General features: G+C 66.9%; 214 protein-coding genes and 1 pseudogene (2 of these 215 cut by a window edge). 100 read left to right on the forward strand and 115 right to left on the reverse strand.

Features of this window, described 5'->3' with window-relative positions; translation table 11 throughout:
• Positions 1–201, reverse strand: the start of a protein-coding gene (locus CNE_RS25975; protein WP_013953267.1) for a hypothetical protein. 1,158 nt of this gene lie to the left of the window's left edge; 201 of the gene's 1,359 nt are visible here — the first part of the coding sequence; the start codon lies at positions 199–201; its stop codon lies beyond the left edge, outside the window.
• 17 nt (positions 202–218) lie between these two features.
• On the reverse strand, positions 219–1,157 hold the full coding sequence (locus CNE_RS25980) for a hypothetical protein (RefSeq protein ID WP_013953268.1): 939 nt from the start codon (positions 1,155–1,157) through the stop codon (positions 219–221).
• Positions 1,158–1,639: 482 nt separating this feature from the next.
• Between CNE_RS25980 and CNE_RS25985 the strand changes: the two genes are divergently transcribed.
• Together CNE_RS25985 and CNE_RS25990 are read left to right on the forward strand one after the other, a co-directional pair.
• Positions 1,640–2,578, forward strand: coding sequence for an amino acid ABC transporter substrate-binding protein (locus tag CNE_RS25985; protein WP_013953270.1), 939 nt, complete (start codon positions 1,640–1,642; stop codon positions 2,576–2,578).
• Between the two features lie 188 nt (positions 2,579–2,766).
• A complete protein-coding gene (locus CNE_RS25990; RefSeq protein WP_013953271.1) occupies positions 2,767–3,078 on the forward strand; it encodes a hypothetical protein in 312 nt (103 codons plus the stop codon).
• Positions 3,079–3,158: 80 nt separating this feature from the next.
• Here the strand turns inward: CNE_RS25990 and CNE_RS25995 are convergent, their stop codons facing one another.
• Positions 3,159–4,052: a hypothetical protein gene (locus CNE_RS25995; RefSeq protein ID WP_013953272.1), complete on the reverse strand. Its 894-nt coding sequence runs from the start codon at positions 4,050–4,052 to the stop codon at positions 3,159–3,161.
• A 222-nt stretch (positions 4,053–4,274) separates the two neighbouring features.
• Between CNE_RS25995 and CNE_RS26000 the strand changes: the two genes are divergently transcribed.
• The 8 genes from CNE_RS26000 to CNE_RS26035 all read left to right on the forward strand — a co-directional run bounded on the left by CNE_RS26000 (position 4,275) and on the right by CNE_RS26035 (position 12,349).
• Entirely contained in the window at positions 4,275–4,841 is a 567-nt protein-coding gene (locus tag CNE_RS26000; RefSeq protein WP_013953273.1) for an HdeD family acid-resistance protein, read from the forward strand.
• A gap of 277 nt (positions 4,842–5,118) precedes the next feature.
• Positions 5,119–6,858, forward strand: coding sequence for a glycosyltransferase family 39 protein (locus tag CNE_RS26005; RefSeq protein WP_013953274.1), 1,740 nt, complete (start codon positions 5,119–5,121; stop codon positions 6,856–6,858).
• Positions 6,859–6,885: 27 nt separating this feature from the next.
• The gene (locus CNE_RS26010; RefSeq protein WP_013953275.1) at positions 6,886–7,257 is read left to right on the forward strand and encodes an EamA family transporter; all 372 of its coding nucleotides are present in this window, start codon (positions 6,886–6,888) and stop codon (positions 7,255–7,257) included.
• A gap of 51 nt (positions 7,258–7,308) precedes the next feature.
• A complete protein-coding gene (locus CNE_RS26015) occupies positions 7,309–8,481 on the forward strand; it encodes a DegT/DnrJ/EryC1/StrS family aminotransferase (RefSeq protein WP_013953276.1) in 1,173 nt (390 codons plus the stop codon).
• Entirely contained in the window at positions 8,460–9,452 is a 993-nt protein-coding gene (locus tag CNE_RS26020) for a glycosyltransferase (RefSeq protein WP_013953277.1), read from the forward strand. The genes CNE_RS26015 and CNE_RS26020 overlap by 22 nt, the downstream gene beginning before the upstream one ends.
• Complete coding sequence (locus CNE_RS26025) at positions 9,452–10,387, forward strand: formyltransferase (RefSeq protein ID WP_013953278.1); 936 nt, start codon at positions 9,452–9,454, stop codon at positions 10,385–10,387. Before CNE_RS26020 ends, CNE_RS26025 begins: the two co-directional genes overlap by 1 nt.
• Complete coding sequence (locus tag CNE_RS26030) at positions 10,384–11,436, forward strand: bifunctional UDP-4-keto-pentose/UDP-xylose synthase (RefSeq protein WP_013953279.1); 1,053 nt, start codon at positions 10,384–10,386, stop codon at positions 11,434–11,436. Before CNE_RS26025 ends, CNE_RS26030 begins: the two co-directional genes overlap by 4 nt.
• Before the next feature lie 13 nt (positions 11,437–11,449).
• The gene (locus CNE_RS26035) at positions 11,450–12,349 is read left to right on the forward strand and encodes a polysaccharide deacetylase family protein (RefSeq protein ID WP_013953280.1); all 900 of its coding nucleotides are present in this window, start codon (positions 11,450–11,452) and stop codon (positions 12,347–12,349) included.
• Between the two features lie 187 nt (positions 12,350–12,536).
• On the opposite strand, the gene CNE_RS26040 is transcribed toward CNE_RS26035, so the two are convergent.
• Positions 12,537–14,642, reverse strand: a complete 2,106-nt coding sequence (locus CNE_RS26040) for a heavy metal translocating P-type ATPase (protein WP_228772333.1) — start codon at positions 14,640–14,642, stop codon at positions 12,537–12,539.
• 144 nt (positions 14,643–14,786) lie between these two features.
• On the opposite strand from CNE_RS26040, the gene CNE_RS42760 reads away from it, so the two are divergent.
• Complete coding sequence (locus CNE_RS42760; RefSeq protein ID WP_269148720.1) at positions 14,787–14,909, forward strand: hypothetical protein; 123 nt, start codon at positions 14,787–14,789, stop codon at positions 14,907–14,909.
• Between the two features lie 117 nt (positions 14,910–15,026).
• Here CNE_RS42760 and CNE_RS26045 read toward each other — a convergent pair whose 3' ends face one another.
• The 3 genes from CNE_RS26045 to CNE_RS26055 all read right to left on the reverse strand — a co-directional run bounded on the left by CNE_RS26045 (position 15,027) and on the right by CNE_RS26055 (position 17,683).
• Positions 15,027–15,437: a VOC family protein gene (locus CNE_RS26045; RefSeq protein ID WP_013953282.1), complete on the reverse strand. Its 411-nt coding sequence runs from the start codon at positions 15,435–15,437 to the stop codon at positions 15,027–15,029.
• 102 nt (positions 15,438–15,539) lie between these two features.
• A complete protein-coding gene (locus CNE_RS26050) occupies positions 15,540–16,997 on the reverse strand; it encodes a heavy metal sensor histidine kinase (protein ID WP_013953283.1) in 1,458 nt (485 codons plus the stop codon).
• Positions 16,994–17,683: a heavy metal response regulator transcription factor gene (locus CNE_RS26055; RefSeq protein WP_013953285.1), complete on the reverse strand. Its 690-nt coding sequence runs from the start codon at positions 17,681–17,683 to the stop codon at positions 16,994–16,996. Before CNE_RS26055 ends, CNE_RS26050 begins: the two co-directional genes overlap by 4 nt.
• Positions 17,684–17,885: 202 nt before the next feature.
• Between CNE_RS26055 and CNE_RS26060 the strand changes: the two genes are divergently transcribed.
• On the forward strand, positions 17,886–18,329 hold the full coding sequence (locus CNE_RS26060; protein WP_041228666.1) for a hypothetical protein: 444 nt from the start codon (positions 17,886–17,888) through the stop codon (positions 18,327–18,329).
• A gap of 99 nt (positions 18,330–18,428) precedes the next feature.
• On the opposite strand, the gene CNE_RS26065 is transcribed toward CNE_RS26060, so the two are convergent.
• Positions 18,429–18,749 carry an H-NS family nucleoid-associated regulatory protein gene (locus CNE_RS26065; protein WP_041228667.1) on the reverse strand — a complete coding sequence of 107 codons (321 nt, stop codon included), beginning with the start codon at positions 18,747–18,749 and terminating at the stop codon, positions 18,429–18,431.
• A 272-nt stretch (positions 18,750–19,021) separates the two neighbouring features.
• Between CNE_RS26065 and CNE_RS26070 the strand changes: the two genes are divergently transcribed.
• The gene (locus CNE_RS26070) at positions 19,022–19,297 is read left to right on the forward strand and encodes a hypothetical protein (protein WP_013953287.1); all 276 of its coding nucleotides are present in this window, start codon (positions 19,022–19,024) and stop codon (positions 19,295–19,297) included.
• Between the two features lie 22 nt (positions 19,298–19,319).
• Here CNE_RS26070 and CNE_RS26075 read toward each other — a convergent pair whose 3' ends face one another.
• The gene (locus tag CNE_RS26075) at positions 19,320–20,201 is read right to left on the reverse strand and encodes a BKACE family enzyme (protein ID WP_013953288.1); all 882 of its coding nucleotides are present in this window, start codon (positions 20,199–20,201) and stop codon (positions 19,320–19,322) included.
• Positions 20,198–21,166, reverse strand: a complete 969-nt coding sequence (locus CNE_RS26080; RefSeq protein WP_013953289.1) for a 3-hydroxyacyl-CoA dehydrogenase family protein — start codon at positions 21,164–21,166, stop codon at positions 20,198–20,200. Before CNE_RS26080 ends, CNE_RS26075 begins: the two co-directional genes overlap by 4 nt.
• A gap of 136 nt (positions 21,167–21,302) precedes the next feature.
• Between CNE_RS26080 and CNE_RS26085 the strand changes: the two genes are divergently transcribed.
• A complete protein-coding gene (locus CNE_RS26085; RefSeq protein WP_013953290.1) occupies positions 21,303–22,238 on the forward strand; it encodes a LysR family transcriptional regulator in 936 nt (311 codons plus the stop codon).
• A 127-nt stretch (positions 22,239–22,365) separates the two neighbouring features.
• Here CNE_RS26085 and CNE_RS41760 read toward each other — a convergent pair whose 3' ends face one another.
• The 3 genes from CNE_RS41760 to CNE_RS26100 form a co-directional block, all read right to left on the reverse strand.
• Positions 22,366–22,536 (reverse strand): hypothetical protein, encoded by a 171-nt coding sequence (locus tag CNE_RS41760; protein WP_013953291.1) that lies wholly within the window; start codon positions 22,534–22,536, stop codon positions 22,366–22,368.
• A gap of 153 nt (positions 22,537–22,689) precedes the next feature.
• Positions 22,690–24,045 (reverse strand): type II toxin-antitoxin system HipA family toxin, encoded by a 1,356-nt coding sequence (locus CNE_RS26095; protein WP_013953292.1) that lies wholly within the window; start codon positions 24,043–24,045, stop codon positions 22,690–22,692.
• 2 nt (positions 24,046–24,047) lie between these two features.
• Positions 24,048–24,299, reverse strand: coding sequence for a helix-turn-helix domain-containing protein (locus tag CNE_RS26100; protein WP_013953293.1), 252 nt, complete (start codon positions 24,297–24,299; stop codon positions 24,048–24,050).
• 301 nt (positions 24,300–24,600) lie between these two features.
• Between CNE_RS26100 and CNE_RS26105 the strand changes: the two genes are divergently transcribed.
• On the forward strand, positions 24,601–25,479 hold the full coding sequence (locus CNE_RS26105) for an NAD(P)-dependent oxidoreductase (protein ID WP_013953294.1): 879 nt from the start codon (positions 24,601–24,603) through the stop codon (positions 25,477–25,479).
• 144 nt (positions 25,480–25,623) lie between these two features.
• Entirely contained in the window at positions 25,624–25,800 is a 177-nt protein-coding gene (locus CNE_RS26110) for a glycine zipper 2TM domain-containing protein (RefSeq protein WP_013953295.1), read from the forward strand.
• Between the two features lie 77 nt (positions 25,801–25,877).
• On the opposite strand, the gene CNE_RS26115 is transcribed toward CNE_RS26110, so the two are convergent.
• Both CNE_RS26115 and CNE_RS26120 read right to left on the reverse strand, forming a co-directional pair.
• Positions 25,878–26,732 (reverse strand): glycosyltransferase family 2 protein, encoded by an 855-nt coding sequence (locus CNE_RS26115; RefSeq protein ID WP_013953296.1) that lies wholly within the window; start codon positions 26,730–26,732, stop codon positions 25,878–25,880.
• 57 nt (positions 26,733–26,789) lie between these two features.
• A complete protein-coding gene (locus CNE_RS26120) occupies positions 26,790–27,050 on the reverse strand; it encodes a phosphopantetheine-binding protein (RefSeq protein WP_041228668.1) in 261 nt (86 codons plus the stop codon).
• Between the two features lie 318 nt (positions 27,051–27,368).
• On the opposite strand from CNE_RS26120, the gene CNE_RS26125 reads away from it, so the two are divergent.
• From CNE_RS26125 to CNE_RS26165, 9 genes are all read left to right on the forward strand, one after another.
• Positions 27,369–28,052 (forward strand): COG4648 family protein, encoded by a 684-nt coding sequence (locus CNE_RS26125; protein ID WP_063712356.1) that lies wholly within the window; start codon positions 27,369–27,371, stop codon positions 28,050–28,052.
• A gap of 49 nt (positions 28,053–28,101) precedes the next feature.
• The gene (locus tag CNE_RS26130; RefSeq protein ID WP_013953299.1) at positions 28,102–29,820 is read left to right on the forward strand and encodes an AMP-binding protein; all 1,719 of its coding nucleotides are present in this window, start codon (positions 28,102–28,104) and stop codon (positions 29,818–29,820) included.
• Entirely contained in the window at positions 29,814–30,788 is a 975-nt protein-coding gene (locus CNE_RS26135; protein ID WP_013953300.1) for an LpxL/LpxP family acyltransferase, read from the forward strand. Before CNE_RS26130 ends, CNE_RS26135 begins: the two co-directional genes overlap by 7 nt.
• 24 nt (positions 30,789–30,812) lie before the next feature.
• Positions 30,813–31,412 (forward strand): LolA-related protein, encoded by a 600-nt coding sequence (locus CNE_RS26140; RefSeq protein WP_013953301.1) that lies wholly within the window; start codon positions 30,813–30,815, stop codon positions 31,410–31,412.
• A 20-nt stretch (positions 31,413–31,432) separates the two neighbouring features.
• Positions 31,433–33,838: an MMPL family transporter gene (locus CNE_RS26145; RefSeq protein WP_013953302.1), complete on the forward strand. Its 2,406-nt coding sequence runs from the start codon at positions 31,433–31,435 to the stop codon at positions 33,836–33,838.
• Positions 33,835–34,683 (forward strand): polysaccharide deacetylase family protein, encoded by an 849-nt coding sequence (locus CNE_RS26150; RefSeq protein ID WP_013953303.1) that lies wholly within the window; start codon positions 33,835–33,837, stop codon positions 34,681–34,683. The genes CNE_RS26145 and CNE_RS26150 overlap by 4 nt, the downstream gene beginning before the upstream one ends.
• A 66-nt stretch (positions 34,684–34,749) precedes the next feature.
• Positions 34,750–35,952 carry a beta-ketoacyl-[acyl-carrier-protein] synthase family protein gene (locus tag CNE_RS26155; RefSeq protein WP_013953304.1) on the forward strand — a complete coding sequence of 401 codons (1,203 nt, stop codon included), beginning with the start codon at positions 34,750–34,752 and terminating at the stop codon, positions 35,950–35,952.
• Positions 35,953–35,960: 8 nt separating this feature from the next.
• Positions 35,961–36,773, forward strand: coding sequence for a beta-ketoacyl synthase chain length factor (locus CNE_RS26160; protein ID WP_013953305.1), 813 nt, complete (start codon positions 35,961–35,963; stop codon positions 36,771–36,773).
• Positions 36,766–37,254: a hypothetical protein gene (locus tag CNE_RS26165; RefSeq protein WP_013953306.1), complete on the forward strand. Its 489-nt coding sequence runs from the start codon at positions 36,766–36,768 to the stop codon at positions 37,252–37,254. The genes CNE_RS26160 and CNE_RS26165 overlap by 8 nt, the downstream gene beginning before the upstream one ends.
• Before the next feature lie 6 nt (positions 37,255–37,260).
• Here CNE_RS26165 and fahA read toward each other — a convergent pair whose 3' ends face one another.
• The 3 genes from fahA to CNE_RS39485 form a co-directional block, all read right to left on the reverse strand.
• Positions 37,261–38,523 (reverse strand): fumarylacetoacetase, encoded by a 1,263-nt coding sequence (gene fahA, locus CNE_RS26170; RefSeq protein WP_013953307.1) that lies wholly within the window; start codon positions 38,521–38,523, stop codon positions 37,261–37,263.
• Between the two features lie 138 nt (positions 38,524–38,661).
• Entirely contained in the window at positions 38,662–39,981 is a 1,320-nt protein-coding gene (hmgA, locus tag CNE_RS26175) for a homogentisate 1,2-dioxygenase (RefSeq protein WP_041228670.1), read from the reverse strand.
• Positions 39,982–40,488: 507 nt separating this feature from the next.
• Positions 40,489–40,875, reverse strand: a complete 387-nt coding sequence (locus CNE_RS39485) for a helix-turn-helix domain-containing protein (protein ID WP_013953309.1) — start codon at positions 40,873–40,875, stop codon at positions 40,489–40,491.
• Between the two features lie 338 nt (positions 40,876–41,213).
• On the opposite strand from CNE_RS39485, the gene CNE_RS26190 reads away from it, so the two are divergent.
• The 3 genes from CNE_RS26190 to CNE_RS26200 all read left to right on the forward strand — a co-directional run bounded on the left by CNE_RS26190 (position 41,214) and on the right by CNE_RS26200 (position 43,363).
• On the forward strand, positions 41,214–41,819 hold the full coding sequence (locus CNE_RS26190; protein WP_041228671.1) for a TetR/AcrR family transcriptional regulator: 606 nt from the start codon (positions 41,214–41,216) through the stop codon (positions 41,817–41,819).
• 171 nt (positions 41,820–41,990) lie between these two features.
• Positions 41,991–43,016: an alpha/beta fold hydrolase gene (locus CNE_RS26195; RefSeq protein ID WP_013953311.1), complete on the forward strand. Its 1,026-nt coding sequence runs from the start codon at positions 41,991–41,993 to the stop codon at positions 43,014–43,016.
• A 14-nt stretch (positions 43,017–43,030) separates the two neighbouring features.
• The gene (locus CNE_RS26200; RefSeq protein ID WP_013953312.1) at positions 43,031–43,363 is read left to right on the forward strand and encodes a DUF2917 domain-containing protein; all 333 of its coding nucleotides are present in this window, start codon (positions 43,031–43,033) and stop codon (positions 43,361–43,363) included.
• A 135-nt stretch (positions 43,364–43,498) separates the two neighbouring features.
• Here CNE_RS26200 and aliA read toward each other — a convergent pair whose 3' ends face one another.
• The 4 genes from aliA to badH are packed head-to-tail and all read right to left on the reverse strand — an operon-like array spanning position 43,499 to position 47,947.
• A complete protein-coding gene (gene aliA, locus CNE_RS26205; protein ID WP_013953313.1) occupies positions 43,499–45,142 on the reverse strand; it encodes a cyclohexanecarboxylate-CoA ligase in 1,644 nt (547 codons plus the stop codon).
• A 42-nt stretch (positions 45,143–45,184) separates the two neighbouring features.
• On the reverse strand, positions 45,185–46,336 hold the full coding sequence (aliB, locus tag CNE_RS26210; protein WP_013953314.1) for a cyclohexanecarboxyl-CoA dehydrogenase: 1,152 nt from the start codon (positions 46,334–46,336) through the stop codon (positions 45,185–45,187).
• A 30-nt stretch (positions 46,337–46,366) separates the two neighbouring features.
• Positions 46,367–47,149, reverse strand: a complete 783-nt coding sequence (badI, locus tag CNE_RS26215) for a 2-ketocyclohexanecarboxyl-CoA hydrolase (protein WP_013953315.1) — start codon at positions 47,147–47,149, stop codon at positions 46,367–46,369.
• A 30-nt stretch (positions 47,150–47,179) separates the two neighbouring features.
• Positions 47,180–47,947: a 2-hydroxycyclohexanecarboxyl-CoA dehydrogenase gene (gene badH / locus CNE_RS26220; protein ID WP_013953316.1), complete on the reverse strand. Its 768-nt coding sequence runs from the start codon at positions 47,945–47,947 to the stop codon at positions 47,180–47,182.
• 139 nt (positions 47,948–48,086) lie between these two features.
• Between badH and CNE_RS26225 the strand changes: the two genes are divergently transcribed.
• Positions 48,087–48,608 carry a MarR family winged helix-turn-helix transcriptional regulator gene (locus CNE_RS26225; RefSeq protein ID WP_013953317.1) on the forward strand — a complete coding sequence of 174 codons (522 nt, stop codon included), beginning with the start codon at positions 48,087–48,089 and terminating at the stop codon, positions 48,606–48,608.
• Positions 48,609–48,872: 264 nt separating this feature from the next.
• Positions 48,873–49,166: a GYD domain-containing protein gene (locus CNE_RS26230; protein ID WP_013953318.1), complete on the forward strand. Its 294-nt coding sequence runs from the start codon at positions 48,873–48,875 to the stop codon at positions 49,164–49,166.
• Positions 49,167–49,244: 78 nt separating this feature from the next.
• On the opposite strand, the gene CNE_RS26235 is transcribed toward CNE_RS26230, so the two are convergent.
• From CNE_RS26235 to CNE_RS26260, 6 genes are all read right to left on the reverse strand, one after another.
• Entirely contained in the window at positions 49,245–50,261 is a 1,017-nt protein-coding gene (locus CNE_RS26235; protein ID WP_013953319.1) for a zinc-binding alcohol dehydrogenase family protein, read from the reverse strand.
• A 168-nt stretch (positions 50,262–50,429) separates the two neighbouring features.
• Positions 50,430–53,243 (reverse strand): formate dehydrogenase subunit alpha, encoded by a 2,814-nt coding sequence (fdhF, locus tag CNE_RS26240; RefSeq protein WP_013953320.1) that lies wholly within the window; start codon positions 53,241–53,243, stop codon positions 50,430–50,432.
• 9 nt (positions 53,244–53,252) lie between these two features.
• Positions 53,253–54,962 carry an NADH-ubiquinone oxidoreductase-F iron-sulfur binding region domain-containing protein gene (locus CNE_RS26245; protein WP_013953321.1) on the reverse strand — a complete coding sequence of 570 codons (1,710 nt, stop codon included), beginning with the start codon at positions 54,960–54,962 and terminating at the stop codon, positions 53,253–53,255.
• 181 nt (positions 54,963–55,143) lie between these two features.
• Entirely contained in the window at positions 55,144–56,463 is a 1,320-nt protein-coding gene (gene oxlT / locus CNE_RS26250) for an oxalate/formate MFS antiporter (RefSeq protein ID WP_013953322.1), read from the reverse strand.
• A 678-nt stretch (positions 56,464–57,141) separates the two neighbouring features.
• Positions 57,142–57,360 (reverse strand): hypothetical protein, encoded by a 219-nt coding sequence (locus tag CNE_RS26255; protein ID WP_013953323.1) that lies wholly within the window; start codon positions 57,358–57,360, stop codon positions 57,142–57,144.
• Between the two features lie 147 nt (positions 57,361–57,507).
• The gene (locus CNE_RS26260; protein WP_013953324.1) at positions 57,508–58,431 is read right to left on the reverse strand and encodes a LysR family transcriptional regulator; all 924 of its coding nucleotides are present in this window, start codon (positions 58,429–58,431) and stop codon (positions 57,508–57,510) included.
• Positions 58,432–58,748: 317 nt separating this feature from the next.
• Between CNE_RS26260 and CNE_RS26265 the strand changes: the two genes are divergently transcribed.
• The 3 genes from CNE_RS26265 to CNE_RS26275 all read left to right on the forward strand — a co-directional run bounded on the left by CNE_RS26265 (position 58,749) and on the right by CNE_RS26275 (position 60,851).
• Entirely contained in the window at positions 58,749–59,690 is a 942-nt protein-coding gene (locus tag CNE_RS26265; protein ID WP_013953325.1) for a LysR family transcriptional regulator, read from the forward strand.
• Between the two features lie 104 nt (positions 59,691–59,794).
• Positions 59,795–60,100, forward strand: a complete 306-nt coding sequence (locus tag CNE_RS26270; protein ID WP_013953326.1) for an HAD family hydrolase — start codon at positions 59,795–59,797, stop codon at positions 60,098–60,100.
• A gap of 163 nt (positions 60,101–60,263) precedes the next feature.
• A complete protein-coding gene (locus CNE_RS26275; protein WP_013953327.1) occupies positions 60,264–60,851 on the forward strand; it encodes a TetR/AcrR family transcriptional regulator in 588 nt (195 codons plus the stop codon).
• Positions 60,852–60,985: 134 nt separating this feature from the next.
• On the opposite strand, the gene CNE_RS26280 is transcribed toward CNE_RS26275, so the two are convergent.
• The 11 genes from CNE_RS26280 to CNE_RS26330 all read right to left on the reverse strand — a co-directional run bounded on the left by CNE_RS26280 (position 60,986) and on the right by CNE_RS26330 (position 76,246).
• Positions 60,986–62,563, reverse strand: coding sequence for an AMP-binding protein (locus CNE_RS26280; RefSeq protein WP_013953328.1), 1,578 nt, complete (start codon positions 62,561–62,563; stop codon positions 60,986–60,988).
• Between the two features lie 278 nt (positions 62,564–62,841).
• Entirely contained in the window at positions 62,842–63,279 is a 438-nt protein-coding gene (locus CNE_RS26285) for a PAS domain-containing protein (protein WP_013953329.1), read from the reverse strand.
• A gap of 154 nt (positions 63,280–63,433) precedes the next feature.
• On the reverse strand, positions 63,434–64,684 hold the full coding sequence (gene frc, locus CNE_RS26290) for a formyl-CoA transferase (protein WP_013953330.1): 1,251 nt from the start codon (positions 64,682–64,684) through the stop codon (positions 63,434–63,436).
• 42 nt (positions 64,685–64,726) lie between these two features.
• Complete coding sequence (gene oxc, locus CNE_RS26295; RefSeq protein ID WP_013953331.1) at positions 64,727–66,466, reverse strand: oxalyl-CoA decarboxylase; 1,740 nt, start codon at positions 66,464–66,466, stop codon at positions 64,727–64,729.
• Positions 66,467–67,047: 581 nt separating this feature from the next.
• Positions 67,048–68,391, reverse strand: coding sequence for an oxalate/formate MFS antiporter (gene oxlT, locus CNE_RS26300; RefSeq protein WP_013953332.1), 1,344 nt, complete (start codon positions 68,389–68,391; stop codon positions 67,048–67,050).
• A 357-nt stretch (positions 68,392–68,748) separates the two neighbouring features.
• A complete protein-coding gene (gene pntB, locus CNE_RS26305) occupies positions 68,749–70,146 on the reverse strand; it encodes a Re/Si-specific NAD(P)(+) transhydrogenase subunit beta (RefSeq protein ID WP_013953333.1) in 1,398 nt (465 codons plus the stop codon).
• 15 nt (positions 70,147–70,161) lie between these two features.
• A complete protein-coding gene (locus CNE_RS26310) occupies positions 70,162–71,724 on the reverse strand; it encodes a Re/Si-specific NAD(P)(+) transhydrogenase subunit alpha (protein ID WP_013953334.1) in 1,563 nt (520 codons plus the stop codon).
• 37 nt (positions 71,725–71,761) lie between these two features.
• The gene (locus tag CNE_RS26315) at positions 71,762–72,544 is read right to left on the reverse strand and encodes a fumarylacetoacetate hydrolase family protein (protein WP_013953335.1); all 783 of its coding nucleotides are present in this window, start codon (positions 72,542–72,544) and stop codon (positions 71,762–71,764) included.
• A gap of 138 nt (positions 72,545–72,682) precedes the next feature.
• Positions 72,683–73,915, reverse strand: a complete 1,233-nt coding sequence (gene frc / locus CNE_RS26320; RefSeq protein ID WP_013953336.1) for a formyl-CoA transferase — start codon at positions 73,913–73,915, stop codon at positions 72,683–72,685.
• Between the two features lie 357 nt (positions 73,916–74,272).
• Positions 74,273–74,992, reverse strand: coding sequence for a GntR family transcriptional regulator (locus CNE_RS26325; RefSeq protein ID WP_011617427.1), 720 nt, complete (start codon positions 74,990–74,992; stop codon positions 74,273–74,275).
• A 276-nt stretch (positions 74,993–75,268) separates the two neighbouring features.
• On the reverse strand, positions 75,269–76,246 hold the full coding sequence (locus CNE_RS26330) for a 2-dehydropantoate 2-reductase (RefSeq protein ID WP_013953337.1): 978 nt from the start codon (positions 76,244–76,246) through the stop codon (positions 75,269–75,271).
• Between the two features lie 205 nt (positions 76,247–76,451).
• On the opposite strand from CNE_RS26330, the gene CNE_RS26335 reads away from it, so the two are divergent.
• From CNE_RS26335 to CNE_RS26345, 3 genes are all read left to right on the forward strand, one after another.
• Entirely contained in the window at positions 76,452–77,207 is a 756-nt protein-coding gene (locus CNE_RS26335) for a TerC family protein (RefSeq protein WP_013953338.1), read from the forward strand.
• Positions 77,208–77,340: 133 nt separating this feature from the next.
• A complete protein-coding gene (locus tag CNE_RS26340; protein WP_013953339.1) occupies positions 77,341–78,954 on the forward strand; it encodes a glucan biosynthesis protein in 1,614 nt (537 codons plus the stop codon).
• Positions 78,955–79,074: 120 nt separating this feature from the next.
• On the forward strand, positions 79,075–79,767 hold the full coding sequence (locus CNE_RS26345) for a GntR family transcriptional regulator (protein WP_013953340.1): 693 nt from the start codon (positions 79,075–79,077) through the stop codon (positions 79,765–79,767).
• A 24-nt stretch (positions 79,768–79,791) separates the two neighbouring features.
• Here CNE_RS26345 and yedA read toward each other — a convergent pair whose 3' ends face one another.
• Positions 79,792–80,694, reverse strand: a complete 903-nt coding sequence (yedA, locus tag CNE_RS26350; protein WP_013953341.1) for a drug/metabolite exporter YedA — start codon at positions 80,692–80,694, stop codon at positions 79,792–79,794.
• A gap of 190 nt (positions 80,695–80,884) precedes the next feature.
• Complete coding sequence (locus CNE_RS26355; protein WP_013953342.1) at positions 80,885–81,070, reverse strand: hypothetical protein; 186 nt, start codon at positions 81,068–81,070, stop codon at positions 80,885–80,887.
• A 287-nt stretch (positions 81,071–81,357) separates the two neighbouring features.
• Here CNE_RS26355 and CNE_RS26360 point away from each other — a divergent pair, with 287 nt between their 5' ends.
• Positions 81,358–82,161 (forward strand): BPL-N domain-containing protein, encoded by an 804-nt coding sequence (locus CNE_RS26360; protein ID WP_013953343.1) that lies wholly within the window; start codon positions 81,358–81,360, stop codon positions 82,159–82,161.
• Positions 82,162–82,200: 39 nt separating this feature from the next.
• Here the strand turns inward: CNE_RS26360 and CNE_RS26365 are convergent, their stop codons facing one another.
• From CNE_RS26365 to CNE_RS26380, 4 genes are all read right to left on the reverse strand, one after another.
• Entirely contained in the window at positions 82,201–83,931 is a 1,731-nt protein-coding gene (locus tag CNE_RS26365; RefSeq protein WP_013953344.1) for an acetyl/propionyl/methylcrotonyl-CoA carboxylase subunit alpha, read from the reverse strand.
• A 27-nt stretch (positions 83,932–83,958) separates the two neighbouring features.
• On the reverse strand, positions 83,959–85,602 hold the full coding sequence (pxpB, locus tag CNE_RS26370) for a 5-oxoprolinase subunit PxpB (RefSeq protein WP_013953345.1): 1,644 nt from the start codon (positions 85,600–85,602) through the stop codon (positions 83,959–83,961).
• Between the two features lie 28 nt (positions 85,603–85,630).
• Positions 85,631–86,443, reverse strand: coding sequence for a putative hydro-lyase (locus CNE_RS26375; RefSeq protein ID WP_013953346.1), 813 nt, complete (start codon positions 86,441–86,443; stop codon positions 85,631–85,633).
• Positions 86,444–86,552: 109 nt separating this feature from the next.
• Complete coding sequence (locus CNE_RS26380) at positions 86,553–87,806, reverse strand: MFS transporter (RefSeq protein ID WP_013953347.1); 1,254 nt, start codon at positions 87,804–87,806, stop codon at positions 86,553–86,555.
• 331 nt (positions 87,807–88,137) lie between these two features.
• Between CNE_RS26380 and CNE_RS26385 the strand changes: the two genes are divergently transcribed.
• Entirely contained in the window at positions 88,138–88,806 is a 669-nt protein-coding gene (locus tag CNE_RS26385; RefSeq protein WP_041228672.1) for a GntR family transcriptional regulator, read from the forward strand.
• Between the two features lie 80 nt (positions 88,807–88,886).
• Here CNE_RS26385 and CNE_RS26390 read toward each other — a convergent pair whose 3' ends face one another.
• Entirely contained in the window at positions 88,887–89,792 is a 906-nt protein-coding gene (locus CNE_RS26390) for a hypothetical protein (RefSeq protein ID WP_013953349.1), read from the reverse strand.
• A gap of 265 nt (positions 89,793–90,057) precedes the next feature.
• On the opposite strand from CNE_RS26390, the gene CNE_RS26395 reads away from it, so the two are divergent.
• On the forward strand, positions 90,058–91,182 hold the full coding sequence (locus CNE_RS26395; RefSeq protein ID WP_041228673.1) for an NAD(P)H-dependent flavin oxidoreductase: 1,125 nt from the start codon (positions 90,058–90,060) through the stop codon (positions 91,180–91,182).
• An 86-nt stretch (positions 91,183–91,268) separates the two neighbouring features.
• On the forward strand, positions 91,269–91,865 hold the full coding sequence (locus CNE_RS26400; RefSeq protein WP_013953351.1) for a DJ-1/PfpI family protein: 597 nt from the start codon (positions 91,269–91,271) through the stop codon (positions 91,863–91,865).
• Positions 91,866–91,899: 34 nt separating this feature from the next.
• On the opposite strand, the gene CNE_RS26405 is transcribed toward CNE_RS26400, so the two are convergent.
• Complete coding sequence (locus CNE_RS26405; protein WP_013953352.1) at positions 91,900–92,544, reverse strand: response regulator transcription factor; 645 nt, start codon at positions 92,542–92,544, stop codon at positions 91,900–91,902.
• Positions 92,545–92,587: 43 nt separating this feature from the next.
• Positions 92,588–93,526, reverse strand: coding sequence for a S1C family serine protease (locus CNE_RS26410; protein WP_013953353.1), 939 nt, complete (start codon positions 93,524–93,526; stop codon positions 92,588–92,590).
• 495 nt (positions 93,527–94,021) lie between these two features.
• Between CNE_RS26410 and CNE_RS26415 the strand changes: the two genes are divergently transcribed.
• Positions 94,022–94,654: a malonic semialdehyde reductase gene (locus tag CNE_RS26415; RefSeq protein WP_013953354.1), complete on the forward strand. Its 633-nt coding sequence runs from the start codon at positions 94,022–94,024 to the stop codon at positions 94,652–94,654.
• A 12-nt stretch (positions 94,655–94,666) separates the two neighbouring features.
• On the opposite strand, the gene CNE_RS26420 is transcribed toward CNE_RS26415, so the two are convergent.
• Positions 94,667–96,046 carry an FAD-containing oxidoreductase gene (locus CNE_RS26420; protein WP_013953355.1) on the reverse strand — a complete coding sequence of 460 codons (1,380 nt, stop codon included), beginning with the start codon at positions 96,044–96,046 and terminating at the stop codon, positions 94,667–94,669.
• 68 nt (positions 96,047–96,114) lie between these two features.
• Positions 96,115–97,032, reverse strand: coding sequence for a LysR family transcriptional regulator (locus tag CNE_RS26425; protein WP_013953356.1), 918 nt, complete (start codon positions 97,030–97,032; stop codon positions 96,115–96,117).
• An 87-nt stretch (positions 97,033–97,119) separates the two neighbouring features.
• Here CNE_RS26425 and CNE_RS26430 point away from each other — a divergent pair, with 87 nt between their 5' ends.
• Together CNE_RS26430 and CNE_RS26435 are read left to right on the forward strand one after the other, a co-directional pair.
• The gene (locus tag CNE_RS26430; protein WP_013953357.1) at positions 97,120–97,869 is read left to right on the forward strand and encodes an SDR family oxidoreductase; all 750 of its coding nucleotides are present in this window, start codon (positions 97,120–97,122) and stop codon (positions 97,867–97,869) included.
• Between the two features lie 103 nt (positions 97,870–97,972).
• Positions 97,973–98,266 carry a putative quinol monooxygenase gene (locus CNE_RS26435; protein ID WP_013953358.1) on the forward strand — a complete coding sequence of 98 codons (294 nt, stop codon included), beginning with the start codon at positions 97,973–97,975 and terminating at the stop codon, positions 98,264–98,266.
• A gap of 120 nt (positions 98,267–98,386) precedes the next feature.
• Here the strand turns inward: CNE_RS26435 and CNE_RS26440 are convergent, their stop codons facing one another.
• The 3 genes from CNE_RS26440 to CNE_RS26450 form a co-directional block, all read right to left on the reverse strand.
• Positions 98,387–99,325 (reverse strand): 2-dehydropantoate 2-reductase, encoded by a 939-nt coding sequence (locus tag CNE_RS26440; protein ID WP_013953359.1) that lies wholly within the window; start codon positions 99,323–99,325, stop codon positions 98,387–98,389.
• Entirely contained in the window at positions 99,322–99,795 is a 474-nt protein-coding gene (locus tag CNE_RS26445) for a MaoC family dehydratase (RefSeq protein WP_013953360.1), read from the reverse strand. The genes CNE_RS26440 and CNE_RS26445 overlap by 4 nt, the downstream gene beginning before the upstream one ends.
• Before the next feature lie 77 nt (positions 99,796–99,872).
• Positions 99,873–100,361, reverse strand: coding sequence for a winged helix-turn-helix transcriptional regulator (locus tag CNE_RS26450; protein WP_013953361.1), 489 nt, complete (start codon positions 100,359–100,361; stop codon positions 99,873–99,875).
• Between the two features lie 291 nt (positions 100,362–100,652).
• Between CNE_RS26450 and CNE_RS26455 the strand changes: the two genes are divergently transcribed.
• Complete coding sequence (locus CNE_RS26455) at positions 100,653–101,429, forward strand: enoyl-CoA hydratase (protein ID WP_013953362.1); 777 nt, start codon at positions 100,653–100,655, stop codon at positions 101,427–101,429.
• A gap of 32 nt (positions 101,430–101,461) precedes the next feature.
• On the opposite strand, the gene CNE_RS26460 is transcribed toward CNE_RS26455, so the two are convergent.
• The 7 genes from CNE_RS26460 to CNE_RS26485 all read right to left on the reverse strand — a co-directional run bounded on the left by CNE_RS26460 (position 101,462) and on the right by CNE_RS26485 (position 106,823).
• A complete protein-coding gene (locus CNE_RS26460) occupies positions 101,462–101,896 on the reverse strand; it encodes a MarR family winged helix-turn-helix transcriptional regulator (RefSeq protein WP_041228676.1) in 435 nt (144 codons plus the stop codon).
• 89 nt (positions 101,897–101,985) lie between these two features.
• The gene (locus CNE_RS26465; RefSeq protein WP_013953364.1) at positions 101,986–102,111 is read right to left on the reverse strand and encodes a hypothetical protein; all 126 of its coding nucleotides are present in this window, start codon (positions 102,109–102,111) and stop codon (positions 101,986–101,988) included.
• A 15-nt stretch (positions 102,112–102,126) separates the two neighbouring features.
• Positions 102,127–103,179: an alpha/beta fold hydrolase gene (locus tag CNE_RS26470; RefSeq protein ID WP_013953365.1), complete on the reverse strand. Its 1,053-nt coding sequence runs from the start codon at positions 103,177–103,179 to the stop codon at positions 102,127–102,129.
• A 158-nt stretch (positions 103,180–103,337) separates the two neighbouring features.
• Positions 103,338–103,529: a hypothetical protein gene (locus CNE_RS41110; protein ID WP_148271669.1), complete on the reverse strand. Its 192-nt coding sequence runs from the start codon at positions 103,527–103,529 to the stop codon at positions 103,338–103,340.
• A 13-nt stretch (positions 103,530–103,542) separates the two neighbouring features.
• A complete protein-coding gene (locus CNE_RS26475) occupies positions 103,543–105,144 on the reverse strand; it encodes a DHA2 family efflux MFS transporter permease subunit (protein WP_013953366.1) in 1,602 nt (533 codons plus the stop codon).
• The gene (locus CNE_RS26480; protein WP_013953367.1) at positions 105,144–106,250 is read right to left on the reverse strand and encodes an HlyD family secretion protein; all 1,107 of its coding nucleotides are present in this window, start codon (positions 106,248–106,250) and stop codon (positions 105,144–105,146) included. Before CNE_RS26480 ends, CNE_RS26475 begins: the two co-directional genes overlap by 1 nt.
• A gap of 84 nt (positions 106,251–106,334) precedes the next feature.
• Entirely contained in the window at positions 106,335–106,823 is a 489-nt protein-coding gene (locus CNE_RS26485) for a winged helix-turn-helix transcriptional regulator (RefSeq protein ID WP_013953368.1), read from the reverse strand.
• Positions 106,824–106,945: 122 nt separating this feature from the next.
• Here CNE_RS26485 and CNE_RS26490 point away from each other — a divergent pair, with 122 nt between their 5' ends.
• The gene (locus CNE_RS26490; RefSeq protein WP_013953369.1) at positions 106,946–108,424 is read left to right on the forward strand and encodes an efflux transporter outer membrane subunit; all 1,479 of its coding nucleotides are present in this window, start codon (positions 106,946–106,948) and stop codon (positions 108,422–108,424) included.
• Between the two features lie 16 nt (positions 108,425–108,440).
• Here the strand turns inward: CNE_RS26490 and CNE_RS26495 are convergent, their stop codons facing one another.
• The 3 genes from CNE_RS26495 to CNE_RS26505 form a co-directional block, all read right to left on the reverse strand.
• The gene (locus CNE_RS26495; protein ID WP_013953370.1) at positions 108,441–109,745 is read right to left on the reverse strand and encodes a sensor histidine kinase; all 1,305 of its coding nucleotides are present in this window, start codon (positions 109,743–109,745) and stop codon (positions 108,441–108,443) included.
• Complete coding sequence (locus CNE_RS26500; RefSeq protein WP_013953371.1) at positions 109,742–110,485, reverse strand: response regulator; 744 nt, start codon at positions 110,483–110,485, stop codon at positions 109,742–109,744. The genes CNE_RS26495 and CNE_RS26500 overlap by 4 nt, the downstream gene beginning before the upstream one ends.
• A 149-nt stretch (positions 110,486–110,634) precedes the next feature.
• Positions 110,635–111,345: an SDR family NAD(P)-dependent oxidoreductase gene (locus CNE_RS26505; RefSeq protein ID WP_013953372.1), complete on the reverse strand. Its 711-nt coding sequence runs from the start codon at positions 111,343–111,345 to the stop codon at positions 110,635–110,637.
• Between the two features lie 271 nt (positions 111,346–111,616).
• Here CNE_RS26505 and CNE_RS26510 point away from each other — a divergent pair, with 271 nt between their 5' ends.
• The gene (locus CNE_RS26510; RefSeq protein ID WP_013953373.1) at positions 111,617–112,528 is read left to right on the forward strand and encodes a LysR family transcriptional regulator; all 912 of its coding nucleotides are present in this window, start codon (positions 111,617–111,619) and stop codon (positions 112,526–112,528) included.
• 196 nt (positions 112,529–112,724) lie between these two features.
• On the opposite strand, the gene CNE_RS26515 is transcribed toward CNE_RS26510, so the two are convergent.
• The gene (locus tag CNE_RS26515; protein ID WP_013953374.1) at positions 112,725–113,189 is read right to left on the reverse strand and encodes a RidA family protein; all 465 of its coding nucleotides are present in this window, start codon (positions 113,187–113,189) and stop codon (positions 112,725–112,727) included.
• A 149-nt stretch (positions 113,190–113,338) separates the two neighbouring features.
• Entirely contained in the window at positions 113,339–114,289 is a 951-nt protein-coding gene (locus tag CNE_RS26520; RefSeq protein ID WP_013953375.1) for a GlxA family transcriptional regulator, read from the reverse strand.
• A gap of 171 nt (positions 114,290–114,460) precedes the next feature.
• Between CNE_RS26520 and CNE_RS26525 the strand changes: the two genes are divergently transcribed.
• Both CNE_RS26525 and CNE_RS26530 read left to right on the forward strand, forming a co-directional pair.
• Positions 114,461–115,264, forward strand: a complete 804-nt coding sequence (locus CNE_RS26525) for an SDR family NAD(P)-dependent oxidoreductase (RefSeq protein ID WP_013953376.1) — start codon at positions 114,461–114,463, stop codon at positions 115,262–115,264.
• Between the two features lie 257 nt (positions 115,265–115,521).
• Positions 115,522–115,833, forward strand: a complete 312-nt coding sequence (locus CNE_RS26530) for a hypothetical protein (protein WP_013953377.1) — start codon at positions 115,522–115,524, stop codon at positions 115,831–115,833.
• A gap of 19 nt (positions 115,834–115,852) precedes the next feature.
• Here CNE_RS26530 and CNE_RS26535 read toward each other — a convergent pair whose 3' ends face one another.
• The 8 genes from CNE_RS26535 to CNE_RS26570 all read right to left on the reverse strand — a co-directional run bounded on the left by CNE_RS26535 (position 115,853) and on the right by CNE_RS26570 (position 123,191).
• A complete protein-coding gene (locus CNE_RS26535) occupies positions 115,853–116,887 on the reverse strand; it encodes a LacI family DNA-binding transcriptional regulator (RefSeq protein WP_148271670.1) in 1,035 nt (344 codons plus the stop codon).
• Between the two features lie 92 nt (positions 116,888–116,979).
• Positions 116,980–117,963 (reverse strand): tripartite tricarboxylate transporter substrate binding protein, encoded by a 984-nt coding sequence (locus CNE_RS26540; RefSeq protein ID WP_013953379.1) that lies wholly within the window; start codon positions 117,961–117,963, stop codon positions 116,980–116,982.
• 16 nt (positions 117,964–117,979) lie between these two features.
• Positions 117,980–119,083 (reverse strand): porin, encoded by a 1,104-nt coding sequence (locus tag CNE_RS26545; protein WP_013953380.1) that lies wholly within the window; start codon positions 119,081–119,083, stop codon positions 117,980–117,982.
• A gap of 88 nt (positions 119,084–119,171) precedes the next feature.
• Positions 119,172–119,513: a cupin domain-containing protein gene (locus CNE_RS26550; protein WP_013953381.1), complete on the reverse strand. Its 342-nt coding sequence runs from the start codon at positions 119,511–119,513 to the stop codon at positions 119,172–119,174.
• The gene (locus CNE_RS26555) at positions 119,510–120,487 is read right to left on the reverse strand and encodes a quinone oxidoreductase family protein (RefSeq protein WP_013953382.1); all 978 of its coding nucleotides are present in this window, start codon (positions 120,485–120,487) and stop codon (positions 119,510–119,512) included. Before CNE_RS26555 ends, CNE_RS26550 begins: the two co-directional genes overlap by 4 nt.
• Positions 120,488–120,528: 41 nt before the next feature.
• Entirely contained in the window at positions 120,529–121,413 is an 885-nt protein-coding gene (locus CNE_RS26560; protein ID WP_013953383.1) for a BKACE family enzyme, read from the reverse strand.
• Between the two features lie 51 nt (positions 121,414–121,464).
• Positions 121,465–122,214, reverse strand: coding sequence for an SDR family NAD(P)-dependent oxidoreductase (locus CNE_RS26565; RefSeq protein WP_013953384.1), 750 nt, complete (start codon positions 122,212–122,214; stop codon positions 121,465–121,467).
• A gap of 41 nt (positions 122,215–122,255) precedes the next feature.
• Positions 122,256–123,191 (reverse strand): dioxygenase family protein, encoded by a 936-nt coding sequence (locus CNE_RS26570; protein ID WP_013953385.1) that lies wholly within the window; start codon positions 123,189–123,191, stop codon positions 122,256–122,258.
• 413 nt (positions 123,192–123,604) lie between these two features.
• Between CNE_RS26570 and CNE_RS26575 the strand changes: the two genes are divergently transcribed.
• Positions 123,605–123,913 carry a hypothetical protein gene (locus tag CNE_RS26575; protein ID WP_013953386.1) on the forward strand — a complete coding sequence of 103 codons (309 nt, stop codon included), beginning with the start codon at positions 123,605–123,607 and terminating at the stop codon, positions 123,911–123,913.
• A gap of 33 nt (positions 123,914–123,946) precedes the next feature.
• Positions 123,947–124,366 (forward strand): organic hydroperoxide resistance protein, encoded by a 420-nt coding sequence (locus CNE_RS26580; RefSeq protein ID WP_041228915.1) that lies wholly within the window; start codon positions 123,947–123,949, stop codon positions 124,364–124,366.
• 93 nt (positions 124,367–124,459) lie between these two features.
• Here CNE_RS26580 and CNE_RS26585 read toward each other — a convergent pair whose 3' ends face one another.
• On the reverse strand, positions 124,460–125,356 hold the full coding sequence (locus tag CNE_RS26585) for an AraC family transcriptional regulator (protein WP_193351071.1): 897 nt from the start codon (positions 125,354–125,356) through the stop codon (positions 124,460–124,462).
• A 98-nt stretch (positions 125,357–125,454) separates the two neighbouring features.
• Between CNE_RS26585 and CNE_RS26590 the strand changes: the two genes are divergently transcribed.
• The 10 genes from CNE_RS26590 (at position 125,455) to CNE_RS26635 (ending at position 134,197) form a co-directional block, all read left to right on the forward strand.
• On the forward strand, positions 125,455–126,198 hold the full coding sequence (locus tag CNE_RS26590; protein ID WP_013953389.1) for an SDR family oxidoreductase: 744 nt from the start codon (positions 125,455–125,457) through the stop codon (positions 126,196–126,198).
• 136 nt (positions 126,199–126,334) lie between these two features.
• Positions 126,335–127,390 carry a LacI family DNA-binding transcriptional regulator gene (locus CNE_RS26595; protein ID WP_013953390.1) on the forward strand — a complete coding sequence of 352 codons (1,056 nt, stop codon included), beginning with the start codon at positions 126,335–126,337 and terminating at the stop codon, positions 127,388–127,390.
• A gap of 246 nt (positions 127,391–127,636) precedes the next feature.
• Positions 127,637–128,440: a transporter substrate-binding domain-containing protein gene (locus tag CNE_RS26600; RefSeq protein WP_013953391.1), complete on the forward strand. Its 804-nt coding sequence runs from the start codon at positions 127,637–127,639 to the stop codon at positions 128,438–128,440.
• Positions 128,441–128,494: 54 nt separating this feature from the next.
• Entirely contained in the window at positions 128,495–129,253 is a 759-nt protein-coding gene (locus tag CNE_RS26605) for an amino acid ABC transporter permease (RefSeq protein ID WP_013953392.1), read from the forward strand.
• Entirely contained in the window at positions 129,250–129,900 is a 651-nt protein-coding gene (locus CNE_RS26610) for an amino acid ABC transporter permease (protein ID WP_013953393.1), read from the forward strand. Before CNE_RS26605 ends, CNE_RS26610 begins: the two co-directional genes overlap by 4 nt.
• Positions 129,887–130,621 (forward strand): amino acid ABC transporter ATP-binding protein, encoded by a 735-nt coding sequence (locus CNE_RS26615; RefSeq protein ID WP_013953394.1) that lies wholly within the window; start codon positions 129,887–129,889, stop codon positions 130,619–130,621. The genes CNE_RS26610 and CNE_RS26615 overlap by 14 nt, the downstream gene beginning before the upstream one ends.
• The gene (locus CNE_RS26620) at positions 130,618–131,406 is read left to right on the forward strand and encodes a sugar phosphate isomerase/epimerase family protein (RefSeq protein WP_013953395.1); all 789 of its coding nucleotides are present in this window, start codon (positions 130,618–130,620) and stop codon (positions 131,404–131,406) included. The genes CNE_RS26615 and CNE_RS26620 overlap by 4 nt, the downstream gene beginning before the upstream one ends.
• Positions 131,403–132,347, forward strand: coding sequence for a sugar kinase (locus CNE_RS26625; RefSeq protein WP_013953396.1), 945 nt, complete (start codon positions 131,403–131,405; stop codon positions 132,345–132,347). The genes CNE_RS26620 and CNE_RS26625 overlap by 4 nt, the downstream gene beginning before the upstream one ends.
• Positions 132,348–132,367: 20 nt before the next feature.
• On the forward strand, positions 132,368–133,357 hold the full coding sequence (locus CNE_RS26630) for a 2-hydroxyacid dehydrogenase (RefSeq protein ID WP_013953397.1): 990 nt from the start codon (positions 132,368–132,370) through the stop codon (positions 133,355–133,357).
• 24 nt (positions 133,358–133,381) lie between these two features.
• On the forward strand, positions 133,382–134,197 hold the full coding sequence (locus CNE_RS26635; protein ID WP_013953398.1) for a shikimate dehydrogenase family protein: 816 nt from the start codon (positions 133,382–133,384) through the stop codon (positions 134,195–134,197).
• A 48-nt stretch (positions 134,198–134,245) separates the two neighbouring features.
• Here the strand turns inward: CNE_RS26635 and CNE_RS26640 are convergent, their stop codons facing one another.
• Positions 134,246–135,208 (reverse strand): Bug family tripartite tricarboxylate transporter substrate binding protein, encoded by a 963-nt coding sequence (locus tag CNE_RS26640; RefSeq protein ID WP_013953399.1) that lies wholly within the window; start codon positions 135,206–135,208, stop codon positions 134,246–134,248.
• Between the two features lie 80 nt (positions 135,209–135,288).
• Here CNE_RS26640 and CNE_RS42255 point away from each other — a divergent pair.
• Positions 135,289–135,474, forward strand: a pseudogene (locus CNE_RS42255) (biotin carboxylase N-terminal domain-containing protein); the annotation flags it as partial.
• A 164-nt stretch (positions 135,475–135,638) separates the two neighbouring features.
• On the opposite strand, the gene CNE_RS26650 reads toward CNE_RS42255, so the two are convergent.
• Both CNE_RS26650 and CNE_RS26655 read right to left on the reverse strand, forming a co-directional pair.
• Complete coding sequence (locus CNE_RS26650; RefSeq protein ID WP_013953401.1) at positions 135,639–136,139, reverse strand: DUF6496 domain-containing protein; 501 nt, start codon at positions 136,137–136,139, stop codon at positions 135,639–135,641.
• A 223-nt stretch (positions 136,140–136,362) separates the two neighbouring features.
• A complete protein-coding gene (locus CNE_RS26655; RefSeq protein WP_013953402.1) occupies positions 136,363–137,265 on the reverse strand; it encodes a LysR family transcriptional regulator in 903 nt (300 codons plus the stop codon).
• A gap of 133 nt (positions 137,266–137,398) precedes the next feature.
• Here CNE_RS26655 and CNE_RS26660 point away from each other — a divergent pair, with 133 nt between their 5' ends.
• The 4 genes from CNE_RS26660 to CNE_RS26675 all read left to right on the forward strand — a co-directional run bounded on the left by CNE_RS26660 (position 137,399) and on the right by CNE_RS26675 (position 141,531).
• On the forward strand, positions 137,399–138,700 hold the full coding sequence (locus CNE_RS26660; protein ID WP_228772330.1) for an alpha-hydroxy acid oxidase: 1,302 nt from the start codon (positions 137,399–137,401) through the stop codon (positions 138,698–138,700).
• Positions 138,697–139,377, forward strand: coding sequence for an RraA family protein (locus CNE_RS26665; protein WP_013953404.1), 681 nt, complete (start codon positions 138,697–138,699; stop codon positions 139,375–139,377). The genes CNE_RS26660 and CNE_RS26665 overlap by 4 nt, the downstream gene beginning before the upstream one ends.
• Positions 139,374–140,456, forward strand: a complete 1,083-nt coding sequence (locus CNE_RS26670) for a hydroxyacid dehydrogenase (protein WP_193351073.1) — start codon at positions 139,374–139,376, stop codon at positions 140,454–140,456. Before CNE_RS26665 ends, CNE_RS26670 begins: the two co-directional genes overlap by 4 nt.
• 70 nt (positions 140,457–140,526) lie before the next feature.
• Positions 140,527–141,531 (forward strand): tripartite tricarboxylate transporter substrate binding protein, encoded by a 1,005-nt coding sequence (locus tag CNE_RS26675; RefSeq protein WP_013953406.1) that lies wholly within the window; start codon positions 140,527–140,529, stop codon positions 141,529–141,531.
• Between the two features lie 12 nt (positions 141,532–141,543).
• Here the strand turns inward: CNE_RS26675 and CNE_RS26680 are convergent, their stop codons facing one another.
• A complete protein-coding gene (locus tag CNE_RS26680; protein WP_167540191.1) occupies positions 141,544–142,548 on the reverse strand; it encodes a LysR family transcriptional regulator in 1,005 nt (334 codons plus the stop codon).
• A 101-nt stretch (positions 142,549–142,649) separates the two neighbouring features.
• Between CNE_RS26680 and CNE_RS26685 the strand changes: the two genes are divergently transcribed.
• Positions 142,650–143,705 (forward strand): aromatic ring-hydroxylating dioxygenase subunit alpha, encoded by a 1,056-nt coding sequence (locus CNE_RS26685; RefSeq protein WP_013953408.1) that lies wholly within the window; start codon positions 142,650–142,652, stop codon positions 143,703–143,705.
• Positions 143,706–143,709: 4 nt separating this feature from the next.
• Positions 143,710–144,657 (forward strand): PDR/VanB family oxidoreductase, encoded by a 948-nt coding sequence (locus tag CNE_RS26690; protein WP_013953409.1) that lies wholly within the window; start codon positions 143,710–143,712, stop codon positions 144,655–144,657.
• 78 nt (positions 144,658–144,735) lie between these two features.
• Here CNE_RS26690 and CNE_RS26695 read toward each other — a convergent pair whose 3' ends face one another.
• The 3 genes from CNE_RS26695 to CNE_RS26705 all read right to left on the reverse strand — a co-directional run bounded on the left by CNE_RS26695 (position 144,736) and on the right by CNE_RS26705 (position 148,071).
• Positions 144,736–145,896 carry an acyl-CoA dehydrogenase family protein gene (locus tag CNE_RS26695; RefSeq protein WP_013953410.1) on the reverse strand — a complete coding sequence of 387 codons (1,161 nt, stop codon included), beginning with the start codon at positions 145,894–145,896 and terminating at the stop codon, positions 144,736–144,738.
• A 25-nt stretch (positions 145,897–145,921) separates the two neighbouring features.
• Positions 145,922–146,770: an FAS1-like dehydratase domain-containing protein gene (locus CNE_RS26700; protein WP_013953411.1), complete on the reverse strand. Its 849-nt coding sequence runs from the start codon at positions 146,768–146,770 to the stop codon at positions 145,922–145,924.
• Positions 146,771–146,892: 122 nt separating this feature from the next.
• Positions 146,893–148,071, reverse strand: coding sequence for a CaiB/BaiF CoA transferase family protein (locus CNE_RS26705; RefSeq protein ID WP_041228679.1), 1,179 nt, complete (start codon positions 148,069–148,071; stop codon positions 146,893–146,895).
• A gap of 227 nt (positions 148,072–148,298) precedes the next feature.
• Between CNE_RS26705 and CNE_RS26710 the strand changes: the two genes are divergently transcribed.
• Positions 148,299–149,222: a LysR family transcriptional regulator gene (locus CNE_RS26710; RefSeq protein ID WP_013953412.1), complete on the forward strand. Its 924-nt coding sequence runs from the start codon at positions 148,299–148,301 to the stop codon at positions 149,220–149,222.
• An 80-nt stretch (positions 149,223–149,302) separates the two neighbouring features.
• Here CNE_RS26710 and CNE_RS26715 read toward each other — a convergent pair whose 3' ends face one another.
• The 3 genes from CNE_RS26715 to CNE_RS26725 are packed head-to-tail and all read right to left on the reverse strand — an operon-like array spanning position 149,303 to position 151,939.
• Positions 149,303–150,772 carry an aldehyde dehydrogenase gene (locus tag CNE_RS26715; protein ID WP_013953414.1) on the reverse strand — a complete coding sequence of 490 codons (1,470 nt, stop codon included), beginning with the start codon at positions 150,770–150,772 and terminating at the stop codon, positions 149,303–149,305.
• Positions 150,773–150,804: 32 nt separating this feature from the next.
• Positions 150,805–151,401 (reverse strand): thiamine pyrophosphate-dependent enzyme, encoded by a 597-nt coding sequence (locus CNE_RS26720; RefSeq protein WP_013953415.1) that lies wholly within the window; start codon positions 151,399–151,401, stop codon positions 150,805–150,807.
• Positions 151,402–151,405: 4 nt separating this feature from the next.
• Complete coding sequence (locus CNE_RS26725; RefSeq protein ID WP_013953416.1) at positions 151,406–151,939, reverse strand: thiamine pyrophosphate-binding protein; 534 nt, start codon at positions 151,937–151,939, stop codon at positions 151,406–151,408.
• Between the two features lie 135 nt (positions 151,940–152,074).
• On the opposite strand from CNE_RS26725, the gene CNE_RS26730 reads away from it, so the two are divergent.
• Positions 152,075–153,004: a LysR family transcriptional regulator gene (locus CNE_RS26730; RefSeq protein WP_013953417.1), complete on the forward strand. Its 930-nt coding sequence runs from the start codon at positions 152,075–152,077 to the stop codon at positions 153,002–153,004.
• Positions 153,005–153,022: 18 nt separating this feature from the next.
• Here the strand turns inward: CNE_RS26730 and CNE_RS26735 are convergent, their stop codons facing one another.
• Together CNE_RS26735 and CNE_RS26740 are read right to left on the reverse strand one after the other, a co-directional pair.
• On the reverse strand, positions 153,023–153,988 hold the full coding sequence (locus CNE_RS26735; RefSeq protein ID WP_013953418.1) for a Bug family tripartite tricarboxylate transporter substrate binding protein: 966 nt from the start codon (positions 153,986–153,988) through the stop codon (positions 153,023–153,025).
• Positions 153,989–154,261: 273 nt separating this feature from the next.
• The gene (locus CNE_RS26740; protein ID WP_013953419.1) at positions 154,262–155,266 is read right to left on the reverse strand and encodes a tripartite tricarboxylate transporter substrate-binding protein; all 1,005 of its coding nucleotides are present in this window, start codon (positions 155,264–155,266) and stop codon (positions 154,262–154,264) included.
• 483 nt (positions 155,267–155,749) lie between these two features.
• On the opposite strand from CNE_RS26740, the gene CNE_RS26745 reads away from it, so the two are divergent.
• Genes CNE_RS26745 through CNE_RS26755 form a run of 3 tightly spaced genes read left to right on the forward strand, consistent with a single transcriptional unit; the run spans position 155,750 to position 158,499 of the window.
• Positions 155,750–156,745: a Bug family tripartite tricarboxylate transporter substrate binding protein gene (locus tag CNE_RS26745; protein WP_013953420.1), complete on the forward strand. Its 996-nt coding sequence runs from the start codon at positions 155,750–155,752 to the stop codon at positions 156,743–156,745.
• 38 nt (positions 156,746–156,783) lie between these two features.
• A complete protein-coding gene (locus CNE_RS26750; protein ID WP_013953421.1) occupies positions 156,784–158,139 on the forward strand; it encodes an acyclic terpene utilization AtuA family protein in 1,356 nt (451 codons plus the stop codon).
• Positions 158,140–158,148: 9 nt separating this feature from the next.
• The gene (locus CNE_RS26755; protein WP_013953422.1) at positions 158,149–158,499 is read left to right on the forward strand and encodes an AtuA-related protein; all 351 of its coding nucleotides are present in this window, start codon (positions 158,149–158,151) and stop codon (positions 158,497–158,499) included.
• A 17-nt stretch (positions 158,500–158,516) separates the two neighbouring features.
• Here the strand turns inward: CNE_RS26755 and CNE_RS26760 are convergent, their stop codons facing one another.
• Positions 158,517–159,335, reverse strand: a complete 819-nt coding sequence (locus CNE_RS26760; RefSeq protein ID WP_013953423.1) for an IclR family transcriptional regulator — start codon at positions 159,333–159,335, stop codon at positions 158,517–158,519.
• A 41-nt stretch (positions 159,336–159,376) separates the two neighbouring features.
• Entirely contained in the window at positions 159,377–160,570 is a 1,194-nt protein-coding gene (locus CNE_RS26765) for an acyl-CoA dehydrogenase family protein (RefSeq protein ID WP_013953424.1), read from the reverse strand.
• Between the two features lie 226 nt (positions 160,571–160,796).
• Between CNE_RS26765 and CNE_RS26770 the strand changes: the two genes are divergently transcribed.
• The 8 genes from CNE_RS26770 to CNE_RS26805 are packed head-to-tail and all read left to right on the forward strand — an operon-like array spanning position 160,797 to position 169,832.
• Positions 160,797–162,230, forward strand: a complete 1,434-nt coding sequence (locus CNE_RS26770; protein WP_013953425.1) for an FAD-binding oxidoreductase — start codon at positions 160,797–160,799, stop codon at positions 162,228–162,230.
• Between the two features lie 19 nt (positions 162,231–162,249).
• Complete coding sequence (locus CNE_RS26775) at positions 162,250–163,335, forward strand: ABC transporter substrate-binding protein (RefSeq protein WP_013953426.1); 1,086 nt, start codon at positions 162,250–162,252, stop codon at positions 163,333–163,335.
• Between the two features lie 38 nt (positions 163,336–163,373).
• Positions 163,374–164,465, forward strand: coding sequence for an ABC transporter ATP-binding protein (locus tag CNE_RS26780; RefSeq protein WP_013953427.1), 1,092 nt, complete (start codon positions 163,374–163,376; stop codon positions 164,463–164,465).
• Positions 164,462–166,231 carry an ABC transporter permease subunit gene (locus CNE_RS26785; protein ID WP_013953428.1) on the forward strand — a complete coding sequence of 590 codons (1,770 nt, stop codon included), beginning with the start codon at positions 164,462–164,464 and terminating at the stop codon, positions 166,229–166,231. The genes CNE_RS26780 and CNE_RS26785 overlap by 4 nt, the downstream gene beginning before the upstream one ends.
• Before the next feature lie 11 nt (positions 166,232–166,242).
• The gene (dapA, locus tag CNE_RS26790) at positions 166,243–167,157 is read left to right on the forward strand and encodes a 4-hydroxy-tetrahydrodipicolinate synthase (protein ID WP_013953429.1); all 915 of its coding nucleotides are present in this window, start codon (positions 166,243–166,245) and stop codon (positions 167,155–167,157) included.
• A 13-nt stretch (positions 167,158–167,170) separates the two neighbouring features.
• Positions 167,171–168,328, forward strand: coding sequence for an alpha-hydroxy acid oxidase (locus CNE_RS26795; RefSeq protein WP_013953430.1), 1,158 nt, complete (start codon positions 167,171–167,173; stop codon positions 168,326–168,328).
• A 37-nt stretch (positions 168,329–168,365) separates the two neighbouring features.
• The gene (locus tag CNE_RS26800) at positions 168,366–169,190 is read left to right on the forward strand and encodes an IclR family transcriptional regulator (RefSeq protein WP_010810310.1); all 825 of its coding nucleotides are present in this window, start codon (positions 168,366–168,368) and stop codon (positions 169,188–169,190) included.
• 3 nt (positions 169,191–169,193) lie between these two features.
• Positions 169,194–169,832 (forward strand): uracil-DNA glycosylase family protein, encoded by a 639-nt coding sequence (locus CNE_RS26805; protein WP_013953431.1) that lies wholly within the window; start codon positions 169,194–169,196, stop codon positions 169,830–169,832.
• Positions 169,833–169,873: 41 nt separating this feature from the next.
• Here the strand turns inward: CNE_RS26805 and CNE_RS26810 are convergent, their stop codons facing one another.
• From CNE_RS26810 to CNE_RS26820, 3 genes are read right to left on the reverse strand one after another with little or no spacing between them, the layout of a single operon-like run.
• Positions 169,874–170,866, reverse strand: coding sequence for a tripartite tricarboxylate transporter substrate-binding protein (locus CNE_RS26810; RefSeq protein WP_013953432.1), 993 nt, complete (start codon positions 170,864–170,866; stop codon positions 169,874–169,876).
• Positions 170,867–170,898: 32 nt separating this feature from the next.
• Positions 170,899–172,398, reverse strand: coding sequence for a M81 family metallopeptidase (locus CNE_RS26815; RefSeq protein ID WP_013953433.1), 1,500 nt, complete (start codon positions 172,396–172,398; stop codon positions 170,899–170,901).
• 26 nt (positions 172,399–172,424) lie between these two features.
• Positions 172,425–173,414: a Bug family tripartite tricarboxylate transporter substrate binding protein gene (locus CNE_RS26820; protein WP_013953434.1), complete on the reverse strand. Its 990-nt coding sequence runs from the start codon at positions 173,412–173,414 to the stop codon at positions 172,425–172,427.
• Between the two features lie 135 nt (positions 173,415–173,549).
• Here CNE_RS26820 and CNE_RS26825 point away from each other — a divergent pair, with 135 nt between their 5' ends.
• A complete protein-coding gene (locus CNE_RS26825; RefSeq protein ID WP_238553099.1) occupies positions 173,550–174,593 on the forward strand; it encodes a LysR family transcriptional regulator in 1,044 nt (347 codons plus the stop codon).
• 18 nt (positions 174,594–174,611) lie between these two features.
• Here CNE_RS26825 and CNE_RS26830 read toward each other — a convergent pair whose 3' ends face one another.
• The gene (locus CNE_RS26830; RefSeq protein ID WP_013953436.1) at positions 174,612–175,436 is read right to left on the reverse strand and encodes an IclR family transcriptional regulator; all 825 of its coding nucleotides are present in this window, start codon (positions 175,434–175,436) and stop codon (positions 174,612–174,614) included.
• 130 nt (positions 175,437–175,566) lie between these two features.
• On the opposite strand from CNE_RS26830, the gene CNE_RS26835 reads away from it, so the two are divergent.
• From CNE_RS26835 to CNE_RS26845, 3 genes are all read left to right on the forward strand, one after another.
• Positions 175,567–177,222: a GMC family oxidoreductase gene (locus CNE_RS26835; RefSeq protein ID WP_013953437.1), complete on the forward strand. Its 1,656-nt coding sequence runs from the start codon at positions 175,567–175,569 to the stop codon at positions 177,220–177,222.
• A gap of 129 nt (positions 177,223–177,351) precedes the next feature.
• Positions 177,352–178,680, forward strand: coding sequence for an MFS transporter (locus CNE_RS26840; RefSeq protein WP_013953438.1), 1,329 nt, complete (start codon positions 177,352–177,354; stop codon positions 178,678–178,680).
• Positions 178,681–178,748: 68 nt separating this feature from the next.
• Positions 178,749–179,474 carry a GntR family transcriptional regulator gene (locus CNE_RS26845; RefSeq protein WP_013953439.1) on the forward strand — a complete coding sequence of 242 codons (726 nt, stop codon included), beginning with the start codon at positions 178,749–178,751 and terminating at the stop codon, positions 179,472–179,474.
• Positions 179,475–179,492: 18 nt separating this feature from the next.
• On the opposite strand, the gene CNE_RS26850 is transcribed toward CNE_RS26845, so the two are convergent.
• Positions 179,493–180,161: an alpha/beta hydrolase gene (locus CNE_RS26850; RefSeq protein ID WP_013953440.1), complete on the reverse strand. Its 669-nt coding sequence runs from the start codon at positions 180,159–180,161 to the stop codon at positions 179,493–179,495.
• 478 nt (positions 180,162–180,639) lie between these two features.
• On the opposite strand from CNE_RS26850, the gene CNE_RS26855 reads away from it, so the two are divergent.
• Positions 180,640–183,105 (forward strand): DUF3772 domain-containing protein, encoded by a 2,466-nt coding sequence (locus tag CNE_RS26855; RefSeq protein WP_041228681.1) that lies wholly within the window; start codon positions 180,640–180,642, stop codon positions 183,103–183,105.
• Positions 183,106–183,226: 121 nt separating this feature from the next.
• Positions 183,227–183,592: a hypothetical protein gene (locus tag CNE_RS26860; RefSeq protein WP_013953442.1), complete on the forward strand. Its 366-nt coding sequence runs from the start codon at positions 183,227–183,229 to the stop codon at positions 183,590–183,592.
• A gap of 253 nt (positions 183,593–183,845) precedes the next feature.
• On the opposite strand, the gene CNE_RS26865 is transcribed toward CNE_RS26860, so the two are convergent.
• The 4 genes from CNE_RS26865 to CNE_RS26880 all read right to left on the reverse strand — a co-directional run bounded on the left by CNE_RS26865 (position 183,846) and on the right by CNE_RS26880 (position 190,207).
• A complete protein-coding gene (locus CNE_RS26865) occupies positions 183,846–186,962 on the reverse strand; it encodes an efflux RND transporter permease subunit (protein WP_013953443.1) in 3,117 nt (1,038 codons plus the stop codon).
• Positions 186,963–186,968: 6 nt separating this feature from the next.
• Positions 186,969–188,129, reverse strand: a complete 1,161-nt coding sequence (locus CNE_RS26870; RefSeq protein WP_013953444.1) for an efflux RND transporter periplasmic adaptor subunit — start codon at positions 188,127–188,129, stop codon at positions 186,969–186,971.
• A gap of 2 nt (positions 188,130–188,131) precedes the next feature.
• Complete coding sequence (locus tag CNE_RS26875) at positions 188,132–189,586, reverse strand: TolC family protein (RefSeq protein WP_013953445.1); 1,455 nt, start codon at positions 189,584–189,586, stop codon at positions 188,132–188,134.
• Positions 189,587–189,802: 216 nt separating this feature from the next.
• Positions 189,803–190,207 carry a hypothetical protein gene (locus CNE_RS26880; protein ID WP_041228682.1) on the reverse strand — a complete coding sequence of 135 codons (405 nt, stop codon included), beginning with the start codon at positions 190,205–190,207 and terminating at the stop codon, positions 189,803–189,805.
• Between the two features lie 322 nt (positions 190,208–190,529).
• Between CNE_RS26880 and CNE_RS26885 the strand changes: the two genes are divergently transcribed.
• Both CNE_RS26885 and CNE_RS26890 read left to right on the forward strand, forming a co-directional pair.
• Positions 190,530–190,760: a hypothetical protein gene (locus CNE_RS26885; RefSeq protein WP_013953447.1), complete on the forward strand. Its 231-nt coding sequence runs from the start codon at positions 190,530–190,532 to the stop codon at positions 190,758–190,760.
• Positions 190,753–191,112, forward strand: coding sequence for a type II toxin-antitoxin system PemK/MazF family toxin (locus tag CNE_RS26890; RefSeq protein WP_013953448.1), 360 nt, complete (start codon positions 190,753–190,755; stop codon positions 191,110–191,112). Before CNE_RS26885 ends, CNE_RS26890 begins: the two co-directional genes overlap by 8 nt.
• A gap of 70 nt (positions 191,113–191,182) precedes the next feature.
• On the opposite strand, the gene CNE_RS26895 is transcribed toward CNE_RS26890, so the two are convergent.
• The 3 genes from CNE_RS26895 to CNE_RS26905 all read right to left on the reverse strand — a co-directional run bounded on the left by CNE_RS26895 (position 191,183) and on the right by CNE_RS26905 (position 194,744).
• A complete protein-coding gene (locus tag CNE_RS26895) occupies positions 191,183–192,805 on the reverse strand; it encodes a rhodanese-related sulfurtransferase (protein WP_013953449.1) in 1,623 nt (540 codons plus the stop codon).
• Positions 192,802–193,419: a cysteine dioxygenase family protein gene (locus CNE_RS26900; protein ID WP_013953450.1), complete on the reverse strand. Its 618-nt coding sequence runs from the start codon at positions 193,417–193,419 to the stop codon at positions 192,802–192,804. Before CNE_RS26900 ends, CNE_RS26895 begins: the two co-directional genes overlap by 4 nt.
• 113 nt (positions 193,420–193,532) lie before the next feature.
• Positions 193,533–194,744 (reverse strand): acyl-CoA dehydrogenase family protein, encoded by a 1,212-nt coding sequence (locus CNE_RS26905; protein ID WP_013953451.1) that lies wholly within the window; start codon positions 194,742–194,744, stop codon positions 193,533–193,535.
• Between the two features lie 217 nt (positions 194,745–194,961).
• On the opposite strand from CNE_RS26905, the gene CNE_RS26910 reads away from it, so the two are divergent.
• The 6 genes from CNE_RS26910 to CNE_RS26935 all read left to right on the forward strand — a co-directional run bounded on the left by CNE_RS26910 (position 194,962) and on the right by CNE_RS26935 (position 201,356).
• Positions 194,962–196,059 (forward strand): LLM class flavin-dependent oxidoreductase, encoded by a 1,098-nt coding sequence (locus CNE_RS26910; RefSeq protein WP_013953452.1) that lies wholly within the window; start codon positions 194,962–194,964, stop codon positions 196,057–196,059.
• Between the two features lie 41 nt (positions 196,060–196,100).
• The gene (locus CNE_RS26915) at positions 196,101–197,117 is read left to right on the forward strand and encodes an ABC transporter substrate-binding protein (protein WP_013953453.1); all 1,017 of its coding nucleotides are present in this window, start codon (positions 196,101–196,103) and stop codon (positions 197,115–197,117) included.
• 4 nt (positions 197,118–197,121) lie between these two features.
• Positions 197,122–198,180, forward strand: a complete 1,059-nt coding sequence (locus tag CNE_RS26920) for an ABC transporter permease (protein WP_013953454.1) — start codon at positions 197,122–197,124, stop codon at positions 198,178–198,180.
• Positions 198,174–199,052 (forward strand): ABC transporter ATP-binding protein, encoded by an 879-nt coding sequence (locus CNE_RS26925; RefSeq protein WP_013953455.1) that lies wholly within the window; start codon positions 198,174–198,176, stop codon positions 199,050–199,052. The genes CNE_RS26920 and CNE_RS26925 overlap by 7 nt, the downstream gene beginning before the upstream one ends.
• Positions 199,053–199,083: 31 nt before the next feature.
• Positions 199,084–200,265: a c-type cytochrome gene (locus CNE_RS26930; protein WP_013953456.1), complete on the forward strand. Its 1,182-nt coding sequence runs from the start codon at positions 199,084–199,086 to the stop codon at positions 200,263–200,265.
• Between the two features lie 200 nt (positions 200,266–200,465).
• Positions 200,466–201,356, forward strand: a complete 891-nt coding sequence (locus tag CNE_RS26935) for a DMT family transporter (RefSeq protein WP_013953457.1) — start codon at positions 200,466–200,468, stop codon at positions 201,354–201,356.
• 17 nt (positions 201,357–201,373) lie between these two features.
• On the opposite strand, the gene CNE_RS26940 is transcribed toward CNE_RS26935, so the two are convergent.
• Both CNE_RS26940 and CNE_RS26945 read right to left on the reverse strand, forming a co-directional pair.
• Positions 201,374–202,198, reverse strand: coding sequence for a BKACE family enzyme (locus tag CNE_RS26940; protein ID WP_013953458.1), 825 nt, complete (start codon positions 202,196–202,198; stop codon positions 201,374–201,376).
• 45 nt (positions 202,199–202,243) lie between these two features.
• On the reverse strand, positions 202,244–204,112 hold the full coding sequence (locus CNE_RS26945; protein WP_013953459.1) for a bifunctional sugar phosphate isomerase/epimerase/4-hydroxyphenylpyruvate dioxygenase family protein: 1,869 nt from the start codon (positions 204,110–204,112) through the stop codon (positions 202,244–202,246).
• A 133-nt stretch (positions 204,113–204,245) separates the two neighbouring features.
• On the opposite strand from CNE_RS26945, the gene CNE_RS26950 reads away from it, so the two are divergent.
• The gene (locus tag CNE_RS26950; RefSeq protein ID WP_013953460.1) at positions 204,246–205,013 is read left to right on the forward strand and encodes an IclR family transcriptional regulator domain-containing protein; all 768 of its coding nucleotides are present in this window, start codon (positions 204,246–204,248) and stop codon (positions 205,011–205,013) included.
• On the opposite strand, the gene CNE_RS26955 is transcribed toward CNE_RS26950, so the two are convergent.
• Positions 205,010–205,957 (reverse strand): LysR family transcriptional regulator, encoded by a 948-nt coding sequence (locus CNE_RS26955; protein WP_013953461.1) that lies wholly within the window; start codon positions 205,955–205,957, stop codon positions 205,010–205,012. The genes CNE_RS26950 and CNE_RS26955 overlap by 4 nt on opposite strands.
• Positions 205,958–206,041: 84 nt before the next feature.
• On the opposite strand from CNE_RS26955, the gene aroQ reads away from it, so the two are divergent.
• Positions 206,042–206,503, forward strand: coding sequence for a type II 3-dehydroquinate dehydratase (gene aroQ / locus CNE_RS26960; RefSeq protein WP_013953462.1), 462 nt, complete (start codon positions 206,042–206,044; stop codon positions 206,501–206,503).
• Positions 206,504–206,629: 126 nt separating this feature from the next.
• Here the strand turns inward: aroQ and ltrA are convergent, their stop codons facing one another.
• From ltrA to CNE_RS26980, 4 genes are all read right to left on the reverse strand, one after another.
• Positions 206,630–208,108: a group II intron reverse transcriptase/maturase gene (ltrA, locus tag CNE_RS26965; RefSeq protein ID WP_013953463.1), complete on the reverse strand. Its 1,479-nt coding sequence runs from the start codon at positions 208,106–208,108 to the stop codon at positions 206,630–206,632.
• 356 nt (positions 208,109–208,464) lie between these two features.
• Entirely contained in the window at positions 208,465–209,529 is a 1,065-nt protein-coding gene (locus tag CNE_RS26970; RefSeq protein WP_013953464.1) for a porin, read from the reverse strand.
• 71 nt (positions 209,530–209,600) lie between these two features.
• Positions 209,601–210,929 (reverse strand): MFS transporter, encoded by a 1,329-nt coding sequence (locus CNE_RS26975; protein WP_013953465.1) that lies wholly within the window; start codon positions 210,927–210,929, stop codon positions 209,601–209,603.
• 95 nt (positions 210,930–211,024) lie between these two features.
• The gene (locus tag CNE_RS26980) at positions 211,025–211,858 is read right to left on the reverse strand and encodes a shikimate dehydrogenase family protein (RefSeq protein WP_041228683.1); all 834 of its coding nucleotides are present in this window, start codon (positions 211,856–211,858) and stop codon (positions 211,025–211,027) included.
• Between the two features lie 264 nt (positions 211,859–212,122).
• Between CNE_RS26980 and CNE_RS26985 the strand changes: the two genes are divergently transcribed.
• From CNE_RS26985 to CNE_RS27000, 4 genes are all read left to right on the forward strand, one after another.
• On the forward strand, positions 212,123–213,205 hold the full coding sequence (locus tag CNE_RS26985; RefSeq protein WP_013953467.1) for a 4-hydroxyphenylpyruvate dioxygenase family protein: 1,083 nt from the start codon (positions 212,123–212,125) through the stop codon (positions 213,203–213,205).
• A 478-nt stretch (positions 213,206–213,683) separates the two neighbouring features.
• Entirely contained in the window at positions 213,684–215,450 is a 1,767-nt protein-coding gene (gene xsc / locus CNE_RS26990; protein ID WP_041228921.1) for a sulfoacetaldehyde acetyltransferase, read from the forward strand.
• A gap of 213 nt (positions 215,451–215,663) precedes the next feature.
• Entirely contained in the window at positions 215,664–216,698 is a 1,035-nt protein-coding gene (gene pta, locus CNE_RS26995) for a phosphate acetyltransferase (RefSeq protein WP_013953469.1), read from the forward strand.
• Positions 216,695–217,465 carry a sulfite exporter TauE/SafE family protein gene (locus CNE_RS27000; RefSeq protein ID WP_013953470.1) on the forward strand — a complete coding sequence of 257 codons (771 nt, stop codon included), beginning with the start codon at positions 216,695–216,697 and terminating at the stop codon, positions 217,463–217,465. The genes pta and CNE_RS27000 overlap by 4 nt, the downstream gene beginning before the upstream one ends.
• Positions 217,466–217,497: 32 nt before the next feature.
• Here the strand turns inward: CNE_RS27000 and CNE_RS27005 are convergent, their stop codons facing one another.
• From CNE_RS27005 to CNE_RS27040, 8 genes are all read right to left on the reverse strand, one after another.
• Positions 217,498–218,802: an MFS transporter gene (locus tag CNE_RS27005; protein WP_013953471.1), complete on the reverse strand. Its 1,305-nt coding sequence runs from the start codon at positions 218,800–218,802 to the stop codon at positions 217,498–217,500.
• A 42-nt stretch (positions 218,803–218,844) separates the two neighbouring features.
• Positions 218,845–220,341 (reverse strand): amidase, encoded by a 1,497-nt coding sequence (locus CNE_RS27010; protein WP_013953472.1) that lies wholly within the window; start codon positions 220,339–220,341, stop codon positions 218,845–218,847.
• Positions 220,342–220,591: 250 nt separating this feature from the next.
• Positions 220,592–220,768: a hypothetical protein gene (locus tag CNE_RS41765; protein WP_010810355.1), complete on the reverse strand. Its 177-nt coding sequence runs from the start codon at positions 220,766–220,768 to the stop codon at positions 220,592–220,594.
• Between the two features lie 140 nt (positions 220,769–220,908).
• A complete protein-coding gene (locus CNE_RS27020; protein ID WP_013953473.1) occupies positions 220,909–221,616 on the reverse strand; it encodes a GntR family transcriptional regulator in 708 nt (235 codons plus the stop codon).
• 71 nt (positions 221,617–221,687) lie between these two features.
• Positions 221,688–222,686 (reverse strand): 2Fe-2S iron-sulfur cluster-binding protein, encoded by a 999-nt coding sequence (locus CNE_RS27025; RefSeq protein ID WP_013953474.1) that lies wholly within the window; start codon positions 222,684–222,686, stop codon positions 221,688–221,690.
• Between the two features lie 8 nt (positions 222,687–222,694).
• Positions 222,695–223,174 (reverse strand): GlcG/HbpS family heme-binding protein, encoded by a 480-nt coding sequence (locus tag CNE_RS27030; protein WP_013953475.1) that lies wholly within the window; start codon positions 223,172–223,174, stop codon positions 222,695–222,697.
• A 28-nt stretch (positions 223,175–223,202) separates the two neighbouring features.
• Positions 223,203–224,648 carry an aldehyde dehydrogenase family protein gene (locus CNE_RS27035; RefSeq protein ID WP_013953476.1) on the reverse strand — a complete coding sequence of 482 codons (1,446 nt, stop codon included), beginning with the start codon at positions 224,646–224,648 and terminating at the stop codon, positions 223,203–223,205.
• A 25-nt stretch (positions 224,649–224,673) separates the two neighbouring features.
• A protein-coding gene (locus CNE_RS27040; protein WP_013953477.1) for a TenA family transcriptional regulator crosses the window boundary here: on the reverse strand, positions 224,674–225,376 show its 3' portion. 29 nt of this gene lie beyond the right edge of the window; the window shows 703 of its 732 coding nt (coding positions 30–732); its start codon lies off the right edge, out of view — the gene reads right to left on this strand; it ends in the stop codon at positions 224,674–224,676.

A 225,376-nucleotide genomic window follows, 5' to 3' on the forward strand; every position in this document is an offset into this window, starting at 1 on the left:
GAACCGCGCGATGCGGATGCGCAACTGCCTGCGCGCGGCCTGCATATGACGCTCGATGGCCCCCATCGCTTCGTCGCTGACATTGGCGGCGGGCACCATCGGCATCTGCAGCGCATAGGGTAGCTGGGCATCGAGCCGGGCGCGTATGCCCAGCACCTCCTGCTCGAGCAGGCGCAGCGCGTGTGTGCATGCGTTGGTCACGGCGGGTCTCCGCGCGCTCAGTACGCCGGCCGCGGCGACGCGAGATACAGAATGATGGCGCGGCCATTGCGCGAGCGGCGCCAGGTGCCGCGGGCGGGGATCGCATGCACATGGCCCGTCGGGCGGGTGCCGCAGGTGGGGCAGGTCGCTGTCGCGCCGGCAATGCCCGTAACGCCGGGAGCGCCGGTCGCGCCGTTGACAGCGGGGACGCCGCCGAACGTCGGGGGCGCGGGCACAGTTTCCGTTGCCCCGCCGAAGATCGGCATGGGCAATTGGCGTGCGGAAGCCACACCGTTCTGCGAGATGGCACGCATCGCTGGCAGCAGGCCCGGCGCCACCTGCCGCGCACCGCGCAGGAACGCAATGCGCGCCGCGCGTGCGGGCGGCATATTGCGCGGCATCGACATGAGGTGGTTGGTCGCATGCTGGCCGATCCTGACCAGCCGGCGCGCGACTTCGAATTCGCGGTCCTCGTTACTGAGTCCCTCGAGCTCGAGCCCGAGCGCACTGCCGGCCATGCCCGCGAGCTTGCCGCCGATCAACCCACCCGCCCCTGGAACCACCAGATTGCCGAGCGCCGATCCGACGATCGGCAGTGCCGACTTGGTAGCGGAACGCAGAATGCCGCCGAGCGCCTTGCCGGCCGCCGACCGGGCGAATCCCGTGGCCGCACGGCCTACAGACCTGACCAGGCCGCCAAGGAACTGTTCGAGCTCCTGCTCGCTGTTCACCGCCAGCAGCTCCGCGGCGAGCTCGAGCTCATGCATCTCGCCCGAGACTTCCTGCTCGAACTCGTTCTCGAACTCATGCTCGGCCTGTTCGAACTCGTTCTCGAACTCGTTGGCGAATTCGTTCTCCTGCTCGAATTCACCCGACATTTCCGTGGCGAGTTCGTGTTCAAACTCGTTGTAGCCAGCGCTCCAACCGCCAGGCCTCGAGCTTCCGATATCGTGCATTTGCGGCTCCTTTCCGTTGAGGTAGGCGAGAGAGAACCTCGCGAACCAGCTAACGCAGGAGCCGTGCCATCGCGTCACAAGACGATAGGCCGCTGATTTATTGGGGAATTTTGCCGATGGGCGGACGACAGGAGCGCGAAGATTGCTTCGCTTTCAAGGGCTATCGCTAGACTGGACGCGAAGCAGGCTTCGCCGATGGCATCCAGTACCGCGGCGAAAACAGCATGTCCTGCCGCTGCAGGCTGCACAGCTGCGCCTGTGTCTGCCGTAGCCCAACTCGCGCAGCATCGCGGCTAGATTTCAGCGCCGCCATCTCAATGGCGTGCCCGAACCAGACGTATGGCCCCCACTCGGACCTCGGGGAAAAAAGGGCTTTCGGGGCAGGAATTTGCTTATGACAACAATGTCCTTCGCCCGCCCCTGACCAGGGGTATACCCTTGCGTCTTTGCCGCATTGCCGGCCGCTTTCCGGTTTCCCCCGCATGCCTGCCTTCACCCTGCCCGCACTGTCCGCCCGACTCTTCCGCGCCCGCCGCTCGCTGGCGGCTGTCGCCCTCGCCGTCATGTCCGCTGCCGCGCTGGCGCCGGCGCTGGCCAACGCCCAGAGCCCTGTGCTCGACAAGATCCGTGAATCCGGCACCATCGTGCTCGGTTACCGCGAGTCGGCACTGCCATTCTCGTTTGCCGACGATAAGGGCCAGCCTGCCGGCTATGCGGTCGACCTGTGCCTGCGCGCGGCCGAAGCGGCGCGCCAGCAACTGGGCCTGAAAGACCTGAAAGTGCGCTGGATGCCGCTCACGCCGCAGAACCGCATTCCTGCCGTGGTCAACGGGCTGGTGGACCTGGACTGCGCCCCCAACACCAATTCTCTCGAGCGCCAGAAGCAGGTTGCGTTCAGCGTCTCGCACTACGTGTCGACCGTGCGCATGCTGGTGCGCGCCGACTCTGGCATCCGCTCGTTCGGCGACCTGCGCGGCAAGACCGTGGTCACCAGCGCCGGGTCGACCGGCGACCGCCACGTGCGCCGCATGAAGGCCCAGTACGGCTACCACGAGGTCTACGCCAAGGACCACGGCGAATCGTTCCTGCTGCTCGAATCCGGCCGTGCGCAAGCCTTCGTCATGGACGACGTGCTGCTGGCCGGCCTGCGCGCCCGCGCCAAGGACCCGTCGCAGTACGTGATCGTAGGCCCGGCGCTGTCGGTGGAGCAGAATGCGCTGATGCTGTCCAAGGCCGATCCGGAATGGAAGCGCCTGGTCGACCAGGCGCTGGCCAACACCTTTGCCGGCCCGGAGGTCACGGCGCTGCAGAAGCGCTGGTTCCAGCAGCCCATCGGCAGCCGCGGCATCAACCTGGCGCTGGCGCCGTCCGGCGAGGTGCGCGCGGCCTGGAAGCACCCGTCGGACGCGGTCACGGAGTAAGCCAGCAAGCGGTCCCCAACCTCAATCGGCCTGGGGCCGCAATTCAGGGTTTCCATGAGGTCGTGGCGCCTGGGCAAGCCCCAAGTTGACAGCGATCAACGATGTTGGCGACACTGGGCCAAGCCGTCCCGTGCAAGGGACAGGCCACATACACGACCGCCCGACGGCGGCATTTTTCAGGAGAAACCATGAACAAGTTCGTCGCGACCGCGATCGCACTCTGCCTTGGCGCCGCTTCGCTGGCCGTGCAGGCACAGACCGGCGGCAAGAAGCAGTTCGATCCGTATTCCCAGGGCGCCAAGTCGGGTGAGAAGTTCGACCCGTACACCCAGGGGGCCAAGGCCGGCGACAAGTTCGACCCGTACACCCAGGGCGCGAACAAGAGCACCCGCAGCGAGCTGACCGACGCTTCCGCGCCGGCCGCCGAGCAAAAGCCGGCCAAGAAGTCCACCAAGAAGAAGAGCAAGAAGAAGGCCGCTTCGGCGCCGGCTGCCAGCTGAGCCGCAAGCGCCTGACGCAAAAAAACCCGCCTTGGCGCCGCCTTGGCGGGTTTTTTTGCGTCCTGCCCGGGCGCACCAGCCTATGGCGCTTGCGTGTCGCTCTCCAGCGCGGTGACATCGATGCGCTGCACCTTGTCATCCTGGCGCACTTCCGTGCGCAGCACGAAGGCGTCGGCCGGGCAGTACCAGTCGGTGACGTGCATCACGGTCGGCTCGACCTGCACGACTTCTTCGCCAACCAGCACCGGCCCCAGCGAGGTGCGCTTCTCGTAGGTGACCGGCAGGCATTCCTTGCGTCCCAGGACGGTATTGATCGTCTGCCGCTTGCCGACGTGGCGCGAGCCGATATGGATCGACGCATGCTGCGCCCGCACGGTGCTGACCACGTCATCCGATCCCAGCGGGTAGACCTTCAGCGAGACGCTCGATTCAAAGGTCTCGCCCTCCAGCGTGGCGCCCTCGCGCAGGTCCAGGCCGGCATAGTTGAACACGCCCATGCCGCGGAAGGCCGCCTCGCCGTACATGCGCGCGTAGCGGGCGCGGGCATTGATGACGGCATGCTGGCTTTCGATGCTGGTCTGGCCGCCGGGCGAACGGCGGTCGATCACCACTTCATGCACCTGGGTGGTAATCACCGGCGGCCCCATCAGCGCCGACAGGGCAGTCTTGGAATTGATCTCCAGTTGGGCGCGGCAGCCGGTTGGACTGCGCACCACGTCGCGCAGGGTCATGCCGACCGACATTGGCATCACGCCGTCGCCTTCCATCTGCACGTGCGAGCCCGAGCGGAACCACGGGGCACTGCACAGCACGGCCGCCGCCGATGCCTGCGCCTGGGTTGCCGCGGCCTGCGCCACGGCCGGGCCCGCGCCCGGCAGCGCCGCCGCACCCTGTGCGCCGGCGTCCTGCGCCAGGGCCATGGCCGCGCCCGCCACCAGGCCTGCCAGCCAGTCTTGCTGCGCCTTTGTCTTCACATGAATCCCCGTCTAGAATGTCCAGGCGCCCCCCGACCCAGCGCCCGGCTTGCCAGGCGGTCGCCTGGACACCGAAATTATCGCGTTTTGTTGCGTGTGTAACTCGGATTTTTCGCGCAGCATGGCCTGCAAGGCCAGACGCCATATCGTCAGGCCGTCAGTAATTTCCGTGCCGCCGGGTTTTCTCGATGCCGGCCCATTCCGGGCCCAGTGGGAGATTCCATGCTTCAGTACTACGCGAAACTCTGGTGGGTAGTTGCCCTGCGCGGGCTGTTTGCCGTGATCTTCGGCTTTTTTGCCTTTTTTGCGCCGATCGCGACGCTGGCGGCGCTGGTCATTGTCTTCGGCGCCTATGCCGCGGCGGATGGCCTGATGGCGCTGCTGATGGCGGTCTCCGGCAAGGACCGCGAAACCAGCGACCGCTGGATCCTGGCACTGCAGGGCCTGCTTGGGCTGGGCGTGGGCGCGCTGACCTGGTTCAGCCCGGCCATCCCCGCGCTGTCGCTGCTGCTCTATATCGCCGCCTGGACGCTCGCCACCGGCGTGCTGCAGATCGTGGCGGCGATCAAGCTGCGCAAGGAGATCCCGAACGAGTGGTGGCTGATCCTGGCCGGGCTGGTCAGCATCGCCTTCGCCTTCCTGGTCCTGTGGCGGCCAGTGGCCGGGGCGCTGGCGGTACTGTGGCTGATCGGTTCCTGGGCCATCGTGTGCGGCATCCTGCTGATCGGCGTGGGCCTGCGCCTGCGTCGCGCCCGCCCGACGGCGCCTGGCGTGCAGCGTCCGGCCTGAACAGCACTTTCCTTTCCCTGGCAGCGGCAATCCCGCCGCCCCCTGCAGGCCCGTCCCCGGCACCGCGGGGGCAACCTGCCCGCCGTGCTACCATTGCCGGCCTCGCGTGGCCGAGGCGGCAGTGGCGCGCCGGGCACATGCCAGCCTGCCGGCCGCGGGCGGCTTGCCTGCCCGGTGTCCACCAACAGGCAAGGCCATGCGTTGTGATGGCTTCCCCTCACCGCGCGCCCACGCAGGACCATCGATCATCGATCCGTCGCGCTTTTCCAGGAGATCTATGCGTAGTTCATCGACCTCGCGGGCTGCCGCGCTGTCCGTTGGAGCCGCCACCGCCGGTGCGGTAGCACTGGCCAGCCTGTTTATCCTGCTGGTCTGGTTCGGCACCCTCGACATGCGCCACCTGCTGCGCTCCGATGAAGGCCGCTACGCCGAGATTGCCCGCGAGATGTTCGCCACCGGCGACTGGGTGACGATCCGCTACCAGGAACTCAAGTATTTCGAGAAGCCGCCCTTCCACCTATGGGTGACCACGCTGGCCTACACGCTGTTTGGCGTGGGCGACTGGCAGGCGCGGCTGTGCGTGGCGCTGTCCGGCATGCTGGGGCTGGGCGTGTCGATGCTGGCCGCGGCACGCTGGTACGGCCGGCGCGTGGCGGTGCTGACGGGGCTGGTGCTGGTTTCCGCGCCGATGTGGAATATCGCCGGCCACTTCAATTCGCTGGACATGACGCTGGCCGGCGCCATGGCGTGCGTGCTGGCCTTCATGCTGCTGGCGCAGCACCCGGATGCCACCCGCGCCGAACGCCGCAACTGGATGCTCGCCTGCTGGGCGGCAATGGGCGTGGCGGTGCTGGTCAAGGGGCTGGTCGGGCTGGCGCTGCCGGGGCTGGTGCTGGTGGTCTACACGCTGGTGACGCGCGACTTCGGCCTGTGGCGCCGCCTGCATCTGCCGGGCGGCATCGTCGCGATGCTGGTGGTGACGGTGCCGTGGTTCTGGCTGGTGTCGGAGCGCAATCCGGAATTCCTGCGCTTCTTCTTTATCCACGAGCATTGGCAACGCTATACCTCGAACGTGCACCAGCGCGAAGGCGCGATCTGGTACTTCGTGCCGCTGCTGCTGGCCGGTTTCCTGCCCTGGCTGGGCCTGTTTCCGCAAATGTGGAAGGCCGTGCGCGAGCGCGCCGGGGTCGAACGCGGCACCTCGCCGCGGCCATTCCAGCCCGCCTTGCTGGCAGCGCTGTGGGCCGTGGCGATCTTTGTCTTCTTCAGCCTGTCTGGCTCCAAGCTGCCCGGCTATATCGTGCCGATTTTCCCGGCACTGGCGTTGCTGGCCGGCGTGGCACTGGACACGGTGACGGAACGCACCTGGCGCTGGCAGGTCAATACCATGATCGCGCTGGGCGTGGTCGGGCTGCTGGCGTGCCCGTTCGTCGGCATGATGGACAAGCCCGGCATGCCCAATGTGGTCTATCGCGAATTCGCCATGTGGATCGGCATCGCCTTCGCGGTGCTGCTGGCCGGCGCACTGCTGGCGCGCCGGCTGCTGCGCACGCGCGGGGTGTTTCCCAGCGTGGTGGCCTATGCGCTGGCGATGTTCCTCTGCTCCACGGTGGCGCTGCGCGGTCACGAGGCCATGGGCCGGCCCAGTTCCGGCGTGGACCTGGTGCCCGCCATCAATGCCGTGCTGACGCCGGACATGCCGCTGTACAGCGTGGGCATGCTGGACCACACGCTGCCGTTCTACCTGCGCCGCACCACCATCATGGTGGAGCATCCGGACGAGCTGGAATTCGGCGTCGGCCAGGAACCGCAGAAGTGGATCCCGACCATCGATGGCTTTATCGCCCGCTGGCAGGACGGCAAGCGCGCGGTAGCGATCATGTCGCCCGCGACCTACGATGCACTGGCTGCGCGCGGCGTGCCGCTGCAACGGATCGCCGGTGACCGCCGTCGGGTGGCGGTCGCCAATTTCGCACTGCCGGGCAACGGCCCGCAGACGCAACCCCCAGGACAGTAACCTGCAACCCCTGCACTACGCAGCGCCATGACGCTTTCCACCTTCGCTTTCATCCTGACCGGCGTGCTGCTCAATGCGGCAGCGCAACTGTTGCTCAAGGCCGGCGTCAACGCCGTCGGCGCCATCACGATGGACCGCGGCACGCTGCTGGTGACAGCGCTGCGCGTGCTGACCCAATGGCCGGTGCTGGCCGGGCTGACGCTGTACGTGGTCAGCGTGGGCGTATGGATCGTGGGGCTGTCGCGCGTGGACGTGTCGATCGCCTACCCGATGCTGTCGCTCGGCTATGTGGTCAACGCGCTGGCCGCCTGGTGGCTGTTTGGCGAGATGATCGGCCCCTTGCGCGTGGCCGGCATCCTGCTGATACTGGCGGGCGTCTTCCTGATCGCGCGCTCATGACGCGCCTGCGCGCCGCCAGGTCCGACACCGACCGTTCTCCTTCGCCCTGCCATGACCGCATCTGCCCCTGAATTCCTGCCTTTTGTCCGGCCTGACATCGACGCCGCCGCCATTGCCGAAGTCGGCAAGGTGCTGGCCTCGGGCTGGATCACCTCCGGCCCGAAGATGCAGGCCTTCGAGGCCGCGCTGTCGGACCTGTTCGGCGGACGCCCGGTGCGCACCTTCGCCAACGGCTCGGCAACGATGGAAATCGCGCTGCGCATTGCCGATATCGGGCCGGGCGATGAGGTCATCACCACGCCAATCACCTGGGTCGCCACTGCCAACGTGGTGCTGGCAGTGGGCGCGCGGCCGGTGTTCGTCGACATTGACCCGCGCACGCGCAATCTCGACCTGGATGCCGTCGAGGCCGCGATCACGCCGCGCACGCGCGCCATCATGCCGGTGTACCTGTCGGGCCTGCCGGTGGACATGGACCGCCTGTACGCCATTGCCCGCAAGCACGGGCTGCGCGTGATCGAGGATGCCGCGCAGGCAATCGACTCGCGCTGGCGCGGCCAGCGCATCGGCGCCTTTGGCGACCTGGTCAGCTTCAGCTTCCAGGCCAACAAGAACATCACCACCATCGAAGGCGGCTGCCTGGTGATGAACACGCCCGAAGAAGCCGTGCGCGCCGAGCGCCTGCGGCTGCAGGGCGTGATCCGCACCGGCATGGATGGCATGGATGTCGAAGAGCCCGGCGGCAAGTTCAACTTGACCGACGTCAACGCCGCGGTCGGCCTGGCGCAGCTGGGCAAGCTTGACGCCATCACCGCGCGCCGAGCCGAACTGGCCGCGACGTATTTCCGCTGTGCCGCCGACAGCGGCCTGGAAGCGCTGGGCATCGAGCTGCCGCAAGCGCTGGATGCGCACGCCGCCACCACCAACTGGCACATGTTCCAGGTGGTGCTGCCGACTGAGCGCCTGCAAGGCGGCCCGGCCCAGGCGCGCCAGCAGGTCATGGAGGCCATGCGCGAGCGCGGCATCGGCACCGGCGTCCACTACCCGCCCATTCATCTTTTCACCTACTACCGCTCGCTCGGCTGGCGCGAAGGCATGCTGCCGCATGCCGAACGCATCGGGCGCGGCATCGTCACGCTGCCGCTGTTCCCCGCGATGCAAGCCACCGATGTCGAGCGGGTCTGCGCAATCCTCAGCGAAACATGCAAACGTCTCTCCAAATGAGCCCGGTCGAAGTCTCGGTCGTCATCCCGGTCTACAACGAAGAAGACGGGCTGCAAGCCCTGTTCGACCGCCTCTATCCGGCGCTGGATGGCCTCGGCGAGTCGTACGAGATCATCTTCATCAACGACGGCAGCGTCGACCGCTCGGCGCAGATGCTGGCGGCGCAGTTCCACAAGCGCCCGGATGTGACCCGGGTGGTGCTGTTCGCCGGCAACTTCGGCCAGCATATGGCGATCCTGGCGGGCTTCGAGCACACCCGCGGCAAGATCGTGATCACGCTGGACGCCGACCTGCAGAACCCGCCGGAAGAAATCCCGCGCCTGGTCGAAGCCATGCGCGCCGGCCACGACTACGTCGGCACCATCCGCCGCCAGCGCAACGACACCGCGTTCCGCCGCTATGCCTCGCGCGCGATGAACCGGCTGCGCGAGCGCATCACCAAGATCCGCATGACGGACCAGGGCTGCATGCTGCGCGCCTATGACCGCAATGTGATCGACACGATCAATGCCTGCCGCGAGGTCAACACCTTCATCCCCGCGCTTGCATACACCTTTGCTTCCAATCCGGTCGAGATCGAAGTCGGTCACGAACAGCGCCATGCAGGCGAATCCAAGTATTCGCTGTACCAGCTGATCCGCCTGAATTTCGACCTCGTAACCGGCTTCTCGATCGTGCCTCTGCAGTGGTTCTCGGCCATCGGCACGATCCTGTCGCTGTGTTCAGGCGTACTGGTGGTGGTGCTGCTGGTCCGGCGCTTCCTGTTCGGTTCGGAAGTCCAGGGTGTGTTCACCCTGTTCGCCATGAACTTCTTCCTGATCGGCATCCTGCTGTTCGGCGTGGGCCTGCTGGGCGAGTACGTCGGCCGCATCTACCAGGAAGTGCGCGACCGCCCGCGCTACCGCATCAAGGCAGTGCTGGAAGCGGACCCGCAGCGTGTCACGCCGGCAGCCGCAGGCGCGGAGCAATGATGCGCGCCGTCGTCTTTGGCTACCACAATGTCGGCGACCGCTGCCTGCGCGTGCTGCATGCGCGCGGCGTGGAGGTGGCGCTGGTGATTACGCACCGCGACCGCCCCGACGAGAATATCTGGTTCCGCCGCGTGGCCGACACCGCCGCCGAGCTGGGCATCCCCTTCGTCTATGGCGAGGACCCTGCCGATCCCGCCATCGCCCAGGCTGTGCGCGACGCGCGCCCGGACGTCATCTTCTCGTTCTACTACCGCGCCATGATCCCGGCGGGCGTGCTGGCGCTGGCCCCCGGCGGCGCCTTCAACATGCACGGCTCGTTGCTGCCCAAGTACCGCGGCCGCGTGCCGGTGAACTGGGCGGTGCTGCGCGGCGAGACCGAGACCGGCGCCACGCTGCACGCCATGGAAGCCAAGCCTGACGCGGGCTATATCGTCGACCAGACCGCGGTGCCGATCCTGCCGGACGACACTGCCGGCGAAGTCTTCGAGAAAGTCACCGTTGCCGCCGAGCAGACGCTGTGGCGTGCCCTGCCCGCGATGATCGCCGGACAGACGCCGCAACACCCCAACCGGCTGGCCGAGGGCAGCTACTTCTCCGGGCGCAAGCCGGAAGACGGCCGCATCGACTGGAGCCGCCCGGCCGCCGAGGTCTACAATCTCGTGCGCGCCGTCGCACCGCCCTATCCCGGCGCGTTCACCGACCTCGCCGGGCTCCGCTTCATTGTGGCGCAGGCGCGCCGGCCGCTGACGAAGCTCGCGCTGCCCGCCGGTACGGCGCCCGGCCTGCATGTGCACGACGGCCAGATCATCGGCCTGTGCGGCGACGGCGGCCTGGTGATGGTCACCCGATTGCTGGCACAAGATGGCTCGGCACTCACGCCGCAGGCCTTCGCCAAACTTATCCATACCGAACAATCCAACAAGGAAAACCGATGAAAAAGGTCCTGATTCTTGGCGTCAACGGCTTCATCGGCCACCACCTGACGCGCCGCATCCTGGAAACCACGCCGTGGGAGGTCTACGGCATGGACATGTCGTCGGACCGCCTCGGCGACCTCGTCGACCATCCGCGCATGCACTTCTTCGAGGGTGACATCACCATCAACAAGGAGTGGATCGAGTACAACATCCGCAAGTGCGACGTGGTACTGCCGCTGGTGGCCATCGCCACCCCGGCCACCTACGTGCGCCAGCCGCTGCGCGTGTTCGAGCTGGACTTCGAGGCCAACCTGCCGATCGTGCGCGCCGCGGTCAAGTACGGCAAGCACCTGGTGTTCCCGTCGACCTCCGAGGTCTACGGCATGTGCAGCGACGAAGAGTTCGACCCCGAGGCCTCGCCGCTAGTCTACGGCCCGATCAACAAGCCGCGCTGGATCTACGCCTGCTCCAAGCAGCTGATGGACCGCGTGATCCACGCCTACGGCATGGAGCAAGGCCTGAACTACACCCTGTTCCGTCCGTTCAACTGGATCGGCGCCGGGCTGGATTCGATCTTCGAATCGAAGGAAGGCTCGTCGCGCGTGGTGACGCAGTTCCTCGGCCATATCGTGCGCGGCGAGCCGATCAAGCTGGTCGACGGCGGCGCCCAGCAGCGCGCCTTTGCCGATATCGCCGACGGCATCGACGCGCTGATGCGCATCATCGAGAACCCCAACGGCGTGGCCAGCGGCAAGATCTACAACATCGGCAACCCGGGCAATATCCACTCGGTGCGCGAGCTGGCCGAGATGATGCTGAAGATGGCCGCCGACTATCCGGAATACGCCGACGAAGCGCGCAAGACGCAGATCATCGAGACCTCCTCGGGCGACTTCTATGGCAAGGGCTACCAGGACGTGCAGCACCGCGTGCCGAAGATCGACAACACCATCGAAGAACTGGGCTGGAAGCCTGGGATCAGCATGGAAGCGGCGCTGCGCCGCATCTTCGAGGCGTATCGCGGCAAGGTGGTCGAGGCCCGCACGCTGGTCGATTCGGCCAACTGAGCGCGCAACGCAGATGGCACGCATTGCCCTGAAGGTCGACGTCGACACGCTGCGCGGCACGCGCGAAGGCGTGCCGAAGCTGCTGTCGATGCTGGCGGCTGCGCAGGCGCAGGCCACCTTCCTGTTCAGCCTCGGTCCCGACCATACCGGCTGGGCGCTGCGGCGCGTATTCCGGCCCGGCTTCCTGACGAAGGTGTCGCGCACCTCGGTGGTGTCCAACTATGGCCTGCGCACGCTGATGTACGGCGTGCTGCTGCCGGGGCCGGACATCGGCCGCAAGGGCGCCGCCGAGATGCGCGCGGCGCGCGCGGCCGGCCATGAGTGCGGCATCCACACCTGGGACCACGTCTACTGGCAGGACAACGTGCGCGAGCGCGATGCTGTCTGGACGCGCCGGCAGATGCAGCAGGCGTTCGCGCGCTACCGCGAGATCTTCGGCGAAGCACCGGCCACGCACGGCGCGGCAGGCTGGCAGATGAATGAGGATGCGTTCCGTCAGATCGATGACTGGGGCATGGCCTATGCGTCCGACGGACGCGGCACCGCGCCCTATATCCCGACCATCGACGGCGTGCCCTGCCGGCACGTGCAGATGCCGACCACGCTGCCGACGCTGGATGAACTGATCGGCACCGACGACCTGACCGAAGATAACGTCCACACCGCGCTGCTGAAGCTGACCGAAGGCACGCGCGACCATGTCTTCACGCTGCATACCGAGCTGGAAGGCGGCAAGCTGGCGCCGGTGTTCGAGCGGCTGCTGGCGGGATGGCGTGCGCAGGGGCACGAGCTGGTGTCGATGGCGACGTGGTATCGCGGGCTGGACCGGCAGAGGCTGCCGGAGTTGCCGGTAACTTGGGGAGAGATTCCGGGGCGCAGTGGCGAGTTGATTGTGCAGCCGCAGGTGAGCTGACACATCGTCCCGACTACCGATTGTCCGCTCCCTCTCCCGCTTGCGGGAGAGGGTTGGGGTGAGGGCCGGGCGTATCCACGAAGTTAAAACCTGTGGTATTGCCTGCGCCTGCCCTCGCCCCCTGCCCCTCTCCCGCAAGCGGGAGAGGGGAGCAAACCGCCAGCGGGAGGACGTCTGCCGGCAACAGCTAGCCGCGCCGCTCCGCCCCCACCCGCAGCCCGTTGAACACCACCAGCAGGCTCGCGCCCATATCGGCGAACACCGCCATCCACATCGTCCCCATCCCCAGCACCGTCAGCACCAGGAACACGGCCTTGATGCCGAGCGCCAGCGTGATGTTCTGCGTGAGGATGCTTGCGGTGCGGCGCGACAGGCGCACAAAGGCCGGGATCTTGCGCAGGTCATCGTCCATCAGCGCCACGTCGGCCGTCTCGATAGCGGTGTCGGTGCCGGCTGCGCCCATGGCGAAGCCGATATCGGCACGCGCCAGCGCCGGTGCGTCGTTGATGCCGTCGCCCACCATGCCGATGCGGCCGCCGCGCGCGTGGGCGGCGCCGGCAAGCGCCGCGATGCCGTCGGCCTTGTCCTGCGGCAACTGGTTGCCGCGCGCTTCATCGATGCCGACCTGCGCGGCAATGGCTTGCGCCGTGTGCGGATTGTCGCCCGACAGCATCAGTGTCCTGACGCCCAGTTCATGCAGCTCGGCAATCGCCTGCCGGCTGGTGTCGCGCACGGTATCCGCCACCGCGAACAGCGCCAGCGCCGTGGCGGCGCCGTTGCCGTCGACGCGCGCCAGCAGCACCACGGTCTTGCCCTCGCGCTCCAGCGCTTCGAGCCGCGCCTCCAGCGCCGGCGAGCAGGCGCCCATCTCATGCACCAGGCGGTGGTTGCCCAAGCAGTACGCCACGCCCTGCACCTTGCCGCGCGTGCCGCGCCCCGCCAGCGCCTCGAAGTCGTCCACCGGCAGCGTGCCGATCCCGTCGGCCGTGGCCGCCGTGGCCACCGCGCGCGAAACCGGATGGTCCGAGCGCGCCGCCAGGCTGGCAGCAATGGCGCGGGCATGCGGCGCGTCCTCGGCCAGCAGCGCGTGGTCGGTCTGCGCGGGCTTGCCGTGCGTGATCGTGCCGGTCTTGTCCAGCGCCACCCAGGCCAGGTGCCGGCCCTGCTCCAGGTACACCCCGCCTTTGACCAGGATGCCGCGGCGCGCGGCCGCGGCCAGCCCGCTGACGATGGTCACCGGCGTGGAGATCACCAGCGCGCAGGGGCAGGCGATCACCAGCAGCACCAGCGCCTTGTAGATCCAGTCGACCCAGGCACCGCCCATGGCCAGCGGCGGCACCACCGCGACCGCCAGCGCAATCGCGAACACCGTGGGCGTGTAGATGCGCGCGAACTGGTCGACAAAGCGCTGCGTGGGCGCACGGCTGCCCTGCGCGGCCTCCACCGCGTGGATGATGCGGGCCAGCGTGGAATCGCTGGCGGGCGCCGTCACGGTGTACTCCAGCTCGCCGGACTGGTTGATCGAGCCGGCGAACAGCACATCGCCCTCGGCCTTGTCGACCGGCACGCTTTCGCCGGTGATGGGCGCCTGGTCCAGCGCCGACTGGCCGCGCACGACCTTGCCGTCAAGCGCGACGCGCTCGCCCGGCCGCAGCCGCACCAGCGCCCCCACGGCAACGCCGGCGGCGGGCACGGTGTCCCAGCTGCCATCGGCGCGACGCACCGTGGCCTGTTCCGGCGCCATCGCCATCAAGCCGCGGATCGCGTTGCGCGCCCGGTCCAGCGAGGCCGCCTCGATGCGCTCGGCCAGCGCGAACAGCACCATCACCATGGCCGCTTCCGGCCACTGGCGCAGCAGCAGTGCGCCGGTGACGGCAATGCTCATCAGGGCATTGATGTTCAGGTTGCCATTGCGCAACGCGATCCAGCCCTTGCGGTAGGTGGTCAGCCCGCCCAGCGCCACTGCCGCCAGTGCCAGCGCGGCGGGCAGCCACGGCAAGCCCAGACCCAGCCACTCCGCCGCTTCGGCACCCAAAGCGGCCACGCCGGCCAGCGCCAGCGGCCACCAGGGCTTGCTTGTCGTGGATTGCGGCAAGACTTGCTGCGCGGCCTCGGTGCTCAGCGGCACCGGCTGCATGCCCAGGCTCTCGATCGCCCTAGCCACCGGCTCCGGCGACGGCAAGGTGTGATGCACCGTCAGCACCCGCTGGATCAGGTTGAACTCCAGCGCCGCCACGCCCGCCATGCCGCCCAGCTTGCTGCGGATCAGCGTTTCCTCGGTCGGGCAGTCCATCGCGTCAATGCGCCATGCAGCGGTCTGCGCGCCGGCGGGAATGTCGACCGATGCCGCGGGCGTCAGCGCAACCGTGGCCGAGCAGCCGCCGCCACAGCAGGCGGAAGCCGCCGGTGCTTGCCGGGCCTCCGCATGGCCATGCCCATGATGATCATGGTCGTGGTGGTGATGGTGATGGTGATGGTCGTGATCATGCCCGCCATGCCGGTGGGTGGCGCCATCGTGCGCGTGGGCAGCGTGATCTTGAGGAAGTGCGTCCTCAGGTGACGTGCGAGCCATATCTTGTTGTTCCCGCTGGTTTAACCTGATGACATTGAAGACCCTGTAGCGACTACAGAGTCAAGCGGCATGGCAGCGACCGCGGCGCCATGCCGCAGCGGCGGGTCAGTGCTCGCAGTTGACCATCCAGGACATGCCGAAGCGGTCCACCAGCATGCCGAAGCCTTCGGCCCAGAAGGTCTTCTGGTACGGCACCACCACCTGGCCGCCTTCGCTCAGGCCGTCGAAGATGCGCTGGCCCTCGTCCTTGCTGACCGCGCCCACCGACAGACTGAAGCCACTGAACGCCGGGCGCTCGCCGCGCCGGCCGTCGGACGCCATCACCTGGTTTTCGCCGAACTGGATATTGGCGTGCATCACCTTGTCCTTCCAGTCATCGGGAACCTCCATGCCGGGGCTCGGCGGGGCGTCCTTGTAGCGCATCGCGAACGTGACCTGCGCGCCCAGCACCTTGCCGTAGAAGGCCACGGCCTCATCGAAACGGCCGCCAAAATCCAGATAGGGTTGCACCTGCATGTCGCTCTCCTTGTGAATGGTCGATCGGGCTGCATGGCATTGGCTGTTCGCCCGCGCGCCATTATGCGCGCGTGCCGGCTAGGTGCAAGCGCCCGGCCGGACTCAGGAAACCGCGGCGGGGACCGGGGCAGGCGGCACGGCAGTGGCCAATGCCTCGGCAGGAAATTGCAGCGAGAACATCGTTTCGCCTTCCAGGCTGCGCACCGTCACGCTGCCGCCATGCAGCCGCATGATGGTGTCGACGATGGCCAGCCCCAGCCCGGTCGACGCCGCCGAGTTGCGGCGCGACGGATCGGCCCGGTAGAAGCGCCCGAAGATATGCGGCAGCGTCTCGGGCGGGATCGCCGGCCCGGCATTGGTCACGCGGATGCAGGTCGTGCCGCCGCCCGGCGCCGGGGCGCGCTCCACGTCGAGCTGCACGGTGCTGCCGGCCGGCGCATGGCGCAGCGCATTGTCGAGCAGGTTGGTGACCGCGCGGCGCAGCAGCGTCTGGTCGGCCTGCACCATTGCCGTACCGTTCACCGCCAGCGCGACCTCGCGGTCGGCGGCCACGGCCTCGAAGTACTCGGCCATCTTGTCCAGTTCCTCGCGCGCGTCCAGCGTGCGGATGCCCAGCGCCACCTGCGCATGGTCGGCGCGCGCCAGGAACAGCATGTTCTCGATCATGCGCGCCAGGCGCTCGTACTCTTCCAGGTTGGATTCGAGCAGCGCCTCATACTCGGACACGCCGCGACTCTGCGCCAGCGTGACCTGGGTCTGGCCGATTAGGTTGCTGATCGGCGTGCGGAAATCATGCGCCAGGTCCGCCGAGAATTCGGACAGCCGCGAGAAGCTGTCCTGCAGCCGCGCCAGCATGTCATTGAGGGCCGCCGCCAGCTCGCGCAACTCGGCCGGTGCGCTGCCCACGTCAAGCCGCGTGGCAAGGCGGCTGGTGGTGACCGCGGCGGCATCGGCAGCCATGCGCCGCAGCGGCCGCAGCCCGCGCCGCGCCAGCACGAAGCCCAGCCCCGCCGCCACGGCAGCGCCGCACAGCGTGGCCCACAGCACCTGGTGGCGGTATTCGCGGATCAGCGCCACTCGATAGCCGGCATCGCGCAGCACCACGATCTCCACGGCCTTGTCGGAATCCCCCAGCTGGCCCAACGCCGCAATGCCGCGCGAGGGCACGCCATTCTTGGGGTACCAGGTCTGCAACATGCTCTTCTCTGGCTGCGTGGTGGCGGGCAGCACGCGCAGCGCCGGCACGGATTCATTGCGCGGGTTGAGCGTGACCAGCGGCTCGCCCTGGCGTGAGCGCACCACCAGGATCAGCCCCTCATGGCCCATCGCGATATCGGCAAAGCGGTGGGTATCGGCGCGGATCTCGGCCTCGCTGCGCACCTCGCGCAGCAGGTGGCGCACCAGCAGCACTTCGCCGACCAGCTCGCTCTCGTCACGCCCCTCCAGCTGCGCCGACAGCGCCCCGGACAGGTAGGCCGCCACGCTGGCAAGAATCACTGCCGTGGCCAGCCCGTACGCCAGCGCCAGCCGCGTGGTGAGCGAAGACGTCAGCCGCATCATGCGTCCTGGCCCCGGTCCTCGCTGTCGTCCAGCACGTAGCCCATGCCGCGCCGCGTGTGGATCAGCTTGTGCGGGAAGGGATCGTCGACCTTGGCGCGCAGGCGCCGGATCGAGACGTCGACCACATTGGTATTGCTGTCGAAATTGACGTCCCACACCTGCGAGGCGATCAGCGAACGCGACAGCACCTCACCGCGCCGGCGCGCCAGCAGGTACAGCAGCGCAAACTCCTTGGAGGTCAGGTCGATCTTCTGGCCGGCGCGCACCACACGGCGGCGGATGGCGTCGATCTGCAGGTCGGCCACTTCGATGAACTCACTCTCGCGCAGCGGGCCGCGCCGCAGGATGGTGCGGATGCGCAGCACCAGTTCGGCAAAGGCAAAGGGCTTGACCATATAGTCGTCGGCGCCGAGCTCCAGCCCCTTGAGGCGGTCCGACAGTTCGTCGCGCGCGGTCAGGAAAAGTACCGGGGTATCGCGCTCGCGGCGCAGTTCGCGCAGCACCTGCCAGCCATCCAGGCCGGGCAGCATCACGTCCAGCACGATCAGGTCATAGGGATGCTCGCGCGCATGGGCCAGGCCGTCCGCGCCGTCGCGCGCCAGGTCCACCACGAAGCCGGATTCGGTCAGGCCCTTGTGCAGGTAGTCACCCGCCTTGGGTTCGTCCTCGACAATCAGGATACGCATGGTTCGATCACTTTCCGGGCGGCACCAGCGCCGCCATGGCGTAACGCTAGCCGAGGATGACCGCCAATGGGCAAAGATTTCAGAAATGTCATCGCCATGCCAGGGAAATGCAGGCGGAAACCCCGGTAAAATGCGCGATCACTACCGGCGTCATGCCGGTTTGCGCCACCGTTGCCCCCATCCTGCCCGCCGTCCCCTGCCGATGAAACGCCTGCCGAATTACCTGCTGCTGTCCCTCGCCATGCTTGCGCTGCCCGTCTCCGGTGCCGCGGCGGCAGTGGCCACGGTGTGCAGCGCGGGACAGGCTGCCGGGCTGTCGCTGCCGGAACGGCACGCGGCCGCAAAAATGGAGGCGGAAGCGGCACTGGACGGCACCGGCCCGGGCACTTGCCGCGGCAGCGCGGTCCAGGTGATGGCCGAGCCTTCCGGCAGCGGCCATCCGCTGCAGCTGCACGATGCCGATGCGCCGCAGGCGACCGACCAGGGCGCCACGCCGCTGGAGACGCGGCCATCGGCCGCGTCCGGCGTGCTGCGCGAACTGCCTGCGGAGGTGCTGGGGCATTGGGCGCACGCGGCGCCAATGGCCACGCCGGGTGCATTCACCGACATCCTGCCGCTGGAACGCCTGCTGCCCGCACGCTGCTGAGCGCGTCATAGCGGGCACAGCGCCCGCATCGCTTCTTTTCTGTTTTGCGGAATTCCGTCGGCACCGGCAATGCGCGGCGAATTGTCGCGCCTGCGCTTTTTATCCGACTCGGAAGAATTCGATCGACTGCCCGGCGTTCACGGCCCGTTGCAGCCAGTCTGGATACTCGCCCTGCCCGTCCCAGCTCTGGCCGAGCGCATTGCGGTACAGCGGGCGTGCAGCGGCAGCCTGGGGGGCGGCCTGCGGGACAAGCGGGGCCACGGCTGGCGCGGCCTCAGGCGCCGGCTCATGCCCGGCGTCGATGGCAACATGATCAAAGCACCCGGCGGCGACAAGATCGTCGAACGTCAGGGCATGACGGTCCATTTGCTCGCGGATCCACGCCACCGCAGCGAGTTTGGCTGAATCAGACTCGGACATGACTCTCGTGAGAGGCCCGCTGCATTTCCGCGGGCAATGAAAAACCGGCGATAGAACCGCAGGCCGGTCGGATAGCCGTGATTCTACAGCCTTTGCCGGCGCTGCTGCGTTTCCCTCACGGGCACGCGGCCAATTGCCTTGCGCTTGCCGCGCACGTGCGCTGCCGAGTGACACCAATGTCATGTGCCGGTCATGCTCGTGTGGGCACGCGCTGCCTAGACTTGCTTCACCGCCGCCCACCCCGGGCCGGCAACCTTACGGAGAAGCGACTCATGCAAGCACTCAGGCAAGTCTTTGTGGCCACCGCCCTTATCGCTGCCGTGGTCGGCACTGCGCAGGCTGCACCGCGCAACGTCGATCCGTTCAGCGACGGGGCGCACAGCGCCACCGGCCCCCGCAGCCCGTTCACCGACGGCGCCCGCAGCCTCATGGAAACCCGCAGCGCGTTCACGGACGGCGCGAACGCCGCAACCGGTCCGCGCAGCACCTTCACCGACGGCGCGCATAACCCCAACGGCCCGCGCGACAGCTTCAGCGACGGCGCCTGACGGCACCCGGCGAGGCAGCGCTTCAGCGCACCTCGCCGTAGATGCGGCGCGCATCGGCGGCGTCGGCAATCGGCCGGCCCAGCGTCAGGCCGCCCTGCACCGCCTGCGCCACCAGCGCATGGTTGCCGGGTGCGCGGCTGCCGTCGCGCAGCAGCAGGTTGTTCTCGAATCCCACCCGCACATGGCCGCCAAATGCCGCGGCCGCGGTCACGCAGGCATTCTCTTCGCGGCCGAAGGCGCAGATCGCCCAAGGCAACGCGTCGCCGGACTCGTCCGCGGCCTGCAGGAATGGCAGCAGGTCGTGCGGCGACGACACCTGTCCGGCGGCATAGCGCCCCAGCACGTACAGCACCGACCATGCGCCCGGCGGCACCATGCCGCGCTCACGCATCGACTGCCAGCGCCGCACATCGGCCACGTCATACAGGATCACCTGCGTCATCACGCGCTCACGCGCCAGCCAGGCGAAGAACGTTGCCAGTTCGCTGTCCGGGATCTCCGGCACGGCCACTTCGCGCAGGCCCACCGAGACGGCTTCGGGCCGCAGCTCACGCACCATCGCCATCTGCTCCGCGGCCTTGTATACGCCCGCGGCCTCGCTCGTCACCTGCACCAGCAACGCTTCGCCGACGGCCTGCTTCACCGCGGCCAGCGCGTCGCGGTAGGCCTGCACGTCGAGGGAGTGGCGCCCTTCGGCATCGCGCACATGCATGTGCATCATGGCCGCGCCGGCATCCAGGCAGGCGCGCGCTTCAGCGGCCAGTGCCGCGGCGGTCAGCGGCACCGCCGGATGGTCGCTGGCGCGCTTGTAGGCGCCGTTGGGCGCCACGGTGACGATCAGCGGCGCATCGGCCAGCGGCACGCGGGCCGCGGCGACAGGGGCTTGGGAAGGGGTCTGGGTCATGGCTCGATCTCGGGCAGTTCAGGCGCGATCAGCGCCAGGCCGGCGCGCAGCAGGCTGTCATAGCGTGCGCGCTCGGCGGCAATGGTTTCAGGGGTCCAGTGGTAGAAGCCTTCGCCGCGCTTCATGCCGTGGCGGCCGTCGGCGGCGCGCTCGGACAGGCAGCGCGCCGGATGGTCGTCGTTGCAGAAGGTCGGGTACATGGTGGCGCCGGCGGCCGCGTGCACGTCGATGCCCGCGTGGTCGCGCTGCAGCACCGGCCCGGCCGCCAGGAAGCGAAAGCCGAAGCCGAAGCGCACCGCCGCATCGACATCCTCGGGCGAGGCAATGCCGCGGTCGATCAGGCTGAAGGCCTCGCGCGACAGCGCATGCTGCAGCCGGTTGGCAAGAAAGCCCGGCAGGTCCTTGCGCACCTTGACCGGCACCATCGCGCAGCGGCGCATGAAGGCGATCAGCGCATCGGCACAGGCCTCGTCGCTGTCATCGCCCATCACCACTTCCACCAGCGGCACCAGGTGCGCCGGCATGAAGAAGTGCAGGCCGAGCATGCGCGCACGCGAGTCAAGCCCCACGCCGATGGCGCTGATCGGGAAGCTGGAGCTGTTGCTGGCCAGCACCGTATCGGGCCGCGCGCGCCGCACCAGCTCGGCAAAGAGCGCCTGCTTCAGGTCCAGCCGTTCCGGGATGCATTCGATCACCAGGTCCACGGTGGACCAGTCCACATCATCCAGCGCCGCGGCCACCGCCAGGCGCTCCGCGCCTTGTTCACGGCCGATCGCGGCCAGGTTGCCTCGCACGCGCCCGGGCAGGGCACCGGCGCGGCCGGCATCAGGCTCGACCACGGTGGTGCGGCACAGCGCGCGGGTCAGCACCACGGCAACATCGGCGCCCATGGTGCCGCCGCCCACCACCACCGCGTGCGCGGCGCCAGGGCGGCTCAGGATGACCGGAGCGGTCGGGTTCGACATAGGTTCTCCCAGGAATCCAGGCAGTGTAGAGAACTTGCTTTGATTGAAGAAGTCGAATTTCTGGATAAAATGATCCAGAAATCAGATCAATAGCGTGACCCGGCCGGCACCAGACACCGCCGACCCGCTACCGCCCATGAAAATCAACCTGTCGATGCGCGACATCGAAACCATGCTGTTGCTTGGCCGCACGCTCAATTTCCGCCAGGCTGCCAGCCAGCTGCACCTGTCGCAATCCGCCCTGTCCACGCAGATCCTGCGCATCGAGGAATCCCTCGGCGTGCGCCTGTTCGACCGCACCACCCGCACCGTGCGCCTGACCGCGGCCGGCCACGTCTTCATGCAGCAGGCCGCGCTGCTGCAGGCGGCGTTCCGCGGCGCCATCGACGCCGTGACCGGCATTGCCAGCGCCGAGCGCGGCCAGGTGGCGGTGGCGGCGCTGCCCTCGCTGGCGGCGCGCATGCTGCCGCGCGTGCTGATGGCCTACCACCAGGCGCGCCCGGAGGTGGCACTGAAGGTGTTCGATACCCTCTCCGGCCCGGCCTTCGACCTGGTGCGCGCCGGTGACGTGGATTTCGCGCTGACCGCCGCCGACCCGCAACAGGCAGACCTGCAGTATGAGCCGCTGTTGTCGGACCGCTTCGTGCTGCTGATCCCGTCGGCGCACCCGCTGGCGCGCAGCCCGGGGCCGCTGCGCTGGGCCGATACCGCCAGCGCGCCGCACGTGTCGATGACGCACCCGAGCAGCGTGCGCCAGTACGCGGAATGGGCCTTCCTGCAGAACCGCATCCGCTTCCAGCCGGTGTTCGAGGCCGAGCGCCTGGCCACTATCGCGGCCATGGTCGAATGCGGCTTCGGCGTGGCCGCGCTGCCCGAGATCGCGGCCGGCACCGTGCGCCAGCCCGGCATTGTCGAGCGCCTGCTGACCGCGCCGGTGACCGAGCGCTCGATCGGGCTGGTGACCTCGCGCAACCGCAGCCTGTCGCCGGCGGCTGCCGAACTGGCGGCGGCGGTGCGCGCGCAGCTGACGAGTCCGCCCGTGCAAGACACGGCGGACACGGAGGCCCGGTGAACTAGTGGCGATGCTGGCTGGCCATGGCGCGCAGGCAACGCTGGCCTGGTTCCAAGCCAACCTCGTGCGCCCGCCGCTGCGCGGCGTCACGGAAAGTGGGCCCGGCACGGCACCGGGCACGCAGCCCTCAAGAAGGGTCCTTGGTACGGGTACGCGAAACCGCCGCCATGATGCCGATGCCAAGCACGATCAGGCAGGCAATACCGATATAGACGGGCGCGAGGCCAGCCGTTTCCATGCCCCAGGCAATGCCGCCAACCAGGACCAGCAGGCCGATAATGTATAGCGCGAATGACATGAGTCGGCTCCTTGCGGTGGTGCAACCTGGCTTCAATGTAGGCAGCACGCGATGCGCAAGGGATAGGACAAGGGCGGAAGCTGGCGTAGGCGGGTTCTTACCTTGTGGTGATGTGCGCGGCGGACAGCTCCGGCGGCAAAGGCTCCCCGGGGCTCACCCCTCCACCTGCGCCGGCATCTCTCCCAGCCGCTGCACCGATGTTCGCAAACCCTCCAGGATCGTGTCCGCCACCTTCTGCGGAAAACCCGCGGGCAGTGCTGCGCCGACCTCGGCGAGCACCGCCGGGGTCCGCGCGATGATGCGCCCGATCAGCGCCTCGGCATCGGCACCCAGAAAACAGCGCGGTGCCATCGCATTGAAATGGCGGCGCTGGATATCGCGCAGACCGTAGTGCCGGCTGCGGCCGGCGACCGCCATGGCCAGCTTGGCCTTGTGCCAGGAGAACTGGTTGGCGCCCTGGCCCACCACCGGCCAGATCGACATCACGTCGTACAGCGGCGTCATGCGGTAGCGCCCACCGGCCAGCAGGCGGATGCTGAAGTTCTTGGCGTGCCCGTCCGGTGCGGCCAGCAGCCAAAACAGCAGCTGCGCGGCCAGTAGCGTCTGCAGATCATCGGCCTGGGCCACTGAGTTGCGCAGCACCGTGGCGATCTCGATCATGCCGGGTCCGCCATCGGCCTCGTATTTCTGCAGCGGGCTGAGGCCGAACACCTGGCAGAAATCTTCCTGCAGTAGCCGCAGCAGCCAATTGCCTGACGGATGAGGCTGGCGATCGAAACGCGTGACGCTCAGCACCTTGCGGCGGCCGAACGTCAGCATCTCGCAATCGGCCACCGGCAAGCCATAGGCGGCAAGGATCTTCAGGCACAGCCATTCGTTTTCCACCGACGTGCTCAGGTCGGCCCTGCGGTTGCCCACCAGGCCCAGTGGCAGCTTGAAAATATGTGTGGTCGGGGTGGCGCCATGCGGCCGCAGCCATTGGCCGTCATGGCGCAGCAGCGCAGTCTTCTCCTGCGCGCCGGCGATGGAGATGCGGAAGTCGTCGTCGTGCTCATGCCGCCCAAGCGCGGGCGTGGCGACGATATCCTCCAGCCAGCGCTCGATCTGCTCGTCCGATAGCGGTTCGCCTTCGATCCGGTCGATGCCCGCAGGCGCTTCATCTTCGCCCAGGATCTGCACCGCGCCCACGCAATCGCGGCCGATGGCGGCGAGCAACTCGAAGGCTTCTACCGAGCCGGTCTGGAAGCGCAGCGCCAACCGGCGCCGGATGGCCTCGCTGTCCGGCAACAGGTTGTCGAAGTAGTTGCGCACGGCATCGCCACGCACCACACGCCGGTTGCCCAGGCCATACCCGAGCGACAGAGACAGGGGCCGCCCGGCTTCAGAGCGGATCCAATCCTCGTCGTATTCCAGTTCCATCCCGGTACCGGATGGCTGGCGCCAGGTGCCCACGCGCTGCCCGTTGGCCCAGACCGACAGCGCCGGCGTACGTGACCTGCGTGCCGCCATGATTACCACGCCACCTCGGACACCTCGGCGGCTCCCGTGGCCCGGTCCTGGACCACCAACTCCAGGCCGAGCGCGCCAACCAGCGCCAGCAGCTGGTCGACGCTGATGCTGTCAGGGTTCAGTTCCATGTGCGACATCCGGCTCTGGCTGATATTCAGCCGCGCGGCAGCCTCGGTCTGGTTCAGGCCGGCCGCCTTGCGCGCTGCCTGCAGGATCTGGCCAAGCTGCCATGGAGTAGAGACAATTTGCTTCATCGCGTTGGATGGAATACCAATATGATAGGTACTTCTATTTTAGCGACAGCATGGGTATTTTTAAAATACCCATGCCATGGGTATTTTGATTTTAACGATGCCATGACTATATGTGCCCGAAGCAGCATCCTGTAGCGCAACATCGTGCCAGGCTCTGTATCTGTCCCCAGCCCCGGCGCCCTCGTATACTCTGGAGCCGGAGGCGGCCTAGCCGCCCCGCCGGTGCAGGATCCCGGCGTGGCATCACGCAAACGGGGCCGCGCCTCACCGATCCCAAACATACAAGCAACGGAGCAGCAGCATGCGTGTCGCATTTCTCGGACTGGGCGTCATGGGTTTCCACATGGCCGGCCACCTCGCCACCAAGGGGCACGAGGTCACCGTGTACAACCGCACCGCCGCCAAGGCGCAGGCATGGGTCGAAAAGTTCGGCGGCAAATCAGCGCCCACGCCGGCACAGGCCGTGCGCGATGCGCAGGTAGTCTGCTCCTGCGTGGGCAATGACGACGACCTGCGCGCGGTGCTGGCCGGGCATGACGGCGCCTTCTTCAGCGCGCCCAGCGGCTGCATCTTCGTGGACCACACCACCGCCAGCGCCAACGTGGCGCGCGAACTCTACGCCGCCGCGCGCGAGCACGGCCTGCACTTTGTCGACGGCCCGGTCTCCGGCGGCGAAGTCGGCGCGGAGAAAGGCATCCTGACCATCATGTGCGGCGGCGATGCCGACGCCTATGCGCGCGCCGAACCGGTCATTGCCGCCTACGCACGCGCCGTCACGCGCATCGGCGAATCCGGCGCCGGGCAACTGGCCAAGATGGTCAACCAGATCAGCATCGCCGGGCTGATCCAGGGCCTGTCCGAGGCCATCGCCTTTGGCGAGCGCGCCGGGCTGGACATGCGCCTGGTGCTGGACGTCATCAGCAAGGGCGCGGCCGGCTCATGGCAGCTCGAGAACCGCGGCCCCACCATGATCGACAACAAATTCGACTTCGGCTTCGCGGTCGACTGGATGCGCAAGGACCTGGGCCTGTGCCTGGACGAGGCGCGCCGCAACGGCGCCGGCCTGCCGGTGACGGCGCTGGTCGACCAGTTCTATGCCGACCTGCAGCAGATGGGTTGCGGCCGCGCAGACACCTCTTCGCTGATCAAGCGCCTGCGCCAGCACGCCGGGGACGCCTGACGCCACCCCTGCGCCACCTGCCGTCGTCCGATTCCTACAGCGCAATCGGCGTGTCTCGGAGAGGCCCCTGCCCGGCACGGGCCTAAGCTGGACACATGGGGCCGGTTGCCTGCAACTGGCCCGGCAACGATGCAGGAGACCATCATGTGGAAACTCGCAAGCGCGCTCCTGGTAAGTGCCAGCATGGCGCTGGCCGGCTGTACGGCGACGGGCGCGGTGGCCGGCGGCGTGGCCGGACACGAGCTGACTCACGGCAGCACCGCCGGGACCATCGGCGGCGCCGTGGTGGGCGGCGTGATTGGTCACGAACTGGGCAAGTAAGCAAACCCTGGCCCCTGAGCCCAACAAGCAGAAAGGCCGCTTCGTGCGGCCTTTCTGCTTGTTTTGCGGGATGCCGTTCAGGCTTTCGGCCGGCACGACGCACCGCCGGTCGCCCGCCGCAGCCGCTGCCACACCAGTACCGGCAGCCGCAGCACGAAGCCGGCCAGCAGCCGCAGATGCATGCCGGTCAGCAACAGGTTGTCGCGCAGATAGCGGAAATGCGATACCCCACCCTCGCGCTGGCCGAAGTAGCGCACCGGCGCATCGGCGTTGATGGGGCGCACGCCGCGCCAGCACAGGCGCACCGCTACTTCCGGATCAAAGTCGAAGCGCCGCATCCAGCGGCTCTCGCGCATGACCGCGCGCAGCGGCGCGACCGGGTAGACGCGAAAACCGTACAGGGAATCCCCGATGCCTGCCCAGAGCGTCTCGACATCCACCCAGAAGTTGGACATGCGCCGCCAGTAGACCCGCTCGCGCGGTGCGCTGGCGTCGAACACGGGCCGGCCCAGCACCATGGCGCCGGGGTTGCGCTGCGATATCGCCATGAACTGCGGAATCAGGTGTGCAGGATGCTGCCCGTCTGAATCCATCACCAGCACATGCGTAAAGCCAGCGGCGGCGGCCGCGTCGATGCCGTGCAGCACTGCGGTGCCCTTGCCCTGGTTGCGCGGCAGCACCAGTACGCGCAGCCCGGGATCGGTGGCCGCCTGCGCCTGCAGCCACTGGTCGCTGCCATCGGTGCTGCCGTCCACGACCACCCAGACCGGCGTCCAGGCGGCGCGCGCCGCGCGCAGCACTTCATGCAGGCGCACGCCGGGGTTATAGCTGGGGATCAGCACCAGGTGCGTGGCGGACGGCTCGGTGCCACCCATGGGGCAGACGCTGCCGCCGGTCACCAGTGCGGGCCCGGGCATGGCTTGCTGCGGCATGTCGTGCTCCGGTCCTGGCTTTGGGAAAGGGCGAAAGGGTGGGTGCGGCGAGCCGGGCTAGCGCGTGCGGTGTTCCGCCAGGTAGGTGGCCAGGCTGCCCAGCGAGGCAAAGATGGTCTTGTTGTCGGGGTTGTCCGAACGCAGTTCGACCCCGTACTTGCGCGACACCAGCAGTGCGATCTCAAGGATATCGATGGAATCCAGCCCGAAGCCTTCGCCATAGAGCGGCGTGGTGGCATGGATGTCCTCCAGCCGCAACTCGGCAATGTCGAGTTCGTCGATGATCAGGCGGGCAAGTTCGGTTTCGAGTTCGGTCATGTCGCTAGGTGGCTGGAATGCCGCTGCGGCATGGGTCCGGGCAAGGTTGTCCAGTCCGCACGGCAGGGCAACCGATGCTATCAAAAGGGGCAAATCCCAGCCAGTTGAGAGAAGTTTAGTAACAACAAAGGCGGCCCTTTTGGGAATCATCATCACGTCGGGCCGGTCTTTTGGGGTATAAAGCGTTCGCTTCGCGCACCATGCAGCGTCATTTCCGGCAACGCTTTGCGCCAAGCGACTTACGCTACACACAATATACCCTCGCAGATGCCATCGAGCCAGCAATTCGACCGCCCCTCCACGCCCGCCGCGCCGGCCATGCCTTTGCGGCAGGATGCCGTGCCGCCAGGCCAGCGCCATGGCTGGATTGCCGCGGTAGCCGCCTTTGTCGCCTACGAATCCGCCCTGCACCGTGCAGCACACCAGCCGGGTGCCGAAATCGCCGCCTTGTGGCTCGGGGCGGCGCCGTTCCTGCTAATCGGCTTCCTTGCCTGCCGCCGCGCCGGGTGGCGCCTCCCTGCGCTGGCTGGCTTGCTGGCAGCCTGCGCCGCCTTGTGGATCTGGCGCTTGCCGCTGGCCACGCATTTCGGCTGGACCTATTTCCTGCAGCACGCCGGCATCAACGCCGCGCTGGGCGTGATGTTCGCGCTGAGCCTGCGCCCCGACCACACGCCACTGTGCACGCAGATCGCGACGGCAATCCATGGCCAACTGCCCCCCGCGCACCTGCGCTACACGCTGCGCGTGACCCAAGCCTGGACGCTGTTCTTTGCCGCGATGGTGGGTATATCGACGCTGCTGTTCGTGCTGGCGCCGGTGGCAACCTGGTCCAGCTTCGCCAATCTGGCCACGCCGCTGCTGATCGCGCTGATGTTCGTGGGCGAGGCCGTGTGCCGCCGCATCGCTTTCCCGGGCATGGCCCACGGCGGCCTGCTGGACGCGGTGCATGGCTATCGCGCAGTCATGGCTGCCCGTGCGGGCCGGCCCGGTTTGCCGCGCTGACGCGCCGCACCCCGGCCCCTACACTGGCAACAGGCACAGGCTCCGCCCCATGACCACGCTCCCCATCGTCGCGCATGCCTCGCCCGAAGACATCATCGCTTGGGCGCACGGGCGGCCTGTCAGCGTGCGCCAGTTCCTGGCCGATGCGTCCAGCCTGGCCACCGCGCTGCCGGCAGGCGGGCACGTATTCAACGCCTGCACCGACCGCTACCGCTTCGCCGTCGGCCTGTGCGCCGCGCTGCTGGCGGGCAAGGCCACCCTGCTGCCGCCGTCCCATACGCCGGAGATGGTGCGCCAGCTGGCCGACTTTGCCCCGGACGCCTTCTGCCTGCATGACCAGCCTGACGCGGCGTGCGCCATGCCGGCGTTCCACTATCACGACGGCCTGCGCGGCGCCGCCACGGAGGGGCCGACCGAGATCCCGCAGATTGCCGCGACCCAGGTCATGGCGTACGTGTTCACGTCAGGCTCGACCGGCACGCCGGTGCCGCACCGCAAGACCTGGGGCGCGATGGCCCGGTGCGCGCATGCCGCGGCACAGCGGCTAGGCCTGCTGGATGGGCGTGCCTGGACCGTGGTGGCCACGGTGCCGCCACAGCATATGTTCGGGCTGGAAGCCACGGTCATGCTGGTGCTGCAGGGCCGCGCGGCACTGGTGGCGGCCCCGGCCTTCTATCCGGCCGACGTGCGCGATGCCCTCGCCTCGGTGCCGGCGCCGCGTGCGCTGGTCAGCTCGCCCGTGCACCTGCGCACGCTGGTTCAGTCGGGCATGGCGATGCCGCCGGCAGACCTGGTGCTGTGCGCGACCGCCCCGCTTGGCCGCCAGCTGGCGGGCGAGACCGAGACCCTGTTCGGCGCTCCGCTGTGCGAGATCTACGGCAGCACCGAGACCGGCCAGGTCGCCACGCGCCGCACCGCGCAGACCGATGCCTGGACACTGGTGCCTGGCGTGCGGCTGGAGGCACGCCAGGGCGACGGCGGCGACACCGAGACCTGGGCCGAAGGCGGCCATATCGAACAGCCGGTGTCGCTGGGCGACGCCATCGCACCGCTGGATGCCGGCCACTTCCTGCTCCATGGCCGCAAGGCCGACATGCTGAATATCGCCGGCAAGCGCACCTCGCTGGCTTACCTGAACCACCAGCTCACGGCCATTGACGGCGTGCGCGACGGCGCGTTCTTCATGCCCGATGATGCGCACGAAGGCGACACGCATGGCCACGTGGTGCGGCTGGTGGCGGTGGCGGTGGCGCCAGGCGTCGCCCCGGCGCAGCTCCAGCAGGCGCTGCGCGCGCGCATCGACCCGGCCTTCCTGCCACGCCCGCTGCTCTTTGCCGACAGCCTGCCGCGCAATGCCTCCGGCAAGCTGCCGCGCGAAGCCCTGGCGGCGCTGGTCGCAAGGCTTGCCGCGGCACACCACGGCGAGAGCGTGGCAAGGCCCGGCTTTGTCATCGACGCCGATCACCCGGCCATCGCCGGCCACTTTCCCGGCCATCCGATCGTGCCGGGGGTGGTGCTGCTGGACCACGCGGTGCTGGCACTCGGCGCGGCGCTGGGCCGCCGCCTTGCCGTCACCCAGGCCGGCGCCATCAAGTTCCTGAGCCCGGTGACCCCGGGCGAGCGCGTGGAGATCCTTCACCAGGCCGACGCAGCGGCCGATGGCAGCGAGAGTATCCGCTTCACGCTGCGCAGCGCCGGACGCGATGTCGCCAGCGGCACGCTGCAAGTGCGTGGCGCCGCGCCGCAAGCGGGGGCATCGGCATGCTGAGCTGGCTGTGGAAGCGGCAGCCGCCGCTGGAATCCGAATGGTCGCACCGCGAGGAGCGCGGCAGCATCACGCTGCTGCGCGTCATGACGTGGATCTCGCTGGCACTCGGCCGCCCCGTCGGGCGCGTGGTGCTGCGGGGGATTGCGGCGTACTTCATGCTGTTCGCACCGGCGGCACGCCATGCCTCGCGCGCCTACATGGACCGCGCCCTCGGGCGCGAGGCCAACTGGGTCGATGGCTACCGGCATGTGTTCACCTTCGCCTCGACCATCCATGACCGCATCTACCTGCTCAACGGCCGCTTCGACCTGTTCGATATCCGCCTGCACGGAGAGGCGCAACTGGAAGCCGCGATGGCGCGCGGCCGTGGCGCAATCCTGCTGGGTGCGCACCTGGGCAGCTTCGAGGTGGTGCGCGCGCTCGGGCGGCGGCACCCGGAGATGGAAGTCGCGATCACCATGTACGAGGAGAATGCGCACAAGCTCAACGACGTGCTGCAGTCGATCAACCCGGCGATGCGCCAGGACGTGATCGCGCTGGGTCGCTTCGACACCATGCTGCGGGTGCGCGACTACCTGGACCGCGGCTACATGATCGGCATGCTGGCCGACCGCACGCTGTCGCAGCGCGCCACCGACCCGGTGCAGCAGTGCAGCTTCCTCGGCACGCCCACGGGCCTTCCGACCGGCCCGCTGCGCATGGCGGCGATGCTGCGCCGGCCGGTGTTCTTCATCACCGGCCTGTACCGCGGCGGCAACCGCTACGATGTGCACTTCGTGCCGCTGGCGGACTTCACCGACACCGCGCGCGGCCAGCGCGAGGCAGCCGTGCAGACCGCGCTGGCGGAATACGTGCGCCTGCTGGAGCAGTTCTGCCGCAGCGCCCCATACAACTGGTTCAACTTCTACGATTTCTGGCACGCCGGCCCGCCGCTGTCTGAACAGCCGCCGCCGGGCAACGAGCCATGACCCGCGAGCCGTGAGCAGCCCCTGATGTCCCTTTCCAGACGCCCTTTCCGCTTCCTGCTGTCAATGCTGCTGGCCGGCGCCATGCTTGCGCTGGCCGCACCGTCCGGCGCCGCCACGTTTGGCGTCGACCAGCTGATGTCCACCCTGGCGCAACGCAAGTCGGGGCGCGTGCTGTTCACCGAGACCAAGTACCTGGCGATAGTCGACAAGCCGGTGCAGTCGACCGGCGAACTGCTGTTCACGGCGCCCGACCACCTGGAGAAGCGCACACTGGAGCCCAAGGCCGAGAACATGGTGCTCGACGGCGACATGCTGACGGTCGAGCGCGACGGCAAGCGCTACACCATGCCGCTGCAGAACTACCCCGAGCTGGCCGCCTTTATCGAAAGCATCCGCGGCACGCTGGCAGGCAACCGCCAGACGCTGGAGCGCTACTACAAGCTCGGCCTGGAAGGCCGCGCCAGCCGCTGGACGCTGACGCTGACACCGGCGGACTCGCGCATGGCCGCTGTGATCAGCCAAGTGCGCATCGACGGCAGCCAGGATGTGCTCGACCGCGTCGAGATCCGGCAGGCCGACGGCGACCGCTCGGTGATGAAGATCCGACCTGCCGGCCGCCCATGAGCGCAGCGCCGCCCGCAACGATGCGCCCAGCGACGCGCCGGATCGCGCTGGCACTGTGGATCTTCGCCATGCTCGCCTGCGCGGCCGTCATCAGCCGCTCCACCTTCACGGCCGACCTCTCGGCCTTCCTGCCGCGGCTGCCCAGCGCCGAGCAGCAGTTGCTGGTGAACCAGCTGCGCGACGGACTGGTATCGCGCCTGGTCCTGGTCGGGATCGAAGGCGGCGATGCCGATGGCCGCGCCGCGGTATCGCGTGCCATGGCGGCACAGTTGCGCGGCGACCCGCGCTTCACGGCGATCCAGAACGGCGAGCCGGTCAACCAGGCCGCAGACCGCCAATACGTGTTTGCGCACCGCTACCTGCTCAGCCCCGCGGTCACGCCGGAGCGCTTCAGTGAACGCGGCCTGGCGCAGGCGCTGAATGAATCGTTCGAGCTGCTGGCTTCGTCCGCCGGGCTCTTCACCAAGTCGCTGCTGCCGCGCGATCCCACCGGCGAAGTGGCCGCGATGCTGGCACAGCTGGATGCCGGGCAGCGCGTGCCCATGCACGCCGGCGCCTGGGCGTCGCGCGACGGCAAGCGCGCGGTGCTGCTGGCCCAGACCGCCGCCGCGGGGTCTGACACGGATGCGCAGGCACAAGCCATCGGGGCCGTGCGCGAGGCGTTTGCCAAGGCCGCGACGGCTGGCCAGTACCAGCTGGTGATGACCGGGCCGGGCGTGTTTTCCGTCAATGCACGCGACACCATCCGCCATGATGTGGAGCGCCTGTCGACCATCGGCGTGGCTATCATCGTCACGCTGCTGCTGCTGGTCTACCGCTCGGTGCCGCTGCTGGTGCTGGGGCTGGTGCCGGTACTGAGCGGCGCGCTGGCGGGCATTGCCGCGGTCAGCCTGGGCTTCGGCGGCTCGGTGCACGGCCTGACGCTGGGCTTCGGCACCACGCTGATCGGCGAGGCGGTCGACTATTCGATCTACCTGTTCGTACAGTCCGCGCAGTACACGCGCGACGGCCGGCGCGACGAGCGCGCCTGGCTGGGCGGCTTCTGGCCAACGGTGCGCCTGGGCGTGCTGACCTCGGTCTGCGGCTTTGCCTCGCTGCTGCTGTCGGGCTTTCCGGGGCTGGCGCAGCTGGGGCTGTATTCGATTGCCGGGCTGACGACCGCGGCGCTGGTGACGCGCTTCGTGCTGCCGCAGCTGGTGCCGGCCACGCTGCACCTGCGCGACGTGGCGCCGCTGGGCCGCCGGCTGCAGTGGCTGGCGGCGCGCGCGCACCGGGTGCGCTGGCTGGTGCTCGTGCTGGTGGTGGCAGCCGGCACGGTGCTGGCCATGCACCGCGGCACGCTGTGGGGCCGCGAGCTGCAGGCGCTGAGCCCGGTGTCGGCCAGCGACCAGGCCCTCGACACCCGCTTGCGCGAGGACCTTGGCGCACCCGACGTGCGCTACCTGGTGGTGCTGTCCGGGCCGGACCAGGAGTCCGTGCTGCAGGGCGCGGAGCGCGTGGCACGTGAACTGGACCCGCTGGTGGCGCAGAATTTCATCGGCGGCTACGAGAGCCCGGCGCGCTACCTGCCCAGCGCGGCGACCCAGCGCGAGCGCCAGGCCAGCCTGCCGCCGCCCGACGAGCTGGCGCAGCGCCTGCGCGCCGCCATCGCCACGCAGCCGGTGCGCGCGTCCCTGTTCGCGCCGTTCCTGGCGCAGGCCGAGGCGGCGCGCACCGGTGCGCTGCTGCGGCGCGAGGACTTGCGCGGCACATCGATGGCGCTGGCTGTCGACGCGTTGCTGGCGCAGCGCGACGGGCGCTGGAGCGCCACGCTGCCGCTGCGTGCACCGGCCCACACCCCGCAAAGCACCGGCGCGGCCGACGGCGTCGACACCAGCGCAGTGCGGGCCGCGGTCGCGCGGGCCGGCGTCGCTGACACGCTGTTCGTCGACCTCAAGGGCGAATCCGACCGCCTCTACACCGGCTACCTACGCGAGGCCTTGCTGCTGTCGCTGGCCGGCCTGCTGGCGATCATCGTGCTGCTGGCCGTGGCGTTGCGCTCGGCACGGCGCGTCGTGGCCACGGTGTTGCCACTGGCCGCGGCGGCGCTGGTGGTGCTGGGCGGGCTGGCAGCGCTCGGCCAGCCGCTGACGCTGCTGCACCTGGTGGGCCTGCTGCTGCTGATGGCCGTGGGTTCCAATTACGCGCTATTCTTCAACGGCCCCGCGGCGGGCAGCCAGGTGGCGGGCGCTTCACCGCATACACTGGTGTCGCTGCTGCTGGCCAACCTGACCACGGTGGCCGCCTTCGGCCTGCTGGCGCTGTCGAGCCTGCCGCTGCTCAAGGCCTTCGGCCTGACGGTAGGTCCAGGTGCCGTGCTGGCCCTGTGGTTTTCGGCAATCCTGGCGCGCCCCGCGGCGCCGGACATAGCCGGGAGTGCAATATGAATTCGTATCCCGCACCGCGCGTTGCCTTGCGCGGCACCTCCAACAGCCGCCCCTGGCGCCCCACCCCGCTGCTTTATGGCACCGCCGCCGTGCACCTGGGTGCCGCCGGCGCGATCCTGGCGTACCCTGAAGCCATGGGCATGGCGCTGGCCGGCGTTGGCGCCGCCCATGCGGCAATGTGCGCCGCCGGCCTGTGGCCGCGCAGCCGGTGGCTTGGCCCCAACCTGCTGCGCCTGCCGCCCTCGGCCAGTGACTGTGTGGCACTGACGTTCGACGACGGCCCCAACCCGGCGTTGACGCCGCGCGTGCTCGACATGCTGGACCAGCATGGTGCGCGCGCGACCTTCTTCTGCGTCGGCGCGCGCGCCGCGGCGCATCCGGAACTGGTGCGCGAAATCGTCCGCCGCGGCCACGCCGTGGAAAACCACAGCATGTACCACCGGCTGCACTTCTCCGTCTTCGGTCCCGGACGCATACTGCGCGACATCGGTGCCGCGCAGCAGGTGCTGACCGACCTCACCGGCCAGGCGCCGCGCTTCTTCCGCGCGCCCGCGGGGCTGCGCAATCCCTTCCTTGAGCCGGTGCTGTGCCGGCTCGGGCTTCAGCTTGCCGCCTGGACCCGGCGCGGCTTCGATACCCGTTGCGGCGACCACGCAGCACGCGTGGCGCAGCGCCTCACCGGCAAGCTCGCCGGGCGCGACATCCTGCTGCTGCACGACGGCAATCCCGGCACCGATGCCGCCGGCAATGCGCACTGCACCACGGTGCTGCCGGGCCTGCTCACCGCCATCGAACAAGCCGGCCTGCGCTGCGTCACGCTGCGCGCGGCCGTGCCGCCAGCCTGAGTGAGCTGCTGCTTGTTACAATTGGCACAGCCCTCCGAGATTCCTTCCATTCGTTCCACCTAAGCCGTGTCCCCGCTCCTGTTCTCGCATTTCACGGCCACCAGCTGCCTGGGCGCCGGTATAGACGCCACCCTGTCGGCACTGCGTGCGCAGCGCGGCGGCCTGGCGCCCTGCCGCTTCGGCGGCGTCGAGCTCGATACCTTCGTCGGCGAGGTACCCGGCCTGGACGCCGTGGCACTACCGCCCGCACTGGCCGAATTCGACTGCCGCAACAACCAGCTGGCGCAACTGGCGCTGGAGCAGGACGGCTTTGCCGCGCGCGTGCGCGAAGCGGCGGCGCGCTACGGCGCCCACCGGGTCGGCGTCTTCCTGGGCACCAGCACCGCGGGCGTGCTGCAGACGGAACTGGCCTATCGCCAGCGGGATCCTGCCAGCGGCGCGCTGCCGCCGGGCTTCCACTACGCCACCACCCACAACCCCTACTCGCTGCCCGCTTTCCTGCGCCAATACCTGGGGCTGGCCGGCCCGGCGGCTGCGGTATCTTCGGCCTGTTCATCCGGCGCCAAGGTGTTCAGTTCGGCACGGCGCATGCTGGAGGCCGGGCTGATCGATGTAGCCGTGGTCGGCGGCGTCGATTCGCTGTGCTACACGACCCTGTACGGCTTCAATTCGCTGGAGCTGTTGTCCGACCAGCCGTGCCGGCCCTATGACGTGGCGCGCAACGGCATCTCGATCGGCGAGGGAGCGGCATTCGGCCTGCTCGAGCGCGTGGCCGGCACCGCGCAAGCCGATGCCATCCTGCTGGCCGGCATCGGCGAATCGAGCGATGCGCACCATATGTCGACCCCGCACCCCGACGGGCTGGGCGCGCGACTGGCGCTGGAGCAGGCACTGGCCAGCGCGGGCGTAGCGCGGGCACAGGTCGGCTACGTCAACCTGCATGGCACCGCCACGCGCAGCAACGACGCAGCGGAGGCGATGGCCATGGCCGCGGTGCTGCCCGGCACGCCTTGCAGCTCCACCAAAGGCGCCACCGGGCATGCGCTGGGTGCCGCCGGCGCGCTCGAAGCCGTCATTTGCGCGCTGGCGCTGCGCCACGGCCTGGTGCCCGGTGGCATCAACACCACGCAGGTGGATCCGGCGCTGGACGTGAACTACCAGCTCGCCAACCGCGAAGCACCGCTGCGCTATGCAATGACCAATGCTTTCGGCTTCGGCGGATCCAACTGCAGCCTGCTGTTCGCCCGCGCGGACGCAGCATCCCACTGAGCATCGCCATGCCGCAGCACGTGTATATCGAAAGCATCGGCCTGCTCGGCCCCGGCCTGACCGGCTGGCAGCAGGCCACTGAAGTCCTTGCCGGCCGCGTGCCGTATGCGCACGCGCCGACCGAGCTGCCGCCACCCGCGGGCCTGCCGCCGGCAGAGCGCCGCCGCACCGGCCCGACCGTACGGCTGGCGCTGGGGGTGGGCCAACAGGCCGTTGCCGCCAGCGACTGCGAAGCCGCGCAGCTGCCGACGATCTTTGCCTCGTCCAGCAGCGACGGCTTCAACTTCCATGCGATCTGCGAAGCGCTGGCCGAGCCTGAGCCGCTGATGTCGCCCACGCGCTTCCACAACTCCGTGCATAACGCGACCGCCGGCTACTGGTCGATCGCCGCGGGCGCGATGCGCACCTCCAATGTGCTGTGCGCCATGGATGGCAGTGGCAGCGCGGGCTTGCTCGAATGCGTGCTGCAGGCCGCCGCCGATGCCGAGCCCTGCCTGCTGATCGCCTATGACACCGGCTATCCCGCGCCGTTGCACAGCCACCGCCCGATCCCCGATCCCTTCGGCGTGGCCCTGCTGCTCACGCCGCGGCAGACCGCGCGTTCGCTCGCGCGCATCGGCGTGGCGCTGAAGCAGGCACCGGCCACGGTGATGCCGGACGCCGCGCTGGAAGCGCTGCGCAGGTCGGCGCCGGCTGCACGCATGCTACCGTTGCTGACGGCCATCGCCCGCGGCGAGACTACCACCGTGGTGCTCGATTATCTGGACACGCTGCAGCTAGAAGCCGAGGTGGAATGCCTCGGTGGCCAGGCGAATGGCTGAGCTGCTGAAAGACCGCGACTGGATCGCGGCACGCATTCCGCACCAGGGCACGATGTGCCTGCTCGACGGCGTGCTGGCCTGGGATGCGGCATCGGTTCGCTGCACGTCCGCCACGCATGCGCGCGCGGACAACCCGCTGCGCGCGCAGGGCCGGCTGGCCGCGGTCAGCGGGATCGAATATGCGGCACAGGCCATGGCCGTGCACGGCGCATTGCTGGCGGAAGCGGAGCCAGGCAAGGACGCGCAGCGCCCGCGCTCGGGCTACCTGGCCAGCGTGCGCAGGCTGGTGCTGCATGTGGAGCGGCTCGACGATATCGACGCGCCGTTGCAGGTTGAGGCGCAGCGTATCAGCGGTGAAGGCAGCAGCGTGCTGTACGCCTTCACCGTCAGCGCCGCGGGCCGGGCACTGCTGTCAGGCCGCGCGGCGGTCATCCTGGATGCCGCCGCAGCCGGTCAAAGCGCCGACCGCAGCGCCGGCTGAAACACTTCAGCGCGCCGGCAGGATCTTGCCCGACACCGCGCCGAAGCCGACGCGATAGCCTTCGCCCTGGCAGTAGCCGGTCATGATCACGTCGTCGCCATCCTCCAGGAAGCCGCGGCGGCTGCCGTCGGCCAGCGTCACCGGTTCGGCGCCGTTGCGGGTCATTTCCAGCAGGCTGCCGTAGGAATTCGGCGTGGTGCCGCTGATCGTGCCCGATCCCATCAGGTCGCCCACGCGCACATTGCAGCCCGACACCGTGTGGTGGGCCAGCTGCTGCGCCATGGTCCAGTACATCGCCTTGAAGTTGGTGCGGCAGATGGTGCTGGGGGCCGCGGCTCCCTGCGGCTGCAGCGCGACTTCCAACGCGATGTCATAGGCGTTCTTGTCCTGCTGCTGCAGGTATGGCAGCGGCTGCGGCGACTGCTCGGGGTTGTCGCGGCGGAACGGCTCAAGCGCTTCCATCGTCACCACCCACGGCGAGATCGAGGTGCCGAAGCCCTTGCTGTTGAACGGCCCCAGCGGCACGTATTCCCACTGCTGGATATCGCGCGCGCTCCAGTCGTTGAGCAGCACCATGCCGAACATATGCGCCGGCGCATCGGCGGTGCTGATGGGGTCGCCCAGCGCCGATTCCTTGCCGACGATAAAGCCCATCTCCAGTTCGAAATCCAGCTTGCGGCAGGCGCTGAACACCGGGCGCGCCTCGTTCGGCAGCTTGATCTGGCCGTTGGGGCGATGCAGCGGCGTGCCGCTCACCACCACCGAGCTGGCGCGGCCGTTGTAGCCGATGGGGATTTCCAGCCAGTTCGGCAGCAGCGCGTTGTCCGGGTCGCGGAACATGCGGCCGACGTTGGTGGCGTGCTCCTTGGACGAATAGAAGTCCGTGTAGCCCGGGATCTCCACCGGCAGGTGCAGCGTTGCGGCCGCCATCGGCACCAGTGCCTTGTCGCGCAGTGCGGCGTTGTCGCGCAGCGCGGCGTCATCACCGGACAGCAGCGCGCCCAGGCGCTTGCGGGTTTCGCTCCACACCGGCTTGCCCAGGGCGATAAAGCGGTTCAGGCTGCCAGCGGCAAACGTGCCTTTGGCAGCGGCCGGCAGGAGGCCGGCTTCATCCAGCGCGGCAAGGTCCAGCACCTGGTCGCCGATGGCAACGCCGACGCGCGGGGCCTGGCCCTTGGTCGAAAACACGCCATACGGCAGGTTCTGCAGCGGGAAGTGGGACTGGCCGTCGTTGGCGGAAGCGATCCAGCTGGTCTTGGGGGCGGTCATTGGGATACTCCGAAAATTTGGTGGCACTTGTCGCGTGTGGTGACGCGTCATGCTTGACGAGCGCCTGCCCTCTCCCCCGGCTCCTCGCCCGCTTGCGGGAGAGGAGAGAAAACCGGGCGGGCGGCCAGGCGCCCGGGATTAGCGAGTGTTCGGGTTGAAGTGTTTCTTCAGGCCCTGCCAGCACGTGTAGTAGTCCTGCTGCAGCGAGGCCGACTGCGCGGCATACGGCGTCGGGCGGATCACGCCCGGGGTCTCGAACATGAAGGCCATGGTGTCCTCGATGTGGTGCGGCTGCGAGGTATCGGCGGCGCTGGCCTTCTCGAAGGTTTCCGCATCCGGGCCGTGGCCGCTCATGCAGTTGTGCAGGCTGGCGCCGCCCGGGGCAAAGCCTTCGGCCTTGGCGTCGTAGACGCCGGTGACCAGGCCCATGAATTCGCTGGCGATATTGCGGTGGAACCAGGGCGGGCGGAACGAGTCCTGCATCGCCAGCCAGCGCGGCCCGAAGATGACGAAGTCGATGGTGTCCACGCCCGGCGTGGCCGACGGCGACTGCAGCACCAGGAAGATCGACGGGTCCGGGTGGTCGAAGCTGATCGAACCGATGGTATTGAAGTGGCGCAGGTCGTACTTGTACGGGGTGTAGTTGCCATGCCAGGCCACCACGTCGAGCGGCGAGTGGCCGATCCCGGCGCGCCACAGGTTGCCCTGGAACTTGGCCACCAGTTCGAAATCACCCTCACGGTCTTCATAGCTGGCAACCGGCGACAGGAAGTCGCGCGGGTTGGCCAGGCCGTTGGAGCCGATCACGCCCAGGTCGGGCAGTTGGAACAACGCGCCGTAGTTCTCGCAGATATAGCCGCGCGCCTCGCCCTCGGGCAGCTCCACGCGGAAGCGCACGCCGCGCGGGATCACCACGATCTCCTGCGGCTCCACTTCCAGCCGGCCCAGCTCGGTCACCATCAGCAGGCGGCCCTGCTGCGGCACGATCAGCATCTCGCCGTCGGCGTTGTAGAAGAAGCGGTCCTGCATCGACTGGTTGGCCAGGTACAGGTGGATGCCGCAGCCGGTCATGGCCTCGGGGCCGCCGTTGCCGGCCATAGTGACGATGCCATCGACAAAGTCGGTCGGCACCGACGGCATTGCCGGCGGGCTCCAGCGCATCTGGTTGGGCGACGGCGGCACCTGGTCGAAACGGCTCAGGAAACGCGACTGCTCGATCTGCGTGAACGGCGTATGCATCGCGGCCGGGCGGATGCGGTACAGCCACGAGCGCCGGTTGTGCGCGCGCGGCGCGGTAAAGGCCGTGCCGGACAACTGCTCGGCGTACAGGCCGTAGGGCGCGCGCTGGGGCGAGTTCCGGCCCACGGGCAGCGCACCGGGCAGCGCCTCGGTGGCGAATTCATTGGCGAAGCCGGACATATAGCCGTGCTCGGCGAGCTGGGTGTGCGTGAGTGTCATGGTGTCGTCAGCGTTCCTGGGTCTCGATCCATCTGGCGCTGCGCTGGCGCCTAGCGGCCTCTTGCTGGGAGTGCCTGCCGGTTCGTATTCAGCCTGTGCGTGGTGCACGAGGCAAGAATTACGGAATACGTAATGCATTTACCATATCGTAATCTCCAGCATCGGACGTGTCAAACGGCGTCGCGTGCGCATGCGCCGGACGCCGCTTGCATTGCAGTTGTAGGTGGGAAACGGGAAAGCGGGAAGAAACCAGCCAGGCGCTGGGACGCGCGCTGACGCCGGCGCGGCAGCAATCGCTCACGCAGCTGAAAGGGAAAAACCGGGAAAGCGCCGAAGCAGGCAGCCGGGCCTGCGGCGTCATCCACGCCGGGCGTCGTTCGAACGGCGCTCAGGACAATAGCGACCGGCGCGGTGCGGAACGCCCCGCGCCGGTTGTCATGCGGTGGCCTGGAGGCCAGCTGCCGGTGCCGGCGCGTTGCGAACCCGGGCCGGCCAAGCAGTGGCGGGTCAGACCGGCTTGTGGCCCTCTCCGGTTCCGGAGCCGAAAGCGCCTCCGGAAGCCGGCGCCGCAGCCGGCGCGGCCGTGCTTCCGGCGGCCGGCTGGCCTGCCATGGAAGCTGCCGTCACGCCGCCATTGCGGCTGGCAATAAATGCGTTGACGTCTGCAGCAAGATGCTGCGGGGCCAGCACGACTTCCAGGCCCAGCGCCTCGCAGGCGGCCAGGAACGTCGACATGCGGGGATCGGCCTGACCCGACTCCGCCCGCAGGTAGGCTTCCCGGGAAATCCCCGCTTTACGGGCGACGTCCTCCTGCTTTAGCTTGCGCGCGCGACGCAACGCCCGCAGTTGCCGGAACGGTTCGCTAGCGCCTCTTGGCACGGCTGTACTGTTCATGTCGGTCTCCAGTCACCAGTGAAAAAAAGTGCGCGGACGTGCATTCGAGTATAGAGCACGCAAAGCGTTCCGTATGTAACCGCAGAAACACTTTGTGCAGATTTCTTAGAAGTCCGCCATCCCGCCCTGACATCGGCCGACTGGCGAACGTCAAAGAGCCGGATCGTGCACAACATCGCTGAGCCGCCCAATCTCTAACGGGCCTTGGCGGTTTGCGTTGACGTCACATGCCTATCCATATGACGTTATGGCCTCGCGGACACAAGTGCGCAAGTCGGGGCAAATACCATGCATCTGGTTTCGTTGACAAACCGACCGGTCGTGCTATTCTCCAAACCATGCAAAAAGGACAACTCACCCGCAACGCCATCGTCGAACAGGCACTGGACACCGCTGCCAAGGTCGGCTTCGAACAGTTGTCGCTGGCCACGCTGGCCGCGGACACCAATATGTCGAAGAGCGGCCTGTATGCGCACTTCAAATCCAAGGAGGTGTTGCAGCAGGCAGTGCTCGACCTGGCCGTGGAGCGCTTCGGCGAGATCGTGATCCGGCCGGCGATGCGCCAGCCGCGCGGGATGCCGCGGCTACAGGGGCTGTTTGAAGGTTACCTGGAATGGCTGGGCGGCACGGTGACGCAGGGACGTTGCCTGTTCACGGCGCTGGGCCAGGAATACCGCGATCGGCCGGGCTCGATCCGCGACCTGGTGGTGCAGTCGCTGAAGGATTGGCACAGCACGGTTGCGCGCGTGGTGGGCGACGCCATCGATGAGGGCCATTTCGGGCCGGACACCGATCCGCGGCAATTTGCTTTCGAACTCGCGGGCATCGGCATGGCCTTCCAGCAATCCTTCAAGCTGCTTGGCCGCGAGGATGCCGAGACCATGGCGCGGCGCGCATTTGCGGCACTGGTGGCCCGTGCCGCCGAGGGCGCCCGCCGCCACTGAGCCACACATTGGCGCCGGCGCTACCCCGCCGGCGGGCAGCAACCGCTCGGGCGGGCTTTTTTTGTATATTAAAAAGCACGACTGGTCGGTCTTAACAACAGCACGGAATGCCACCGGCGGGGCCGGTGCCGATGATGCCGTGCCATCCAGAATCCATTGGAGGTGCAGGTCGTGACGCAAGCAGTCTCTTCTCCTTCCCCGGTTTCCTCATCCCCCGCCGCCGCACCCTTGCCCGCGCGCGCCGGCAACGCGCCGCTGCGCACCGGCAAGTCCGGCCCGGTGGAGCGGGCCTTTCAGGGCTGGCAGCGGTTGCGCTGGCAGGCGGGCAGCGTGGTCAGGCCCGGCGCGACAGCGCGCGCGCTGGAGCACATCTGGTTCAAGCCGCCGCGCGCCGCAGCCACATCCGCAGCGCGGCACTTGCTGGACAGTGCGCGCGCCGACTGGGCGCTGGTGACGGGCCAGGGCCCGAGCCGGCGCGTGCGCGTCTATCGCTGGGGCACGTCCGGTCCCGTGGTGATGCTCGCGCACGGCTGGGGCGGCCATGCCGGCCAGTGGCATGCGGTGGTCGAAGGCCTGCTGGCAGCCGGCATGCGGGTGGTGGCCTTCGATGCGCTCTCGCACGGCGCCTCCGATGCCGGCGCGCGCGGCGCGGCGCAGACCTCGGTGCTGGAAATGTCGCGCTCGCTGCTCGCCGCAGCCTGGCACGCGGGGCAGGTACACGCCGTGGTGGCGCACTCACTCGGCGGCGCAGCCACCGCGCTGGCGCTGCGCGAAGGCCTGCCCGCCCGCGCCGCCGTGCTGGTCGGATCGCCGGCCGACATGCACGCCGCGTGTGCGTCGCTGGCCTGGCAAATGGGCTTCACCCCCGGCGTGCTGGCGCGCATGCAGCGCCAGAGCGAGCGCTGGCTGGGACTGCCATGGTCGGCTTTCAACGTGCCCGACGTCGGCCGCACCCGGCCGGTCCCGCCAACGCTGGTGATCCATGACCGCGACGACAAGGAAGTGCGCTGGGAAGACGGCGCCGCCATCGCCGGCTCCTGGCCCGGCGCGCAACTGGTCACGACCAGCGGCCTGGGGCATCGCCGCATCCTGCAGGATCCCGGCGTGATCCGGCGCATCGCTGATTTCATCCGGCCCGGCACAGCCCCCGCGCGCGCGGTGATCCCGTCCGCCTTGCACGGCCTGGCCGTCGACTGAACCTGGAGACCATCATGTTCCTGGTGAGCAATGACATGACCGCCACCCTGCCCGCACGCAGTTCGCTGCGGCTGGTGGCGGGCCCCGGCGAACACGTCGCCGTGCGCTGCACCGAAGGCGAGCTCTGGCTGATCCGCGACGGCGACCCGAAGGACACGGCGCTGACGGCCAGCGAATGCTTTACGTTGTCCGACAGCGGCCATATCGAGCTGTATGCCGTCACCACGGCATCGCTGCACGTAACGCGCTGCCGGCAAGGCGCCGGGCGGGCAGCGGGCGCCTGGCGGCAATGGCTGCGGCGCTTGCTGGCGCCGCATGGGCGCGGCTATACCGGTGCAGGCCGGTGACAGGTGGAGCTGGACACCCCTCGCCCTGCCAGCCCTGGCGCGAATGCGCGGTCGTGGTGGGGTGCAATGCCTGGCGGTTAATTGCGCTTTTTGCGTTGCGCGGCGGCCGGCGCCCCGGCCACCGCTGCGCCAGGTTCAGGACGGGTCGCCGCGCAGCATCTCGCGCAGCCGGAATTTCTGGATTTTCCCGGCGGGCGTGGCCGGCAGTGCGTCCCGCACCACGAGCTTCTCGGGGATGTACTGCAGCGCCATCTTCTGCGCCTTGAGCCAGTCCACCATCGCCGCCTGGTCGAACGCCTGGCCGGCGCGCGGCACGACAAAGGCGCAGGCGCGCTCGCCCAGCCGTTCATCCGGGTAGGCGACGATAGCCACCTGCGACACCGCGGGATGGCGGTACAGCAGGGTCTCGACCTCGAGCACGGGGATGTTCTCGCCGCCGCGGATGATCACGTCCTTGCTGCGCCCGGCGATGCGCAGGTAGCCGTGCGCATCGAGCCGCGCCAGGTCGCCGGTGTCGAACCATCCATCGGCATCGGTGCTGTTCAGATGTGGCCGCTTCAGGTAACCGCCGAAGTTGGAACACGCCCGCACCAGCAGGCGGCCGGTCTCCCCGGTGGGCACGTCGGCATCGGCGCCGTCCACCACCCTCACCTCCACGCCCGGCAGCGGGCGACCATCGGTGGTCGATGCGCGCGCGTCGGGATCGTCCGGCAGCGTGGTGGTGACCGCGCCGTTCTCCGACATGCCCCACGCCGACACGATCGTGGCGCCCAGCGCCAGGCGCGCGCTCTCCACCAGCGCGCCCGGGATCGGCGCGCCGGCGCACAGGAAGGTGCGCAGGCTTGGCACGGGCGTGCCGGACTCCGACACCACGCGGGCAAGGTCCGTCAGGAACGGTGTCGATCCCATGGTGAAGGTCACGCCTTCCTCGCGGATCAGCGCGGCCGCGCGCGCCGGGTCCCAGATGTCCTGCAGCACCGCATGCGCGCCCAGCATCACCGGCATCATCAGTCCGTACATGAAGCCAGTCTGGTGCGCCATCGGCGAGGCCATCAGCACCACATCGTCGACCGTCAGGCGCAGCCGATCGGCATAGGCAACGATATTGGAGAACAGCGTGTTGGCGCTATGCATCACGCCCTTGGGCTCGCCGGTGGTGCCGGAGGTGTAGATCAGTTGCGTGACGTCGTCAGCGCCCGGGCGGCCGCGCAGCAGGATGTCCGGCGCATCGGGCTCATCCTCCCAGCGCGGACCGCTGAGCAATGCGTCGAAGCTGTCCGCTCCAGCGCCGCCCGTGACAACGACGTGGCGCAGCGCCGGCAATACGTCGCGCAAGCCCTGCACCATCTGCGCATGCCCGAAGCCCCGGAAACCCTGCGGCACCACCATCACCTTGCTTTGCGCATGCGCCAGCATGAACGACAACTCGCGCTCGCGGAAGATCGGCATCAACGGGTTGAGCACCGCGCCCAGCCGTGCGCACGCCAGGTACAGCACCGTCAGGTGCCAGCCGTTGGGCAACTGGCAGGACACGACATCCTGCGCACCGACGCCGAGGCGGCTCAGCCCCACCGCCACCCGGTCGGCCATCCGGTCCAGCTCGGACCAGGTAAAGCGGGCCACGGTGCCGCTGTCGAGGCTTACCGCAGTCAGGGCCGGCGCGTCGGGCCGGCCGCTCACGCAGGCGGCAAGGTAGTCGTTGACGGTGCGGTCGTGCCAGTGGCCTGCCGCCACGCTGGCGGCTCGGCGGGGCGCAATCAGTACGGCGTCGAAATCCATGGCTTGTCTCCTCGTTATGCGATGCCGCGTGCGAGCGCGGCTTCAGGCCGGCACGGCTTCGCGCCCGGCGCGCCCGCGGGCAATGATGGTCTTCATGATCTGCGCGGTGCCGTCGCCGATCTGGAAGCCGAGCACATCGCGCAGCCGCTGCTCCATCACGCCGCGGTCATAGCCGCCGTGGCCGAAGGACAGCAGGCACTGGTGCACCACGTCGTAGGCCAGCTTGGGCGCCCACCACTTGCACATCGCGGCTTCGGCGGTGTGTGGCTGGCCATGGTCCTTCAGCCACAGCGTCTGCAGGCACAGCAGCCGGGCCGCGGTCACCTGGGTCTGGAAATCGGCCAGCGGGTGCGAGACCCCCTGGAAGGCCGAAAGCGGCTTGCCAAAGGCCTGCCGTTCCGCCACGTAGGCCCAGGTCTCGTCCAGCGCGGCCTGCGCCACCGCCAGCACCTGCAGGCCGATCAGCGCGCGCGAGAAGTCGAAGCCCTGCATCACCTGCACGAAGCCCTGGCCTTCCTCGCCCAGCAGGTGGCTGGCCGGCACGCGCACGTTCTCGAAGAAGATCGAGCCGCGGCCGATGGCGCGCTGGCCGTGGCAGTCGAAACGGTTGCGAGTGATGCCAGGCAGGTCCATCGGCACCAGCATGGCTGAGACGCCGCGCGCGCCGGCATCGACCGGGCCGGTGCGGGCAAAGACCACCGCGGCATCGGCTTGGTCCGCGGCGGAGATCGAAGTCTTCTCGCCATTGAGCACATAGGCGTCGCCGTCGCGCTCCATGCGCAGGCGCAGGTTGGCCGCGTCGGAGCCGCCGCGCGGCTCGGTCAGCGCGATCGCCAGCAGCGCTTCGCCGCGCGTGAGCCGCTGCAGCCACGGCCCGCCGATTTCAGGACGCGCGTGCTGTGCCAGGATCTGGCCGTTGAGCGAAGCCAGCAGGTTGATATACGACAGGCTCAGGTCGGCGCGCGCCACCGCTTCATGAATCACGCCGGCCGCGAGCGAGCCCATGCCCTGGCCGCCGCAGGCCTCGGGCAGTTCCGGCGCGATAAAGCCCATCTCGCCCATCTCGCGCATTAGCGCGCGGTCCAGCACGCGGGTCTGGTCCCGCTCCAGGTAGCCAGGCGCCACGCGCGCATCGGCAAAACGGCGCGCATGCTCCGCCAGCGCCATCAGGTCTTCGTCAAGGTAGGGGTTCATGGTTGTCTCCGCTTGGTCGGATGCCAGCGCTTATCTGGCGTACTTGCGGAAGTCGGGCTTGCGCTTTTCCTGGAAGGCCTTCACGCCCTCGCGCGATTCCTCGGTGTCGTAGTAGAGCTTGAGCGCGTACATGCCCATGCCGGCGATACCACCCTGATGCGCGGTGTCCATGTTGAACGAGCGCTTGGCGATGGCGATGGCGGTCGGGCTCTTGTCCAGGATCTCGTCGCACCACTTCTGCACTTCGGCGTCGAGCTGGTCATGCGGCACCACGGCGTTCACCAGCCCCATCGCCAGTGCCTCGGCGGCCGGGTAGCGACGGCACAGGTACCAGATCTCGCGCGCCTTTTTTTCACCGACCACGCGCGCCAGGAAGGCCGTGCCATAGCCCGGGTCGACCGAGCCCACCTTTGGCCCTACCTGACCGAACACGGCCTTTTCAGAGGCGATGGTGAAATCGCAGATCGTGCACAGCACGTTGCCGCCGCCGATGGCAAAGCCCTGCACCCGCGCGATCACCGGCTTGGGCACGTCGCGGATGGCGTTGTGCAGTTCTTCCATCGGCAAGCCGATGGTGCCGCGGCCGTCGTACTGCCCTTCATGCGCGGACTGGTCGCCGCCGGTGCTGAACGCCTTGTCGCCGGCACCCGCCAGCACGATGGCACCGATCTCGCGGTCGTAGCCGGCGCGGTTGATGGCGTGGATCAGCTCGTCGCAGGTGCGGCCGCGGAAGGCGTTCATCTTTTCCGGGCGGTTGATGGTGATCCAGGCGGCGCCGTTGCGCACTTCGTACAGGATGTCTTCGTATTGCATGGTGGTCTCCGTTTTCTGGTGTTTGCTTGCTCAGCCGTTCATGGTCAGGCCGCCCGACACGCTCAGCACCTGGCCGGTGATAAAGCCGGCGTCGTCGCTGGCAAAGAACAGCACCGCGCCGGGCAGGTCGTCGGGCTGGCCGATGCGGCCCAGCGGGATCGAGCGGGTAAAGGCCTCGACCAGCTTCTCGGGGTTGCCCGCGCCCTGCTTGTAGTCTTCGAACAGCGCGGTCTCGGTCGGCCCCGGGCACACCACGTTGACGGTGATGCCGTGGCGAGCGTGTTCGCGGGCAATCGTCTTGGAGAACGACACCAGCCCGCCCTTGCACGCGGCATAGACCGCTTCGCCGGACGAACCCACGCGCGCGGCGTCGGAGGCGATATTGATGATGCGGCCGCGCTTGCGCTCGATCATGCCGGGCAGCACCGCGTGGTGCATGTGCAGCGCGCCGGTCAGGTTGATGGCGATCAGCCGCTCCCATTGCGCGGGCTCGGTCTTGATGAACGGCTTGAACACATCCCAGCCGGCGTTGTTGACCAGCACGTCCACCGGGCCCAGGCCCTGCTCCACCGCCGCCACCGCGGCATCCACGCTGGCGCGCTCGGTGATATCGCAGCGAAGGGCCAGCGCGCGCCCGCCAGCCTCTCGGATCTGGCCGGCGACGCGCTCGGCCGCTTCCGGGTTCAGGTCGAGCACGCCCACCACCGCCCCGGCGCGCGCAAAGCGCAAACAGGTTGCGCCGCCGATACCTCCGCCACCACCGGTCACGATGACCGTCTTGCCTTCAAGTCCTTGCACAGCGTTCTCCTTTCAGGATTCCGGTGCTATCGTGCCGGCCATGGCGCCGTCACATCGCACCACCAAATAGGTAAATATGTTTACCTATAATAGGAGGTAGCCGCTGCCTACGCAAGACGCCAACACTGTGGAAAAGACTATGGTTAACCCGGAATCAGGGGCAGATTTCTCGACAAACGCACGCATGGAACTGGCCAACCGGCTTTTCTTCCGGCTGTACCAATGCGCAAATATGTTGCATAAAACGGGATCGCGAGCCGTCGAGGCAGAGGGCCTGACGACGCAGCAGTGGGCCGTGCTCGGCGCGTTGTCGCGCCCGGAAGCCGCTGATGGCATGAGCGTGGGCGACCTGGCCCGCTACCTGATGGTGAGCCGGCAGAACCTGTCAGGACTGGTCAGCCGGATGGAACGCGACGGCCACGTCACGCTGGCCCCGGACGGCCGCGACCGCCGCTCACGGTTGATCCGGATGAGCGAGCCGGGACGGGAGGTCTGGCTGCACCAGGCGCAGCCGAAGATCCGGGCTTATTACGAGCAGGCGCTGACGGGGTTTTCTACCAATGACCTGACGCACACACTGCATTACCTGCTCAAGTTGCTGGATAACATGCGCGCGCTTGACACGCCCGACAGCGCGGACGGTGGCAGTCCACAGGACTGAGCCGCACGCAGTATCGCAACTGAAACACACCGGCCGGCCGGAACAGCCGGCCGCGAGCCCGCGGCCCGCATCCTGGCCTGCCGCGCCGACTGGCGCGCAATATGCGTTGGCATGAAGTTGCTCAGACGTCGCGAGCATCAACGGCGAAGCGCCATGCCATTCGCGCCTCGCCACGCCCCGAAGCCCTGAACCACTGCCCCGGCCGTTTGCGCCGTGCACACCGCCGGGACGGCGACCAATCCAACCATAACCGGAGGTCCCGCCATGACCCGCTACATCGTGCTAGCCAGCTTCACCGACCAGGGCATCCGCACTGTCAAGGACACCACCAAGCGCGCCGCCGCGGTGCGCGAGATGGGGGCGCGCCTGGGCGTGCAGATGAAAGACATCTACTGGACGCTGGGCGAATACGACATCGTGCTCACCGTCGAAGCGCCCGACGACGAGACCATGACCAGCTTCGGGCTGACCATCGGCGCGGCCGGCAACGTACGCACCCAAACCCTGCGCGCCTTCAACAGCGACGAGATGCAGGGCATTCTCGGCAAGATGGGCTGACCCCTGCCCCAGAAACGCACAACGCCCGCCGGGGCCATCCCGGCGGGCGTTGTTGTTTGCCGAGCGCAGCCCGCCAGCTCAGAACCCTTCCAGCACCAGCTTGCCGATGGTCCGCCCGCCTTCCAGCATGGCGTGCGCGCGCCGCAGGTTCTCCGCGTTGATGCTCCCCAGGTTCTCGCCCAGCGTGGTCTGCAGGCGGCCGGCATCGACCAGCCGCGCGACCTCGTTAAGCAGACGATGCTGCGCGACCATGTCGGGCGTGCTGAACATGGCGCGCGTGAACATGAATTCCCAGACGAAGGTGGCGCTCTTGTTCTTGAGCAATTCCACCGGCAACGGCCGCGTATTCGAGACGATCGTGCAGATCTTGCCCTGCGGGGCGACCAGTTCAGTCATCGCCGCGAAATGGCCGTCGATATCGTTGAAGCAGAGGATGTAGTCGACCTCGGCAAAACCCAGCGCCTTCAACTGCGCCGGCAGGTCGCCACGATGGTCAACGGTATGGTCGGCGCCAAGGCGGCGGCACCATTCCTGCGACTCGGGCCGCGACGCGGTGGCGATCACGGTCAGCCCGGCCAGCACCTTGGCCAACTGGATGCCGATCGAGCCCACGCCGCCCGCGCCGCCGATGATCAGCACCGAGCTGCCGGCGTGATCCCCCTTGGGCGAAATGCCCAGCCGGTCGAACAGAGCCTCCCAGGCGGTGATCGCCGTCAGCGGCAGCGCCGCCGCGTTGGCGAAATCCAGCGAGGCGGGCTTGTGGCCGACGATGCGCTCATCGACCAGGTGGAATTCGGCGTTGGCACCGGACCGCGTGATGCTGCCCGCGTAGTAGACCGGGTCGCCGACCTTGAACAGGGTCACCTCCGGCCCCACCGCCGCCACAGTGCCGGCCGCGTCCCAGCCCAGCACGCGCGGCGTGGGCTCTACCTGCGCCTTGGGCGCGCGCACCTTGGTGTCGACCGGGTTGACCGAGACGGCCTCAACCTTCACCAGCAGGTCGCGGCCGCCGGGGCTGGGCATGTCGATCTCCACGTCCTGCAGCGAACGCGGGTCGGAGATGGGCAGGTACTGGGTCAGGCCGATGGCTTTCATGGCGGGCTCCGGGATGTGTAGGGAATGATCTGAAGCGTAGCCCGTCACGATTGATTTGATTAGCTGAAAACTACAACAATCAATTTCCCGAAATTCAGGATAATCACCCAACAAAAAGGGCCGCCTGCGCTACCCGCGCAGACGGCCCCGTCAGGTCTTGCCGTTGCCCTACACCGCCAGGATCTGCCCGCCGCCGTAGCTCGACTGCTCCGGCGCCTCGCCGCCCAGAGCCATCTTCACCGCGCAGTACTTGAACTCCGGGATCTTGCCGAAGGGGTCCAGCGCCGCATTGGTCAGCTTGTTGATCGCCGCCTCGTAATAGCAGAACGGCACGAACACCGCCCCGCGCGGCGTGCCGGCGTCGGCCCGCGCGTACAGCGTGACTTCGCCGCGGCGCGATGCCAGCGTGACCACGTCGCCCGGCTTGCCGCCCAGCGCGTCCAGGTCCAGCGGGTGCACCAGCGCCACGGGGTCGGGCTCGATCGCATCGAGCACGCCGGCGCGCCGCGTCATGCTGCCGGTGTGCCAGTGCTCGAGCTGGCGGCCGGTGATCAGCACCATCGGGTAGTCGACATCGGGCCGCTCGGCCGCCGGGATGATATCGGCCGGCACAAAGCGCCCACGGCCGGTCTCGGTCGGGAAGCTGTCGATAAAGATCACCGGTTCGCCCGGGTCGCCCTCTTCCTTGCACGGATAAGTCACAGCATGTTCGCGCTCCAGCCGCTCCCAGGTCACGCCGCCGATGCTGGGCATGGCCTGGCGCATCTCATCGAAGACCTCGGCCACGCCGTCGTAGTGCCAGTCCAGCCCCAGTTGCTCCGCCATCTGCTGGATGATCCACAGGTCCTGGCGCGCCTGCCCCGGCGGGTTCAGCGCCTGGCGGCCGAGCTGAACGGTGCGGTCGGTGTTGGTGAAGGTGCCGGTCTTCTCCGGGAAGGCCGAGGCCGGCAGCACCACGTCGGCCAGGTAGGCGGTCTCGGTCAGGAAGATGTCCTGCACCACCAGGTGGTCGAGCGAGGCCAGCGCCTCGCGCGCGTGCTCGGCGTCGGGATCGGACATGGCCGGGTTCTCACCCATGATGTACATGCCGCGCACCTCGCCGCGCTCGATCGCCTGCATCACTTCGACTACGGTCAGGCCGGGCTGGCGGTCCAGCGGCATGCCCCACAGCGCCTCGAAGCTGGCGATCGCCACGGGATCGTCCACGCGGCGGTAGTCCGGGTACATCATCGGGATCAGTCCGGCGTCGGACGCGCCCTGCACGTTGTTCTGGCCGCGCAGCGGATGCAGGCCGGTGCCGGGGCGGCCGATCTGGCCGGTCATCAGCGCCAGCGCGATCAGGCAGCGCGCGTTGTCGGTGCCGTGCACGTGCTGCGACACGCCCATGCCCCACAGGATCATCGAGGCCTTGGACGTGGCATACAGACGCGCGACCTCGCGGATGACCTCGGCCTCGATGCCGCACACTGGCGCCATCAGTTCCGGGCTGTACGCCGCGACATTGCGCTGCAGCTCGTCAAAGCCGATGGTGCGGCTGTCGATGAAGTCCTGGTTCACCAGGCCCTCGGTGACGATGACATGCATCATCGCGTTGAGCAGCGCCACGTCGGCATCGGGCTTGAACTGCATGAAGCGATGGGCAAAGCGCGCCAGGTCCGAGCGGCGCGGATCGGCCACGATCAGCTTGGTGCCGTTCTTCACCGCATTCTTGATCCAGCTGGCCGCGACCGGGTGGTTCACGGTCGGGTTGGCGCCGATCACGATCACCACCTCGGCCTTGTCGACATCCATCACCGGGTTCGACACCGCGCCCGAGCCGATCCCCTCCAGCAGCGCCGCCACCGACGAGGCATGGCACAGCCGCGTGCAGTGGTCGACGTTGTTGCTGCCAAACCCGGTGCGCACCAGCTTCTGGAACAGGTAGGCCTCTTCATTGCTGCCCTTGGCCGAGCCAAACCCTGCCAGCGCGCGCTTGCCGTGGGTGTCGCGGATCTGCGCGAGCTTGCCGCCGGCCAGCGCCAGGGCCTCTTCCCAGGTGGCCTCGCGGAACACGTCCATGACGTGGTCCGGATCCATGACGAAATCGCCCTGCTTGGGCACGCCTTCGCGGCGCACCAGCGGCACCGTCAGGCGCTGCGGATGCTGCACGTAGTCAAAGCCGTAGCGGCCTTTCACGCACAGCCGCTCGTGGTTGGCCGGGCCATCGCGCCCTTCCACGAACAGGATACGGTTGTCCTTGATGTTGTAGGTCAGCTGGCAGCCCACGCCACAGTACGGGCAGACCGAGTCCACCTGCTTGTCCGGCACCGCCAGCGCGGCGTCGCGCGCGGGCATCAGCGCGCCGGTCGGGCAGGCCTGCACGCATTCGCCGCAGGCCACGCAGGTCGACGCACCCATCGGGTCGTCCATGTCGAACACGATGCGGGCTTCGTCGCCGCGCAGCGCCAGGCCGATCACGTCGTTGACCTGCTCGTCGCGGCAGGCGCGCAGGCAGCGCGTGCACTGGATGCACGCATCCAGGTTGACGGCGATGGCCGGGTGCGACAAATCCGCCGCCACGCGTTCGCGCGGGGCAAAGCGGGGCTTGCCGACTTCCAGCTTCGCGGCCCACTGGTCCAGTTCGTTGTGGCGGGTGAAGTCAGTCTCGGGCATGTCCGACTGCAGCAGTTCCAGCACGGTGCGCTGCGCACGCAGGGCGCGCTCGGACTCGGTCTGTACCTGCATCCCTTCCGCGGGAAAACGGCAGCAGGACGGGGCCAGCACGCGCTCGCCCTGGATTTCGACCATGCAGGCGCGGCAGTTGCCAGCCGGCTCGAGGCCATCCTTGTAGCACAGGTGCGGGACGTCGAAGCCTTCGCGCTGGGCCACCTTGAGCAGGCTTTCGCCGGGTTGCGCGCTCACTTCGCGGCCGTTGAGCATGAAGGTGACGGCTGGCTCGGCGGATTCGACAAGCGCGCGTTCGGCGCGGGTCAGTGCATTCATGTCAGTCTCTCAGGCCAGTTCGTGCGGGAAGTACTTGATGACGCAGTCGACCGGATTGGGCGCGGCTTGCCCCAGCCCGCAGATCGATGCATCGCGCATCACCGCGGACAGGTCATCCAGCGCCGACAGGTCCCACTTGGGCTGGCGGATCAGGTCGAGCGCCTTGGCGGTGCCGGTGCGGCACGGTGTGCATTGCCCGCAGGACTCGTGCTTGAAGAAGTGCATCAGGTTGCGCGCTGCCTGCGTGGCGCTGTCCTGGTCGGACAGGATCACCACCGCGGCCGAGCCGATAAAGCAGCCGTAGGGCTGCAGCGTGTCGAAGTCCAGCGGGATATTGCCCATCGATGCTGGCAGGATGCCGCCAGAGGCGCCACCCGGCAGGTAACCGTAGAACGCATGGCCGTCAAGCATGCCGCCGCAGTATTCGTCGATCAGTTCGCGCACCGTGATACCCGCCGGCGCCAGATGCACGCCGGGCCGTTTCACCCGGCCGGAGACCGAGAACGAACGCAGCCCCTTGCGGCCGTTGCGCCCCTGCGAGGCAAACCACTCGGCGCCCTTCTCGATGATGTCGCGCACCCAGTACAGGGTCTCGAAGTTGTGCTCCAGCGTGGGCCGGCCGAACAGGCCCACCTCCGCCACATAGGGCGGGCGCAGCCGCGGCATGCCGCGCTTGCCTTCGATCGACTCGATCATGGCCGACTCTTCGCCGCAGATATAGGCGCCCGCGCCGCGGCGCAGTTCGATCGTCGGCAAGCCGGGGATTGGCGGGTCTTGCTGCAGCCGCCGCAGTTCTTCGGCCAGCAGCGCGCGGCAGCCAGCGTATTCGTCGCGCAGGTAGATATAGATCGCTGACACGTTGACCACCGTCGCCGCGATCAGCATGCCCTCCAGAAACCGGTGCGGATCGCGCTCCAGGTAGACGCGGTCCTTGAAGGTGCCGGGCTCGCCCTCGTCGATGTTGACGGCCATCAGCCGGGGCGCGGGCTCGTTCTGCACGATGCGCCACTTGCGCCCGGTCGGGAAGCCCGCGCCGCCCAGCCCGCGCAGGCCGGAGTCCTCCATCGTGCACAGCACGGCGGCCGGTTCCAGGTCGCCGCTGGCGAGGAACTTCAGCAAGGTATAGCCGCCGTCCTTCTGGTAAGCGTCGTAGCCGATATAAGGCTCGGGCGCATGGCGCACGGCCTTTGCCTGCACGGCGGCGTCGATGGCCTCGGCCGTGGCAGCATCGACCGGATTCTGCCCGACCAGCGCCGCGGGCGCCTTTTCGCAGCGGCCGATGCAGGGCGCGGCCACCACGCGCACTTCAGTGCCGAGCACCGCGGGCAGCTTGTCGATCAGCGCCTGCGCGCCCGCCAGCTCGCAGGCAATGCCTTCGCATACGCGCACGGTCAGCGCCGGCGACGGCGCGATCTGGCCGTCGGCGTCCTCGCGCACCACGTCGAAGTGGTGGTAGAAGGTGGCGACTTCATAGACCTCGGTCATCGACAGCCGCAGTTCGCTGGCCAGCGCCACCAGGTGCGGCATCGCCAACTGGCCGTAGCGGTCGTTGATGCAGTGCAGGTGTTCGATCAGCAGGTCGCGCCGGCGGGGCATGTCGCCCAGCGCCACGCGCACTTCGGCCAGCGCGGCCGCGTCTACCTGCCTGCCCTTGGGCTGGCGGCGCTTGCGCTGCCGGCCGAGCCCCGTCGCCTCGAGTGGAATGACAACCTGGTTCATGGCGTGCCTGGATTCTGTTTGTGGGGTTCCGATGTGCAATCAGGAAGGCGCCCGGCGGGCCGCCCTCCTGTCGCGCTTTGTAGTTGTCGTATTGTGCTACCGGGCGCGGCGTCTGTGCAGGCATCGCAGCCGCCACGTCCGGGTCCTGCCGGCGCCGGGGGGCGCCGTACTGCTTTCTTTATCAGGTCAGGTCTTCCGGCACGGTACGGTAGCCCATCGGTGCCGAGGCATTGGCATGCACATATTTACGGGCATGCGCCTCGCGCATCGGCTTGAGCACGAACAGCGCCATTACCGCGGTCAATGCCGCCATGGCGGAGGCCACCATGAAGACCGCATGCCAGCTGCCCGTGACAGTGGTGATCACGCTGGAGAACGGCACCAGCAGCGCGGCCGTGCCCTTGGCGGTGTACAGCAGGCCCGCGTTGGTGGCGGCAAACTTCGGCCCGAAGGTGTCGCCGCAGGTGGCAGGGAACAGGCTGTAGATCTCACCCCAAGCAAAGAACACCACGCCTGTCAGCACCACGAAGGCAACCGGATGGTGGCCGTACTTGGACAGCAGCAGGATGCCGATGGCCTCGACCCCGAAGGCAAAGAACATTGTGCGTTCACGGCCGATATGATCGGAGATCCAGCCGAAGAACGGGCGCGTCAGGCCATTGAGCACGCGGTCGATGGTCAGTGCGAAGGTCAGCGCCGGCAAGGTCAGGCCGAGGATCGAGATCGGGGCGTCGTGCAGGCCGAAGTCCTTGGCGATCGGGCCGAGCTGGGCGGTGGCCATGAGGCCGCCGGCGGCCATCATCACGAACATCGCGTACATGACCCAGAAGATCGGCGACTTCAGCACCTCGCGCGGCGAAGCATTGTAGGTTGCGGCAGCCTTCAGCGTGGACTTGACCTCGCTCAGGATCTTGGCCGACGGCGGGTACAAGGCCATGCCCAGGATGAACACGATCAGGCCCTGGCCAAGACCGAACCACAGGAACGCGGCCTCATAGCCCGAAGTCTTGATCATGTTGGCAATGGGCACCACGGTCAGCGCGGAGCCCGCACCGAAACCGGCTGCGGTAATCCCCGCTGCCAGGCCCCGGCGATTGGGAAACCATTTCAGCGCGTTGCCCACGCAGGTGCCATACACCGCGCCCGCGCCAAGGCCGCCGATCGCCGCCGCGAAGTAAAGCATGGGCAGCGAGGACGCCACCGAGTTCAGGGCCCACGCAATCGCGCACAGCAGGCCACCGCCCACCACCACCGGGCGCGGGCCGTACTTGTCGACCAGGTAGCCTTCAATCGGCACCAGCCAGGTTTCCGTCACGACGAAGATGGTGAAGGCCACCTGGATCGCGGTGCGGCCCCAGTGGTACTTGTCGTCGATCGGGTTGACGAACAGCGTCCAGCCGTATTGCATGTTGGCGATCATCGCCATGCAGATCACGCCGAATACCAGTTGCACCCACGGCGACGCAAAGCGCGACGTGGACTCCCTCTGCTGCAATTCCATGATGTCTCCTTATAGCGGCTTGCCGCCAAGGTGGAAGATGGGCGCCTGTAGACGCCTCTGCGTGACTCTCAGTCAAAGAACAGCTGAGCCGTTCTAGTGCTATACGGTATGTGATATATCAGGTAAGTCAAGCGTATTCGTCGCGGCCCTGCAGCATGAGACCGCGGCGAGCGACACCTGGCTGGCCGTTGCTGCAGTGCGACTGGTGCGCACACTGCATCAATGGCCGGTCCGACAGCATCCGGAGTCGTTGGAAATCAAGCAGTTGCCATGCATCGGCGCATCAATCCGCCGACTGCTGGCACCCGCAAGAATGCCGGGGATCGCGCGTGGGAAAAACCGGGAAAACGATGAGTTGGGGAAAGTCCCTAGATGCATACATTAATGTATTGCACCGCATGTATGGCCTTGGGAACGATGCCTGAGGAGGCGCTGCAGGCACGGCAGGGAGCTGCCGGATTGGGAAAGGCGGCGCAAGCAAGGGTTGCGCGGGGCGATCGCTAGTAGCGATCGGGAGGAAGGTGGTGGCGGCCGCAGGTTCGCGCGGAACCCTGCCCTGGCTCGCGGCGAATGCCGCAGGTCAGGAATCAACCGAGGTACTGCCACAAGGGATGCCGGCCGCTACAACCCTTGCCAGATGCGCTGTTCAGCGCGAAAGGCGCATGGCCCCTGCGCGCATTACGCGTAAGCCAGTTCACCGGCAGCGGGCACGATGCGCGACGGGCTGGCACGGCCCACGCCATCGCTTTCCTGGTTCGAGCCCAGGCCGGCGAAGCGACCATGCTCCTGCGCGGTCACCAGCACGTCCATCGGCAGGCGCGTGGCCAGCAGCGTGGTCACGCCGACACCGGCAGCAATCAGGCCCAGGCCAAGAGCGAAGAGAAGAGCGACTTCCATTTGAAAACTCCAATAGCGTTGTGGTCAGGAGTTTTCATTATATGCTGCGCTGCACTATGTGTAAATATCCTGTATGTGATATATCAGTAGAAGTTTTGCACTAATACAACGAAAGCCGCCCCAATGCCCCCAGAAGAGCCGATGGCCTCACACCGTGGTCGTTTCACGACGCGCCACCGGTGGCTCCTGATACTCCTGGCCACGCAAGGCATCCCAGATTGCCGCGGCATTGGGCTTGAGCGAACGGCTCTTGCGCCGAACCAGCATCACCGTGGAAGTCACCTGCGGACGCAGCGGCCGCATCACTGCCGCCGGATTCATGCCGCCAACCTGGGCACGCGACGGCACCACGCCGATCCCGAGGCCCAGCGCCACCATGCCGAACACCGCCGCAAAGTGCCCAAGCAACTGCAGCGAGCCCGCACGCACGTGATAGCTGCTGAGCGCCTTCTCCACCGCGGGCTGCATGCCGCACTGCTGGTCCAGGGCCAGCACGCGGGCATCGCTCAGGTCGCCCCACCCTACCGCTTCGCGCATGGCCAGCGGATGCTGGGCGGGCAGGACGGCATGGTAGGCATCGACGCACAGCGGTTCACAATAGAGGTCATCGCTTGGCTGCGGATCGGTGGCAATGCCGAAGTCCACCTCGCCGCTGCGCACGCTTTGCAGCACCGACTCCTGCGAGCGGTCCTTCAGGTGAATGGCAATCGCCGGCCACGCTTGCCGGCAGCCGGCCAGCCACGTCGGCACCGACATCGAGCTGAGCACCGGATCCGAGGCGATCTGCACCAGGCCCTGGCACGGACGGCTGGCGCTCTGGCTGTCGCGCAAGGTCTGCTCCACCTCTTCGATCAGGTGGCAGATGCGCTGCGACAGGTGCTGGCCGGCATCAGTCAGTTCCACCTGGCGCGTGGTACGGTCGAACAGGCGCTGGTCGATCTCATCTTCCAGCTCACGCACGCTGCGGCTGACCGCGGATTGCGTCAGGCCCAGTTCAACCGAGGCACGCGTAAAGCTCTTGTGCCGCGCTACCGCGGCGAAGGCCTTCAGTTGGGGGAGCGAGATATTCATGACCTGCCCCCCTGCCCAGCACCGGCGTGGCTGAGACGGAGCCTGTCTTCAGGCATGGCGGGGTGTCGCGTTGCACGCACCATTGCGTTCAGTCCGGTCACGGTAGTCTCCTTGTGTTTTTTTGTCGTGGCTGTAGGCAGCCATCGTTGTTATCGGCCATGCTTGTGGCCATTGGCGGACTCCTGGCGCAAGCCGGAGGGCCGGATTCGGGGGGCATGCCAATCCGACGATTGATGCTACTTGAATCTAAGATCAGCACTGCATAAAGTTTTTTATCGTTTATATAGTCAATCGCTTATATATCGCACGGGACGAGGATGAGGAACGCCACGCTGCGGCAACTGAAGGTCTTTGAGACCGTTGCCCGCCATATGAGCTTTTCACGCGCTGCCGAGGAACTGCACCTGACCCAGCCCGCGGTATCGACCCAGGTGCGGCAGCTGGAGCACCATGTGGGGCTGCCCCTGTTCGAGCAGTTGGGCAAGAAGATCTACCTGACCCCGGCTGGCCATGAGATGCTGCATTACAGCCGCAGCATCATCCAGCAGTTCCGCGAGGCCGAAGACGCCATGTCCCAGCTCAAGGGCATCTCCGGCGGCCGGCTCAACGTGGCGGTGATCAGCGCCGGCGACTATTTCTTTCCGCGCCTGCTGGCCGAGTTCATGAACCGCCATGAAGGCGTGACGCTGAACCTTGCCGTGCATAACCGCGAGGAATTGCTGCACCAGCTGGCCGGCAACCTGACCGACCTGGCGGTGATGGTGCGTCCGCCCGAAGGCATGGACACCATCAACGAGGTCTTCGCCCCGCACCCCTATGTCATCGTGGCTGCGCCCACCCACCCGCTGGTGGGCCAGCGCAATATCCCGCTGGCGGCGCTGACTGACGAAGCCTTCGTTTCACGCGAGAAAGGCTCGGATACCTGGAATTCGATGCAGGAAGGCTTTGCTGGAAAGCTGTCCAATATGCGCATTGCGATGGAGATCAAAAGCACGGAAACCATCAAGCAGGCGGTGATCGCCAACATGGGCATCGCCTTCCTGTCGGCGCATACGGTGGGGCTGGAGCTGCAGGCCGGCAAGCTCGCGGTGCTGGACATCGAGGGCTTCCCGGTCATGCTCAACTGGTACGTGGTGCACCGCAAGAACAAGCGGCTGCCGCCGGTAGCGCTCGCTTTCAAGCAGTTCCTGATGGAAGACGGCGCGGCACTGATCCAGCGCATCACCGGCGTGGAAGGTTTGATCAGCCAGAATGCATAAACGATTGATTATGGTTTTGCTATGAAACTTTAATTATCGTAAATCATTCCGGGTCCCTATGCTTGTCTCAACCCAACCGCTACCGCGCATTTCAGGAGACGAGCATGAACCAGGTCCAACAGGAAAGCCGCCAAGCTGCCGTCACGGTCGGCACCGATAACCAACCCATTCCGCGCGACACCCAGCTCGCCGCCTACAACGCCGCGTTTATCGAGTTGGGCCTGCGCTTCCGCTGGGACGCCGAGATGTATGAATGGCTGTGCGGCATCGAATGCGAGAAGGCGCGCGTGGCCCGCTATATCGAAGAACACCACGCGCACCTGCTGGCCGCCTATGACGCCGCCTTTCTGAGCGCGCTGATCTTCGAGAAGAAGAACGAATACCTGCGCGCGGTCGGTCATCTCAACTGAGGGGGCCGGTCAGTTCACGGCGAGGCGCGCGAGCGGCCTCGCTTTTTTGCCTGGCCCGCATGTCCCTCAGGCGAGGTCACCATGCCTGCGCACCGCGCAGTCGTCGTAAGATTCGGCATCAACACTCACGCGCCCGGCGCTTGCCCGGCTTGCCACCCGTTTCATGCCGACCCGACGCACCGACGAAGAATTTGCCCACGAACTGACCCGGCTGCTGAGCACCGAAGGCGTGTCGTCGCTGACCATCGGCGAGATTGCCCAACGCATGCGCTGCTCGCGGCGGCGCCTGTACGAAATCGCGCCGACCAAGGAAGCGCTGTTCGTCGGCATCTGCCGCGACGTGCTTGCTGACAACCTGGAAAGGGGCTTTGCCGCGGCGCACCGCGAAAGCGATGCGGCGCGGGCAGTGTCCGCCTACCTGCATGCCGCGCTCCACACATCGGGACTGAGCAAGGCGGCGCTTGCGGACCTAGATGCGATCGACAGCGGCCGGGCGGTATTCGACGACTACCAACTGGCGCGCGTGCGCGGGCTGGAAAGCCTGTTGGACGCAGGCATGCGGCAAGGGCTGATGGCGCAGCACAATCCGCGGCTGGTTTCCGAAGCGATCCTGGGCGCCGCGTACCGGCTGCGCAACCAGCAGTTCCTGAAGGAAACCGGCCTGAAGATGGGCGATGCCTTCAGCGAGTTCTACGAGATCATCCTAAACGGCCTGCTGTGCCGGCCCGAAGCCGGCGCCGGCACCTCTTAGCCGCGCGCCGGCGCGCGGGTCGGCCGGATTGCGTTGAAACGCAAGCGGATTGCCATGGTGGCCTCCTCCATGATTGTTGGTCCGGGCAGGCCGCCGGCCCGCTTGCGGGACCGTGCGGCATGCGGTGAGCGCACTCAGGCCACCTGCCGCTCCTGGCCGCCCCAGTAGCAGCCGCGGATGGCCTTGCGGTCGATCTTGCCCAGCGCGGTCAGCGGCAACTCATCCACGAACACGACCTGCTTGGGCGCGTTGACCACGCCCTTGTACTGCGTTACGTGGCCGATCACGTCGGCCTCGGTGAGCGTGCCACCGGGCCGCGTCACCACCACGGCGATGACCGCTTCGCCCCACTTGGGGTCGGGGATGCCGATCACCGCGGACATGGCGATGGCCGGGTGCAGCGCCAGGCAATGCTCCACCTCGCTCGGGTACACGTTGAAGCCGCCGCTGATGATCATGTCCTTGGCGCGGTCGACGATGTACAGGAATCCCTCGCTGTCGCAACGGGCCATGTCGCCGGTATGCAGCCAGTCGCCGGCAAAGACCTTGGCGTCTTCCGCGGGCCGGTTCAGGTAGCCCTCCATCACCAGCGGACCGCGCACGCACAGCTCGCCCACCTCGCCCGGCGCGACTTCACGCAGGTCGGGGTCGAGCAGCTTGACCTGGTTGCCCGGGATCACCTTGCCGCACGAGCGCAGGCGCTCGGGGTTGTCCGGATCGTGGTCGCGCTGGCTCAGGTAGCTGATGCACATCGGCACTTCCGCCTGGCCGTACACCTGCCCAAACACCGGGCCGATGCGGCGCAGCGCGTCAGCGAGGCGCACCGGCGCGATCGGCGCCGCGCCGTAGAGCACCAGTTCCAGGCTGGACAGGTCGGCCGCGTCCAGCCCGTCGCAATCGAGCAGGCCATAGATCTGCGTGGGAACCAGGAAGGTCAGGTTGATCCGTTGTTCGGCCACGCGGCGCAGGAAATCGGCGGGACTGAACTTGTCGCACAGGTAAATGGTGCCGCCACGCAGCAGCGTCGGCAGGAACAGGCTGCCGGACGCGTGCGAGATCGGCGTGGTCACCAGGTAGCGGATCTGCTCCGGCCATTCGTAGCTGGCCAGCATGTACTGCAGCACCGTTACCGTGGTCCGGTGCGTATGCAGGATGCCCTTGGAACGGCCGGTGGTGCCGCCGGTATAGGCCAGCCGGCTGATTTCCGTGGGGTCGTCGCCTGGGACCACGGGCGAGCCATCGAACGCAGCCGCCGCACTGGCCAGGCCAGGCCCGAACTCGCCATCGTCCAGCGGCAGGACCTGCAGGCCGGCGCCGGCCGCCAGCACGCGCGCCCGCTCGGTGAAGCGGGCGTTGTCCACCACCAGCGCCCGCACCCCGGCATCCTGCAGCACGAAGGCGTGATCCGCTTCCGATGCCATCGGATGCAGCGACACGTTCTTCAGCCCGGCCAGCTGCGCGGCGATGATGGCGGCGACCGCTTCGGCGCGGTTGCCCACCAGGAAGGCCACGGCATCCTGGCGCGCCAGCCCGCGGGCGGCAAACAGCCGCGCGACGCGCGCGCACTGCTGCGCGAGCGCCTCATAGCTCAGCGTGGTGTCGTCGCCGACGATGGCGGGCACGCCGGGCCGGGCGCGCAGCGCGGCCGCATAAAGCTGGCCCACCGTTGCGCCGCCGTGGACCATCGCAGCGGCCGAAGCTTGACGGGTCATGTTGTCTCCTCGGATCTGTTTTTGTCAGGACTCCCAATGTAGGAGGCATTCGGTACTCAGTCAACAAATCTGGTACCGTAAAAACCAGAATCGGCCACGCCAAAGCGGCGCTGGAAGCGCACGCCGGCCACCTATTCGGGAAAACTCGGGGGACAAACGAGACCTGCGCGGCCGTCCTGGCCAGGCCGCCGCGCTAACAGGAAACGGCCAGGACAGGGCCTGGCCACCGGGCCGCCGCGCTGAGCGGCTGGCCCGGGATCACGGGGAAGGCACGCGCCTCAGGCCTGTTCCTTGACCTGGTTTTCCAGTTCCACCAGCCGCTTCTTCAGCGCCCGCTCCTCCTGGAAGCGCACGGTCTCGTCGCGGATCACGGCGACGATGCCGGTGATGGCGCCCGCGTCATCCTTGAGCAGCGCCACGGTGAAGGCGATTGACATGGACTTGCCGTCCTTGTCGACCGCGGGCACCTTGAGCAGGTCGTGGCCGTAGCGTGTGATGCCCGTCGCCATGGTCTTGTCATAGCCCTCCCAGTGCCGCCCACGCAGGCGCTCAGGGATGATCAGGTCGAGCGACTGGCCCATGGCCTCGGCCTGGGTAAAGCCGAACATGCGCTCGGCGGCGGGGTTCCATAGCGTGATGGCGCCCTTGGCATCGGAGATGATGATGGCGTCGCCGATGGCGGACACCAGTTGCGCGTAGTCGATCTGGTCTGTCATGGGGATTCCCTCGTTATTACCAGGGCCGGTCGGCGCCGGCCTGTCATGGCCATCAAGGTAGCGTGCCTCATGGCCAAGCTGCAAGCAAAAACGCCGGGGCCCGCTATGCGCGAGACCCCGGCGTACGCTCCGGCACAAGTGCCGGCGGGCAGCGTCAGATCACCTGGGACTCGCGCAGGCGCTTGATGTCGTCCGCACCGTAGCCCAGGCCGGCCAGCACTTCATCGCTATGCTCGCCCAGCAGCGGCGACCCGGTGATTTCCGGCTTCATGTCGGAGAACTTGATCGGGCTGCCCACCGTCAGGTAGGTGCCGCGCTCCTTGTGCGGCACCTCGGTGATGCTGCCGCTGGCGCGCAGCGACGGATCATCGGCGATTTCCTTCATCGACAGCACCGGCGAGCACGGGATGTCGAACTTGCGCAGGATGTCCACGGCCTCGTACTTGGTCTTGTCGGCCAGCCATTCCTCGATGGTGTTGAAGATATCGAAGATATGCGGCTGGCGTGCCTTGGCGGTGGCGTAGTTGGGATCTGAAATCCATTCCGGCTTGCCCAGCGCCTTGCAGATCGGCTCCCAGGCATGGCCCTGGATGGTGAAGTAGATATAGGCGTTGGGGTCGGTCTCCCAGCCCTTGCACTTCAGCACCCAGCCCGGCTGGCCGCCGCCGCCCGCGTTGCCGCCGCGCGGCACCACGTCGCTGAAGCTGCCATGCGGATACTGCGGGTACTCTTCCAGGTAGCCCAGGCGGTCCAGGCGCTGCTGGTCGCGCAGCTTGACGCGGCACAGGTTCAGCACCGCATCCTGCATCGACACCGCCACCTTCTGGCCCTTGCCGGTCTTGTCGCGGCCGATCAGCGCGGTCAGGATGCCGATGGCCAGGTGCATGCCGGTGTTGGAATCGCCCAGCGCCGCGGCGGATACCGTCGGCGGGCCGTCCCAAAAACCAGTGGTCGAAGCCGCGCCGCCGGCGCACTGGGCCACGTTCTCATAGACCTTCAGGTCTTCATAGTGGTGGCCGTCGCTGAAGCCCTTGACCGAAGCCACGATCATCTTGGGGTTCAGTTCGTTGATGCGCTCCCACGAGAAGCCCATGCGGTCCAGCGCGCCCGGGCCGAAGTTCTCGACCAGCACGTCCGATTCGCGGATCAGCTGCTCCAGGATCTTCTTGCCTTCCGGCTTCTTGGTATCCAGCGTCAGGCTGCGCTTGTTGGAGTTGAGCATGGTGAAGTACAGCGCATCGACATCCGGGATGTCGCGCAGCTGGGTGCGCGTGACATCGCCGGAACCGGGGCGCTCGACCTTGATCACGTCGGCGCCGAACCAAGCGAGAAGCTGCGTGCAGGCGGGCCCGGCCTGGACGTGCGTGAAGTCGATGATCTTGATGCCGTTGAGCGGGAGGTTCACTTTCGTTCTCCTATTGGATCAGAGGGGTGAAATTCGGGTGAATTACTTCTTGGCCGAGCTTTGCGGATTCAGATTGGTCAGACGACCGCTTTCGGTGCCAGCAGCCGGATCGATGACAGCGTTGACCAGCGTGGGCTTGCCCGAGCGCAGGGCTTCGTTCACCGCAGCTTCGAGTTCCGCCGGCGTGGTGACGTTGTGACCGACGCCACCGAACGCTTCCATCATCTTGTCGTAGCGGGCGCCCGGGACGAATGTCGTGACCGCCGGATCCTTGCCGCCGGTCGGATTCACGTCGATGCCCTTGTAGACGCCGTTGTTGTTGAAAATGACGATGCAGACCGGCAGGTTGTAACGGCAGATCGTCTCGACTTCCATGCCAGAGAAACCGAACGCACTGTCACCGCACAGCGCCAGCACCGGCTTGTTGGTCTCGACCGCCGCGGCGACCGCGTAGCCCATGCCCACGCCCATCACGCCCCAGGTGCCCACGTCCAGGCGCTTGCGCGGCTCGTACATGTCGATCACCGCACGGGCGTAGTCCAGCGTGTTGGCGCCTTCGTTGACAAACGAGATGCCCGGATTGGCCTTGACGACATCCTTCAGCACGCCCAGCGCGCCGTGGAAGTTCATCGGCGAGACATCCTTGGACTTGGCCAGGGTCTCGGCCATCTTCGCCAGGTTCGTGTCCCTGCGGTCGGCCACCGCGTTCAGCCACTCGGCACCCGGCTTGGCAAAGTCATCGCCGACCTTATCGAGGATCGCCGACACGCACGAACCAATGTCACCCACTACCGGCGCGGCGATGGCGACGTTGCTGTCCATCTCGGTCGCCGCGATGTCGATCTGGATGAACTGCTTCGGCTTGCCCCAGGTCTTGCCCTTGCCGTGCGACAGCAGCCAATTCAGGCGGGCGCCGACCAGCAACACCACGTCAGCTTCAGCCAGCACATACGAGCGTGCGGCCGAGGCCGATTGCGGGTGCGTATCGGGCAGCAGGCCCTTGGCCATCGACATCGGCAGGTACGGAATGCCCGTCTTCTCGACCAGCGTGCGGATATCCGCTTCGGCGCGTGCGTACGCGGCACCCTTGCCCAGCAGGATCAGCGGGCGCTTGGCGCTCTTCAGCAGCGCGACGGCACGGTCGACCGAGTCCGGTGCAGGCAGTTGGCGCGGGGCCGGATCCACCACCTTGATCAGCGACTTGCGGCCCTTCTCGGCTTCCATCGACTGGCCCAGCAGCTTGGCCGGCAGGTCCAGGTACACACCGCCCGGACGGCCCGACACGGCGGCACGAATGGCACGCGCGATCCCGACACCAATGTCTTCAGCGTGCAGCACGCGGAAGGCAGCCTTGGCGTGCGGACGGGCGATGGCCAGCTGGTCCATCTCTTCGTAGTCACCCTGCTGCAAATCGACGATCTCGCGCTCGCTCGAGCCGCTGATCAGGATCATCGGGAAGCAGTTGGTGGTCGCATGCGCCAGCGCCGTCAGCCCGTTCAGGAAGCCAGGCGCAGACACGGTCAGGCAGACGCCCGGCTTTTGCGTGAGAAAGCCCGCAATCGCTGCTGCGTTGCCTGCGTTCTGCTCGTGACGGAAGCTGATGACGCGCATGCCGTTGGCCTGCGCCAGACGAGCCAGATCGGTGACCGGAATGCCCGGCAGGCCGTAGATGTTTTCGATGCCATTCAGCTTCAGCGCGTCGATAACCAGATGAAAACCATCGGTTTGTGCCTGATGTTCTTCCGCGGCGTGACGCTGCAACTCGTTTCCGACTTCTGCCATGGTTGCTTCCTTCTATGCAAATTGACTGGGGTTGGAGTTCTCTTATTTCAGGGTGTCTTCCGCGGTGGTGCTCCCGACCCGCTTGGCTGCGACGACTTCGGACATGTCTTGGTCTCCTCGTTGAATTCTTTTCGGGGCGGGGGCTCTCTCGCCTTCTCGCCCTTCACTGTTGCTACACGTTTGCCTTGCGGCGCCCGATCGTTTCCTCTGCTCTTGATGACATACGGTATGTGATATATCAGAACGACGCAAGAGGAATTTCCACTAGTTCTTCAAGTTTCGTCGGTGCAGTGCAGCAATCTTGCAGGTAACTACGGCTAAGTCAGCGCAATTCCTGAAAGGACGCTATTCATGCGCAATCGGCACAGATTTCCGGGCCATGTCGAAGCCTGCGATCTCAGCTGGATTACGCATACAGATATATTACATACCAAAATTCCAGCGACTTTCCGGCCCTCTGGAACACATTGCCACGCACTGGCGTCCTCCGCGAACACCAGCGCGTCCATTAATAGAAATGATCTGACCTCACTCCGAAGCCCGGCAGACTTCGCCGGGCTCCCCTATCCTTCAGCCTGGGATTACTCCCCCTGACGCGGCGACATGCCAGCCAGGAACGCGGCGTCGGACACGCGCACTGCCTCGGCATGCCCGGTGATAAAGCGCTTGCGCATGGGCGCCAGGAACACCTTGGCCGAGATCCCCGCCGCAATCGTCACCACCGCCGCCACCGAGAACACGGCTCCCCAGCCACCATAGGCCGACAGGATCGATGCCAGCGGCACCACCATCGCCGCCGTGCCCTTCGCCGTGTACAGGGTGCCCGCATTGGCCGCCGCGAACTTGCTGCCGAAGGTATCGGCGCACAAGGCCGGGAAGATCGAGAAGATCTCGCCCCAGAACAGGAAGGTCAGCGCCGCGAAGAACATGAACCAGTACGGGTTGTGCCCCATCTGCATCAGCCCGAGCAGCGCCAGACCTTCGCCGATGAAGATCACGAACATGGTGTTCTCGCGCCCGAACCGGTCCGACAGGAAGCCGCACAAGGGCCGCGTAAAGCCATTGCACAAGTTGTCGATCGACAAGGTCATGGTCAGCAGCGGCAGCGTCATGCCCAGCATCGTCACCGGCATCGAGGCGAAGCCGAAGTCCTTGGCGATGGGCCCGAGCTGGGCCGTCGCCATGATCCCGCCCGCTGCCACGGCCACGAAGCAGACGTAGATCAGCCAGAACACCGGCGTCTTCACCATTTGCCCCGGCGAGAACTCGACCGGATTGGTCAGCACCGCCTTGGCCGCCACCGCGCCCTTGGGCGCCTTGGGCTTCACCAGCAGCAGTGCCAGCACGAAGATGCACACGCCCTGCAGGATGCCGAAGGTCAGGAAGGCCTTTTCATAGCCCGAGCTCTGGATCATGTTGGCGATGGGGATCACCGTGATGGCCGAGCCGGCACCGAAACCCGCCGCCGTCAGCCCCGCTGCCAGGCCGCGCTTGTCCGGGAACCACTTCAGCGCGTTGCCGACGCAGGTCCCGTAGACGCCGCCCGCGCCGATGCCGGCAATCACCGCGGCCGCATACAGTTCCGGCAGCGTGGTCGCATAGGAATTCATCACCCAGGCCAGTCCCGCACAGATGGCCCCGCCCGCCACCACCGGGCGCGGGCCGAACTTGTCCACCAGCCAGCCTTCCAGCGGCACCAGCCAGGTTTCAGTCACGATAAAAATGGAAAATGCCACCTGGATAGCGGACGCGCCCCAGTGATGCTTGGCGTCCATCGGTGACACGAAGAGGGTCCAGCCGTACTGCAAGTTCGCCACCAGCCCCATGCACACCACGCCGATTGCAAGCTGGATCCAACGGTTCTGCAGCCCGCGGCCGTTCACGTTGCCGTGACCGGCCGAGGCCGATGCTTCAAATTGCGCCATCTGTCTTGTCTCCTGGTACCGTTTGTTTGTGCCTCGACGGGCACATCAGGGCTTTGTGGGTTGCCCTTCTCACATCTAGACCGGCGCCTGGCATTGCGGCACATGAAGTCGTGGATTCATGCTACCTGAAGCTTAATTTGACAGGTCTTAAAGTTTTTTATCGTATCTATTCACGATCATTTATATATGACTGAACCGGCATGAATCGCCTCGCGGGCTTCCATCGCGGCTCGTCCATGGTCCGGCGCCCGACCAGATGCCTTCGATCCGTACCAGCAACAAAAGCCAGCGTCGCCCCGCAAGAGCAGGGGGCGACGCTGGCTTGAACAAAGCGCGAACGGATCCGGAATGCTCACCTCAGGCCGGGGCTTCCTCCAACTGCCGCAGCAAGGCGTCGACACTGCCCTTGGCGTCGCCAAACCACATCCGCGTGTTGTCCTTGTAGAACAGCGGGTTGTCCACGCCGGCGTAGCCCGCCGCCATGCTGCGCTTGGACACCACCACGGTGCGGGCCTTCCACACCTCCAGCACCGGCATGCCGGCAATGGGGCTGCCTGGGTCTTCCAGCGCGCCGGGGTTGACGATATCGTTGGCGCCCACCACCAGCACCACGTCGGCCTTCTCGAAGTCGTCGTTGATCTCTTCCATCTCCAGCACGATGTCGTACGGCACGCGCGCCTCGGCCAGCAGCACGTTCATGTGCCCGGGCAGGCGGCCCGCCACCGGATGGATGCCGAAGCGGACATTGACCCCCTGCGCCCGCAGCCGCCGCGCGATCTCGCTGATGGTGCCCTGGGCCTGCGCCACGGCCATGCCGTAGCCAGGCACGATGATCACGTCGCTGGCGTCCTTGAGCAGGTTACCGACTTCCTCGCTGGACACCGGCAGCACCTCGCCCTGCTCGGTCGCCGCGCCCTGCGCCTGCACCGCGCCGAAGCCGCCCAGGATCACCGACAGGAACTTGCGGTTCATCGCCTTGCACATGATGTAGCTGAGGATGGCGCCGCTCGATCCCACCAGCGCGCCGGTGATGATCAGCAGGTCGTTGCCGAGCATGAAGCCGGTAGCCGCCGCGGCCCAGCCGGAGTAGCTGTTGAGCATCGACACCACCACCGGCATGTCGGCGCCGCCGATGGCCAGCACCAGGTGCGCGCCGACCAGCAGCGCGATCCCAGTCATGATCGCCAGCGGCACCAGCCCCTGCTGCGCGTCGGGCGCGCTCAGGAAGGCATAGCCCAGCCACACGCAAACCAGCAGCGCGATGGCATTCAAGGCATGCCGCCCGGGCAGCAGCATCGGCTTGCCGCCCATGGTGCCCTGCAGCTTCAGGAAGGCGATGATCGAGCCCGTGAACGTGACCGCGCCGATCAGGATGCCAAGGTAGGTCTCCACTTCATGGATGGCCTTCTCCGCGCCGGTCAGCGCATGGGTATCCAGGTAGTTGGCGTAGCCCACCAGCACCGCGGCCAGGCCGACGAAGCTGTGCAGCACCGCCACCAGCTGCGGCATCTGCGTCATTTCCACGCGCTTGGCCAGCATGGCGCCGGCGATGCCGCCCACCAGCATCGCGCCGATGATGATGGCGATGCCGTCCGGGCTGCCCGCCAGCACAGTGGTCAGCACCGCGATCACCATGCCGGCGATGCCGAGCAGGTTGCCGCGGCGCGCGGTGCCGGGGTGGCTCAGCCCGCTCAGGCTGAGGATGAAGAGCGCACTGGCGCCCAGGTAAGCGATATTGCTGATTCCGGATGGCATCCCTGTCTCCCCCCTCTAGTCCCGCTGGAACATCTTGAGCATGCGCTGCGTCACCAGGAAGCCGCCGGCGATATTGATGGTGGCCAGCAGCACCGCGCTGCCGGCAATCACCGCCGTCACCAGCGACGGCTTGCCCAGTTGCACCAGCGCCCCCACCACGATGATCCCGCTGATGGCATTGGTCACGCTCATCAGCGGCGTATGCAGCGCGGCGGTGACGTTCCACACCACCTGGTAGCCGACAAAGATCGCCAGCACGAACACCGTGAAATGCGCCATGAAAGCCGGCGGCGCGACCGCGCCCAGGCCCAGCAACGCAGCCACCGCGATGACCAGCGCGAGCAGCGTCGCGCCGGTGCGGCTGCGCGGCGGCTCGGCCTCGGCCTGCAGCGGCGGCGTCGCGGCCGGCGCCTGCTGCTGCGGGATCGCCACCGTCAGTGGCGGCGGCGGCCAGGTCACCGTGCCCTGGTGCAGCACCGTGGCGCCGCGGATCATCTCGTCGTCCATGTCGACCACGAGCTGGCCGTCCTTGCCCGGCGTCAGCTCCGTCAGCAGGTGGCGGATATTGGTGCCATAGAGCTGGCTGGCCTGCGCGGCCATGCGGCTGGGCAGGTCGGTGTAGCCGATGATGGTCACGCCGTGCTGGCGCACCGCTTCGCCCGGCACGGTCAGCACGCAGTTGCCGCCCTGCTCAGCGGCCAGGTCGACCACCACGCTGCCGGCGCGCATCAGGCCCACCGTGCCGGCCTCAAGCAGCTTGGGCGCGGGCCTGCCCGGAATCAGCGCGGTGGTGATGATGATGTCGACCTCGCGCGCCTGTTCGGCAAAGAGGCGCATCTCGGCTTCGATAAAGGCCGGGCTCATCTCCTTGGCATAGCCGCCGCTGCCGCTGCCGTCCTCTTCGATCTCGACGGTCAGGAACTCGGCGCCCAGGCTTTCGATCTGCTGGCGCACCACCGGCCGCGTATCGAAGGCGCGCACCACCGCCCCCAGGCTGCGCGCCGCGCCGATGGCCGCCAACCCCGCCACGCCCGCGCCGATCACCAGCACGCGCGCCGGCGGGATCTTGCCCGCGGCCGTGATCTGCCCGGCAAAGGGCCGGCCAAACGCATGCGCGGCTTCGATCACGGCGCGGTAGCCCGCCATATTGGCCATCGAGCTGAGCGCGTCCAGCTTCTGCGCGCGCGAGATGCGCGGCACGCAGTCCATCGCCAGCACGGTTGCGCCGCGCTGCGTCAGCCGGTCCAGCATCGCCATCTGCTGCGCCGGCCAGACAAAGCCGATCAGCGTGGCATGCTTCTTCAGCAGCGCCGCCTCTTCCACGCCCAGGCTGGGATGGACCTGCGGCGGGCGCACCTTGATCACTACATCGACCGAGGCCCACAGGCTGGCCGCGTCGACAATGGCCGCACCGGCGGCACTGTAGTCAGCGTCGGAGAACGACGCTTCCTGGCCGGCGCCGGTCTCCACCACCACCTGGTAGCCCAGCTTGAGCAGTTCCCTGACCGAGTCGGGCGTGGCGGCAACGCGCCGCTCGCCCGGGTGGACTTCGCGTGGCACACCGATCGTCATTGGCATGGCATTCACCGTTTTATGGAAGGAATCGGGCGCCGGCTCAGCCGCGCACGTGGTTGACCAGCGAGCCGATGCCCGCGATCGCCACCTCGACCACCGCACCGTCCTTCATCGACCCCACGCCGATCGAGGTGCCGCACGCAATCACGTCGCCGGGCATCAGCGTCAGGTCCTGCGAGATCCGGCTGACCTGTTCCTCGGGCGAGAAGATCATGTCCGACAGCGGGTAGTTCTGCCGCTCCACGCCATCGAGCCGCGTGATGACGCTGGCGGCTTTCCAGTTGAAGCCGCAGACAATGGCCGGGCCGATGCAGCCGAAGGTGTCGAAGCCCTTGGCGCGCGTCCACTGCGGGAAGTTGGGGTCGGCTGTGATCAGCTCGGCCGCGGTCACGTCGTTGACGACGGTGTAGCCGAAGATATGCGCGCCGGCCTCGGCCACCGACACATTGCGCGCCTTGCTGCCGATCACGATGCCCAACTCGCCCTCATAGACGATCTTGCCGTCGTAGCTCTTGGGGCGCAGCACGGCATCGCCCGGCCCGGCCAGCGACGAGGCCGGCTTGAGCAGGAACAGCGGATGCGTGGGCACAGGCTTTTCCAGCTTGCGCGCGAGCGCATGGAAGTTGTTCCACAGCGCCACCACCTTGCCCGGCGCACTGGGCGCGAGCAGCGTCAGCAACGCGCGGTCATGCACGGCCCCCGTGGGGGCGGGGTCGTTGAAACCGTCGCCGTCATATTCGATGACACGGTTGCCATCGGCTTTGTCGATGCGGCCATGGCCGATGCTGCCGTCGGCGCGGCGAAATCGTATCCAGGTTTGCACAGCATGCTCCTTGCGCAGGCAAAGGGAGACCCTGCCTGCTCGGATGTCGGTTGCAGGATCTTGGAAGAAATGGGATCGCGGGCGGCTCGCGCCCGGAATCGTCATTCCCGCACAGGCGGGAATGACGTCAGGCTTGCGTCATACCGCGCCGGCCAGCTTCATCGCGGCGATCTGCGCGGGCGAGCGCCCCAGCCACTCGAGGATCTCTTCGGTATGCTCGCCCAGCAGCGGCGAGCGCTCGATCTCCACCGGCGACGCCGAGAGCGTGATCGGGCAGCCCAGCTGCACGTAGCTGCCGCGCTGCGGGTGCTCCAGCTCCTTCAGGTAGCCGCGCTGGTACAGCGACTCGTCCTCGATCAGGTCTTTCATCGACAGGATCGGGCCGCACGGCACATCGACCTCGTTGAGCGCCGCCATCACGTCGAACTTGCTGCGGCCGCCGGTCCATTTCTCGATCACGGCGAAGCAGTCGGCCAGGTGTTTGAGGCGTGCCTCGGGCGTGGCGTAGTCCGGATTGGTGATCAGGTCCTCGCGCCCGCACAGGCGCATCAGCGGCTCCCAGCCCTGCGGCTGGATGATGACGTAGACATAGTCGTTGGGGCCGCCCGGCGCGCAGCGCAGCGCCGCGCCCGGCTGGCCGCCGCCCGAGGCATTGCCGGCGCGCGGCACGTGGTCGCCGAACTCTTCGTTGGGGTACTCGCGCAGCGGGCCGTTGGACAGGCGCTGCTGGTCGCGCAGCTTGACGCGGCACAGGTTCAGCACCGCGTCCTGCATCGCCACTTCCACGCGCTGGCCGCGGCCGGTGTGCTCGCGCTGCAGCAGCGCGGCCAGGATGCCGACCACGCAATGCACGCCCGTGCCTGAATCACCGATCTGCGCGCCGGTGACGGTGGGCACGCCCTCGGCATCGCCCGTGGTGGAGGCCGACCCGCCCATGCACTGGGCCACGTTCTCATACGCCTTGCAGTCCGCGTACGGCCCCGGGCCGAAGCCCTTGATCGAGGCATAGACCAGCCGCGGGTTCAGGTCCTGCAGGTGGTCCCAGTCAAAGCCGGCGCGCTCCAGCACGCCCGGCCCGAAGTTCTCGATCAGCACGTCGCAGCGCTGGACCAGGTCTTCGAGCAGCGCCTTGCCTTCGGGCGTCTTCATGTTCAGCGTCAGGCTGCGCTTGTTGCTGTTGAGCATGGTGAAGTACAGGCTGTCGGCATTGGGCACGTCGCGCAGCTGGCTGCGGGTAATGTCCCCGCGGCCGGGCATTTCCACCTTGATCACGTCCGCGCCCAGCCACGCCATCAGCTGCGTGGCCGAGGGGCCCGCCTGGACGTGGGTCATGTCCAGGATGCGAACGCCTTGCAGTGCCTTGGTTTCCATTTCGGATGTCTCCTCGGGCGATGGTTTCACTTGTATATGGTCTGATTCCTGGTGCTCGGCGCGTACTCACTTGGGTCCGTTCCGGCCTCTTGATGACATACGGTATGTGATATATCAGAAGAGAGCAAGAGGAGTTTGCCCGGTGCGACACAAATTTCGACGATGCAATGCAGCAATCGGCCGGTTTCGCCTGTCGGAAGTGGGAAACCCAGGGAAATTCCGAATCAATCAGCCAGGATTTTTTCGCATTGATATATCACATACCATAGCGCGAAACGCTCGCCCGCCATCCGGAAACGCACAAAAGCAAAACGGCGGACCCAGGTCCGCCGTTTTGCCGCCCTGCCCCGCACGCCTTCAGTCGAGGAAGTCGCAGTGCCGTTCCACGTAGTCAGCCAGGTCCAGCGAATGCTGCCGCACCAGGCGCTCGGCCAGCTCGGTATCGCGCTTCTCAAGCGCCTCGATGATGCGCAGGTGGTCCACGATGGAGCGTGCCGCCCGGTCGCTCTGCGAGATCGTCATCTTCCGGATCGCGCGCACGTGGATAAAGATATTGCGGATCGTGTCCATGATGATGTGCGACTTGGACAGCTGCACGATCGCCTGGTGGAACGCGATATTGGCGTCGGAATACTCTTCGATATGCTCGGCCGGGGTGGAATCGCGGAAGCTGTCGAACATGCTGCGCAGCTGGGCGATCTCGGCATCGGTGGCGTTCTCCGTGGCCAGCCGCGCCGCCATGCTTTCCAGCGCGGCCCACATCTGGATCATCTCCACGATCTCGCGCTTGGTCTTGCGCATGATGTAGATGCCGCGCCGGGGCACGGTGCGCAGGAAGCCTTCCTGCTCCAGCAGCGTCATGGCTTCGCGGATGGGCGTGCGGCTGACACCCATGGCCTCGCTTAGCACCCGCTCATCGAGGCGGATCTCGTCGCGCGACTGGTAGATGTCAGCGTCAGCGATGGCCTGGCGCAACATGGCGTAGGCCTGGTCGCGCAGGCTTGCGCCGGCGTTGATCGGTTGCACGGACAAGGCCAGCCCGTTGGGCTGGACGATGGATTGGCTTTGCGCAGACATGAATGAGCTCGTGTGAGACCAGCGGCAGGGTGGCCGGAATGGCTACCGCCGCATTGCCGCACAGCTTAGCAAAAACGCCTGACCCATTACGAAAACGCATCAAACAATGCGTTGTTGTCATGCATCGGCACAGTAGCGGTGCGCGGTCTGTCGTATATGGTATATCACTATCGCCCTGCCTTTCTCGCTTCGCAAGCCCGGCGCACGCCATCTTGGCGCGCCTGGCGTGCGCCAGGGGATACCTGACCCGGCGGTATCCCCTGTTTCCAGCCGCGCTCAGGCAGCCAGCTTGGCCATCGTGTCGCGCTGCTTGATCAGCCCCAGCACGGCGTCGCACATCGGCGTGGGCTGCGCGACCAGGCGTCCCATTTCCTGCACCACGGTCAGCAGCGGGTCGATTTCCATGGCCCGCCCGGCCTCCAGGTCCTGCAGCATCGAGGTCTTGTGCGCGCCCACCGCACCGGCGCCGTCGATGCGCCGCTCCACGTCGACGCGGAACTTCACCCCGAAGCGCTCGGCGATGCCCTGCGCCTCCACCATCATCTGGCGCGACAGCGCCCGCGTGGCCGGGTCGGCGGTGATGACGTCGAGCGTGGCATGCGTGAGCGCGCTGATCGGGTTGAAGCACAGGTTGCCCCACAGCTTGAGCCAGATCTCGTCGCGGATGTTGTCGCGCACCGGGGCGTCCAGGTCGGCGGCCATCATCATTTCGCTCAGCCGGGTCACGCGCGCGGAGCGGCTGCCATCCGGCTCGCCCAGCGGAAACTTCTTGCCGTAGACATGCTTGATCACGCCGGGCGCAACGATCTCGGCCGCGGGATATACCACGCAGCCGATCGCCCGCTCCGGCCCCAGTCCCTTCCATTGGCGCCCGCCGGGATCGACGCTTTCCAGCGTGCTGCCGGCCAGTTCGCCGCCATGCTTGTAGAAGTACCAGTACGGAATGCCGTTGACGCCGGTGACGACCGCGGTTTCCGGCCCCAGCAGCGGCTGCATCTGGTCCACCACGCCCGGCACGGAATGCGCCTTGAGGGTGATGAACACATAGTCCTGGTGCCCGAGCTCGCGCGGGTCGCTGGTGCATCGCACCTTGGCCACACGCTCCTCGCCGTCGATCTGCAGTTTGACGCCATGTTCCTGCATTGCCGCGAGATGGGGGCCGCGCGCGACGAAGCTGACCTCCGCCCCCGCGCGCGCCAGCTGCGCCCCGACATAGCCGCCGATGGCGCCTGCACCGTAGATACACACTTTCATTGCTGTCTCCTTGATGGCCCGATTTAGATGCTTTGATATATCACATACTATATTCCATAGAGGCGCATGGCAACCGCGTCAAACAACCTTTATCTTTCCGGATCACACTGCGCGTGCAAGCGGCGCTGCGCTAACATGACGCCTGCATGTGCCCCGGGCGGACCACCGTCCGGCGCCAGCCTGCAACCTGACACCCGGAGCCCTCATGGAAGCGTCGTTGGCATTGCTGCAGGACCCCGCCGCGTGGGCGGCGCTGGCCACCCTGGTGGCCATGGAAATCGTGCTTGGGATCGACAACCTGATCTTCATCTCGATCCTGACCAACAAGCTGCCAGAAGCCATGCGCGAAAAGGCGCGCAAGATCGGCATCAGCCTGGCGCTGGTGATGCGCCTGGGCCTGCTGGCCACCATCGCCTTCATCGTCAAGCTCACCGAGCCGGTGTTCACCATCCTGGGCCAGGGGCTGTCGTGGCGCGACATCATCCTGATTGCGGGCGGCGCCTTCCTGGTCTGGAAGGCCACGCGCGAAATCCACCACCATGTCTCGGCGGACGAGGAAGCCGAGGAAGGCGGCACGGCCAAGGCGGTGCAGAGCTTTGCCTCGGCCATCGGCCAGATCCTGGTGCTGGACTTGGTGTTCTCGATCGACAGCATCATTACCGCGGTCGGCATGACCGAGCATGTGCAGATCATGTTCGTGGCGGTGATCGCCGCGGTGATGGCGATGCTGTTCGCGGCCACACCGCTGGCCAACTTCATCAACCGCAACCCGACCATCGTGATGCTGGCGCTGGCCTTCCTGATGATGATCGGCATGACACTGGTCGCGGAGGGCCTCGGCACCCATGTGCCCAAGGGCTATATCTATACGGCGATGGCGTTCTCGGCCGCGGTCGAGGGGCTGAATATGCTGGCGCGGCAACGGCGCCAGCGGCGCCGGGCCGGCGGGCAGGCGCACTGATGTGCGGCGGCGGCCGCTTGCAGTCAGGCTGCGGGCGGCTGCCTGTAACAGAGGGTGTCCGAACTTTTCGCGGACGGCGGCGTCTCTTACAGTTCTGCACAACCCCCGGACAATAAAAGGACGCTCTCGCCACATGATGAACCGCCGAACCCTGCTGGTCTCCGCCACTGCCTCCGCCGCGCTCGCCGCACTGGGCATTACCCCGTCGGTGCTGGCAGCCAGCCGGATCAAGCTCGGCGAGGCCCAGCCATTCGGTTTCGACGCCCTGATCGAACGGGCCCGCGCGCTGGCCGGCAAGCCCTACGCGCCGCCGCCGTCGCCGCCCGCGGACGTGCTGTCCCGCATCGACTACGACGCCCACGGCAAGATCCGCTTCCGCACCGACGACGCGCTCTTTGCCAGTGGCCCCGGGCAGTTCCCGGTTACCTTCTTTCACCTCGGCACGTACTTCCGCACGCCGGTGCGCATGCACGTGATCGAGCGCGCCAAGGGCAGCCCCGCCAAGGCCCGCGAGATCGTCTACGACGACGCCTACTTCGACATGCCGGCCGACAGCCCCGCGCACAAGCTGCCGCCGGGCAGCGGCTTTGCCGGCTTCCGCTTCCAGGAAAGCCGCCTCGGCGACCAGAAAACGCGCGACTGGCGCAAGAACGACTGGGTTGCCTTCCTCGGGGCATCGTATTTCCGCGCCATCGGCGACCTGTACCAGTACGGGCTGTCCGCGCGCGGCGTTGCCATCGACGTGGCCGAGGCCGGCAAGTCCGAGGAATTCCCGGCCTTCACCCATTTCTGGTTCGAAACGCCTGAGGGCAACGGCGATACCGTCACGGTCTATGCCCTGCTGGATGGCCCCAGCATCGCCGGCGCCTACCGCTTCGTCATGCAGCGTGGCAAGGCCGTGATCATGGATGTGGAATGCGCGCTGTTCCTGCGCAAGGATGTGGGCCGGCTGGGGCTGGCGCCGCTGACCTCGATGTTCTGGTTCTCTGAAGGCATCAAGGGCACCGCCGTCGACTGGCGCCCAGAGGTGCACGACTCCGACGGCCTGGCGCTGTGGAACGGCGCCGGCGAGCATATCTGGCGCCCGCTGAACAACCCGCCGCAGACCACGGCCTCGGCGTTTTCCGACGACAACCCCAAGGGCTTCGGGCTGCTGCAGCGCGACCGCCTGTTCGACCACTACCAGGACGGCGTCAACTATGAGCGCCGCCCGAGCCTGTGGGTCGAGCCGCGCGACGGCTGGGGCGCCGGTTCGGTGCAGCTGGTTGAGCTGCGCACCGATGACGAGATCCACGACAACATCGTCGCCATGTGGGTGCCCAAGGCCCCGGCCAAGGCCGGCAGCACCTACCGCCTGCGCTACCGGCTGCACTGGCAGGCCGACGAGCCCTTCCCCTCGCCGCTGGCGCGCTGCGTGGCCACGCGCCTGGGCAATGGCGGCCAGCCGGGCCAGCCGCGGCCAAAGGGCGTGCGCAAGTTCATGGTTGAGTTCAAGGGCGCGCCGCTGGAAAAACTGCCCTTCGGCGTCAAACCCGAGGCCGTGCTGACCGCCTCGCGCGGCACCTTCTCCTACGTCTTCACCGAGGCCGTTCCCAACGGCGTGCCGGGCCACTGGCGTGCCCAGTTCGACCTGACCGCCGACGGCAACCAGCCGGTCGATATCCGCCTGTTCCTGAGGATGAACGGCAAGCCGCTGTCCGAGACCTGGCTCTATCAATACCATCCGTTCCAGTCACCGGCGGGCTGAAGCGCCCGGCACGGCCGCGCGCCGGGCCCTTTACCCCATATTGCGTCGCCGTGATGTCAGCCGCGCACGAGCGGGTATGATGGCTGGCTACGACAGTCCAACCGCATCAGCCAGCCTCACATGATTTCTCAAGAGTTCGCCGGCGCCGCCGAGAGTGGCCAGGCCGCATCGCTCCCGCGCTCAGAGCGCGCCTACCAGCAACTGCGCGCCGCCATCCAGGCCGGCCAGCTGTCCCCCGGCACGCGGCTGCGCGAGGTGGAACTGGCCGAATCCCTGGGCCTGTCGCGCACGCCGGTGCGTGAAGCGCTGTCGCGGCTGGAGTCCGAAGGGCTGGTCGTCAACGAGCCCAACCGCGGCATGATGGTCACCCAGCTCGACGCCAGCATGGTCAGCGAGCTGTACGTGATGCGCGAAGTGCTGGAAGGCACCGCCGCCGCGCTGGCCGCGCGCCACGCCACCGACGTGGAGATCTCGCTGCTGCGCGATATCGTCGAGCGCGACCTGGCCATCGCCGACGATCCCGACCGGCTCGCGCTGAACAACCGGCTCTTCCACGAAACCCTGCACCGCTGCGCCCACAACCGCTACCTGCTGAAGACGCTGCGCTCGCTGCATGAGTCGATGGCACTGCTGGGACGCACCACGCTGGCGGTGCCGGGGCGCGCGCGCAGCTCCTACGAAGAACACATCTCGCTGGTCGAGGCGCTGGAAAAGCGCGACCCGGCACTGGCCGAGCAGATCGCGCGCCGGCATATCCAGCAGGCCTACAAGGTGCGGCTGTCGCTCTGGATCCAGGAACAGTCGGGCAGTTGATCTGCCCGGTGGCAGTCGGCAGTATCAGGCCGCCTGAGTCCGCGCCGTGCGCAGCGTGCCCAGGCTAAGCACGGCCAGCGCCACCAGGATCAGCATCACCGCACCCAGCGTCTGCGGGGCGATCTGCTCGCCGCCCAGCCACGCGCCCATCGCCAGCGCCACCGGCGGGTTCACATAGACATAGCTGGCCGACAGCGTCTGGCTGACCGTGGACACCAGGTACATATAGGCAGAGAACGCCACCAGCGACCCCGCCACTACCAGGTAGATCCAGGCCCATCCGGCCTGCGCGCTGACCGATGCCGGCCACGGCTCCTGCCGCAGCGCCGACAGCACCATCAACACCGCGCCGCCGATCAGCATCTCCGCGGCAAATGCCGCGGCGCCCTGGGGCAGTTCCAGCCGGCGCGCCAGCTGCGAGCCGAACGACCAGCTCGCCACGGCCAGCATCAGCGCCACCACGCCCCCGATACTGACGCGGAATTCCGCCCCCGCGGTCAGCACCAGGATGCCCAGGCTGCCAATCGCGATCGCCACGTACTCATACCATTTCGGCCGGTTGCCGAAGCAGGCACTCCAGATCAGCGCGAAGATCGGCATCGACCCGATCATCACCGTGGTGGCGCCGGAAGAAATCGTCTGCTCGGCAATCGCGGTCAAGCCCATGCCGCCCACCAGCAGGAACAGCGCCGGCACCGCGCAGTTGCGCAACAGCCGCCACGGCGGCATCGGCGTGCCTCGCCACGCCAGCCAGGCGGCCAGCAGCAAGCCCGCGCACAGGAAGCGCGTGCCCATCATGAACAGCGGCGGAAAGCTCTCCAGCGTAAAGCGGATCGCCAGGTAGGTCGTGCCCCAGACAACATAGGTGATCAGCAGGCACAGCAGGACAAGCGGGGGCATGGTCGGGAAGGCATATTGCGCAGGCATCCACGATAGCCCCCCTGCCACGTCCCGGCCAAACGAAAAGGTCTGGCAAGCCTTGCGAAAGTTATTCACAAAGCACGCAAGAACCGCGGGCAAAACAAGACCGGCCGCGTCTGCCCGGGCGGGCGCACGTATGGCCGGTTCTACAACGCAGCCCGCAACGGGCCGCAACTACTATGCTGCAAACAACACTTTAGCCGTTGGCGTAGACCACCTTGGCCTTGCGGGCCTGGGTCTGCAGGCGCTCGATCGCGCTCTGGACGAAGGCGATGGCGCGCTTCACGTCGTGGGCGAAGCCCAGGCTTTGCGTACCGAGTTCACGGTCGATCAGGTCGCGTTCGAGTTGGTCAGTCAGCTTGATATCGGATTGGGTGTTCATGGCGTCCTTCCTTTCGGGATTACCCTTATGGGGTTTTCCCTGATTGTAGCAAAAGAATTGTCGCAATGCAGCATTAGGTGAAAGTACGTATGTGGGAGAGCAACAATTTGTTGGCGATGTCACCGAAATCTTGCCGATCGGCAGCGTTGTGCTTGAATCCATTCAGGGCAACGATATGCCTTGTCGATGCACAATAAGAGCACCTTGGATCACCCGACCTCCTCTCCGAGACCGGTGCCGGAGCCGTCCCGTGAGTTTCCGTTCGTTATTCAAAAACGGATGCCGGTATGCCAAGGCCCCAGATCCTGACCTATGTCGACGCCGGCGCTTCCGACTGGACCGCATGCCTGATGCGGACCATCGGGCACCAACTCCATGCCAGCACCTACGAGATCCGTGCGGTGATGGCAGACGACATCCGGCACGACGCCACGCTGTTCGATGGGGCGGTGCTGTTTGTCATGCCGGGTGGCGCCGACCTTCCCTACTGTGCAATGCTGAACGGTGCCCCGAACGCGCGCATCCGGCATTTCGTCGAGCAGGGCGGCGTCTACCTCGGGATTTGCGCGGGCGCTTACTACGCATGCCGGGAACTGGCGTTTCACGCCGGCACCAGGGGCGCAATCTGCGGCCCGCGCGAGCTGAGCTTTGTCGACGCGGTGGCAGTGGGCTCGCTGCCAGAACTTACCGACGGCATGCTGTATGACGGCACGCCGCGTACCACGGCCGCGGTGAAACTGCGCACCACGGACAGCCTGACCGATGTCCCGATGTCGCTATACACCCACTACCATGGCGGGTGCCGCTTTGACTTCGGCGACGCCCCCGGCCCCGACACGCAGGTCCTGGCCGTCTATGCGGATATCGATGGCACGCCGCCCGCCATCGTCAGTTCACGGGTTGGCAAGGGCCGCGCGGTGCTCGCCGGTGTCCACCTGGAGATCTCCGAGCGGGAGTGCAAGGATGCGCTGCGCGGACACAGCGATATGCCTGAACACCTTCATGTCTGCGACCGGCTGGCGGAGACCGGCGATACACGCCTGGCGGTGTTTCGCCGCTTGCTGGCGCACGCGGGGCTTGTGCTGAACTGAGCGGCGCGCCCTACCCTTTGGCCGGCATTCTTAGTGAATTCACACAATGTTGACCAGCCGCGTCCCCGCCGTCAGGAAAGTGCCTGCGGCCGCCTGCCACGTTACGCGGCCGCCGCGATGAGCATGGACTTGCATCTCCATCTTCATGGCTTCCATCACGGCGATCAAGTCGCCTTCCTTGACCTCGTCGCCAACTGCGACCTTCCAGGTCTGCACGGTGCCGGCGATCGGGGACGGCAGGTCGGCCGGGTCGGTAGCGGCGGCCTGGGCCGGCGCCGCGGCGCTGCCTTGCCCGGGCGCGTCGGCGAGGCCGCGCAGCAGCTGCGCCGGCAGGCCCAGCACCATGCGGCGGCCGTCGATCTCGATGGCGGTGCGCACCAGGCTGGCATCGTGCTGGGGCTCAGCACGGGTGGCCGCCGCCAGCGGTTCGGCGAAGTCGGACTCGATCCAGCGCGTGTGGACCCTGAAGCCATCCGCGCCGAGGAAATCTGCGTGGTCGATCACCGCACGGTGGAACGGCAGCACCGACGCCACACCCTCGATACGGAACTCGCGCAGCGCACGGCGCGCGCGCGCCAGCGCCTGTTCGCGCGTGGCACCGGTCACGATGAGCTTGGCCATCAGCGAGTCGAATGTGCCGGGGACCACCGAGCCCGACTGCACGCCCGAATCCACGCGTACGCCGGGGCCCGACGGAGCATCGAAGCGCAGCACCGGCCCGGGCGTGGGCAGGAAGCCGCGGCCCACGTCCTCGGCGTTGATGCGGAACTCGATCGAATGGCCCAGCGGCGCCGGGGTTTCGGTAATGGAGAGCGGCAAGCCATCCGCCACGCGCAATTGCTCGACCACCAGGTCCACGCCGGTGGTCTGCTCGGTCACGGGGTGCTCCACCTGCAGGCGGGTGTTGACCTCCAGGAAGGAGATCGCGCCGCTGGCGCTGAGCAGGAATTCCACGGTGCCGGCACTGGTGTAGTTGGCCGCCGCACAGATGTCGCGGGCGGCGGCGTGGATACGCGCGCGCTGCGCGTCGGTCAGAAACGGCGCGGGGGCTTCTTCGACCAGCTTCTGGTTGCGGCGCTGCAGCGAGCAGTCGCGCGTGCCCAGCACCACGACATTGCCATGCTGGTCGGCCAGTACCTGCGCTTCGATATGGCGAGGCTTGTCGAGGAACTGCTCAACGAAGCATTCGCCGCGGCCAAAGGCAGTGACAGCCTCGCGCACGGCGGAGGCGTACAGCTCTTCAACCTCATCCATGCGCCATGCGATCTTCATGCCGCGGCCGCCGCCGCCGAAGGCTGCCTTGATGATAATCGGCAGGCCGTTCTGCTCGGCAAAGGCCAGTACCTCGCTGGCGTCCGCGACCGGGTCTGCCGTGCCGGCGACCAGCGGCGCACCAACCTGCAAGGCGATCTTGCGCGCTTCCACCTTGTCGCCCAGCCGGGCAATCGTGGCGGGAGACGGGCCAATCCAGACCAGGCCGGCATCGATCACTGCCTTGGCAAAGGCTTCACTTTCCGAGAGGAAGCCGTAGCCCGGATGCACGGCATCTGCCCCGCTGCGTCGGGCGATTTCGAGCAGCTTGGGAATGTTCAGGTAGGTGTCCGCCGGACGGTCGCCGTCTAGGCCGTAGGCCTCATCGGCCAGTCGCGCGTGCAGCGCGTCGATATCGGCATTGGCATACACCGCCACCGACCCGACTCCGTAGTCGGCACAGGCGCGGATGATGCGGACGGCAATCTCGCCACGGTTGGCAATCAGGACTTTCTTCATCGCAAATCTCGGTTGGGGCTTGTGCGCTCAGGCGGCAGACGGTCGCTGCGCCGACGGTTGCAGTTCTGACGGTTGAAATTCTTCGAAGGCGCCGACCGGGTTGAAACGCAGCCAGGCGCCAACCGGAATCTGTCCGGCGAGGTCCAGGTGGTAAGGCGCCACGACCCCGATCACGGGGTAGCCGCCGGTCAGCGGGTGGTCGGCCAGGAACAGCACGGGTTGGCCGCTTGGCGGCACCTGCAACGCACCCAGGGCGGTGCCCTCGCTGGGCAGTTCGCCGGTGATGGCGCGCTCCAGCGGCACCTCGCCGGCCAGGCGCAGGCCCACGCGGTTGGATTGTGGGGTGACTTGCCAGCGCTGCGCGGCAAGGCGCGTCACGGACTCGGCAGTGAACCAGTCGGTGCGGGGACCGAGCACCACGTCCAGCACGACGTCCTGCTCCACCGTGGGCAGGTCGGCGGCAGGCAAGCCGGGGGTGCCCACGACAGCGCCGGCCGCTGCGGGCAGCAGGTCCAGCACATCGCCCACGGCCAGCGGCGCGGGGCCGACCTTGGCCAGGGTGTCAGTCGCACAACTGCCCAGGACCGGCGCGACGCCAAACCCGCCGCGTGCAGCCACATAGCTGCGGGCGCCGGCAAGAGGCTGACCGATGCTTAGCGTGTCGCCATCGGCCAGCGCCACGGCCTGGTGGTTCGGGACGCTCCATCGGCGGCCATCGGCAGTGCGCACCGTCAGCGCCGCATCGGCGCCGGTGACAGCCAGCACGGTTTCGCCCACGCTCTGCAGTTGCAGGCCGCCGCCCACGGTCTCGAGCGCCGCGCCGTCGCTGCGGTTGCCGACCAGGCGGTTGGCCATCTTGAGGGCGGCCTGGTCCATCGCACCCGAGGCCGAGACGCCCTGCCCCGCCTGGCCGTGCCGGCCCAGGTCCTGGAACACGGTCTGCAGCCCGGTGGCCTTCACCTTCAGCGCCGCGGCAGCAGGCGCCTTGTCCGTCGGCAACGGCTGGCCCGCCGGGGCGCCGGCGGCGATGCCGCTGCCCGCATCGAGCACGCCATCGAGCGTGGCGATGTCGATGAACCGCACGCGATAGCCGGGCTGCAGCAGCGCGGGCTGTTCGCGATCCAGGTCCCACATGGCCACGGGGGTGACCCCGATGATCTGCCAGCCGCCCGGGCTGGCTTGCGGGTACACGCCGCTGAAGGTGCCAGCCAGGCCCACGGCGCCGGCGGGAATACGCGTGCGCGGCGTACTGCGGCGCGGCACGTCGAAGCTGGGATGGCCGCCGCTGAGATAGGCAAAGCCTGGCGCAAAGCCGGTAAAGGCAACGGTGTATTCGCTGGCGGTGTGGCGGCGCACCACTTCCCCGGGCGTGATGCCAAGCAGCTGGGCCACCTCGGCCAGGTCCTCGCCGTCATAGCGCACCGGAATCTCGACCAGGATGTTGCTGCGCTCGACGCGCTGCGACAGGTCGCGCGCGGCGATGGCCCGTACCAGCGCGGCGGCGCTGGTGGCCAATGGGCGAAAGTAAACGAGGATGGTGCGCGCGGCGGGCACCAACTCCGCCACGCCGTGCAGGGGATCGCGCTGCAGCGAGGCCAGCAAGGCCAGGGTCTGGTCCAGGTCGGCCAGTTCCACCAGCAGCGCATTCGAAGTGACGGGCAGAAAACGCAAAACGAGCTCCGCAATGACCCCGGGGGTCCTAGACGTGATACGTGCTGTCTGGCACGTCGGTAATGAACATGTGGCCCGGCGCATGCGTCACGGCGAACGGCACGCCCGACGCCATCACGGCCGCCTGGGGCGTGACGCCGCAAGCCCAGAATACCGGGATCTCGCCCGGCTCGATACGCACGGCGTCACCAAAGTCAGGCCTGGCGAGGTCGGCAATGCCCAGCGCGGCCGGGTCGCCGACATGGACGGGCGAGCCGTGCACCGACGGGAAGCGTCCGCTGATGGAAACCGCATCGGCAACCCGGTGCGCAGGGATGGGCCGCATGGACACGACCATCTCGCCATGCAGGCGGCCAGCCGGGCGACACTGGCGGTTGGTGCGGTACATCGGCACGTTGGAACCGTCGGCGATATGCCGCACCTCGATGCCTGCCTCTTGCAGCGGCGTCTCGAAGGTGAAGCTGCAGCCGATCAGGAAGGTGACCAGATCCGGGTGCTCAGCCCACAGGGGCGTGGCATCCGCCACCTCCTCCACCAGCTTGCCGTCGCGCCACACGCGATACAGCGGGATGTCGGTGCGGATATCGGCCCCTTGCGCCAGCACGGTCTGCTGTGCACCCGCTTCGATCACGTCGAGCACGGGACAGGCCTTGGGGTTGCGCTGCGCGTACAGCAGGAAGTCCCAGGCCCAGTCGCGCGGCAACGCGATCATGTTGGCTTGGGTCATCCCCGGTGCAATGCCGGCGGTAGGCTGTACCGTGCCGGCACGGTAGCTTGCGCGCGCTTCGCGCGCGGCGTTCACAGCGGCGATGCGGGCGCGTTCCAGTGCGGAATCTTGCATGAGTGTTGCTCTCCAGTGTCTTGGATCAGGCGAATGCGCGAATCTTTACGCCGTCGCTGTCGCCAGTCAGGTCTGCAGTGCGCGTAGCTCCTGCCGTATTGGCGGGTGATCAATGCGCAGCCTCGGCCCCGGCTTCGGCGAGCAGTTCGCGCCCTTGCGTTTCCGGCAGCAGCAGGCAGGCGATGACGACCAGTCCATAGGCGCCGGCGGCAAGATAGCCGATGGCAACACCCAGCGACATCGATGCGCTCATATGCCCGATCATGGCCGGGAATATGGAACCGACCGCACGGCCAAAGTTGTAGCAGAAGCCTTGGCCGGAGCCGCGGATATGGCTCGGATACAGCTCCGTCAGGTACGCCCCCATCCCCGAGAAGATGCCGGACAGGAAGAAGCCCAGGGGGAAACCCAGCACCAGCATCGCAGCGTCGGTGATCGGCAACTGCGTATAGCAGATCACGAGGAAGGCCGCGCTCACCGCAAACAGCATGAAGCAACGCCGGCGCCCCAGACGGTCGGACAGCCAGGCGCTGGTCAGGTAGCCGGCGAAGGACCCGGCGATCAGCACCATCAGGTAGCCGCTGGTGTTTAGCACGGAGAGATTGCGCTCCATCTTGAGGTAGGTGGGCAGCCAGGTCGTCACCGAATAGTAGGCACCTTGCATGCCGGTCGCCAGCAGGCTTGCCAGCACCGTCACGCGCAGCACACCGGGCTTGAAGATCAGCATGAAGTTATTGCTTTGCCCGGTGCGGGCCAACTTGGCCCTGGTTTCCTGGTACACCTCGGGCTCGGAGATATTGCGGCGGATATACAGGATAAAGATCGCCGGCAGCACGCCGGCCCAGAACAGCACGCGCCATGCGTATTGCTGCTCGAACATGGCATAGACCGCCCAGAATGCAATCGCCGACAGGCCCCAGCCGATGGCCCAGCTGCTTTGCACCAGTCCGACCGCCTTGCCGCGGTGGCGGGCCCGGATCATCTCTGCGATCAGCAAGGAACCGACCGACCATTCGCCGCCAAAGCCCAGGCCTTGCAGCATGCGGGTCAGGAACAGTTGCTCGGGGGACTGGGTGAAGCCGCTCAGGAACGTAAAGAAACTGAACCAGAGCACGGTCAGCTGCAGGATCCGCACGCGACCATATTTGTCGGCCAGGATGCCGGCCAGCCAGCCGCCGATGGCCGAGCTGATGAGCGCGCCCGTCGCGATGTAGCCCGCCTCGGCCTTGGTCATGCCCCACACCAGGATGAAGGTGGGGATCATGAAGGTGTAGATCATGTAGTCGAAGGCATCGACCCCATAGCCGACGAAGGCGGCAAAGAGCGTCTTGCGCTCCGCCTGGTTTGTTTCTTTAAGCCACATGGTTGCGCTCACTATGGATAAGGACAAAGCGTGGACAAGGCTCGTCGCGCTGTCTTCACGACGAAGTTCCGGTAGAGAGCAAGACCGCTATCCAGCGGCCCTGCACCCAACCGCTGTTTAGCAAAACACATGCCATGTTCATATATATGCATGTATGACTCAACCACCATGACTTATTGTTGAACAATATTGGCTGTTGTTCGATCGTGGTATACACCTAAGTCACGTTTGCAGGGCATCATTCGCACCAATCTTGTGCCTATTGTTCAACAAAGTGGGATAACATCCCGCACGGGGCATGCCGGAACCTGTCGCCCCGACACAAGCCAACATGACATCCAGTACTGACGTAAGAAATCTGGCCGAGCGGGTCACGGAGCAGATTCGCCAGCGCATCGTGCATGGCGAATTCGCGCCCGGGCAGCGCTTGTCGGAAGCCGCGCTTAGCGAGAGCCTGCAGATCTCGCGCAATACCTTGCGCGAGACCTTTCGCGTGCTGACCAAGGAAGGCCTGCTCAAGCACGAACCCAACCGCGGGGTATCCGTGGCGATTCCCAGCATCGCGGCCATCATCGACATCTACCGCGTGCGCCGCATGATCGAGTGCCAGGCCATCGCCCAGGCCTACCCCAGCCATCCGGCCAGGAAGCACCTGCGCGAAGCGGTGGAAACGGGACTGCGCTGCCGCGACCGCGGCGACTGGCAAGGCGCGGGCACTGCCAATATGGAGTTCCATATGGCCATCGTGGAACTGGCCGACAGCGAGCGGCTGAACGTGATGTTCTCCCACCTGCTCGCCGAGCTGCGCCTGGCGTTCGGCATGCTGCAGGATCCGGAATTCCTGCATGGTCCATATGTCGAGATGAACCAGCACATCCTGCAGTTGTTCGAGTCGGGCAAGCTCGCAGAGTGTGCCGCGGCCCTCAACGACTACCTGGCGCAGTCTGAGCGCATCGTGCTGTCGGTTTGCGCCCGGCACCCGATTTTCAAGGGGCGTTGAACGCAGGCGCAGAGCGTATCCATGCGTAGCTGCTGCGCGCCGGGCCCCGATGGCCACTGCCTGCTCAAGATGTGGTGTCCTCACTTCACGGCAAGCGTAAACGGCAGCAGCAGCGCATTCACAAGCAGCAAGCCATAGACCACCACCACCGCCGCCGCCGGGATGGCGAAACGCGTCCGATCCTGGGCGCGCGCGGTACGGCGCGTCCACAGGAAACCCGCGCCCATCACGGCAAGTCCGGAAAGCAGGCTCTCCACGGCAAGGGCTGCCGGATAGGGCTTGGCCGGGCTGCTGTTCTTGTTCCCGGCAACGGGAGGCGCTGTGGTGCCTTGCCAGACAGGCAGCGCTTCGACAGCGGGAGCCGTCGGCCGTGTTGGTTCGACGGGTTCCGGTCCGGCCGACATGGCAAGCGGCACTGCCGGCGGCGGCTCTTCTTGTACGCGCTGCGTCGGCTCAGGGATCTGCGTTGAGGCCTGTGGGGCCTGTGCGGAAGCCGCCGCGGGCGGCGGTGCCGCCTCCTGGCTGGCCGGGGTAGACCTGGCCGTTGCAGCCTGATTCGCGGAGTCGGACCGGCCCGGTGCGATTCGCATCGAATCCCGCTCCCGCCAGAATTTGGCGAACATGCTTTCCAGGCATCGTACCGAGTCGCAGGCATCGCGCCGGCTGCGCCACGCCGCGATGTCCGAGTCCTGGATCCTGCCCTTGCGCAGCATCCTTTGCTGCTCGGCGTAGATGCGCTCGTAGCGCTCTGACAGCCTGGACGAATCGCAGATCAGATGCCGCGGGCGCGCCCGCGGCCCGGCCTCGTCCGTCGCAAGGTTGCATCTCACCCCGGAGCCATCCGGGTTGTTGCAGCGTACGGGGGATTCGCGCGCAGTTGATTTGCAGACGATGTCAGAGGCCCACGCGCCGCTTGCGGCAGAAAGGCCTGCTGCTATGCCCATGGAAACAATCGTGACCAGGCGCCCTGTGATCCTCTTCATCATGATGCCCCATCGAAGCGGCCCCAAGGCTTCCAAGCTAGTCGATAGTTGCCGGGTATCCCAAGCATGCAATGCGGGGCGCGTGCGGTAAGCCACCTTGCCCCGCACCGACAGCTCCGGATGCGTCGCGCGATGAACAATGCATTGCGAAGCCGCAGCAACATCTCACGCTGCCAGATTTCATGGCATGCTCGATACCCTCCGGTACAGCGTCGCCTTCGATAATCTCCCGAGCGGAATTCTGCACTTCAAAGAGAAAGAGACTTTCATGGACACTTCCACGCCTTCCAGCCACCGCCGCAACCTACTTTCGATCCTGGGCATTGCCACGCCCATCATCCAGGCGCCCATGGCCGGTGTCAGCACAGCGGCCATGGCTGCCGCCGTGTCAAAGGCCGGCGGGCTGGGCTCGCTTGGCGTCGGGGCAATGGACGCGCAAGCCGCGCGAAAGACAATCCGCGAGACAAGAGCGCTGACCGGCAAGCCATTCAACGTCAACCTGTTCTGCCACGCCCCGGCCAAGTCCGATGTGGTGCGCGAGCAGGCCTGGCTCACCTACCTTGCCGCCCAGTTTGCCGAGCACGGCGGGACAGCACCCACGAGCTTGCGGGAAATCTACAAGAGTTTCGTGGCCGACGACGCCATGTTCCAGATGCTGCTGGAAGAAAAGCCAGCGGTGGTGAGCTTCCATTTTGGCCTTCCCTCCCAGCAGAAAATTGATGCGCTACGCGGTGCCGGCATTGTGCTGCTGGCCAGTGCAACGTCCCTGCAGGAGGCCCGCCAGATAGAGGCCGCCGGCGTGGACGCCATCGTCGCGCAAGGCATCGAAGCTGGCGGACACCGCGGCACCTTCGACACCGATGGCTACGACGAAGGCCTCGGCACGCTGGCTCTGGTGCGTCTTCTGGTCCTGGGCACGAAGCTTCCGGTGATTGCCTCGGGCGGCATCATGGACGGGGCAAGCATTGCCGCGGTGCTGGCTCTCGGGGCGGAAGCCGCCCAGCTTGGCACGGCATTCGTCGCCTGCCCGGAGTCATCTGCCGATGCCGCCTATCGCGCGGCGCTGACCGCACCCCAACCGCGCCCGACCACACTCACCCGCGCCATATCGGGCCGCGCGGCCAGGGGCTTCACCAACCGGCTCACGGCACTCGGCATCGCCGCCGACGCACCTCCGGTGCCGGACTACCCGATCGCCTATGACGCGGGAAAGGCGCTTCACGCCGCGGCCAAGGCCACGGGGAGCGCTGAGTACGCAGCGCAGTGGGCCGGGCAGGCAGCGCCCTTGGCCAGGTCCCTGCCGGCCGCGGAGCTGGTTGCGCAACTCAGGTCAGAGCTCAGGGAAGCGATCCTGCGCATGGCTACGTTTGCGGACCCGCAGGACGCAGCCTGAGCGTATCTATAACAATTATTTGAATGTACTGACTGTCGGCTCTACGATGGCGCAAACCCAATGTCTCCACTCCCACGAGGCCCGCCATGCACATCGCCATCCTGACCTTCGAAGGTTTCAACGAACTCGACTCGCTGATCGCGCTCGCCATCCTCAACCGGGTCAGGCGGCCCGGCTGGCGGGTTTCGATCGCCAGTCCGGCGGCCAAGGTGCGTTCGCTGAATGGTGTGGTGATGGAGGCGCAAGCATCGCTGGAGGACGCATGCAACGCGGACGCTGTGCTGGTGGGTAGTGGGATCCGAACCCGGGACGTCGTCGCCGATGCCGCGCTGATGTCGCAACTCCGCTTCGACCCGACGCGCCAGTTGCTGGGCGCGCAATGCTCGGGCACGCTCATTCTCGCCAAACTGGGCTTGGTGAACGACGTTCCGGCCTGTACGGACCTGACCACCAAGCCATGGGTAGTGGAGGCCGGCGTGGCCGTGCTCGATCAGCCGTTTGTCGCCAAGGGAAACGTTGCAACCGCCGGCGGGTGCCTGGCGTCGCAGTACCTGGCCGCCTGGTTCATCGCCCGTCTGGAAGGCGTCGAGGCTGCACGCAGCGCGATTGACTATGTGGCGCCAGTGGGCGAGAAGGAGGCCTACGTGACGCGCGCGATGGCGAACATTTCGCCGTTCCTCTGATGCGCGCTGGTGATGTGACTCCGGGCTGAGCCTCCTACACCATGATGAGGCCGTGCCGCATGCCCTGCAATACAGCCTCGGTGCGGCTGCTTGCGCCGAGCTTGCCGAAAATGGCGGAGAGGTGGAACTTCACCGTGTTGTCCGATATGTCGAGTTGGCGCGCGATTTCCTTGTTGCCAAGCCCTTCGGCGAGCATGGCCAGCACTTCAAGCTCGCGTGGGGTGAGCGTTTCGGTCAGAGCCGCGGATGCCGTCTGGCGAGGTGCCCTGCGCGCCGCCAGCAGCCTGGCGAGGATCTCCGGGGACAGCACGCAAAGTCCCGCGGCCACAGCTTCGATCGCGCAGATGATTTCGCCGGGCGTCGCGCCACGCGGCAGTAGTGCCGTGGCGCTGGCTCCCAGCGCCTCATGGATCCATTCGCTGTCCGCCTCGTCGGTGAGCAGGACCAGCGCCGGCGCTGCGGAATCTCGGCCCGCCTCTGGCACCGGCAGGTCACCGGCCTGCGGCTCAAGTTCGATCACGACCACATCCGGCACGTCGCCGGCAAAGCGGTCGGCGATCCCTGCGGTGTCGGCCGCGCTGCCTGCGAAATCCAGCGCTGGCGCCGCCTCGACAAGCGCCTGCAGGCTTGCCCGCGCCTGCGGCGAGACGGCGACCACGGCGACCCTGACCGGGCTCATCGGTGTCATCCTGGCATCCGGCATGCGACGGCTTGCATGAATCTCAGCCGCACGACTTCCGTTGCTGGCGTTCGCCCACCGTGACCGAGCACTCCTTGCGCTCGCCACCCCGGATCAGCCCGATCTTCAGCAACTGCCCGATGCGGTCGCCGCCCAGCGCGGCATGGACGTCGTCCATGTCTTGGCATGGCTTGCCATCCAGTTCGATCAGTACATCCCCGATCAGCACCCCGGCTTGCTCCGCAGGCCCGCCCGCCGCAAGCGATACCACCAGTAGCCCGCGCCCGGACGCCAGATTCAGCTTCGTCACCCAAGACTCCGACAGGCTCACCGGCTGCGTGCCCACGCCAAGGTAGCCGTGCGAGACACGTCCTTTGCTTAGCAGTTCGCCGCTCACGCGCGCCACTGTCGCTGCCGGTATCAGGATGCCAGCGCCAGGCGCGAGCGCCGATGTGCACAGGCCCGTGACCCGCCCCTGCATATCCGCCAGGGCCGCTCCGGAGAAACCGGGGCGCAGGCCGCCGTCAAGCCGCACGAAGGCGTCGAATTGCCCGCCTCGCCAGGTACGCCATGGACCGCCGGCAGTGCCGACAACGCCGAAATCCGCGCTGGTGCCAAGCCGGTCCACTCGCGCCACCGCGAGCACCAGATGGCCTGCCTTCAGGGAGCGCGCATCACCGGTCTCGACCGGGTTCGACGCCACGCCATCGAGCCTCAGTACGGCCAGGTCGGTGCCAGGGTCCCGTCCCACCAGGACGGCCGCCACGGTACGGCCATCGGCCAGGGTGACTTCAATGCCGTCTTCCTGCCTGAGCGTATGCGCGGCCGTGACCACCACGCCGGGTTGCCAGATGACTCCACTGGAGGGAAAGCGATGCCGCCCGTGCACCGCGACGACACTCTGGCCGACGCGCTCGGCAATGGCTGCCAAGTTGGCGGAAAGATCCTGCAAGGGATTTCCGCTGGGGGTTGAGGTTTCCATGGTGATGACTCCTGCCATTTGCTACGTGAACCGATGCGTCGCGCGCCCGGCCAGCTTGAGGAAGCCAGGCAGGCAAGCGCAGACGAGTGGTTTCACAATGACAGGCGCACGACGGCCGCGCACCACCCGGATGGGTAGCTGGTGCAGGGGGACTCGCGCGCGGCGTATGTGTTTGTACGAGCCTTTGTCTTCTCGTCCATTGCTTCCCCATTCTTCGTCGCACCGGTGCGCCAAGTGTTCGCCAGTATCGCCCCGAGCACCAGGGCCGGCAATCGTCACTTCGACCGGATCACTTCGCGTTTCGCCCGGCGTGCCAAAGCGGCTTTTCGGATACCTGGGCCCCTGGCCGCGCTGGCACATGCCGATGGCGCGGACAAGCCCTGCGGATCCATGCGAAAGCCGGCGGCGCGGCGACGAGCGGCGCTGCCTATGCTAGACAGAAGCGGCAACGCGGCCGGGCAGCCGCGTAGTCCGATTTCGTTTCAGGAGATAACCATGAACAAGCGCTTGAGTGAAGAAGGCATGGATCTGCTCTTTCGCGAGGCTCGCACGCACAGCGCATGGCTGAACCAGCCCGTGAGCGACGAAACCCTGCGGCAGCTCTATGACTTGATGAAATGGGCGCCGACCAGCGCCAACTGCTCTCCCGCGCGCATTCTGTTCCTGCGTACCCCTGAGGCCAAGCAGCGCCTGTTGCCCGCGCTGGCGCCGGGCAATGTCGAGAAAACCATGGCCGCACCGGTCACCGCCATCATCGCCTATGACATCAAGTTCTACGAACTTCTGCCCAAGCTGTTTCCGCACGCGGACGCACGCTCGTGGTTCGCCGATACCCCGGAGCTCGCCCTAACTACTGCGAGGCGAAACAGTTCCCTGCAGGGCGCGTACTTCATCATCGCCGCCCGCTCGCTGGGGCTCGATTGCGGGCCGATGTCCGGCTTCGACAATGCCAAGGTCGATCACGAATTCTTTCCGGCGGACCCCAAGGACAATGCCTTCCAGCTCGAATATTTCCCGGACAGTCACGTGAAATCGAACTTCCTGTGCAATCTCGGCTATGGCGACCCTGCCAAGCTGTTTCCGCGCAGCCCCCGCCTGGAATTCGATGAGGCGTGCAAACTGCTCTGAAGGAGGCAGTACCTAGGCCTGTGGCCGCAGTTCCTGCAGCAGCGTTGGTATCAGCTCGGACACCGTGGGATGGATGTGCATCGCGCGGCTGATGGTGGTATAGGGTGCCTTGGCATACATGATGTCGAGCAGTGAGTGAATCACCTCGTCGCCGGTCACGCCGAGGATCGCGGCACCCAGGATCATGCGGGTATCGGCGTCGACCACGACCTTCATGAAGCCCTGGCTCTCGCCCTTCTCCACGGCTCGCCCGACGCGGCTCATGGGGCGAGAGCCGACCAGCAGCCTGCGGCCGGATTGCCGGGCTTCTGCTTCCGTCATGCCGGCGCGGCCGAGCGGAGGGTCGATGAACATGGCATAGGCTGCGATGCGGTCCGTCAGCTTGCGGGGATCGTTGTCGAGAAGGTTGGCGGCGACGATCTCATAGTCGTTGTATGACGTATGCGTGAACGCACCGCGGCCATTGCAATCGCCAAGCGCCCAGATGCCGGGGACGTTGGTGCGCAACTGTTCGTCTACCTGGATATAACCGCGAGCGTCGGTCTCGACCCCGGCCTGATCCAGCCCCAGGTCCTCGGTGTTGGGCACACGCCCAACCGCCAGCAGCAGGTGCGAGCCGTGGACGTCGCGCGCCCCATCCGAACAATCCAGCCCGACGGCAACATGATCGCCTTCCCTGCGCGCGCTCAGGCAGTTGGCATTGAGCCGGATTTCGATCCCCTCGGCTTCCAGGATCTCCCGCACTGCCTGCGACACATCCTCGTCTTCGCGCTGGATCAGGCGCGGGCCTTTTTCGACAACGGTCACCCTGGAGCCAAAACGCCGGTACATCTGGCCAAACTCCAGACCCACGTAGCTGCCGCCGATGACGATCAGGTGCTCCGGCAGGAAATCCACCGCCATCATGCTCGAGTTGGTCAGGTACGGTACCTGGTCCAGCCCGGGCATGGGCGGAACCAGGGCCCGGCCGCCGACGTTCACGAAAATCCGGTCGGCTTCCAGCAGTTCGCCGTTGACCCGCACACCATGCGCGCTTTCGAAGCGGGCGTGCCCCTGATAGACCGTGCCGTTCTCCAGGCTGCGCATCCACTGTTCCACTCCGTTGCTGGAACGGCCGGAGATCTCGTCCTTGCGTGCCTTCACCTGCTTCATGTCGACGGCGACCGGCCCGCCGATGGTCACGCCGTACTCGGCAGCCCGCCGCGCCAGTTGCGCCGCGTACGCGCTTGCGATGAGGGTTTTGGTGGGAATGCAGCCGGTGTTCACGCAGGTGCCGCCAAAACGCGCGCGCTCGATGACGGCCGTTTTCATGCCCGCGCCGGCCAGCCGCGCAGCGAGTGCGGGGCCGGCTTGCCCGGTGCCGATGATGATCGCGTCGAATCCTTGGGCCATCACGATTCTCCTTGCCTGGTACCGCAAAGCCACAAGCTACTTTAGGTGGTAGGACGCTTCCCTGCCAGCTACGCGTAGGTGTCGACGCCCCGCACCAGCAGCCTGGCCAGCCGGGGCCGTCGCAACTGCTCCAGCCACCATTGCAGCGCGCGGCCTTCGTGATCGCCGCGCCAGCCCACGTAGAGCGTGTTGGGCTCGCGCGGGTCGGCGGTGCGCTTCTCTACCAGTTCGCCGCGCTGCAGCAGCGAGCCGACCCGGTGCCTGGGCAGCCAGCCGATCCCCAGGCCATCGCGCTGCGCCAGGGTCTTGGCTCGCATGCTCGGTACGGCCAGCAAGCGCTGTCCGCCCACCATGCCGTAAGCGCGGCCGCCCGTGAGGCGTGATGAATCTGCCACCACCACGGCACGATGGCGGGCGATCTCCTCACGCGTCAATGGTTGGCAGGCGGCCGCCAGCGGATGCCGGGGCGAGACCGCAAACACCCATTCGATCACGCCCAGCTCGAACCACCCCAGGCTAGGGATGGCGGGCGGCTCGTTGGTGGCACCGATGACCAGGTCGGCGCGGCCGTCCCGCAGCGCTTCCCAGGTGCCGGCCAGCACTTCGTGCGTGACGCGCAGCGCCACGCCGGATTCCTGCGCGTCGAACGCGTGCATGACGGGCATCAGGGTCTCGAATTCCATCAGCTCGTCGGTCACGATCCACAACCGGTCTTCCCAGCCGTTGGCGACCTGCCGCACGCGCTGTGTGACGCGCGCGACATCCTGCGCAAGCCGGGCGGCTTCTTCCGTGAGCAATTCGCCGGCACGCGTCAACTGCAGGCGGTAGCGGCGGCGGTCGAACAGGAGTGCGTCGAAGCGCTGCTCCAGCTGCCGCGCGGCGTGCGACACCGTGGACGGCGCCTTGCCCAGCCTGGCCGCCGCGCGCGACAGGCTGCCGGCCTCGCGGATGGCCTCCAGCAGGGCCAGTTCGTCTTCCGACAACATGTGCGACTCCTTCGAACGTGCGCAGGCCAGCGCCCATACTCCACTCACGCGATTGTTCAAGTTCAACTTTCCAAACCGGAGGACATCATGAATCGCTTCCAAGGCAAGACCGTTCTGGTCACTGGCGGCAACAGTGGCATCGGCCTGGCGGCTGCCCAGGCATTCGCCCAGGAAGGGGCCCGCGTGGTCATCACCGGCCGCGACGCAGCGGCACTGGAGGTCGCCCGCGCCACGCTCGGCAACGAGGCCATCGCCATCCGCAACGAAACCGGCACCGTGCAGGCCGCGCGTGACCTGGCTCGCCAGCTGACCGACGCCGGCATCCGCCTGGACGCCGTCTTCATCAACGCCGGCATTGCCAAGTTTGCCGCCGTTGCCGATGTGGACGAGGCACTATGGGACGCCACCTTCAACGCCAACGTGAAGGGCGCGTATTTCCAGATCCAGGCGCTGCTGCCGCTGCTGAACCCGGGCACGTCGATCGTGCTGAATGGCTCCATCAATGCGCGCATCGGCATGCCGATGTCTTCCGTGTATGCCGCCAGCAAGGCAGCACTGATCTCGCTGGCCAGGACCCTGTCGGGTGAGCTGGTCAGCTCGGGCATCCGGGTAAATGTGGTCAGCCCCGGGCCGGTGACAACGCCGCTGTACGGCAAGCTGGGCCTGGAAGCCGACACCCTGTCGGCCACTGCCGCGCAGATCCAGAGCCAGATCCCGCTGGGCCGCTTCGGCCAGCCGACGGAGATTGCGTCGACGGTGCTGCATCTGTCGGCACCGGAATCGGCCTTCATCGTCGGTACCGAAATCATCGCCGACGGTGGCATGAGCCAACTTTAAGTCAATGCCTTTGCGGGCCGCGGCGTTGAGCACGTTCCGCGCATGACGTGGCCCATCCTGCCTGGAGCAGTACCAGAATCAATCCATTGCCTTTATCGTCCATTTGCCGGGCAAGCCCGAGCGGCGCGCCGAGCTCGAGTCGAAACTGCTTTATATCCTCGACCAGATGTCGAAGGAGCCGGACTTTATCAACACGTATCTGCACCGCTCGCTCGAAGATCCTGACACCCTTGTTCTCTATGAGAACTGGGCCTGCAGCGAGCAGCATTTCAAGGACCACCACCTGAAAGCGTCCTACCGGCGCGAATACGAGGCGGTGCTGGCCGATCTGCTGAAAGCACCACGCACGCTGGAGTTTCTGACGCCAGTGCGCGACTACCAGAAAGCCGGCAACTGAAGCGGTTTTGCCCTATAAGGCAGCTGCCGGCCCCCCCCGCCGAGCGCCTTGAATGCCGCCACGGCGGCGTGGGCTGATTCGGTCTGTGCCTGCGCTCTGGCATGAATGAGCGAAGACTGCTCAGCCAGCCGTCTGGTGCGCAGCGCACTGGTGCTCATAGACCTGCAGGTGGCAATATGCCGCACGGCTCAACGGAAGTTCATGCCCGTACCCGGCTGCGCGCTTGATGAGGTCGCCGACGATGGCATCGGCTTCTATGCGTGGGGCGCCCTGCGCAATATCCCGCATCATCGAGGCAGCCCAGGTCGATGTTTCGTCCAGCAGTCGGGCCTGCATGGCAGCGACAACGGGTTCAGGGATGGGATGACCGCACAATTGCGCCACCGTGCGGCACTCCGCAATCGCGTCAAGCATCAGGCGGCGGCCATCCTGTGTCTTCATGATGTCCGCCACGGTCCCGCGCATCAGGCATGTCATCACTGCGCCGGCGGCGATCATGGCCCACTTGTTCCACAGCTCCTGCCCGATGGCGCCCGATAGTTCACGCGTACCCCCCGCCCTGGACACCAGCGCATGGAAATCCGCGGCCAATGCCGACGCCTGCGCGGCGCGCGGGCCGACTACCAGCCGGTCCATGCGGCCGGCGTGCACGACGGTCCCGTCCGCCGCCAGCGTTGTCGCGATGTATGCGACTCCACCCAGCACGCGTTGCCTGCCAAAGCACTGGTCGAGCCGGTCATAGGCGTCAAGGCCGTTGAGCAGAGGCAATACCGCAGTGTCCCGGCCAACGGCCGGGCTGACGGTCCGGATCGCGTCGGCAAGGTCGTAGGCCTTGCATGCCAGCAGGACCAGGTCGAACTGCGCGTCGACCTGGCCGGCCAGGACCATTTTTACCGGGCGATGGAAGTCGCCAAGTTCGCTACGCACGGCCAGGCCAACCCGTTCAAGTGCCCGCGCGCGGCCGGGCCGCAACATGAAGGTGACATCGGCGCCCGCCTCGATCAGGCGAGCGCCATAGTAGCCGCCCATGGCCCCGGCACCGAGTACTAGAATCTTCATGATGCCTCTGCCTGCGCGGCGGCTGCGGGGCGCCGCTGGACGATCAGGTTGGCGGTGAAAACCTGCACTGGCTCGCCGGCCTGGTTGAAGGTTGTGGTACGCACCTTCACGATGCCCTGGTCGGGGCGCGATTTCGAAATCCGCACTTCCAGTATCTCGCTCTCGATATGCAGTTCATCGCCGGGGCGTACCGGTTTTGGCCAGCGCAGTTCCTCGAAGCCCGCGCCGAGGATGCCGCCTGCGGGCCGGAACTCGCCGTCGACCAGCAGGCGCATCGTCAGCGCAGCGGTATGCCAACCGCTCGCAGCCAGTCCACGAAATAGCGTGTCGCGGGCGGCTGCTTCATCGAGATGGAAAGGCTGCGGGTCGAACTCGGCAGCAAAGGCCTTGATCCTTTCAGGCTCGACGGTCAGACGCCCCGAACCGTATTTCTGGCCCGGCGCGAGGTCCTCAATGTATTGAATGTTCATTTCTTCTTCCAGATGGTTTGCGCTGATCTTTCCGGCTTGAAGGTTGGAACAAGAATTAGCTGCGCGGGAAATCCGGCTCAGGCTTCCGCCGAGCGGGTCAGCCGCTGGCGCACGCGGTCGCTGGCGGCGGGGCCGGGCGCAAGGTGATAGTCGGCATCGGTGACAGGGCGCCCGTTGGCGGGGTCGACCAGCACAGGCTCCACGCGCACGCCGGTGCGCCGGTTCGTCAACTGCACGCTTTCGCCTTCGGGCGCGAGATGCTTGTTGCCCCAGGCCAGCATGGCCAGCAGCACTTGGCGGAAATCGCGCCCGCGCTCGGTCAGGATGTACTCGGAGCGAGGCGGGCGGTCGCAATACTGGCGACGCTCAAGCATGCCTTCTTCGACAAGCGAGTTCAGGCGGCGCGTGAGCATATTGGGCGCGATAGCCAGGTTTTGCTGGAACTCGTCGAACCGGGTCACGCCGTAAAAGGCTTCGCGCAGGATCAATACGCTCCAGCTGTCGGCAACGCGGGCCGCGGTGCGTGCGATCGGACACGGCGTTTCGCCCAGTGGCTTCTTCTGCATGATTAGCTTCCTCGAAAAACCTACTTGCTATCGATTTGATAGTTAGTCTAGGGTAGTCACTATCATCATGCAAGTTCGTTTTTCGCTTGTACTGTATTCCGCGCCCGTCAGGCACCGAAAACACGCGCCTGCCCACACCGCCTGTGTCGAGGACGCTACCCCAGCGCCGATTCCGCACACTGCCCGGCCCCAACCATTTACTTCGCGCGCGAACTATCTATATAGTTCGCATGCGAACTTAATCGCGATGCCTGCACGGCAGGCGTGCAACTCTCACCTGGAGACCGACCAATGACCCCAGAAATCCGCGTTGACCTCACCGGCGGCGTGCTGACCATGACGCTTGCCCGGCCCGACAAGATGAACGCCTTGACGAACGAGATGTACGGCGCGCTTGCCGATACTATCGAGCAGGCACAGCAGGACCGGGCTATCCGGGTATTGCTGTTGCAGGGGGATGGGAACAGCTTTACCGCCGGCAATGATCTCGGCGAATTCGCGGCGATCGCATCGGGAAATGGCCCCAGCGAACGTCACGTGCATCGCTTCCTGCGCGCCCTTGCCAATTCGACCGTACCGATTGTCGCCGCGGTCAATGGCAAGACCGTCGGCGTCGGGACCACCATGCTGCTGCATTGTGATTACGTCGTGCTCGGCCAGGACGCGCAACTGATCACGCCTTTCGTCAATCTCGCCCTGGTTCCCGAAGCGGCTTCGAGTTACCTGCTCCCGCTGCGGATCGGACACGTCAGGGCCTTCGAGATGTTCGCGCTGGGCGAGCCGCTTGACGCGCAAACCGCCGTGGCATGGGGCATTGCGAACAAGGTTTGCGCCAATGACCAGCTGCGCACGGATGCGCGCCGGATGGCCGAGAAGATTGCCGCCAGGCCGGCGGGCTCCCTGAGCGCAATGAAACAGCTCATGCGCGATGCGGAAAAACTGGTTTCGCAGATGAACAGCGAAAGCGCCAGGTTCGAGGAGCGGCTGGCCAGTGCGGAAGCCCGGGAAGCATTCTCGGCCTTCGCCGAAAAACGCAAACCAGACTTCACCAGGGTTGCCGGGCAGTAAGTCGACTGCCTCGCTTTCCGGCCGCTGCCAGGCTACACCTCGCCCTCGTCCGCGGCCGGAAACTTTGTCTGCAGGCTGGTCAGCCAGCGCGCCACCACGTCGATCTCGGCGGCGGTGAAACCTTCAGTCAGCCTGGCATTCAATACCTTCATGCTCGCCTTGGAACGCTGGCGTGCCAGGCGCCCTGCCTCCGTCAGCCACAGGCGCGAGGCACGGCCATCGTTCTCGTCCGGCCGGCGCTCGATCAGGCCGGCCCTTTCGGTCCGGTCGGCCAGGCCACTCATCCCAGGCGCGCCCAGGTCCAGCGCCGCGGCAGCCTCGCTCGTCAGCGCGCCATCGTTGCTGCCCAGGAAGAAAAGCAGTCCGGCCTGGGCTGATGTCACGCCACCCGCGGCAGTGCGCGCTTGTGCCCACCGGTGCAGGCGCCGCTGGCCCACGTTCAACAGGTAGACGAGGCGATGTTCCATGTCTGGTGCGTCATAAAGGGTGAGATTTCGTTCGCATGCGAATATTATCATGCGCCGGCGTAGCCCTCAGCGCCCCAACCGCCCCTGTTTCATGCCCGCTTCTCCGGGCGCATGGTCCGGGGCATGCCCGACCATGCGCACCGATAGCCTGCGCCGCCCAGCTCCGATGCCAGCGCCGACAGCGTCATGGCAGCCAGTATCAGCAATCTGCGCATTGCGCCCCTCATGCGTCAGCGCCTGTCAACATCGAGCACCGCCTGCGCAAACGCGGTGGGCGCTTCCTGCGGCGGGTTGTGGCCGATCCCGCCCGTCAGGTTCCGGTGCTCGTAGCGGCCCGTGAACTTGCTGGCATAGGCGCTGGGTTCGGGGTGCGGCGCGCCGTTGGCATCGCCTTCCATGGTGATGGTGGGCACGCCGATGGTGGGGGCCGTGGCGAGCCGCTTCTCGAAGTCGTCGAACCTGGCTTCGCCGCTGGCCAACCCCTGCCGCCAGCGGTAGTTGTGGATGGTGATTTCCACGTGGTCGGGATTGTCGAAGGCGGCGGCGCTGCGATTGAACGTCGCATCATCGAACTGCCATTGCGGCGATGCCAGTTTCCAGATCAGCCTGGCGAACTGGTGCGTGTACTTCTGATAGCCGGCGCGGCCCCGATCGGTGGAGAAATAGAACTGGTACCACCACTGGAGCTCGGCCTCAGGCGGTAGCGGCTGCTTGCCGGCTGCCTGGCTGCCGATCAGGTAGCCGCTGACCGAAACCAACCCCCTGCAGCGGTCCGGCCAGATCGCCGCCATGATGTCGGCGGTGCGTGCGCCCCAGTCAAAGCCGGCCACTACGGCGTTGCGGATATTCAGCGCGTCCATCAGCGCGATCATGTCGGCGGCGATTGCCACGGGCTGGCCGTTGCGCATGGTGTCGGCAGACAGGAAGGACGTCGAGCCAAAGCCACGCAGGTGGGGAATGATCACCCGATAGCCGCGGGCCGCCAGCAGGGGTGCCACGTCGACAAAGCTGTGGATGTCGTAGGGCCAGCCGTGCAGCAGCAGCGCGACGGGCCCTGTGGCAGGGCCGGCCTCGGCGTAGCCGATATTCAGCACGCCGGCGTTGACGTGCTTGACCGGCGCGAAGCTGGCATGGGTGCCCGGCGTGGTCAAGGGCAGCGGCGGCGCCTTCGACACACCGGTTTGCGCGCGGGCGGCCTGCGGCAGCCCGAACGGCGCGGTGGCCAGCGTCGCTGCCGCTGCTCCCAGAAAGCCTCGACGAGGTAGATCGACTGTCTTCGACATTTGCTTCTCCTGTTTGCGTGATCAATGTGAGCACGAGTCTAGGAGGCCATGGCAAGCGGAATGTGTCGGATTTCAGGGAATTTGTATCGCTGTGTATGTATCCGCGATGGCGACATACGTGGATACAAAGCAGCCCGGCTGACGGACTGGCACGCCAGTCAAGCGGACTCTCCCTGCGGCACGCCTTGCGGCATTGGCCTGTTGCCCTTATCTGGAAGATTGCAATAAGCATTAGCTGCGCGAGCGCACGCCACACCGTTGTCGCGCGGGCGCTCCCCCGCATACGCCACCGTAGCGCTCGCCGCGATCAGCGCGACAGCCAGGTACCGCTTGCACAGACTGATTTTCATGGCATTTCCGCCCTCAATGCGCGTCTGCCGACGGCCCCTTCGGCGCTCCAACCTTGCGCATCAGCGGCACCATGGCGGTGGCGATCGCGAAGCAGACCAGGATCAGCAGGAAGATGTCGCCAAAGGTCTGGGTCTGCGCCTCGCGCCAGGCCAGCCCCCACAATTGCCTGAGGGCCGCGGTCTGCGCATCGAGGGCATCGTGCCCGACCGCGACGAACTGGTCGCTGATCCCTTGCAACACGTTGCCCATGGCTTCATTGCGGATGTTCAGGTGCTCTGCCTCGCGCAGGAAGTGCATATTGCCGCGGTTGTTGAGCGCGGTCGCGCAGGCCGCGATTCCGATGGCCCCACCCAGGTTGCGCATCAGGTTGAACAGCCCGGACGCAAGCTTGAGCCGCGCCGGCGGCAGGCTGCCCAGGGTCAGTGTCACGGTGGGCGCCACCGCGAACTGCTGGGCCATGCCGCGCAGCGCCTGCGGCAGCAACAGTTGTGCCGCGCCCCAGTCGTGCGTGATGGGCGCGAAGTGCCACATCGACACCGCGAACAGCCCCAGGCCGATCATCATCAGCCAGCGCAGGTCGACCCGGTTGGCCAGGAAGGCATAGAGCGGGATCGACGCCATCTGGAACACGCCGGTCGAAAACACCGCCAGCCCGATATCGAGCGCGCTGAAGCCGCGCACGCGCCCCAGGAACAGCGGGGTCAGGTAGATGGTGGCAAAGATGCCGATGCCGGTGACAAAGGAGAAGAAGCAGCCGAGCGCGAAGTTCCGGTCCTTGAGCGCGCGCAGGTCCACCACGGGGTTGGCATAGGTCAGCGTGCGCCAGATGAAGCCCACGCCCGACAGGCCGGCGATCCAGGCGGTGGCCAGGATCACGTCGTCGCCGAACCAGTCCCAGCGCGGCCCTTCTTCCAGCGTGTATTCGAGGCAGCCCAGGAACAGCGCCATCAGGCCCATGCCCAGGTAGTCGGCACCGCGCACCAGCGACCAGTCGGGCCGGTCGACCTTGACCAGCAGCGGCACGGCAATGGTGACGAAGATGCCCGGCACCAGGTTGATGAAGAACAGCCAGTGCCAGGAATAATGATCGGTGATCCAGCCGCCGATGGTGGGCCCCAGCGTCGGCGCCAGCGAGGCCAGCCCGCCGACCGTGGCGGCGGCGATGACACGCTGGGGGCCGACGAAGAAGGCAAAGGCCGTGGTGAACACCATCGGAATCATCGAGCCGCCCAGGAAACCCTGCAGCGCCCGGAACACGATCATGCTGTTGATGTCCCACGCCACCCCGCACAGCAGGCTGGTTATCGTGAAGCCCGCCGCGGAGGCAGCGAACAGCCAGCGTGTCGACATCACGCGCGACAGCCAGCCGGACAAGGGAATGACGATGATCTCGGCGATCAGGTAGCTGGTCTGCACCCACACGGTTTCATCGGCGCCGGCCGAGAGCGCGCCGCCGATATCACGCAACGAGGCGGAAACGATCTGGATATCCAGCAAGGCGATGAACATGCCCACGCACATCGTGCTGAAGGCGAACACCTTGGCGGCGGTGGACATCGCGTCCGGCGTCACCGCCACGGCGGACGCAGGGGTGGTCAGGGTGGCCGTGGTCATCACTGCACCTGCTTGCCGGGCTGCGTGTTGACCTGGGCGATAACCGACAGCCCCGGGCGCAGGACGCCAAGCCGGGCGTCCTGCTCGTCCAGGCGGATCCGCACCGGCACGCGCTGGACGATCTTGGTGAAGTTGCCGGTGGCATTCTCCGGCGGCAACACGCTGAACTGCGCACCGGTGGCCGGCGCCAGGCTGGCGACGTGGCCATGGAAGACCCGCCCCGGCAGCACATCGGCTTCAATTTCTACCGGCATGCCGGGGCGCATGTGCGCCAGTTGCCCTTCCTTGAAGTTGGCGTCCACCCACAGCCCGCTAGCCGGCACGATGGACAGCAGCTGGCTGCCGGCACCAGCAAAGGCGCCGACGCGGGCGCGCCGGTTGCCCACGGTGCCGTCCACGGGCGCGCGCAGTTCCGTATAGCCAAGGTTCAGCTTCGCAATGTCGCGCTCGGCGGTCGCCTGCGCCAGCGACGCCTGCGCCTGCTGCTTCTGCGTGCCGATCACGTCCAGCTGGCGCTGCGCGGCCAGCAGCGCGGCACGCGCCTTCTCGCCATTGGCCTGGGCCTGCTTGTAGTCCGAGTCAGCCTTCTGCGAGCTCTGGATGGAGACAGCCGCCTTCGCCACCAGGCTGGCGTAGCGCACCTGGTCGTCGCGCGCCCTTAAGGTGTCTGCATTGGTGGCGGCGATGCCGGCCTTGGCCTGGGCGATGACCGCCTCCTGCAGGCGCGCGGTGGCATCCAGGTTTGCCAGCAGTGCCTGTTGCGCCGCCACGGCGCCTTCGGCCTTGGCCAGTGCAGCGCGGTAATCGCGGTCGTCGATACGCACCAGCACGTCGCCCGCGTGGACCGTCTGGTTGTCCGTCACCGCGACTTCCGCGATGTAGCCCCCGACCTTGGCGCCGATCACCGTGACATCGCCGCCGACGTAGGCGTCGTCGGTACGCTGCAGGTGGCGAGCCGATGTCCACCAGTGGTAGCCGTAGCCGATCGCGGCCAATCCGGCCACAACCAGCGCGCCGGTTGCCAGCAGCCGCTTGGGGCTGGCCTTGGATTTCGAAGCGGGAACGGGTTCGGTACCCGCCCGTTCAGTCAGCGTATTACTGGTCATGGCACTTCCTTTCTGCTTTCAGGACTTATCCCGCCTGCGAGGCGGCATGGGTGGAGGGTTCGGTAGGGTTCGGGAGAGTTCGGGTCAGGCTTCAGCCGAGCGGTCCAGCCGGCGCCGCAGGCCGTCGGTAGCCGCCGGCCCGGGGGCGATGTGGAAATCGGGGTCGGTGACAGGGCGGCCGCTGGCGGCATCGACCAGTACCGGCTCGACACGCTCGCCGGTGAGTCGGTTGGCCAGCTGCACGCTTTGGCCCTCGGGCGCGAGATGCTTGTTGGCCCAGGCCAGCATGGCCAGCAGGACCGAGCGGAAGTCATGGCCGCGCTCAGTCAGGATGTACTCGGAACGGGGCGGGCGGTGGCAGTAAGGGCGGCGCTCCAGCATGCCCTCCTCCACCAGCGAGTTCAAGCGGCGGGTCAGCATGTTGGGGGCGATGCCCAGGTTCTGCTGGAACTCATCAAAGCGCGTCACGCCGTAGAACGCTTCGCGCAGGATCAGGACGCTCCAGCTGTCCGCAACGCGGGCCACCGTGCGAGCGATGGGGCAAGGCATTTCAGCAAGCGGCTTTCTGTGCATGAGTGGCTTCCTCCGAAATTGGGGTTGCTATCAATTTGAAAGTTAGTCTAGAGTAGTAACTATCATCATGCAAGTTAGTTTTTGGCTTGTGCTTTATTCGTCGCTGTTGAAAGGTATCCGTCATGCCCCAAAGTCCATTCCGTCCCCCGCTCCGGCGCACCCGCGCCGGTATCGCCCACCTCCTGCCCACCCTGCTTGCGGCCAGCGCCGCGGCCACCCTGGTGGCCTGCGCGGCCGGCCCCGACTACCACATGCCGGCCTCGGACATGCCCGCGGCCTATCCGCACGCAGCGGCACTGGACGCCCGGGACGCGGCCCGGCCGGCACCGTCACTGGACAGCTGGTGGCTGGGCTTTGACGATCCCGCGCTGACGCGCGTGATCCAGCGCGCGCTGGAACAGAACCTCGACCTCGCGGCGGCGATTGCGCGGGTCGACCAGGCCCGCGCCGCGGCCAGCCACGCCGGCGCCGAACTGCTGCCGCAGGCATCGTTGTCCGGCAGCGTGGCCAGGCAGCGCCAGTCGCTGGAAGGGCCTTTGGGCAGCCTCGGCAAGAACGCGCCAGGCTTTGACCGCAACAAGACGGTGTACAGCGCTGGTGCGGGAGCAAGCTGGGAGATCGACGTGGCCGGCGGCCTGCGGCGCGGCGCCGAGGCCGCCAGCGCGGAGGCCCAGGCCGCGGAAGCCGAGCACATGGGCGTGCGCGTGCTGGTAGCCGCCGAAGCGGCCGATGCCTATTTCCGCGTGCGCGGCGCGCAGCAGCGCATCAACATCGCGCAACAGCAGGTGCGGACCAATGCAAAGCTGCTCGACCTGGTGCAGCTGCGGCTGGCCGATGGCATCGGCGCGGAGCGGGAACGGGCCCAGGCGGAAGCACAGCTGGCACAGACCCGCGTGACCATCCCGCCGCTGCAGATCGAGCTGGAGACACAACTGAACCGGCTGGATGTATTGATGGGCGCGCATCCGGGCACCTATGCCGCCGAACTCCTGACGCCGACCGAGCGCACCGCCGTGCCGCAGATCGCCGTGGCGCAAGGTCCGGCCAACCTGCTGCAACGCCGCCCGGACGTGATTGCCGCGGAGCGCCGGCTGGCGGCATCCAGTGCCCGCATCGGCGTGGCCACTGCCGAGTACTACCCGAAGCTGTCGCTGTCAGCGCTGCTCGGCTTCGAGAGCCTCTCCGCCGGCAAGCTGTTCACCGCATCCGCCTTCCAGCCCGCCGCGATCGCGGGACTGCGCTGGCGGCTGTTCGACTTCGGCCGGGTCGACGCCGAAGTGGCGCAGGCCAAGGGCGCCAACGCCGAAGCCCTGGCCACCTACCGCAAGGCCATGCTGCGCGCCACCGAGGACGTGGAGAACGCGATCATTACGCTGACCCAGCTGGAGTTGCAGGGCAAGGAGCTGACCGTGGAAGTGGCTGCCCACGCGCGCTCGCGCGGCGCCGCCGAGGACGCCTACAAGGGCGGCGCGGTCAGCCTGTTCGAAGTGCTGGAGGAAGACCGCCTGCTGCTGGCCGCGCGCGACCAGCAGGCACGTGTGGGCGCCGACAATGCCCGCGCGGCGGTGGCAACGTTCCGTGCGCTGGGGGGCGGCTGGTAACGTGGCGGGCAGCGGCTCAACCCACCCTGAGCCGCGCCTCCAGGCCACCGCCCTCGCGATTGCGCAGCGTCAGCGAGCCGCCGATCGCCAGCGCAAGCTGGTGCGCAATCGCCAGGCCCAGGCCGGTGCCGCCGGTCTCCCGGTTGCGCGATGCCTCAAGCCGGACAAACGGCTGCAGCACGGACTCGAGCTGCTCAGCCGGGATGCCGGGCCCGCGGTCGAGCACGCTGATGGTCACCGCGCCGCCGTCCTCGCGGTGCACGCTCAGCTCCGCCGCCCCGCCGAACTTGAGGGCGTTGTCGGTCAGGTTGGTCAGGATGCGGCGCAAGGCGTGCGGGCGCGTCTCGAGGGTGCCGCCGGCACGCTGCAGGATGCTGACGGCCTTGCCGGTGTCCTGGTAGTCGTAGACCAGGCTCTCGACGAACGAGCCGATGTCGATCCGCGACGGCGTCTCGCCATCGCCATGCATGGCGCGCGCGTAGGCCAGCCCCTCCTTCACCAGCGTCTCGATCTCGGTGAGGTCTTGCACCAGCTTGCGCTTGTCTTCAGAGTCCTCCGTCATTTCGGCGCGCAGCTTCATCCGCGTGATCGGCGTCTGCAGGTCGTGGGAGATCGCGGCCAGGATCTGCACGCGCTCTTCGACAAAGCGGGCAATACGCTCGCGCATGGCATTGAATGCGCGCGCGGCACGCACCAGTTCGGTGGGCCCGGTCTCGCCCAGCGGCTGGGTCCTGGCATTCGGGTCGAGCGCGTCGGCGGCATTGGCCAGCGCCACCAGCGGGCGGATCGCCAGGCGCACGGCAAGCCAGCAGCACAGGACCAGCAGCAGCAACTGGATCCCCAGCACATAAGGCAGCCATTGCGCCACCGGCGTCGGCTTAGGATGCACGTCGATGGTCAGCGGGCTGCCATCGCTGAGGGTCAGGTGGGCCTGCATGCGCTTGCCCTGGCCGGGGATGGACTCGACCCTGACCGCGAAGCGGCCGCCGCTCGCTTCCATGATCCGGTTGGCAACTTCCGTGGCCTGCGCGGACATCTCCGGCACGCCTGGCAGGCCCGGCCCCAGGATGTATTGGTAGGCGCCGCGATTCACGTGGCGCAGCCACTGCGGGCGCTCCGCCGCGGGCAGGCGGTCCAGGATGGCGATCGAGGTGGAGACGTCGGTCTCCAGGGTGCCGAGCATGACCTTGCGCGCGGTGATGTAGCGCTCGGCAAACAGGACGCCGAACGACAGGCCATGGGCGACGATAAGCCCGGCCAGCAGGATCAGGAACAGCCGCGAGCCCATCGTACGGGGCCAGGGCAAGCCACGGAGATTCACTGGCGTGCCTCCCGGATCTCCACGGGCGTCGAGAAGACATAGCCCTCGCTGCGCACGGTCTTGATGTAGCGGGGCTCGCGCGCATCGTCCCTGAGGTGCTGGCGCAAGCGGCTGACCAGCAGGTCGATCGAGCGCTCGAACATTTCCGCTTCGCGGCCCTGCGTGAGGCTGAGCAGCTGGTCGCGGTTGAGCACGCGCTGGGGATGGTCGACAAAGACGCGCAGCAGCCGGTATTCCGCGCCGCTCAGCGCGACGATGACGCCATCCTGGTCAATCAGGTGGCGCGCGGTGGTGTCCAGCTGCCAGTCGCCAAAAGCAAGCAGCTGCCCGGCCTCGGTGATCTGCAGGTTGGGCGGAAGCATCCGGGTCCGCCGCAGCACCGCCTTGATGCGGGCCAGCAGCTCGCGTGCGGCGAAAGGCTTGGCAAGGTAGTCGTCGGCGCCCATTTCCAGGCCGACGATGCGGTCGGTCTCGTCGCTGCGCGCGGTCAGCATCAGCACCGGGGTGGCCTTGTGCTTGCCCGCCCGCAGTTCACGGCACAGCACCAGGCCATCGTCGCCCGGCATCATTACATCGAGCACGATCAGGTCGACGCTGTTGACGTCCAGGAACGACCGCATGTGCCGCCCGTCAGGCACCACGGTAACGCGCAAGCCGTTCTTGGTGAGGTAGGTTGAGACCAGTTCACGGATTTCGCGGTCGTCATCCACGATCAGGATGTGGTCGGTGTGTGCGTCCATCGGCGTCACCTTGGCAGATTGATTGAAAAACCGCCAGGCGCGGCGCCGGGCACCGAAAGATTAACGCAATACGGCGCGACGGGTATTCCCCCGTCGCGCCGCCGGGAACCACCCGCGGTGCGCCGGCGCGCGCCGCGGGGGGTGTCCGCTCAATGCCCTGCGCTCTGGCCGCCGTCTACATGCAGGATCTCGCCCGTGACGAACGGCGCGTTGTCGAGATACAGGACAGCATCGACGATATCGCGCATCTCGCCCATACGCCCCACCGGGTGCAGCGCGCTCAGCCCCGCATGGGTTTCGGGCGGATGCATCGGCGACTTGATGATGCCGGGCGAGACAGCATTCGCGCGGATGCCGGTCCTGGCGTACTCGATCGCCAGCGACTTGGTCGCGGCGTTCAGGCCACCCTTGGTCAGCGAGGCCAGCACCGACGGCACCCCGCTGATCGCATGGTCAACCAGGCTGGTCGTGATGCTGACCACGTGGCCACTGCGGTGCTTCTCCATTTCGGCGATGGCCAGCTGCGTGATATGGAAGAAGCCCGTCAGGTTGATGCCGGTGGCGGCCGCGTAGTCCTCATCGGTATAGCTGGTGAACGGCTTGGCGATGAAGATGCCGGCGTTGTTGACCAGGGTGTCGATGCGCCCGAACCTTGCCACGGCCTCGGCGATGACGCGGCGCGCCGTGGACGGATCAGCGATATCGCCGGCGACTGCCAGGATGTCCTGGTCGTCCGACGGCTTGATGGTGCGCGCGGTGGCGACAACGCGATGGCCGCGTTCCCGGAACGCCTTGACCAGTTCAGCGCCAATGCCTTGCGATGCGCCCGTGATGACAACGACTTTCTGTGCTGCGCTCATTTTCTTGAACCTCGATGTAGATTGAATCGGCTTGCTTGCCGATCGGGCCGGCGGCTCCGATGGGTTCCAATCTAGGCAATTCGCTTGCGCATTCGAAGACCCTGGCGGCACAAACAGTCTTGCGCCACAAGCACAAATAGAGCGGGACGATTCCTCCGGCGGGAATGGCGTGCGCAGCCTCGCGGTCACTTCGGCGCCGGCCACGGCCCGGACATCGACTTCCGCCAGTGGCGCACATATGATGGATACATCGCTTGATCCGGTGCGAGAAATGAAACGGCAATTCGATGACCTTCAGCTTGGCAGCATCGAGCTGTTCTGCCTGGCCGCGGAGCTGGGCAGCTTCACCGCGGCGGCAGTGGCCGCGGGCGTGACGCCGCCCGCAGTCAGCCGCACTGTACAAAGGCTGGAGGAGCGCCTGGGGGTGCGGCTGTTCGTGCGGACCACGCGGCAGATCCGCCTGACCGACGAAGGACGGGTGTATTTCGAGCAGAGCCGCGGCGCACTGGCGCAGTTGGTGGACGCGGAGCGGCAGATCAGCGGCCAGCAATCTGCCCCTGCGGGGCGGCTGCGGATCAGCCTGCCGACCCCTTACGCGCACTATCGCGTGCTGCCAGTGCTGCCGGCATTCCGCGAGCGCTACCCCGAAGTCGAGATCGACGTGCACATCAGCAACCGCAATGTGGACTTCGCCGATGACACCTATGACCTGTCGGTGCGCGGGCGTGCGCCGGATGATTCGAACCTGATCGCGCGCAAGCTGGAAGACGCTGAGCTGGTGGTGGTGGCAACGCCTGGCTATCTGCGGCGTGCCGGCACGCCGCAGTCATTCGAGGACCTGCTCAGGCATGAGTGCATCCAGTTCGAGCGCCCTAGCAGCGGCCGGCGGATCCCATGGACGTTCCAGGTCAACGGCGAGGACGCGGATATCGTGACCGCCGGCTCATATGCGGCGTCAGAAGACATCCTGGGCGGGGCCACGCTGGTCCGCGCCGGCGCGGGCCTGTTCCAGACCTACCGCTTCGTGGTGGAACAGGACCTGCGCGACGGCACGCTGGTGGAAGTGCTGAAGGACTACGGCGGCAGTACGCGCCCCTTTGTGCTGCTATACCCGTCCGCGCGCCACGTCTCGCGCCGGGTACGGGCGTTCGTCGACTTCCTGGTCGAGAAGTTCTCAGCGTAACGGCTCACGCCGCGCTTAGAACCCATTTCATAATGAAGAAGGGGACGCGTTCAAGCCAGGCGCGGCGCAGGCTAGGCGCGGGCCGCCGGCCTTGGTCATTCCAAGGTCAAGGCCCGTAACGACGCATGCGCCGCGCCTGGCTTGAACCCGAAGGGAAGGCTGCTGCCGGGCCCCTTCTTCATTATGAAATGGGTTCTTATGCAGGCCGGATCTGGGCAATGACCACGAGGATCACGGCCGCATTCGCCGGCTGCTGGAAGTGCGAAGAAATGGTTCGCGCGTGGCCGGCCTTCTCTGCCAGCACCTCGCCAAACAGGTCGGAGGCACCGTCGAGCACCGCCGGCTGCCCGAACCAGCCGGGCGCGCTGGCGATGTGCCCGTCGACGCGGACGATGTGGTCCAGGCGCTCGAAGCCACCCAGATAGGCATGGATCTGCGCCAGCACGTTGAGCGCCGCCAGCTCGGCGGCACGCTTGCCCTGCCCGACATCCAGATCCTTGCCGACCTGGCCTTGCCAGACCACCTTGCCATCCTGCAAGGGCAACTGCCCGGAGATGAACAGCAGGTCGCCGGCCTGGCTGACCGCGGTATAGCTGCACAGGGGCTTTGGGGGCTGCGGCAGCACCAGGCCGCGCGCTGCGAGACGTTCTTGCACAGACATGCTGGCTCCAATCAGGTGAGGGTTACGCGACCAACTCTATGTGCGCGCCGGCCTGGGATAAAGGCATGGCGGGGAACAGGAATTGGTACATGAGGTAACAAGTCGGATGCCCGGCTTCCTTGCACGCCGCTGTACCGGCACGGCCGCCCCTACGCAGTCTGCAATTCATCGCCGCGCGCCATGCGCCGGATCGCCTGCGGCGGTTGGCCGAACGCCCGCAGGAACGCACGCCGCATGCGCTCGCGGTCACCGAAGCCGGTATCCCGCGCGACCACATCGATGGCATGGCGGCCGCTTTCCATCATCAGCCTGGCCGCCTCCACGCGCAGGTGCTCCACGGCCTTGGCGGGGGTCTGCCCGGTCTCGTCACGAAATGCGCGCGCGAACTGCCGCGGGCTCAGGTGCGCCGCATCCGCCAGTTGTTCCACCGAAAGTTCCTGTTGCAGGTTCTGCCGCGCGAAATCCAGCGCGGCACGAATGCGGTCCGAGCGCGGTTCCAGGTCCAGCAGTGCCGAGAACTGTGACTGCCCGCCGGCGCGCCGGTGATACACGACCAGCAACTTCGCCACATCGCGCGCAACCGCAGCGCCCGCGTCTTTCTCCACCAGCGCCAGCGCCAGGTCGATGCAGGCCGACATCCCGGCCGAGGTCCAGACCGGGCCATCGATGATGAAGATGCGGTCCTCTTCCACGCCGACGTTCGGGAAGCGCCGCCGCAACTGCTCGGCGTGGTACCAGTGCGTGGTGGCGCGGCGGCCATCGAGCACCCCGGCCTCGGCCAGGTTGAAGGCACCGGTGCAGGTGGCGCCGATGCGCCGCGAAGTCCGCGCCGCACGTTGCAGGAACTTCACCAGCGCGGGCGGCGTGGGCAGCACGTCGTTGTCTCCCACCACCAGCACGGTATCGAAGCGGCGCTTGCCGAACGGCTCGGTGCTGACGAAAAAGCCACCGGAACTCAATACGGGTCCGCCATGCTCGGACAGCAAGTGGACCTGGTACAGCGGCTCTCCAAGCGAGCGGTTGGCGAACTCCAGCACCGTCGAAACCGCGAGGTTCAGCACCTGGAAGCCGGGATAGAGGGCAAGGGCCACGTGATGCATGTCGGTCTCCTGAGGGCAGCAAAACAACATCTTGCCTTCGATGGCAGAAAAGGTGGCATCTATGACATTGATGTCATCGCCATTGTGCTCCTAATCTACGTTTCACGCGGCCGGCCGATCCAGCGCCGACCGCCACGAACATCCCCTCCCTCACTGATCTGGAGCTTTGACATGACCACGCACAACCATTCCGGCACCGCCCTCATCACCGGTGCTTCTTCGGGCATCGGCGCCATCTATGCGGACCGCCTGGCGCGCAGAGGCCACGACCTGATCCTGGTGGCACGCAACCGCGCGCGGCTGGAAGCACTGGCCCGCCGGATCACCGACGATACCGGCCGCTCGGTCGAGATCGTGACCGCGGACCTTGGCCAGGCAGCCGATGTACGACGCATCGAAGAGATCCTGCGCACGGATGCAAGCATCACCACGCTGGTCAACAACGCCGGCTTCGGCGGCGTTGCACCGCTGCTGGAATCCGATGTCGACACGATGCAGGCAATGATCGAGCTCAACGTCACGGCCCTGACCCGGCTCACCTACGCCGCCGCCCCGGCCTTCGTCGCGCGCGGCAAGGGCACGATCATCAATATCGCCTCGGTCGTGGCGGTCGCGCCTGAGATCCTGAACGGCGTCTACGGCGGCTCCAAGGCGTTTGTACTGGCCTTTAGCCAGTCGCTGCAACATGAGCTTGCCGGCAAGGGCGTGCGCATCCAGGCAGTCCTGCCGGGGGCCACCCGCACCGAGTTCTGGGACACCGCCGGCCAGCCGGTCGAGAACCTGCCGCAATCGATAGTCATGAGCGGCGACGACCTGGTCGACGCGGCCCTGGCAGGGTTGGACCAGGGCGAGGTGATGACCGTGCCGTCGTTGCCCGACGTGGCCGACTGGAACACGTTCGAGGCAGCACGCGCCGCGCTCGGCCCCAATCTTTCGCGTGACCAGCCCGCTGCCCGGTACGGCGTCGCGCGGTAACGGCCCATCCGCAGGCGGGGCGCGGCTTTTACGCCACGCCCCCTTCTGGCAACCCATGCCAGAACGCTCCTCCCGTGGCCCCGTTTGTACCGCTATGTATCAAGCGCAGGAATCGATACGTGCCCTGACAGAAACAGGGTCTCCACGCTATAGCGCAGATACACCGGTTTCCTTTAATGCATCTCGTGGACCGACGGCATGCGTCGACAAGACGATCCCGGCCGCGCAGTGCAACTCAGACCTCAAGGAAACCGACCATGACTACCCATCTCACCAAGCGCATTGTTCTCGCCCTCGCCCTGGCAGCTGCCGCCGCCGGCGCCCAGGCCGCCGGTCCCGGTGCGCGCGATCCGTTCAGCGAAGGCGCACGTTCCGTGCAGGACGCACGCAACGCATTCACCGACGGCGCCCGCGCCGTGCAGGACGCACGCGACCCGTACACCGAGGGCGCGCGCAATGTCGATCCGTACGACAAGGGTGAACGCATCCTGGCCGGGTGGGACCGCACGGGTCCGTCCGCCGATCCGGCGCGCAGCTTCGATCCCTACCAGGACGGCGCCCACGCCTGAGAGCCGGCATTGGCGTCGGCTATTCCGCTGCGCGCGGCGCTGCCGTGGAACCCCGCACGATCAGTTGCGGCGTCAGTTGCACGGTGACGGCATCGGAGGCTGGCTTGTCGATCTTCCTGAGCAGGAGGCGGGCAGCCTCCTCGCCCATTTCGTGGACGGCAATGCGCACGGTGGTCAGCGGCGGCGTCAGGGCGTCGGCGAAAGGCATGTCGTTGTGGCCCACGACCGAGACGTCCTCGGGGCAATGCATGCCGCGCTCGCGCAGGAAGTCGTAGCAGCCCATCGCCACCAGGTCATTGCCGGCGGCGATGGCGGTCATCTGCGGGAATGCCGCGAAGAGCTGCTCGCAAGCGATCCGGCCGGCTTCACGCGAATAGCTGGCGGCTTCCATGACTTGCCATTCGCCGCGGCGCAGGCGGTGGCGCTTTACCGCCTGAAGGAAGCCCTCGCGACGCAGGAAGCCGGTCGACAGCGAGGCTGGTCCCGCAATATGCCCGATGCGGCGGTGGCCCAGGCCGACCAGGTGGTCGACCGTCTGCCGCATCGCCAGCAGGTTGTCGCTCACCACGCAGGACACCCGGCCTGTGTCTTCGCCGCGGTTGACCGTGACCACGGGGATATGCTGCTTGAGGCAGTACGCGAGGATCGGATCGTCCCGTTCCGCGGTAGCGAGCACCAGTCCTTCGACTTGCCGGCCGATCATCTGGTCGATGACAAAACGCTGCCGGCTTTTGTCGGTACCGGCATTGACCACGATCGGCACGTAGCCTTGCTGCGCCAGCACGGATTCAATCCCGGCCAGGATCGGCGGAAACACCGGGTTGGAGATATCGGGCAGCACTACGCCCACCAGTCCGGAACGCTGGGTGCGCAGCCCCGCCGCGATGCGGTTGGGGCGGAAGCCGCGAGCCTCGGCAACCGCCAGGATGCGGGCCGCCACGTCCTCTGCCACCAGGTGCCGCGTGGCCGGGTTCATCACTCGCGAGACGGTCGAGTAATGCACGTCGATCTCGGCAGCCAGGTCTTTCAGGGTGAGGCGCTTGCGCTCGGGCATGACGGCAGTTGGCGGGGCGACAGCCCGGGGAGAATTGGAATACGCCATTCTAAGCCACCCCCGCGCCGTCGCCGCTCGCCTTCGGGCTAGCGCTACTGCCCCGCCTTCACGCCGGATTGCCTGACCACTGGCGCCAGCTTGCCGATCTCCGCCTGGATATAGGCAGCAAACTCCTGCGGCGACGAGCGCTTTGGCTCCGCGCCCTGGGCGGCAAGGCGCTCGCGCACATCCGGCGCGGCCAATGCCTTGCCGATCTCGGCATTGAGCGCATCGACGACTTCCTTCGGGGTGCCGGCGGGCGCCAGCACGCCGAACCAGGAGTCGAACGCGTAGCCGGGGAAGCCGGACTCCGCCACCGTCGGAATATCCGGCAGCGCGCTGGCGCGCCTGGCCGTGGTGACCGCCAGCGCCCGCAGCTTGCCCTGTTTGACGAACGGCATGGCCGATACGCTGGGCGCAAACATCATGTCGCCCCGGCCAGCCATGACGTCGGTCAGCGCTTCGCCCGTGCCCTTGTACGGGATATGGACGATGTCGATGCCGGCCTGCATCTTGAACATCTCGCCGCTCAGGTGCGTAGAGCTGCCGGAACCCGCCGAGTCGAAATTCAGTGCGCCCGGCGTCGCCTTGGCGGCGTTGACGACGTCCCGCACCGATTTGTACTTGCTGCCGGCATTGACCACCAGCACATTGGGGACTGTGGCCACCAGCGAGACCGGTGCGAAGTCCTTCACCGTGTCATACGAGAGCTTGGGATACAGCGTGGCGTTGATGGCGTGCCCGACCGAAACCAGGATCAGCGTGTAGCCATCCGGCGCCGCCTTGGCCACGCCGGTGGCGCCCAGGGTGCCGCCGGCGCCGGGGCGGTTGTCGACGATCACCTGGTAGGTGCCGCCCTCGCCCATCTTGCTGCCGATGATGCGCGCCAGGATGTCGGTGGCGCTGCCCGCCGAGAACGGCACCACCAGCCGGATCGGCTTGCTGGGATATTGCGGTTGCGCGTGGGCCGCGGGTGCGGCCGCCAGCATGAGCGATGACGCCAGCGCCAGCACGGTGCCTTGGATGGATCGAATCATTCTGTGTCTCCTCACATCAGAAGAAGTGCCGCATACCGAGCGCGACCGTCTGCGGGTCTGCACCCGCGCTCACGCCAAGCTCATTGATGGCAAAGTCGTAGATCGCATTGCGCTTGTTGTTGATGCGGCTGTAGTACGCATACAGCGCGGTGCGCTTGGACAGCGGATAGTCGTAGCCGACCGTGATCTGCGTGGCGCCCGTTTCCGCACCGCTGCGGAAGAAGCCCACGGTCTCGGTCGCATTGCCCGCGCCATTGCTGGCAAGGCCAAAGCCGACGCGCACGCTGCCCGGCCCGAGCTTCTGCACCAGCGAGGCGTAGTACCCGTTGCGGGTCAGGTCGCCGGTCGCGGTGCGGTAGTGGAGCCGTTCATAGAGCAGCGCCACGGTGGTGGTGGGGAACTTGTACGAGACGCCCGCCTTCATCGCGTCATCGTTGCGGCCGGCGGTCTGGTAGTGCTGGTGGACTTCATAGGCCAGCGCCACGTTAAGCGGGCCGTTGTCGTAGGCGGCCGAGAACGAATACAAGCCGGGATTGCGCGGTACGGTGGTCTTCTCCTCGTTCACGCCCCACGCCGCGGCACCGCTGAAGCCGGCGAACGACGGCGTCTTGTAGACGATGATGTTCTTCTGCCGGCGGTCGAACGAGCTGGTGTCCTGCACGTTGTCGGAACTGGACGTGGAGCCATTGCCGATCAGCGCCATATAGCCGGCAGTGGTCGGATAGTACGGGTCGTAGGCCAGCGTCGATTCGGTGTATGGGGTCTGCCAGTGCCCCAGGAACAGCGTGCCGGCATCGCCCTGCAGCCCCACCCGCGTATTGCGCCCCGCCACCTGGCCCTGGCCGGTATCGAGCGAGAAATTGCTCTCGATCTGCCAGATCGCTTTCAGGCTGCCGCCCAGGGCTTCTTCGCCGCGCATGCCGAAGACCGAGCGGTTGTTGGTCAGGCGCCCCACGCCGCCAAGGCGGGTACCGTCGGTCGCGGTGTTGGCATAGGAATACTCCAGTGCCGTATTGATGCGCCCGTACAGGGTCACGGCTGACTGCGCGCAGGCCTCGCCGCCACAGCCTGCGGCCATGGCCAGCATGAGCAGATGGCTGCGCTTTCTGATGGATTTCATTTGTCTCCCCTTGGTTTGTCGTGGTTGTTGTGGGCTGGCCGTCTGCTCCGCTTTTTTTGCAATCGTTTGCAGTACGGCCCCGAGAAAATCAGCCCTTGGGATACGGCATCGCCAGCAGCAGCATCGCCGGCCGGTTACCCGGGTTCGACACCTGCCGCGCCTCACCCGGCGCCAGGCGCACGGAATCGAACTGGCCCAGCGTCACGCGCTCGTCGGGCGTGGCGATGCAGACTTCGCCTTCCAGCACGACGTAGTGCTTTTCCACCGGCGAGGCATCCATCGACGTATGGCCGCCCGGCAGCAGCGCCGACACCCCCATCCACAAGGCTTCGGACGGTCCCGCTTCATGCCCTTGCAGGCGCAGGCAGTGCATACCTTCATGATTGGGCGGGAAGTAGGCTGGCGCCTTTGCAAACCGGGTCGTGTTCATGGCTTGAGCACCACGCGTTCGGTAGCGCCTTGCAGGACCGCCCGGTAGGCCTCCTTGGCGTTGGAGAGCGCATAGGTGTAGTCGGAAAGGACCGGGAACGGCCGCAGCGCACCCGAGGCAAACATCGGTGCGAGCTGGTCAAGGATGCCCGCGCAGACGTTGCTGTCCAGCGCAAGGGTGTCGACGCCCACATAGGTGTGCTGGCCACGATAGAAGGCGAAGATGTCGAACGGCACCGGCTTCTCGATGGTCGAGATGAAGATCTGCGCCGCGCCGATCGCCATGGCCTGGTTGGCCTGTTCGAAGTAGGGGCTTCCCACCGTGTTGTAGACGATATCCGCACCGTGTCCGTCGGTCTCTTCGCGCACCACGGCGGCGATGGATTCGCTGCTCGCATCGATCATGCGCACGTCGCCGCTGGCATGGCCGCGATACGCCTCCGCGGTGCGCTCCACGGCAAAGACGCGCGCGCCGAGCGCCGTGGCGATCTGGATCGTTGCCTGCCCCACCTTGCCGTTGCCGCCACACACCAGCACGGTGCTGCCAGCCTGCGGCATGCCTGCGCGGCGCAGCCCTTCATAGGCGGTGATGAAGGGCACCCCCACGGCGCCGGCTTCCAGCAGCGACACCGACGCTGGCTTGGCGCGCACCGCGCTGGCCTGGATGCGCAGATACTTGCCATGCGTGCCGTCGCGTCGGATGCCGAGCTCGCCGCCGCTGCCCCAGACCTGCTGGCCCAGCAGCTCGGAGGGGCCGTCGACCACCAGGCCTGCATAGTCGCGGCCTGGCGTGCGCGGCCAGACCGCATGCGGCATCAGGCCGAGCGTTGCCTTCACGTCGCTCGGGTTCACGCCGGCGCTGGCCACCTCGATGATGACCTGACCCGGCGCCGCTTCCGGGCGCGGCACGCCGAGCAGCTCCAGTTGCAGGGCATCGATATTGGCGGCTTTCTCGCTGACTCGAATGGTGTTCATGGTGCTTCCTTCTTGAAATTTTTAGTTCGGTATGGCCGGGATCAGGCCTCGCGCAGGCCAAGCGTGCGCCGGGCCTCGGCCGACGACGCAATCTCGCCGCCAAGCGACCTGACGATGTCGCGCGCCTTGGCGACCAGCGCCGCGTTGCTTGGCGCCAGCACGCCCTTCTCCAGATAAATGTTGTCTTCCATGCCGACACGCACGTGTCCGCCTGCAAGCCATGCCTGGGCCACGATCGGGAACTCCGCGCGGCCGATGCCGAATGCCGACCAGTGGGCGCCGGCGGGCAGCATGTTGCGTGCGTAGAAGATGGTTTCCGGCGTGGGCGCAAAGCCGTACTTCACACCCAGCACGAAGGTCCACAGGCCGGGGCCGTCCAGCACGCCTTCACGGATGAAGTCGAGCGCCATGTTGAGGTCGCCGGAATCGAAGATCTCCAGCTCGGGCATGACGCCGGCCGCGCGGATCACGCCGGCCATCTTGCGCACGTTGGTGGGCGTGTTGATGACCACGTCGCCGCCGGAGTTCATGGTGTTCAGGTCGAGCGAGCAGACGTCCGGGCGCAGCGCCGCGATGTGCTCGACGCGCTTGGCGGGATGCAGCAGCGTGGTGCCGGGCGCGGCCACGCGCGGCTCGTCCTCGCTCGGCACGAAGCGTCCGCCGGGTCCGGTGGTGAGGTTGATGATCAGCGAGCGGTTGCGCTTGCGGATACGATCGATGACATCGGCGTAGTAGTCGAGCGACATCGACGGGCGCCCCGTTTCAGGGTCGCGCACGTGGATGTGGGCGGCAGCTGCGCCGGCCTCGGCGGCTTCCAGCGCGGCGTCGGCAATCTGGGCCGGCGTGACCGGCAAGCCGGGGTGCTGCTCCGGGGTGACGATATTGCCGGTCACCGCGCAGGTGATGATGGTCTTGCGTGCGTGCATGAGCGAAGGTCAGTGATGGAAATGCGATTGGGTAGACATGGAGGGCCTGGCCTATCCAAGCTGGCGGCCGCCGTCCACGACGATGGTGGTGCCAGTGGCAAAGCGCAGTGAGGTCGCGCAGGCTGCGATGGCATCGGCCACGTCCTGTGCCTGGCCGACACGTTTTAGCGGCGTCGACTTGGCGGCGCGCTCATTGAAACCGCTGTCGCGTCCCGGCACGAAGGCGGTATCGACCACGCCCGGTGAAACGTTCAGCACGCGGATATGCGGCGCCAGCGCGCGCCCGAGCGACATCGCCATGACATCGAGCCCGGCCTTGGCAGCGCAGTACGCAACATTACTGCCCTGCCCCGTGCGGCCGGCGATGGACCCGACATTGACCACCAGCCCGTCGCCATTGGCGCGCAGGTGCGGCGCGAACGCACGGATCGCGGCAAACTGCCCGCGCCAGTTGACGGCAAACAGTTCATCGATCAGCGCATCGTCCAGGGCGTCGAGGTCGGCGTGCGGGATCGCCCGCGTAAAGCCCGCGGTGTTCACCAGGATATCGACGCGGCCGTAGTGATGGCTGACCTCGTCGGCCAGCGCGCGCAGCGAGGCGCTGTCGGCAATCTCGGCCACGGCGGCAAGATGGTTGCCGGCCGGCAAGGCCGCCGCGGCACTGGCCGCCTTGTCGGCGTCGCGCCCGGTCAGCACGACGCTTGCGCCAAGGCGCGCCAGCGTTTCACCGGCGGCAAAGCCGATGGCGCCGGTGCCGCCGAGGATCACGGCCACCTTGCCGGAAAGAGAAGTAGCACTCATGGTTTCGATTGGGAATGGTTCAGAGTAAGTCGATCGGGCCGTCAGTCAATCGGCGGCTTCGGGAAGGTCTGCTCGCCAGGCTCCAGCGTGAAATCGAACGCCAGCGTGTAGAACGGCGCCGGCACATCGCCCCACGGGCTGGGGCCTTGGTGGTGCAGCCGGAGATCGCCAACCAGCTGCCGATGCACGCCGAACGTGACATCGGATTCCAGCTTGTCCGGCGTGTCGGCAAACACCTGGGTGACGAGCGTCCGGTAGCCCGGCGCCGCGACGATGAAATGGATATGCGCCGGCCGGTACGGATGGCGCTGCTGCTCGGCCAGCAAGATGCCTACCGGGCCGTGGGTCGGCACCGGATAGCCGGCAGGCCGTACCGTGCGAAAGTGATAGCCACCGCTTTCATCGGTATGGAAGCAGCCGCGCAGGTTGCGGTCGGGCTGGGTCGGATCCTGGTTGTCATACAGCCCCACCGGCGACGCCTGCCAGATCTCGACCAGCGCGCCTGGCAGCGGCGTGCCATCGGTCGCCCGCACGGTGCCGCTGACCAGCAGCGGCAAGCCGGGCGCGTCGTCCTGCACCACGCAGCCACCGCAGTCATAACGCGGCGCGTTGGCGCGATAGAACGGGCCGAGCAGCGCGCCGGGCGTGCGCCCGTCCCTGGTGCTGTTGTTCATGACTGTCACCAGCGTCGATAGCCCCAGCACGTCGGCAGCCAGGACAACCTCGTTGTGTTTGGCATTGGTCGCATGGCCCAGGCTGGCGATATACCCCAGGGCCAGCTCGAATTCCTCGTCGGACAGCCGCACCTCGGACAGGAACCCGTGAAGGTGCCGCACCAGCGAATCCATGACGAAGCGCAGGCGGGGATTGGTGGTATTGGCCATGGCCGCCTGCACCACGCCTGTCACCGAGTGTTCGTCCTCGATCAGCGCCAGACGCTCGCCTTGTGGCGCCTGCCGCTCGCTGGAAGTTTCCATGTTTTGTCTCCTTTGCAAACGTTTGCATTATCGGCGGTTCCGACGGATGGTCAAGGCCGAAATTGGTCACCAACCCGACTTGCAACGGCTGCCGCATGACCACAATCACAATCAAAACAAGGGCGTACGGAGGACTTTCAGGAGAAACCCTAGGTGCATGCAGAGGCGCAGAATGTGGCGCATAGGCCTGTCCGAGTCCCCTGCCGATGCGGCTCTCCAACCCGTTCGCGCATGAATTTGTACCCGTCTGTATCACGCAGCCGCAACGATACGTGTTCCGACAGAGACACCCCTCATGCGCTACGGGCCAGATACATCGATCGCCTTAAATGCATTCCGTGGCCCGGCGGCGAACCTCAACGAAGCCAGTCCCTGCCGCGCAATACCGAACCCAACCCTTAAGGAAATCGATCATGACTACCCACATCGCCAAGCGTTTTGTCTTCGCCATCGCCCTGGTTGCCGCCGCTGCCGGTGCGCAGGCCGCCGCACTGTCCCAGGCGGGCGCGCGAGACCCCTTCACCGACGGTGCCCGCTCCGTGCAAGAGGCACGCAGCCCGTACAGCGATGGCGCGCGTGCCATCGACCCGTTCACGGACGGTGCGCACAACGTTGATCCGTACTACGACGGCGCACGCACCCTGTCCGGCCTGGACCGCACCGGCGTTTCAGCGGACCCGGCGCGCAGTGTCGACCCCTATCTTGACGGCGCCTACGCCTGAACCCCAACTCTCTGAATGACCAAGGAACGCATCATGACCCGTATCGAAAAAGTGCTGTACACCGGCAAAGTCCACATCACCGCAGGCGGACGCGACGGCGAAGCCCACAGCGACGACGGCCGGCTGAACCTTCAACTGTCCTCGCCGGGCACCAAAGGCCCGGGCACGAACCCGGAGCAATTGCTCGCCGCGGGATGGTCGGCGTGCTTTATCGGCGCGATCGGGCTGGCCGCCGGCAAGATGAAAGTGAAGCTGCCGGCCGAGCTTTCGGTCGACGCCGAAGTTGACCTGGGCAGCGCTGGCGAGGCCTATTTGCTGCAGGCCCGGCTCAATGTCCACATCCCCGGCATCGACCGTGAAGTGGCCCAGGCACTGGTGGATACCGCGCACCGGACCTGCCCGTACTCGAAGGCCCTGCACGGCAGCATCCACGTCGAAACCAAGCTGGTCTGATGCACACGGTGACCTGCCTGAGGCATCGGGCGGGTCATCTTCCAGAACCGAAGCGGACCCGCTATCCGGCGCAGTCGCGTTCCATGCGACGTTCTAGCGTTTGCGCGCGAAGAGACTCGGTGGCTGGCCGACGTGCCGGCTGAACGCGGTGCTGAAGGTACTTGCCGAGCCGTAGCCGACCCGTTCGGCAACCTCGGCGATCCCGAAGTCATGGCGACGGAGCAGGTCCTTCGCCACAGCCATGCGCCAGGCGATCAGGTATTCCATCGGTGGCATTCCCACGGCGCGCGTGAAGCGCTCAAAAAAGGTCGAGCGCGAGAGCGCGGCCTTCTTTGCCAGTTGGGCCACTGTCCACGCGCGCGCGGGATCGGCGTGCATCTGCCGCATCGCTGACGCGAGTCGGGCATCGGCCAGGCCGCGCAGCAAGCCCGGGGGCGCATCCTCCCCCGACGTTGAGCGCAGCGCTTCGATCAGCAGCACCTCCACCAGGCGCGTGAGCACCAGCTCGCGCCCCGACCTCCGTTCACCCGATTCCTCGCCGACGAGCCGAACGATGGCCGAAAGCCGCTCGGCGCCGCGCACATGCACCAGCGCCGGCAACAGCGACACCAGTAACGCGGCATTGGACGAGTCGAAGACAAAGTAGCCGCCGAGCAGGCGCACATCGGGACGTCCACCGCGCCTGCCGTGACGGACTTCGCCCATCGGCGCGGATGTCACCTTGGGGTCGATGCGCTCGGGCGCCACCGGCTCAAAACCCGACAAGGTGAAGCCCGGCGTTGCCGGCAGAAGCACGAAGTCGCCCGCCTCAAGCGTGAGGGCATGGTGGCCGTCGACGGCGAGACGACAGCTGCCCTCGAGCACGGCGCAGAAGCTTGGCTGGCCGAAGTCAGCGTAGCGAACCCCCCAGCGGCCGGCGCCGCTGATGGACTTGGAGAACACGGCACGCGGCTGAAGCAGCGAAATGACTTCTGACAGGGGATCGCTCATCGCCGGACGATTGCAAATGAAATCTGGACTTTTCATTGTAGGCAGTCCGTCGCAGCCCCGCTATCGTTGCCGACATCAAAACCACCACCGAAACCCTCATGAAAACCGTGCTGATTACCGGCTGCTCCTCTGGCTATGGCCTTGAAACCGCGCGCCACTTCCACGCGCAGGGCTGGAACGTCATCGCCACCATGCGAACGCCGAACGATGACCTGTTGCCCCGATCCCACCGGATCCGCGTGCTGGCGCTCGACGTGACGAAGCCCGACAGCATCGCCGCTGCGCTTGCAGCGAGCGGGCCCATCGACGTGCTAGTCAACAACGCGGGCATCGGCCTGTTTGGCGCCTTCGAGGCCACGCCGATGGCCACGACGCGCGAGGTGTTCGAGACCAACACCTTCGGCGTGATGGCGATGACCCAGGCGGTGCTGCCCCAGTTCCGTGCGCGCAGGTCGGGCGTGGTGGTAAACGTGACCTCGAGCACGACGCTGGCGCCGATGCCGATGGTGGCCGTCTACACCGCGAGCAAGATGGCCATCGAAGGCTTCACCGAGTCGCTCGCGTTCGAGCTCGAAGCGTTCAACGTGAGCGTGAAACTGGTCGAGCCAGGCTATGGACCGACCACGCGCTTTACCAGCAACGGGGGACCGCGCATGGAGGGCCTGATCCCAGAGGCATACGCGTCTTTCGCGCAGCGCATCTTTGCTTCACTCTCGCAGCCGGCAGCGGTGACAACCGAGGCCGATGTGGCCGAAGCGGTTTGGCGTGCCGCCAAAGATAGGTCCGGGCTGCTTCGGTTTCCGGCAGGTGCCGATGCGGTAGCGCTGGCTCATTTGAGATAAGAGGCGAAGGGCGTCTCGCCGCACGAGGTATCGGAGCCCAATCACGGCCTCGCGCAATCGGATGGCCCGGATGCTGGCACATCCCGACACGCCCGAGGCATAATCGTGAAACTGGTTTCACCGAGACCCGAACCCTATGCCGCGCCCCGTTATCCGACCTGTGTCCGACCAGAAACCCGCAGAGAAACTTACCATCCAGGACGTTGCCGACTATGCGGGCGTCTCCAAGGCAACCGTATCGCGCTACCTGAACCGGGGCGGCGAGCAGTTGTCCGCGGACGTGGAGGCGCGCGTGGCCGCGGCCATCCGCGCGCTCGGCTATAGCCCCAGCCCGATGGCGCAGGGGCTCAAGCGCGGCAAGTCGCGCCTGATCGGCCTGGTGGTCGCCGATGTCTCCAATTCATTCTCGGTGGCCGTGCTGCGCGGCGTTGAGAAGGCCTGCCGCGACGCCGGCTATATGGTGATGCTGTTCAACCTCGGCAATGACGAGCAACTGGAGCGCGAAGCCATTCGCTCGCTGTCGGCCTACCGGGTCGAGGGCTTTATCCTGCATACGCTGGGCCACGATGCCGGCGCCCTGGCCGATGCGGCGCAGTTGGGCAAGCCAGTGGTGCTGGTCGACCGCAAGGTCGGCGACGCCGAAGTCGACCTGGTGGCCCTGGACAACCAGACCGCCGTCCAGGAAGCCGCCGGCCATCTGGTCGAAGCCGGCTACCGGCACCTGCTCTTCATCAGCGAGCCGATCAAGGCCATCAGCTCGCGCAATGAGCGGGCGCGCGCGTTCCAGGCCTTTGTCGCCGAACACGCGGACACGGTTGGCGGGACCGTTTTTGAAGCCCAGAGAGGTGACGACGATGCCCTGGATGAAGCGCTCCGCGCGCTGCGCCGTGGCGCCGGACAGGCACCCGTTGCCGTGCTGGCGGCCAACGCGGTGATCTCGCTGCGCGTGGCCGCATCAGCCGCCAGACTGGGGTGGCAACTTGGCGCCGACCTGGGCCTGATCGGTTTCGATGATCCGGAATGGGCTGCACTGGTTGGTCCTGGCCTCAGCGCCATTTCCCAGCCCACCGACGATATCGGGCGCGTCGCCACCAACTGCCTGATCGAGCGCCTGCAAGGCGCGCAACTGCCGCCGCGCCGGGTGCTGTTGCCCGGCACGCTGGTCACGCGCGGATCCACCCGCCGCGCCTGATTGCAGAGCCCTTCCCCGCCGGCGTCCGCCGTGCCCGCCTGATCCACGCCTGCACCCGCTTCGCACGGCCTGCGGGTGCCTGACGTGCCTGTTTCCGCATCCGCCAAACGCAGTTTTTGACCGTAAGGGTTTCCACTGCTGGATCTCTGAAACCGGTTTCCTATAATCCTGAAACCGGTTTCAAGACGGTGCTTGCCAAACGCTGCGACGCCAGCGACACATTCCATAACCGTGCAGGAGACATTGATGAACGTCCAACGCTTGTTGCGCCGCGTAGCCGCGCCCGTGCTGACTCTACTGGTCCTGACCAGCGCCGCTTTCACCGCCCAGGCGCAGACCGTCGCCGAGATCGTCAAGAAGGGCAAGGTCACCATCGGCGTGGTGACCGGCGCCCCGCCCTTCGGCACCACGGACGCCACCGGCAAACCCGCCGGCTATGACGTCGACGTGGCCAACCTGCTGGGCAAGTACCTGGGCGTTCCGGTCGATATCGTTCCGCTCACCTCGCCCAGCCGGATTCCGGCGCTGGAGGCCGGCAAGGTCGATTTCCTGGTCGCCACGCTGGCGCCGACGCCCGAGCGGGCGCGGGCCATCATGTTCAGTGCGCCCTACAGCGCGTTCGAGCTGACCATCTTTGCTCCCGTCGCTGCCAAGTACGCCAAGCTGACTGAGCTCGGGAAGAAGAAGGTAGGCGTGACGCGCGGCACCACGCAGGACAGCGCGCTGACCCGCCTGGCCGTGCCCGGCATGAACATCGTCCGCTTCGAGGACGATGCCACCTGCGCGCAGGCCCTGATCAGCAACCAGGTAGAAGCCATTGCCCTGCCCAATACCACCGGCAACGAGATCATGAAGGCGCGCGGCGCCGGCAAGTTCGACGCCAAGTTCGCGTTCTCGGTGCAACCCAATTCGATGGCCGTGCGCCGCGACGCCTTCGAGCTGCGCCAATGGCTCAACACCACCATCTCCTACGTCAAGCTTAACGGCGAACTCGACGCCATTGCGCAGAAGTGGACCGGCAAGTCGCTGCCCGCGCTGCAAGCGTTCTGAACCAGGCCGTCTGAGGCTGCGCGCCGGCGCCAGCCGGCGCGCCAGGAGACCCGCATGAACTACCAATTCGAATGGACCCCGGTGTTGTCGCAGCTGGATCGCTTCGCGGAAGGCGCGGCGATGACGCTGGCGCTCAGCTTCGGCTCGATCCTGCTTGGCACCGCGGTCGGCACCGCCGGCGCCATTGCCGCCGCTTTTGGCAGCCCCTGGCTGCAGCGTGCCACCAGGGCATATGTCGAAGCCATCCGCAACACGCCCTTCCTGATCCAGCTCTTCATCATCTTCTTCGGCTTGCCCACCGTTGGCCTGCAGATCGATGCCGTCACCGCCGCGGTGATTGCGATGACCGTCAACCTCGGCGCTTACTCGACGGAAATCATCCGGGCCGGTCTGCAGGCGGTGCACCGTTCGCAGCTTGAAGCCGCCGCCGCGCTGGGCATGACACGCTGGCAGCTGATCCGCCACGTCGCGCTGGTGCCGGCCTTCGAGAAGGTCTATCCGGCCCTGACCAGCCAGTTCACGCTGATGATGCTGACGTCGAGCGTGGTGTCGACGATCTCGGTGGAAGAGCTGACGGCGGTCGCCAGCCAGGTCGATTCGCAGACCTTCCGCACCTTCGAGAGCTACATCCTCGTCATGTTCATCTATATCGGGCTGGCACTGCTGCTGCGCGCCATGTTCGGGCTGATCGGCAACCTGGTGTTCAAGCGGCGCCGCGTGGTGGCGCGCGCACGAAAGCTGGCCCGCACAGCCCCGGTCATGCCGCTGGCGCAGGCGGATCTGACGGCAGCGGTTGCAGGGAGCGCGAAATGATCACCGAGTTTTCCTGGAATCATCTTGAAATCCTGCTGCTGGCGGCACGCTGGACGCTGTGGGTGACCCTGCTCGCCTTCGTCGGCGGCACGCTGGCCGGTTTCCTGGTGGCGCTGGCGCGTACCTCCAGAAGCCCGCTGCTGCGCCTGGCCAGCACGGCCTATATCCAGGTCGTGCAAGGGACGCCGGTGCTGATCGTGCTGTTCCTGAGCTACTACGGACTCTCCGTGCTCGGGCTCAAGCTGTCGCCGATGGTCGCGGCCATGCTGGCGATGTCGATCTACGCCAGCGCCTATCTTGGCGAGATCTGGCGCGGCTGCATCGAAGCCGTGCCGCAAGGACAGTGGGAAGCCAGCGAAGCGCTCGCCCTCACCCGCTGGCAGCAGCTGCGCCACGTGGTGCTGCCGCAGGCGGTACGGCTGGCCTTGCCGCCCACGGTGGGGTTCTCGGTCCAGCTGGTCAAGAACACCTCGATCACTTCCATCATCGGCGTCATCGAACTGACCCGCGCCGGCCAGCTGATCAACAACGCGACCTTCCAGCCCTTCGCGGTCTTCGTCGTCGTCGCACTTGTCTACTTCGCGCTCTGCTTCCCGCTTTCGGCGGCGGCCCGGCGCATGGAAAGGAGGTTCCATGTCAATCGTTGAAGCACAAGGCGTCCACAAGTCTTATGGCGCCGTCGAAGTCCTGAAGGGCGTGTCGTTTGCGATCGAGCCTGGCCAGGTGGTCGCCATCATCGGCCGCAGCGGCTCCGGCAAGAGCACCATGCTTCGTTGCCTGAACGGCCTGGAGACGATCAACGCCGGCAACATCACCGTCGCCGGGCACAAGCTGGATCACGACCGCAAGCGCTTGCTCGACCTGCGCCGCGACGTGGGCATGGTGTTCCAGAGCTACAACCTGTTTCCGCACCTGACCGCGGGCGAGAACATCGCGCTGGCGCCGTCCATCGTGAAGAAGATGGCCGCAAGCAAGATCGACGGCATCGTCGACCAGGTGCTGACCCAGGTCGGACTGCTCGACAAGAAGGACTGCTACCCCGAGCAACTGTCGGGCGGCCAGCAGCAGCGCGTGGCCATCGCCCGTTCGCTGGCGATGGAGCCCAAGGTGATGCTGTTCGACGAGGTCACCTCCGCGCTCGACCCCGAGCTGACGGCGGAAGTGCTTCGGGTCATGGAAACCCTGGCCGCCTCCGGCATGACCATGGTGCTGGTCACGCATGAGATGGAATTCGCGCGCCGCATGGCGCATACCACCATCTTCATGCACCAGGGCAAGGTGCACGAGGCGGGCCCGTCGCAGGCGCTGTTCGCGCAGCCGCGGACACCGGAACTGCAGCAATTCCTCAGCGCGGGAGCACTGAAATGAGCCAGTGGCAAGCAGATGGTGCTTCGCGCCCGCCGGTGCTGATCTCGCTGACGGCCTATGGCGCCGACCTCGCCCTTCGCGACGGGCAGGCTGCGCTCGCGCGGATTGCCGCGGCAGCCGGCGCGGACGGCGTGGAATTCCGCGGCGAACTCCAGCGCGGGCACAAGGATGAAGTCATTGAACAGCGCGAGGTCGCCCAGCAGCATGGGCTGAGCGTGGTCTGGTCCAGCCCGGAAGGCCTCTGGAATGACGCAGGCAGCCTCGATGCCGCCGCGCTCGACCGTGCCTTCACCACCGCGCTGGCGCTCGGTGCGACCCGGGTCAAGATGTCGCTTGGCGGCTATCGGGAAGGCATGGCGCTGGAAGCATTGCTTCCCTGGCTGCGGCACGATGGCATCGAACTGGTCGTGGAAAACGACCAGACCGCCCAGGCCGGCACCGTGCCGCCGCTGCGCGACTTCTTCGCGCGTACCAGGGCGCTCAGCAAGACCGTGCCGATGACCTTCGACATGGGCAACTGGCACTGGACCGGCGAAGACCCACTCGACGCCGCGCAGGTCCTCGGCGCCGGCGTCGGCTACGTGCACTGCAAAGGCGTGCAGCGCACGCCTGCCAAATGGATCGCGGTGCCGCTTGACCAGTCGGCGGCACCCTGGCGCAGCGTCTTGCGCCGCCTGCCCACGCACGTTGCGCGTGCGATCGAATTCCCGCTGCAAGGCGAAGATCTGGTGCAGGTCACGCGCGGTCATGTCGAACTGCTGCGTTCGGTGGAGGTCCCCGCATGAGCACCGATCTTGACGTAGTCACCCTGGGCGAGGCGATGCTGATGCTGGTCGCCGGCGAAGCCGGGCCGCTCGAAGGCGCGCAGACCTTCCACAAGCGCACCGCCGGTGCCGAGACCAACGTGGCCATCGGCCTGTCGCGCCTGGGCCTGAAGGTCGGATGGGCCAGCCGGTTGGGCGACGACTCGATGGCCCGCTACCTGCTCGGTGAAGTGCAGCGCGAAGGCGTGGATTGCAGCCAGGTGGTGTGCGCGCCCGGTGAACGCACCGGCTTCCAGTTCAAGGGCCGGGTCGACGACGGCAGCGATCCTCCCGTCGAATACCACCGCCGCGGCTCGGCGGCGAGCCGCATGAACCCGGAACACCTCGACGGCAGGTGGCTGCGGCGCTCGCGGCATCTGCACGTCACCGGCGTGTTCCCCGCGCTGGCCGCAGGCACGCAGGCTGCCACGCGCCAGGCCATCGCCACCATGCAAGCCGCCGGCCGCACGATCTCGTTCGATCCCAACCTGCGGCCCACGCTGTGGGCCACGCCCGAGTTGATGCGGGAGACGCTGAACGACCTGGCGCAGCAGTGCGACTGGGTGCTGCCCGGCATCGAAGAGGGCCGCTTTCTCACCGGCCACGCCGAGCCGGAACGCATTGCCGCCTTCTACCGTGCGCGCGGCGCCAGGCTGGTGGTGGTGAAGCTTGGAGCCGACGGCGCCTATTTCGATGGCGAAGGCGGCACCGGCCATGTCGAGGCATTCAGCGTCGAGCGTGTCGTCGACACCGTTGGTGCCGGCGATGGCTTTGCCGTGGGCGTGATCAGCGCGCTGCTGGAGGGCCGGTCAGTAAGCGACGCCGTCCGGCGCGGCGCCTGGATCGGCGCCCGCGCGGTGCAGGTGCGGGGCGATACCGAAGGCCTGCCGACCCATGCCCAGCTGGCGGCCGCCAGTTTGTGAAGCCACAGCAAGGATTACCCATGCGCAAGAATGTTCTGGTGTTCCGCCCGATTCCTGATGACCTGCTCGCCAGGATCGAGTCGGAACACGATGTGATCGTGGCCGACCCGCGCCAGCCGGCACAACGGCCGGCCTTCCGCGCCGCGCTGGCCAACGCCCATGGCCTGATCGGCTCCAGCGTGAAGCTCGGCGCCGTGGAACTGGCCGACGCCAGCCGGCTGGAGGTGATCTCGAGTATTTCGGTCGGAGTCGACAACTACGACCTTCCCTGCCTGCACCGGCGCGGCATCACCCTGTGCCATACGCCCGGCGTACTCACCGAGACCACCGCCGACACCGTCTTCGCGCTTATCATGGCCACGAGCCGCCGCCTGGTCGAGCTGGCGGCCCATGTGAGCGAAGGCCGCTGGACTGCCAATATCGGCGAAAGCCTGTTCGGCTGGGACGTCCACGGCAAGACCCTGGCGATCCTGGGCTTCGGACGCATCGGCCAGGCTGTGGCGCGACGCGCGGCGCTCGGCTTCGGCATGGAGGTGGTCTACGTCAACGAGACCGCCGCGGAGCCGCCCGACCTGGTGGGACGCGCCACCTGGACGGAACTCGACGATGCCTTGCACAGGGCCGATATCGTCGCCGTCACGCTGCCCCTGACCGACAGCACGCGTGGCCTGATGGGCCGGCGCGAGTTCGCGCTGATGAAGCCCGGCGCCATCTTTGTCAACGGCGCCCGCGGCCAGATCGTGCAGGAAGACGCGCTGCTTGCGGCGCTCGACAGCGGCCACCTGCGCGCGGCCGGGCTGGACGTCTTCGCCACCGAGCCCCTGCCTCAGGATTCACCGCTGCGCAGCCATCCCAAGGTGACAGCCCTGCCCCATATCGGCTCGGCCACGCATGAGACCCGGCGTGCCATGGCCGATCTCGCTACGCGCAACCTGCTGGACGCGCTCGCCGGACGGCAACCCGTCGCGCGCTTCGACCTGGCGGCCTTTGCCGTCCAGGCAGCCGCCTGATTTTCCCCGCAAGGACACCCCGCAATGCCCGGTTCCATTCCCACGCTGTGCGGCTCGATCATGGGCGAGCCCTTCACCTTCAATGTGCGCATCCACAATGCCGCCTACCGGGCGCTCGGGATCGACTACACCTTTGTGTGCTTCGGGGTGCAGGACGTGCCCGGCGCCGTGCAATCGATCCGCTCGCTCGGCGTGCGCGGCATGAATGTCTCGATGCCGCACAAGCAGGCCGTGATCGCGCACCTCGACCATCTCGACGAGACCGCCCGCGCCATCGGCGCGGTCAACACCATCAACAATATCGATGGCGTGCTGACCGGCTACAACACCGACTGCATCGGCGCCGTCCGGGCATTCCGGGAGGTGACGGAAGTGGGCGGCAAGCGCATTGCGCTGCTGGGCGCGGGCGGCGCGGCGCGGGCGATGGCCTATGGCCTGCGCGAGGCCGGCGCCAGGGTGACCGTGTTCAACCGCACCGCCGCGCGCGGCGAGGAACTGGCCGCCGAGCTTGGCCTGCGCTTTGGCGGCGGGCTGACGGACTTCCGCGCGGCGGATTTCGACATGCTCGCCAACGCGACCGCCGCCGGCTTTCGGGCCCCCGATGTCAACCCGGTCGCCGGACAGCTCGCCGCACACCTGATCGTCATGGACGCTGCGTTCATCCCGGTCAGGAGCAAGCTGATCCGCGATGCCGCCGCGCTTGGCTGCCGCACCATCGACGGCACGCGCATGATGCTGCACCAGGCGTGCGCCCAGGTCGAGTTCTACACCGGCTGCGCACGCGCGCCGATCGAGGCGATGGAGACGGCGCTGCTTGAGGACATTGCGCGCCTGTCTTGAGCCCCTCTGCCGCCCTTGGCCCTTCTGGACCGATGCGGACGCACTGCCTCACTTGCTGAGGTTGGTCTTCGCCACCAGTGCCTTCATCACCGCGTTGTCTGCCGCGATCATCGCCTTGAACGTCGCCGCGTCGGCATAGGCAATGCCCAGGTTCTGCCGGCGCAGTGCTGCCACGAAGACCGGATCCGCCACCGCTTTGCGGCTGGCGGCCGCCAGGGTTTCAAGCACTTCGGGTGGCGTGCCTTTGGGCGCGGCCAGCCCGCGCCATGTGCCGATCGAGAGGTCGATACCGCGCTCACGCAGCGTCGGAACGCTCTCGAAACCCCTGACACGCTGCTCGGCCATCACCGCGAGCGTCTTCACCTTGCCTGCGGCCACATAGGCCGATACCTCGGCGGGACTGACGGCCACCGCGTCGATGTGCCCGCCCATCAACACCACCAGGGCCGGCGCGGCACCGGAGAACGGCACATGATTGAACCTGACGTGCACCTTGTCTTCCAGCGCCGTCGCCGCCAGGTGCCAGATCGAGCCCGGGCCGGAATTCCCGACCTGCACCTCCCCCGGGTGCGCCTTGGCGAATTCCAGGAACGCCTCGATGGTGTTCCAGCGCGAGTCGGCCTTGACCGTGATCGCGGACGGATCGGCATTCAGGCGCGCGATCGGCACCAGCTCGGCGGCGTCGAGGGTGGTCGGCCCGAGATGCGGGACGATCACGGCTTCGGCGATGATGATGCCGAGCTTGTAGCCATCCGGCTTGGCGCGGGCCACATCCGTCATGCCGATGGCACCGCTGGCCCCTGGCTTGTTCACCACAGTCAGCGGCTGCGGCAGATACTTTCGCATGGCTTCGCTGAAAGCCCGCGCAACCGTGTCGGTACCACCGCCCGCCGCGCTCGGGACCACGAGTTCGACAGGATGATCCGGGTAGGGCGCCGCGCGCGTCTGGCCGACGACGGCAAGTGAGGCTAGCAGGGCGGCCATGTGAAACAGCTTGCGGGGCGATCGCATCTATGGCTCTCAATTCAGGGGGGGCGGAGAAGTTGATTCCGTGGGGGGAAGGCTCGGACACACGATGTGAAAGACCATCGCATTCCGGGTATGGGTTCTTGTCCGAGAGCGCGGATTTTGCCGAAGCCGTTGGAAGGGACGGGTTGGTATGCATCGGGCCTACCGCGGCTTCGATCCGGCGCATGGGCGACAAGGTCAGCGCCAAACGCGCCATGATCGAAGCCGGTGTCCCCGGCGTTCCGGGCTCCGAGGGCGCACCGACAGATTCTACGCCAGCCCCCCTGATGGAAGAGACCTGCGCGCTCGTCGACCGCACAGTCGAAGCCGGCGAGAGAGTGGGTTGCTTACCTCCGTGTCGGTTCAGTGCGGTGAACGCCGGAGAGCGCGGCGTGCCAGGCGCGCAGCTTGCCGACAGCGGTACGCTGGTTCGCTAACGGGCTGACTCCTTCCTTGCCGCACGCGTGCGAGCGGCCTTGCGGGCCGCTTCGGAGCGACCGGCAGCTCCCTTGGTGCTGGCGGCCTTCTTCGCGGCAGCCGAGCGATCGGTCGCCGTGCGCTTGCTTGCCGCGCTCTTGGCCTGGGCAGACAGCGCCTTGGGAGAAGCGCCGGCGGTGCTCTCGCGCTTGAGTGCCTTGAGCGCAGCCTGGGACCGCTTGGCCGTGCTTTCTGAACTCGCCCGTCGCGGTGCGGCCTTGGCGGCAGCAGCCTTGGTTTCCGCCTTGGTCGCACCCTTCTTCGGCGGCACATCGACGCCAGCGCGGCGTGCCTCCGACAAACCGATCGCTATGGCCTGCTTGGCCGAGCGCACGCCGTGCTTACCTTTTCGCACGGCTTCGATCTCGTCGTGAACGAAATGGCCGGCCTGGGTGGTCGGCGACTTGCCTGCTCTCTTGTCTGCCCTGGCTTGGGCAATGCTCGATGCCCTTGGCATGGTCGTCTCCATGGCAGCCGCGGTCATCCGGCACGGGCCATGGCAGATGCAATGTCCGCGGCACTGTTCAGGGCCCGCCATCTGCCGGCGGGTTAAAAAATCCCTTGCAAATGTCGTTCCAGGCGTGCAACTGGCGCGCCACCGCCACTCATAGAGGCGACGGTTGTACTGCCGCGTGCGAAATCTGCACACCTTTGGCCAAATCTACCCTGCGAGACGCGGTCTACACCAGGCAACGCGGCGCCTGGAATTCGATTACGTCCTTGATGACATCGCGCATCTCCGTGATCAGCACGCGCGCGTCGTCGCGACGCCATTGCACGACATAGTGCAGCGGTTCCAGCGCGCCGCCCTTCTTCAGGATCTGCAGCACCCCGCGCGCTTCCAGCGCTTCGGCCCACTGCTTTGGCATGAAGGCGAAACCCAGCCCCTCCGCCACCATGCCGACCACGGCGCCCCAGCTGTTGCACACCAGGCGACGGTTGACCGCCATGCCACGGGTGGCCAGCCACTGGTCGAGTACCCGGGTGCCGCCCGCGCCGACCGGCAGGGACAGCAGCAATTGCTCCGCCATCAGCCGCCGCGGATCGTCGGTGCCGGTCTGGTCGATAAAAGACTCGCTCGCGACCCAGACAAAATCGACCTGTGCGATCCGTTCCGACGCAAGGCTGCTGCGCGAAGACGGCCCGGCGATCACCGCGAGGTCGAGTTCGCCATCTTCCAGGCGCTGCTCCAGCACTTGACCGATATCGACGTAAGGCTCGAGCTGAAGCTCGGGGTGCCGGATGGCCGTCTGCCGTACCAGCCGGGGCAGCCAGGTCAGGCCGCTCAGTTCGCCCAGGCCCACGCGGCAACGGCCTTGCAGGCCACGGCTCTGCCCCGCTGACTGCTGCAACTCGGCGGCAACCCGCAGCAGTTCGCGGATACGCGGCAGCATCTGCTCGCCCTGCGCCGTCAGTTCGGCGCGGCGGCCGCTTCGGTCGAACAGCTGCACGCCGAGGGAGGTTTCGAGCTCGGCCACCCTTTTGGACAGCGAAGACACGGACAGGTGGCAGCGCTCGGCGGCTACCGAGAAGTTGAGGCAGGTCGCGGCCCAGTAGAAGGCTTCGAGTTGCTTGAGGGTCATGGAATCCGCGCCGCGGGCGGCGATTATCAGTTTCCTAAAAGCGAAATTATAGCTTCATTATTTTTCGCTTTTATCGATTCCTTGCGGTTGCTAGATTGAAGCCTCGTCGTCGCCCTGCCCCCCTATATCGATCATGTCAGCTCTTCATGCCCCTGCTGCAGACAACGCCGCTGACCGCGCCACAAATGCCGTCAGCACCGCTTCCGCGCCGCGCGTGACGACCGCGACCGCAAGCGGCGCAGGCACCTTGCGCAGGCAAGTGCTTTCGCTAAACGACCTTGAACCGCTCGCCCGCCGCCGCCTGCCCCGGCCGCTGTACGCCTATGTCAGCGGTGCGGTGGAGGACAGCGTCTCGCTGGCGGAGAACCGCCGCGCCTTCGCCAAGATCGCGCTGCGGCCGCGCGTGCTTGCCGGCGTGGCCACGCGCGAACTCGGCTTCGAGCTGTTCGGCCGGCGCTATGCCGCCCCGTTCGGCATTGCGCCCATGGGTATTGCCGCGCTGTTCGCTTACCGCGGCGATATCGTGCTGGCGCAGGCCGCGCAGCAGGCCGGGGTGCCGGCGATCATGAGCGGTTCATCGCTGATCCGGCTGGAAGAAGTGATGGCAGCCGCGCCCGGCACCTGGTTCCAGGCCTACCTGCCCGGCGACATGGCGCAGATCGACGGGCTGTTGTCGCGCGTCGAGGCGGCAGGCGTCGGGACGCTGGTGATCACCGTCGATACGCCCGTTGCGGGCAATCGCGAGAACAACGTGCGCGCTGGCTTCTCGACGCCGCTGCGCCCGAGCGCAAGCCTGGCATGGCAAGGCATCACGCACCCGCGCTGGCTGCTCGGCACCTTTGCGCGCACGCTGCTGCGGCACGGCATGCCGCATTTCGAGAACGCCTATGCGCACCGCGGCGCGCCCATCCTGTCGTCGCGCGTGCTGCGCGACTTCTCCGACCGCGCACATTTCACCTGGACGCACCTCGAAGGCATCCGCCGGCGCTGGAAAGGCACGCTGGTGGTCAAGGGCATCCTGACCGCGGAAGACGCGCTGCTGGCGCGCCGCCACGGCGTGGACGGGATCATCGTCTCGAACCATGGCGGCCGGCAACTGGACGGCGCCATCGCGCCGCTGCGCGTCCTGCCCGAGATCGTTCACGCCGTGCCCGATCTGCCGGTGATACTCGACAGCGGCGTACGCCGCGGCACCGACGTGATCAAGGCGCTCGCGCTCGGCGCGCGTTGCGTCTTTGTCGGACGGCCGTTCGCCTATGCGGCGACGGTCGGGTCCACCCCCGGCGTGGCGCACGCCATCGACTTGTTGCAGGCCGAGATCTCGCGCGATATGGCGATGCTCGGCCTGCTCCGGCTGGCAGACATCGGCCCTGCCTGCATCCGTCCTGCCGCTTCACTACCCCACATGCCCCCTCACCCGGAGACTTATCGATGAGCACGCTTCACGGCTTCCGCATCCACCCCAAGCCGGCGCCGACCGTCAGCAACGCGCTGCTGGAACGCTACGGCAGCTTCCCGGTGGCCAATGTCAGCGACGCAATGAGCCGCACCGTCGGCACCACGCGGCTGCGGCCCTATCACCGGCGCGATGGCGTCATGGCCGGCCGCGCCCTCACCGTGCGCACGCGCCCGGGCGACAACCTGATGGTGCACAAGGCCCTCGACCTCTGCGGACCCGGCGATGTGATCGTCGTCGATGCCGGCGGCGCCGGTCCCAATGCCATCATCGGCGAGATCATGCTGGCGCTGGCGATCGCGCGCGGCGCAGCGGGCTTCGTCATCGACGGCCTGATCCGCGACAGCGATACGATCGGCAAGGAGACGTTGCCCGTCTATGCGCGCGGGGTCTCGCACCGCGGTCCTTACAAGGACGGTCCCGGCGAATTGCATGTACCCGTCTGCATCGACGGCATGGTGGTGCGCCCCGGTGACCTGGTGCTGGGCGACGGCGACGGCCTGCTGGTCGTTGCGGCCGAGGATGCCGAGGAAATCGCCGCGCGCGTGGAGAACGTACAACGCACCGAAGCAGCGGTGCTCGAGTCGATCGCGCAAGGTCGCGCCGATCGGAGCTGGGTCGAGCGCACGCTGCGCGAAAAGGGGGTGGCCGTATGAACGCGCCCGTCCTGCCGATGCCTGCCGCCGGCACGGTGGTCCGTTTCGACCACTGGCTGGACGCGGCCTTTGACCGCATCATTACGGCCACGCCAGGCCTGACGCTGCATACCTGCGCCCGCGAAGGCGCCGACGCGGCCGCGTGGGACCGGCTGTCCGGCGCTCATGTCTACCAGATCTCGGCCGCCAAGGACGAGATCCCGCGCCGCTGGTTCGCCGACGCCGCGCTGCTGGCGCGCTGCCCGAACCTGCTGGCGGTGTCGTCCAGCGGCTCCGGCTGCGACACCATCGACATCGATGCCTGCACCGAGGCCGGCGTCGCGGTGCTCAACCAAGCCGGCGGCAACGCCGACTCGGTGGCGGAAATGACGCTGGGCCTGATGCTCGCGGTACTGCGCCGCATCGCCGAATCCGACCGCAGCCTGCGCGCGCACAACTGCGAGAGCCGTGAGGACCTGATGGGCCACGAACTGCGCGGCCGCACGCTCGGCCTGGTCGGCGTGGGCCACGCCGGCCGCCGCGTCGCCGCACTCGGCCGCGCCTTCGGCATGCGCGTGATCGGGTGCGACCCGGCGCTGGATGCAGCGGAGCTGGCCGCGCGCGGCGCACAGGCGGTGTCGTTCGAGGAATTGCTGCGCAGTGCCGACGTGGTCTCGCTGCATTGCCCGCGCGACGCCACCACGCTGCGCATGATGGATGGCGCCGCCTTCGCCGCGATGCGGCCGGGCAGCATCTTCGTCAGCACCGCGCGCGGCGGCATCCACGATGAGGGCGCGCTGCATGCGGCGCTGGCCAGCGGCCATCTTGCCGGCGCCGGTCTGGACGTGTGGGAACAGGAGCCGCCACCACGCTCCCACCCCTTGCTCGCGCTGGACAACGTCGTCGCCACCTTCCACACCGCTGGCGTTACTCACGAGGCACGACGCAGGAACGCCGAACTGGCCGCCACTCAAATCGTCACGCTCCTGGCCAGTGGCGAGCGGCCCGAGCGGCTGGTCAACCCCGAAGTCTGGCCGCGTGCGCAACAGCGCATCGCGGCAGCGTTGCAGGCTGCCGCCGTGTCATCGGTCACACCTTAGCCCGCAATTCCGCGGACTATTCTTTACACATAACACGCTGGCATACCAGACCGGCGAGGAGACACCAACCATGCACCCGACCCAAGACCAATGGCGCCGGCGCTTTCCCCTTCGCCTGGTCGGCGCGCTCGCACTGGCGTGCGGCCTCGCCGCCACGGCCGGCGCCAGGGCAGAGGCGCCCTATCCCAACCGCCCTATCCAGATGATCGTGGCCTACGGTCCCGGGGGCGGGACGGACCTGGTGGCACGCCTGCTGGCCCGCCACCTCGAGAAGCAACTCGGCGGCGCCACGGTGGTGGTACAGAACAAGCCCGGCGCGGGCGGCGCCATCGGCTTCGCTGAACTGGCACGGTCCGCGCCGGACGGCTACACCATCGGCTTTATCAATACGCCGAACCTGCTAACCATTCCCATCGAGCGCAAGACCACCTTCACCTGGCGCAGCTTCGACCTGATCGGCAACCTGGTCGACGATCCGGGCGGCTTCACGGTACACAACGGCAATCGCATTGACTCGCTGGCCGCGCTGGTGCGCCATGCCAAGGCGCATCCGGGAGAGGTGTCAGTCGGCACCACCGGCGTCGGCTCGGACGACCACCTTGCCATGCTGCTGTTCGAGAAGGCCGCGGGCGTCAAGCTGACCCATGTCGGCTACAAGGGCGCAGGCGACGTCCGCGCGGCGCTGGTCGGGCAGCAGCTCACCATCGGAGCCATCAACGTGGGCGAAGCGCTGCAGTACCAGAAAGGCGGCTCGCCGATCAAGTTCATCGGCCAGATGGGCGCAACACGGGCAGCACTGGCCCCGAACGTGCCCACCTTCCGCGAACAGGGCTTCGACATCGAGCTGGCTTCGCTGCGCGGCCTGGCGGCGCCCAAGGGCCTGCCTGAGCCGGTAAGGAAGAAGCTGGTGGATGCCATGGCGCGTGTGGTCGCCGATCCGCAGTTCCGCCTGCAGGCCGAGGCGATGTATGCGCCGCTGCGCTACCTCGCGCCAGCGGCCTACAGCGCGGAGCTGGAGCGCGGCGAGGCGGGCTTCCAGAAACTGTGGAAGGAGATGCCGTGGCAGGAAAACTGAGCGTGCTGGCGGCTATCGGTTAGTGCTCTTTGCAGGCTTGCGCCCGGCATCCTTGCGTCGCCTCAGCGAGGCGTCATCTGCTGGCAATGCGGGGATCGCCGGATACTGATCGAAGGTCTGCTTGACGAGCTGCCGCAACCAGACGATCGCGGGATCGTGGTGAAAGCGCGGGTGCCAGTACTGGCTCAACGCGAACGATGGCAAGGCAACCGGCGGTTTCACCACGCGCACCACGCCATATCGGCTGAAGACGTTGGCGAGCTCCTCGGGCACGGTGGCGATCAGGTCCGGCTCCCGGTCCATCAGCAGCGGCACGCTCAGGAAGTGCGGTGTGTAGACATAGACGCGCCGCTTCAGTCCGTGGCTCTCAAATGCGGCGTCATAGGCCGGGCTCGAGCGCCCCGCCAGGCTGACCGCAATGTGCGGCATGGTCTCAAACTGCTCGACAGTCAGCGTGTCGCCAACCGTCTTGTTGCGGCTGCTGACGATGGTCACGAATCCATGCATGAACAGCTGCTGCTGGAACAACGCCTCGGGTGCGGTACGCACTGAGCCGAGCACCAGATCCGCCTCGCCCGAGGCGAGCAGCGCCTCGATCTGCGGCATCGGTACCTGCAAGGTGCGCAGCGAGCAGCGCGGCGCGATGGCGCGCAGGCGCTGCATCAGCGGCGGCAGGAATACAAGCTCGCCCATGTCCGTCATGCATAGCGTGAACGTGCGCTGCATGGTCGCCGGGTCGAAGCTCGACTGCGGCAGCACGCGCGTCTGCATGGTCGTCATGACGTCGAGGATCGGCCCGGCCAGGCCCTCGGCCTTGGTCGTCGGCGTCATCCCGTGCGCGGTCTTGACAAACAGCGGGTCATCGAAATAGCTGCGCAGCCGGTTCAGCGCATGGCTCATCGCGCTTTGCGTCAGGCCTAGCTGCTCGGCCGCACGCGTCACATTGCGCTCGCGGAGCATGGCGTCGAACACGGCAAGCAGGTTGTAGTCGAACGGAGCGTTATGCACGGCGTACATCCTTACTATGTTCTGCATGCGATTGACGCATAGTGAGCCCCTGCCTAATCTCCTGTCAAGGCGGCCCCAGAGAGGCCGAAAATCGATACAGGAGACAGAGGATGTTTGTCAGGAACACCTGGTATGTGGCGGGCTGGGACAAGGAAGTCGGGGCCAGCGACCTGTTCAGCCGGACCATCATCGGCATCCCGGTGCTGATGTATCGGGCCGAAGACGGAACGCTGGTGGCGATAGAAGACCGCTGCTGCCACCGCGGTGCGCCGCTGTCGGTGGGTCGGCGCGAAGGCGACTGCGTGCGCTGCATGTACCACGGGCTCAAGTTCGATCCCACCGGCCAATGCATCGAAGCGCCGGCGCAGCAGCGGATCCCGCCGCAAGCGCGCGTGCGGACCTTCCCCGTGGTCGAGCGCAATAGCTGGATCTGGATCTGGATGGGTGACGCGGAAGCGGCTGATCCGGCGCTGATCCCTGACACCCACTGGTTGGACGACCCGGCGTGGCGCAGCCTCGATGGCTACATCCACTACGACGTCAACTACCTGTTGATCGCAGACAACCTGCTGGACTTCTCGCACTTGCCGTTCGTGCATCCCACCACGCTTGGGGGCAGCGAGGACTACGCGGGCGTGCAGCCGACGGTCGAGCGTCTCGAAGATGGCGTGCGCATTACCCGCTGGACCATCGATACCGAGGCCCCGCCATTTGCGAAGCAGGTCAAGGACTGGCCGGGAAAGGTCGACCGCTGGAACATCTACAACTTCACGCTGCCGGCAATCCTGCTGATGGACTCCGGCATGGCGCCGACCGGGACCGGGGCACAGGAAGGCAGGCGCATCGACGCCGCGGAATTTCGCGGCTGCCAGGCACTGACGCCGGAAACCGAGAACTCCACGCACTACTTCTTTGCCCATCCGCATAACTTCGCGATCGACCAGCCGGAGGTCACCCGGTCCATCCACCAGGCCGTAGTGGCCGCGTTCGACGAGGACCGCGACATCATCACCGCGCAGCAGCGCTCGCTGGCACTCGCGCCCGACTTCAAGATGATACCGTTCTCCATCGACGCGGCCCTGTCCCAGTTCCGCTGGGTGGTCGCGCGCCGGCTGGAAGAAGAAGCCGCCCAGCGTGGGCGGGTGCGGCAACTAAAGGAGGCATGACGTGATGGAACTGGTTGTCACCGGATTGCGCACGGAAGCGGAGGGCGTGCTGGGCGTTGAGTTGCGCTGCCCGTCGCGTGCAGCGCTGCCAGGCTTTGATCCCGGCGCACACGTCGACGTGGCGCTTCCCAACGGCCTGACGAGGCAGTACTCGATTGCCAGTTCGGCTGCCGATATCGGACGCTATTGCCTTGGCATCGGCCTGGCGCCGGCATCCCGCGGCGGATCGCGCTATGCACATGAGCAACTGCGAGTGGGCGATCGCCTGCAGGTCGGCGCGCCGCGATCGTTGTTTCGCCTGGAAACGTCCGCGCCAGGACATCTGTTTATTGCGGGCGGTATCGGCATCACACCGATCCTCAGCATGATCCGCTGGTGCGTCGAGCATGGACGCGAGTGGCGCCTGTTGTACTGCGTGCGCTCGCGCGGCGGCGCCGCCTACCTCGATCGGCTTGCGTCCCATGCCGATCGCGTTGTCGTGCATGCCGATGACGAGCATCGCGGCGAACGGGTCGACCTGGGCGCTGCGCTGCGTGAGATGCCTGCCGGCTGGCACGTGTACTGTTGCGGCCCGGGACCGATGATGAACGCCGTGTCGGATTGTGGCCGGGCGGCCGGGATCGAGTCCGGCGCCGTACACTTCGAACGCTTCGGCGCCGATGCCGACCGGAGCGACAAACCAGACGGCGCGTTCGAAGTCAGCTTGCTGCGGCATGGCGGGCGTTTCACCATCCCCGCCGGCGACAGCATCCTGTCCGTGCTGGAAGCGAATGGCCTGTGCCTGCCCTCAGCGTGTCGCGAAGGCCTGTGCCGGAGTTGCGAAGTTCCGCTCCTTGCCGGCGCCGCGGACCATCGCGACTATGTACTGAGCGAGGACGAGCGGGCCGCGAACCGGTCCATCCTGATCTGTGTTTCCCGGGCGCAAGGCGCAGAGCTGGTGCTGGATCTCTGACGACTGGGAGACCGCGGAAGAAAAAACGACCCGCTCGAAGGCGGGTCGCAAGGTCCAGGAGACCACGGAAGCAAAACCTCAGAACGACCGCGGCATCCCCAGGATGTGCTCGCCGACGTAGGAAAGAATCAGGTTGGTCGAAATCGGCGCCACCTGATAGAGCCGGGTCTCGCGGAACTTGCGCTCGACGTCGTACTCCGCCGCGAAGCCAAAGCCGCCGTGATACTGCAGGCAGGCGTTAGCCGCTTCCCACGACGCGTCCGCGGCCAGCAGCTTCGCCATATTGGCTTCGGCGCCGCAGGGCTGGTGCGCGTCGAACAGCTTCGCCGCCTTGAACCGCATCAGGTTGGCCGCTTCCACGTTGACGAAGGCCCTGGCGATAGGGAACTGCACGCCCTGGTTCTGGCCAATCGGCCGGCCGAAGACGACGCGCTCGTTGACGTACTTGGTCACCTTGTCGATAAACCAGTAGCCGTCGCCGATGCATTCGGCGGCAATCAGCGTGCGCTCGGCGTTGAGGCCGTCGAGGATGTACTTGAAACCCTTGCCCTCCTCGCCGATCAGGTTCTCCGCCGGGATTTCCAGGTTGTCGAAGAACAGCTCATTGGTCTCATGGTTGACCATGTTGATGATGGGCTGGACCGTCAGGCCCTTGCCGATGGCCTCGCGCAGATCGACCAGGAAGATCGACATGCCTTCCGACTTCTTCTTGCACTCGGCAAGCGGCGTGGTGCGGGCCAGCAGGATCATCAGGTCCGAATGCTGGACGCGCGAGATCCACACCTTCTGGCCATTGACGACATACTTGTCGCCCTTGCGCGCGGCGGTAGTCTTGATCTTGGTCGTGTCGGTGCCCGTGGTCGGCTCGGTCACGGCCATCGATTGCAGGCGCAGTTCGCCGCTGGCGATCTTGGGCAGGTACAGCTTCTTCTGCTCGGCCGAGCCATGGCGCAGCAGCGTGCCCATGTTGTACATCTGGCCGTGGCAGGCGCCCGAATTGCCGCCGGCACGGTTGATTTCCTCCATGATGACGGACGCCTGGGTCAGGCCTAGGCCCGAGCCGCCGTACTCCTCCGGGATCAGCGCGGCCAGCCAGCCGGCCTGGGTCAGCGCGCTAACGAATTCCTCGGGATAGCCCCGTACTTCGTCAACCTTTCGGAAGTATTCCGATGAGAACTGGCCGCACAGATCGCGCACGGCCTCACGGATTTCCTGGTATTCATCGATTCTGTTCTGCACAGCCTGGTCTCCAGCAACTTTGGGGTTAGTTCAGTTCAGCGGTCGCGCTCATCGCGAGGGCGCCATCTTCATGGCGGACCCACAACTCGACGGTCTTGCCGTCCTCGCTGCGCTTGCCGCAGACGAAAATGCGCTGGGGCACGAAGGTCGGCCGCACGCCCCGGAACGAGAAGGTCTTGACCACTGCGTCCGGCAGGTTCGTGCGCACCAGTTCCAGCATCAGCAGTGCCAGCAGCGGGCCGTGGACGATCAGGTCCGGATAGTGCTCGACCGCGGTCACGTACTGCTTGTCGTAATGGATGCGATGGCCGTTGAAGGTCAGCGCGGAGAAGCGGAACAGCAGGACGGGATCGGTCGCCACCTCGTGCACCCATTCTTCGCCCGTCGGCGCCCGCACCGCTTCCGGTGCGGGCGCGTTCGGCGATGCGCTCTCGCGGTAGACGATGTCGTGCTCTTCGGTAACCGCCAGTCCATTGCCGCCGTAGTACTTGTGCTCGACCGTCACAAAGGCGAGCGATCCGCTACGTCCGCTCTTGGCGCTGACATCGAGGATGCGCGACACCTTCGAGGCGGCATCGCCGATGCGCAGCGGCTGGTGGAACCACAGGCGGCCGCCGGCCCACATGCGGCGCGGCAGCGGCACCGGCGGCAGGAAGCCGCCGCGGCTGGCATGGCCATCGGCACCAATCTCGGATTGCCGGTGCAGCGGCAGGAAATAGAGCCAGTGCCAGAGCGGCGCAATGGCATCGCCGCGAACGGGTGCCCGCTGATCGTAGTCCAGGGTCGCCGCGAGCGCCTTGACGGGATATGCCGTGATCTCGTCCTGGCTTTCCGCCGTCCTGCCAATCCATTCCTTCAGCTTCACAACGTCCATCACATCTCTCTAGTCTTGATTGCCTGGCTTCCACTATGCACGCTGCCGCCGCAGCTTCCAATTCGAAAGTTCGGAACGAGCCATTCGCTTGGACGGAAAGCACGTACCCTTCCGGAATGAGGTCAGATGGCGCCTTCCGTGCGCAGCCGCGACACGTCGTCGCCGGTGTAGCCGAGCTCGCGCAGGATGTGCTCGCTGTGCTCACCCAGCGCCGGGATGGCGTCCATGCGCGGCTCGAACGCATTCGGCATGCCGGGCGGCAGCAATGCCGGGATCACGCCCACGGGAGAGCGGACCGATGTCCAGCGCTCGCGTGCCTTGAGTTGCGGGTGGTTCCAGACCTCGCGCATATCGTTCATGCGGGCGTTGGCGATCTGGGCACGCTCCAGCCGCTCGACCACATGGTCGATGTCCAGCGCGGCGAAGGCGTCGGTGATGATCTGCGTCAACTCGACGCGGCTCCTGGCGCGCAGGGAGTTGGTGACGAAGCGCTCGTCGCTCGTCAGCTCCGGCCGTTCCAGCACCACCCGGCAGAAGGCCTCCCACTCGCGCTCATTCTGCAGGCCGAGAATGATGGTCTTGCCATCGCCTGCCGTGAACGGGCCATAGGGGAAGATGGTCGCGTGCGAGGCGCCCGCGCGCGGCGGCGGCGTGGCGCCGTCGAAGGCGTAGTAGAGCGGATAGCTCATCCACTCGACCATGCTTTCCAGCATCGAGACATCGATATGGGCACCCTTGCCCGTCTTGCCGCGCTGCAGCAGCGCCGCCAGGATATTGGTGTAGGCGTACATGCCGGCTGCGATATCCGCGATCGAGCAGCCTGCCTTGGATGGGCTTTCCGGGGTGCCCGTGATCGAGACGAAGCCGGACTCCGCCTGGATCAGCAGGTCGTAGGCCTTCTTGTCCCGATACGGGCCGTCGTTGCCATAGCCAGAGATGTCGCAGACAACGATGCCGGGATAGCGCTGGGACAGCGCTTCATATGACAGCCCAAGCCGGTCGGCGGCGCCCGGCGCCAGGTTCTGCACCAGCACGTCCGCCTTGTCCAGGATCTTCTGCAGGATGGCGGGGGCCTCTTGGTGCTTCAGGTCCAGCGCCAGGCTTTCCTTCGAACGGTTGGTCCAGGCAAAGTGCGAGGACATGCCGTCCACTCTTTCGTCATAGCCGCGGGCAAAGTCGCCGACCTTGGGCCGCTCGATCTTGATCACGCGCGCGCCCAGGTCCGCGAGCTGGCGGGTGCAGAATGGCGCAGCGATTGCATGCTCCAGGGAAACCACGGTAATGCCATCGAGGGGACGCATAGCAGCCTTTTCGGGGGGGGAGGATTGCGTTCGAACTGCCTTGGCGGCAACGAACGACTGAGATTCAGTTGGCGATGCAATTCGCCTCTGAGCAAGTCTCGCAGCGACGCAGGCTTGGGTAAATCTCGTTTTCTCGAAGCAGCCGTTCGTCTGCGCCGAAAACACCGAAGACCTGCCGGTTTGCGACATATTTGACGCCTTGGTAAAGTTCAGGAGAAGGAGCACATATGCATTTCGACTTTGCCGACCTGAGGCTGTTTGCACGCATCGCCGAGGAGGAAAACCTGTCGCGCGGGGCGCGCAAGGCATTTCTGTCGCCCGCCGCAGCCAGCGCGCGGCTCAAGGCGCTGGAGGACCAGCTAGGCACCCGCCTCTTCTATCGCGAGAGCAAGGGCCTGGCCCTGACCCCGGCCGGCGAGCGCCTGCTGCGGCATACCCGGGTGATCGAGCGCCAGTTCGAGCATGTCAAAAGCGAGTTCGAGGAATACGCCAAGGACTCGGTCGGTCATATCCGCATCTTTGCGAACACCACCGCCGTGACGGAGTTCATGCCAGAGGTGCTGGCGCGCTTTATGTCAGAGCGCCCCGCCGTCACCGTCGACCTGCAGGAACGCCTGACGCGGGACATCATCCGCGGCGTGCTGGACGGCAGCGCGGACCTTGGCATCATCTCCGGACCGCTGAACTCGGAAGGGCTGGAGGTCATCCATTTCAGTACGGACAAGCTGGTTCTGGCCACACCGGTCGGCCATCCGCTGACGCAGAAGCCGAACCTCGCTTTTGAAGACACGCTCGACTATGAGCATGTCAGCCTGCATGAAGGCAGCACCCTGCACGCCTTTCTTACCGAGCTGGTCCGCGACCAGCGGCGCAAGCTGCAGATCCGCATCCAGATCCGCAGCTTTGAAGCCATGTGCCGGATGATCGAGGCTGGCGTCGGCATTGGCGTGGTGCCGTTATCGGCCGCGTTGCGCCACCGGCAGACGATGAAGATCGAGATCATCGAGTTGCACGAACCGTGGGCGCTGCGGGAGCGTGCGGTGATCGTGCGGGAACTGGAAGGCCTGCCCGGCTGCGCGAAGGCGCTGATCGACGAACTGATCGAGGTGGCACAGGCAGCGGGCGGGAGCCCTGAGAACGCACTGTCATAACGCGTTTCACCACCCCTCTCCCATAAATGGGAGAGGGGTGAAAACAAGCGGCCCCCGCCACAGGCTTCGGTAAAACACAATCAGCGGATCATGAACGGATTACCCGTAGCCGCTCCCGTATTGATCCACACACTCTTGGTCTGCAGGTACGACTCGATGGCAGCGATGCCGTTTTCACGGCCGAGGCCCGAGTCCTTGTACCCGCCGAACGGCGACATAAAGCTGACCGCGCGATAGGTATTGACCCAGACCGTGCCCGCCTGGATCTTCTCCGACATGCGGAAGGCACGACCGATGTCGGATGTCCAGACCCCCGCTCCAAGCCCATAACAACTGTCATTGGCAATCGCGATGGCGTCGGCTTCGTCCCTGAACTTCAGGATGGACAGCACCGGCCCGAACACCTCCTCCTGCGCGATGCGCATCTTCGGCGAGACCCTGGCAAAGATGGTCGGCTCGACAAACCATCCGTCGCCGCAGGACGCCGGCTTGCCGCCGAGCAGCAGCTCCGCCCCTTCGTCCTGCGCGATCTGGATATACGACAGCACCTTTTCGTATTGCGCGGGCGTGGTGATGGGCCCCACCTGCGTGGAGGCATTCATCGGGTTGCCGAGCTTTGCCGTGCTGGCCAGCGCCAGCAGCTTCTCGACAAAGATATCGTGAATGTCTTCCTGCAGCAGCAGCCGCGAACCGGCGATACAGGTCTGGCCGCTGGCGGCGAAGATGCCGGAGACGGCGCCGTTGACGGCGTCATCCAGGTTGGCATCGTTGAAGACGATGTTCGGCGACTTGCCGCCGAGCTCCAGGCTCACGTGCTTGAACTGCGCCGCACACTGCTGGTTGATCACGCGTCCGGTGGCGTCCGATCCGGTGAAGGTCACCTTCTTGACCAGCGGATGCGTCACCAGCGGCGAGCCCACCTCGACGCCAAACCCGGTCACGACGTTGAAGACGCCCGCGGGAAAGCCGGCTTCCTCGAACAGCAGCGCAAGCTCGAGCGCAGACACCGAAGTGAACTCCGACGGCTTCACCACCACGGTACATCCCGCCGCGAGAGCCGGCGCGATCTTCCACGCCAGCAGCATCAGCGGTGAGTTCCACGGCGTGATGGCCGCCACCACGCCCAGCGGCTCGCGCCGGGTGTAGTTGAAATAGCCCTTCTTGTCGAGCGGAATGACCGTGCCTTCGATCTTGTCGGCCAGCCCGCCGAAGTAATAGAACCACTGCGGCAGGTACTTGAGCTGGGCGCCCATCTCCGCCAGCAGCTTGCCGTTGTCCTGCACTTCGAACTCGGCCAGCCGCTCCGCGTCCCGGGCGATCAGGTCGCCGAGCTTGCGCAGCAAGGCGCCACGCTGCGTCGCCGTCATCTCCGACCACGGCCCCGAGCGGAACGCCTGATCGGCCGCCTGCACGGCGCGATCGATATCTGCTGCGGTGCCGCGGGCCACTTCGGCCCAGGTCTTGCCGGTAAAGGGATTCTGGGTTTCAAACCAGCGACCGTCGCTCGCATTGACGAAGGTGCCGTCGATGAACATTTGATACTGCTTCATGGCGCGATGCTGTCCGTGTTGGTGTTGGCAGATCAGAACGGTGCGAAGCCGAGATGCTCGCGGAAGCGGTTCTTGACAAAGGTGCCATCGCGCGGAGGCAAGGCCCGTTGCGGCTCGTCGGTCGAGATATAGACCTGCGCCACGGTCATGCCCTCGGCCTTCCTGATGGCTTGCGCCAAATTGCCCAGCTCCTCGATATCGGAAATCTCGAGCGTCGTCGGCACGCCGACCGCCTTCGCCACCTGGGCCAGGTTGGTACCCAGGCTGGTGTGGCTTTGCTGCATGCCAGTCTCACCGAAGTGGCCGTTGTCGAGAATCACGATGTTCAGGTTTTTCTGCTGTTGCGCCGCCGCCGTTGCCAGGCTGCCGATGCCCATCAGCTGCTCGCCGTCGCCGGTGATGGCGATCACGGTCTTCTCGGGTTGTGCGATGGCAAGCCCGAGAGCCAGCGAGGTGGAACCGCCCATCGCGCCCCACAGGTAGAAGTTGCCGGGACGGTCGCCAGCGGCGAACACGTCGTACGAAGGCGAACCGAGGCCCGAGACTACGAGCGCGTCAGGAAATTGCTTCAGCAGTTCGGCAACGAACTTGCGGCGGTCGATGCCAGGCTTGGAGGTAGAGGTAGTCATAGGATCAGCGCATCCACTTTTTGCGGCCGATAAGGCTCTGGGACAGGAGAACGGCAACGCGGTTGCCAGCGTCGAAGGCGGAAACCAGGCCGGCGTCGACCAGCTCGGCGGCCTCTTCCGGCGAATTCACGCGATAGACCGTGATGCCCATCAGCTCCAGCGCGCGCTGGGTGGCCAGGCCCATGGGGTTCTGCCAGGGATTGAACTCGGCGTACTCGCCGCGCATGGTCACCAGGGTGAAGAACGGGAACTTGCAGCTCTCCAGCAGCGAGAACATGTTCACGCAGTTGCCGACGCCGCTGCTCTGCATCAGCAGCACGGCGCGTTCCCCGCCCAGCCAGGCGCCGCTGACGACGCCCACGCCTTCCTCTTCCGTGGTCAGCACCACGTCGCGGATTTCGGGGTCGGCCTTGGCGCGTCGGATGACATGCGAGTGGCCGGCGTCGGGCACGTAGGCCACCTGGCGGACGCCGTTCTGTTTAAGGACCTGGAAGATGTCCTCTTGCCAGGCAAGAGGCTCTGAGTTGTTTGTCGTCATAGTGCGCAAGTTAAGAAAGGGGAAAGCGGAGGGACAACGTTTGCTATCATAGAGTTGACTAGCTGGAAGTATGAAATACAATTAATTGATGCCTGCGATCACGAAGTTGAATGCCGGCCAAGGGCCTTTACAGATATGGACATCAAGCAGCTTCGCGCCCTGTTAGCCATCGCCGAGACCGGCAGCGCCACCAAGGCGGCCGAGCTCCTGCGCATCGTGCAGCCGGCGGTTTCCCGGCACGTGCGCCTGCTCGAGGAGGAACTTGGCGTCGAGCTGTTCGAGCGCGAGCGCCATGGCATGGTCCTGACCGACGCCGGCCGCACGCTGGTCGAATACGGCCGCAGGGCGCTGCAGGAACTCGATCGGGCCAAGGCGGAGATCACGCCGGCGTCTGGCGCGATTTCAGGCACTGCGGTCATTGGACTACTCCCAAGCACTTGCGAATTGCTGGCAGCGGAGCTGGTTGCCACGGTGAAGGCCAGGCATCCGCAACTGGTGGTACGCATCAACGTCGGCTACGCGGGAAACCTGCTGCAGTGGCTCGAGGCCGGCGACGTGGAGGTCGCCTTGCTCTACGACACCAAGAGTTCTCCCGGCCTGCACGTCGAAGCACTGCTCGATGAACAGCTCTACCTGGTGGGACCCGCTGGCACCCTTGCGCCAGGCGAGGAACAAACCGTCGAGAGCTTCCGCGACCTGCCGCTGATCCTGCCTAACGCCCCGCACGGGTTACGCAGCGTGGTCGAGCATGCCTGCGCGGTCGCCGGCATCACCCCGGTGGTAGCGGTCGAGACCAACTCGCTGGTGGTTCAGAAAAACCTGGTCGGCAAGGGATTCGGCCACACCGTCCTGCCGAGCTCCGCGATTTCCGAGGAGATGGAGACTGGCGCGCTGGCGGGCGCGCCCATCGTGTCGCCCAACCTGTCGCGCCGCATCGTGCTGGCGCACGCGGCCACCCGCAGGCTGACACCCGCAGCCAGCTTCGTCCGCGCCGAGCTGGTGGCATTGATGAAGCGGCTGGTGCTCGACGGCGCATGGCCCGGTGCATCCTGGATCAGCGCCTGATACGGTGCCAGCGGCAGTTCAGTCCAGTTCGATGTTGGCGGCCTTGATGACCTCGGCCCACCGGCGCGTCTCAGCCTGGACAAACCTGGCCGCCTTGTCCGGGGTGGAATCGACGATGGGCTGCACGCCGATCTTTTCCATGCGCTGACGCACCTCAGAGTCCTTGACCGCCGTCTGCAAGGCAGCGCTCAGCTTTTCAATGACCGGGGCCGGCGTGCCCTTTGGCACCATCACCATGTTCCACAGCGACGTTTCATAGTTCGCGTAGCCCGCTTCCTTCATCGTCGGCACGTCCGGCAGCACGCTGGAACGCGTGGCAGTCGTGACCGCAAGCGCCTTCAGGCGACCGGACTGGATCATGGGCGCAGCCGTCGACACTGCATCGGTAATGAACTGGACGTCGCCGGAAATCACGGACTGGATCGCCTGGCTGGCGCCACGGAACGGAACATGGGTGAGCTTCAGGTGCTCCTGGAACTGCAGCAACTCGACCGCCATATGGACGGCGCTACCCTTCCCTGCGGAACCGTAGCTGTACTTGCCAGGATTCTTCTTGATGTCCTCGACCAGTTCCCTGGCCGTGTTCGCCTTCACCGAAGGATTGACCGCCAGCACCATCGGCACCCCCGCGACCACAGATACCGGCACCAGCGCATTGACGGGGTCATACGGCAGCTTCTTGTAAAGCGTGGCGTTGATGGCGTGGGAACTGGTGCCGAACAACAGCGTGTAGCCGTCCGCCGGGCTCTTGGCGACTACGTCGGTCGCAATGGTGCCGCCGGCACCCGCCTTGTTTTCCACCACGACCGACTGCCCGAGCAAGGCGCCGAGCTTGTTCGCCACGATACGCGCCACCACGTCGGTGCTGCCGCCGGCGGCGAAGCCGACGACCATTCGGACGGGATGGTCAGGGTAAGCAGCCTGGGCGTGCGCGCTGAACGAAATGAGCGCACCGATCCCTACTTGAGCAAGCAAGCGTTTCATGTCTCTTCCAGGTAGATAGTTTTGGTTGGGTGGCGGATTGCGCGTCGACACCCTTTGAAGCGATGGTAGCGAGCAACCGTGGCGACGGTGAAATAGAAAATTCCGCTGCTGCTATCAAGAGGCGGCATGCCTGGGGCTACTACTGCGGTGTTAACCCGAAGCAGCCTCCGCAGGCCCCGCGTAAACGCAAGTACGCCGCGCAGCCATCGCCGCGCGGCGTACATTCAAGGTCCAACGGAACGGAAGCGCTGGCGCGCTACCGGCCGCAGGATGTCAGTCGGCCTCCACCTTCATGGTCTTCAGCAACGGCTGCCACTTGTCGCTTTCCGCCTTGAGCCAGGACCTGAGCCCCTCCGGCGTCTGCTTGTCGAGCGGCACCACCTCTGCACCCAGGTCGTCAAGCCGCCTGGCGACGGCAGGATCTTTCAATGCCTGCTGCAGGGCCTTGGTCAGCCTGGCCGTGACCGCGGGCGGCGTACCCTTGGGCGCATAGATCCCATGCCAGACCTTCATCGAGAAGCCCTTCAGGCCGCCTTCCTGCAGCGTCGGCGCATTGGGCAGCGCCTTGATCCGGCTCGGTGTCGTCACGCCATACAGCTTGACGCGGTTGGCGTTGATATGCGACAGCGTCGAGGTGGTCTGGTCGCACAGCAGGTCCACCTGCCCGCCCAGCAAGGCCGTCAGCGCGGGCCCGGTGCCCTGGTAGGGAACGGAGGTCATCTTGACTTTGACTGCCTCCTCGAACAGCAGGCCGCATAGCTGCGAAACCGCGCCAAGGCCGGCATTGGCCAGCGAGACCTTTTCCTTGTTCTGCTGCACGTACTTGATCAGTTCCGCCGCGTTGGCCGGCGGCAGGTCCTTGCGGCCCAGCAGCGTCATCGGCACATCCGCCACCTGCCCGATGTACTCGAAATCCTTCAGCGGGCTGTAGGAGAGCTTTTTGTACAGCGCCGGCGCCGTCGCCATGCCATTGTGGTGGATCAGAATGGTGTAGCCGTCGGGCTGCGCCCGCGCCACGAATGCGGCCGCCACTGTGCCGCCGGCGCCGAGCTTGTTTTCCACGACAACGCTCTGCCCCAGATCCTTCGACATGGCCTGCCCAAGCGCCCGCGAAACCACATCGGTCGGGCCGCCGGCCGAGAACGGCACCACCAGCGTGATGGGCTTGGACGGATATGCATCCGCTGCCAGCGCCCCAGCGGAAAACGCCAGCCCGAGCGCTCCGCATGTGATCCACTTCATACCGGCCAGCATGGCCTTGCCCGCTTGAACGCACATATCACCGTCTCCATGTCGCCGGCGCGCTGACTTTGTCGCGCCGGTCGGTTTATCAAACAGGGCTAGAGTGCGGGATAGCGGCACCGGAGGACAATCCGGATTTATCGAACGGGCCATACGGCCAGGCCGAACGCACGCCGGCCGATCACCCGGTCTGGAACATCTGCCCGAAGTCGCAGGCCTCCCGGGCCAGCATGGCGATGGGCGACACAAGCTCGCTGCACTGGTCACTCTTGCAGATGGCGGCATCCGCCCGCCACCATGGCGCATCTTCCGGCAGCAGGTCGAAGCCTCATGTTCTGCTCTCCCTAGCCACGCGCCCATGGCGCTGGTCCGCCTGAAATCGCCTGAAATTTTCAACCAATGAAAATATACGGCATTCGTTTGACGCTCTTTCGCTCCGCTCCCTAAGATCTCCCACACAGAGTTTCCCTCAACGAAACCAGATGCGCGCGCACCGCCTCGCGCCCAGGAGACAACCCGATGCAGCGTCATTCCCCCCAGCGGCGTGCCGTAGTTGCGGCGCTCGCCACCCTGCCCGCCTTGTGCGCCTGGTCCGCACCGGCCTGCGCGGCAGAGGCATTTCCTTCACGTACGATCCGGCTGGTGGTGCCCTTCACGCCTGGCGGCACCACTGACATCCTGGCGCGCCTGGTTGCGCAGAAGGCGGGCGAGGCGCTGGGTCAGCAGATCGTGGTCGACAACCGCCCGGGCGCGGGCGGCAACATCGGCGCGGAGGCGGTGGCGCGCAGCGCGGCTGACGGCTATACGCTGCTGATGGGCACGTTGGGCACGCAGGTGACCAACCAGTTCATCTACCCGCGCATGCCGTACGACAGCACCCGGGACTTCGTGCCCGTGACGCTGGTCGCCAACTCGCCCAACGTGCTGCTTGTCAACAGCACGCTGAACGCCAGGTCGGTGGGCGAACTGGTGACGCTGGCCAGGCGCGAGCCGGGCAAGATCAACTATGCCTCCACCAGCACCGGCGGGTCGCCCCACCTGTCAGGCGAGTTGCTGAACATGATGGCAGGCGTCAGCATGCAGCACGTGCCGTACAAAGGGGCCGCTCCCGCCATGACGGACCTGCTCGCGGGCCAGGTCAACCTGATGTTCGACAACCTGCCGTCCGCGCTGGCACAGATCCAGACCGGCAAGGTGACGGCGCTGGCGGTCACCAGTGCCAGGCGGGCCTCGGTGCTGCCTTCCGTGCCGACCGTGCGCGAGTCGGGGCTGCCGGGCTATGAAGTCAATTCCTGGTTCGGGCTGCTCGCTCCGGCCGGCACGCCGCCGGAGCGTGTTCGCCAGCTCCAGCAGGCGGTGGATAAGGTGCTGGCCACGCCCGACGTGCGCAAGCGCATCGAACAGCTTGGCGCCGAGCCGGGCGGCGAAGGCTCCGCCGCGTTCGCGGCGCAGATCAGTAGTGATACGGAAAAATGGTCGCGCGTGATCCAGACCGCCGGCATCAAGGCGCAATGACACGGCTCGGCAGCGCCACCCCCTGACACAGGACAACCATGACCAAGACCCACACCCTTCGTATCGGCTCGGGATCGGGCTGGTGGGGCGACCGCGTGGAGCCGGCCGAGCGTTCGGCGCGCCTGGGCAAGCTCGACTACCTGTGCTTCGAGACCATGGCCGAGGCCACGGTATCCGCCGCGCAGGTGCGCAAGCGGCGCGATGCCGCTTTCGCCGGCTACGACACCTATCTCGACGAGCGCATGCGCGCAGTGCTGCCCCCCTGCATCGCCAACGGCACGCGCATCATCAGCAACCAGGGCTGGATTCATCCGCTGGGCGCAGCCCGGCGCGTGGCCGAACTCTGCGAAGAACTGGGCCTGCCCGGTGTCAGGATCGCCGCGGTCACCACCACGGACCTGACCGGGAGCATCTGCGAGCTGGATCTCACCCTGCTGGAAAGCGGCGCACCGGTGTCCTCGCTGCGTGAAACGCTGATCAGCGCCGAGCCATACGAAGGCGCCGAGCCGATCGTCGCCGCATTGCGTGCGGGCGCGCAGATCGTGATCACCGGGCGCGTGGCCGACCCGTCGCTGTTCCTCGCGCCGATGATCCATCATTTCGGCTGGTCTCCGGACGACGTGACACGGCTTGCGCGCGGCAGCGCCATCGGCCATTTGCTCGAGTGCGGCGCGCAGGTGACGGGGGGATATTTCGGCGATCCCGGCTACAAGGATGTGCCGGAACCATGGAACCTGGCCTTCCCGATCGCCGAGGTGGAAGCCGACGGCAGCGCCGTGATCGGCAAGGTGGACGGCAGCGGCGGGCGCATCGACCTGCAGACGGTCAAGGAGCAGATGTTCTATGAAGTCCACGACCCGCGCCGCTACATCACGCCGGACGTGGTGGTCGACTTCTCGACCGCGGTGCTCGAACAGGTGGGGCCGGACCGCGTGCGCATCAGCGGCGTGAGCGGGCAGCCGCGCACCGATACGCTCAAGGTGTCGCTGGGCTGCACCGAAGGGCATATCGGCGAAGACATGTTCTTCTTCGCGGGGCCGGGTTGCCTGGAAAAGGCCAGGCTGGCCAAACGCATCCTCGAAGCGCGCTTTGCCATGGCAAGGTTGCAGGCGGATGAGGTGCGCATCGACTTCCTCGGCGTCAACGCCGTGCACGGCGCGGCCTCGCCCGAGCCTGCCTGCGAGCCCAACGAGATCGCGGTCCGCGTCGCCGCGCGCACCCGCACGCGCGCGGAAGCCGCCAAGGTCGGCCGCGAGATCGACAGCATGGCGGTCTGCGGCCTGGCCTCCACCGGCAAGCGCGTGCCGCACCAGGACCGCACGCGCGAGATCATCGGCGTCTGGTCGGCGCTGGCGCCGCGCGCGTTGATCACCTCCCAGGTCCACTATCTCTGAGGATTCGCCATGCGTGTACCACTGCGCCGCCTCGCACACAGCCGCTCCGGCGACAAGGGCAATACTTCGAACACGGCAGTCATCGCCTATGCGCCGGAGTTCTACCCGCATATCAAGGCACAGCTGACGGCACCCATGTTCAAGGCGCTGTACGGCACGCTGATCACGGGAGCGGTCACGCGCCATGAAGTGGATGGGCTGCAGGTGCTCAACTTCGTGGCGGAGGGCGCGCTCGGCGGCGGTGTGTCGCGCAGCCTCGCGATCGACAACTACGGCAAGGCGCTGGCCAGCGCCGTACTGCGTTTTGAAGTGGAAATACCTGATGCGTTGGCCGGCCTGCTGCGCGGGCCGGCGCCATAGGCTCGCCGGAGTAGGCGTCAGCCGCCGCCGGACTGGCGCCCCCTGGCACGTCGGCCGTCGGTGCACGCGCCGGCCCGCGGCGGTATCACGGTGCGCGTCCAGGCGCTGGTGATGCGCCGCGCCTCTTGCTTGAGCTTGCGCGCCAGCGCGGCCTCGCGCGAGCGGATGCGCGCACTCAGCGCCGCCACGCTCAAGGCACCGATCGGCCGGCCCTCATAGTCGAGAATCGGTACCGCGATGCCGCCCATCCCGTCAACCACCCAATCAAGAAACAGCACATGCCCGCGCGCGCGGGCGGCCTCGATTTCCGCGGCGATGCACGCCGCATCGAGCCGCGGGTACTTGCCAAGCTTGCGCGTGGTCTGCTGCAGCCGGCGCGCGCGCTCGGGCGCGGGCAGCCATGCCAGCACCGCCAGGCTGCCGGCGCCCACGCCAAGCGGCCGACGCGTGCCGACCGTCACGTAGTTCGCCCGTATCGCATACGTGCCGGGTTCCAGGTCGGTGCACACCGCCTCGCCACGGCTGGCCTCGGTCAGCACGGCGGTATCCTCGAACGCCTCCACCAGCCGTTCCAGTGCCGGACGCGCCAGCTTGCGCAAGTCCACGCGCCGCTGCGCCACGTCTGCCAGCTGGAAGATTTCGGGCCCGATGCCGTAGCGGCGCGCCTGGTCGCGCGTGGCGAAGCCCTCCTGCACCAGCAGGTCAAGCATGCGCGAGGCCGTGGCCGGATCGAGCCCGGTTGCGCGCGCCACGTCGCTCATGCGGCGCACTTCCGGATCGGACAGCGCGCGCAGCACGGCCAGTGCACGCTGGATCGGGGATGGGCGCGATGGCACCTGGCGGGCCCGCTCAGGCAGGCCCGGCGCCAGGGCAGCGCTCAGCCATGATGCGATGCTGCCAGGGTATCGCGCTTGATTTTCTTTGCCAGCGACCACTTGTGGACTTCGGTCGGGCCGTCGTAGATGCGAAACGCACGCACTTCACGGAAGACCTGTTCGACGATGGTGTCGCGCGACACGCCCATGCCGCCGAGGATCTGCACGCAGCGGTCAGCCACGCGGAATAACGCATCGGACACGGCCACCTTTGCCATCGAACTCTCCGCGGTGCCCAGGGAACCGCCGTCGAGCACCCCGGCGCACCAATCGATCATCAGTGCGGCCTGCTGCAGGTCGATCAGGTTCTCGGCCAGCATGAAGCCCACGCCCTCGTGGTCGATCAGCAGCTTGCCGAAAGCCTTGCGCGTGGTGGCGTAGGCACGCGCGGTCTCGTCGGCACGTGCCACACCGCCGAACCAGCGCATGCAATGCGACAACCGCGCCGGCGACAAGCGAACCTGCGCATAACGGAAGCCCTCGTCCACCTCGCCCAGCACCTGGTCCTGCGGCACGCGCAGGTCGTCGATCAGAACCTGTGCATGCCCGCCCGGCATGGAACTGTCGATGGTATCGAGCAGGCGCTCGATGCGGATCGCCGGATGCGGCAGGTCGACCAGGAACATGGTGGCCTGCGCGCGCTCACCGTCGCCGGTGCGCGCCATCAGGATGCCGACCCTGGCCCCTTCCGCACCGGTGATGAACTTCTTGCGTCCGCGGATCACCCATTCGTCGCCGTCCCTGACCGCGGTGGTCTGGAGCATCGACGGGTCGGAACCGGCCCCGCCTTCTTCCGCTGGCTCGGTCATGAAGAACGCGGAGCGGGCCTCGCCGCTGACCAGCGGTGCAAGGAAGCGTTGCTGCTGTGCGTCCGTGGCGACCTTGCCCAGCAGGAACATATTCCCCTCGTCCGGCGCCATGGTGTTGACCGCGACCGGCCCAAGGGGCGACAAGCCCGAGCGCTTGAGCACGGCCGCAGTTTCGAGCTGGGTCAGGTGAGAGCCGTCGGCCAGGATATGTGGCGTCATCACGCCGGCGGCGCGCGCCTGGTCGCGAAGCTCGGCGACCAGCCCGGCCGTCGGACCATGGGCTTCGCAGCGCGCATCGCGCTCATAGGGCACCACGACGTCGCGTACAAAGCGCTCGACGCGATCGGCAATGACACGGCTTCTTTCTGTGGGACAGGCGGTGAACATAGTGAGCCTCGTTGTCAGGTCAGGATCAGATTGTAGGACGGCACGCCGCCGGGCCGCTGTCACGGAAGGCTGTTCGAACAAGGAACCCCCGACATCTGGTCTGCAGCCCTTGCCTGCCGCCCAACAGAGTAATCGCATTACGATTACTAGTATGTGGATTTCACCTATACATATGCTCATAACAATCGACTAGTATGGCTTCAATCGAGCACGAGGGCACAAAGCGATGTCACTTGTATTGAAGCTGAAAGACCTGTTGGGACCCGATGCGGTTCTCACCGAAGCCGCGGACGTTGCCGCCTACATCGAGGACTGGCGCGGCCGCTACACGGGTCCGGCGCTGTGCGTGGTGCTGCCGGCTTCCACCGCGCAAGTCGCCGCGGTGGTGGAGGCCGCGGCCCAGGCCAACGTGCCCGTGTTGCCGCAAGGCGGCAATACCAGCCTGTGCGGCGGCGCGGTGCCAGCCCCGGACGGCACGCCCCCCATCGTCATCAGCCTGGCGCGCATGCGGCGCATCCGCGCCATCGATGCGGCCAACAACTCGATGGAAGTCGAGGCAGGCTGCGTGCTGGCCGCGATCCAGCAGGCGGCGGCGGAACAGGGGCGTCTCTACCCCGTGAGCCTGGGCGCCGAAGGCTCCTGCCAGATCGGCGGCAACATCGCCACCAATGCGGGCGGCACCGGCGTGCTGCGCTACGGCAACACCCGCGACAACGTGCTCGGCCTTGAAGTGGTCCTCCCTGACGGCCAGGTCTGGAACGGCCTGTACCGCTTGCGCAAGAACAACACCGGCCTAGATCTCAAGCACCTGTTTATCGGCTCTGAAGGCACGCTGGGCGTGATCACCGCCGCCACGCTCAAGCTGCACCCGCTGCCCACCGCGCACGCCATGGCGTGGCTGGCGGTGCGCACGCCGCAGGCGGCGCTGGAGATGCTGGGACGCTTCCAGCAGCGCTGTGGCGCCACGCTGTCCGCGTTTGAAATGCTCAACGACGTGCAATTGCAGATCGTGCTCGATCACGTGCCCGGCCGCCGTGCGCCCTTGCCTGCCAGCCATCCCTGGCACGTGCTGGTGGAACTTGCCGACACCGGCCGGCGCGAACTGCTCGACGAGGTGCTGCAGGAAGTGCTGGAGCAAGGCGTGGCCGAAGGCCTGGTCGACGATGCCGTGGTGGCCGCCAGCGGCGCGCAGCGCGAAGCCATGTGGCAGGTGCGGCATAGCGTCTCCGAAGGCAACAAAAAGGCGGGCCTGGGCCTGAACACCGATTGCGCCGTGCCGGTCTCGGCGGTGCCGCAGTTCATTGAGCGCGCCACCGCGGCGGCGCATGCGGTCCTGCCGGATTTGCCGATCATCGTGGTGGCCCACCTGGGCGATGGCAACGTCCACTTCATCCCGCTGGTGCCTTTCCCGCAGTGGGAAGCGCTGCCAGGGCGCGATGCCGTGGCCGCCCGCATCAAGCATGCCATCGACCAGGTGGCTTACGAGCTGGGCGGCACCTTCAGCGCGGAACATGGCATTGGCCAGGTCCTGACCGAAGAAATGGCGCAGTTCAAGCCGGCGGTCGAGATCGCCATGATGCACGGCATCAAGCGCATGCTCGACCCTCGCGACCTGTTCAACCCCGGCCGGCTGCTGCCGTCCCCACCTTCCCAGCAATAACGGCAATCAAGGAGCCCGCATGAACGATCACAGCCCCATCAACTCTTCTCGCCGGCGTGCCCTCAAGGTCGCCGCTGCCGGCCTCGGCACGCTTGCCGCGCCCGCCGTGCTCCAGTACGCGCGCGCGCAGTCCAAGCGCATCGTGGTGCGCGACGACGGCGGCATCTACACCAAGGCCTACAGCGCGGTGTACTACAAGCCGTTCACCGAGAAGACCGGCATCGAGGTGGTGGGCGTGCAGGCCAACGCCGAACCGGTGGCGCAGATCCGCAGCATGGTCGAGACCAAAAACTACACTTGGGACATGGCCAAGATCAGCCAGCCGGCCATCCTGCTGCTGACGCAGGGAGGCAAGGTCTACCTGGAGAAGCACGGCCTGGAGGGCGACGCCACCGTCAAGACCATTCCGGCGCATTTCATGTCGCCCTATGGCGTGGGCACCAACGTCTACAGCACGGTCCTGGCCTATCGCACCGACGCCTTCAAGGGCCGCAAGGCACCGTCGTCGTGGGCCGACTTCTGGAACGTCAAGGATTTCCCCGGCCGCCGCGCCCTGCGCAAGCACCCGTTCGACACGCTGGAAGAGTCCCTGATGGCCGCCGGCACGGCGACCTCCGCGCTCTATCCGCTCAATGTCGACCGGGCCATCGCCAACCTGGAGAAGATCAAGGCGAACGTGGACGTGTGGTGGAACTCCGGCGCCCAGGTTGAGCAGATGCTCAAGTCCGGCGAGGTCGACATGGTGGCCACCTGGGTGTCGCGCGCACAGAGCGCGGCCGCCTCCGGTGCGGAGGTTGGCATCGTCTGGAACCAGAACCTGTGGGGCGTGGACAACTGGTCCATCCTGGCCGGCACGCCGAATGCGCAAGCCTGCCGCGAGTTCATCAAGTTCGCCTCCGACCCGAAGCGCATGGCCTCGCTGGTGGAGTACTTCCCGGCGGGCGTGACCCAGCCGGATGCCTTCAAGTACATCAAGCCCGAGGTCGCGAAGAACTGTCCGACCCACCCCGACAACATCAAGTCGGGCGTGCAGATCAACGCCAAGTACTGGCTCGACAACCAGGCCGCGGTGATGGAGAAGTTCAACGGCTGGATCCTCAAGTGATCTGAACCTCTTCACCAGACACCACAAGCAACGACACGATGCCGAACTTCAAACTCAAGATTTCCGGGCTGACCAAGCGCTATGGCGACTTCGTCGCGCTGGCCCCGACCGACCTTGAAGTGGCCGAGGGGGAATTCCTTACCCTCCTGGGCCCTTCGGGCTCGGGCAAAACCACGCTGCTCAGCCTGATCGCCGGGCTGGCCGTGCCGGACGGCGGCCAGCTGCTGATCAATGGCAAGGACGTGACCTATGGCGCCCCCTACGAGCGCGATATCGGCATGGTGTTCCAGAACTACGCGCTGTTCCCGCACATGACGATCGCGGAGAACATCGCCTTCCCGCTGAAGATGCGCCGGGTCGACGCGGCCACGGCCAGGCGCCAGGCACTGGAAGCCCTGGAAATGGTCCGCCTGCCCCACGTCGCGGCGCGCTTCCCGAAGGAACTCTCGGGCGGCCAGCAGCAGCGCATCGCGCTGGCCCGTTGCCTGGTCTACAAGCCGTCGATCATCCTGATGGATGAACCGCTGGGCGCCTTGGACAAGAAGCTGCGCGACCACATGCAGCTGGAAATCAAGCGCATCCACCGCGAACTGGGCACGACCATCGTCTATGTCACGCACGACCAGGAAGAGGCGATGACGATGTCTGACCGCATCTGCCTGATGAACGGCGGCAAGATCGAGCAGCTTGGCACACCGTCGGACCTGTACTTCCGCCCGCGCACGCTGTTCGTGGCCGACTTCCTGGGCGAATCGAACCTGTTCGAGGGCACGGTCACGGAAGTGCGCGGCGACCACGTGGAGGTGGCGCTGGCACAGGGCGGCGCCGTCGCCCACGCGGTCACCAATGCGCCGGTGGCTGCCGGGGGCAAGGTGCGGATCATGGTGCGGCCGCAGAACATCGCCATGGCCAACGGCGTCACCGCCGCCAATGCGGTCAGCGGCAAAGTGCTGGACAGCATGATCACCGGCAGCCTGACCAAGCTGTACGTGGAATCCGACGCCGCCGGCCAGGCCCCGGTGGTGCTGTCTTACCCCACCTCGATGGGCGCTTCCCGGCATGCGGTCGGGCAGCAAGTCACGCTCACCTGGCAGCGCAGCGACGCTGTCGCCGTCCCGGATTCCCTATGACCGCCGTCGCCCTGCAACGCCGACCCCTACCCTGGCTGCGGCCCGCCTTGCTGGCCGCGCCGCTGGTGCTCCTGTTCGTGGTGCTGCTGGTCTACCCGGTCGGCCAGCTCCTGCTGCTGAGCGTCTACAGCGACGGTGCCTTCACGCTGGCCAAGTACCGCCAGCTGTTTGCGTCGTCGGTCTACGTCGACGTGATGCTGATCACGCTGAAGATCTCGCTCTGGACCACGCTGCTCTCCGTGGTCGCCGGTTACCCGGTGGCCTACCTGGTCTCCTCGCTGTCAAAGGACAGGAAGGCAAAGTGGCTGTTCTGGGTGCTGCTGTCGTTCTGGACTAGCTTCCTGGTACGCGCCTTTGCCTGGATCGTGATGCTGGGCCGCAACGGCGTGGTCAACCAGTTGCTGAGCGCCGCGGGCCTTCAGGACGCGCCTTCCAACCTGCTGTACAGCCTCGGGGCCGTGCTGGTGGCGATGGTGCATGCGCTGATGCCGCTGGCGGTGCTGACCATGCTGTCGGTGATGGAGAACATCGACCGCAACCTCCCGCGCGCGGCACTGACGCTTGGGGCACGGCCTGGCACGGCGTTCTGGCGCGTCTACTTCCCGCTCTCGATGCCGGGCGTGGCGGCTGGCGCCATCATGGTGTTCGTCACCGCCGTCGGCTTCTTTATCGTGCCCGCGCTGCTGGGCGGACGCAAAGAAATCATGGTCGCCCAGCTGATCATCGACCAGGTGCAGCAGACCATGAACTGGGGCTTCGCCGGCTCGATCTCGGTGTTGCTGCTGCTGGTGGTGCTGGCGGTGTTCGCCCTGTATGACAAGGTGCTCGGCCTCTCGTCGATGGCTGGCGCAGCGGAGCAACGCACCCGCTCCGCCGCCGCGCACGATGGCGTGCTGCATCGGCTAGGCGACAGCGTGCTGGGCGCGCTGGGAACGGTCAGCGACAGGCTGCTGGCATTGGTGCCGCGCGGCCGGCGCGAGCCGCAGCCGGGCGACTCGCTGCCGCTGCGCACGACCGTGCTGCTGGTGCTGCTGTTCCTGAGCGTGCCTGCGCTGCTGATGATCCCGCTGTCGTTCGCCGACAAGTCGGGCCTGAACTGGCCGCCGCGCGGCTTCACGCTGCAGCACTACCAGGACATGCTCGCGTCGCCGCTGTGGATGCAGGCCGGGCTGCGGTCGTTGCTGGTCGGCCTTGGCGCCGCGGTGCTGGCGCTGCTGGTCGGCACGCCGGTGGCGTTCCTGCTGGCGCGCTCGCAGATGCGGGGCAAGTCGCTGCTGCTGGCGTTCGTGCTGTCGCCGATCATCATCCCGCGCATGATCATCGCGGTGGGGATGTTCTACTTCTTCGCCAAGGTCGGGCTGGTCGGCACCTCGCTGGGCCTGATGATCGGCCACACCGTCATTGCCGTGCCCTACGTCGTCATGACGATGATGGCGGTGCTGCGCAACTACGACACGCGGCTCGACCTGGCGGCGCAAAGCCTGGGCGCCCGGCCCTGGCAGACGCTGCGCTACGTGACGCTGCCGATCCTCGCCGCCGGGCTGTTCTCGTCCTTCCTGTTCGCCTTCGCCACCTCGTTCGATGAGCTGACGATCGCCCTGTTTGCCTCTGGCGGACTGAGCGCCACCCTGCCCAAGCAGTTCTGGGACGAGGTGACACTGCAGCTTTCACCGGTGATTGCCGCGGTGTCTACCTGCCTGTTCGTCTTCATTACCCTCCTGATCACCTGCGCCGAGCGCTTGCGCCGCAAGAGCGCCGGGCGCTGAGAACCTTATCCATGAACAACAAGCTTACCGCCGCCGACCTGCGCGGCATCTTCCCCGCCATCCCGACGCCCGTGACGGCCGACGACAGGATCGACCAGGACGCCACGCGCAAGCTGATGGCTTATCTGCTCGCCAACGGCGTTTCCGGCGTGGTGCCGCTGGGCGGCACCGGCGAATACGGTGCCCTGGCGCGCGAGGAGCGCGTACGCATGGCGGCCCTTTGCGTCGAAGCCGCGGCGGGCCAGGTTCCCGTCATTCCCGGCGTGCTCGACCCGGGGTTCCACGATGCGCTGGATGCGGGCAAGGCCTTTGCCGGCGTCGGCGCCTCTGCCCTGATGGTGCTGACGCCGTATTACACCTCGCCGACCCAGCAAGGCATCCGCGACTATTTCCTGCGCTATGCCGACGCCTCGCCGGTGCCGGTCATGATCTACGAGATCCCCTACCGCACGCGGATCGCGATCGCGCCCGAGGTGCTGCACGAGCTGTCGCGCCACGAAAACATCATCGGCATGAAAGCCTGCAACACCGACATGTACCACTTCCTCAAGGTGGTGGCGGGTGTCGACGACAGCTTCAGCGTGTTCAGCGGCGAGGACAGCCTGTTCCCGCTGCACATGGCGGGGGGGGCCAGGGGTGGCGTGGTCGTGACCGCCTCCGTGCTGCCGCGCACCTGGCGTGCCATCTATGAGCTCGGCGTGGCCGGCAACACCGCGCAAGCGGTACGCCTGCACCGCGAGCTGATTCCGTTGCTGGACTTGGCCTTCTCCGAAACCAATCCGGGGCCGCTGAAATCCGTGCTCGACCTGGTGGGCGTGACCGCGCCGAAGGTGCTGGCACCGCTGGTAGCGCCGGCACCCGGGCTGCAGGCACAGCTGCGTGCCGAACTGACGCAGCGGCTGCAAGCCGAGGCTGCCCTCGCCTGAGGCGCCGACGATCATGCTGCCGGCCATCAAGGACTATCGGGACCTGGCGCGGCGCAGGCTGTCGCGCTTCGCCTTCGACTATCTGGAGGGAGGCGCTGAGGACGGGCGCACGCTGGCACGCAACCTGGCCGCATACCAGGCACTGCTGTTCCGGCCGCGCGTGCTGCGCGATGTCACGGAGATCGATCCCGGCATGGAGATCTTCGGCCGCAAGTACAGCCTGCCATTGCTGGTGGGCCCCACGGGGCTGAACGGACTGTACTGGCCGAAGGCCGAAGAGGCGCTGGCACGGGCCGCGCACGCTGAGGGCCTGCCCTTCGTGATGTCGACGGCATCGACCTCGCCGATGGAAGACGTGCGCGCCGCCACCGACGGCGACCTGTGGCTGCAGCTCTACGTGCAGCGCGACCGCTCCATCGCCGAGAACATGATGGCGCGCGCACGCGCCGCCGGCTTCAGCACCCTGATGCTGACCGTCGACACCATGGTCCACGGCAAGCGCGACCATGACATCCGCAACGGCTTTCGCATGCCGGTGCCGTGGACGCCGCGGCTGCTGGCTGACCTGGCGGCCCATCCGCGCTGGTGCCTGCGCATGCTGCGCCAGGGCGGCTCGCCGCAGCTCGTCAACCTGGCCCGCAGCAGCGGGATGGCCAACGACCTGAAGACGCAGGCGGCGGGGTTGAGCCGGCAGATGGACATGTCGCTGTGCTGGGACGACATCGCCTGGCTGCGCCAGCACTGGCACGGGCCCGTCATCATCAAGGGTATCCTTACGCCGGCTGACGCGGAAATCGCCGCCCGCCAGGGCCTGGATGGCATCGTGGTCAGCAACCACGGCGGCCGCCAGCTGGAAGGCGCGCCCAGCGCAGTCGAGATGCTGCCCGCCATCGTCGCGGCGGCGGGCAGGATGCATGTATTCGTCGATGGCGGCGTGCGCCGCGGCGCCGACATCGCCAAGGCGCTGGCAATGGGCGCCCGCGGCGTGCTGGTGGGGCGCGCACCGCTGTACGGGCTGGCGGCGCGCGGTCCCCGCGGCGTAGCGGAAGTCCTGGCCATCCTGCGTGGAGAATTCGAGACCACGCTGCGGCTGCTCGGCATTCCGCAGGCAGCGAGGCTGGACACTGCCGCGCTCTCGGACGACCATGCCGCGCGGCTGGCCGCACTGTAAGCCGTGAAAACGATGACAAGGACGAACAGGAGGTTGTGTGGATTCAGGTAATGAAGGCAACGGGCTGCGCACAAGGCGCGAGCGTTCGTCCCTGTTCGTCGGTTCGGTGGAAAAGGCCTTCCAGGTGCTGGAAGCCTTCCACGGCCCGGACCGCCGCCTGATGTCGATGGCGGAGATCGCCCGGGCGGCCGATCTCGACCGCAGCGCAACGCAGCGGCTGGTGCACACCCTGGAACAGCTGGGCTACATCCGGCGCCTGCCCGATTCGGCGATGTATGGGCTTGCGCCGAAGGCACTGGGCCTGTCGTACAACTACCTGCGCTCCAACGACCTGGTCGAGCGCGCATCGCCCTACCTGCTCGATATCAGCCGCACGCTGGGGGAAACCGCCAACCTGCAGGAACTCGACGGGCACGAGATCGTGTTCCTGGCCCGCTTCCCGGGGCAGCACCTGATCAACGTCGATTTCGGGGTCGGGTACCGGCTCCCGGCCGTGTACACCGCGTCCGGGATTGCGATCCTGTCGAAGCTGCCCGAGGCACAGCGCCTGGAGGTGGTGCGGGCGACCGCACTGAACCCCATCACGCCGTTCACGGAAACCGACCCCGACAAGCTGATGACGGCGATCCGCGAGGCCGGTGAACGCGGCTATGCCGTGGCCATGAACCAGACCGTGGTCGGCGACATCTCCGTCGCAGCAGCAATCACCGACCACCGCGGCCTGCCGGTTGGGGCCATCAACATCTCAGTCCCGTCCACGCGCTGGACGCTGGAAACCGCCCAGGCCAAGCTGGCCCCGCATGTGCAAGTGGCGGCCATGTCGATCTCGCAGGCGAAGCGGATGAGTTTTCAGACAGCATGAGCGATGCCTGAAGCCAAGCCGGCGCCTGAGGGAAGCCAACGTTCCTCGCTCGATGCCCTGCTGACCGAAGTACGGGCTTGCCGCGCCTGTGTGCCACACCTGCCGCTCGGCCCGCGCCCGATCGTGCGCGTCGGGGCCGACGCGCACATCCTGATCGTCGGCCAGGCGCCGGGGATCCGCGTGCACGAAACCGGCATTCCCTGGAACGATGCAAGCGGCGACCGGCTGCGGCAGTGGCTCGGGGTCGATGCCGCCACCTTCCTCGACGAATCGCAGTTCGCGATCATCCCCATGGGGTTCTGCTATCCCGGACGCGGCAAGAGCGGCGATAACCCGCCGCGCCGCGAGTGCGCGCCACTGTGGCTCGACCGGCTGCTGGCGGAACTGCCGTCGATCGAGCTGACCTTGCTGGTCGGCCAGTACGCACAGCGCCATTTCCTCGGGGCGCGCCGCAAGCCGACGCTGACCGAGACCGTCAGGGCATGGAAGGACTACGCGCCCGACTTGGTGCCGTTACCGCATCCGTCACCGCGCAACCAGCCGTGGTTCAAGCAGCATCCCTGGTTTGAGGGCGAGGTGCTGCCGATGTTGCGCGAGCGGGTTGGCCGGCTTTTGCGGCACGGCCCTGTGCAGCCGGGGTAGGTAACAAGCGATACTCCCCCACCCCGCCTGGCCGGCTGGACTCATTCGCTGGCCGTAAAGCCCGAGGCCGCGACCACCGGGCCCCACTGCGTGCGCTGCGCCTGGATGAGCTTGCGCAGGGCATCCCCCGGCTTGCCGTTCATTTCCATGCCCAGCGCAGACATCTTGTCGCGCACAACGGGATCCTTGATGGCGTCGAGCAGCGCCTTCTCGATCCTCGCCACCGTCGCCGGCGGCGTCCCCGCCGGCACAAAGGCCGAGTACCAGCCGGACGCCGCCTCGAAACCCGGCGCGCCCGCCTCCGCCAGCGTTGGCACATCAGGCAGCAGCCCCGACCGGCGGGTCCCGGTGACGCCGAGGAAACGGATCTTGCCCGCGCGATACAACTCCATCTGGCCCCCCACCGCATCGATACCCAGCGGCAGCGTGCCGCCGATCTCATCGGTCAGCATCATGACGGCGCCGCGGTAGGCAGTGGGCAGCAAGGGCACGTCAATCGACTTGCTGAGCGACAGCACGCCGAAATGAATGCTGCCGCCGAGCGTGACCAACCCGACGCCGCCCTTGTCCTGGTTGCGCTTCACCCATGCCAGGTATTCCGGCATGGTCCGATAGGGCTGGTTGATGCTGGCGGACGCCACCAGCGGCACGTCGGCCAGGTAGGCGACCGGAACCAGGTCCTTGTCGGGGTCATAGGCCAGGCGCTTGTAGGTCAGCGGAAAGATGGTGAACGGCGGCGCGGGTGAGATCAGCACCGTCTTGCCGTCCGGCGGCGCGCGCTTGACGTTCTCCAGCGCCAGCCGCGCCGATGCGCCGGGGCGGTTCTCGACCAGGACAGCCGTGTCGAGCGAAACACGCAGCTTTTCAGCAAGCGTGCGCGCGAAGATGTCCAGCGCGCCACCAGCCGCGAAGCCGACGACAATGCGCACGGGCGCGTCGCCGCTGGCGGGGGCAGCCATGGCAGGAACGGCACTGGCACCCAGGGCCAATGCCAGCGCGGCGGCCAGCCGTCGCAAGGGGGTCGAATATGTCATGCGGTCACTCCGGTTGACGGCGGCGGATGCGCTCAGGCGGCCTCGAGCACGGTATGCGCTTCCAGCGGATAGATCGGGCGGCGCAGGTTGCGGAACGGAAACTGGCTGTAGTCAGAGCTGCAGACGCCGGGGCCGGCCACCAGCACGATCTCGCTGGCGATCGGCTCGAAACCGGCGCGGAAGTGCTGGCGCGACTTGACCAGGATGTACTTGCGGCGCGACAGGTCGATGCCCGCGTGGGTGAATACGCCGGTATCGAACGGCTCCTGCGGCTTCTCGCAGATCACGACCAGCGTGCCGGCGACATCCAGCACCACGGTACGGCCCAGGCTCAGCTTCATGCCCGTGAACATCGGGCCGGTGACCTGGTAGTTGCCGTCGGTAATGCACTGCACCCTGCCGCTCAGCCGCAGCGGGCGGCCCTTCAGGTCCAGCGCCGGCATGTCGGTCTTGCCGCCCACATCCAGCGTGACAGACTGCCCGACGCCGGCGGCAATCAGTTCCGCCACGGCGCTCGGGTCCCAGAACGGCCCGGCGACCACGCCTTCGAGCCCCTGGCGCAGGACTTCGCCCAGCACCGTCATTTCATCCGTCGGCCCGCCCGCGCCGCAGTTATCGCCATGGTCGACCAGCACGACCGGGCCCTGCGTGAGCGTCTTGGCGCGCGCGATGGATTCCGCCATCGGCTCGATCGGGAAAACGAAATCAGCCCGGCGTTCCCACGCCATGCCGCAGAGATCGTCGAGCAGGCGCCGCCCTGCTTCGATCCTGGCGCCATCAGCCACGATCACCACGGCCAGGCCTGTGTGCGGGATGTCGGCAAGCGGGAAGCCACCGAACACCGAGGCGTTGAGCACCTCGCCATCGCGCTCAGCCGCCATCGCACGCTCCATGATGTCCTTCATGGGTTGCGCGCGCGGGGTCTGGCGCAGCATGTGGGTAAGCATCGGCAGCGTGCGCCACAGCAGGACCGGGCGGGCCTCGCCTCGCAGCGCCGCCATCAGGGTACGGGCGGCGCGTGCGCCGGTCTCGTACACGTCCACGTGGGGATAGGTGCAGTAGCCGGCGATCACGGTCGCATTGTCAACCAGCGCAGCGCTGAAGTTGGCGTGGAAATCCAGCGATACCGCAATCGGCACCTCGGGTGCGGCGGCACGGATGCGTGCCAGCAGTTCGCCTTCGGCATCCGGATAGCCCTCGGCCACCATGGCGCCATGCAGGTCCAGCATCACGGCATCGCAGCCTGCACGTACTGCCTCGACAATGCTGGCCGCCATCGACTCGAATGCTTGCGCCGTCACCATGCCACTGGGCACCGCGTTCGCCATCAAGGGCATCACGAACTCGTCGCCCTGGCGGCGTACCAGATCAATGAACGCGGCCGCGGCGCTGTTGGTGCCCTGGCAGGCACGCACCGCGTCGTCGCCGTAAAGCGGGCCAGCGGTGCTGCCGCGGTTGAACGCGCTCAATGGCGTGGCAATCGGCGAAAAGGTATTGGTTTCATGCCGCATCAGGGCAATGACAAATCGCATGGACTGGCTCCGACAGCGTGAAGGGTTCAGTTAGATTCGAGATCGACCGCGCGCGCAATGGCACCGTAGCGGATCGTTTCCGCTTGCAGGAAGCGGCGGGCCTGCTCGGGGGTGGAAAGGACCGGCTCATAGGCAAGCGTCTGCAGGCGCGCGGCAAAGTCCGCTTCCTGCACGCTGGCCTTCACTTCCCTGTAGAGCCTGTCGATGACCGGAGCCGGCGTGCCCGCCTTGACCACCAGCGCCAGGTTGCCGCATACCTGCAGCGCATCCGTGCCGCCCGCCTTCTGCGTTTCGAGGGCGGGAAACTGCGTGATGGGCTCCGCCTGCAGCGTGGCCAGGGGCTTGGCCTTGCCATCCTGGACGTAGTTGACCGAAGAGCCGATCACATCGACATGCGCGTAGGTCTGGCCGCCGATCAGGTCCGCCATGGCCGGCGGCGAGCCGCGATACGGAACGATGGTGAAATCCAGGCCATTGCGGCGCTTCCAGTCGGCCAGGCCAAGGTGCGCGGCCCCCGCGACGACATTGATGCTGATCGACACCTTGCCGGGATTGCGCTGGATATGCGTCTTCAGCTCACCCAGCGTCATCTCCTTGCGGTCGGCGCGCGTGATGATCCAGTGCGGCACGGTGCTGACGATGGTCACCGGCGTCAGGTCGGTATCGGGGCGATAGCGCAGGCCCTTGATCGTGAACGGATTGATATTGAGCGTGCCGTCGCTGGCCAGCAGCAGCGTATTGCCGTCGGCCTTCTCCTTGAGCACCGACGACACGCCCGGCACGGTCGCGCCGCCGGCGATGTTCTCCACCACCACCGGCTGCCCCAGCCGCTGTTCCAGCTTGCGCGCGAGCGTGCGGCCAATGATGTCGTAGGAACCGCCGGCCGGGAACGGCACGACCAGGCGCAGCGGCCGGTCGGGCCACGCGGGTGCGGCACTTGCGCAGGTGGCCGCGAGCAAGGCTGCGCCGGCAAGCATGCCGCGCATGATCGAGCGCAAATGGCTCACTGCTTCCATGGGTCTCCTCCTGAGGTCTGATTGCCTCGTGATGGCTTGGAATGAATCAGGTGATGCGCCGACTATATGGGATCCGTTCCGATACCAAAAGCGAATAAAAATCGCTGTTTGTTGAGCAAATGGTTAACTTGTAGAATGAGCCACCCAGCCCCGCCGATCATCGCCTGCCCCATGCCTGCCGAAACCTTCGCCCATACCCTGCTTGGCCGCCTCAAGCTGCGCCACCTGCGCATCATGCTGGCGCTGAGCGAGATGCCAACCGCCGCCGCCGTCGCCGCGCGCTTTCACGTCAGCCCCGCCGCGGTGTCCAAGACACTGGCCGAGATCGAAGACATCGTGGGCATGCCGCTGTTCGAGCGCAACCGCCGCGGCCTGCACCTGACCGAGCCCGGACGGGAGATGGCGGCCCATGCGGCGGTCTTGCTGGCGCAGCTCGAACGGCTCGCCGAATCGCTTCAGGCGGTGCGTGCCGGCAGCCAGGGTGCGTTGCGCATCGCGTTCCGGACGATGTCGGTGCAGCCCTTCCTGGCGCGGGCAATGAGCGACTTCTACCGTGACAATCCGCGCGTGGAGATCAGCGTGATCGAAGGCGGCATCGGCGAACTGGCGGATCAACTGGTGGATGGCTCGCTGGACCTGCTATTCGCCTATGACGATCCGCGCCTGTCGTTACCCGCGCTGCGCACGGCGCCGGTGGTCCCCGCGCAGAAGGTGGTGATCGTCGCCAGCCTGTACCATCCGCTGCTCACGCGCCGCAAGCTGGCGGCGCGGGAACTGTCCGGGCAGCAATGGTGCATTCCGGTGGCAGGCTCGCGCATGCTTCACCTGCTGCACACGGCGTTTCATACCCTTGGGGCGCCGGCGCCCTCGCTTGGCATCCGCACCAGCGATGTGGCCGCCACGGCTAGTCTGTTGCAGGCGGGTCATTTCCTCGCGGTGTTCCCCGAGCGCATTGCCGCGCAGCTCACCCTGGCCAAGGTGGCAAGAGTGCTTCGCTTCGAACTCGGCAGCCGCGTGGAGCCGGTAGTGGCGGTCTGGAACGACGAACTCACGCCACGCACGCCGGCGCGCCTGTTTCGCGAGCTCGTCATGCGCCGGGCCGGCGAGACCCTCATGGCCGAGCCAGTGCCGTTGCTGGCCGCGCGCGCGGTGGCGGCGGCTGGCATTCGCAAGCGCTGAGCGGGAAGCCGGCCCGGCTCAGTGCGCGCACAGTACCGCCGCCATCTCCCTCGCCGCCCCCTGCAACGTCGGCACCGCCTGCAGCAGCGCCTCAAGCGAAGCCCGTGCCGTCGGCGCATGACAGGCAATCGCAGCCACCACCCGGCCTGAACCCTCCCCATCCGGCTCCCGCACCGGCACGGCCACCGCGCACATGCCGCGCACGAATTCCTCATGGTCCACACCGATGCCGCGCGCGCCCAGCCGGTCCAGTTCGGCATTGAGGACAGGCACATCGGACAGCGTGCGCGGCGTGTGCGGGGCCAGGTCCAGGCGCCTGAGCATCTGCTGGCGTTCCAGCCGGTTCATCGCCGACAGGAACAGCTTGCCGCTGGCGGTACAGTGCAGCGGCACGTGGATGCCGGGCGACAGCTGCAGGCGCAGTGGCTCGTGCGTCTCGACGCGCTCTACGTAGAGGACCCGGTCGCCGTCTAGCGCGGTGAGGTTGCAGGTCTCGCCCAGGCTCGCCACCAGCCTGGCCAGGATGGCGCGGCACTCGCGCAGCATCGGCGGGCTCCTGAGGGTCTGCAGTGACAGGGCCGCGGCGCCCGGGCCGGGCACGTAGCCGCGCTCGGCGGGCATGCGGACCACGAAGCCGGTGCGCTCCATGGCGGCCAGCAGGCGCATCAGTGTCGCCTTGGGCACATGCAGCCGCTGCGAAAGCTGGGAAAGCGTCTGCGGATGCTGCGCCCTGGCCAGGCTGGACAGCACCATCAGCACGCGCAGGCTGCGTGCATCGTCCTCCACCGCGCCGTCTTCTGCTGCAGTGCGATTCTGAAACGGGAATTGCACGTTCTGTTTCACAACCGACGTCTCCTCGCGATTGAGCTTTCCATTCCGGCCTGGAAAAATAAAATCCGGAACAGAACGTTTCAGATTATAGATCGAAGCCGGGTGGCTACGTGCCTGCCGGCCAGAAAAGGAGACAGCGACGATGTCGCAAACCGTTGACTACATCGTGGTAGGCGCCGGCTCGGCCGGGTGTGTGCTGGCCAACCGGCTCAGCGAAGACGGCCGGTATTCCGTCTGCCTGCTGGAGGCCGGCCCGCCCGACCGCTACCCGTGGATCCATATCCCGATCGGCTATGGCAAGACCATGTTCCACAAGCAAGTGAACTGGGGCTTCTATACGGATCCCGATCCCAACATGCTCAATCGCCGCATCTACTGGCCGCGCGGCCGCACGCTGGGCGGCAGCAGCGCCATCAACGGCCTGATCTACGTACGCGGCCAGCGCGAGGACTATGACCACTGGGAGACGCTGGGCAATCCGGGCTGGGGCTGGGACAACTGCCTGCCCTACTTCCGCAAGCTCGAGAACAACGACCTTGGCGCCGGCCCCACGCGCGGCACCGACGGCCCGCTGAACGCGACCTCGATCGACCGGCAGCATCCGCTGGTCGATGCCTTCATCGGCGCCGGCCAGGCCCTTGGCCTGCCGCGCCAGACCGACTTCAACGGTGGCGACCAGGAGGGCGTGGGCTATTACCAGCTCACCACCCGCAACGGCTGGCGTTGCTCCACCGCGGTGGCCTACCTGCGTCCAGTGCGCGGGCGCACGAACCTGCGCGTCGAGACCGATGCCCACACCACCGGGATCCTGTTCGAAGGCAAGCGTGCAGTGGGCGTGCGCTACACCCAGCATGGCCAGCGCTACATCCTGCGGGCGCGGCGCGAGGTAATCCTGTGCGCCGGCGCGCTGCAATCGCCGCAGTTGCTGCAGCTGTCGGGCATCGGCCCGGCGCCGTTGATGCAGGACCTGGGCGTACCGGTGGTGCATGCCCTGCCGGGCGTGGGCGAGAACCTGCAGGACCATCTGCAGGTGCGGCTGATCTACGAGGTGGCAAAGCCGATCACCACCAACGACCAGCTGCGCTCGCTGACGGGCAAGGCGCGCATGGGCCTGGAATGGCTGCTGATGCGCAAGGGGCCGCTGGCGATCGGCATCAACCAGGGCGCGATGTTCTGCCGCGCATTGCCGCAGGAAAGCGCCACGCCGGACACGCAGTTCCATTTCTCGACCCTGTCCGCCGACATGGCGGGCGGCATGGTGCATCCCTTCTCCGGCTGCACCTATTCGGTATGCCAGCTGCGGCCCGAGTCGCGCGGCACGGTGCGGATCCGCTCGACCGACCCTTATGAGCCGCCGTCGATGCAGCCCAACTACCTGTCGGCCGAGCTGGACCGGCGCTGTACCGTGGCAGCGGTGCGCTACGCCCGGCGCGTGGCGCAGACCGAACCGATGCGCGGCCTGATGAAACGCGAGTTCCGGCCGGGCGACGAGGTGCGCAGCGACGAAGAGATCCTGCATTTCTGCCGCGAGTACGGCGCCACCATCTTTCATCCGTCCGGCACCGCGAAAATGGGTCCCGCCGCCGATCCGCTGGCCGTGGTCGATGCACGCCTGCGCGTGCATGGCGTGGGCGGGCTGCGCGTGGTGGACTGCTCGGTGATGCCCACGCTGGTCTCGGGCAACACCAACGTACCAGTGGTGATGATGGCCGAGCGCGCGGCCGACTTCATCCGCGAAGACGCTAGGCGGGAAATGCATCCCGTCGACGTTGCGACCCCGATGGCAGCAGCCGCCTGAGCGGGTTGCGCCAATCCTGATTGCGAACAACCAAGGCCAGGCATCCATAACAAGGCCAAACCCTGCAGTGCATCCGGCGTCCATAACCATCCTTCCAGAGGACGCCGCCCATCACCAGAGGAGACAAGCATGACAAGCCCCAACGAACAGGCGATCCGCAAGGTCGCGCTGGCGTCCGTGATCGGCGCCACCATCGAGTGGTATGACTTCTTCCTGTACGGCGTGGTCGCCGGCCTGGTCTTCAACAAGCTGTACTTCCCCGGCAATGACCCGCTGGTGGCCACCATCCTGGCCTACACCACCTTTGCGGTGGGCTTTGTCACGCGGCCGCTGGGCGGCGTGATCTTCGGGCACTTTGGCGACAAGGTCGGCCGCAAGAGCATGCTGGTGATCACGCTGATGATCATGGGCGTGTCCACCTTCCTGATCGGACTGGTGCCGACCTACGACAGCATCGGCATCCTGGCGCCGATCCTGTTGCTTCTGCTGCGCGTGCTGCAGGGCATCGGCCTGGGCGGCGAATGGGGCGGCGCGGTGCTGATGGCCTATGAGTACGCGCCGCCGGGCAAACGGGGCTTCTATGCGTCGCTGCCGCAGATCGGGCTGGCGATCGGACTGTGCCTGGCATCCGGCGTGGTGGCGCTGCTGTCGCTGACCCTGACCGATGCGCAGTTCCTGGCCTGGGGCTGGCGCGTGGCCTTCCTGATCTCAGCGGGGATGGTGTTCGTGGGCATGTATATCCGCCTCAACGTCAAGGAGACGCCTGAATTCGCCGTGATCAAGCAGCGCAATGCCGAGACCCAGATTCCCTTTGTCGACATGATGCGGCGCTACCCCGGCAATATCCTCAAGGGCATGGGCGCGCGCTATATCGACGGAGTCTTCTTCAACATCTTCGGCGTGTTCTCGATCACCTACCTGACTCAGACCATCCATATCAGCCGGACTGAAGCGCTGGTCGGCGTGATGGCGGCGGCCATTGCGATGTGCTTCTTCATTCCGTTCTTCGGCCACCTGTCCGACCGCATCGGCCGCACCCGCGTGTATTTCTGGGGCTCGCTGATCACGGCCTTGTCCGCGTTCCCGGCGTTCTGGCTGATGCTGAACAGCGGCGGCAACACCATGCTGCTGTGGCTGTCCATCGTGGTGCCGTTCGGCATCCTCTACGCCGCGGTCTACGGCCCGGAAGCGGCGCTGTTCTGCGAGCTGTTCGATGCCAGGGTGCGATATACCGGCATTTCGTTCGTCTACCAGTTCTCGGGGATCTTCGCGTCCGGCATCACGCCCATCATCGCCACGGCACTGCTCAGGTCGGGCGGCGGCAAGCCCTGGCAGATCTGCGCCTACGTGGCCTTCGCGGGGGTGGTGTCGGCGTTGTCGGTGGCGCTGATCGGGCGGGGCGAAGGCTCCCAGGCGCCGCGCGAAAACGGCATGCCGCTGCGCGGTCCGGCACGCTAGGCGTGGAGCGGGCCGCCGCCCGCCGGCAATGTCTTAGAATGGCGCAACGCCAATGACAGGGACATTGCATGCAAACTCCGGACGGCACCGGTGCGGCCGCCGCCCCGCTCCTGCCCAGGGTCGTGCGCCAGCGGCTGCACGACACCGTGGTCGACCACCTGCGCAACTTTATCGTCGAGGGGGTGCTGCCGCCGGGCATGAAGCTCAATGAGCGCGAGCTGTGTGAAACGCTGGGCATCTCGCGCACGCCGCTGCGCGAGGCGCTGAAGGTGCTGGCCGCCGAGGGGCTGATCGAGATCTCGCCCAACCGCGGCGCGAGCGTGTCACGGATGAGCGAGGCCGAGGCCTGGGAAGCCTTCGAGCTGATGAGCGGCCTGGAGGCCTTTGCCGGGGAGCTGGCGTGCGAGCGCATCACGCCGCCGGAGCTGGCCGAGATCAAGGCGCTGCACTACGCCATGCTTGCCTGCCGCGCGCAGAACGACCTGCCCGGCTATTACGCCCGCAACCAGGAAATCCATGACCGCATTGCCGACGCCGCGCGCAACCAGACGCTACAGCAGACCTACCTGACGCTCAACCGGCGGCTCAAGGCGATGCGTTTCCGCTCCAACCACCAGCCCGGCAAATGGGACCGCGCCGTGCACGACCACGAGGAGATGATCCGCGCGCTGGAAGCCCGCGACGGCAAGCGGCTGTCGGCCATCCTGCGCCAGCACTTGCTGGAGAAGCGCGCCGCGCTGATGCAGATCCATCCCGACCCGATCGCCGGCGCGCCGGCGCTGCCGAACGCCTGAGGCCTCGACCCTGAGCTGTCAGGCGGCCGCCCCCGCATCGGGGCGATCCAGGTACCCGCCGACGATACGGACCAGCAGCGGCAGCTTGCCGGTAAAGAAGTGGTCCGCCCCCGGCACCACCACCACGGGCAGCCCCTGCGGGCGCGCCCAGTCGAACAGCGCGCCGAGTTCCGCGCGCTCGTCACGCTCGCCATGGACCACCAGGCAATCGGCGGGCACGGCCGGCGTGTCATAGCTGCGATGCGCCTTGACGGTGCCGTAAGGCGTGCCGGCAAGCACCAGGTGCCGGATCGGCACGGACTGCGCCGCCAGCGTGGCGGCGACATGGGCCATCACGAACGCACCAAAGGAAAAGCCTGCCAGTGCCAGCGGCAGGCCGGGATGGGCCTCGCGCAGATGGGCGATGACGGCGAGCATGTCCTGCGCCTCGCCGCTGCCCTGGTCATGCTCGCCCGCGGACCCCTCGACCCCGCGGAAATTCGGCCGCACCGTCAGGAAGCCGCGTGCCACCAGCGCCTTGGCCAGCTGGTGCGGCACCTTGTGCGTGGCCGAGCCGCCCAGCAGCGGATGCGGATGCGCCACCACGGCGATGCCTCGCGGCGCGCCGGCGGGACGGTCGACCAACATTTCAATCTGCCCGGCCTCGCCGCCGAGCTGCGCCTTTTCCGTGCCTGACGGAACAGTCATGCCTTCTCCTGGTGATGACAATGGGCCGCCTGCGGCCCGAAAACCGTGATGGTAATGCCATTCCCGCAGGCCGCGCCGGCTGGCGCCCGGCCCTGCACCGCGCGCCGCGCGCGCGTATCCGTATCAAAATGTCAGCCAGTGCACCATCCGGCACCCCTCGGAGCTGGGTGGCGCATCCGCTTTCGTATAATTCTGCGAACCGCGGCAAGGCCGTTTACCGTTTTCCCCTGGGCCCCGCCGCCATCGGTCAGCACGTCCCGTGTCACGCGCACCGGCCTGCCAGGCAGCCCGCCGCGCTTCGTGCCCTGACCAGACTTCGCCGAAGGGAGCGCCAGCGAGCGGTCATCCCTTCCCGTGTTCATTGCCGGTGTTCCGGCCGTTCCCGCGTCCCATCGCCGCCGCATCCGACGCATGCCAGCGCGATGCTTTGCCGATGCCGGAGCCGCCGCAAGCCGTCACCATCCGACGAGATTCCGCCATGAGCAAAGTTTCACGGCTCGCACTGGGCCTTGCGTTCGCTGCGCTATGCCACCTGATGCCGGCCACGCTGCCCGCCGCCCTGGCCGCCCCGGCATCCGAAGCGGCTCCAGAGGCCGGCGCCCAGCAGGCGCCCGCCATCACCCACGGCGAGGCCACCGCCGAACTCAAGCGCTTGCAGACCGAGCAGGACCGCATCAAGCAGCAGGCCTCCGACCCGGATGGCAACACCAGGCTGCATGAACTCGAAGAAGCGCTGCAAAAGCTCAGTGCCGACGTCGCCAAGCTGTCTTCGGCCCTGACGCCGCAGCGTGCGCAGCTGCAGGCGCAGCTGGACGTGCTGGGTCCGCCACCGGCGGACGGCACCACCAAGGAAGCGCCTGCGGTCGTCAGGCAGCGCGCCGAACTGAATGCGCGCCGTGCACAGCTTGACGCACAACTCAAGCAGGCGGGCGAGAGCAAGGCGAACATCGCAAACCTGAGCGACCAGCTGGCGCGGCTGCAGCGCAGCCAGATCAAGGACCAGCTCGCGCTGCGCTCCGAGAGCATCCTGAATCCGCAGTTCTGGAAGCCGCTGGCCAGCCCGACGCAGGAAGACCAGGCGCGCCTGGCCACCTTTACCGACCAGGTGGTGCCAATGGCGCAACTGGCCTGGCAGCCGTCACAGCGCGCCGCCACCATCGCCTTGCTGCTGCTGGCCCTGGCCGTATGGACCCTGGGCCGGCGCCTGGCCGAACGGGCACTGGCGTGGTTCTGCCTGAACAAGCTGCCGGCGACGCGTTTGCGCCGCAGCGCCCTGGCGCTGGCCACCACGATGGCCACCGTGTGCACCACCGGGCTGGCGGTACAGCTGGTCTACAACGCCTTCACGCGCAACTACGAACTGCCGCCGGACCTGACGGAGTTGTACGGCCAGCTGCTCAAGCTGACGCTGACCAGCGCGCTGATCGCGGGCCTGGGGCGCGCGCTGCTGTGCACGCGCCATCCCTCCTGGCGCCTGCCGGCGCTGGCCGATCCGGTCGCGCTGGCGATGAAGCCGTTCCCCGCCGTGCTGGCCGGCCTGCTGCTGCTGGCCGGCACGCTCGAGCAACTGAACCGCATTGCCGATACCAGCGTGCAGGTCACGCTGCTGTGGCGCGGGCTGGTGTCGCTGGTGGTGGTGCTGACCATCGGCGCCGCGCTGCTGCGCGCCAACCGCGTGCGCAACGTGCTGGCCGCCGCGGGCGAGCGGCCCGAGGCGCGCGCCACCCTGGCGGGCATGATCCACGCCGGCGTGTCGGTCATCGTGCTGGTGTCGGTGGTGGCGCTGCTGGCCGGCTATATCAGCTTTGCGCGCTTCCTGACCTACGAGCTGGTCTGGTTCGACATCGTGCTGTGCAGCCTGTACTTGCTGACCCAGGTTACGCGCGACGTCTGCGAAAGCCTGCTCTCGACCAACTACGCCAGCGGGCGCGTCATCAAGCAGCTGTTCGGCGTGGACGATTCGCACCTGGAGCAGGCGTCCACCATCCTGTCAGGCATCGGCGCCAGCGTGCTGCTGCTGGTGGCGGTGCTGGCGCTGCTGACAGGCGGCTTCGGCACCACACCCGCGGACCTGCTCAACAGCCTGGTAATGGTGCTGGGCGGCGAGAAGCTGCACAGCCTCAACATCATGCCCGACCGCATCCTGAATGCGCTGATCGCTCTCGGAGTCGGCATCTGGCTGCTGCGCTCGGTGCGGCGCTGGCTCGATGGGGAACTGCTGCCCAAGGTCTGCAAGGAGCCGGGCCTGCGCGCCTCGCTGATCACGCTGTACAGCAATGTCGGCTATGTGTTGCTGGTGCTGCTGGTGCTGTCGCTGCTGGGCGTGCGCTGGGACAACCTGGCGTGGATCGTCAGCGCGCTGTCGGTGGGCATCGGCTTCGGCCTGCAGGAGATCGTGAAGAACTTCGTCTCCGGCCTGATCCTGCTGACCGAGCGGCCGGTCAAGGTGGGCGACATGGTCAGCATTGCCGGCGTGGAGGGCGATATCCGCCGCATCAACGTGCGCGCCACCGAGATCCAGCTGGGCGACCGCTCCACCGTGATCGTGCCCAACTCGCAGCTGATCTCGCAGAACCTGCGCAACGTGACCATGAGCAACAGCACCCAGGGGGTGGCGTCGCTGCAACTCACCTTCCCCCTGAATACCGACCCCGAACAGCTGCGCGACCTGCTGCTGGATGTCTACCGCGAGAACGAGACCATCCTCGACGTGCCGGCTCCCTCAGTCATGTTCAGCCAGCTGGCGCCCAACGGCATCACGCTGTCGGTGACGGGCTATGTCGGCAGCCCCCGCATCGCCGCCAACACGCGCAGCGACCTGTTGTTCGAGATCCTCAAGCGCCTGCGCGCCGCCGACATCTCGCTGTCGGTGCCGCAATCGCTGCGGCTGGAAAACATGCCGCCATTCGGGCAGGAGCCAGAGCGCGCGCTGGCCGCCGGCTGACCAGCACCGGCATTAAAGCAGCCGTTACAACCCTAACAAGTCGCCGGCCGCGCCGAAACACATTGAGGGGCACTTTGCGTCCATCATGAATGCACACAAGCTGCATCAGAAGGAGTCCGATATGCGCCCCTCCACCCGAATCGTTTCAGCGGTTGCCCTGAGCGTGGCGCTGGTGGCAGCCGGCCCGGCGTCGGCGCGCGACCGCTACCACCACGGCGGCGGCTCGAATGCCGGAGCGATGCTGGCTGTCGGCGCCCTGGTCGGCCTGGCCTTTGGCGCGGCCCTGGCTTCGGCGCCAGTCATGGCGGCACCGCCCCCTGTCACCTACGCCCCGGCGCCGGTGACCTACGCGCCGGCTCCCGTCTCATACGCACCGCCGGCAGCGCCGCCAGGCTATTGCTACCGCGACTACGACCGTGCCTACGTGCCTTGCGGTCCGCAGCCGCCGGGGTATTACGAACAGCAGCAGCCGTATTACGGTTATTGAATAAGGCGGCTGTGCAAAAAAGAAACGCCCCATGCCAAGCATGGGGCGTTTGTCTTGAAGATACCGGCAAGCATGCGCCGCACAGACTACCGATTGGGTGCTCCCTCTCCCGCTTGCGGGAGAGGGCTGGGGTGAGGGCGGGCCTGTCGACGAAGTGATGCCTGTCGGTATGCCAGTGCCTATCCTCACCCCCTGCCCCTCTCCCGCAAGCGGGAGAGGGGAGCAAACCAGCGGGACGCGAGACGATGTCGCCTTACACCGGCACATCCCTGGTCGGATCCGGCCTGCGATCATCAAACCAGCGATACAGCGTAGGCACCATCACCAGCGTCAGCAGCGTCGACGTAATCAACCCGCCGATCACCACCACCGCCAGCGGACGCTGCACCTCCGAGCCCGGCCCCGTCGAGAACAGGAACGGCACCAGGCCCAGCATCGCAATGGTCGCGGTCATCATCACCGGGCGGAAACGCTGAGTCGCGCCCTGCACCACCGCCTCATCGACCGACAAACCCGAGTCGCGCAGCGTGCGGATATACGACACCAGCACCACCCCGTTCAGCACCGCCATGCCCCACAGCGCGATAAAGCCTACCGAGGCCGGCACCGACAGGTATTCGCCAGTAACGAACAACCCGATGATGCCGCCGATGGAGGCAAACGGCAGCACCGTGATGATCAGCGTGGCAAAGCGCAGCGAGTTGAACAGCAGGAACAGCAGGAAGAAGATCGCGGCAATGGTCACCGGCACGATGATCTTCAGGTGGCCCATGGCGCGTTCCATGTTCTGGAACTGACCGCCCCACTCCAGGTAGTAGCCTTCGGGCAGCTTCACCTTGGCGCCGGTGGCCTGCTGCAGCTCGGCCACGAAGCCGCCGAGGTCACGGTCCTTCACGTTGATCATCACCACCACGCGGCGCTTGGCCATTTCGCGGCTGATCTGGGCCGGGCCGTCGTTGACCTCGATCCTGGCCACGCTCTGCAGCGGCACCTGGGTGCCGTTGGGCGTGGACACCAGCAGCTGCCGGATGGCCTGCTCGTTGTTGCGGAACTCCTCCGGCAGGCGCACCGCCGCGGCAAAGCGGCGCTCGCCTTCGAAGATGTCCGTGGCGCGCTTGCCGCCGATGGCGATCTCGATCACGTCATGGATGTCGGACACGTTCAGCCCGTATCGCGCAATCGCCTGGCGGTCGATCTCGATCGACAGGTACTGCTGCCCCGACACGCGCTCGATGCGAATGTCCTGCGAGCCCTGGATGCCGCCGGCCACGCGGGCGATCTCGCCCGCCAGCTCGCGCAGCTTGTCCAGGTCGTCGCCGAACACCTTCACCGCCACGTCCGAACGCACGCCGCTGACCATTTCGTCGACGCGGTCCGAGATCGGCTGCGCCATCACGATCTGCACGCCGGGAATGGCCTTGAGCTTGTCGCGGATGGCGTTGGCGATATCGTCCTGGGTCCAGCCGTCGGGCCACTCGTCGCGGTCCTTCAGGCTGGCGATCGGGGTCGACTCGTTCTGGCCCTGCGGGTCGGCCGGGCTTTCGCCGCGGCCCACGCCGGACACTACCGACTTCACGCCCGGCACGCTCAGCACCAGCTTGTTGGCTTCCTTCTCCAGCTTGATCGACTCTTCCAGCGAGATATTGGGCACGCGGTCGATCGCCGGCACGATCGAGCCTTCCTTCATTTCCGGAATGAACGAGGTGCCCAGCAGCGGCACGATCGCCAGCGTGGCGACGAAAGCTGCCACCGCGCAGAGCACCGTCTTGCGGCTGTTGCCCAGCGCCCAGTGCAGCAGGCGCAGGTAGTGGCGCTTCATGAAGGCGATCACATGCGTGTCGTGCTCCGCGCCGCCCTTGAGCAGGTACGACGACAGCACCGGCGACAGCGTCAGCGACAGGAACAGCGAGATCGCCAATGCGATCGAGATGGTGAACGCCAGCGGCGCAAACATCTTGCCTTCCATCCCCGACAGCGTCATCAGCGGCAGGAACACCAGGATGATGATGCCCACGCCCACGATCACCGGCGTGGCCACTTCCTGCACGGCCTTGACCAGGATCTCGGTCTTGGTGAGGCCCGGCTCCTTGTGGCCGAGCCGCTCGAACGCGTTCTCGACCACCACCACCGAGCCGTCGACCATCAGGCCGATGGCAATGGCCAGCCCCCCCAGCGACATCAGGTTGGCCGACAGGCCCACCTCGTTCATCACCATGAAGGTCAGCAAGGGCGTCAATACCAGCGTGGCCAGCACGATCAGCGACGAACGCACGTCGCCCAGGAACAGGAACAGCACGATCACCACCAGCACCACGCCTTCCAGCAGCACCTTGGTCACGGTCCACAGTGCGGAGTCGACCAGTTCGCTGCGATCGTAGTACGGCACGATCTGCAGCTTGCCCGGCAGCATGCCGCGCTCGTTGATCTCGGCCACGCGTGCCTTCACGCGGCTGACCACCTCCTTGGCATTGCCGCCGCGCATCATCATGACGATGCCGCCGACCGCCTCGGTCTGCCCGTTCTTGACCAGCGCGCCCTGCCGCACCTCATGCCCGATGGTGACGTTGGCCACGTCGCGCAGGTACACCGGCGTGCCGTTGATCTCCTTGAGCACGATGCTGCCCAGGTCATCCACGCCGCGGGCCAGGCCCACGCCGCGGATCAGGTACTGCTCGGCATAGTGCGGCAGCACGCCGCCGCCGGAGTTGGCGTTGTTGCGCGCCAGCGCCTCATAGACCTGCTGGGTCGAGATCTGGTAGTGGCGCATGCGTTCCGGGTTGACCAGCGCCTGATATTGGCGCACGTAGCCGCCCTGCGAGTTGATCTCGGCCACGCCCGGAATCGAGCGCAGCAGCGGGCGCACCACCCAGTCCTGGGCGATGCGGCGCTCGGCCAGCTCTTCCTGCGTCAGTTCGCGGTTGCCGTCGTCGGCACGGTCCAGCGTGTACTGGTAGACCTCGCCCAGGCCGGTGGAAACCGGGCCCAGGACCGGCGACACGCCTTCCGGCATGCGCCCGCCCACTTCGATCAGGCGCTCCATCACCAGCTGGCGGGCAAAGTACACGTCGGTGGCATCGGTAAACACCAGCGTGATCAGCGACAGGCCCGCCTTGTTCAGCGAGCGCATCTCTTCCAGTCCGGGCAGGCCGGTCATGGCCATTTCCACCGGCACGGTGACAAAACGCTCGACTTCCTCGGGTGAGCGGCCCGCGGCTTCGGTGGCGATCTGCACCTGCACGTTGGTGACATCGGGGAAAGCATCCACCGACAGCTTGGTGGCAGCGCGCAGGCCGAAGAAGAACAGCACCACGGCAATCACGCACACCACCAGCCGCTGCTTGATGGCGGCTTCGACTAGGGATTTCATCATGGCCGATTACCCTTGCTCGAGGCGCTTGCGCTCGTTGTCGAGATGGAAGGCGCCATCGACCACGATGCGGTCGCCGGCCTTCACACCGTTCTGCACCACGCGCATGCCGTCGCTCTCGGCGCCCAGCTTGACCTTGGTGAGACGGTACTTGTTGCCCGGCATCTCGACATAGACCAGCTCGTCATTGCCATCGCGCACCACCGAGGCGGCCGGGATCACCAGCTGGTCGACCGGCTTGCCGGCGATCAGCATGCTGGCCAGCATGGCAGGCTTGAGGCGGCCTTCGCGGTTCTCCAGCTCGGTACGGACCAGCACCGTGCGCGACTGCGGGTTGACCGTGCGGCCGACGTAGATCAGCTTGCCGGTAATGTTCTTGCTGCCCGCACCGTTGCCAAGCGAAGGCACCTCGATGTCAACGCTCTGCCCTTCGGCCACCTGGGCGGCCTGCTGCTCTGGCACTTCGGCCACCACCCATACGCGCGACAGGTCTGCCACGGTATAGAGCGCATCGGCCGGCTGCACCACCTGTCCTTGCGCCACGTTGCGCTCGACCACGGTGCCGCTGATGCTGGAAAACACCGGCGAATGCGAATTGATGCTGCCGCTCCTGGCCAGATCGGCGATCGATGCCTGCGACATGCCCAGCACGCGTAGCTGGTCGCGATAGGCGCGCATCTCGGCCGAGGCAATCGCCAGTTCGCTCTCGCGGCGCTGCAGCTCGCCGCGGCCGATCACGTCGGCGGCAAACAGCTGGCGCGCACGCTCGGCGTTGCGGCCCTGCAGCTCGGTCTGGGCCTCGCTCTTCAGGAAGGCCATCTGCGCCGCGCCCAGCTCGCTGCTGTGCAGGCGCGCCAGCACCTGGCCGGCCTTCACTTCCTGGCCCAGGGTGGCATAGAGGTCGGTCACGCGGCCGGTCACGCTGGCGCCGATGCGCGCCACGCGCTGCTCGTCGAAGTCGACACGGCCGGCCACGCGCAGCATCTCGCTGAACGGGGAGGTGGCCACCGGCGCCACCTTCAGCCCCTTCTGCAGGTTGCCCTCGGGCTGGATCACGCCCGGCGGCAACTTGGGCGCTTCGGCAACGGGTTCAGGTTTGTCGGAGCAGGCCGCCAGGCTGAACGTCAGGACGGCAGCGGCCGTCAGCGAAAGCAGGAAATTGAGACGCATGGTTATTTCTGTTCGATGGTGGAGGTCGGCTGCAGGCCCGGCGCTGCGGTAGCGCCCGGGGCGGTCGACATAAGCTTTTCGATCTGGATGGCGGCCACCTGCACGTCGTACTGGGCGGCAATCAGCTCATTGCGCGCGCCGCGCAGCACGCGCTGGGCATCGAGGTAGTCCAGGATGCCGCGCTCGCCGAAGCGGTAGGCGGATTCGGCCACGCCCAGCGCCGACTCGGCCTCGCGCACGATGCCAGACTCAAGCGCCGTCACCTGGGCCTGGTTGATCTCGTACTGGCGGTAGGCGGCCTCCAGCTCCTGCGTCAGCTCGAACTCACGCGCTTCCAGGGCGCTGCGCGCCTGCGTGGCCTGCGCCGTGGCTTCGCCCACCGGGCCGCTGCGGCGGTCCCACAGCGGGATGGTCAGGACCAGGCCGATCTGCGAGACGTTGTTGTCAGGCTGGCGGTCGGTGCTGGCGCGCACCGCCACCTCGGGCCAGCGCAGCGACTTCTGGTAGTTCACGCCCAGCTGTGCGCGCTCCAGCTCCATGCGGCGCTGGACCAGTTCGGCATTGCTGGCGGTCATGGTGTCGCGCAGCACCGGCAGCGGCGGCACGTCGGGCGACTGGCCCAGGGAGCCGGCCAGCGAATACTGGCCCGGCATGGCACCGCCCACCTGCTGGCGCAGCGCGGCCTTGGCCTGGTTGACGCGCAACTCGGCGGTCTGCTGGTTCTTCTGCGAAGCCAGCAGTTCGGTCTCGGCCTTGATCAGTTCATAGCGCGGCGCCTCGCCCACCTCCACGCGCAGCCGCGCCCGCGAATGGATCTGGCGCATCATCGCCAGGTCTTCCTCGGCGGCATGCAGCTCGCTCTCGCGGCGCAGCACGTCGTAGTAGGAGGTCTTCACGCGGGCGGCCAGGTCGGCCCGGAAGCCTTGCCGCATGGCCTGCGACGACTCCAGCCCGCGGGTGGCCATGGCCTCGCGCAGGCTGCGCTGGTGCGGGTAGTCCAGCTTCTGCACCACGGCGTAGCTGGGCGCATTGCCGCTGGTCACGCCCGGCTGCTTGCCGGACAAGCGGCCGTACATCACCTCCACCTGCGGGTTGGGATAGGCACGCGCGCTGCTGATGGCGGCGCTGGCGGCATCGACACCGGCCTCGGCGGCGGCCACGCCCTTGTTGGTGGACTGGGCCAGGTCGAGCAGTTGGGGCAGCGAGTAGGCGGGCCCCGCCTGGGCGCCGGCCGATACGGCGGATGCGGGCTTGGGCACCGCCGTGGCCGCCAGGATGGCGGAGCCCGGCATGGGTGCGGCAGCAGGTTTGGTCAGGAGTGCGGGGGCGGCAGGCGCGGCACCGGCCGCGTCCGTTGGCTTCGGGGACACCCCGCCTTGCGCGCCGGCATGGGCCGGGGCAGCGGCGAGCGCGATCAGCGAAAGCGACGCGATCAGGGTCAGCTTGGTTGTTGTCATGAGTCGGGAAAGCAAGCAATACGGCTGCCTGTCGCCATGCTGCCGCTCGCCCCGGGGCGAGCGGTCACTTGGACGCAATCACGGCAGGACGCACAACGGCAGCGGCTTGCCCGCGCGGTCAGGCAGCAGGCAGGCTGGCGATATCAGACAAGGGGGCGCGGCCCACGGCACGGCGGCTGCATGCGGCAGCGCGTGCGGTGCGGGCGCAGGAAACGCTCAGGCGCGGGAAATGGGTGGCCGGAAGAAGGCCGAAGGCGGCGGCTCGGCGCGGCCAGGCGGATGCTGGGCGACGTCGCCAGAAGGCAGCAGCAGCTTCACTGGCGGCAAGGCAATCAGGGCACTGGATTCCTCGATCTCGTCGAGCAGGTCGAGGGGATCGAGCAGGTCCGCCGACCAGATATTGCAATACCCGGGGGGTGGGTCGTCGCAGATATCGTCGTCATGCAAGCCGTCGTCGCCGGGCACGATGATCCGGCCCAGGTCGTCGACAGGCTGCACCGCCGCCAGGTCCACCAGGTCAACGCTGGCCTGCGCCTGCAACGCCGCGCGCGCGTCCGCCACTGCTCCGAAGGAGAGCAGCGACAAGCACATGGCAGTCAGCAGGAGGAACAACAGTCGCATTGGATCGGGGGCATGACGGCATCGCTGCCGGGGCCCGCTGTCGGGGCTGGCCGGTGGGATGCTGCAGGACAGCATTGTAACGTAACGATTACGATTGACAGGGAATCGTTACGTTCGTTCCCTTGCTGCAGAGAGATCGGCGCCTGCAAGGGCTTTCAGACTCCTCTAATTTCTGCCCAATTCGCTCCCCCAACTACGCTCTGGTCACTGCTTCCAAACCCTGTAAGCCGGTCTGAGCATCCATCTGTTAGTGGTTTTGTAATACAAAAATGAGAGACAAATGAGCGCTATACTTCCGTATTACCCAAGTACGGAGCCATTCATGCAAGGAACGACATTGTCCTTCCGCGCCGGCGAAGAACTGGCCGACCAGACTCGCGCGCTGGCCAAGGCATCGGGAAAAAAAACTTCCGACTACATCCGCGATGCCGTGCGCGAGAAAAACGAGCGGGAAATGGCCTCCCGTATCGCCATGCTTTCCCGCAAGCTCTCGGCAAAGCACCTTGCCGCCAGTGAAGACATGGACGGATCGGGCGGAGACGGGCTTGACTGAGCTGAAGCGCGGGCAGATCTGGGAGGTCGACCTCAATCCACAGACCCATCGGGAAGAGCCGGCCAAGCGCAACCGGCCGGCGCTGGTCATCCAGACGGATTTGCTCAACGACGCCGGCCACCTGACCACGATCATCGTGCCGGGCACATCGCAAATCGAGCGCGAGGATTGCTTTCCGTTGCGGGTCGCGCTGGGCAAGCTGCCTGGCCTGGCCCATGAGACGGACCTGTTGATCGACCAGGTCCGCGCGGTGTCCAATCGCCGGTTCATGGGCGGCCGGCCGGTAGCCACGCTGGCGCCCAATCACCTGCGCAAGGTGGAAGAGGCCATGCGTCTGCTGCTCCGCCTTTAGGCCTTCCGGTCTCGCCCGTCGCCAGCCTCGCTGCATGATATGCAGCGTCAGTGAATATCATGCAGCGGCCCTACACCACCCTGAACCCATGCGTCCCGTCGCGCTCCAGTTGCGCGATCAGGCCGAACTCCCAGTCCAGGTAGCCCTGCATCGCCTCGCGCGGGTTGTCGGTGCCCTCATACGGCCGGCGGTAGCGGTCGGTGCGTTCCGAAGCCAGGCGCGTTTCCCCGCTTTCCAGCGGCAGTCCCGCGGCGATCCATGCCTGGGTGCCGCCTTCCAGCACGAACACTTCCGCATGGGTCTGGCGCCGCAGGTCGGCAGCGGCAAAGCGCGCCAGCAGGCTCGAACCGCAGGTGAACACGTAGCGCCTGGGCTGCGGGATGCGTGGCAGCGCGTCGGCCAGTTGCGCGCGAATGACGAAGTACGCGCCGGGAATATGGCGCTTGACGTAGTTGGCGCTGGTGGTGAAGTCGAGAACAGCGGTGCTGCCATCGCCTGCGTCAAGCCACGTCGCCAGTTCGGCTGCAGTGACGGTCGATACCGGCGCTGACGCCGGCACCGGTGCGCTGACCGCGCCGGTTTCGCTGCGCTCTGCCGCCGCCACCGGTTCCACCACCCAGATGTCCCAACCCATCTGCGCCAGCCATGAGCCGGTCATGCTGGCGCGCACGTCGTCATCATCCGCCAGCACAATGCGCGCACCGCGCACCGGAGCGGAATGGTCGGTCTCCTGCACCAACTGGCCGCCCGGCGCGTTGACAAAGCCCGGCAGGTGGCCGTCGCCAAATTCCTCCGGCGTGCGCACATCGAAGCGGTACACGGTGCGGCCGGGCTGCTGCAGCGTTTCGATCTGGGCCAGCGCAATGCGGCGCACGCCGGCCCGGTCGGCGATCTCGCGCGCGCCGCGGCGGGCGCTGTCGCGGTTGGCGTCGCTGACCGCGGCGGGGGCGCGGCGGCTGGCACCGTGGTCCAGTTGCTGGCCGGCCAGGGTCCAGCCGATGGTGCCGTTGCGCAGCGCCGCCACCTGGTTGGGAATGCCCGCGTTGACCAGCGACTGCGTGCCGATAATGCTGCGGGTGCGCCCGGCGCAGTTGACGATCACGCGCGTGTGCGGGTCAGGCGCCAGCTCGCGCACGCGCAGCACCAGTTCCGCGCCCGGCACGCTGGTCGCGGTGGGAATGCTCATGGTCTGGTACTCGTCGAAGCGGCGCGCATCGACGATCACCACATCGGCCTTGGTGTCGATCAATGCCTGCACTTCCTCGGCGGCCAGCGACGGCGTGTGGCGCCTGGCTTCCACGACTTCGCCGAACGACTTGCTCGGCACGTTGACGTCGCGGAACACCTCGCCGCCGTCGTCGATCCAGGCGCGCAGTCCGCCTTCCAGCAGGTGCACGCGCGTATAGCCCAGCTCGCGCAATACGGCCGCGGCGCGCGGCGCCAGGTCAGTGCCGGCATGTTCGCCGTAGACGACGATCAGCGTGTCGCGGCGCGGGATGCGCGCCCACGCCTCGATCTCAAGCCTGGACAGCGGGAAATTGGCCGCCCACAGCGGGTGTTCCTGCGCGAAGGGATCTTCCTCGCGCACGTCGATCAAGGCGATCTCGTCGCGGCTAAGCAGCGCCTTGCGCACCGCGTCGCGCGAGTACGTCGGAAAGGCCGGTGCGGCTTGCGTAGCAGTAATCGTGGTCATGACTGGGCGACTTCGCGGGAACGGTCCCACAGGTTGGGCAGGGTCCGGTTGGAATAGCCGGAGACAAAGGGCTTGCGCGTGCCGTCCTCGGCATAGACCGAACGGCGCACCGCACCGATATTGGCGCCGTACACATGGATGCTGACCGAGACGCGGTCGTCATGCACGTTGTTGACAAGGTGGATATCGCCGACCGTGGGCGACACGGCCTCGACCTGCCCGGGCAGCAAGCGCACGGCGTCGCCATGCGGTACAGGCCGGCCGCCGGCGTCGAGCGCGAACGGCTGCGAGTCTTCCGCGCCGCGCAGCATGCCGATCAGGCCCCAAACGGTGTGGTCGTGGATGGGCGTGCGCTGGCCCGGCCCCCAGACAAAGCTGACGACCGAGAAGCGTTCGGCGGAATCGCAATGCAGCAGGTGCTGCTGGTAGTACTCGGGATGCGACTGGGCCCAGGCTTCGGGCAGCCAGTCGTCGCGCGCGACCAGCTTTGCCAGCAGCGCCCCGCCTTCGCGCAGGATGCGGGGCTCGTCCGGGTGCTGGTCCAGCAGCTCGGCCAGGCCGGTGATGAAGTCGCGCAGCGGCGCGAGCCTGTCGGGGGTGGGGGTGCTGCCCATGGGAATGACTCCGAAGTGTCTCGTTCTGGTTTGCCGGCGCGCCGGGCGCCTGCGGCGCGGCCCTCTTTGGGGCGGTGCTGCTGCAAACATAGCACGGCCAGGCAGGCCCGCGCTTACAGGCCAAGCTGCGCACGCCCGGCGGCGACCAGGATGGAATCGTTCTGCGGCGTATGGATGCGGCTGCATAGCACGTCGCGGTAGTGGCGCTCGAGCGGGTTGTTGCGGCTCAGGCCGTGGTTGCCCGAGAGCTGAAGCGCCAGCTCCACCGCGTGGATCGCATTGCCGGTCACGGTGTACTTGAGCAGCCCGCTGTCGGCCGGCGTGGGCGCCTCGCCCGCGTCGGTGCGCGTCGCGGCATCGTCCAGCAACACCTGATTGGCCCGCAGCAACGCGGCGATCTCGCCGATGGCTTCCTGCACGCGCGGCAGCGTGGCCAGCGGCGCGCCCAGGCTGCCGGGCGCGCGCTCGCGAACGATTTCGCCGATCCATGCGGCGGCAGTGCGTGCCACCGCGTCATAGAGGCTGCCCAGCAGCACGATCATCCAGGCCTGCTGGTCGGCGTTGGCGTCGATGTCGGCCTGGCTGGCACCGGCCGGCGTCCATGCTGACGGCGGGCGGATATCGACCGCGTGGTCAGGCGGGATCCAGACGTTGTCGAGCACGGTCTCATGGCTGCCTGAAGCGCGCAGGCCAAGGTGGTTCCAGTTTTCGACGATGCGCACGCCCGCGATGCCGGCCGCCGGTCCGGGCACCAGGAACACGCCCACGCGCGGCTGCGGCTCGTCGGTACGCGCCCAGACCGCCAGCCAGCGCAGCGCCGGGATGCCGGTGCTGTACAGCTTGCGCCCGCTGATGCGCCAACCGTCGGCCACGCGCGTGGCCACCGTGGCCGGCTGGCCGCCGCGTGCCGGCGATCCCAGTTCCGGTTCCACCCGCAACGCGTTGATCAGCGCACCGTCCTGCACCGTGCTGGCAAAGACCTGGTCGCGCACGGTCTGCGGCCAGTGCGAATCGGCGCGGGCGATCGCGCGGTGCTGCAGGTAGGTCATGGTCAGCACCAGCGCGGTTGCGGCGTCGCCGCCCGCCACCGCGGCCACGATGCGGCGCGCCTGCGCCAGGCCCGCCCCGCCGCCGCCCTGCGCGTGCGGCACCACCTGCGCAACCAGGCCATTGGCATGCAGCTGCGCAAAGTTGTCGTGCGGAAAGCTGGCAGCGGCATCGTGCGCGCCGGCACTGGCGGCAAAGCGCGCGGACAGTCCGGCCAGCACCTCGCCAAGGTGCGCTTCGCTGCTGGGCAGCCTGCGCAGGGTAGACGTTAATGACATGGAAAAAGACTCCGGGAAGGATGATGACGAGGCGCGCTGCCCGCACCGAATGCCGCCTAGCGTAGCGCCGGCACCGCATTACGAAAACGACGCTTATTGAATATGGACCGTCGTTTTTATTCGTTAGCGAGCGCGCGCGCCTGTCGTACTTTCTGCCTCAGTCCAACACCATCCGGGCGGTCACGCTGCCGCCCTCACCGAACACAGGAGAGCGCGCATGAGCGTCGATTTCATCGGCATGATCCAGAGCCAGAAGCAGTCCGAGATCCATCCGCCGTCAGGTCCGGTGATCGATCGCGACTATGTGCGCGCCTTTGCCCAGGCCCACGAGCAGGCCGGCTTTGACCGCATCCTGGTGCCGCACCATTCCACCGGGCCGTCGGCCACGCTGACCATCGCCTACGCAGCCAGCGTGACCGAGCGCATCCACTTCATGCTGGCGCACCGCCCCGGCTTTACCGCACCGACGTTGGCCGCGCGCCAGATCGCCACGCTCGACCAGTTCAGCGGCGGCCGCCTCGGGGTGCACTTCATCTCGGGCGGGTCGGACAGCGAGCAGCAGCGCGACGGCGACTTCCTCGACCATGATCAGCGCTATGCGCGCACCGACGAGTACCTGCATATCCTGCGCCGCATCTGGACCGAGCCCGCGCCGTTCGACCACGAAGGCCAGTTCTATCGCTTTACGCAGGGCTTCTCAGAGGTCAAGCCCGCGCAGCAGCCGCATGTGCCGATCTATTTCGGCGGCGCCTCCGAAGCCGCGCTGGCCGTCGCCGGCAAGCATGCCGACGTCTACGCACTGTGGGGCGAGTCGCTCGACCAGGTGCGCGAGCTGACCGGCCGCGTGCGTGCCGAAGCCGCGCAGCACGGCCGCACGGTGCGCTTCTCGGTGTCGTTCCGCCCGGTGCTGGCCGAAACCGAAGAAAAAGCCTGGGCCCGCGCCGACAGCATCCTGGAGCGCACCCGCGCCCTGCGCGTGCAGGCCGGCTACAGCCGCGGCGGCCCGCAGCAGAGCGAAGGCGCACGGCGCCTGCTCGCGGCGGCCGACAAAGGCGACCGGGTTGACCAGCGCCTGTGGACCGCGATCGCGCGCGAGACCGGCGGGCGCTCCAACTCCACCGGCCTGGTCGGCACGCCGGAGCAGGTGGCGCAGGCCCTGCTGGCGTACTACGAACTGGGCGTCACCACCTTCCTGATCCGCGGCTTCGATCCGCTGGAAGACGCCATCGACTATGGCCGCGAGCTGATCCCGCGCGTGCGCGAGCTGGTGGCGCAGCACGACGCCGCGCAGCAGGCGGAGCGCAAGGCCGCGTGACGGCCTCACCACAGAACACGACGAAGACGGGGAATTTCACCATGAGCCAGGACAACAACAATCACGCCGACCCGCGCCGGCGCAGCGTGCTGCGGCTGGCCGGCGCCGCGGCCATCGCCGCGCCGTCGCTGATCCTGGGCCGACAGGCCTGGTCGGCGCCGCGCAAGCTGACCTTCGCGTGGAACCAGAACTCCTTCTGCCTGACGCCGATCGTGGTGGCGCAGGAGAAGGGCTTCTTCGAGAAGAACGGCCTGCAGGTCGACCTGATCAACTACAGCGGCTCGACCGACCAGTTGCTGGAATCGATCGCCACCGGCAAGGCCGATGCCGCGGTCGGCATGATCCACCGCTGGCTCAAGCCGCTGGAAGCCGGCTTCGACGTCAAGATCATCGGCAGCTCGCACGGCGGCTGCGTGCGGCTGGTGGGATCGAAAGCGGCGGGGGTCACCAGCCTGCAGCAGCTGAAGGGAAAGACCGTCGGCGTCAGCGACCTGGCGGCACCGGGCAAGCACTTCTTCACCATCCTGCTGGCCAAGAACGGCATCGACCCGGACAAGGACATCACCTGGCGCCAGTACCCGGCCGACCTGCTGGGCGTGGCGGTGGACAAGGGCGAGATCCAGGCGATTGCCGACGGCGACCCCAACCTCTACCTGCTGGAAAAGCGCACCAACGGCGCCTACGTGGAACTGGCCACCAACCTCACCGGCGAGTACGCGCGCAAGGTCTGCTGCGTGGTCGGCGCCCGCGGCGAGCTGGTGCGCAACGACCGCCCTGCCGCCACGTCGCTGGCGCGCGCCATCGTGCAGGCCACCGACTACGTCAACGAGAACCCCAACGAGGCCGCCAGGGTCTTCGCCAAGTACTCGCCCAAGATCAACCCGGAAGACCTGCGCAAGCTCTACGCCACGCTCACCTATACCCACCACCCGACCGGCGTCGACCTGCGCGACGAGATCGCCTTCTACGCCGATGATTTCCGCCGCATCGGCGTGCTGAAGAAGACCACCGATGCCAAACGCCTGGCGCAGCACGTCTACGCCAATGTCCTGGGGTGATGCCATGACGACAAGCCAACCTGCATTCGACGCCGGGCTGGCGCGCAAGCCAGCCGCGGCCCCCGTGCCGCATGCCGCCGCGAGCGCGCGCGCGTCCGGCCCGGTCTGGGCCACCGGCATCCTCGCCGCGCTGGCGTGGGCCGCGTTCGGCGCCCTGACGTGGCTGTGGCCCAACCAGGCGGTCGGCTTCAGCGACTGGGCCTATACGGCGGAACTGGGCATCGCCGCGCTGGCAGGCGCCGCGTTGCTGGCACTGGTTGCGCTGGCCGGCCAGCGGGTCCGGGCGGCGCAACGCGCGCTGGCCGCGCTGCGCGCCGCCGGCCCGTGGCTGGTGGCGCTGCCCGTGTCCCTGGCCGCGTGGGAAATCCTGACCGCCAAAACCGCCATCCTGCCCACGCCCTTCTTCGCGCCGCCACAGGCGCTGATCGAGGTCTATGCCGACGACTGGAGGCGGCTGGGCGACAGCGTGCTGAACACGCTCAGGCTGCTCGGGCTGGGCGTAGCCTATGGCGGACTGGCCGGCTTTCTGGTGGGGGTGTCGATCGGCTGGTCGCGCCGCATCGGCTACTGGGTGCATCCGGTGCTGCGCGTGCTGGGCCCGCTGCCGTCAACCGCGCTGCTGCCGCTGACTTTCTACTTCTTCCCGTCGAGCTATTCAGCCGCGGTGTTCCTGATCGCGCTGGCCACCGCCTTCCCAGTCGCGGTGCTGACTTGGTCAGGCGTGGCCGGCGTCAACAAGAGCTACTACGACGTGGCGCGCACCCTGGGCGCCTCGGGCTGGTTCCTGGTGCTGCGCGTGGCGATCCCGGCGGCGCTGCCGCAGGTATTCGTCGGCCTGTTCATGGGGCTGGGCGCTTCGTTCTCGGTGCTGGTGACGGCGGAGATGATGGGCGTGAAGTCGGGCCTGGGCTGGTACCTGACGTGGGCGCAGGGCTGGGCTTCGTACGTCAATATGTATGCGGCGCTGATCGTGATGGCGCTGCTGTTCTCGGGCGTGATCACGCTGCTGTTCGTGGCGCGTGACCGCGTGCTGTCGTGGCAGAAGGGGACGGTGAAATGGTGAGTGTTGTTGAGCGGTTGAAAGCATCGAGACCCTACACGCACGTGAAGAAGGCTCCCCTCTCCCGCACGCGGGAGAGGGGAGTTAACGCGGCGACAGACGACAACCCGGAAACCCTGACCGGTGCCCGCATCGACATCCATCAGGTCAGTCACTGGTTCGGCAGCGGCAGCGACCGGCTGCAGGTGCTGGACGACGTCGACCTGAGCGTCGCACCGGGCGAATTCGTCGCGCTGCTGGGACCCAGCGGTTGCGGCAAGTCCACGCTGCTGCGGCTGGTGGCAGGGCTGGACCAGCCCGCCTCCGGCGAGATCCTGCAGGACGGCACCCCGATCACCGAGCCTGACCCCTCGCGCATCGTGGTGTTCCAGGACCCCACGCTGTATCCGTGGCGGCGCGTATGGGACAACGTCGCGCTGGGCCTGCAGGCGCGCGGCGTGCTGGCAAGCCAGCGTCCGCGCGTGGATGACGCGCTGCGGCGCGTAGGGCTGGAAACCTTCGCCCGCGCCTTCCCGCACCAGCTCTCCGGCGGCATGGCGCAGCGCGTGGCGCTGGCGCGCGCGCTGGTCAACGATCCGCGCCTGCTGGTGCTGGACGAGCCGCTGGGCAAACTAGACTCATTGACGCGGCTGGCGATGCAGAGCGACCTGGTCGAACTGTGGCAACGTTCGCGCTTTTCGGCGCTGCTGGTCACCCACGACGTGGAGGAAGCGCTGTTCCTGGCGCAGCGCGTGATCATCTTCAGCCAGCGTCCGGCACGCATCACGGCGGAGATCCGGGTCGACCTGCCCTACCCGCGCCATCGCGGCGATCCGCGGCTGACCGGGCTGCGGCACGAAGCGCTGCGCCACCTGGGGCTGGACGCGAGCTGGTAATGGCGTTGCGCTTCACTTCGCGGGCCGCCAGATGAGCGGCCCGCCGCCGCAGGCATGGCTCAATGGACTGCTGGTCCTGATCGAGAAACTCCAGCTTGGCTTGCTGTCGCTGTGGCATGCCCTTGGCCTGACCGGCGACAGCCACGGCCAGCCCGCGTGGCCGTGGGCACGGCGCGTGGCGGGCGAAACCCTGCTGATCGACCTGGGCCTCGCGCGCCAGGTCGGCCTGAGCCTGTGCGCCCTTGTCTTTGCCGTGCTGGCCATTACCGCCGCGCTGGCTTGGAGACGCCAGCGCGGCGTACTGCTTGCCGCCGGCGCGCTCGCTCTGGTGGCGGCTCCCTGGCCCAGCGCAGCGCTGCTGTTGGTGCCAGCCGCGCCGACCAGCTTTCACGCCAGCCCTACCCGCTTCTCCGTCGACGCCATCGCGCTCGGCGCCCGGGTCTATGCGCAGCATTGCGCCAACTGCCACGGCGCGGACGGGCGCGGGGAAGGCCCGCTGGCCGCCAGCCTGGCGCAGTGGCCGCCCACGCTGGTCAGTCCGCTGCTGGCGCGCCGCGCCGATGGCGAGCTGTTCTGGCATGTGCTGGCCGGTATGCGCGACCGTCATGGCCAGCCCACCATGCCGGCCTTCCGCGACACCCTGGGCGACAGTGAGGCCTGGGCCGTGATCGACTACATGAAGGCGCTGTCGGCTGGCAGCGGCGCCGGTGCCGACGGCAACTGGCCGGTACCGCTGCGGCTGCCGGAAATGGCCGTCCGCTGCGTCGATGCCGCGCCTCTGGCACTGTCGCAGTGGCGCGCGGACCAGCGCGTGCGGCTGGTGGCTGTCGACGGGGCGGCTCCGCTGCCGTATGAGGATCCCCGCTTCCTGACCGTGCTGGTCACGCCCGACGGGCGCCCGCCGGCGCAGGTGCCGCGCTTTCGCGCCGGCTGCACGGCCACGTCGCCGCATGCGTGGCAGGCGGTGGCGGCAATCGCCGGTGAATCGCCCGCACGGCTGGCAGGCACCCAGTTGCTGGCTGACCGCACCGGGTGGCTGCGCGCGCGTGGTGCGCCCGGCCGGCAATGGTCCGATGCAGACCTCGTGTGCGTATCAGGGCCCAGCGCCAACACCCCGCGCAATGCTGCGGAACCAGCAGATGGCCTGACCGCCCTGCTCTTGCGCATGGACGCCGAGCCGGTGCGCTTCGTCAAGGGCGGCTTTATCCATTGATCGCGTCCACCGCGCGCCTTGGCCGTCGTCCTCCCGGATTATTCGCTGCCAGCGAATTCTGACTTTCCATCCATTGCGCTGATTGCCCTCGCTCCTGCCAGTAACCTGCGCACGAAGACAAAGCCAACGTGGATCGGTGACATGATGCAGACAGGGATGGCCGTGGCAAGCGCAGCTGGCCGGCCTGCGGCGTGAGCCCCATGAGAGGGGCCCGGGAACTGCAAGGCATCCTGCTGATAGTGGCGGCGGTAGCCTGCTTCGCTGCGCTCGACACGCTGACAAAGATCGCCGGCGCGGCCGTGCCAGTCGTGATGGCGCTATGGCTGCGCTACCTGGCGCAGGCGGCGCTGACCGGCGCGGTGTTGCTGCCGGCTCGCGGCCGCGCCCTGCTGCGCACGCGCCGGCCGCTGCTGCAGTGCGCGCGTGCGGTGGCGATGCTGCTGTCCAGCGGATGCGCGTTCTTCAGCCTGCAAGTCCTGCCGGTAGGCGAGTTCACCGCCGTTGTGAGCCTGACGCCGCTGGCGATGGCGCTGGCCGCGGCGGCCATGCTTGGCGAACGCGTGTCGGCCGTGCGATGGCTCTTCCTGTTGACGGGATTTGTCGGGGCCCTGGTGGTGATCCGGCCGGGCGCCGGCCTGCAGCCCGCGATGCTGTTGCCGCTGGGGGCAGTGCTGTCCAATGCCGCATACCAGTTGCTGACCAGCGTGCTGACCCGTGCCGATGGCGTCGGAACCACGCACTTCTATACAGGCTGCGTTGCCACGGTGCTGCTCTCGGCAGCGCTGCCGAGCGCATGGACCTCGCAACTCACGGCATTGCACTGGTGCCTGCTCGCTGGCATGGCGCTCGCCGGCACCGCCGGCCATCTGTTCCTGGTCCTTGCCTATGCGCGCGCGCCGGTCAGCCTGCTTACCCCTTATCTCTACCTGCAGATCGCCTTTGCGATGCTTGGCGGCTGGCTGGCATTCGCCTATCTGCCCGATGCGTGGTCCGTGCTCGGCGTTGCGTTGATCGCCGCCAGCGGCGTGGGTGGCACTGTGGCGGCGGCCCGCGACCGGGAACTGCCGGGGCGGCCCGTCGGGGCGACATAGCCGCCCCGCTGCCGCCGTCAGTCCAGCCCGAGCAGCGACCGCGCCTGTGCCGGCGTTGCTACCGCCCGGCCGTACTGCCAGCAAAGCTGCGCCACGCGGCCAACCAGTTGCGCGTTGCTGGCCGCCAGTGTGTCCTTGTCCCAGCGGATGTTGTCTTCCAGACCGGTACGGCAGTGCCCGCCGAGCTCCAGCGTCCAGTGATTGACTTCCAGCTGGTGGCGGCCGATGCCGGCGGCCGTCCATGTCGCGCCCGGCAACAGCGTTTGCAGTTGCTCGACCTGGAACGCCAGGATCTCGCGCCGCGCCGGCAGCGCATTGCGGATGCCGAACACGAACTGCACGTGCGGCGGTGCCGCGATCAGCCCTTCTTTCACCAGTTCCGCCGTGTTGTAGAGCATCGCCAGGTCGAAGATCTCGATTTCCGGCTTGACGTGGAATTCCCGCATCGTGGTGGCCAGCGTGCGCACGAAGTCCGGCGGGTTTTCGTAGACGCTGGTGGGAAAGTTGACCGAGCCGGTGGCAAGCGAAGCCATGTCTGGCCGCAGATGGAGCATCGCGCCGCGCTGGCTGGCCTCGCGGCCGCGTCCGCCGGTGGAGAACTGCACGATCATGCCCGGGCAGTGTTTGCGGATGCCTTCCTGCAGCGCGGCGAATCGTGTCGGATCGGAGCTCGAATTTTCCAGTTCGTCGCGCACGTGCAGGTGAACCAGCGTGGCGCCGGCCTCATAGCTGGCGTGCGTGCTTTCGATCTGTTCAGCCACCGAAATGGGCACGGCCGGGTTGTCTTTCTTGCGCGGCACGGAACCGGTGATGGCCACGGAAATGATGCACGGCTCTTGCATGGAATGTCTCCTGTAGGGAATGTTGTGAGCGGGTGACGATGATGTTCAGCTGTGCCGCAGCTGCGCCTGTGCGGCCATGCGCACCGAAGCGTTGACCGCGCCGTAGCCGGTGTAGCCGCTGCGTTGCACGAGTTCGAAGAAAAACCGTTCGTGGAACGGCTCGGTGTAGGCATGCAGGAATTCACCGTGGGCGTCGCGGTCGTAGAGCAGGCCGAGACCTTGCAGGCGTTCCAGCAGCGCGTCGTCGAGCGCGAGCCGCGCGGCCACGTCGTCGTAGTAGTTGTCCGGCACGTGGAGCATCGCGGCGCGGGTGCGGTCGATGGCTTCCAGCGTCTGCCCGATGCGTTCCGACCGGAAGGCGATGTGGTGCACGCCCGAGCCCGCGTAAGCGGCGACAAAGCGCCCGGTGGCGGTGCGGCCGCTCTCGGACACGTTGAGCGGGATGCGAACATGCTGGCCGGGGCTGACCATGGCGCGGCTCTTCACCAGGCCATACGGATCGGCGATCTCATGCACGGCCTCCGGCTGCATGGCGAACACCGAGCGGTAGAACAGCACGAAGCTGTCGAGCCGGTTCGCCGGCAGCGCCTGCGCGATATGGTCGATGGCGGACAACCCTGCGCCGTGGTGGACGGTTCCCACGGGCGTATCGAGCACGAAGTCGCTCTCATAGATGCTGCGGTCGGCGTCGCGGTCGTCGATCAGGTGGAACAGCATGCCGTCGGGCGAGCGCAGCGCCGGGATCACGCGCTCGTCGGGCCCCACCGGCTCACGCCACTCCTTGCACAGCAGCGTGCGGGCGCGCGCCACGGCGCGGCGTGCGTCGTCCACTTTCAGGCCGATGGCGCACACCGACGGGCCGTGCAGTTGGAAGTGCTCGGCGGCGGCGCTGTCCTGCTCGGCATTCAGGATCAGGTTGACGCCGCCCTGGCGGTACAGGTCGACCGCCTTGGAGCGATGGCGGCCGGCATGGGCAAAGCCAAGCGATTCCAGCCGTTGCGCGAGTTCGCGGCCAGCCACGTAATCGACGGCAAACTCGACGAAGTCCACGCCGTCCAGCACCGGCGGCGCAGGCAGCGGCGTGCCGCCCGCCTCGGACTCCAGCCAGATCAGCGAGCGCAGCCCGTCTTGCGCGGTCAGCCGTGCCGGCGCCGCGCGGAAGTCGTCGTTGAAGACCTCCAGCGACAACGGCCCGTTGTAGCCTGCCTGCAGCACGGCGCGGGCGAAATCGGTCACCGGCAGGTCGCCCTGCCCGGGAAAATTGCGGTAGTGGCGGCTCCACGACAGCACGTCCATCGACAGGCGTGGCGCATCGGCCAGTTGCACAAAGAAGATCTTGTCCGCCGGCACAACGTCCAGGCCCTGCAGCGAATCGCCCAGTGACAGCGTATGGAAGCTGTCCAGCACCAGCCCCAGCGCGGGGTGGTCGGCGCGCTGCACGATGTCCCACGCTTGCCGCCAGAGGCGCGTATGGCGGCCCCAGGCAAGCGCCTCGTAACCGACGCGCAGCCCGCGCTGCGCGGCGGCCTCTGCCATCCGGCGCAGGTCGGCGGCAGCGCGGGTGGGGTCGTCGATGGCCACCTCCTGCACATTGCTGCACACCAGCACCATCTCCGCGCCAAGCTGCTCCATCACGTCGAACTTGCGTTCGGCGCGCGCCATATTGCGGACAAACAGGTCATCCGGCATGGCCTCGAAGTCGCGCAGCGGCTGGTAGAGCAGGATCTGCAGGCCGAGGTCGGCCGCCATGCGGCGCACCTCGGCCGGTGAGCCGTCGAAATGCAGCAGGTCGTTCTCGAAGATCTCTACGCCGTCGAAGCCCGCGGCCGCGGCGGCTTCCAGTTTTTCCGGCAGCGTGCCGGACAGCGAGACGGTGGCGATCGATTTCGGGAGAGGCCTGCGGGCTGCGGTCATGGCGATTGCGAGGTGGCGACGGTATTGCCCCAAAGGTTAGGAGCGAGCCGGCCCGTCAACAACCACAATTCGCGCGTAGTCGTGCGACAATCGCTCCATTGCGATCATCCCTCGCGCGAAATTCGGGTTAACCATGGAAAAAGAACCGCTGAACCGGCGCGACTGGATCGCCGGGCTGGAAAAAGGCCTGGCCATCCTGGAGGCCTTCGACAACGACCATCCGCGCCTCACGCCCACGCAGGCGGCGCAGCTGACGGGGCTCACGCGCACTGCCGCGCGCCGCTACCTGCTGACGCTGGAGCACCTCGGCTACACCACCAGCGACGGCACGCTGTTCAGCCTGACGCCGCGCGTGCTCAAGGTGGGCTGGTCGTATTTCGACTCGGCGCGGCTGCCGCGCACGGTGCAGCCGTTCCTGCAGCAAATCACCGCGCAGCTCGGCGAGGCGGCCTACCTGAGCGTGCTCGATGGCTGGGAGCTGGTGTTTATCGCCCGCACCAGCACCAGCCGCGTGATGAGCACCGGCTTCGTGCTGGGGGCACGGGTGCCGGCGCCGCTGGGCTCGGCCGGGGTGATGATGCTGGCCTCGCGCCCCGAGCAGCAGGTGCGCGAATGGCTGGAATCTGTCGTGCTCGCGCCCTACACCCCTTACACCATCCTGCAGCATGAGCGCCTGCTCGAAGAGATCCGCAAGGCTGGCGCGCAGGGCTATGCGATGCTGGAGCAACAGCTGCAGACCGGTGTGCGCGGCATCGCCGTGCCGCTGCGCGACCGCCACGGCAAGGTGATCGCCGCGCTGTCGGTCAATATGCCGATCGGCGACGAGACCGCACAGCAGGCGCTGGACCGGGTATTGCAGGTGTTGCAAGACACCGCGCTGCTGATCATGCGAGTGCTTTAGTCCAGCGTCGTCGCCAGCGCCTGCGGTCCCTGCGACAACTGCGCCTTAAGGAACTCAAGGCACACGCGCATCCGCGCCGAGGCCGACGCCCGCGCGCTGGTCACGGCCCAGACATCGGCCGGCTGCTGCCAGTCCGGCAGCACGCGCACCAGTTCGCCGGCGCGCACGCTGGCGGCCACGTCCCAGACCGAAGCCATGATGATGCCGAAGCCTTCCAGTGCCCACTGGTGGGTCACGTCGCTGTGGTTCGATGCCATCGGTCCGGTCACTTTCACGGTCTCCCAGCCGTCAGGCCCTTGCAGCCGCCATACGCCAAAGGCCTGGTCGCGTTCGCGCAGCAGCAGGCAGTCGTGCCGGGGCAGCTCGCCCGGGTGCTCCGGCATGCCGCGCCGCGCGAGGTAGGCGGGAGCGGCGCACAGCACGCGGCTGCCGCTGGCGATCTTGCTGGCGATCAGGTGCGGCTCCTCGACCTCGCCCACGCGGATGTCGAGGTCGAAGCTTTCGCCGATCAGGTCGACGCGCCGGTCGAGCAGCTCCAGCCAGACCTCCAGCCCCGGATGCTGCCGCCGCAGCCGCGACAGCGCCGGTGCCACATGCCTGCGCCCGAGCCGCACGCTGGTGGCGATGCGCAGCAGCCCGCGTGGCTCGCCCCCGGTGGCACCCACCGCTTCCAGCATGCCGTCGACGTCTTCCAGGATCTTCTGCGCCCACGCAAAGGCGCTCTCGCCCTCGGCGGTCACGCTGACACGGCGCGTGGTGCGGTGGAACAGCTTCGCGCCCAGCATGGCTTCGAGCATGGCGATGCGCTTGCTGACATGTGCCGGCGAAATGCCGGTCTCGTTGGCGGCGGCGATAAAGCTGGCGCGCCGCGCTACCGTGCAGAACAGCCGCAGGTCCCGCAGGAACGGGTCATTGTTCGCCGTCAGCGCATTCTGAGTTTCCATGGCGGTCGATGATGGGATGAAGGGAGTAACGATAGGCTATCGGCGATGGCCGCGCCAGCGCCGCGGCCGATTCCAGGAGACACGATGAAGACAGTACTGGTGCTCAACGGGCCCAACCTCAACCTGCTCGGCACCCGCGAGCCGGCAGTCTATGGCAGTGAAACGCTGGCGGATGTGGAGCGCATCTGCCAGGAAGCCGCGCAGCGGCTAGGGCTGGAGGCGCAATGCCGGCAGACCAACCATGAAGGCCAGCTGATCGACTGGATCCATGAAGCCGGGCGGCTATGCGCGCAAGGGGAAATGGTCGGCGTGGTGCTGAATGCGGGGGCGCTGACGCATACGTCGATTGCGCTGCATGATGCGATCAAGGGCGCGGCGGTGCCGCTGATCGAGTACCACATCTCTAACGTGCACGCGCGCGAGGCGTTCCGGCATCACTCATGGATCTCGCCGGTGGCGCGGGCGGTGATGGCGGGGCTGGGGGTGAAGGGATATGCGTTGGCGGTTGAGGCGCTGGTGCTGGTGACAGCGGCCGCGGCTGAATAAACGGATTAAGCAGATGCCACCGCGCATTGGGCGTTGCGCGGCGGCATTCCCCAATCGCGGTAGGAATGCCCATTACTGAGCACCCCCCGCACAGATCCGTACGAGCCCGATTCGGGCATACGGCTCCTACCTCGGGTGTTTGACGTCAAAGCGCCGGTCGGGCCATGGATGAAGGATTCGAGGCTGTGGGAGCCAGGCATCCGCGATCCGCTCGACCCGCGTCCACGTCATGTGATCCTTTTGGCTGCGGCGCCGGAGCGCCCGCCGCCAGAGGTCAACAATGTGGTAACGGAAGGCGCCGAGTGCTCGCGAGTTCGTTGGTACTGCGTGGTACGCGAAGTATCCGCGCACCACCTGCCTGAGCCATTTTCCTTGCGCAGGAATCGGTTCGTGCATGCGCCGCCGCAGGTCCTCCTTGATCTGCCTGAGCTTCGCCCGCATGCGATCACCTCGGGTCTTCCTCTGCAGCTGGAAGGCACCCCGACGCGATCGTCCGCAGATAAAGATGAAACCCAGGAAGGCGAAGGTCTCCGGTCGGCCAAGACCTCGACGCTGGCGGTTGGCCGCTGCGTTGCGACCAAACTCCAGTAACCTCGTCTTGTCCGGATGAAGCACAAGCGAGAACTCCTCCAGCCTCTGTCGCATCGCGTCCCAGAAGCGCCGCGCGTCAGCTTCGTGCTCGAAGCCAACCACAACATCATCTGCGTACCGCAGAATAATGACGTTGCCTTTAGCTTCCCGCCGTCGCCACCGGTTGGCCCAGAGATCAAACACGTAGTGCATATACACGTTCGCGAACAGTGGCGACGCCACTGACCCCTGCGGTGTACCTGTTTCACTGACGCTCAGTTCTCCATTCTCCAAAACGCCCGCCTTGAGCCATTTCCGCACAAGACGAATGATGCGCTCGTCGCCGATCCGATGCTCCACGAATCGAACCAGCCAGTCCTGGCTGACCGAGTCAAAGAAACTCCGGATGTCGGCGTCTAAAATCCAGTTCACCGGGGTGCGGATGATGGCCGTTGCCAACGCGTCCAGCGCATCATGCTGACTGCGTCCGGGTCGGAACCCGTACGAGAAACCGAGAAAGTCTTCCTCGTAGATCGCATTTAGCACTTCAACCACCGCGCGCTGGACGACTTTGTCTTCCAGTGCGGCAATCCCCAATGGGCGCTGCTTGCCGTCCGGCTTGGGTATGTACTGCCGCCGAACGGGCAGTGCCCGATACGCTCCGCTGAGTACTTGCGTGTGCAGACGCTGAAGATGCTCTTCCAGTCCCGCTTCGTAGTACCGCCACGTCATGCCATCCACTCCTGGTGCCGCGTTGCGTTTGAGCGCATAAAACGACTCCCGAAGCCGGTCGACCGTGACGTGGTGCAGAAGCGCGGTGAACCGCTCCTTCTTCCGCTGCCTTGCAGCTTGACGTACACGTACCAAACCCTGTGGCACGCTTACCCGGTTCTGTGCCCGGCACGTGTTGGATTGACCCGTGTTCCCCTTGGTCCCCGCCCTTCGCTCCACCCACTCCGCAGTCGGTCTCCCGGCGTTGTTCGCAGGTTTCTTCGCTACTACGGCGGAGTCTGACTTCTCCCATCCGTTCATCATCGGCTACGGCTCCTCGCCTTCCCGATGCGGACCAGCCCATGCTGCGACTGGCCAGACGCGAGATCTCCCGGTTCCCGCGCAAGGAGCGTCCGTGCGTGCCAGGGTCTTTGACCACGCCGGGTCGTCGAGGCACTCGCGTTCACGCGCCCCTTCATGTTGCCTTCCGCGTTCTGAACCGCGTCGGCACCCGGAACAACACAACTATCGCGGCTCAATGGCTGGCCCACACGCTCCCCTACCGACGCTTCGCCGACCACCTCACGGTAGCCTGCGCACGGCTCGGGGCCGATGTGGTTCGCTATTCCTTCATCGTAGTGGACTTTCACCACCTACTCCTTGCCGGTCTCCCGGCGCACTCAGAACTTATGCCGCACCCCCGCCATCACCCCGATGCGCGACGAATTGCCATAAGTATTCCCACTGTTAGCAAACGTCGGCGAGCTGTTCAACGCAATCCACTGCCCCTGCAGATGGGTGTAGTCCACCTCCACATACACATCGGTGCGCTTGCTGAAGTTGTAGTCCAGCATGCCCGCCGTGGTCAGCCGCTTGCCCCCCTGCCCCGCATGGCGCAGCCAGTCGTACTGCAGCGTGCCGATGAACGCGAGCGCGTCGGTGATATTGAACCGCGTCCCGACATACCCAACATTGTTGCGATAGTCGGCCACATCGAGCCGGTTATTGGTGTAGCCGAGGTAATACTGCGCCCGCGCCGCTTTCCACGTACCGCCCAGACCCCACACCGTCTGCTTGCTGGCCAGCGCCGCCGGCACCGCGCCAAAGAAGGCCGAGGTCACGTTCTGCGTCTGCTGGTAGACCGTGCCGATCTCCAGCGGCCCTGAGCTGTAGACCAGCGACCCGGCCGCAGCCGAGCCGCTCTTGATGCTGCCCGGCACCTCGCCGAAGGTGTAGGCCGCCGCCACCTGCAGGCCGTTGAAGCTCTTGATGTACTTGACGGTGTTGTCATAGCGCAGCCCGGTGTAGTTGCCGCCCTGATACCCGACGATGGAGTTGTTGGCGAAGGCCATGGCCTCGTAGGACGACAGCACCTCATGGGCCAGCGTGTACTGCCGGCCGATCGCCAGCTTGCCGTAGCCGCCGTCGAGCCCGATCACCGCGGTGCGCCCGAACAGCCGCCCGCCCTGCTGGCTGGTGCCGGTGTCGGGCGCGAAGCCCGACTCCAGGATGAACCAGGCCTTGTTGCCTCCGCCGATATCCTCGGTGCCGCGCAGACCCCAGCGGCTGCCGGTGAGCACGCCATCGGTCATCTGCGTGCGGCCGTGGCCGGCCGCGTCTTCATGGGTGCTGTAGCGGATAGTCGTATCCAGCAGCCCGTAGAGCGTGACGCCACCGGAAGTCTGGGCGAGCGCTGGCAGGCTGCCCGCGCCCAACGCGAGCAGCGCAATCATTCGTTTTTGCATTGGAGCTTTGTCTCTGTGTTTTATTGGCGGCGGGGCGAACGCCCCGCCGGGTCAGGCAACATCGAAAGGCGTCAGGCAACTTCCGGCACCTTGCGCGGGGCGAGGAAGAACAGCCAGGTAAGCGCGATGAAGTAGGCGCAGGGGATCATCGTGAACAGCACCGCATAATTGTTGTGCGTCGATGTCAGTACGTAGCCGACCAGCTGCGTCATGAACATGCCGCCGATGGCGCCGATCATCCCGCCGAAGCCGAACACCGAGCTGACCACATGCTTGGGCGTGTAGTCCATCACCATGCTCCAGATGTTCGCCGTCCACGCCTGGTGCGCACCGATCGCGACCGAGATCGCGGCCACGGCCATCCACAGGCTGCTGGCGCCGGCGGCCATCACCACCGAGGTGATGCATGCGGCGAAGATCAGCATCGACAGCAGGCGCGCACGCACTGCCGGCATGCCGCGGCTGATCAGCCACGACGACAGCGCACCGCCGCCCACGCTGCCCACGTCGGCCGCCAGGTAGATCACAATCAGCGGCAGGCCCATTTGCGTGACGCTGATGCCGAGCTGGTACTGCTGGTTCAGGAACGGCGGCAGCCAGTACAGGTAGAACCAGAACACCGGCGCGGTGATGGCGTAGGCCAGGGCAAAGGCCCAGGTGCCGCGCATGCGCAGGATTTGCGAATAGCGGATGCGGTGCGGAGGCGGTTCGACGTCTTGCGTGATGTGGGCCAGTTCGGTGGCGCTGACGGTCGGGTGCTGTTCCGGGTTGTGGTAGCGGGCATACCAGAACGCCAGCCAGATCGCACCCAGCGAGGCGATGACGATAAAGGCCGCCTGCCAGCCCCAGGCCTGCAGGATCAGCGGCAGCATGATCGGCGTAAGCATGGCGCCGACATTGGTGCCGGCATTGAAGATGCCGGTGGCAATGGCGCGCTCGCTCGCCGGGAACCAGATACGCGTGGTCTTGACGCAGGCGGGATAGTTGGCCGCCTCCGACAAGCCAAGGAAGAAGCGGCAGATCATGAAGCCGACCGCGGACGCCGCAAAGGCATGGGCACCACACGCGATGCTCCACAACAGCACCGCCAGCGCAAACGCGCGCTTGACACCGACCATGTCGATGAACCGCCCCTGCAGCGCAAAGCCGATGGCGTAGCCCACCTGGAACCAGAAGTTGATATTGGCGTAGTCCTGCGCGGTCCAGGACATGGCCTTGGCCAGCACCGGCTGCAGCACGCCAAGGGCAGCGCGGTCGATGTAGTTCAGCGTGGTTGCAAAGAACACCAGCGCCAGCATGCCCCAGCGCACCTTGCCGAAGGCAAAGGCGGCGCGGATCTTGTCGCCGAGCGAGTTGCCGGGTGCCGCAGCAGCCGGCAGCTCCTTGTGAGTCGTGGTCATCTTGTCTGTCTCCACCGTTAGATTGGAAATGCTTGCCGGCGTGCCTTTATGGGATGGCATCCGCTCGGCTGTCGGCCAGGGCACGCGCCCTGCCCTCAATACCGGATCTGCGCAACCGCGCGCAGCGCTTCAGGTGTGGCCGTGCCGTAACCAAAGAACTCCAGGTAGGCCGGAATCATCTCGAACAGCATGTCGGTGCCCACCTGGACCTTGCAGCCGCGGGCCAGTGCGGCTTCGAGGAAGGGGGTGTATTCGTGCTTCATCACCACCTCGCCGACCATCGCGCCGGGGGCGATGCGCGCGACGTCGAACGGCAGCGGGTCGCCTGCGTGCATGCCGAGCGGGGTCGCGTTGACCACCACGTCGAAGCCTTGCGGATCGTCCGATCCGGTGCTCACGCGCAACGCCGGGTAATGCTCGGCCAGGCGGCGGGCCAGCGCACGCGCGGCGCCTTCGCGGGCATCGAACAGCGCCAGTTCCGCCACGCCGGCTTGCGCCAGCGAGGCGGCGATCGCGCTGCCCACGCCGCCGCTGCCGGAGACGATGGCGCGCGCGCCTTCCGGCCGGCAGCCCTTGCGCACGATGCCGCGCACAAAGCCGGCGCCATCGAACTGGTCGCCGACCAGCGTGCCGTCGTCGCGCCGCAGCACGGCGTTGCACGCACCGGCGATGCGGGCGGCCGGCGTGAGCTCGTCCACCAGTTCCAGCGTGGCGACCTTGTGCGGCATGGTCACGAGCGCGCCGCGGATATTGGTCAGCCGGAACAGGGAGCGGAACACTTCGGCATAGTTGTCGGGCTTGACGCCCATCGGCACCACCACCGCGTCGATGCCCTGCTGAGCGAACCAGGGGTTGTAGATCATCGGCGCCTTGAACGACTCCGTGGGATAGCCAAGGTGCGGGATAAGCGTGGTCTTGCCATTGATCATGGTGTTGGTGAGCCTGGCGGCCGGCCCGGGTGCGTTTCGATGACCGGAGATTAGTGGCCGGCTGCCCGCCAGCCAAGCGTCCTTTACGCCATATTGCGCGATCAGTGAACGCATATGCGCGATCAAGGCGCGCAGTTCGGGTTTCTACGAGGTGCTGCGATGCGCCGTCCAGGCGCGGCCCGGCGAGGGCGCGTTGCTATGATCCGATCGTCGCCGCAATGGCCCGGCACCGCCCCCCATCGCCACCCAACAGGAGCAACGACAATGAGCGCCGCAGACGTCTCTTCCCCGCGCGCCGACGATTTCCAGACGTGGGACAACCCGCTCGGGATCCAGGGCTACGAGTTCATCGAATTTGCCTCGCCCGACCCGGCCGCGCTGGGTCGCACCCTTGAACGTTTCGGCTTCGCCGCCATCGCCCGTCACCGCCACAAGGCCGTGAAGCTGTACCGGCAGGGCGAGATGAATTTCATCGTCGATGCCGAGCCGGATTCGTTCGCGACGCGCTATGCCAGCGAGTACGGCCTGTCGATCTGCGCCATCGGCATCCGCGTGAACGATGCCGCGGCCGCCTTTACCCGCGCGCTGGAAGCTGGCGCATGGCCCTTCGAGGGCGGCACCGTGGGGCCGATGGAGCTCAATATTCCCGCCATCCAGGGCATCGGCCAGTCGATCCTCTACTTCATCGACCGCTGGCGCGGCAAGGAAGGCCGGCCAGGCGACGTGGGCGATATCTCGATCTACGACGTCGATTTTCGCCCGTTGCCACAGCCCGACAATGCGCCGGACGCGGGGCTGCTGCGCGTCGACCACCTGACCCAGGCCGTGGAGCAAGGCCATCTCGAGGAATGGCTGGACTTCTACTGCAAGGTGCTGGGCTTCCGCGAGCTCCAGCCAGCCAGCGAGGCGCATGCGCTGGTGTCGCCGTGCGGGCGCATTCGCATTCCGCTGTACGAGAAGGGAACGACGCGCCATGACCAGATGCGCCACTACCTGTCGGACCAGCACGGCGAGGGCATCCAGCATATTGCGCTGGCCAGCGCCGACATACTCGCCAGCACTGCTGCGCTGGCGGGCAACGGCGTGCAGTTTGTGCAGCCGCCGGCAGCCTACTACGATTCCGTCGACACGCGCCTGCCCGGCCATGGCCTGGACCTGGCCGCCCTGCAGCGCTACGGCATCCTGGCCGACGGCGCCATCCGTGCCGATCGCACGCAGGAGCGCTTCCTGCAGGCGTTCGTGAGGCGCGAGGCGGGCGAGTTCTTCTTCGAGATCGTCCAGCGCGACGGGCATCAGGGCTTCGGCGAGGGCAACCTGCCAGTGCTGGAAGCGCTGTCGGTACGCTGACACGGCCCCCTTTACCAGCATGCAGCCCAGTCAAACCGCTCCCTGCTGAGCGCGCCAGCTCGCACTTCCTCGCCGCGTCCCTGAGGCGGCGGGCTCGTCACACTTCCCGCCTTATTCGCCAGCGCCGGTGATCTCTCACCGGCGTCCTGCTTGCCTGCCCGGCCCGGGCGCATCCCGATTTCCCCGTCCTCGCAGCGCGTATCAACGCCCGATAAATGGCGCTTACGATACTTCAATCGCATTCTCGTCTCATTTTTTCATGCGTTTCATTCCATAAATCAAAACTTCCTATTGACCAATCGGAGTCTTCCGCCTACATTTCCCCCAACAAGCAATTTTCCGGAACGTCCTGTTCCACTTTATAAGACCCTCATCAGGAGACAACGCCATGCGCGACCTCGATACCACCTCGAATCCCGCCGTTTCCGGTGGCTCGGCCGCCGCGAAGGAGAGCCAGGTCCCGGCCGGCCCGCAGACCATGACCCCGTCGGAAGCCTTCGTTGAAACGCTGGCCGCCAATGGCGTGACCGACATGTTCGGCATCATGGGCTCGGCCTTCATGGATGCGATGGACATCTTCGCGCCGGCGGGCATCCGCCTGATCCCGGTGGTGCACGAACAAGGCGCCGGCCACATGGCCGACGGCTACGCCCGCGTGTCGGGCCGCCACGGAGTGGTGATCGGCCAGAACGGCCCCGGCATCTCCAACTGCGTGACCTCGATCGCCGCTGCCTACTGGGCCCACAGCCCGGTGGTGATCGTCACGCCCGAGGCCGGCACCATGGGCATTGGCCTGGGCGGCTTCCAGGAAGCCAACCAGCTGCCGATGTTCCAGGAGTTCACCAAGTACCAGGGCCACGTCACCAACCCGGCGCGCATGGCCGAGTTCACCGCCCGCTGCTTCGACCGAGCCACCGCGGAAATGGGCCCGACCCAGCTGAACATCCCGCGTGACCACTTCTACGGCAAGGTCAACGTCGAGATCCCGCAGCCGCGCCGCCTCGACCGCGGCCCCGGCGGCGAGCAGAGCCTGAACGAAGCGGCCGAGTTGCTGGCCAACGCCAAGTTCCCGGTGATCATCTCGGGCGGCGGCGTGGTGATGGCCGATGCGATCGAAGAGTGCAAGGCCCTGGCCGAGCGCCTGGGCGCGCCGGTGGTCAACAGCTACCTGCACAACGACTCGTTCCCCGCCAGCCATCCGCTGTGGTGCGGCCCGCTGGGCTACCAGGGCTCGAAGGCTGCGATGAAGCTGATCTCGCGCGCCGACGTGGTGATCGCGCTGGGCTCGCGCCTGGGGCCGTTCGGCACGCTGCCGCAGCACGGCATGGACTACTGGCCGAAGAACGCCAAGATCATCCAGATCGACGCCGACCACAAGATGCTGGGCCTGGTGAAGAAGATCTCGGTGGGCATCTGCGGCGACGCCAAGGCCGCCGCGGTCGCGCTGAGCCAGCGCCTGGCCGGCCGCACGCTGGCCTGCGACGCGACCCGCGACGCCCGCGCCACCGACATCGCCAGCGAGAAAGCCGCGTGGGAGAAGGAGCTGGACGACTGGACCCATGAGCGCGACCCGTACAGCCTGGACATGATCGAAGAGCAGAAGCAGGAGCGCACGCCCACCGGCGGCCAGTACCTGCATCCGCGCCAGGTGCTGCGCGAGCTGGAAAAAGCCATGCCGGAAGACGTGATGGTGTCCACCGACATCGGCAACATCAACTCGGTGGCCAACAGCTACCTGCGCTTCGAGAAGCCGCGCAGCTTCTTCGCGGCGATGAGCTGGGGCAACTGCGGCTATGCCTTCCCGACCATCATCGGCGCCAAGGTCGCGGCACCGCACCGCCCGGCCGTGTCGTACGCCGGTGACGGCGCCTGGGGCATGAGCCTGATGGAAACCATGACCTGCGTGCGCCACAACATCCCGGTGACCGCGGTGGTGTTCCACAACCGCCAGTGGGGCGCGGAGAAGAAGAACCAGGTGGACTTCTACAACCGCCGCTTCGTCGCGGGCGAGCTGGACAACCAGAGCTTTGCCGAAATCGCCAAGGCGATGGGTGCCGAAGGCATCGTGGTGGATCGGCTGGAAGATGTCGGCCCGGCACTCAAGCGTGCCATCGACCTGCAGATGAATCATGGCAAGACCACGATCATCGAGATCATGTGCACGCGTGAGCTGGGCGACCCGTTCCGCCGCGATGCGCTGGCCAAGCCGGTGCGTTACCTGGACAAGTACAAGGACTACGTCTGAGTCTGAGCCTGTACAGGCGCCCCGCTTGCGATCGGTTTGCTCCCTCTCCCGCTTGCGGGAGAGGGTTGGGGTGAGGGCGGGGATCTCCACGAAGTTCCGCCTGGTGGCATGCCACCGCCCCCCCCTGCCCCTCTCCCGCACGCGGGAGAGGGGAGCACACCGCAAGCATGACAAGGGCTCCGGCCCTTTTTTCCGTTTCTGAAGCCAACCATCATGAAAGCCATCCTCCGCATCATCGACCGCGCCCGCGCCGCCCCCCGCCGCATCGTGCTATGCGAGGCCGAAGACCCGCGCATCCTGCAGGCCGCGCAGCGCGCCACGCAGGAAGGCATCGCGCGCATCGTGCTGGTCGGCAACACGCGCCAGATCAACGCCGCCGCGGCCATCCACGGCATCGGGCTGGACGGCATGACGCTGGTCGACCCGGCCACCTCGGCGCTCGCGCCCTCGTTCGCGCAGCAGCTCTTTGCGCTGCGCCAGAAGAAAGGCATGACGCTCGATGAAGCCAAGCGCGCCGTGCTCGATCCGCTGTGCTTCGCCAACCTGATGGTGCGCCTCGGCCACGCCGACGGCTCGGTGGCGGGCGCCGACCACACCACCGCCGACGTAGTGCGCAACGCGATCCAGCTGATCGGGCTCGCACCCGGCTTCCGGCTGGTGTCGAGCTTCTTTCTGATGATGCTGTGCGAGCCTTTCCACACGCTCAAGGGCGGGCTGATCTTCTCCGACTGCGGGCTGGTGGTGGATCCGGATGCCGATGCGCTTGCCGATATCGCCATGGCTGCGGCCGACAGCGCACGCACGTTGCTGATGGAAGAGCCACGCGTGGCCATGCTGTCGTTCTCGACCAGCGGCAGCGCCAGCCATGCGGCGGTGGACAAGGTGGTGTCCGCCACCGAGCGCGTGCGCGCGCAACGCCCGGGCCTGGCCATCGATGGCGACGTGCAGCTCGATGCCGCCATCGTCGCCGAGATCGCCGCGCGCAAGGTCGCGCATTCGCAGGTGAACGGCCACGCCAACGTGCTGGTGTTCCCCAGCCTGGAAGCCGGCAATATCGGCTACAAGCTGGCCGAGCGGGTCGGTGGCGCCAAGGCCATCGGGCCGATGCTGCAGGGGCTGAACAAGCCCGCCAACGACCTCTCGCGCGGCTGCAGCGCGGACGATGTGTTCCATGTCATCGCCGTCACCGTGGTCCAGGCGCAAGCCACCGCGGAACAGGCCGGCAAGGGCGAGCAGGCGGCGGCATGAAGGCAGAACTGTTGTTGCCGCTGCTGGGCCTGCAGGCCCTGCTCGGCGCAGGCACCTATTTCCAGACGGTGACCGGCTTTGGCCTTGGCATGATCGTGATGGGCGTCACCAGCGGACTTGGGCTGGCGCCCGTGGCCACCGTGGCCGCGGTGGTGAGCCTGGTCACGCTGGCCAACAGCGCCTGCGCGCTGCCAGGCAAGCTGCAGCATATCGACTGGCGCGCCGTCGCCGCGGCGGCCATCGGCATCCTGCCGTCGGTAGTGGTCGGCGTGCTGGTGCTGGAGTACCTGAGTTCCAGCGCAGCCACCCTGCTGCAGCTGCTGCTGGGCGCCGTGATCCTGTATGGCGGCCTCAGCGCCGCGCTCAAGCCCGCGCCGCTGGCGCAACGCTCCGGCGACGGCACCTTCTTTGTCAGCGGGGTATTCGGCGGACTGCTGAGCGGCATGTTCGGCGTCTCCGGCCCGCCGCTGATTTTCCAGTTCTACCGGCAGCCGATGAAGCCGGTTGAAATCCGTTGTGCGCTGATTCTGGTCTTTACCGTGACCTCCACCGTGCGCACGCTGTTCTCGGCCTGGCAGGGGCAGCTCGATGCCGCCGTGTGCGTGCAGGCCGCCATTGCCGTGCCGGTGGTGGTGATCGCCACGTTGCTGGGGCGGCGTTTTCCGCCGCCGTTCTCGCCGGCCACGACGCGCAGGGTGGCGTTCGGGGTGTTGATCGGGATCGGGGCCAGCCTGATGCTGCCGGCGATTTCGGTGTGGGTGCTCTAAGGGCGCGCGCGCCCTTAGAGCCGGGACCGGCCTCAGGCGATTGAGCCTGCGGGCTGCGCCAGCGGCGCGGTCTCTTCCTTCTCCCCGCCGCCGCCCGCCTGCCCCAGGTCCATACCGGTAGTCTCGGGCAGCAGCACCGCGGCGACCACTACCATCGCGTAGCCGACTCCCGCCACGATGGCGATCGCGCTCGGCAGCGAGGTGTGCCCCGTACTCAGCCACCCCACCGACAGCGGGAACAGCGAGCCGATCACCCGGCCGGCGTTATACGAAACGCCATACCCCGTTGCCCGGATATCGTTGGGATAAGACTCGGAGATGGTCGCGCCGATGCCCGCGAACACGCCCTGCATTAGTATGCCGAGCGGGAAGCCAAGGAACAGCATCGACGTATTCGACACCGGGATCACCATATAGACCAGCGCGGCCACGAACGCCCCGACCGCGAAGGCGATGTAGGTCAGCCGCCGGCCCCAGCGGTCGGTGGCGTAGGCACCCGCCACGTAGCCGATCAGTGAGCCGATGATGGTGACCGCCAGGTAAGAACTGGTGCCGAACACCGACAGGCCGCGCTCGGTCTTGAGGAAGGTCGGCAACCACGTAGCGATGGCGTAGTACGCGCCCAGCATCCCGCCCGACAGCAGGCTGCACAGCAAGGTCTTGGACAGCAGGGGCCCACGGAACAGCCGGCCCAGGCCTGCCAGCGCCGCCCCCTGCCGGCCGGCCGCCCGGCTCTTCAGGAAGATTTCCGGCTCTTCCAGGTTGCGGCGCAGGTAGATCACCACCAGCGCCGGCAGGATGCCGAGGAAGAAGCAGACCCGCCACGCCGTCTCCGCCGGCAGCACGCTGAAGGCGATCGCGTACACGATGGCGGCCGCGCCCCAGCCGAAGGAATAGCTGCTGGCGGTAAAGCCCGAGTATTTGCCGCGATGGGCCGGGTTGCGGATCATCTCCGTCACCAGCACCATGCACAGCGACGACTCCCCGCCAAACCCCAGGCCCTGGATCATGCGGAACAGCATCAGCTGCTCCGGCGACTGCGCCAGCCCGCACAGGAAGCAGGCCCCCGCGAACACCACGATGGTCCAGCGCAGCACCCGCACGCGCCCGTAGCGGTCTGCCAGGATGCCGGCGCCGATCGCGCCCACCAGCGACGACACCAGCGTCCAGGTGACGATGGCGCCCGCTGTCGACTTGCTCATGCCCCATTGCCCGAGCAGCGTGGAGATAAGAAACGAATAGATCATGAAGTCGAAGACATCGACCGCATGCCCAAGGAACGCGCCATAGAAGCCCTTGCGCTCCATGCGCGACAAATCACGGAACCAGTCGAACATGATCCCTCCCTGTGGTGTGTGTAGTGTGTGTGGTGTTGTGGCTTAGTTGTTGTGGTCCGCCGGCAAGACAGACGGCCGCGGCGGCGGCCGGAACGCGTAGCCCGCGTCTTCCAGCAGGCTGGCAAAGCGCAGCGCGGTGAGATCCCGGTAGCGGCCGGCGACGATCTGCACGCCGACCGGCAGGCCACTGGTGCCCGGCCCGATCGGCGCCACCGCCGAAGGCAGCCCGCACAGCCCGGAATGGCCGGCCCAGAACAATTGCGTGGTCATCGGCTGCGCGCGGCCGTTGACGGTGAGGCTGCGCTGCCAGGGCTCGCCGGCCTCGTCCAACGCGAAGGCCGTGGTGGCTGCGGCCGGGCACAGCAGCACGTCATAGGTAGAGAAGAACCGCCGCCACGCGGTGGCAAAGCGTTCGCGGGCCACCTGCAGGCGCAGCCAGTCGCGATGGCTCAGGGTCGCGCCGGTGTACTGGAGGGTGGCGTAGGAATGGTCGTCTGCGGCGGCTGTGGCGGTGCGGTTCAACGCATCGGTATAGGCCGCATCGTCCATGTGCACCGCGGTGGTCGCGCGCAGTAGCGTCACGTAGACGTGCCACAGTTCGGCCGCATCGAAATCCGGCCGCACATGCCAGTCCACGCGCGCGCCCTGCCCGGCCAGCCAGCAGCCCAGTTTTTCGATTCGCGCGGCGACCTCGCCGTCGGCTTCAGCCTGCGCATGGGTGGGCAACACCGCGACGCGGAAGTCGGCCAGCCGTCGGTGCGGACACTCTGGCAGATCAAGGCGGTAGGGCAGCGCCTCGTCGCCGTGCGGGCCGGCAATGGCGCGCAACACCGGTTCCAGGTCGCGCGCGCTGCGGGCCAAGGGGCCGGCGACATTGATGTCCTGTTCGCCGAAGCGCGCCGGCCCCACCCCGTGGCCTGCCAGCGGCACCAGGCCATGGCTGGGCTTGAGCGAGAAGATGCCGCAGTAGTGGGCCGGATTGCGCAGCGAGGAGCCGATATCGGAGCCCACATCGAAATATGACAGGCCGGCGCACACCGCCGCCGCGCTGCCGCCGGACGAGCCGCCCGGCGTGCGCGACGGATCGTGCGGATTGCGGGTGGTGCCGTAGATGGCGTTGTAGCTTTGCCAGTCACGCAGGCCGAGCGGAACGTTGGTCTTGCCGAGCAGGACGGCGCCGGCATTGCGCAGGCGCTGCACTACTGCGGCGTCGCGCTTGGCTGCATGGCCCTGCATGGCCGGATTGCCGCAAGTGGTCGGCCAGCCGGCGACGTCGAACGACTCCTTGACCGAGAACGGCACGCCATCGAGCACGCCGCGCGCTTGCCCTGCCCGGCGCCGCCGGTCGCTTTCCAGCGCGGCGGAGCGGGCGGCATCGAAATCTGACAGCACCAGCGCATTGATGATGCCGTGCCAGTCGTGCCACGCGGCTTCGCAGCCATCCACCAGTTCTACCGCGGAGACTTCGCCGGCGGCGAGCCGCTGTGCCACCTCCCACAACGGCGGAAAACGGCCGGGAGCCCGGTCGGACAGGTTCACATCGACTCCTTGTCATTATCCGAGCCGGCAGCGGCGCGGTGGGAGTGTATAGGACAGGCTTCGGGAAGTACTGCGAATGTGTTGGTATACTATATTCCGTATTGAACGGAGCGCAAGCGAAAGTGTCATGCGCGAGCGCGCTGAAGCACGCCAGCGGTTGAAAAGCGTAGAAGGGGGAAGGGTCGGCAGGCAGAACGCCTGCTAGGAGGCAGCGGCGGCGTGCTTACGCCGCCGGGTCAGTCAGGCTGGATCAGCAGTGGCCACGGCGTGGGGCGCGGCCGCCCAGCGCCAGGAAGAAGCGGCCGATATCGCGCAGGCGCAGCGGCAGCAGCGGCGTGGCATGGCGGACGGCATTGCGCGCGGCAAAGTGGTGCAACAGTTGCTGGCCGACGGGTTGCGAAAGATAGCGTTGCTCAGGCGACTGCATGGTAAATCCCTATTGATCTGGAATGCCTACAGTATACCTAAATTGGTGCAATGCGCCATGGCGGCGCATGCAATGCCCAGTTGCCGGGCATGCAACGACATGCTGGAAACGGGAGAGGAAAAACCCGGGGCCCGACGCCCTCAGGCCGCCTCTGCCCTGCCCTGCCCGTCCACCGGCAAGTCTGCCGCCTTGGCGGCACTGTAGACATGGCGCGCGGCCAGCAAGGCGGCAAGGTCGGCATCCCCGGCGATGACTGCCTGCAGGATCTGGGCGTGTTCATCCCAGTTCTGGCGGGCGCGAACCACGTTGGCCGGGCCGAACAGCACCGCGGTGCGCTCGCGCAGCGAACGCATCATTTCCTGCAGCACGCTGTTGGCGGCTATGGTGCCGAGCACCTCATGGAAGCGGGTATTGAGGGCGAGCAACTCATCCGCGCGGCCCTGCGCGGCGGCATCCATGCCCTGGTGCAGCACGGTCTCCAGCTCAGCGACCAGCGCCGGGTCGCGGCGCTGCGCTGCGAGCTTGGCGTTGAGCCCTTCCAGCGTCGCGCGCACCTCCACCATCTCGCGCGCGATCACTGGCGACAGGCTGGCCACGGTTGCGCCGCGGCGCGGCTCGATCACCACCAGGCCTTCGCTGGCCAGCGCGCGCAGCGCCTCGCGCACCGGGATGCGCGACACGCCCAGTTCGGCGGACAGCTTGTTTTCCACCAGCCGTTCGCCTGGCGCGTACTTCCCGTTCAGGATGCCTTCACGCAGCTTGTCGGTGACAAGGGCGAACAGCGGCGAGTGGCTGGCACCGAGGCTCAGCGGCTCGGCGGGCGCGGCAGGAGATGGAGTGAGAGACATGGGTCGGCAAAGGCGTAAGCGGAAAGGCTGGCGTCATTGTATACCAGCCGTTCCCTGTATACCGCCATGTCTTAACAATGCTGGAAGGTGAAGCTGTCCGCATAAATGTGGTCGGTGCTTGCGCCGCTCGCCAGGAAAGCGGCGCGCGCGTCTCGGATCATATTGGGAGAACCGCACAAATAGATGGCGTGCTCGCTCAGGTCACCCAGGTCAGCCAGCGCCGCATCGTGCACGTAACCGCGCCGGCCTTGCCATCCTGCGCCGGCACGGGACAGCACCGGTACGTACTGGAAGTCATACAGCCGTTCGCCCCAGGCGGGGATATCGGTGTGCAGGTACAGGTCTTCCGGCTTCCGCATGCCCCAGTAGAGCGACACCGGCGGGCAGTCGGGATCGTCCATCAGCGATTCGAGGATGGCCTTGATCGGCGCCAGCCCGGTGCCGGTGGCCACCATCAGCAGTGGCCGGTAATCCCTGGCGCGGTAGAAGAAGCTGCCGAGCGGCAGTTCGACGTCAACGGCGTCGCCCGCTTTCATTTGCGGCAGGATGCCGTCGGTGAAGGCGCCGCCCGGGATGCGCCGCACATGCAGGTCGACGTGTCCGTCGCGCGGCACCGAGGCCATCGAGAAGCTGCGCGCGCGCCCGTCCTCGCTCAGCAGCTTCAGGTACTGGCCTGGGCGGTAGTCGAGCGCGCCCGTGTCCGGCACTTCCAGTTCGATATGCAATACGTCAGCCGACAACGGCCGCACCGCCTGCACTAGCGCCCGATAACGCGCCGGCTCGGCGCACGCCTCATCCTCGCGCGCCGTGCTGATGACCAGGTCGCCCAGCGGCTGCGCCTGGCAGGCCAGCGCAAAGCCGGCGGCGGCCTCGTCCGGTGCGAGCCCGAACGGCTCCTCGTCATACCGCACCTGCCCGTCAAGCAGCCGGATGCGGCAGGTGCCGCAGCCACCCAGCTGGCAGTCGTGGGGCAAGGCGATACTGGCGCGCCCGGCGGCCTGCAGCAGGGTCTCGCCGCGTTCGACAAAAAAGACCTGCTGCGTTTCGGCGATCTGGATGCGGTACGACATGGAACCTCCTACTTCTTGATATCGGCCTGCACCAGCACCTTGAGGTCCTGCGGCGCCAGCAGCTCGGCCAGCGCCTGCAGCGCGGCCAGCCCGGCCTGCGTGTCCTGCTCGCCGTTGCCGCCGGACAGGCCGATGCCGCCGATCACCTCGTCGTTGACCACGATCGGGAAGCCGCCCACGAACGCGGCGAACTTGCCCTCGAAGCTCCACTGGATGCCGAAGGCCTCGTTGCCCGGCAGCGCCGGCCCGTTGGGCGGCGTGGTGAACAGGTGCGTGGAGCGCTTGTGGCCCGCGGCCGTGAACGCCTTGTTCCATGCGATCTGCGGCCCGGTGATGCGGGCGCCGTCCATGCGCTCGAGCGCGAGCGGGTAGCCGCCCTCGTCGACCACGCAGATCGACTCCAGCACGCCGATTTCCTCCGAGCGCCGGATCGCGGCGGCAACCATATGGCGCGCTTCGCGCAGTTCCAGCTTGATGGCTTTCTTCATGTCTCTATGACTCCTTGTGACGGCGGGCTCAGGCGCCGCGGTAGACCGTCTTGACCTGCGTATAGAACTCCAGCCCGGTGCGCCCCGACTCGCGGAAGGTCGAGGTGCTCGAGCGCTTCACCCCGCCGAACGGCGCGTTGACCAGGTTGCCGGTGGTGGTGCGGTTGACCTTGACCGTGCCCGCCTCGATGTCCGTGGCGAAGTGGTGGATGTAGCGCGGGTTGCTGGTGACGATCGCAGCCGCCAGCCCGTACTCGGTGTCGTTGGCTTTGGCGATAACGTCGGCGTAGTCCGTGAAGCCCAGGATGGCGATCACCGGCCCGAAGATCTCCTCGCGCGCGATCCGCATCTGCTGCGTCACGTCGGTGAACACCGACGGCGCCACGTAGTAGCCCTTGTCGAAGTCGCCGCCGGTCAGGCGCGCGCCGCCACACAGCAGCGTTGCCTCGGACTTGCCGATATCGATATAGCGCAGCACCGTTTCCAGCTGCTTGTGCGAAGCCAGCGGCCCCAGGTCCATCCCGGCTGTCATGCCGCTACCGACCTTGAGCGTGGCGACCTTTGCCAGCAGGCGTTCGGTGTACGCCGCCTTGACCGACTCGGCCACCAGCACGCGGCTGGTCCCGGTGCACGCCTGGCCCGACAGCGAGAAGCCGCCCTTGATGGTCAGGTCGACGGCGCGATCGAGGTCGGCGTCTTCCATCACGATCAGCGGATTCTTGCCGCCCAGCTCCATCTGCGTGCGCGTGGTCAGCGGCACGGCGCGGTGGATCTGCTCGCCGGCACGCGACGAGCCGGTGAACGAGATGGCACGCACGGCCGGCGCCTCGGTGATGGCCGCGCCGATTTCCGCCGCGCTGCCGGTGATGAAATTCAGCACGCCCTTGGGCAGGCCGGCCTTGACCAGCGCCTCGGCCAGCCGATAGCCCGACAGCGGTGCCTCGGACGACGGCTTGAACACCACCGTGTTGCCGGTCACCAGCGCGGGGGCGATCTTGCGGGCCGGGATCGATACCGGGAAATTCCACGGCGCGATCACCGTCACCACGCCCAGCGGCTCACGCTGGCTGTAGACGAGCTGGTCGGGGTCGTCGTTCGGGTACACCTCGCCGGTGAAGGTCTGCCCTTCCACTGCATAGAAGCGCAGCGTCTGGGCCGAGCGCAGCACCTCGTCGCGGGCCAGCGTCAGCGCCTTGCCTTCCTCGCGGGTCAGCTCGGCGGCGATGCTGTCGGCGTTGGCCTCGAGATGGTCGGCGGCACGGTTGAGAATGGCGGCGCGCTTGCCGACCGGGGTCTTTTTCCAGCCGGCGAACGCAGCCGCCGCGGCGGCGACGGCCGCCTGCGCGTCCACCGCGGAAGACGCCTGGAAGCGCCCCACGATGTCGGCGGTGTCGGCCGGGTTGACGTTGTCGAAGGTGCGGCCCGACTGGCAGGCCGCCCATTCGCCGTCGATATGGTTGAGGAATACGGTCATCGTCGATCCGGTTGCGCTGCGGCGCTCAGGCGGCCATGTCGAGTTCGGGCAGCGGCAGCTCTTTCTCGACGTAGTCGTGATAGAGCGCCGTCGTGTACAGCAGCCGCATCTGCGCGCCGATCTCGCAGATCTTCAGGCAGCGCTGCTGCAGTTCCGGCGTGTTGGCGTGCTCCAGCACGATCTGGTAGCCGCGCTCGCCGTGGATCTCGTCCGAGACGATATGCAGGTCGAAGAATTCGACTTCCTCGTCGGTGAACTGGTACTTGTCGCGCAGCGTGGGGGTCTGCTTGCGGTAGATCGAAGGCACCTGCGACTCCAGCCCGACCACCAGGCCGGCTACCGCGACGATGGGGTCTTCACGCATGGCCACCGCATAGCACCAGCTCTGCAGGCCACGGGTGGTGGGCGACATGTTGTCCGGGTCGATCACGCGCTCGCGGGTGGTGCCGCAGGCTTCAGCGAAGCGGATCAGCAGGTCGGTATGGCGGTCGCCGCCGATCTCTTCCTCATACATATTGGCGAGCAGGAAATCCTTGGCTTCGGTATAGCGGTCCGGGGTGCGAGCGTAGATGTAGCCCAAGTAATCCGCGAACGGGCCGACGTAGTGATAGTGGTTCTCGGCCCAGCGTGCGAGATGGGCGCGGGTCAGCTTGCCGCTGGCCCAGGCCACGCTGAATGGCGCCTTGTTGGCGCTCTTGCCTTTGATGGCTTCTTCGAGGGCGGCACGG

The sequence above is a fragment of the Cupriavidus necator N-1 genome (assembly GCF_000219215.1).
Classification (GTDB): domain Bacteria; phylum Pseudomonadota; class Gammaproteobacteria; order Burkholderiales; family Burkholderiaceae; genus Cupriavidus; species Cupriavidus necator.

Coding starts and splice junctions, on each gene's coding strand:
- CNE_RS26685 (WP_013953408.1), top strand. CDS start 142,650: ATGTTTGTCAGGAACACCTGGTATGTGGCGGGCTGGGACAAGGAAGTC.
- CNE_RS26895 (WP_013953449.1), bottom strand. CDS start 192,805: ATGACCACGATTACTGCTACGCAAGCCGCACCGGCCTTTCCGACGTAC.
- CNE_RS26020 (WP_013953277.1), top strand. CDS start 8,460: ATGCAAACGTCTCTCCAAATGAGCCCGGTCGAAGTCTCGGTCGTCATC.
- CNE_RS26100 (WP_013953293.1), bottom strand. CDS start 24,299: ATGAAGCAAATTGTCTCTACTCCATGGCAGCTTGGCCAGATCCTGCAG.
- CNE_RS26675 (WP_013953406.1), top strand. CDS start 140,527: ATGCACCCGACCCAAGACCAATGGCGCCGGCGCTTTCCCCTTCGCCTG.
- CNE_RS26075 (WP_013953288.1), bottom strand. CDS start 20,201: ATGACCCAGACCCCTTCCCAAGCCCCTGTCGCCGCGGCCCGCGTGCCG.
- CNE_RS26265 (WP_013953325.1), top strand. CDS start 58,749: ATGAGGAACGCCACGCTGCGGCAACTGAAGGTCTTTGAGACCGTTGCC.
- aliB (WP_013953314.1), bottom strand. CDS start 46,336: ATGAACCCCTACCTTGACGAAGACCTGATGGCGCTGGCGGAGCATGCG.
- CNE_RS26640 (WP_013953399.1), bottom strand. CDS start 135,208: ATGCGATCGCCCCGCAAGCTGTTTCACATGGCCGCCCTGCTAGCCTCA.
- CNE_RS26725 (WP_013953416.1), bottom strand. CDS start 151,939: ATGACGACAAACAACTCAGAGCCTCTTGCCTGGCAAGAGGACATCTTC.
- CNE_RS41765 (WP_010810355.1), bottom strand. CDS start 220,768: ATGCAGTCGCCTGAGCAACGCTATCTTTCGCAACCCGTCGGCCAGCAA.
- CNE_RS26630 (WP_013953397.1), top strand. CDS start 132,368: ATGCGCAAGAATGTTCTGGTGTTCCGCCCGATTCCTGATGACCTGCTC.
- CNE_RS26660 (WP_228772330.1), top strand. CDS start 137,399: ATGTCAGCTCTTCATGCCCCTGCTGCAGACAACGCCGCTGACCGCGCC.
- CNE_RS26160 (WP_013953305.1), top strand. CDS start 35,961: ATGCCGCAGCACGTGTATATCGAAAGCATCGGCCTGCTCGGCCCCGGC.
- ltrA (WP_013953463.1), bottom strand. CDS start 208,108: ATGATGAACGGATGGGAGAAGTCAGACTCCGCCGTAGTAGCGAAGAAA.
- CNE_RS26000 (WP_013953273.1), top strand. CDS start 4,275: ATGCTTCAGTACTACGCGAAACTCTGGTGGGTAGTTGCCCTGCGCGGG.
- oxlT (WP_013953332.1), bottom strand. CDS start 68,391: ATGGCGCAATTTGAAGCATCGGCCTCGGCCGGTCACGGCAACGTGAAC.
- CNE_RS26085 (WP_013953290.1), top strand. CDS start 21,303: ATGAAAATCAACCTGTCGATGCGCGACATCGAAACCATGCTGTTGCTT.
- CNE_RS26140 (WP_013953301.1), top strand. CDS start 30,813: ATGTCCCTTTCCAGACGCCCTTTCCGCTTCCTGCTGTCAATGCTGCTG.
- CNE_RS26035 (WP_013953280.1), top strand. CDS start 11,450: ATGGCACGCATTGCCCTGAAGGTCGACGTCGACACGCTGCGCGGCACG.
- CNE_RS26095 (WP_013953292.1), bottom strand. CDS start 24,045: ATGGCGGCACGCAGGTCACGTACGCCGGCGCTGTCGGTCTGGGCCAAC.
- CNE_RS26780 (WP_013953427.1), top strand. CDS start 163,374: ATGCCGAACTTCAAACTCAAGATTTCCGGGCTGACCAAGCGCTATGGC.
- CNE_RS26505 (WP_013953372.1), bottom strand. CDS start 111,345: ATGAGCGCAGCACAGAAAGTCGTTGTCATCACGGGCGCATCGCAAGGC.
- CNE_RS26770 (WP_013953425.1), top strand. CDS start 160,797: ATGTCACTTGTATTGAAGCTGAAAGACCTGTTGGGACCCGATGCGGTT.
- CNE_RS26795 (WP_013953430.1), top strand. CDS start 167,171: ATGCTGCCGGCCATCAAGGACTATCGGGACCTGGCGCGGCGCAGGCTG.
- CNE_RS26690 (WP_013953409.1), top strand. CDS start 143,710: ATGGAACTGGTTGTCACCGGATTGCGCACGGAAGCGGAGGGCGTGCTG.
- CNE_RS41110 (WP_148271669.1), bottom strand. CDS start 103,529: ATGAAAATCAGTCTGTGCAAGCGGTACCTGGCTGTCGCGCTGATCGCG.
- CNE_RS26550 (WP_013953381.1), bottom strand. CDS start 119,513: ATGAACACGACCCGGTTTGCAAAGGCGCCAGCCTACTTCCCGCCCAAT.
- CNE_RS26840 (WP_013953438.1), top strand. CDS start 177,352: ATGACAAGCCCCAACGAACAGGCGATCCGCAAGGTCGCGCTGGCGTCC.
- CNE_RS26835 (WP_013953437.1), top strand. CDS start 175,567: ATGTCGCAAACCGTTGACTACATCGTGGTAGGCGCCGGCTCGGCCGGG.
- CNE_RS26580 (WP_041228915.1), top strand. CDS start 123,947: ATGACCCGTATCGAAAAAGTGCTGTACACCGGCAAAGTCCACATCACC.
- CNE_RS26920 (WP_013953454.1), top strand. CDS start 197,122: ATGACGACAAGCCAACCTGCATTCGACGCCGGGCTGGCGCGCAAGCCA.
- CNE_RS26680 (WP_167540191.1), bottom strand. CDS start 142,548: ATGTACGCCGTGCATAACGCTCCGTTCGACTACAACCTGCTTGCCGTG.
- CNE_RS26765 (WP_013953424.1), bottom strand. CDS start 160,570: ATGTTCACCGCCTGTCCCACAGAAAGAAGCCGTGTCATTGCCGATCGC.
- badI (WP_013953315.1), bottom strand. CDS start 47,149: ATGCAATACGAAGACATCCTGTACGAAGTGCGCAACGGCGCCGCCTGG.
- CNE_RS26405 (WP_013953352.1), bottom strand. CDS start 92,544: ATGAGCCCGGTCAGGGTCGCCGTGGTCGCCGTCTCGCCGCAGGCGCGG.
- CNE_RS26650 (WP_013953401.1), bottom strand. CDS start 136,139: ATGCCAAGGGCATCGAGCATTGCCCAAGCCAGGGCAGACAAGAGAGCA.
- CNE_RS26230 (WP_013953318.1), top strand. CDS start 48,873: ATGACCCGCTACATCGTGCTAGCCAGCTTCACCGACCAGGGCATCCGC.
- CNE_RS26450 (WP_013953361.1), bottom strand. CDS start 100,361: ATGCAGAAGAAGCCACTGGGCGAAACGCCGTGTCCGATCGCACGCACC.
- CNE_RS26005 (WP_013953274.1), top strand. CDS start 5,119: ATGCGTAGTTCATCGACCTCGCGGGCTGCCGCGCTGTCCGTTGGAGCC.
- CNE_RS26280 (WP_013953328.1), bottom strand. CDS start 62,563: ATGACCCGTCAAGCTTCGGCCGCTGCGATGGTCCACGGCGGCGCAACG.
- pta (WP_013953469.1), top strand. CDS start 215,664: ATGAAAGCCATCCTCCGCATCATCGACCGCGCCCGCGCCGCCCCCCGC.
- CNE_RS26380 (WP_013953347.1), bottom strand. CDS start 87,806: ATGTGGCTTAAAGAAACAAACCAGGCGGAGCGCAAGACGCTCTTTGCC.
- CNE_RS26910 (WP_013953452.1), top strand. CDS start 194,962: ATGAGCGTCGATTTCATCGGCATGATCCAGAGCCAGAAGCAGTCCGAG.
- CNE_RS26420 (WP_013953355.1), bottom strand. CDS start 96,046: ATGGCCCAAGGATTCGACGCGATCATCATCGGCACCGGGCAAGCCGGC.
- CNE_RS26010 (WP_013953275.1), top strand. CDS start 6,886: ATGACGCTTTCCACCTTCGCTTTCATCCTGACCGGCGTGCTGCTCAAT.
- CNE_RS26055 (WP_013953285.1), bottom strand. CDS start 17,683: ATGCGTATCCTGATTGTCGAGGACGAACCCAAGGCGGGTGACTACCTG.
- CNE_RS26555 (WP_013953382.1), bottom strand. CDS start 120,487: ATGAACACCATTCGAGTCAGCGAGAAAGCCGCCAATATCGATGCCCTG.
- CNE_RS26860 (WP_013953442.1), top strand. CDS start 183,227: ATGCGCCCCTCCACCCGAATCGTTTCAGCGGTTGCCCTGAGCGTGGCG.
- CNE_RS26520 (WP_013953375.1), bottom strand. CDS start 114,289: ATGCATCACGTGGCCCTTGCCCTCTATCCCGGCTTCCAGGTGCTGAAC.
- CNE_RS26395 (WP_041228673.1), top strand. CDS start 90,058: ATGGACACTTCCACGCCTTCCAGCCACCGCCGCAACCTACTTTCGATC.
- CNE_RS26945 (WP_013953459.1), bottom strand. CDS start 204,112: ATGACCGCAGCCCGCAGGCCTCTCCCGAAATCGATCGCCACCGTCTCG.
- CNE_RS26045 (WP_013953282.1), bottom strand. CDS start 15,437: ATGCAGGTGCAACCCTATCTGGATTTTGGCGGCCGTTTCGATGAGGCC.
- CNE_RS26855 (WP_041228681.1), top strand. CDS start 180,640: ATGAGCAAAGTTTCACGGCTCGCACTGGGCCTTGCGTTCGCTGCGCTA.
- yedA (WP_013953341.1), bottom strand. CDS start 80,694: ATGCCTGCGCAATATGCCTTCCCGACCATGCCCCCGCTTGTCCTGCTG.
- CNE_RS26465 (WP_013953364.1), bottom strand. CDS start 102,111: ATGCGCAGATTGCTGATACTGGCTGCCATGACGCTGTCGGCGCTGGCA.
- CNE_RS26105 (WP_013953294.1), top strand. CDS start 24,601: ATGCGTGTCGCATTTCTCGGACTGGGCGTCATGGGTTTCCACATGGCC.
- CNE_RS26490 (WP_013953369.1), top strand. CDS start 106,946: ATGCCCCAAAGTCCATTCCGTCCCCCGCTCCGGCGCACCCGCGCCGGT.
- CNE_RS26620 (WP_013953395.1), top strand. CDS start 130,618: ATGAGCCAGTGGCAAGCAGATGGTGCTTCGCGCCCGCCGGTGCTGATC.
- CNE_RS26335 (WP_013953338.1), top strand. CDS start 76,452: ATGGAAGCGTCGTTGGCATTGCTGCAGGACCCCGCCGCGTGGGCGGCG.
- CNE_RS26710 (WP_013953412.1), top strand. CDS start 148,299: ATGCATTTCGACTTTGCCGACCTGAGGCTGTTTGCACGCATCGCCGAG.
- CNE_RS26255 (WP_013953323.1), bottom strand. CDS start 57,360: ATGGAAGTCGCTCTTCTCTTCGCTCTTGGCCTGGGCCTGATTGCTGCC.
- CNE_RS26415 (WP_013953354.1), top strand. CDS start 94,022: ATGAACAAGCGCTTGAGTGAAGAAGGCATGGATCTGCTCTTTCGCGAG.
- CNE_RS26745 (WP_013953420.1), top strand. CDS start 155,750: ATGCAGCGTCATTCCCCCCAGCGGCGTGCCGTAGTTGCGGCGCTCGCC.
- CNE_RS26600 (WP_013953391.1), top strand. CDS start 127,637: ATGAACGTCCAACGCTTGTTGCGCCGCGTAGCCGCGCCCGTGCTGACT.
- CNE_RS26235 (WP_013953319.1), bottom strand. CDS start 50,261: ATGAAAGCCATCGGCCTGACCCAGTACCTGCCCATCTCCGACCCGCGT.
- CNE_RS26275 (WP_013953327.1), top strand. CDS start 60,264: ATGCCGACCCGACGCACCGACGAAGAATTTGCCCACGAACTGACCCGG.
- CNE_RS26040 (WP_228772333.1), bottom strand. CDS start 14,642: ATGGACTGCCCGACCGAGGAAACGCTGATCCGCAGCAAGCTGGGCGGC.
- CNE_RS26940 (WP_013953458.1), bottom strand. CDS start 202,198: ATGCAAGAGCCGTGCATCATTTCCGTGGCCATCACCGGTTCCGTGCCG.
- CNE_RS26480 (WP_013953367.1), bottom strand. CDS start 106,250: ATGACCAGTAATACGCTGACTGAACGGGCGGGTACCGAACCCGTTCCC.
- CNE_RS26785 (WP_013953428.1), top strand. CDS start 164,462: ATGACCGCCGTCGCCCTGCAACGCCGACCCCTACCCTGGCTGCGGCCC.
- CNE_RS26610 (WP_013953393.1), top strand. CDS start 129,250: ATGATCACCGAGTTTTCCTGGAATCATCTTGAAATCCTGCTGCTGGCG.
- hmgA (WP_041228670.1), bottom strand. CDS start 39,981: ATGACACTCACGCACACCCAGCTCGCCGAGCACGGCTATATGTCCGGC.
- CNE_RS26425 (WP_013953356.1), bottom strand. CDS start 97,032: ATGTTGTCGGAAGACGAACTGGCCCTGCTGGAGGCCATCCGCGAGGCC.
- CNE_RS26120 (WP_041228668.1), bottom strand. CDS start 27,050: ATGACCGAACTCGAAACCGAACTTGCCCGCCTGATCATCGACGAACTC.
- CNE_RS26515 (WP_013953374.1), bottom strand. CDS start 113,189: ATGTCTGTGCAAGAACGTCTCGCAGCGCGCGGCCTGGTGCTGCCGCAG.
- CNE_RS27020 (WP_013953473.1), bottom strand. CDS start 221,616: ATGTCTCTCACTCCATCTCCTGCCGCGCCCGCCGAGCCGCTGAGCCTC.
- CNE_RS26260 (WP_013953324.1), bottom strand. CDS start 58,431: ATGAATATCTCGCTCCCCCAACTGAAGGCCTTCGCCGCGGTAGCGCGG.
- CNE_RS26385 (WP_041228672.1), top strand. CDS start 88,138: ATGACATCCAGTACTGACGTAAGAAATCTGGCCGAGCGGGTCACGGAG.
- CNE_RS26935 (WP_013953457.1), top strand. CDS start 200,466: ATGAGAGGGGCCCGGGAACTGCAAGGCATCCTGCTGATAGTGGCGGCG.
- CNE_RS25985 (WP_013953270.1), top strand. CDS start 1,640: ATGCCTGCCTTCACCCTGCCCGCACTGTCCGCCCGACTCTTCCGCGCC.
- CNE_RS26955 (WP_013953461.1), bottom strand. CDS start 205,957: ATGGAAACTCAGAATGCGCTGACGGCGAACAATGACCCGTTCCTGCGG.
- CNE_RS26500 (WP_013953371.1), bottom strand. CDS start 110,485: ATGGACGCACACACCGACCACATCCTGATCGTGGATGACGACCGCGAA.
- CNE_RS26150 (WP_013953303.1), top strand. CDS start 33,835: ATGAATTCGTATCCCGCACCGCGCGTTGCCTTGCGCGGCACCTCCAAC.
- CNE_RS26850 (WP_013953440.1), bottom strand. CDS start 180,161: ATGACTGTTCCGTCAGGCACGGAAAAGGCGCAGCTCGGCGGCGAGGCC.
- CNE_RS26440 (WP_013953359.1), bottom strand. CDS start 99,325: ATGAAGATTCTAGTACTCGGTGCCGGGGCCATGGGCGGCTACTATGGC.
- CNE_RS26715 (WP_013953414.1), bottom strand. CDS start 150,772: ATGAAGCAGTATCAAATGTTCATCGACGGCACCTTCGTCAATGCGAGC.
- CNE_RS26805 (WP_013953431.1), top strand. CDS start 169,194: ATGCCTGAAGCCAAGCCGGCGCCTGAGGGAAGCCAACGTTCCTCGCTC.
- fdhF (WP_013953320.1), bottom strand. CDS start 53,243: ATGAATGCACTGACCCGCGCCGAACGCGCGCTTGTCGAATCCGCCGAG.
- CNE_RS26200 (WP_013953312.1), top strand. CDS start 43,031: ATGTTCCTGGTGAGCAATGACATGACCGCCACCCTGCCCGCACGCAGT.
- pntB (WP_013953333.1), bottom strand. CDS start 70,146: ATGCCATCCGGAATCAGCAATATCGCTTACCTGGGCGCCAGTGCGCTC.
- CNE_RS26340 (WP_013953339.1), top strand. CDS start 77,341: ATGATGAACCGCCGAACCCTGCTGGTCTCCGCCACTGCCTCCGCCGCG.
- CNE_RS27005 (WP_013953471.1), bottom strand. CDS start 218,802: ATGTTCGACTGGTTCCGTGATTTGTCGCGCATGGAGCGCAAGGGCTTC.
- CNE_RS42760 (WP_269148720.1), top strand. CDS start 14,787: ATGATGATCATGGTCGTGGTGGTGATGGTGATGGTGATGGTCGTGATC.
- CNE_RS26605 (WP_013953392.1), top strand. CDS start 128,495: ATGAACTACCAATTCGAATGGACCCCGGTGTTGTCGCAGCTGGATCGC.
- CNE_RS26445 (WP_013953360.1), bottom strand. CDS start 99,795: ATGAACATTCAATACATTGAGGACCTCGCGCCGGGCCAGAAATACGGT.
- frc (WP_013953336.1), bottom strand. CDS start 73,915: ATGGAAACCAAGGCACTGCAAGGCGTTCGCATCCTGGACATGACCCAC.
- CNE_RS26065 (WP_041228667.1), bottom strand. CDS start 18,749: ATGTCCGAGTCTGATTCAGCCAAACTCGCTGCGGTGGCGTGGATCCGC.
- CNE_RS26900 (WP_013953450.1), bottom strand. CDS start 193,419: ATGGGCAGCACCCCCACCCCCGACAGGCTCGCGCCGCTGCGCGACTTC.
- CNE_RS26115 (WP_013953296.1), bottom strand. CDS start 26,732: ATGCCGCAGCAAGCCATGCCCGGGCCCGCACTGGTGACCGGCGGCAGC.
- CNE_RS26060 (WP_041228666.1), top strand. CDS start 17,886: ATGAAACGCCTGCCGAATTACCTGCTGCTGTCCCTCGCCATGCTTGCG.
- CNE_RS26130 (WP_013953299.1), top strand. CDS start 28,102: ATGACCACGCTCCCCATCGTCGCGCATGCCTCGCCCGAAGACATCATC.
- CNE_RS26635 (WP_013953398.1), top strand. CDS start 133,382: ATGCCCGGTTCCATTCCCACGCTGTGCGGCTCGATCATGGGCGAGCCC.
- CNE_RS26545 (WP_013953380.1), bottom strand. CDS start 119,083: ATGAAATCCATCAGAAAGCGCAGCCATCTGCTCATGCTGGCCATGGCC.
- CNE_RS26775 (WP_013953426.1), top strand. CDS start 162,250: ATGAACGATCACAGCCCCATCAACTCTTCTCGCCGGCGTGCCCTCAAG.
- aroQ (WP_013953462.1), top strand. CDS start 206,042: ATGAAGACAGTACTGGTGCTCAACGGGCCCAACCTCAACCTGCTCGGC.
- CNE_RS26925 (WP_013953455.1), top strand. CDS start 198,174: ATGGTGAGTGTTGTTGAGCGGTTGAAAGCATCGAGACCCTACACGCAC.
- CNE_RS27025 (WP_013953474.1), bottom strand. CDS start 222,686: ATGTCGTACCGCATCCAGATCGCCGAAACGCAGCAGGTCTTTTTTGTC.
- CNE_RS26390 (WP_013953349.1), bottom strand. CDS start 89,792: ATGATGAAGAGGATCACAGGGCGCCTGGTCACGATTGTTTCCATGGGC.
- CNE_RS26410 (WP_013953353.1), bottom strand. CDS start 93,526: ATGGAAACCTCAACCCCCAGCGGAAATCCCTTGCAGGATCTTTCCGCC.
- CNE_RS26285 (WP_013953329.1), bottom strand. CDS start 63,279: ATGACAGACCAGATCGACTACGCGCAACTGGTGTCCGCCATCGGCGAC.
- CNE_RS25980 (WP_013953268.1), bottom strand. CDS start 1,157: ATGCACGATATCGGAAGCTCGAGGCCTGGCGGTTGGAGCGCTGGCTAC.
- CNE_RS26930 (WP_013953456.1), top strand. CDS start 199,084: ATGAGCGGCCCGCCGCCGCAGGCATGGCTCAATGGACTGCTGGTCCTG.
- CNE_RS26470 (WP_013953365.1), bottom strand. CDS start 103,179: ATGTCGAAGACAGTCGATCTACCTCGTCGAGGCTTTCTGGGAGCAGCG.
- CNE_RS26915 (WP_013953453.1), top strand. CDS start 196,101: ATGAGCCAGGACAACAACAATCACGCCGACCCGCGCCGGCGCAGCGTG.
- CNE_RS26950 (WP_013953460.1), top strand. CDS start 204,246: ATGGAAAAAGAACCGCTGAACCGGCGCGACTGGATCGCCGGGCTGGAA.
- CNE_RS41760 (WP_013953291.1), bottom strand. CDS start 22,536: ATGTCATTCGCGCTATACATTATCGGCCTGCTGGTCCTGGTTGGCGGC.
- oxc (WP_013953331.1), bottom strand. CDS start 66,466: ATGGCAGAAGTCGGAAACGAGTTGCAGCGTCACGCCGCGGAAGAACAT.
- CNE_RS26460 (WP_041228676.1), bottom strand. CDS start 101,896: ATGGAACATCGCCTCGTCTACCTGTTGAACGTGGGCCAGCGGCGCCTG.
- CNE_RS26975 (WP_013953465.1), bottom strand. CDS start 210,929: ATGACCACGACTCACAAGGAGCTGCCGGCTGCTGCGGCACCCGGCAAC.
- CNE_RS26845 (WP_013953439.1), top strand. CDS start 178,749: ATGCAAACTCCGGACGGCACCGGTGCGGCCGCCGCCCCGCTCCTGCCC.
- CNE_RS26735 (WP_013953418.1), bottom strand. CDS start 153,988: ATGAAACGCTTGCTTGCTCAAGTAGGGATCGGTGCGCTCATTTCGTTC.
- CNE_RS26985 (WP_013953467.1), top strand. CDS start 212,123: ATGAGCGCCGCAGACGTCTCTTCCCCGCGCGCCGACGATTTCCAGACG.
- CNE_RS26400 (WP_013953351.1), top strand. CDS start 91,269: ATGCACATCGCCATCCTGACCTTCGAAGGTTTCAACGAACTCGACTCG.
- CNE_RS26535 (WP_148271670.1), bottom strand. CDS start 116,887: ATGCCCGAGCGCAAGCGCCTCACCCTGAAAGACCTGGCTGCCGAGATC.
- CNE_RS26080 (WP_013953289.1), bottom strand. CDS start 21,166: ATGTCGAACCCGACCGCTCCGGTCATCCTGAGCCGCCCTGGCGCCGCG.
- CNE_RS26365 (WP_013953344.1), bottom strand. CDS start 83,931: ATGAAGAAAGTCCTGATTGCCAACCGTGGCGAGATTGCCGTCCGCATC.
- CNE_RS26330 (WP_013953337.1), bottom strand. CDS start 76,246: ATGAAAGTGTGTATCTACGGTGCAGGCGCCATCGGCGGCTATGTCGGG.
- CNE_RS26565 (WP_013953384.1), bottom strand. CDS start 122,214: ATGAGTGCTACTTCTCTTTCCGGCAAGGTGGCCGTGATCCTCGGCGGC.
- CNE_RS26430 (WP_013953357.1), top strand. CDS start 97,120: ATGAATCGCTTCCAAGGCAAGACCGTTCTGGTCACTGGCGGCAACAGT.
- CNE_RS26575 (WP_013953386.1), top strand. CDS start 123,605: ATGACTACCCACATCGCCAAGCGTTTTGTCTTCGCCATCGCCCTGGTT.
- xsc (WP_041228921.1), top strand. CDS start 213,684: ATGACCCCGTCGGAAGCCTTCGTTGAAACGCTGGCCGCCAATGGCGTG.
- CNE_RS26145 (WP_013953302.1), top strand. CDS start 31,433: ATGCGCCCAGCGACGCGCCGGATCGCGCTGGCACTGTGGATCTTCGCC.
- CNE_RS26530 (WP_013953377.1), top strand. CDS start 115,522: ATGACTACCCATCTCACCAAGCGCATTGTTCTCGCCCTCGCCCTGGCA.
- CNE_RS26825 (WP_238553099.1), top strand. CDS start 173,550: ATGAGCCACCCAGCCCCGCCGATCATCGCCTGCCCCATGCCTGCCGAA.
- CNE_RS26050 (WP_013953283.1), bottom strand. CDS start 16,997: ATGATGCGGCTGACGTCTTCGCTCACCACGCGGCTGGCGCTGGCGTAC.
- CNE_RS26025 (WP_013953278.1), top strand. CDS start 9,452: ATGCGCGCCGTCGTCTTTGGCTACCACAATGTCGGCGACCGCTGCCTG.
- CNE_RS26585 (WP_193351071.1), bottom strand. CDS start 125,356: ATGAGCGATCCCCTGTCAGAAGTCATTTCGCTGCTTCAGCCGCGTGCC.
- CNE_RS26740 (WP_013953419.1), bottom strand. CDS start 155,266: ATGTGCGTTCAAGCGGGCAAGGCCATGCTGGCCGGTATGAAGTGGATC.
- CNE_RS26875 (WP_013953445.1), bottom strand. CDS start 189,586: ATGACAACAACCAAGCTGACCCTGATCGCGTCGCTTTCGCTGATCGCG.
- CNE_RS27035 (WP_013953476.1), bottom strand. CDS start 224,648: ATGACCGTATTCCTCAACCATATCGACGGCGAATGGGCGGCCTGCCAG.
- CNE_RS26325 (WP_011617427.1), bottom strand. CDS start 74,992: ATGTCTGCGCAAAGCCAATCCATCGTCCAGCCCAACGGGCTGGCCTTG.
- CNE_RS26595 (WP_013953390.1), top strand. CDS start 126,335: ATGCCGCGCCCCGTTATCCGACCTGTGTCCGACCAGAAACCCGCAGAG.
- CNE_RS26345 (WP_013953340.1), top strand. CDS start 79,075: ATGATTTCTCAAGAGTTCGCCGGCGCCGCCGAGAGTGGCCAGGCCGCA.
- CNE_RS39485 (WP_013953309.1), bottom strand. CDS start 40,875: ATGAACAGTACAGCCGTGCCAAGAGGCGCTAGCGAACCGTTCCGGCAA.
- CNE_RS26750 (WP_013953421.1), top strand. CDS start 156,784: ATGACCAAGACCCACACCCTTCGTATCGGCTCGGGATCGGGCTGGTGG.
- CNE_RS26070 (WP_013953287.1), top strand. CDS start 19,022: ATGCAAGCACTCAGGCAAGTCTTTGTGGCCACCGCCCTTATCGCTGCC.
- CNE_RS26375 (WP_013953346.1), bottom strand. CDS start 86,443: ATGCAAGATTCCGCACTGGAACGCGCCCGCATCGCCGCTGTGAACGCC.
- CNE_RS26485 (WP_013953368.1), bottom strand. CDS start 106,823: ATGCACAGAAAGCCGCTTGCTGAAATGCCTTGCCCCATCGCTCGCACG.
- CNE_RS26615 (WP_013953394.1), top strand. CDS start 129,887: ATGTCAATCGTTGAAGCACAAGGCGTCCACAAGTCTTATGGCGCCGTC.
- CNE_RS26030 (WP_013953279.1), top strand. CDS start 10,384: ATGAAAAAGGTCCTGATTCTTGGCGTCAACGGCTTCATCGGCCACCAC.
- CNE_RS26570 (WP_013953385.1), bottom strand. CDS start 123,191: ATGGAAACTTCCAGCGAGCGGCAGGCGCCACAAGGCGAGCGTCTGGCG.
- CNE_RS26730 (WP_013953417.1), top strand. CDS start 152,075: ATGGACATCAAGCAGCTTCGCGCCCTGTTAGCCATCGCCGAGACCGGC.
- fahA (WP_013953307.1), bottom strand. CDS start 38,523: ATGACCGCCCCCAAGACCAGCTGGATCGCTTCCGCCAACGACGGCCAG.
- CNE_RS26540 (WP_013953379.1), bottom strand. CDS start 117,963: ATGATTCGATCCATCCAAGGCACCGTGCTGGCGCTGGCGTCATCGCTC.
- CNE_RS26015 (WP_013953276.1), top strand. CDS start 7,309: ATGACCGCATCTGCCCCTGAATTCCTGCCTTTTGTCCGGCCTGACATC.
- CNE_RS27030 (WP_013953475.1), bottom strand. CDS start 223,174: ATGAAGAAAGCCATCAAGCTGGAACTGCGCGAAGCGCGCCATATGGTT.
- CNE_RS26360 (WP_013953343.1), top strand. CDS start 81,358: ATGCCAAGGCCCCAGATCCTGACCTATGTCGACGCCGGCGCTTCCGAC.
- CNE_RS26475 (WP_013953366.1), bottom strand. CDS start 105,144: ATGACCACGGCCACCCTGACCACCCCTGCGTCCGCCGTGGCGGTGACG.
- CNE_RS26665 (WP_013953404.1), top strand. CDS start 138,697: ATGAGCACGCTTCACGGCTTCCGCATCCACCCCAAGCCGGCGCCGACC.
- CNE_RS26720 (WP_013953415.1), bottom strand. CDS start 151,401: ATGACTACCTCTACCTCCAAGCCTGGCATCGACCGCCGCAAGTTCGTT.
- CNE_RS26560 (WP_013953383.1), bottom strand. CDS start 121,413: ATGCACGCACGCAAGACCATCATCACCTGCGCGGTGACCGGCAATATC.
- CNE_RS26245 (WP_013953321.1), bottom strand. CDS start 54,962: ATGAACCAGGTTGTCATTCCACTCGAGGCGACGGGGCTCGGCCGGCAG.
- CNE_RS26510 (WP_013953373.1), top strand. CDS start 111,617: ATGAAACGGCAATTCGATGACCTTCAGCTTGGCAGCATCGAGCTGTTC.
- CNE_RS26655 (WP_013953402.1), bottom strand. CDS start 137,265: ATGACCCTCAAGCAACTCGAAGCCTTCTACTGGGCCGCGACCTGCCTC.
- CNE_RS26125 (WP_063712356.1), top strand. CDS start 27,369: ATGCCTTTGCGGCAGGATGCCGTGCCGCCAGGCCAGCGCCATGGCTGG.
- CNE_RS26225 (WP_013953317.1), top strand. CDS start 48,087: ATGGTTAACCCGGAATCAGGGGCAGATTTCTCGACAAACGCACGCATG.
- CNE_RS26705 (WP_041228679.1), bottom strand. CDS start 148,071: ATGCGTCCCCTCGATGGCATTACCGTGGTTTCCCTGGAGCATGCAATC.
- aliA (WP_013953313.1), bottom strand. CDS start 45,142: ATGGATTTCGACGCCGTACTGATTGCGCCCCGCCGAGCCGCCAGCGTG.
- CNE_RS26880 (WP_041228682.1), bottom strand. CDS start 190,207: ATGCGACTGTTGTTCCTCCTGCTGACTGCCATGTGCTTGTCGCTGCTC.
- CNE_RS26820 (WP_013953434.1), bottom strand. CDS start 173,414: ATGGAAGCAGTGAGCCATTTGCGCTCGATCATGCGCGGCATGCTTGCC.
- CNE_RS26310 (WP_013953334.1), bottom strand. CDS start 71,724: ATGCCAATGACGATCGGTGTGCCACGCGAAGTCCACCCGGGCGAGCGG.
- CNE_RS26455 (WP_013953362.1), top strand. CDS start 100,653: ATGACCCCAGAAATCCGCGTTGACCTCACCGGCGGCGTGCTGACCATG.
- CNE_RS25990 (WP_013953271.1), top strand. CDS start 2,767: ATGAACAAGTTCGTCGCGACCGCGATCGCACTCTGCCTTGGCGCCGCT.
- CNE_RS26815 (WP_013953433.1), bottom strand. CDS start 172,398: ATGCGATTTGTCATTGCCCTGATGCGGCATGAAACCAATACCTTTTCG.
- CNE_RS26670 (WP_193351073.1), top strand. CDS start 139,374: ATGAACGCGCCCGTCCTGCCGATGCCTGCCGCCGGCACGGTGGTCCGT.
- CNE_RS26165 (WP_013953306.1), top strand. CDS start 36,766: ATGGCTGAGCTGCTGAAAGACCGCGACTGGATCGCGGCACGCATTCCG.
- CNE_RS26525 (WP_013953376.1), top strand. CDS start 114,461: ATGACCACGCACAACCATTCCGGCACCGCCCTCATCACCGGTGCTTCT.
- CNE_RS26625 (WP_013953396.1), top strand. CDS start 131,403: ATGAGCACCGATCTTGACGTAGTCACCCTGGGCGAGGCGATGCTGATG.
- CNE_RS26270 (WP_013953326.1), top strand. CDS start 59,795: ATGAACCAGGTCCAACAGGAAAGCCGCCAAGCTGCCGTCACGGTCGGC.
- CNE_RS26810 (WP_013953432.1), bottom strand. CDS start 170,866: ATGACATATTCGACCCCCTTGCGACGGCTGGCCGCCGCGCTGGCATTG.
- CNE_RS27000 (WP_013953470.1), top strand. CDS start 216,695: ATGAAGGCAGAACTGTTGTTGCCGCTGCTGGGCCTGCAGGCCCTGCTC.
- oxlT (WP_013953322.1), bottom strand. CDS start 56,463: ATGGAATTGCAGCAGAGGGAGTCCACGTCGCGCTTTGCGTCGCCGTGG.
- CNE_RS26700 (WP_013953411.1), bottom strand. CDS start 146,770: ATGGACGTTGTGAAGCTGAAGGAATGGATTGGCAGGACGGCGGAAAGC.
- CNE_RS26885 (WP_013953447.1), top strand. CDS start 190,530: ATGCAAGGAACGACATTGTCCTTCCGCGCCGGCGAAGAACTGGCCGAC.
- CNE_RS26190 (WP_041228671.1), top strand. CDS start 41,214: ATGCAAAAAGGACAACTCACCCGCAACGCCATCGTCGAACAGGCACTG.
- CNE_RS26970 (WP_013953464.1), bottom strand. CDS start 209,529: ATGCAAAAACGAATGATTGCGCTGCTCGCGTTGGGCGCGGGCAGCCTG.
- CNE_RS26590 (WP_013953389.1), top strand. CDS start 125,455: ATGAAAACCGTGCTGATTACCGGCTGCTCCTCTGGCTATGGCCTTGAA.
- CNE_RS26355 (WP_013953342.1), bottom strand. CDS start 81,070: ATGAACACCCAATCCGATATCAAGCTGACTGACCAACTCGAACGCGAC.
- CNE_RS26905 (WP_013953451.1), bottom strand. CDS start 194,744: ATGTCATTAACGTCTACCCTGCGCAGGCTGCCCAGCAGCGAAGCGCAC.
- CNE_RS26870 (WP_013953444.1), bottom strand. CDS start 188,129: ATGCGTCTCAATTTCCTGCTTTCGCTGACGGCCGCTGCCGTCCTGACG.
- CNE_RS26865 (WP_013953443.1), bottom strand. CDS start 186,962: ATGATGAAATCCCTAGTCGAAGCCGCCATCAAGCAGCGGCTGGTGGTG.
- CNE_RS26110 (WP_013953295.1), top strand. CDS start 25,624: ATGTGGAAACTCGCAAGCGCGCTCCTGGTAAGTGCCAGCATGGCGCTG.
- CNE_RS26135 (WP_013953300.1), top strand. CDS start 29,814: ATGCTGAGCTGGCTGTGGAAGCGGCAGCCGCCGCTGGAATCCGAATGG.
- dapA (WP_013953429.1), top strand. CDS start 166,243: ATGAACAACAAGCTTACCGCCGCCGACCTGCGCGGCATCTTCCCCGCC.
- CNE_RS26755 (WP_013953422.1), top strand. CDS start 158,149: ATGCGTGTACCACTGCGCCGCCTCGCACACAGCCGCTCCGGCGACAAG.
- CNE_RS26980 (WP_041228683.1), bottom strand. CDS start 211,858: ATGATCAATGGCAAGACCACGCTTATCCCGCACCTTGGCTATCCCACG.